Genomic DNA, 224799 nt, shown 5'->3' on the forward strand with positions numbered 1-224799 from the left:
CCTGTTCAGAAAGGCCTTTCCGATGTCCGACGTGTTGCGTGCCCCCGCCGAGACCAAGTACGCCGAGGAGCTCGACTGGCTGGAGTCGATCGACGACGGCCCGAAGCCGTTCTCCTGGCGGCTCTCCCCGAAGATGGTGCGGCTGTTCATCCTGGGCTCCGAGCGCGCCGACGGCCTGGACCGGGAGATCTCGCAGAAGTGGTTCGGCGACCGGAGCTTCGTCGAACGCTCGATCGTCACCCTCGCCTCCGACCGGGGTCTGCTGCTGATAGGGGACCCCGGCACCGGGAAGAGCTGGCTGGCCGAGCTGCTGTCCGCGGCGATCTCCCGCAACTCCACGCTGGTGGTGCAGGGTACGGCCGGCACGACCGAGGACCACATCAAGTACGCGTGGAACGTGTCCATGGTCATCGCCAAGGGACAGTCGCGTGAGTCGATGATCCCGTCGCCCATCATGACCGCGATGGAGACGGGCGCCATCGGCCGCTTCGAGGAACTGACCCGTTCCACCAGCGATGTCCAGGACGCGCTGATCTCGATCCTCTCGGAGAAGTACATCTCCGTCCCCGAGTTGCAGGGCGACGGCACGGACGCCGGCGACAACATCGTCTTCGCCAAGCCCGGCTTCTCGATCATCGCGACCGCCAACAGCCGCGACCGGGGTGTGAACGACCTGTCGTCCGCGCTAAAGCGCCGCTTCAACTTCGTGCGCATCCCGGTCGTGACGAACAAGAAGAGCGAGGCGGAGATCGTCCGGTTCCGCACCGAGGAGCTGCTGCGCCGCCACGCGATCGACCTGGACGTGCCGCCGACGCTCCTCGACGTCCTGCTCCAGAGCTTCGCCGATCTGCGGGCCTCGGCAGCTGCGGCGGGCAGCGACGACGAGAAGCTGGAGTCCTCGCTGTCGACGGCGGAGCAGATCGGTGTACTGGAGGACGCCGTCCTGCACAGCAACTTCTTCGGCGAGCGCACGCTGACCGCCCGGACCCTCGCCTCCTCGCTCGTCGGCTCCCTCGCCCGGCGCGACCCCGAGGACCTGGCGATCTTCAACAAGTACCTGCACGGTGTGGTCGAGCCGCGCAGCAAGCAGGAGGGCGGCTCCTGGCCGGAGTTCCTGGACGGCGGCCGCGACACGATCGCCACGCTGTCATGACCGGGTCCGCCACGAACGGGCCGGAGGAGACAGCTGTGGACGGGCCCGGCCGGGCACCCTCCCCGAACGGGTCCGCCCCGGCATCCGCGAACAGCCCCGGGCAGGCGTCCTTCGCGGCGCTGCGCGAGCAGCTGCACGAGGCGGCGACCGCTTTCGCCGACGGGCCCCGCGCCCTGGAGGGCATCCTCCTCGGCATGGTCGACGACGTCGACCGGGCGGTGCGCGAGCCGCTGGAGATCTTCCCGGTCTGCCATCACTCGCCCGCCTCCGCGCTCGCCATGGCCCGCCGGCTGCGCGAGAAGCAGCCCAAGGTGGTGTATCTGGAGCTGTGCGAGGACATGGCGCCGCTCCTGGGCGAACTGCGCAACTGCCGCCTGCCGGTGGCGGTCCAGGCCTTCGCGAGCGACGTCGACGGGTTCCCCGCCGAGTGGGCGCCGCTGTCGGTCGTCGCCCCGATCACCGAGGCGTCCGCCGAGTACCAGGCCATCGCGTACGCCCTGGACACCCCCGGCGTCGAGCTGGTCCTCGTCGACCGGTCATCGGACCATGTCTTCCAGTGGGACAGCCGCCACGGCGAGCGGACCCCGCAGGATCCGCCCGCTCCGGCGGACGGAGTGCCGGAGCCCGAAGCCGCGCTGCACGGCGAGGCGGTCGGCGTGGAGATCGGCGACCTGCGGCCCCGCTTCGCCGAGCTGGAGGAGCATCTGCTGCGCCACGGCAAGGTGCGGCACTGGTCGGAGTGGTGGCACCAGTACGTCGAGGTGCCGCTCGGCGACAGCGATCACGAGGCCTACCGCCAGGTGATGTTCCTCGTCGGCAGCCTGTTCCGGCGGCTGGCTCCCGGCGACGGGGACCGGGTCCGGGTGGACGAGGACCGCGAGCGGTACATGTGGACCCGGATCCGCGAGCACCTGGCGGCAGGCGGGGCGGACCCGGAGGACTGCCTGTATGTGTGCGGCGCCTTCCACGCGGCCAGCCGGGTGGAGGAGTTCGGGGTGGCGGGCAGCGGACCGTTCACCATCTCCCCCCGGTCCGCCACCACCTGGCAACACGGGCTGATCCCGTCCAGCCACGCGGCGATCGAGGCGCAGTTCGGGCTGGCCTCGGGGTCGGTGTCGATCGCCGCGACGCAGTGGGCGAAGAACCTCAAGCGCACCCGGGTGCAGCCCTACCGGCTCGCGGGACAGGACGGCGCGAAGAAGCCCCGCGCGACGAAGAAGGCCGCCCCCGCCGTCACCGCTCCCCCGCCGGAGGCAGCCGAGGACCGGCTCTCCGGGTTCCTGCGGCGGCCGCCCGTCCTCGACACGCTGGACGAGGCCGAACTGCTGGGCTGGTCGGTGGACATCGTGCGTGCTGCACGGCGCAGTGGCTATCTGGCGTCGACCGCAGACGCCATCGCGGTGTTCGAGACGTCGATCCTGCTCGCCGGGATGCGGGACCGGGCCAAGCCCACCCCGTACGACTTCCAGGACGCGGCGGTCACCTGCATCGAGAAGGATTCGGTGCCGGGGCGGCGCGATGTGCGGCGGCTCGTCGAGATCATGATGGGCGGCGACCGGATCGGCCGGGTCGGCTACGACGCGCTGCCGCCGCTGGCCCGCGATGTGCACGACCGGCTCGCCCCGCTGGAGTTGAAGCTCCAGCAGCGGGGAGTGCAGCGTGCCCTGCTGGACCTGAGCTCCCGCCCGGAGCTGGGGGCGTGCTCGGACGTGCTGTGGATGCTGCGCCGTCTGCTGCCGCACGGCGCGGCCCGGCCGATCATGGGTGAGCGGAAGCTCGGCGAGCGGTCGATCCAGGAGTCGTGGGACCTGGCGCTGGGCACCCATCAGCGGGCACTCATCGAGCTCGGGTACGAGGGCGTGAGCATCGAGCAGGTTCTCGAACAGCGCCTGCGCCGTGATGCGTACGGGCCGCGGGCGACGACGGCGGTCGTCCTCGCGGCCGTCGAGGACGCCACGCTGTATCTCGGCAGCCGTCGCCTCTCCGATGAGCTGGGCGCCCGTGCCCTGGAGGTCCTCGCCGCCGAGCGCACGGCGGACGGGGCCCCGGAGGTGCTGCGCCGGGTGCGGGGGCTGCTGGCGTACTACCGTACCGCCGAGCCGGTGCTGCCGCCGTGGGTGGAGTCGTTCGTCAAGGCCGGCTACGCGCACTACTGCACCTTGCTGCCGACGGCGTTCACGGACGAGGACGCGACCGTGGGGCAGGTGGCGGCGATGCTGGGCTTCCTGTTCAGCATGGAGAGCCTCGCGCTGTCCCTGGGCTGTGACCGGGCCCAGCTGGAGCTCGCCGTGGCCCAGTCCCGCCCGACGGACCCGGAGCGGACGGCGTTGCTGTGGGCGGCGCAGGTGCAGCTCGGCGCACTGTCGCGGGCCGAGCTGCGCGAGCGCTGCGGTGAGCTGCTGGCCAACCCGATGGTGGTGCCCGCCTATCCGCGCTATCTGAGCGGCTTCGTGCACGCGTTGGTGCCGGTGCCGGGGCTGGCGGACGTGGTGGTGGAGGCCGTGTCCAACGCGTTCGGGCGGCTGCCGGACCCGGTTCTGCTGCCGTGGCTGCCGAGCCTGATCACGACCCTGCGCGCCGGAGCCGCGGACCTGGCCCCGCTCTTGGTCCGGGAGGCGGGGCGGATCTTCCCGGCCCGGCTGACGGCGTTGGACACGTGGGTGCCGCCATGGCGGGAGGTTGTGGAGGCCGGTGGGCCGGACGGCGGCCGGACGGGGGCGGCCGGCGGCGGGAGCCGTGGCGCCGCGCTGCTCTTCGCCCACCCGGGGACGCTCGACGCGGTCGCGGAACTCCTGGGCTGCGACGGTACGTGGGCCGCTGCCGACGACTGCCCGGCGGGCCCGGTCGGCGCGGTGCTGACGGCCCGCCACCCTGATACCGCGATCGCGTGGGAGTCGCTGCTCACGGGCGCGTAGGGGTGGTGTGCGGTGCCGGGGCGGTCGTAGCCGCCCCGGCACCGGCTTGTCCTTCCGGCGCCGCGCCCTCGGCCGCTCCGGGCCCGGCCCGTCAGCCTGTCAGAGGCCGGTGCCGCCCGTGGCGTCGATGCTCTGGCCGGTGACCCAGCGGGAGTCCTCCGAGGCGAGGAAAGCGACGACGTCGGCGATGTCGGCCGGCTGCCCCATGCGGCCGAACACGGAGTGGGCGGCCAGAACCGCCGCGGCCTCGGGCGTCTCGCGTCGCCGGGCGTTCATGTCGGTCTCCACGAAACCGGGCACCACGGTGTTCGCCGTGATGTCCCGCTCCGCCACCTCCTTTGCCACAGCAAGCGTCAGTGTCTCCAGCGCCCCCTTGGTCATGGCATAGGTCACGGACTCCGGAAAGGACCGGTGGGCGGCGGCCGACGAAATGTTGATGATCCGGCCCCGGTCCCGCATCAGGGTCAATCCCTGCTGGATGAGGAAGAGCGGCGCTTTCACGTTCACTGCGAACAGGCGGTCGAAAACCTCGGGTGAGGCGTCACTTATGCGACCCGATCCGCTCACACCGGCGTTGTTGACCAGAATGTCGAGCACGGGTTCTTCTCCCAGGTCGGCCATTCCCGCGCGGAACGCCTCGTACAGGGCTTCGACGTCTCCCGGCACCCCCAGCAGGGAACCCAGCGCGAAAGCCCGTCCGCCCGTGTGCGTGATCTCCTCGACCACTTCCCGCGCCACATCTCCCCGCACACCGTAGTGAACGGCGACCAGGGCCCCGTCACGCGCGAGTCGCCGGGCAATCGCCCGGCCGATGCCGCGGCTGGCACCGGTGACCAACGCGACCTTTCCCGTCAGTGAACTCATGAATCGTTCCCTCTGGCTCGGCCTTTCCGCAGATCTCGCGAAACGCATTCACCCTACCCATCGACCGCGACGGAATGCGCGACCGCGAAGTGGCGCCCGCCCCGCCGCCTGCGGTGGCGCCCCGACGGCGACCGGCCCCCGTGGGCGGGACGGGCCGGGACGCGCCGGGCGCACGAACCAGGCCTCCGTCTGCTTGATATTGCGTGAAACGCTTGCCTAATATGCAGCTTCGAGCATCGTTCGCCGCGAACAGGGAGCACAGATGACGCACGTGGCTCAGGAGCTGGCCAGCCAGCCCGACTGCTGGCAGGTGGCCGCCGGCATGGCGGACGGGCTGGCCCACCGGCTTCCGGCGGCGGGCGAGCGCATCGCCGTGGTCGGCTGCGGGACCTCGTACTTCATGGCCCAGGCCTACGCGGCCCTCCGGGAAGGCAGCGGCCAGGGCGAGACCGACGCCTTCGCCGCCTCGGAGTTCCCCGCCGGGCGGCCCTACGACCGGGTCGTGGCACTCAGCCGCTCGGGCACCACGACGGAGGTGCTCGGGCTCCTCGGCCGGATCGGTGACACGACCCGCCGCACGGTGGTCATCGGCGACCCCGACACCCCGATGGCCGCCATGGCCGACGACACGATCGTGCTCGAGTTCGCCGACGAGAAGTCCGTCGTCCAGACGCGCTTCGCGACGTCGGCGCTGACCCTGCTCCGCGCCCATCTGGGGCTGCACAGCGACGCGGTCGTCGAGGACGCCCAGGTCGCGCTCGCCGAGCCGCTGCCCGCAGGTCTGGTGGAGTGCAGCCAGTTCACCTTCCTGGGACAGGGGTGGAGCGTGGGGCTCGCCAACGAGGCGGCGCTGAAGATGCGCGAGGCCGCGCTCGCCTGGACCGAGGCGTACCCGGCGATGGAGTACCGGCACGGCCCGATCAGCATCTCCACCCGTTCCACCGCGACCTGGATGCTCGGCGAGGCCCCGTCCGGGCTGATGGACGAGGTGCACGCGACCGGCGCCCGGTGGGTGGCCGGCGGCCTCGACCCGCTGGCGGAGCTGGTCCGGGTGCAGCGGCTGGCACTGGCCATCGCGAACGCGCGGGGCCTGGACCCGGACCGGCCGCGCCACCTCACCCGCTCGGTCATCCTCAGCACCGCGGCCTGACGGAAACGGCACGGCCCGACGCATCGGGCCGCCTCTTCCCCGCCCGCCGGTTCTCAGCCCCTCAGTTCCTCAGCCCCGTCCCGGAGTCGCCATGCCCCTCACCGCCACCGGCGATCTGATCGCCGAGGCCGCCGCACAGCATCGTGCGGTCGCCGCGTTCAACGTCATCACCCTGGAACACGCGGAAGCCATCGCCGAGGGCGCGGAGGCGGCGGGATCGCCGGTGATCCTCCAGATCAGCGAGAACGCCGTCGCCTACCACCGGGGCCGGCCGCGCCCGATCGCGCGCGCCGCCGCGGAGGTCGCGGACCAGGCCGCCGTCCCCGTCTCCCTGCACCTCGACCATGTGCAGTCGACGGAGCTGCTGCACCGGGCGGCGGACTGCGGTTTCAGTTCGGCGATGTTCGACGCCGCGCGGCTGCCGTACACCGAGAATCTGGCGGCCACTCGCGCCGCCGTCGTCTGGGCGCACGAGCGGGGTCTGTGGCTGGAGGCCGAGCTCGGACAGGTCGGCGGGAAGAACGGGGAGCCGCCGCTGAACGCCCATGCGCCGGGGGCGCGTACGGATCCCGAGGAGGCGCGGTCGTTCGTCGCGGCCACCGGGGTCGACGCGCTGGCCGTGGCGGTCGGCACCTCGCACGCCATGACCTCGCGGGACGCCGTCATCGACCACGATCTGCTGGGCGGGCTGCGGGCGGCGGTGCCGGTTCCGCTGGTGCTGCACGGGTCGTCCGGGGCTTCCGACGAGGAGCTGGCCCGTGCCGTGGCGGGCGGGATCCGGAAGGTGAACATCGGGACCGCGCTGAACATCGCGATGACCGGGGCGATACGGGAGCGGCTGGCCCAGGACGACCGGGGTGTGGATCCGCGCCGGTATCTGGCGGACGGCCGGGACGCGATGGCCCGCACCGTGACCCGACTGATGGCGGTGCTGGCCCCGGGGCGGGCACAGGCCGCGTGACGACGAGGACGCCGGGGCCGGCGGGCGCACCGCCCGCCGGCCCCGGCGTCCTCATGACGCCACGTCATACCCGCTCCTCCGGCCCCATTCCCGCAGCAGGGCCGTGAGGTGCGCCCGTACCCGCCGCCCCGGGGCCGGTGCGATCGGCGCCGCCGTGGGCACGGCCGGCACCCGGCAGCCCGCCGCCTTGGGATAGAGGTCCGGGAAGGGCTTCGAGCGGTCGCTCCCGCCGTCCGCCACCGTCGTACGGAACGCCTCGCCTCCCAGGGTGCGCAGGACCGTGTCCACCACCCGGCGCGGCGAGGCCGACGACGGACCGCCGGCAGGTCTCCCGGAAGAGGTACGGGGGCGGGTACGGGGACGGGTTCAGGCCTGCTGGTGCAGGGTGCGGGGGTCCACCGCGTGGGCGAACGGCAGGCCGTGCGCGTACCGTTCGAGTTCGTCGACGGCGGCGTCGGCGAGCCGGTGGAGTTCGCCGCCCTGGGAGCCTGCGATGTGCGGGGTGAGCAAGACGTTCGGCAGGTCGTAGAGGGGCGAGTCGGCGGGCAGGACTTCCGGTTCCGTGTGGTCGAGTACGGCGTTGAGACGCCCGGTGGCCGCTTCCTTCACCAGCGCCTCGGTGTCCACCAGGGAGCCGCGTGCGGTGTTGATCAGGGTCGCCCCGTCCCGCATCAGCGCGAGGCGTGGTGCGTCGAACAGGTTCCGGGTGTCCGGGAGTTCGGGAGCGTGGATGGTGACGACGTCGCTCTCGGCCGCCAGGATGTCGAGTTCGGCGCGTTCCACTCCGAGGGTCCGGGCGTCCGTCCCGTCGAGGTACGGGTCGTGGACCAGGACGCGCAGGTCGTAGGGGCGCAGTAGTTCGATCACGCGGCGGCCGATGCGGGAGGCGCCCACGATGCCGACGGTGCGGCGGTAGTTGCCGACGCCGGGGAACCGTTCGAGGAGGTTCACCCGGGAGCGCGCCGCACGGTAGACGCGGGCGCTCTCCAGGATGTTCTTGTTGGCGAAGAGGATCGCGGCGACCGTGTACTCGGCGACCGGGAGCGCGTTGGCCGTGGCGGCGGTGCTCACGGTGATGCCACGGTCCCAGACGTCCTGGGTGATGTGGTGTTTGACGGATCCTGCGGCGTGGACGACGGCGCGCAGCCGAGGCATGGCGCTCAGGGCGGCCGGATCCAGCGGGGGGCAGCCCCAGCCGGTGAACAGGACCTCGGCCTGGCGGAGTCCGGTGCGCTGGGCGGGGTCGTCGGCGCCGAAGTCGGTGACCAGGATGCGGGGGTCGAGGTCGGCGACCCGGGCGAGCCGGTCCAGGGCTTCGGGAGCGAGGATCGCGGCCCGTGTTTCGCCGCTCATCGCCAGGACGGTGCGGGGGCGGGTCACCCGGGGCGTGGCGGGGTGGCTCACTTGACGGCTCCTGCGGTGAGGCCCGAGCGCCAGAAGCGCTGGAGGCAGAGGAAGGCGACGATCAGGGGGACGACGGCGACGAGGGAGCCGATGATGACCAGCGGGTAGAGCTCCGGCTGCTGGTAGACGTTCTGGTTCCACATGAACAGGCCCAGGTTGACGGGGTAGAGCCGGTCGTCGTTGAGCATCATGAGCGCGCCGTAGAAGTTGTTCCAGCTCGCGGTGAAGGAGAACAGGAAGATGGTCACGAAGCCGGGCGCGAGCATCGGCAGGGCGACCTTGACGAAGGTCCGCATCTCGCCGGCTCCGTCGACGCGGGCGGCTTCGAGGACCTCGCCCGGCACGTACCCCTCGGAGAAGACGCGGGCCAGGTAGACGCCGAAGGGGTTGACGAGGCTGGGGATCAGGACGGCCCAGTAGGTGTTGACGAGGCCCAGTTCGGAGGCCATCAGGTAGAGCGGGAGCTGGACGACGGTCGAGGGGATGAGGACGCCGACGAGGACGACGCCGAACCACTTCTCCCGGCCGCGGAAGGCGTACTTGTCGAAGGCGTAGCCGCAGGCGACGGAGATGAGGGTGGAGAGCAGGGAGGCGACGACGGTGTAGAGGAGGCTGTTGAGCATCCAGCGGACGAAGACGCCGTCGTTGTATTCCAGGAGGGCGTTCAGGTTGGACAGGAACGCGAAGTCGCCGAGGCTGAACGGGTTGGTGGCGAACAGGTCCCGGTAGCTCTTGGTGGAGGCGATGAGGAGCCAGGTCAGCGGCATCAGGGTGTAGACGGCGACGACGGCAAGCACGGTGTTCACCGCCACCCGGGAGGTGAGGCCGCCGGTACGGTTCCGGCGTGCGGGCGGCCGTGGTGCGGTGCGGCGTCCGGTCCCGTCGCGCCGGGCGCCGGCGGCCGGTGCCTCGCGGTGGGCTGTCTGGGTGCTCATGAGGCCTTCCACCGGTTGCCGAGCTTGGTGACGACGAAGGACAGCAGGCCGGCGACGAGGGCGAGCAGCAGGGAGCTCGCGGCGGCCAGGCCGTAGTCGTGGCCCTTGAAGGCCACGGTGTAGATGAACATGGTCGGCGACCAGTCCTCGCCCATGGTGTTGGCGCGGAGCTGGACGAGTTTGGGGGCGTCGAAGAGCTGGATGGCGCCGACGCAGGTGAACAGCAGGGTCAGCACGACGGTCGGCCGGATCATGGGGATCTTGACCTGGAGGGCGGTGCGCAGGGCCCCGGCTCCGTCGACGGTCGCGGCTTCCAGGACCTCGCGGGGGACGGCCTGGAGGCCCGCGTAGAAGATGATCATGTTGTAGCCGGTCCACTGCCAGGCGGAGATGTTGACGACGGAGAAGATCGCCTCGTCCTCGCCGAAGAAGTTCCAGTTGGCGCCGAACGCGTCGAGGGCGTCGGTGACGGGGCTGAGGCCGGGTGTGTAGAGGTAGAGCCAGATCAGTGAGGCGATCAGGCCGGGCACCGCGTGCGGCAGGAAGTAGGCGATCTGGAAGAACCGCCTGGCCCGGGCCATGGTGGAGTCGACGAGCAGGGCCAGGACGAGTGCGCCGCCGACCATCGCGGGGATGTAGAGGGCGCAGTAGAGAGCGATGTTCCCGAAGGATCGGAGGAACGCCTCGTTGCCGAGGGCTTCGGTGAAGTTGCCGAACCCGGCGAAGACGCGCTCGGTTCCGCCGAACCCCAGGCCGGAGGATTCCTCCCGGTAGAGGCTCATCCAGGCCGCGTAGATCATCGGCAGGACGGTGACGGCGGCGAAGAGTGCGAAGAACGGGACGGTGAACAGGGCGACGGCCCGGCGCTGTCCGCGTCGTGCGCCGGGGCCGCCCGGCTTTCCCGGTCCGGCGGAAACGGCCGGACCGGCGGGCCCCGTGAGCGGCGGCGCTGCCTGGGGTGCCGGGGTCTTGGCCGGCCGGGCGAGTGGGGCTGCCACCTGATGCTCCTTCGGCTGGTTGGGGTGGGCGGGAGGGAAGGCGGCTGCCCGGCACGGTGTGTCCCGGGCAGCCGTGCGGCTACTTGTCGAGCTTGAGGCCGCGGTCGGTGATCGCGGTCTCGCCCTTCGCCTGACCGGAGCTGAGCATCTTCGTGTGGTCGCTGCCCGCGGCCATCTGCGCCGAGACGACCTGCTGCTGCACCGGGCCCCAGGTCCAGCCGGGCACGATGGTGTCGGCGGCCTCGCCGGCCACGGCGTAGACGTCCTGGCCGGCGAAATAGGAGGTGTCGAACTCCTTCGCCGCCGCCGCGCGCATGCCCTCGTTGGCGGGCAGGGCGCTGCTGGGCGCCTTGAGGGAGCTGAGGCGGGCGGTCATGGCCGCGGGGTCGGTGGTGACCCACTTGATGAACTCGGCGGCCGCCTCGGTGTGCTCGCTGCCCTTCGGCACGATGTAGGACGTTCCGCCGTACATGCCGGTGCTCGGCTTGCCGTCCCAGGTGGGCAGGGGGGCTATCCCCCACTTGCCTTTGCTGTCCGGGTAGCTGACGGGGAAGGTCCCCGCGCTCCAGGCGGCGCCGATGACGGTGGCGACCTTGCCGGTGGAGCGTTCCTTGGCCTCACCCTCGCCCCAGAGCGGGGTCTTGGAGGCGAGGCCGTCCGCGAGGAGGTCGTCCCAGTAGGCGGCGACCTTGCGGGACGCCGGGTCGTCGATGTTCACCTTCCAGGCGTCGCCGTTGGTGCCGTACCACTGGGCACCGGCCTGCCAGGCGAGGCCGGAGAGCAGAGCGGGGTCGCCGCCGCCGAAGTTGGTGATGGTGACGTCGGGGTCGGCCCGGTGGATCTTCTCGGCGGCCGTGCGGTATTCGGCCCAGGTCGTCGGCACCTCGACGCCGTGCTTCTTGAACAGGTCCTTGCGGTAGAAGAGCTGGATGGGCGTGACGTCGAACGGCACCGCCCAGGTGGAGCCGCCGAGGTTGACCAGGGACTGGAGCGCCTCGGGGAACTCCTCCTTCACCAGTTCGCCGGAGCTGGGCGTGAGGTCCACCAGGTTGCCCTCGCTGGCGTACTCGGGCAGGGCGGAGTAGTCCATGGTGGCCACGTCGGGGGCGTTGCCGCCCTTGACCGCGTTGGACAGCTTGGTGACGCCCTCGGGGCCCGCGGGGACCAGGGAGAACTTGATCCTGATGCCGGTCTGCGTCTTGTTGAACGCGTCGGCCGTCTCCTTGGCGCCCAGGGCGGACGACCAGAAGGTGAGCGTGACGGGCTTGCCGTCGCCGGGACCCGAGGCGTCCGAACCCGATCCACCGCCGCAAGCGGTGGCAAGAAGGGCTAGTGAGGCGGCGGACGCCGCGAGGGCGAGGCGGGACGTGCGGGCGATACAGGGCATGGGCCGGCTCCTACGAGACCTCGAACTGCGGGAGATGAGGTGAACGGCACACATCATTTTGCGCAAAACCGATCGCCGTCAAGAGCGAATGACCAATTCAATCGAATCGATCACTTGCGGGACCGGGGTCCGCACATGACGCCCGTCGAGCCCCACGAACGCGAAAAGCCGTGCCCACACGGCCTGTTGGCCCGGGCCACGGCTCGTGGCGCGATGCTCTCGGCGTCAGGGAGCGGCGGCGGCCGCCCCGCAGGAGACCCGGACCCGCAGGGTGGGCAGGATGTCCAGATGCCGGCGGGCGCGCGCCCCCGTGCCCGTCGCGCCCGTCGCGCAGGGGTCGTCGACACCGAGGCGGGACAGCAGGAGCCGGGCCGCGGCGGCACCCACGGCGTGCTTGTCCGGGGCCACAGCGGTGAGCGGCAGGTCGGCGAGCGAGGCGACCTCGTCGTCGTACGCGATCACCGCGAGGTCTTCGGGCACCCGCACTCCCCTGGCCTGGAGCCGGGGAATGAGGACGATCGCGTCGGCGTCGCTGTGCACGATCGCGGCGGTCACGTTGCCGCTCGCCACGCCCTGGCACAGGTACTCCAGCGTGCGCTCGAAACGATCGGCCTCCGACCGTGACGGGGCCTCGTCCAGCGGCGAGGTCGACACCGGGGTCAGTCCCAGCGCCTCCACTGCGGCCCGGTAGCCGACCCGGAGCCGGGGAGCGGTCGGACTGTCCTGCACGGCGAGCGCGATCGCCCGGTGGCCGAGCCCGGCCAGGTGAGCCACCGCTTCGGCGGCCCCGTGGGCATGGTCCGAGCGCACCCGGTCCAGGCGCGCCGCCGGGTGGCCGAGAGGGGCCGAGCGTTCCACCAGGACGACGGGGGTCTTCTGCTCGACCGTCCAGAGCCCCTCGCCCTGCTCCGGGCAGCCGCGCTCCCAGCTCGGTGTGAGCAGAAGCCCGTCGGCGCCGGTGGACAGCAGGCGCCGGGCCTGGGCGGCGTCCTCGTCGGGGAGGTAGTGGGAAAGCCCGATCGTCAGCCGGGCACCTGCGGCCTCGACGGCCTCCCGGGCGCCGCGCACCACGTCCGCGTAGTAGTACTCGGTGGTCGGCACCACCATGCCCACCACCAGCCCTTCGGCGGAGGGCGCGGGGGCCGGGGCGGGGCGGGATTGTCCTGAGGGCCACACCACCGCGCCGTGCAGCCGCTCCACCAGGCCCTGGGCCGCCAGCGCCTCGACGTCCCGGCGCAGGGTGACGGCGGACATGCCGAGCTCCTCGGCGAGTTCGGCGACGCGCAGGCTGCCGCGCTCGCGGACGAGTTCGAGCACCCGCTCGTGGCGCTGGTCGACGTGCAGTCGCATGGATCCCCCTGGACTCGGAGACGGCTGAGCCCCCAACCATATCGATCACATCCGCTCGAAACGATCCGAGCGGATTTTTATCCCCGCGCGACGGACACACGTCGGTTCGCCCTCGGGAGTGACATACACACCCAGAGAACCGATCGATACGATCAATTCGGCCAAAGTTATTGAGCGAATCGTCAGGCGGCTGCTAGAAAGTGCCCGCCCGCTCAGAACAGTCGGATCCCGGGGTCGGCTCAGCGCCCGTCCCTTCGGTGCCCACCGCGCGCCGGGTTCCCGCCGGAGACACGTCATCGACCCGGAGCTCTCCCATGACTTCTGCCTGGTCCCGCCGTACCTTCCTGGCCACCTCCGCGGTACTCACCGCCGCGGGCGGCGGAGCGCTGACGCTCGCCGCGCCCGGCGCCGCCTCTGCCGCCCCCGAGGACGATCCGTACGCCGCGCTCCGCACCACATGGAGCGAGCTGATCCTCGGTGAGGGGTTCAGCCCGACCGCCGAGCCCTTCAAGAGCCGGCTGGCCGATCTCGGCGCGAAGGCGTCGCAGTGGCTGGAGACGATGGCCCCGGTGGACGGCTCGCTCTGGCCCGACGCCGTCTTCGCGGATCCGGACCCGGACACGGACCCCGAGTCGTACGTCTTCTCGGGGCGCATGGCCGACAGCTTCATCCGCCTGAACACCATGGCCCAGGCCTACCGCCAGCAGGGCACCGGGCTGACCGGGAACACCGCCCTGCGCGACGCCGTGCTCACCGGGCTGGAGCACCTCAGCACCCAGGTCTACAACGACGGGCAGACCCGGTACGGCAACTGGTACAGCTGGCAGATCGGCGCGCCGCAGGCCCTGCTGGACGTGTGCGTGCTGATGTACGACGCCATCGCCCCTCAGGCGCGGGCACGCTACTGCGCCGCCGTCGACCATTTCGTACCGGACTCCGCCGTCGCCTCGTACACCGGGACCAGCACCGGGGCGAACCGGGTCGACCTGTGCCGGGTGCTGGCCCTGCGCGGAGCCGTCGGCGGGACCGCGGCGAAGATCGCGCTGGCCCGGGACGCCCTCTCCCCCGTCTTCCCGCTGGTGACGAAGGGCGACGGGCTGTACGCCGACGGCTCGTTCATCCAGCACACCACCGTGCCCTACACCGGCAGCTACGGATCGGTGATGCTCGGCGGGCTCGGGCTGCTGTTCGCGCTGCTGAAGGGGACCACGTGGGAGGTCACCGACCCGAAGCGGCAGGTGGTGTTCGACGCGGTGGAGAACGCCTGGGCCCCGTTCCTCTACAACGGTCTGGTCATGGACTCCGTCGCGGGGCGCGCGATCAGCCGGGGCGAGGTCGACGACCACCGGCGCGGGCACCCCATCATGGCCTCGATCGTGCTGCTCGGGCAGGGAGCGTCGGCTGCCGAGAACGCCCGGTGGCGGGCGCTCGTCAAGGGCTGGGCGCAACGCGACTACTACAGCCCGCCGTTGGGCAACCCCTCGCTCGGGCTCACCGCGCTGGCCCGGATCAAGAGCGTCCTGGACGACACCTCCCTGACCCCGGTCGCCGAGCCGGCGGGCCACCGGCTCTTCCCCGACATGGCCCGGGCCACCCACCGCCGTCCGGGCTGGGCGGCGTCGCTGAGCATGGCCGACCGGCGGATCACCTTCTACGAGACCGGCAACGGCGAGAATCTGCGCGGCTGGCACACCGGGAACGGGATGCTCTACTGGTGGGGCGACACCTTCGCCAACGGCCAGTACAGCGACGCGTTCTGGCCCACGGTCGACCCGTACCGGCTGCCCGGCACGACGGTCTCGCGCAAGGTGCTCGCCGACGGGGCGGGCGGTGACTGGGGTGTCGCTCTCCCGGATGTGAACTGGGTCGGCGGCGTCACCGACAGCAGGCGCGCCGCCGTCGGCCAGTACCTCAAGGGGCTGACCAGCACGCTGATGGCGAAGAAGTCGTGGTTCTTCCTCGACGACACCGTGGTGTGTCTGGGGGCGGGCATCCACGGCCGCGACGGCGCGGCCGTGGAGACCACGGTCGACAACCGGAACCTGGGACCGACGGGCAATGCCCCGTTCACCGTCGACGGTTCGGCGAAACCGGTCGCCGCCCCCTGGTCGGCGACGCTGTCCGGCGCGTCCTGGGCGCACCTGGCCGGGCACGGCGGTTACGTCTTCCCCGGCGGGGCGACGGTGAAGGCGGTGCGGGAGAACCGGACGGGCCGCTGGCGCGACATCAACCGGGCGGGCTCCACGGATCCGGTCTCGCGGAAGTACCTCACCCTCTGGTTCGACCACGGTACGGACCCGTCGGACGCCACGTACGCGTACCAGCTCCTGCCCGGCGCTTCCGAACAGCGCACGGCGGCGCGGGCGGCGGACGGCGGCTGGCTGCGTGTGCTCGCCAACACGGACGACCAGCAGGGGGTAGCGGTCCCCTCGCTCGGGCTGACGGCGGTCAACTTCTGGTTCGGCGGCAGCGTCGGGCCGCTGGTGGCGGACGCCCCGTGCTCGGTGATGGTGACCGAGCACGGCGACGGGACGGCGACGGTGTGCGTGAGCGACCCCATGCGGGCGCGCACCAGCCTGACTCTCACCTGGAACCGGGCCGTCGCCTCGGTCGTGTCGAAGCCGGCGACGGTGACGTCGGCGACCACGGGCGGGTCGCTGCGCCTCGTCTTCGGCGATCTGTCAGGGACGCGCGGCGCGACGCAGACGGTCAAGGTGCGGCTGGCCTGAACGAGCGCCGTCACCCCGGGGCGTTGAGCTGTTCCTCGATCCAGCGGACGCCGAAGTCCACGGCCGGGCCGGCATCGAACAGGCGGCTGTCGGCTGCCCCGACGGTGCAGGTCCGGCCGAGGCCCGCATCGAGCATGGCCCGGACGATCACCGCGAACGGGTCCTGTCCATCGGGCACGACCCGGGAGCAGTCGAACGCGCCGTCCGTCGAGTCGATGTCGTGGAAGGTACGCCATTCCCGGACGCCGTCCACGCGGACGGGCTGCTCGTACGTCACGAACCGCTTGCCGGGCGCCCGGGCCAGCGACTCCGCGAGGTGCAGCAGGGTCATCGTCTCGCCGGGCGCCCCGAGCAGCAGCACCCGCCCGCCGAGGGCGACGAGGCGGGCCAGCGGGCTGCCGGGGCCGTGCGGGTCGTCCCAGGGGTGGTCGGCCATCAGCGCGGCGGCGGACGGGCCGAGCGCCGCGAGGCTCGCGTCGGGGTGGCGGCTGCGCACCGCCCCCGGTCTGCGGCGCAGGGCCTCGGGGAGGCGGCCGTTGGTGTGCTCGGCCTCGCTCAGTTCCGGGTCGTACGCGGGATGGTGGGCGCGCACTGCGTCCTGCCAGGCACCGGGCCAGGTGGTGAAGTCGTACGGCGGGGCGTCGTTCCAGCCGCAGGAAACCATCAGCGTACCGGTCGGGCCGACGACGTCGAGGAGGGCGTCGATGACGGTCTGGGGGCCACCCGGGACGTAGCCGATCGCGGAGAGGCGCGTATGGAACATCACGGTGTCGCCCGGTCCGAGGCCGAGCGCGGTCAGGTCGTCCCCCATCCGGTCCCGTGTCACCGGTCCTCCGGAACGCCGCAGCAGTTCTTGTACGTCCATGCCTCGGAGCCCAGGCGTCACCGGGCGGAAACCCGGCTGCCCGGTGAACGCGCGCCGGACATACTGTCGGCCGGCACCACGGAACCGAGGATGATGATCATGAAGAGAGACGACCGGGTCGGACCCCCGCTCCTGGGCGGTGAGCGCGAGACGCTGCGGGCCTTTCTCGACTACCACCGCGACACTCTGGCCATGAAGTGCGCCGGGCTGAGCGACGAGCAATTGCGCGAGCGGTCGATGGAGCCGTCCACGTTGTCGCTGCTGGCTCTGCTCCGGCACATGGCGGAGGTGGAACGCGCCTGGTTCCGGAGGGTGTTCGAGGACGAGGCGGCTCCGATGGTGTGGTCGGAGAAGCCCTTCGACTTCCAGGCGGCGTACGACGCGAGCGCCTCGACCGGGGCCGAGGCGTTCGCCGCGTGGGAGGCCGAGGTGGAGACCTCGCGCCGGATCGAACGGGAGGCGGCTTCGCTGGACCTGGTGGGGCGTCAGCCGCGCTGGGAGAAGGACGTCTCGTTGCGGATGGTCATGGTGCACGTCCTCCTGGAGTACGGCCGCCACAACGGTCACGCGGATCTGCTGCGGGAAGGGGTGGACGGCACGGTGGGCGCCTGAGTACGTGAGGTGGGCACCCGGCCGGCCCGGGGGCCCGAGGCGTCGCAGGCCGCGCCCGGTCCAGCACGCCCGTCGACCGATGTGGGCTCCCTCGTAGACTCGGCCCCATGACTCAGCAGCCGACGCCCCCTGCCCTGGCCTCCGTGTTCGCGCCCGACGGCGCCCTGCGCGCCTCGATCAACCTCGGCAACCCGATCCTGGCCCACCGGGATCCGGCGAGCGGCGAGCCGGCCGGGGTCTCCGTCGACCTCGCCCGGGAGTTCGGGCGGCGGCTCGGGGTGCCCGTGGAGCTGGTGGCCTTCGAGCGGGCCGCGCTGTCGGTCGACGCGGTGCGGGCCGAGCGGGCGGACATCGGGTTCTTCGCGGCCGACCCGGCGCGGGGCGAGGGGCTGCGGTTCACCGCCCCCTATGTCCTCATCGAGGGCAGCTACCTGGTGCCGGAGCGTGCCACCGTCACCGAGAACGACCAGGTGGATCGCGAGGGCACCCGGATCTCGGTCGGCGCCGGTTCCGCCTACGACCTCTTCCTCACCCGCGAGATCCGCCATGCCGAGGTCGTCAGGATGGAGGGCGCTCCGCGCGCGCTCGCGGCGCTGCGGGCGGGCGAGGTCGAGGTGGCCGCAGGGATCCGGCAGTTGCTGGAGGCCGAGGCCGCTCGGGAGGCGGGTGTACGGGTGCTGCCGGGGCGGTTCATGGTGATCCAGCAGGCGATGGGGGTGCCGGCCGGCCGAGGGGCGGCGGCGCAGGAGCTGCTGACGTCGTTCGTGGAGGAGATGAAGGCGGACGGTTTCGTCGCGGACGCTCTCAGGCGTCATGGCGTCGAGGGCGCGTCGGTGGCCCCCGCCCGGGAGATCTCGGTGGAAGCCAGGTAGTCGATCCCTCGCTGCTCCCGGGGCCGGGCGGGGTCAGCGGCGGAGGGTCAGCACGCGGGTGGTGCTGCCGTCGTCCTCCTCGATGTCCCTCACGTACGCGAAGCCCATCCTGTCCAGCAGGGTCAGCGAGGCCTCGTTCGCGGCGGCGACGGTGGCGTGGACCTCGTCGAGTCCGAGGGTGTCGAAGCCGTGGGCGACGACGGCCCGGGCCAGTTCGGTGCCCAGGCCGGAGCCCCACGCCGTGGGCGCGAGGGCGTAGATGATCTCGTGGCCGTCCACGGTGTCGGTCCGTTTGATCTCGGCGTGCCCGACCAGCCGGCCGTCGCGGCGGACGGCCCAGACGGCGAAGAGGTCCTGGGAGTAGACCTTGGTGAAGACCCGCCCGAACAGCGCCCGGTCCTCCGCCTCGGAGGAAGGGCCGTCACCCATCCATCGGGACACCCTGGTGTCCTGGAACAGGGCGACGAAGTCCTCTTCGTCCTCGGGGGCGTACGGCTCCAGCAGGAGCCTCTCGGTGCGCAGAGTGGGGGTCACGCCGCGTGACGCTACCGGGCGGCACGCGCCCGGGCAATCAGCTTTTCCCGTACGTCCGCTGCTACCGGCCCGGGTCGGGCGTGGGCTCCTCCCGGAGCAGTCGCAGGGCCTTCGCCCGCAGCCGCCGGCGGTGCTCGGGGTCGGTGGCCCGGTCGGCGGCGCGGCCCAGTTCCTCGGCGCGTTCACGGGTGCGGCGGGCGCGTTCCACCGGGCTGTCGTACAGGTTCATGGGGGTGTCCTCCGTCGTGGGTCCTCCGTCGGCGACCGGCGTTGCGTGCGCGATCGGAGCCCCAGCGTCACCGGAGTCGGTGCGGTCCGCATCTCGTGCGGCTACGTTCGGTGACGGTGCCAGGTGTCCCCGGTCCGACGGCAGGCATCGGCCCCACCGCCGGTCGGTCGGCGGTGGGGCCGATGGGGGACGGTTCAGCGTCGGCGCGAGCTGCCGATCCGGGTGCCCGCGCCCACGCCCGCGACATGGAGGGCGAGGAGCATGAGGCCGAGCAGCATCACGTTGGTCGACGCGAACACGTCGTTGGTGGAGATGTCGGCCGCGTTGATCAGGAACGCGATGAAGAACAGCACTGCGGCAGCTATACCGAGCATGGGGAGCTCCTTCCGAGCGGTGACCTCCGTGTGCCCGGGATCGCGCGACGTACGCCGGGGTGCGCCTGCCCCAACTCGCGGGGGCAAGCCGTCAGTCGGCGGTGTGGTCCGGATGCCCCTCGGTCCGCCGGGCCGCCTTCATCTCGGCCTCGTAGAGGTGGTCGCGGCCCTCGGCGAGTTCCTGTCTGATCTCCCGTTCGACCGCCCGGAACACGTCGTAGTAGGTGGCGTTGTACTCCTCGACGATCTGGAACGTCCAGTGGCCGGGAATGACGTTGCGGCCGAGGATCTCCCGTTCGACCTGATCGGCCCGGCGCCCGTGTCCCGCCGCGCGGAGCAGCCGTACGGCATCGTCGAGGGCCAGGTCGGCGCTCCCGGTGAGCTGGTGGAAGTCGTACAGGGCACCCCTGGCGCGCTCCGCTGTCTCCAGCGCCTTCGAAAGGGCACCGAGCGCCTCGACGGTCGTGTCGGTGACGCCTTCGGGGCGCCGGTGCCGCGGATCGGGCGGAGGGGTTCCAGGGTTCACGGGACTCTCCTTGTCCACACGGGCGGCCGTTCGCTCCCCCTTCCTACCCGCAATCCGCCGCTCCCGCCGGGTCGGATCGGCGAGGTGGCGGAGCGTCCGCCCGGCTGGAGACGGGGCGGGCCGGAAGGGGGAGGCAGCCCGCCCTTCCGGCCCGGGGCTCCCCCGGGTCAGCCCTCGTCCTCGCTCTCCTCGTCCTCCTCGCCCTCGAAGGCGTCACCGATCTCGTCGACGACCTCGGCCGCGACCATGCCGCCCACGACACCCACGGCCACGCCCGCCGCTACCCCGGCCACCACGGCGCCCGCGCCGGGGCCCGAGCGGTGCCGGTCGCCGTGCTCGTCACCGTACGGGGGCGGCGCTCCGTGGGACTCGTGGCCGGCGATGACCTCCTTCAGCCAGGCGTCGACCCGGGCGTTCCAGTCGGTCTGCGGGGCCGCGTGGTGGGATGCGGTGAAGCGGTGGACCGTGTCGTGGCCCTCGGTGAAGAGCCCGGCGGCTTTGTCCGCCTCGATGACGACCTCCAGGCCGCCCGGTGCGGCGATGAAGGTCACCTCGATCTCGTTCACGGCGTGGGCGTGGCCGGCCGGTGGGAGGATCTCGATCTCCTGGTAGCAGGGCAGCTGCTGACCGGTGCCGCGAATGTGGCCGAGCTCCAGGTCCGCGGACCTGAACGCGTATCCGAGCTGCCCGAAGGCCTCCAGGATCGCTTCCTGCGCGGGCAGCGGTCCCACCGCGAGCGCGTCGAGGTCGCCCTTGTCGCGTGCCCCCGCGATCTCCAGCTCCGTCCGGATGCCGAGCACGGGGCCGAGGTGCTGCCCGTGGAGTTCGGTGATCGGCGTCTCCCACGGCAGGGTGACGGTGAACGGCACCGTGTGGTCGGCCTCCTCCGCCAGCCGGAAGCCTCCGCCGACGGTGAACCGTTCGAGGACGACCGTGCCCTCGTCCTCTTCCTCCTGGCCCTCCCTCTCGACCCGGGCGACGAGGAGAAGGGAGATCCGGTCGACCGTCACGTCCGACCCGCCGCCCCGCAGCCGGACCTCTCCGGAGAGGAGACCACCGGGCAGGGCCGGGCCGGGTTGCAGAACCGTGTCGACCGAGGGGCCACCGACCCCGAGGGCTCCGAGCAACTTCTTGAACACCATGTGCGGCGTCCGCTCCTTCTGTGGATGGGCGATCGAGGGGGCGTGAGCCGCCTCGCCGGGCAGAAGCTCCCGGGAGGTAAAGGATTTCCCAAGCCCGCGACCGCTACGCACAGTTCCGGCCATCAAGATCGCGGCCGACCGCCCCGCGCCCGTACCCTCGCGCACCGCGAGGCGTTCTCCCCGGACGGCACCCCGTGTGACACCCGCCACTCCCCATTGCTTTGCGGTCCCTTTACTATCTATCAGACGGGTTTCGCACCCGTCCCCCGCCGTCGACACCGACGACCCGAACAGAGAAGGAGCTGCGGCACCGCAATGGGTGAGCCTCCCAGTACGAACCGTGTCATCCCCGACCCCGCGCACCAGGGAACGGAGGTGACACGGTGAGCGAAGTGGTCCTTCTTCTCCTTGCCCTCGCGCTGACACTGGCCTGTGCGGTGTTCGTCGCGGCGGAGTTCTCGCTCACGACCATCGAGCGGAGCGAGCTCGAACGCGCCGCGAAGGCCGGTGAGCGCGGCGCCGAGAGCGCCCTCAAGGCAGCCAAGCGGCTCACCTTCCAGCTCTCCGGCGCCCAGCTCGGCATCACCGTGACCTCCCTGGTCATCGGCATGCTCGCCGAGCCGTCCCTCGCCGTGCTGCTGCGCGGCCCGCTGGGCGCCGTCGGCCTGCCGTCCGGTGCCGTGTCCACGGTCGCCACGCTCCTCGGCGTCGCCGTCTCCACCGTGGTCCTCATGGTCGTCGGCGAGCTGGTCCCCAAGAACTGGGCGATCTCCAGCCCCCTCACGGTCGCCAAGGTCGTCGCCACCCCGCAGCGGGCGTTCACGGCCGCTTTCGGCCCGCTGATCCGGCACCTCAACAACACCGCGAACCGCTTCGTGCGGCGACTGGGCCTGGAGCCGGCCGAGGAGCTGGCCTCCGCCCGTACGCCGCAGGAGCTGATCGCGCTCGCACAGCACTCCGCCCGAGAGGGCGCCATCGAGCAGGACTCGGCCGAGCTCTTCGTCCGCACCCTGCACCTGGCCGAGCTGTCCGCCGAGAACGTCATGACGCCGCGCGTCGACGTCCGGGCGCTGGAAGCCCACGCGACCGCGGCCGACGCCGCCAACCTCACGCTGGCCACCGGCCTGTCCCGCTTCCCGGTCTACCGGGACAGCCTGGACGAGGTCATCGGCACGGTCCACATCCGCGACGTCCTCGCCCTGGACGAGTCGGAGCGGCCCCGGACCCCGGTCACCGCGCTCGCCACCGAGCCGCTCCTCGTCCCCGACTCGCTGCCCGTCGACCGGCTGCTCGCTCAGTTGCGCAAGCACCGGACGATGGCCGTGGTGATCGACGAGTACGGCGGGACGGCGGGGGTCGCCACCGTCGAGGACATCGTGGAGGAGGTCGTCGGCGAGGTCCGCGACGAGCACGACCCCCATGAGCGCCCCGATCTCGCACCGGCCGAGCCGCTCGGCGACGGCCGCCAGGCCTGGGCCGCCGAGGGCAGCATCCGGCTGGACCAGCTGGACCGGATCGGGTTCACCGCGCCGGAAGGCCCGTACGAGACGCTCGCGGGCCTGCTCGCCAACCAGCTGGCCCGCATCCCCGTCCGGGCGGACCGGGTGGAGGTCGACGGCTGGCAGTTCGACGTGCTCGACATCGAGCACCACCGGGCCGACCGGGTCCGGATCACCGCGCCCGCTCCGGCGCTGGCCCTCGTGGAGGAGGACGCCCGATGACCACGATTCAGCTCGCCATCGGCGCGCTCACCCTCCTCACCAACGCGTTCTTCGTGGGCGCGGAGTTCGCGCTCATCTCGGTCCGCCGCAGCCAGATCGAGCCGCAGGCCGTCCGGGGCAGCCGCCGTGCCAAGAGCACCCTGTGGGGCCTCGAACACCTGTCGGCCGCCATGGCCACCGCGCAGCTCGGCATCACCATCTCCTCGCTGGTGCTGGGTGCCGTCGCGGAACCTGCCATCGCCCATCTGCTGGAGCCGCCGTTCGACGCGGTCGGCGTGCCCGACGCGCTGGTCCACCCGATCGCGTTCGTGATCGCGCTGACGCTGGCGACGTATCTGCACATGCTCATCGGCGAGATGATCCCGAAGAACATCGCGCTGGCCGCCCCCGTCGCCACCGCGCTGGCGCTGGGGCCGTCCCTGGTGGCCCTGACCCGGGCGCTGCGTCCGGTCATCTTCGGCATCAACGCCTTCGCCAACATGCTGCTGAGGCTGCTCAAGGTGGAGCCCAAGGACGAGGTCGCCTCGGTGTTCACCGACGACGAGCTCGTGCGGCTGGTGAAGGACTCCAGTGACGCCGGGCTGCTGGCCCCGGCCGACGGCGAGCGGCTGCGGGACGCCCTGGAGCTCGGGACCCGGCCGGTCGGCGAGGTGATGGTCCCGCTGAACCGGACCGTCACCGTCGACCTGGGCATCACCCCCCAGGGTCTGGAGCGGGCCGCGGTCGCCTCGGGCTTCTCCCGGCTGCCGGTCACCGGCCCCGACGACGGGCTGCTGGGCTACTTCCACATCAAGGACGCCCTCGGCGTCGCCGAGCGCACCAAGGCGCTCCCCAAGAGCGCCCTCCACCCGGTCATCCGGGTCGAGATCGACACCCCGCTCGACGACACCCTCACCGCGATGCGTGCCGCCGGTACGCATCTCGCTGCGGTCACCGGAGGCAAGGGCACGGTCATCGGCTTCGTGACCATGGAGGACGTCCTGGACGAGCTGGTGGGAGCGGCCGCGGTCTGACCGGCCCGGCGGTGAACACCGGCGTACGAAGCGGAAGAAGGGGCGGACCGTCGTGCGACGGTCCGCCCCTTCACGCTTCCGTGCACAGGGCTCTCCCGGCCCTGCCCGAACGCGTAAGCTCGGCGAATGGCCAAGTACTTCGACGTGCACCCCGCAAATCCCCAGCCCCGCACCATCGGCACGGTGGTCGACAGCATCCGGTCCGGTGCGCTCGTCGCGTACCCCACCGACTCGTGCTACGCCCTGGGCTGCCAGTTGGGCAACCGCGACGCCATCGACCGGATCAAGTCGATCCGGAATCTCGACGACCGGCACCACTTCACGCTGGTGTGCCACGACTTCGCGCAGCTGGCGCAGTTCGTCCGCGTGGACAACGACGTGTTCCGCGCGGTCAAGGCGGCGACACCCGGCAGCTACACCTTCATCCTCCCCGCGACGAAGGAGGTCCCCCGTCAGTTGCTGCACCCGAAGAAGAAGACGGTCGGCGTGCGCATCCCCGACCACGTCGTCACCCAGGCGCTGGTCTCCGAGCTCGGCGAACCGCTGCTCTCCAGCACCCTGCTGCTGCCGGACGAGGAGGAGCCGCTGACGCAGGGCTGGGAGATCAAGGAGCGGCTCGACCACGAGGTGGACGCCGTCATCGACTCGGGCGACTGCGGCACCGAGCCGACCACGGTCATCGACTTCTCCGGCGACGAGCCCGAGATCGTCCGCCGCGGAGCCGGGGACACGTCCCGTTTCGAGTGATCCGGGGCGGTGGCGGGGCAGACTGACGGTCGTGACGGGTGAGCGACTGCGGTTCGACGGCTGGATCGCCGGTGTGGGGACCTCCTCGGGGACCCGGCTGGTGGTCGGGCACTGGCCGCGTTCGCCGTTCGGGGCGTTCAGCGACGTCATGGTCGAGCATCCGGACGGCGAACGGGTCCTGCTGGCCCCGTCCCGGCGGATCGCGGACTTCGTCGCCGCAACCTACCGCTTCGACCGGATCGAGGTGGTGCCCGTGTCCGTCACCGCCGACGCCCCGGCCGGGGACTCCGCCTGGCTCGTCGAGGCGGGGCCGCTGCGCCTGCGGCTGCGGACCGGACGCCGGCCGGCCCTGGGGCTGCTGCTGTCCGCCGTTCCTGCCGCGTTCGCCCGCAGCCCGGTCTGGGCCGCTCTGTGCGACGTACCGGCCCGGTTGCTGATGCCCGGCGTACGCACCCTGGGCCGGGCGGGCCCGGGGCGGCGGGAATGGTACGGGGCTCGGGGGCTGCGGCCGGTCGTGGCAGCGGACGCCCTGCTGGACGGGGTGAGCCTGGGAGCGCTCGCCCCGCTCGATCCACCGGTCGCCTTCGGTTTCGGCTCCGCCCCGCGCAGCCCTTCCCTGGTCCGCGTCACCACAACGGTGGAACTCGCGCCGGCCGGGCGGTGAGGACCCCCGCGCGCCCCGGGGGGCGGTGCGGGGGCCTTTTCCGGGCCGTCGTCGGGCCGTCGTCGCGCCGTCATCGGGCCGTCGTCGGACCGCTCGCGAAGAGGTCCGGCCGGGGATGCGAGGGTTCGGGGCGCGTCGCAGGGTGGACCCATGGCAAATCCCCCGATCGTCATCCACCGTCCGACCCCCTCGGGCGGCCGCCGGGTGACCGTGCACTACGAAGGCCGCGACGAGATACTCGGGCTGGCCCACAGCGACCACGACGTGATCGTGTTCCTGAGCGAGGCCGGCCTCGAAGAAGCGGACCGGCTCCTCGACAACCCGGTCTGGGTGGAGTGGCGGGGCGGGCGGGCCCACAGCTACGAGGCGGCCTGAGAGCCCGCCGCCACCAGCACCGCACCCGCCCTGCCCCTCCGTGTCACCCCACGGCGGCCCGGGCCCCGCGGCTCACCCGCGCAGTCCGTCGAGGAGGGCCGAAACCGTCTCCTCGGGCGTCTGGCCGGACGTGTCCAGCCACAGCCCGATACGCGGCGTCCCGCTGCGCAGATACGCGTCGAACGCCTCGACCGTCCACGCCCCGTACCCGGTCTTTCCCCGCCCCTCTTCCCGCTCGCGCACGGCCCCCGGCGAGGGCGCGAGCACGACGACGTGCAGCGGGCGGGTGCGGACCCTGTCGACGTAGCGCGGCAGGTCCTCGCCGAGCACGATGTCCTGGACTACGGCTGTCCATCCGTCGTCCGCGTAGGCGTCGGCCACCTGCGCGGAGATCCGCTGGCGCAGGTCGAGCTGGCGCCGCGCCTCCTCGGCCTCGTCGGGGGTCATCTCCGCACGGCCAGAGACGATCATGCGGCGGAAGACGTCGCCGCGCACATGGACCGCTCGCGGCAGGCTCTCCGCCAGGAGCTGGGCCACGGTGGACTTGCCCGCGGCCATCACCCCGGTGATCAGGACGACGCAGGGCCCCAGGTCGACGCCCGTCATACCGTGCCCGCCCGGGTGGATTCCACGCTGCCGAACAGTTCGCGGATCTCGTCGGCGTCGGTCTCCTGCAACTCGTCGTCCAGGAGGATCCACCGGGTGATGCCCACGGACTCCAGGAACGGCAGATCATGGCTGGCGATCAGGAGCGCCCCCTCGTAGGACTCCAGGGCGCTCGTCAGCCGGCGCACGCTGGCCAGGTCGAGGTTGTTCGTCGGCTCGTCCAGCAGGAGCAGCTGCGGGGCCGGGGCGGCGAGCATCGTCGCCGCGAGCGCGGCCCGGAAGCGTTCACCGCCCGAGAGCGTGCCGGCCGGCTGCTCGGCACGGGCGCCCTTGAAGAGGAACCGGGCGAGCTGGGAGCGGATCTGATTGTCGGTGGTGCCCGGGGCGGTGCGGGCGACGTTGTCGGCGACGCTCAGCCCGTCGTCGAGGACGTCGAGCCGCTGCGGGAGGAATTTCAGCGGCACCGCTGCGGTGGCCTCTCCGGTGCTCGGCGCCAGCTCCCCGGTGAGCGTGCGCAGGAAGGTGGTCTTGCCTGCGCCGTTGCGGCCGATCAGGGCGATGCGCTCGGGTCCCTGCACATGGAGGCTGCCTTCGCGCAGCCGTCCGTACGGGAGGCTCAGGTCCCGTACGGTCAGGACGGTGCGGCCCGCGGGTACGGCGGTATGGGGCAGGCTCACCTTGATCTCGGCGTCGTGGCGGATGACTTCGGCGGCTTCCTCCCGGCGCTCGCGGGCCTCGTCGAGGCGGTCCTCGTGCAGTCCGCGCAGCCGGTCCCCGGACTCCTGGGCCGAACGCTTGCGCTCCCCCGCGACGATGCGCGGTGCCTTCCGCTGACCGTCCAGCTTCTTGTCGTGGCGCTGGCGGCGGGCCACCTTGATCCGGGTCTCCTCCAGTTCGCGCTGCTGACGGCGTACGTCGGCGTCGGCGGCCCGCAGCATCCGGCCGGCGGCCTCCTGCTGGACGGCGAGGGCCTCCTGGTAGGCGGACCAGCCGCCCCCGTACCAGCTCACCGAGCCCGAGCGGAGTTCGGCGATGCGGTCGACGCGTTCCAGCAGGTCCCGGTCGTGGCTGACGACGATCAGGATGCCGGTGCGCCAGGAGTCGACGGCTTCGTAGAGCCTGCGGCGGGCGAACAGGTCCAGGTTGTTGGTCGGTTCGTCGAGCAGGAGGACGTCCGGGCGTTCCAGGAGCAGCGCGGCCAGGCGCAGCAGGACGGTCTCGCCTCCGGACAACTGCCCGACGGTGCGGTCCAGTTCGACGGCGCCGAGCCCGAGGGAGCCGAGGGTGGCCAGGGCGCGTTCCTCGACGTCCCAGTCGTCGCCGACGGTCTCGAAGTGCTCCTCGCGTACGTCGCCGGACTCGATGGCGCGCAGGGCGGTCCGCCGCTCGGCGATACCGAGGGCGGCGTCGACCCGGAGGCCGGTGTCCAGGGTGATGTTCTGGGGCAGGTAGGCGAGGTTTCCGCCGATGGTGACGGATCCCGACGCGGGACGCAGGAGTCCCGCGAGCAGGCGCAGGAGGGTCGACTTGCCGGCGCCGTTGGCCCCGGCCAGACCGGTGCGGCCCCGGGGGACGGTGAGGGAGAGCCCGTCGAAGAGGTTCGTGCCGTCGGGCCATTGGAAGGTGAGGTTGGAGGCGGCGACGGAGGCGCCGGGCTCGGTGGGATGGCTCATGGGAGTTCTCGCAGTCGGAAGCGGAGGAACAAGCGGGCTTCGTATGCGAACAGCACGCGGCGACCCGGCCGGGGGCCGGAAGGTGGTGGGGAACAGTCCTGCGAAGGTGAGGGACGGCTCAGCACCGAGGTCGCATCCACGAGGAAGTCACGGACGGCAGCAATGCCGACAGGGTCGTGACCGTGTACGGGCCAGGGCCGTACCGCGCGATGATCGCGGACCTCAGATGCGCAACGTCCACCTCTATCGGAGACAACAGGACCGCCCCAGCGTAACGGAAGATCCTGCGGAGCGTCGAGGGGATTTTGTCTACGGGGCGTTCTGCGGGGCCGGGACGGGAGCCGGGGCAGCGCCGGGTGCGGGGGTCTCCTGGTGTTCCGCCGCGTCCTCGGGGCTGCGCCGACGGGGCAGCCGGACTCCGGGTGGGACGACGGGGGTCCGGCGGATCGCGAGGGTGCCGAGGACGACGGCGAGACCGGCGAGGGCGAACCCGTAGGGCGGGGTGGCCCCCATGGGGTGCGTCTCGTACACCAGGGCTGCCGAGAGCACGATCAGTACGGCGGAGAGACGGCCGTACGGTGCGGTCGCGGCGACGACGGCCATGCCCCAGAGCAGGTACCAGGGCTGGACCATGGGCGACAGGGCGACCAGCGCGAGCAGGGAGAGGCCGAGTGCGTGGGCGGGGGTCACGGTGCCCCGCAGCGCACGGCGGCCCAGGACGAGGATCAGGCCGAGCGCGACTGCCAGGCCCAGTGTCTGGACGGCGGACTTGACCGGCTCCGCGTCGATGTCCAGGAGCAGGTGGGCCAGCTCTCCCAGGCCGAGGCCGACGTCGCTGGTGACGGAGAGCGCGGTGTGGATGTTCGCGGCGACGCCCTGGGTGGTGAGCCAGCCGAATCCGGTGCCGCTGATCAGCGTGGCACCTCCGGCGACCGCGCAGGCGATCAGGCCGGGCGCGAGGAGTCCCTTGGCCCAGCGGCGCCACTGGGGGCCCGCCGCGGCGGCGTGCACGAGGACCCCGATGAACAGCAGCGACACGGCCGCCGGCGACTTCACCATCATGGCGAGTCCGACCAGTGCGCTGCCGGCGATCCACTTTCCGCGCAGGGCGAGGACGAAACCGGCGAGCATCAGGCCGATCATCAGCCCGTCGTTGTGCATGCCGCCGACCACGTGGATCAGCAGGAGCGGGTTGAGGGCGCCCAGCCACAGGGCGCGGCTCCCGCTCAGGCCGTGTTCGCGCGCCAGGCGGTGCAGGGACCAGACGATCAGGGCGAGCGAGGCGAGGGCGACGAGCCGCATCGCCAGGACGGCGGGGACGATCGTGCCGCCGGTGGTCCGGGCGACGGCGGCGGAGATCAGCAGGAAGAGCGGCCCGTAGGGGGCGGGGGTGTCGCGCCAGTGGTTGCCGACGCTCGCGGCGGCGTCGCCGCCGATTCCGCCGGGGTCCAGGGCGGAGGGGCCGACGGTGTAGACGTCGAGTCCTTCGACGACCATCGAGCCCTGGGCGATGTAGCTGTATACGTCGGCGCTGTAGAGCGGGGGCGCGAGCAGGAACGGGGCCGTCCACCAGGCGAGGGTGACGAGGGTGTCGCGGACGGTGGAGGCGGTCTTCCCGTACTGCCACCAGGCCACGACGAGCACGGTCAGCCCGACGTAGGCGACGGCGGCGGCGACGGCCTTCGTGGTGGACCCGTGGTCGGTCCACACGCCCCAGGGGTCGTGAACCGGGAGCTTTCCGGCGAACCAACCGCCGCCGACGATCGCCAGGGATCCCACCGCACCCAGCCGCCGGAACCCTGCCGCGCTCAAAGCCCACATGACCGGCCAACCTATCGGACGGCCCGGACCGGCCTTCGGCCCCTCCCCCGGCTTGCCGGGCGCCCGGAGGTGTCCGGGCGCCGTGGCGGTCAGCCGGTGAGCGACTGTGTGAGCGCCGCGAGGCCGTCGGCGTAGATGCCGTGGAAGAGGGCGGCGGCCTCGTCGTCGCCGATCCCGTCCGGGGTGAAGGTGCCGGACCACTCGACGCGTGCCCGGTCCGGTGCGGAGCCCTCGTGCACGGTGACTGGATGCCGCGCCCGCGTAAACCAGTTGGCGCGAGCCGGGGGGCGTGCCAGGCTTCAGCCCGTACCCAAGGGGCGTAGCTCAGCGGCCAGAGCGGCGGTCTCCAAAACCGTATGTCGCAGGTTCGATTCCTGCCGCCCCTGCCATCACCACCCGGCCTCCGTCAGCGCACGTCGCCGCGCCAGTCCCACTGGTGGCTGTCCGGCGACCGCGGCCCGTACTCGGCGCGTCCGCCGGGCCCGTAGGCGCCGATCTCGGTGACCAGCCCGACGCCGTCGCGCAGATCCGCCTCGTCCCAGCCGGTGACGTCGAGCAGCAGCCCGTCGAGGGGGCCGCCCACCAGCTCGCGGTAGTCGTGCCCCGGCCTCGGTCCCGGGCGGGGGTCGTCGTGGTCGGTGCCGTAAACGCGTCGCTGCCTCATCAGCTCGTCCATGCGGGCAGCATCCCACCGAGCACTGACAACGGCTCGGCACGAGCGTCCATCCGGCCACCGCCCGACGACGGGCCGCCCGACGGCAGGCCGTGCGGCGCGGACCACGGCTGACGGGTCGCCGGAAATCGGCGGGCGCCCGCCTGCCGGCTGTGGCACGCTCCCCCGGTGACCATCCCACCGCGTCTGACCCCCCTGCTGGAACAGTTCGACTTCGCCTGCGAGCGGCTCCTCGCCCGCCTGGCCGGTCCCGTCATGGACAGCGGCAACGGCGTCGAGATCGGCGTCGTCCCGCTCGGCGACGACGAGTACCTCTGGGAACCCGTGCCCGACTGCTGGTCCGTACGCCGTCGCGGCGACGGCGCGGGGGCTCGGGCGACCGCTCTGGCCGGGGCCGGTGACTGGGGACGGGACACTGCGGACTTCCCGCATCCGTTTCCCCCGCCGTTCACCACCATCGCCTGGCGTCTGAGCCATCTCTCCGAGATGCTCGCCCTCCGCGCCGACCACACCCACGGCGGCAGGACGCTCACCCGCGAGGACTACCGCACCCCGGGGGACGCCGCCGGGGCGGTGGCCGCCTTCGAGACCGCGTCCGCAGCCTGGCGCGAGGCGCTGCTCAGCGCCGACGACACGGCCCTGGACACCGTCGGGTACAGCGCGTATCCGAACGGCAGCGACGCCGAGGATCTCTTTGCCGACGTCGTCTGGTGGGTCAACCAGGAGGTGCTGCACCACGGTGCCGAGATCGCCCTCCTCCGCGATCTGTACCGCGCCCGTCCGTCCTGAGCGGCGCGCCGCCCCGGCCGTCGGGTGCGCGGATGTCGCCGCCCGTCGCCGCAGTCGCCGCCCGGGGTGGCCCGCCATATGATTCAGGGACTTAACGCACCGCGGAGCGGCACATGAACCGGCGTCGGACTCCCCGCTCAGCCAGCGCCGAGGACCTGCTCAACACCTTGCAGGACCTCACCGCGCGCGCTCGGCGCGAGGTGGAGTTCCACCAGGCCAGGGTGGAACTCGCCCAGGCCCTGCAGCGCGACATGCTTCCGGCGGCCCTGCCCACGCTCCCCGGTCTCCAGTCCGCGGCCCGCTACGCGCCCGCCCGTCACGGTCTGGACATCGGCGGCGACTGGTACGACGGTTTTCCCCTCGCGGACGGGGCGCTCGGCTTCGCCATCGGCGACGTACAGGGTCATGACGTCGAGGCGGCCGCCTTCATGGGCCAGGTCCGGATCGCGATGCGGGCCATCGCCGGCACGGCCTCCGATCCGGGCGAGATCCTGGGCCGGACGAACGATCTGCTGGTCTCCGTGGACTCGGGGCTCTTCGCGACCTGTACGTTCCTGCGGCTGGACCCGACGACCTGGGAGCTGCACAGCGCCCGGGCCGGGCACGTGGCGTCCGTGTGGGCCACCACGGGGGGCCGGTCCGGCGTCACGGAGGACCCGGGCGGCCTGCCGCTGGGCATCGAGCCCGGCGAGGGCTACCCCGTCACCCGGCGCACTCTCGACTGCGACGGGGCGATCGTGCTGCTGACCGACGGGGTCGTCGAGGGGCCGTCGCTGCTGATCGAGGAGGGTCTGGAGCGGGTCCGGCAGCTCGTGGCCGCGCGCGCCGGGGCGAAAGCGGCGCAGCTGGCCGACGAGGTCCTGGGCGCGACCGAGATGACGGGCCACGAGGACGACGCCGCCGTCCTGGTCCTGCGGCATGCCGCCGCCCGCCGCGGAGCCCGGTGACGCCGGACCGAACCGCGCGTGTCAGCCGCCGTCTCCCACCGCGGTCGGTGTCTGATGAGTGATGTGATCCGCAGCGAGGAAGCCAGACGTCGGGCCGTGTACGTGGCGCAGATCCTCGGCGTGGCCAGCGCCTACTACCTGGCGGGGCGGCTCGGGCTGATGCGCCAGGTCGTGATCGACGGCGCGGTCGTCACTCCGCTGTGGCCGCCCACCGGTATCGCCCTGGCCTCGCTGCTGTGCCTGGGCGCCCGCGTCTGGCCGGGCATCGCGCTGGGCACGCTGGTGACGGTCACCGAGATCGGTGACGCGTTCACGGTGAGCCGTCTGGCCATCATGCTCGGCAACACGGTCGCCCCACTGACCGCGTACGCCCTGCTGCGGAGGGTCGGCTTCCGCCGTGAGCTGGTCCGGCTGCGGGACGGGGTCTGCCTGGTATTCCTGGGAGCCTTCGCGGGGATGCTGATCAGCGCCACCATCGGAAGTTTCACGCTGCTGCTCGACGACAAGGTTCCGCCGGGGCGGTTCTGGCTGGTCTGGGCGTCCTGGTGGGCGGGGGACGCGATGGGCGTGCTGGTGGTCACCCCCCTCCTGCTCGTCCTGCGCGGGGCACGGTGGCCCCGCCGGAGCGACCGCTGGCTGGAGGCGTCGGTTCTCGCGGTCGTCGTGATCGTGGTGTCGCTGATCGCCACGCGCAGCTCGCTGTCGATGATCTACATGGTGTTCCCGGTGATCATCTGGTCGGCCCTGCGCTTCCAGCTGCCGGGCAGTGCGCCGTGCGCCCTGGTCGTCTCGGTGCTCGCCATTCTCGCCGGTACGGACGCGCTGGGGCCGTTCGCCGGGCACAGCCTGATGGAGATCATGGCCAATCTGTCGCTGCTGAACGGCTGCGTCGCGCTCACCGCGCTGCTGCTCGGGGCGATCGTCGCGGAGCACAAGAACATCCGGCGGGAGACGGAGTACGCCGTCGAGGAGCTGGAGGCCCTGGTGGAGCAGCTCGCGCCGCTGTCGGGGCCTGCCCCGGGGCGGTACGAGGACAGGCCGCGGCGGCACGGCCCGCTGAACGGCGGCCCGCACCCGGATGCTCCGGGAGGCCCGGATGACCCGTGAAGCGCACGGACGTCCCGTGACCCGCGCCGACGCGCCCGGCGAGGGTGCGGCGGGGGCGGTCAGTACGGCAGGGGGCGGCCGGACGGGGTGCGCAGATCCAGCGGCGGCGGCCCCGATGGGGGCGGGGGACGACGGACGACGACTCGGATGCGGCCCATTGCCACCACCTCCTCCTGGTCAACCGGTATCTGCCCAGTCGGCGCGGCTTCACACTTCCCTCGCCTCCCGGTCCGTCGCCCGGCCTCTCGCCCTCCCCCGGCGCGGATGCGGGCAGGGCCCGGTGCGGTGACCCTTGAGGTGTGGGGGGCGCAGAGTCGACGAGGAGGACGCATGTCCGCACTGGACAAGATCAAGAAGATGCTCAAGGGCCACGAGGACCAGGCCGGCAAGGGCATCGACAAGGCCGGCGACATGGTCGACGACCGCACCCAGGGCAAGTACAAGGGGCACGTCGACACCGCCCAGGACAAGCTGAAGCAGCAGCTGGGCACGGACCGCGACCAGGACGGGCCGCCCCGCGCCTGAGCCGCGCCGCCGGTGACCGGGCGGCCGGCGTACGGTCGCCCCCTTTCCCGCGCACCGGTCTGTGTCACGGATCACCCTCCGTGACGCGGACCGGTGCGCGGAGTGTGCCGGGGCCGCTGCGTACGGTGCCGCCGCAGGCCTGGCGGGGCCGGGCGGCGCGGGTCCGTGGCAGAGGTTTCCGGAGTTGCTTGCCGGATTCTTGTTATCGTCCCGCCCTCACCCCATCTCCCGAGTGTGGGAAGTGACAGCACCGGACCCCGGAAGAGTGAGCGCAGCATGGGCAAGGATCACCCGACGGTCTTGATCGCGGCAGCGCAGGGCGGCGACCAGCAGGCCAAGGACCAGCTCGTCTCGGCGTACCTGCCGCTGCTGTACAACGTCGTCGGACGCGCGCTGGACGGCCATGCGGACGTGGACGACGTGGTGCAGGAGACGGTGCTGCACATGCTCCGGGGACTGCCCGAACTGCGCGACCCGGAGCGCTTCCGTTCCTGGCTCGTGGCGATAGCCATGAACGAGGTACGCACGCACTGGCGCGAGAAGCAGGCGGGCGCGATACCGGCGGACCGGCTGGATGCCGCGTACGACCTGCCGGATCCCCGCGCGGATTTCGTCGAGGTGACGATCCTGGAGCTCGGCCTGACCGGCCAGCGGCGGCAGGTGGCGGAGGCCACACGCTGGCTGGACGAGGACGACCGCGCCCTTTTGTCGCTGTGGTGGCTGGAGACCGCCGGGCATCTGTCCCGGGCCGAGGTCGCCGCCGCTCTCGAACTCACCCCGCAGCACACCGCCGTACGGGTGCAGCGGATGAAGGCCCAGCTGGAGGCGGCACGGGTCGTCGTGGGCGCGCTGGCCGCGGAGCCGCCGTGCGTGCTGCTGGAGGACATCACCGCCGGCTGGGACGGCGTCCCCTCCGCCCTGTGGCGCAAGCGGCTCGCCCGCCACGCCCGCGAGTGCACGGTCTGCTCGGGTCATGGCTCGGGGCTGGTGCCCGCCGAGGGGCTGCTGGTGGGTCTCGCGCTCGTTCCGGTGGCCGCGGCGGCGGGGGCGGGAGCCGCTCCCGAACTGCTCGCCACGGCGGCGCACCTCCAGGCACCCGTTCCGGGTGCGGACAGTGCCGGGGCGGGGCGCGCCGAACGCAGACGGGTGCAGGCCCGGCGGCGCCGCCGCAACTCGGCCGTCGCCGCCGTCGTCGCGGTCGCGGCGCTGGGCACGGGCGGCGCGGCGGTGCACCTCTACACCGACGGCGACGACCGGGACGCGACGACCGTCACGGCCGATGCGCCCGCTCCTCGTACGGAGGCGCCCACGTCGGCCGCCCCGACGTCGTCCCCCTCCCCCTCGGCGTCCACGTCGCCCAGCGCCTCGAAGTCGCCGAGCCCTTCGAAGAAGCCGAAGCCCAAGCCGAAGCCGAAGAAGAGCACGACGCCGCCGCCCGCGCCCAGCTCCGCCGCCCCGGCTCCGAAGCCGGACCCGCCCGCGCCCGCGCCGCCCGCCCCGTCGGGGATGGCCGAGCAGGTCGCCCAGCTGGTCAACACCGAGCGCTCCAAGGAGGGCTGCGGGCCGGTGTCCGTCAACGGGCTGCTCAACACGGCCGCGCAGCGGCACTCCGCCGACATGGCGGCCCAGGACTACTTCTCCCACACCTCGCAGGACGGCAGGGACCCGGGCGACCGGATCACCGCCGCCGGATACCGCTGGTCGACGTACGGTGAGAACATCGCCAAGGGCCAGCGGACCCCGGCCGACGTGATGCGGTCCTGGATGGACAGCCCGGGGCACCGTGCGAACATCCTCAACTGCTCGTTCAAGGAAATCGGCATGGGGAAGGTGGACTCCGGCGGCGGCCCGGTGTGGACGCAGGTGTTCGGGGCCCGCTGAGCCCGCGCGGCGGCCGCGGCTTCGCCCGCGGTTGCCTACGATGCGGTCATGATCGCTGAACTGGAGTGCGTGGTCCTGGACTGCGCGGACCCGAGGGAACTGGCCGTTTTCTACGCGTCGTTGCTGGGAGGCGAGATCGACCGTCCCGACCGGCGGTGGGCGTGCGACGCGGAGTGGTCGACGCTGCACACGCCCGGTGGGCTCGTCCTCGCCTTTCAGCGGGTGGCGGGCTACCGGCCGCCGCGCTGGCCCGGCCAGGAGGTGCCCCAGCAGTTCCATCTGGACTTCGGGGTCACCGACCAGGAACGGGCGCACGAGGAGGTCCTGGCCGCCGGGGCCTCGCTGCTCGACGCCGGGGACGAGAAGCGTGGCTGGCGTGTGTACGCCGACCCCGCCGGGCATCCCTTCTGCCTGGTACGTCACTGACGTATCCGCCTCCGCTCCCGCTCCCCGGGCCCGTCCGGTGCGGCCTGCTGACCGGCCGCACCGGGGAGCGCCGGGGAGCGAGAGGGCGATTGCGGGGTCAGCGGATGGCCAGGGTCACCGCCGTACCGAGGCAGGTCACGGCGCCCACCGCACCGACCGTGACAGCCACACAGCGGGCCCGGAGCCGCGCGTAGCGCCCGGTGTACTCCTCACGCAGTTCTTCTGCGCGGTCGCGGATGCGGGTGAGCGATTCCCGCGAAACGGCGACGCGTTCGGTGATGAACACCCGCTCGACATCCTCACGCTGCGCCGTGGTCAGCCAGGGCAACTGGTCCGTGAAGCGGCGGGCCTGCCGTCGCGCCCGCTCGACCTCGGCGTTCCACAGCAGAAAGCCCTCCAGTTGTGCCAGGCCTCTGGCACTGTCCTTGTCGGGTTTCACCTGTCCTCCTCTCCGTCACGCCGTCAGGCCGTCAGGTCCAAGGGCGACGTCACTGCTCGTGCCGGTCCCCCGGAGCGACGATGGTGGAGGCGTCGGGGCGGTTGGTGGCCTCCTCCAGGGAGCGCACCGCCGGGTGGTGCAGGTCGAATGCCGGGGATTCGGACCGGATCCGCGGCAGCGTGACGAAGTTGTGCCGCGGCGGAGGGCAGGAGGTCGCCCACTCCAGCGAACGCCCGTACCCCCACGGGTCGTCGACCTCGACCTTCTTGCCGTACTTCGCGGTCTTCCAGACGTTGTAGAAGAACGGCAGGATCGACAGGCCGAGCAGGAACGAGGCAATGGTGGAGATGGTGTTCAGCGCCGTGAAGCCGTCGGCGTCGAGGTAGTCCGCGTAACGGCGGGGCATTCCCTCGGCACCGAGCCAGTGCTGCACCAGGAACGTTCCGTGGAATCCGACGAACAGCGTCCAGAACGTCATCTTCCCGAGCCGTTCGTCCAGCATCTTCCCGGTGAATTTCGGCCACCAGAAATGGAATCCGGCGAACATCGCGAACACGACGGTGCCGAACACCACGTAATGGAAGTGAGCGACGACGAAGTACGAGTCGGAGACGTGGAAGTCCAGGGGCGGTGAGGCGAGGATGATTCCGGTCAGACCGCCGAAGAGAAAGGTGACCAGGAATCCGACAGCCCACAGCATCGGGGTTTCCAGGGACAACGACCCTTTCCACATCGTGCCGATCCAGTTGAAGAACTTCACACCTGTCGGCACGGCGATGAGGAACGTCATGAACGAGAAGAACGGCAACAGCACCGCGCCCGTGACGAACATGTGGTGCGCCCACACGGTCGCGGACAGCCCGGCGATGGCGATGGTGGCCGCGATCAGTCCGATGTAGCCGAAGACCGGTTTGCGGCTGAAGACCGGGAAGATCTCGGTGACGATGCCGAAGAACGGGAGGGCGATGATGTAGACCTCGGGATGACCGAAGAACCAGAACAGGTGCTGCCACAGCAGTGCGCCGCCGTTGGCCGCGTCGAAGACGTGGGCGCCGAATTTACGGTCGGCCTCCAGCGCCAACAGGGCTGCGGCCAGGACCGGGAAGGCCAGAAGCACCAATACGCCGGTCAGCAGGACGTTCCAGGTGAAGATCGGCATGCGGAACATCGTCATGCCGGGGGCGCGCATGCAGATGATCGTGGTGATGAAGTTGACCGAGCCGAGGATCGTGCCGAAGCCGGAGAACGCGAGGCCCATGATCCACATGTCGGCGCCGATACCCGGCGAACGGACCGCGTCGTTCAGCGGGGCATAGGCGAACCAGCCGAAGTCGGCCGCGCCCTGCGGGGTGAGGAAGCCCGCCACCACGATGAGCGAGCCGAAGAGATAGAGCCAGTACGCGAACATGTTCAGCCGCGGAAACGCCACGTCGGGCGCGCCGATCTGCAGCGGCATGATCCAGTTCGCGAATCCGGCGAACAGCGGCGTCGCAAACATCAGCAGCATGATCGTGCCGTGCATCGTGAACGCCTGGTTGAACTGCTCGTTCGAAATCAGCTGGATGCCGGGCCGGGCCAGCTCGGCCCGCATCACCAGAGCCAGGATCCCTCCCACGCAGAAGAACGCGAAGGAGGTGACGAGGTAGAGCGTACCGATCGTCTTGTGGTCCGTCGTGGTCATCCACTTGATGACCACGTTGCCGGGCTCTCCGCTCCGTACCGGCATTTCGTCCTCTTCGGCGGTATCGGTCTCCACCGGTTGCGAGATGCCCCTCGTCGTCACTACGACGCTCCTTCGGTCGACGGCCCGTGTGGACTCGGCGACCAGGATGGACCCGCGGCGATCGGCGCGGTGGGACATCCTTCCCCGTCCGGCGCGAGCGGCCGACAAGGACACTCAAATGGCCTACGGAGAACGCTCCGGCCTCGATTGGCGCAACGCGAAGGGCATATCAACGCCCAGGGGCCGATCGGGTATTCCTTCGCGGAGACCGGAATAGCTCCTCAGGAGCCGGAGTTGGTGAAGCGACAGTACCCACTCCTCTTCACCGGGCAAGCTACGGAAGGTCTGATCCATGAAGATCGGCATCATCGGCGCGGGCAACATCGGCGGCAACCTGACACGGCGTCTCACCGCCCTCGGGCACGAGGTCTCGGTCGCCAACTCCCGCGGACCGCAGACGCTCACCACTCTCGCCGAAGAGACCGGGGCGAAGCCGGTGACCGCGTCGGAGGCCGCGAAGGGCGCCCAGGTGGTCGTCGTCACCGTGCCGCTGAAGGCCGTACCGGACCTGCCCGCCGGCTTTCTCGACGGTGCGGCGGAGGGCTTCGCGGTCATCGACACCGGCAACTACTACCCGCAGCAGCGTGACGGCCGCATCGACGCCATCGAGGACGGGCTGCCCGAGAGCCGTTGGACGGAGCAGCAGATCGGCCACCCCGTGATCAAGGCGTTCAATGGCACGTACGCGCAGGACATCCTGGACCGGGGTCGCCCGCAGGGCACTCCGGACCGCCAGGCGCTCCCGGTGGCCGGCGACGACCCGGCGGCCAAGCAGGCGGTGCGCGACCTCATCGACGAGCTGGGCTTCGACACGGTCGACAGCGGCGGCCTGGACGAGTCGTGGCGCCAGCAGCCCGGCACACCGGTGTACGGCAACCGGGGTGACGTCGATGCCATCGTGAAGGCGCTGTCGGAGGCGTCGCCGGAGCGCCCGGCGGAGTTCAGCGCCTGACACCGGTCCTCCCTCACGCCTGACACCATGGTGTCAGGCGTGAGGGAGGACCGGTCGGAACACTCCGGCCGGGCGGAAAACGGGGGTCTCCGCCCGGCCGGATCACCGGCCGCCCTCGGACGGCACCCTCCCGACGGGAATCTACCCGCGAGTAAGGTGTGGTTTCCGGGACGACGGCTCCACGGTCCGTCCGGCGCCCGGGCGTGGCCCTTCGACGACCGTGGACTAGGAGTCGCGTCATGTCCCGCACCATGTCCGTAGCGGACAGCATCATCGTCGACGCCTCCCCGGCACTGGTCTACGCACAGCTCAGCGACCCCACGGCGATGGGGCGTTGGAGCCCCGAGAACCGGGGCGCGACCGTGCGGGGCGATCGGCGTGAGGCGTATGTCGGCATGGTCTTCGAGGGCCGGAACAAGCGCGGAGCGGCACGCTGGACGACCCGGTGCACGGTGACGGCGGCCGACCCCGGCGAGCGGTTCGCCTTCCGGGTGCACGCGATCGGTCTGCGGCGCCCGCTGCTGCCGGGTCCGATCGCCACGTGGGAGTACCGTTTCGAGGAGGTGGACGGAGCGACGCGGGTCACCGAGACCTGGTCCGACGACCGCCGCCGCTGGCCGGACTTTCTCGCCAACGCCTTCGACCGGGTGGCGACAGGCGGGAAGACCTTCGCGCAGTTCCAGGCCGGCAATATCCGTACGACGCTGAAGCGTCTCAAGGCGGCGCTGGAGTCGGACGCACGGGGAACCGGAGACTGACCGGCCGGCGGCCGCGTGACACTGAAGGCCCTGGGGGGCGCATGGGCACCGAGGAGAGCACCGGGTTCGAGCCGGCGACCGGCGACGGGCCGCCGACTACCGAGTTCGCGGCGGCACGGGCCGCTTCCGTGCGGACCGCGTTCGAGGGACTGCTGCAGATCCGTCGCCTCACCGGAACGGGCCGGCCGGACCCCGAGGCCGCGCCGGCTCCGTGGGAACTGAACCGTCCGGTGAGGGCGGTCGCGCTGGTGCTGGAGAGGTCGGGCGCGACGCCTTCGGCCGTCGACCCGTCGGGGCGCCGTGTATCGGCCGGATACCGGGTGAGCGACGGGGAGTCGGCGGGTTCGGTCCGGGTCGAGTGGACCGGGCCGCCCGGCAGCGGTGCCGCACACGACGAGGAGGAGGCGCTGGCCGGCTGTGCCTCGGCCCTGCGCGAGGCGGGCTGGACGGTGCTGCTCTACCGGGGGCCCCGCAGACGGCGCTACCTGGAGGTGGAGCCGCCGAGCGGGTTGTCCGGCGGGCGCGCCCGGTCATGAGGCGGTGTTGTCAGACCCATGAGAGATGCTTGACGGTCCGACAGCTCTGAGGAGGAGATGCTGAGATGGACAGCGACGAACTCGCCGCGGCGCAGGCGTACGTCCGCTTGCTGGAGGCCACCCGGGCTGCGCTCGCGGACCCCGACGACGTGCCGGTCTATCTGCCGCTGCTCACCTCTCCGATGCGGGAGGCCGACCAGGCTCTGCGCAGCGCGGGACTGACGGGCAACGAGGACCGGCTGTTCGCTCTCGTCCGGGCCCTGCAGCCGAGTCTTTCCGGCAGCGACAGGTAGCGCCCGGCGGGGCGGGGCTGTGCCGGGCTCGACGGGCAGCGTCCGTCCTACCCGCCCTGTTCATCCTGTCCGTCCCGTGCGGAGGTGTCCGCGGGCCCCGGAGCGAGAGCGAGTTCTTGTTCGCCGGGGCCGAGCGGTGCGAAGAACCGGGCGACCTCCTGGTCGTCGACCTCGGCGAGGGAGCCCGGCTTCCACTGTGGGGCATTGTCCTTGTCGATGATCCGGGCGCGAACGCCTTCCACGAAATCCGGGTGCTCGAATGCCCGGCTGGAGACGCGGAACTCCTGGTCGAGTACGGCTTCCAGACCGGCGAGCCGGGCGGCGCGGCGGACCGCGGCCAGCGTGACCTTGAGGGCGAGGGGCGACTTGGTCAGCAGTTCGTCCGCCACCGTCCGAGCTGCGGGGACACCGCTCGCGCGCAGCTTCCGGATGATGTCCTCGACGGTGTCCGCCGCGTAGCAGTCATCGATCCAGTCGCGCTGCGCGGCGAGCTCACCGGCGGGCGGGTCCGTGGCAAACCCCTGGACGATGTCCGCGACGGACGCGCCCGGTCCGGCCGGTCCGGTCTGCCTCCCCAGTGCCTCGGTCAGGGCAGGCAGGAGGCGGGCGGGGACATGGTGATCGGCCAGGCCGCAGAGGATGGCGTCGGCGGCCCCGACGGAGCGGCCCGTGAGCGCCAGATGGGTGCCCAGTTCGCCGGGGGCGGCGGCCAGCAGGCCGGTGCCCCCGACGTCCGGCACGAAACCGATCGCGGTCTCGGGCATGGCGACGCGTGATCGTTCGGTGACGACACGGATTCCGGCGTGGGCCGACACCCCGACCCCGCCGCCCATCACGATGCCGTCCATCAGCGCGACGTACGGCTTGGGGAATCGGGCGATACGGGCGTTGAGGCGGTATTCGTCGCGCCAGAACTCCAGGGACGCGCGCCCCGAGGCCCTGGCGTCGTCGTGCAGGGCCCGGATGTCGCCGCCGGCGCACAGGCCCCGTTCGCCCGCCCCTGACAGCAGGACCGATTCGATCGCTTCATCCTGCTCGGCTCGGGCCAGGGCCTCGTCGAGCAGCCGCACCATGGTGTGGCTGAGGGCGTTGAGCGCCTTGGGACGGTTCAGTGTGAGGTGCATGCATGTGCCCCTCGTCTCCAGCAGGACGGGCCGGTCGTCGTTCATGGGTGCGCTCCGCTCGCTGGGCTCGTCGATGCGTAGGACGCCTCCATGGTCGCGGACGGCTCCCGGCTGCCCTTCTTCGGCCCCCGGATCGGCCGCTGTGGCACTCCGCCGGATGCGGCTCGACAATTGAGGCTTACGGAATGCGCCGACGCCCGGCCCCGCCGGACGACCTCCGGAGCAGGAATGACCGACGACGAACGGCGGCAGGACGCCGAAGCCTCTCCGCTCCGCCGGATCGACCGGAAGACCAACGGTGAGATCCGGCCGACGGAACGCCTCGCCATGAACCGGACCGGCAGCTTCGACTGGGACCTGGACACCCGGACCCTGGACATCGACGAGGCCGGACTCACGGTGTTCAACGTGGATCCGGCGACGTTCGACGCCCGCCCGGGTGCCCTGCTGGAGCACCTGGAACCGGCGGAACGGGCCCGGCTCGACGTCACGATCGACGAGGCCATCACCGGCGGAAGCAATTCCTTCAGCGTCCACTTCCGCGTACCGCTGGACGACGGGACCACGCAGTGGACCCATGCCCAGGCCCGCATCCTGCGTTCGAAGGACGGAATGGCCCACCGGATCGTGGGGGTCGTCCGCGACGCGACGGCGGAAGTCACCCATTCGGCCTTCGTGCTCGATCTGGAAAAGCGGCGGCAGCGCCAGACAAATATCGTTGAACGAACAACGAGCGCTATGTCCCGCGCGGTGACCGTGGACGATGTGACGGCCGCCCTCACCGGGCCCGGCGGGCTGGCCCGGCTCGGGGCGGACGGTCTGGCCCTGGGGCTCGTGGAGAATTCCGCGCTGAACATCGTCGCGCTGAGCGGAGAGTCGCTCGAAGTGCTCGACGGGCTCGGCTCCGGTGACCTCGACCGCAACCTTCCCCTCGCGGACACCATCCGCAGCGGACGCCCCCGGTTCATCACCTCGCTCGCCGCGCTGGCCCGCCGCTACCCGGAACTGGAGCCGCATCTCGGCCGGCTCGGATTCCGGGCGGCGGCGTACCTCCCGCTGGTGGCCCAGGCGCGGTCGCTCGGCGGCATGGCCCTCTTCTACCGCGAGCGCACGGTCTTCAACGCGGACGAACGCATTCTGTGCCTGGGGCTCGCCGCGATCGTGGCCCAGTCCCTGCAACGGGCGATGCTCTTCGACGAGGAGCGGGAGTTCGCCACCCAGCTGCAGTCGGCGATGCTCCCGCCCCGGATACAGGATGTCGAGGGCGGGGACATCGCGGTCCGCTACCACGCCGCGTGGAGTGGCCGGCAGGTCGGCGGCGACTGGTACGACGTGATCACTCTGCCCAAGAACCGCTACGGGCTGGTCGTGGGGGACGTCCAGGGTCACGACACCCACGCGGCCGCGATCATGGGCCAGTTGCGCATCGCCCTGCGCGCTTACGCCTCCGAGGGGCACCCTCCGGCCACCGTGCTGGCACGGGCCTCCCGTTTCCTCTCCGAACTGGACACCGAGCGCTTCGCCACCTGTACGTACGCCCAGGTCGACCTGGCGTCCGGGACGGTGAAGGTCGTGCGGGCCGGGCATCTCGGCCCGTTGATCCGCCACGTCGACGGGCGGGTCGGCAGTCCGCAGGTACGCGGCGGGCTGCCGCTGGGCACCTCCACGGACCTCCTGGACGAGGAGTATCCGGAGACCCGGCTCGATCTGGTGCCCGGTGAGACGTTCGTGCTGTACACGGACGGTCTTGTGGAGGAGCCCGGCGCCGACCTCGACGCCGGGATCGACGCGCTCCGCAACGAGGTGAGTGCCGGGCCCGCGGGGGCCGAGGCGCTGGCCGATCACCTGTCGGAACGGCTGTGGGAGCGGTGGGGGTCGGGGGACGATGTGGCGCTTCTGGTGCTGCGCCGCAGCCCGGACGTGGGCTCGTCGCACGCGCCACGGCTCCACCAGTACATCCACCAGGCGGACCCCGAAGGGCTCTCGGACGCGCGCGCGATCGTCCGCCAGGCCCTCGCCGACTGGGACATGGCCGAGTTCGCCGACGATGCGGAGCTCGTCACGGGAGAGTTGCTGGTGAACGTGCTGCTCCACACCGAGGGCGGGGCCGTTCTGACCCTGGAAGTACTCCCCGAACCGGTGCGGCGGATCCGGCTGTCCGTCCAGGACCGGTCCAGCGCCTGGCCCCGTCGGCGTACCCCGGGCGAGACGTCCACCTCCGGCCGGGGACTGCTCCTGCTCGACGCGGTCGCCACGCGGTGGGGGATCGAGCCCCGCGGCGAGGGCAAGGCCGTCTGGTGCGAGATCGGCCCCGCTCCCCCGTCGGCCACCGCGCCGCCACCCACGCTCGTGGCGGAGTGACGGGCGAGGAGAGCCGATCTGCGGAGAGAGTCTGATGTGCGAAGGGGGTTTCTCGCATCACCGCGGTGATGCGAGAAACCCCCTGACCACGGCCCGTACGGCCTCGACCGCGGCTCACACGGAACGTCAGCCCTGGGCGGTACGCCGCTTGCGGACGGCCCACAGGATGCCGCCACCGGCCAGCAGCACCGCGACAGCGGCGCCGCCGATGACCGGCGTCGACGACGACGAACCGGTCTCGGCCAGGTCCGGCGAGCTCGGGCTCGGGGCGGGCACGGCGGGCGCGGACTCCGAGGGTTCGTCGCTCGGCGTGGCGCTCGGCTCGGGCGTCCCGGTGGACGGCGTCTCCGACGGGGCGGGCTCGCTCGGAGCCGGCTCACTGGGGCTCGGCTCGGTCGGCGTCGGGCTGGGCTCGCCCTCGCACACCTCCGCCGTCTTCGTCTGGTCGATCGAGTGCTTGCCGTCGCCGTCGGCGTCCTTGACGACCAGTCGGACGGTGACCGGCTTGTCGTGGTCGGGAAGCGTCAGCTTCTTGTGGAACTCACGGCCGAACGTCTCGGTGGGCAGCAGGTCCTTGCCGTCCACCGATACGGTCACCGTGTTGGGAACGTCGCTCGTGTAGTTGGTGAGGTCGACGGTCACCTCGGAGCAGGTCACGGCCCAGGTGGGGGTGTGAGCGACGGTCGGACCGGCGGAGATGACGCCTCCGGTCAGACCGACGACCGCAGCGGCCACGAGTGCTCCCGCGCCACGCCACGATCTCCTGGGTATGGTCATGGATTCTTCCTCCAGATACATCTCATCGCCCGAATGGCGGTGGGGCGCACAGTACTGCCATCGCCCCGGAGCGGCGCAGTCGCCCTCCGCCCAATCCGTCGCATCAACTCCGGGCATATCCGCGCTACTTCCGGCAAGGCGGACAGACCCCTGTCAGGCTGTCCTCCGGAGGTGGCCGAATGAGAGGGTGGGACATGCATCTATGTGACGCCACCCGCGCACCCGAACCTGGAGCATGACCCGTTCTATGCGATTGCTGCTGATCCGTCACGGCCAGACACCGTCCAACCTCGGCCATTTCCTGGACACCGCGCTGCCCGGCCCCGGGCTGACCGACCTCGGTCTGCGACAGGCGGCGGCCCTGCCCGGAGCGCTCGCCGGGGAGGACATCGCGGCGTTGTACGCCTCCACGCTGACGCGTACGCAGCTCACGGCCGCGCCGCTGGCCGCGGAGCGGGCCATCGAGGTCCGGATCCGTGACGGAATCCGGGAACTGTCGGCGGGTGATCTGGAAATGCGGGCCGACGAGGAAGCGATCCGGCAGTACCTGACGACCGTCTTCGCCTGGCCGGCCGGGGACCTCGCCCGCCGACTGCCCGGGGGCGAGGACGGGACGGAGGCTCTGGCCCGCTTCGACGCGGTGGTGGCCGAAGCGGCGGAGGCCGAGAAGCACAGGACGGTGGCGCTCGTCAGTCACGGTGCCGCCATCCGTGTGTGGGCAGCCGCCCGCGCACGGAACGTGACAGTCGACTTCGCCGCCCGGCACGGCCTGGACAACACGGGTGTGGTGGTGGTCGAGGGATCACCGGACTCGGGTTGGACGGCCCTCTCCTGGGCCGGGACGGTCGTCCCGGCGGTCACCGCGAGCGGTGTGGCGGACGGCGGCCCTGCGGGTCGTACGTTGCCGGGCCCGGGGACGGGACCGGCACCGGATCACCCCACCACCTGATCGTCACAGGGTCTTGTGCATGATGTGAATCCCCACGTAGCCCTCAGTCGGGTGGTTGAAGCCCTCGGGAAGGGTGCCGATCACGTCGAAGCCGATCGATCGATAGAGCTTGACGGCGTGCGTGTTGGTTTCGACCACCGCGTTGAACTGCATGGCTCGATACCCTTCCGCACGGGCCCAGTCGACCGAGTACTGGCACAGTGCGCGCCCCACGCCCCGGCCCGAGCGAGCGGGGTCGACCATGTAGGTGGCGCTGGCGATGTGGGACCCGTTGCCCATGTGGTTGCGATTCATCTTCGCCGTGCCGAGCACCGTCCCGGCCTCGTCGACAGCGACGACCACCCGGCTCGGCGCCGGGACGAACCACCATCCCTCCGCGTCCTCCTTGCCGAGGTCGAGCGGATAGGTGAGCGTCTCGCCCGCGGAGACGATCGTATGGAAGAACGGCCAGATGGCGGGCCAGTCCTCGGAGGTTGCTTCCCTGATCAACATGCGGACAGGATGGCCCATCGGGGTGATCGTCGCGAACCCTTATCCGGTGCCCCGGCCCTGCCACCTCAGCCTGGCCAGCAGCCCTTTCCTTGTCGTTCGGCCCCCCGCGGCGGAAGGTGGCGCCCCTGTACCGGCGGGCGGTGCCGTCGACTCGATGGCGGGCGCCCGGCGCACGGGCCCAGGCCGGGCTCCCGTCCGGGCGGGCGCTGCCGTCCGGGCGGGCGCTGCCGTCCGGGCTCCTCCGTCGTCGCCGGGGCGCGGGGCGGGCCTGTCCTCGCGGGCCGCGTCCAGCTCCAGCGTCAGGTTGACCCGCCGCCAGAGGATTTCGTCGGGGTCGTCGGCGAGCATCAGCTCCGCCATGGCTTCCCTGGCCGCCATGGAACCCGGACGCCCGAAGACCGGCTCCGGCCGGACCCGTACGAGATAGGCGCGCTCGTAGGGATCGTCCACCACTTGCGCCACCTGCACCGGGTCCAGCGCCGACGCCTGGACCGCCGTTCGCGCCCACGGGTCCGTCGTGCGGTCCAGCAGCCGGTCGATGCGCTGCGAACGCCAGTTGCGCGCACGCCAGTCGGCACCCGACTCCAGCATCGCGCGCATCCCCGGGGGTGTCCGTCCGGCCAGCAGCTCGGGCTCCCGCGCCGCGAACGCGGCCAGCTCGTCCGCGAGATAGAGCCAGACGACCGCGCGATACCGGTTCAGATAGAACGTGACCGGCGATACACAGCCCGCCCGTGCCAGCCGGGTGAAGCGTGCCGGTGCGATGTCCAGCAGGGCCGCCCCCTGCGCCGTACCGACAGTGCGGACCCGCTCGACCAGCACATCGGGGAAGTCCGGCTGCTCCCGCAGGCGCGCGATCTCCTCCTCGTGCACCCGTGGTCGCCCGCCGCCCGGTGCACCGACGACGGCGATCAGCCCCAGGTGGACCGCCAGCTCGAACTCCGCACGCCGGATCCCCAGTTCCTGGGAGGCTCGCCCGGCCGCGACCGTCGCCGCCGGGGCGGCGGACGAATCGTGCCTGTCCTCGCCCTGCGTCTCCGCGCTCGCGTTCCGCTGGTCGGTGTTGTGCGCCCGGTGGTCGGTGATGTGCGCCCGGAGCACTTCCTTGACCGTCATGACTGTTCTCCCCTGTCGGCTCGAATACTCTCCGTAATCACGGTAGCCCGAGGGAGTCATAACCCGTCAGCCCTGTGGATAACTCCTCAGTGCCGACGGAAACTGCAGCTCAGAAGGGTTCGACACCTTCGGGTCCGCCCTGCCGGACGGAGACTCCGAGGTGTTCTCCGACCCGGTTGACGAGCAGGGTCATCTCGTAGGCGACCTGCCCGACATCGGCTTCGGCCGCCGTCAGAACGCACAGGCAGCTGCCGTCGCCCGCGGCCGTCACGAAGAGCAGGGCCTCGTCGAACTCGACCATCGTCTGGCGGGCTCGGCCCGCCCGGAAGTGGCGCCCCGATCCGCGCGCCAGACTCTGCAGGCCGGACGAGACGGCCGCCAGGTGCTCCGCGTCCTCCCGTGCGAGGCCGCTGCTGGCCCCGGTGACCAGTCCGTCGTTCGAGAGCACCAACGCGTGCCGTATGTACTGCACCCTGCTGGTGAGGTCGTCAAGGAGCCAGTCAAGTCCCCGGTCAAGCGGCATGTGCTCGTCCTCCCCGTACTTTCGTTCCCCGTTCCCCCGCTACGCGCGTAAGCCTCGCGCACCGCTCCCGTGGGGGCAAGCGGCCCTCACCGCCCGGGGTGCCGCTTCGCGCCATGCGGCGTTCGGCCTCAGGATGAGCCCATGGCACACCACATGACCGATGAAGAATGGCGGGCCTTCCTCTCGGAGGGAACCCGCACGGCGAAGGTTTCGACGGTTCGGGCCGACGGCCGCCCGCACATCGCACCCGTCTGGTTCCTTCTCGACGGCGACTCGGTGGTCTTCAACACCGGCAAGGAGAGCGTGAAGGGGCGCAACCTCGCACGTGACGGGCGCGTCGCCCTGTGCGTCGACGACGACCGGCCGCCGTACGCGTTCGCGGTGGTGCAGGGGCATGCCGAGCTGAGCGAGGCCCCCGAGGAACTCCTGCGGTGGGCGACGCGGATCGCCGGCCGCTACGTGGAGGCCGACGCCGCCGAGGAGTTCGGCCGGCGCAACGGGGTGCCCGGTGAACTGGTCGTGCGGGTGCGGATCGACAAGGTGGTCGCGATGGCCGACATGGCCGACTGACGGAGAGGGACCGGGCGCGGGACCGTCAGCCGACGGCGGCGAGGAGCCGGGCGGTGTGCATGCGGCCGGCGTACTCGACCGTACGGATCAGGACTTCTTTTCCCGAGGCCCGGTCGCGGGCGTCGCACAGCACGACCGGCGTACCTCCGTCGAGGTCGAGCGCCTGCGCGACGTCGTGTTCCGTATGGTCGGGAGCGCCGGGGAAGCGGTTGACGGCGACGACGAACGGAATCCGTCGGCGCTCGAAGTGGTCGACGGCGGCGAAGCAGTCCTCCAGGCGCCGGGTGTCGGCGAGCACGACGGCGGCGAGGGCGCCTTCGCACAGCTCTTCCCAGAGGAACCGGAAGCGGTCCTGGCCCGGCGTGCCGAACAGATGGAGCGACAGGCCGGCATGGACGGTGATACGGCCGAAATCCATCGCCACCGTCGTGCTGGTCTTCCGTTCCACCCCGCCGGTGTCACTCCGGTCCGGCGCACTCCCGGTCTCGCTCTCGCTCAGGGTCTCTTCCGAGTGCAGCGGGCGGATCTCGCTGACCGAGCCGATCAGGGTCGATTTCCCGGCACCGAAACCGCCCGCCACGACGATCTTCAGAGTGAGCGCGATGTCTTCTCCGATCATGGTCCGGCCCACGTTCGCGGAGGTTCGGTGGGCGGCACGGGGATTCTCGTCGCTGTGGACGGGCTCGGAGGGCATACGTCCCTTCTCTCTTCAGGACTCGCGGCGGAGTGCACGGGCCGCTTGGGGCTGCAGGAATCCGGTCGGGCGGACAGCATGGCAACCGTTCGGCTTCGTTCGAGTGGGTTGATCACTCTTGACCGATGAGGCTCCGCATCCGCCGCTCCTTGCCGTATCTCGACCTCATTGCGTCTCTCTCGAAGGTGTCGGATGCGGGCAGGCCGTTCCGGACGGGCCCCGACCGCTTGCGCCACGGCCCCTACACTGGTCTTTTCGGTCGTCCGGAACGGGCAGCGGTGCCGGGTCCGTGCCGGCGGGCCCGGGGACGAGGGGATGCGAGCGTGTCGACAGGTTCCGGCGGCGGTTTCCAGGATCCGCCCGCGGAGGTGCTGGCGGAGGCCGCTGCCGCGTTCGGGCTGCTGGCGACACCCGCACGGCTGCACATCGTGTGGGCACTGGCCCAGGGCGAGAGTGATGTGACGGGGCTCGCCGAACGTGTGGGCGGTACGCTCCCCTCCGTCAGCCAGCATCTGACGAAGCTGAAGCTGGCCGGTCTCGTCCGGTCGCGCCGTGAGGGCCGGAGGCAGGTCTATCTGGTCGACGATCCCGATGTGGTGACAGTCGTCCGGCTGATGGTCGGCCAGTTGGCCGCACGCGCCGGGCACCCCTCCCCCGCCCCCGTCCGCCTGCGTGAACTCGGTGCCTGAGAGCAGTCCAGCCGCGGGCCCCGGACACGTCACCATCGGCACACCGGCCTCCGTCGCACCGTTCCCCGGCACCGTGCCCACCCCCCTTCAGACCCTGCGTTCCCTCGACAGCGGGCCGCGCGGGCTGCTGGAGGCAGAGGCCGAGATCCGGCTCGCCCGGACGGGCGAGAACGTGTTGCCCTCCCGGCGGCCCGTTCCTCGGACCCGCCGTTTCCTGCGCAGCCTCCGGGACCCCTTCACCTCCGTACTCCTCTGCCTGGGTCTGGTGTCGGCCCTCGTTGCCGCCTGGGGCACCGCCTGCGTCATCCTGGCCCTCGTCGCCGTGAGCTGTCTGCTGCGTTCCGCCGAGGAGCACCGCGCCGACCGGTCGACCGCGGCGCTGCGCGAACTCGTGGCGACCACCGCGACCGTGGTGCGCCGCGCCTCGGACGACTCCCCTTCCCGGGAACGGGAAGTGCCCGTCGGCGACCTGGTACCGGGGGACGTGATCCGGCTGCGGCCGGGCGATCTCGTGCCCGCCGATGTGCAGTTGCTGCGCGCCGACGGCCTCACCGTGCATCAGTCGGCCCTGACCGGCGAGTCGGCGCCGGTGGCCAAGCGGGCCATGGACGTCGCCGACCCGGCGCTGTCCGGGGCCGGACCGTTCGCACAACCGCAGTGGTGCTTCCAGGGCAGCAGTGTCACGTCGGGCAGCGGTACGGCGGTGATCGTGGCCACCGGCGGGGAGACCCGGTTCGCCGCCGCCCATGACGGCCGGGTCGGGCAGCGGGACGCGAGCGCCTTCGACCGCTCCGTCCGGGGGATCTCCTGGACCCTCATCCGCTTCATGCTCCTGACACCTCCCCTGGTGCTGATGGCCAACGCGGCGCTGCGCGGCCGGGGTCTGGAGACGCTGCCGTTCGCCGTGGCCGTCGCGGTGGGGCTCACCCCGGAAATGCTGCCGGTCATCGTCACGACGGCGCTCGCGCGGGGCGCGGCCCGGCTGGCACGTACCGGTGGAGTGATCGTCAAACGGCTCCCGGCGCTGCACGACCTGGGAGCGGTCGATGTGCTGTGCCTGGACAAGACCGGCACGCTGACCGAGGACCGGCCGGTCGTCGCGGCGGCGACCGACGGCCGGGACCGGCCCGATCCCGACGTACTGCGGTGGGCAGCGGTCAACGCGCTGTGGACGCTCCAGCTGGCGGAACTGCCCGCCGCCGACGCCCTCGACGAAGCGGTCCTGGACGCCGTCGGCACGGACGGTCCGCCCGCTGCCGGGTCGGTGGAGCCGGACGCGTACGAGGGCGTCGCCGTCCTGCCCTTCGATCCGGTGCGCCGCGTCGCGACCGCCGTGGTCAAGCGGCCCGGCCGGCTCGGTATGCACACCCTGGCCACCAAGGGAGCCGTCGAGGCCGTGCTCGACCGGTGTGCCATGGACGGGGACGAGCGTGACCGGCTGCTCGCCCTGGCCGGCCGGAAGGCCGCGTCCGGGTTGCGCCTGCTGGCCGTGGCCCGGGCCGACCGGGCGTCCCGGGCAGGCGCGTACACCCCCGCGGACGAGCGGGGCCTGACCTTCGTGGGCCTGGTGGCGCTACGGGACGTTCCGGCTCCGAGCGCCGCCGACGCGCTCGCGGTGCTCGCCCGGCGGGGGGTCCGCGTCAAAGTCCTCACCGGCGACCATCCGGGCACCGCGGCCCGGGTGTGCGCGGACCTCGGTCTGCGCCCCGAGGCTCACTCCGGTCCCGACGATGTCGTGACAGCCGAGTTGGTGGACACCCTGTCGGACGCGGAGCTGGTCGAGGTGGCGGACCGGGCCGTCGTGTTCGCGCGCTGCACCCCCGAGCACAAGGCCCGGATCGTCTCGGCCCTGCGCGCCGGCGGTCGCACGACCGGTTTCCTCGGCGACGGCGTCAACGACCTGCCCGCCCTGGACGCCGCCGATGTCGGCATCTGCCCCCGCAACGCCGTGGACGTGGCCCGGGAGGCGGCCGACGTCGTCCTGGCGGAGAAGGACCTCACCGCGATCGACCGTGCGGTGCTGGCGGGTCGGCGCAGCAGCGGGAACATCGCCGCCTATCTGCGGATCACTCTCTCGTCGAACCTCGGCAATGTCATCGCGATGCTGACGGCCGGACTGATGCTGCCCTTCCTCCCGATGCTCCCGGCGCAGGTGCTGGTACAGAATCTCTGCTTCGACGCGGCGCAGCTGGCGTTCGCGTTCGACCGCCCGCCGGCGTCGGTCCTGCGCCGCCCCACCGCTCTGCGGCCTCGTGACTTCCTGCGCTTCATCACGGGTTTCGGTCTGCTCAACGCGGCGGCCGACCTCGCCACGTTCGGGGTGCTCGCGCTCGCCGTCCACCATGCGTCGGGGGACGGCGGGGAGTCGGCGTTCCACGCCGGGTGGTTCACGGAGAACCTGCTCACCCAGGCCCTCGTGATGGTTCTGCTGCGGACCGGCCGCAGCGCCGCCGAACGGCGGGCGGGCGGGCCCCTGCGGGCCGCCGCGGCGGGTCTCGCCGCGGTCGGGGTCGCCCTCCCCCTCACTCCGCTCGGGCCGTTGCTGGGCATGAGCGCCCTGCCGCCCCTCTACTACCCGTTGCTCGGCTCGGTCCTGGGGCTCTACGCGGTCGGACTCACGGCGGCCCGCCGTCGCTACGAGCGCCGCCACCTGGCCGACGTGCCCGACGCCCCGGAAGAGCGCGTCGGGGCGTCGAGGGGCGCCCGTTCCGGCCGTATGCGCTAGTTGTACAGTTGCGCAATGCGGCAAGTGTTGCTGCCGCGGAGAGACCCGTACGAAAAGAAGGGCGGGACCGGAATGCTGCGCAACGGCCTGCAACCCTGGCACCTGCTGATCCTGGCGGTCGTCGTGATCGCCGTCTTCGGCTCGAAGAAGCTCCCGGACACCGCCCGCGCGCTGGGCAAGTCCATGCGCATCCTCAAGAGCGAGGCCCGGGCGATGAAGGACGAGAGCACGCCCTGACGATCCGGGAACCGGGAACGTCGCGCCGAGCGTTTGTAACGGATAGCGGCCAACAAAGAGTGACAAGTGACAGCAGAACGGATCCGGTCACCGGACTCGGATGCGGTGAAGCCGCGGATTTCCGGATCACAGGTGCGGACCGACCGAAGACTGGAGGAAATTCATGGGTGTGACGCTGGCCAAGGGCGGCAATGTCTCCCTGTCGAAGGAGGCCCCCGGCCTCACCGCCGTGACCGTCGGGCTCGGCTGGGACGTACGGACCACGACCGGGGCCGATCACGACCTGGATGCCAGTGCGCTGCTGTGCTCCGCGGCGGGCAAGGTCCTCTCCGACAGCCACTTCGTCTTCTACAACAACCTCAACAGTCCCGACGGTTCCGTCCGCCACACCGGTGACAACCTGACGGGTGAGGGCGAGGGCGACGACGAGTCGGTCGAGGTCGATCTGTCGTCGGTGCCCGCCGAGGTCGCGAAGATCGTGTTCCCCGTCTCGATCCATGACGCCCAGAGCCGCGGCCAGAGCTTCGGCCAGGTGCGGAACGCGTTCATCCGCGTGGTGAACCGCGCGAACGGCGTCGAGCTCGCCCGCTACGACCTGAGCGAGGACGCCTCCACCGAGACGGCGATGGTCTTCGGCGAGCTGTACCGGCACGGCGCCGAGTGGAAGTTCCGGGCCGTCGGCCAGGGTTACGCCTCCGGCCTGGCGGGCATCGCCTCGGACTACGGGGTCAACGTCTGACCGGACGGGCCGGGTTGCGGCGCTCGCACGTCTCCGCCGGTTGCGCGAGCATGTCCTCATGACCGACGACCACACCCACACCCATGTCCTGGACTTCTTCACCCCGCGTGCGGCCGACTGGGACAGCCGGTTCCCCGACGACGGCCCCGCCTACGCGGCGGCGGCCGGCCTGCTGGGGTTGCGCCCCGGTGACACCGTGCTCGACGCGGGCTGCGGGACGGGGCGCGCACTGCCCGCGCTGCGAGCGGTGGTCGGGCCCGGGGGCACGGTGCTGGGCGCCGACCTGACCCCGGCCATGCTGGAGGCGGCGGCACGGGCGGGGCGTGGAGCAAGCGGAACGCTCGTGCGTGCCGATGTCGCGCGGCTTCCCCTGCGCGACGGGGCCCTGGACGCGGTGTTCGGAGCCGGGCTGATCTCGCATCTGGCCCGGCCCGGGGCCGATATGGCGGAACTCGCGCGCGTGGTCCGGCCGGACGGGGTCCTCGCCCTGTTCCACCCGATCGGCCGGGCGGCCCTCGCCGCGCGCCAAGGGCGCGCCATCACCGACGACGACCTGCGGGCCGAGCCCAGGCTGCGTGAACTGCTGGCCGGAGCGGGGTGGCGGCTGGAGTCCTACACGGACGAGGACGACCGCTTCCTCGCGCTCGCTTCCAGGCAGGGCTGAGGTCGGCGGCGCCCGGTCCGGCCGCCCTCGGCGCGGCTCGACGGCGTACCGGCCGGGGCGGTCACGTCGCGTCCCCGGCTCGACGGCGTACCGGCCCGGGCAGTCGCCGTCACTCGGCGGGGGTCTGCGACGGGCGGTGGCCGGGGACCGGGCAGCCGCGGACCCCGGGGGTGGGGAACGTGCCGAGCCGCGCGATCTCGTACCCGTCCGGGTATCCCTTGATCTCGGGATTCTGGCGCGCGTAGTGGGGCTTTCGCCGGGGCGGCAGGAGCCGGACGGCACGGGCCCGCATCCGCAGCGCGCCCCTCGTCAGTCCGCGAGCCACCGGGCCCGGCCGGCGATAGCGGAACGCCTTGAGCAGCGAGTCGTCCAGGAGCGCGAGGCTGGCGCCGCGCACCACCGGGGCGAGGGGCGCCGGATACCAGGAGCCCATCAGGGCCAAGGTGGCGTCGGAGACCCGTCGGGCTCCTTCGTCCCAGCCGAAATGCTTGTCCTCGTAGGCGTCGAGGGTGCGCTCGAAGTCCTCGTAGGTCTCCGGAATGTCCTTGATGCCCATCCGTGCGCCGAGCGTGCGGTAGTAGGCGGCGAAGGCGGCCAGCTCGTGGCAGCAGAGGCGTCGCCAGCCGAAATCGTCCAGCCACCGCTTCGGTGTGACGACGAACGTGCAAAGGACGTAGCGCATGTCGTCGTTGCTGATGGCATAGCTGCGGTGCATCTGGTTGATCCGGCGGACGGCCGTGCGGCCCTCGTCGGTGTCGAAGCCGTGTTCCACCACCGTGTCGAGCAGCAGGGCGGTGTCGTCGTAGCGTTTCTGGGAGCGCTCCGTCAACTCCGCCGTCTCGTCGAGGAGTCGGCCGATGCTGGGCACGGCATAGGTGCGGTAGAGGGCAAGTTCGAGCGCGCGGGTGACGTCCCAGGGGAACTCGTAGGTGACGGTGAGCCGGTAGATCTCCAGGAAGTCCCGCTCTGGGTCCAGTCGCTGAATCTCTTTCAGCCGGTCGTACCGCGTCACCATGCTTTCCCCCTCGTTCGGCCGGATGTCCAACCCTACGCGGAGGCCTCCGGCACGCTCTCGCTCTTCGGCTCTCCGTACCCGGACGGAGTGGGTCCGCTCCGGTGCACCTCTTGTATGTCAGCCCCTCGACGGGGAGGTTACCGAGTAGTTAGGGTGCGCCGACGGACAGGGAACGACGGGATCCAGGAACGACGGCCCCGGAAACGGCGAACCGAGAAGCGCGGGACTCGGCGAGGAGCGGCAGGCGATGAGCGATGGGGAGGGCACCGTGGCAGGTGCGGATGATGCGGCCGCCGACGATGCGCTGCTGGTGCTGACCGCGATGCTGCTGACACCCTCGCGGTTCCCCGGTGTGCTGGGGGACGACTATGTCGCCGCGTGCGACGCGCTCGCGCTCGAACCGTACGAGGAGGGGTACGGGCTCATCCTCGGGCAGGACGGTGCGGGGGCGCGGTGGACGGTGGTCGTCGAGGACACCTCCCAGGTGGCCGTCGCCATCGCCGCGTGGGACTGCGGCATGGAGCACGACCTCTCCCCCCACGAGCGCTCCATGGTGTGCGCCCTGCCGGGCTGGCCGATGGACCTGGCCGTCTCGGCGCCCGGCGTCCCGGATCCGCACGATCCGGATACGGACGGGGAGGGCCCGGCACCACTCGCCCCGCCCGACGCGGAGGCCTGGGGTCCGGCACAGCGCCGGCTCGGCGCCGACGAGATCGCCGCGCAGTGGTCGGCGTGGCGCGAGCAGATCGACGACACGCAGTTCCCCCTGCCCGGCACCGCCGGGAAGCCGGACAGTGACGCCGAGGGCCAGGTGGCGAACGACGCCGGGGCGGATGCGGGGAACAACACCGGAGGGCATCAGGAAAACGACCCCTCCCGTTTTCCCCGGCACCCCGGTGTCCGAAGGGCCCTGTCGGAGGCGACCGCCTACACGAAGACTCCGCCGCCTCCCGGGCGGATCCGATCCTCCTACGCCTCGGCCGACGCACGTACCCTTCGCGTCGACGGTCCGGGCTGGTCGATGGTGGCTCGGACCGACGACATCGCCCTGTTCCTGCTGGACGAGGAGCCGGGCACGGTCATTCCCGTCGGCCGCGGAACCTCGCTGCCCGGCCTGCTCACGGCCCTGGACGGGCTGGCCGCCCAGGGCCTGTGACTTCCCGGCCCCCTGTCACGACGAGACCGACGCCCTGGGTCAGCGACCGATTTCCTTGCGGTTGATCCTGCGGAGCCTGCTCCGCTGGGAGGGGTCCAGCAGCAGATAGCCCGCCACGGGGACGCCGATCACGACCAGCAGTGCCCACCAGAATCCGATCAGGGGCCACAGGATGGCTGCCGCGAGCACGCCCCCGACAGCGACCTTCGCACCATTCGACATGGTCCACGCCTCCTTCGCGGCCGGCGCCGCTCCTGTTGTGTGAACGCCTCCGCGCTCCCTTACGTTCCCCTGCTCCCCTGCTCCCCGCACTATCGCAGCGGCTCACCGACATCGTGCATGTGCGCCAGCGCCTGACGGTAGGACTCGATCAGTCCGGTCTCCGTGTACGGCATGCCGATGCCCGCGCAGTGCGCCCTGACCAGGGGCTGGGCGAGCCGCAGGTGGGGGCGGGGCATGCTCGGGAAGAGGTGGTGCTCTATCTGGTAGTTCAGCCCGCCGAGGAACCAGTCGGTCAGAACGCCGCCGCGTACGTTGCGCGAGGTCAGGACCTGCCGCTGGAGATGCCCCCAGCGCTCGCCGTCGGGGTCGGGCATCTCCATGCCCTTGTGGTTGGGCGCGAAGGCCAGGCCCAGGTGGAGGCCGAACAGCGCGTGCAGCACCAGGGCGAAGACGATCGCCTTGCCCGGGGACAGCGTGCTGAACAACAGCGTCGCCCAGAGCGCGAAGTGCGCGGTGAGCAGCAGCGCCGAGACAGCCCGCTCCCGGAGGGGCTGACGGCGCAGGAACTGGAATCCGTAGATCTTCAGCGCGATGCCTTCGAGCAGCAGCATCGGGAAGAAGAGACGGGCCTGGTTCCTGGTCAGCCAACGCGCGAAGCCCTCCCGCTGCTCCGCCTGCTTCTGGGTCCAGACCAGGGCACCGACGCCGACGTCGGGGTCCTTGTCGATGTGGTTGGGGTTGGCGTGGTGACGCATGTGCTTGTCGTTCCACCACGCCGCGTTCATACCGAGGACCAGATTGGCGTGCACGAGACCGATCAGCCTGCTCGTCCTGCGGTCCGCGGAAATCTGCGCGTGCCCCGCGTCATGGGCGACGAAGGCCGTACGGGTCCACAGGACCGCCAGCGGGAGGGTGAGGAGCAGACTCCACCAGGTGTCGCCCACCAGGACGAAGCCGGTGACCACCGCACCCAGGGCCGCCAGGTTGGTGGCGATGCCGAGAACGTACCGGTCCGTGCGCCGCTCCAGGAGACCCTGGTCCCTCGCGGCACGCAGCAGCGGCGCGAAGTCGCTCCCGGCCGCCGCGGCGCGGCTCTCGGCCGGGAGGTCCGGGCCGCTTTCGTCGGCGGGATCCGCAACAGTGGCTGTCGCCTGGGGCATGGACGTCTCCGGTCTCTGGAACCTCTGGGGCGCTGACCTCATCGAACGTACGGACAGGAGGCGGGCGGGAACCATGAGGCCACCACCCTGATCCCCCTGGGGCAGACCCCCGTGTCCGGCGGTAGGGCTGGCTGCACCATCGAAAACCGACCACCCAAGGATGTGACTCACGCCACATTTTCAAGCGGCGCACCGCCGGGCGAAGTGGAGTACCCTCGGCGACTCCGCCCGCTAGTCAAGTTTGAGGAATCAGCCATTCCTGTGCACAGGCACCCTGCGGCAAAGCCCTCCGAGATCGCCGAACTGTCCCGCTGCTCCGCGGTCTTCGTCCCCGCGGATCCGGCTCGTACCAGCATGATCGCGTTCTGGGGCCCGGACGGCAGCACCCCCTGCGACACTTCCGGGACCGTGTCGGAGCTGACCGTGATCGAAGCCGACCTGCGGCCCCGTACGGTTTCGGCGCTGTTCCTCCCCGTCCTGGACGCCCTTCCGGTATTGACCCGGGCACGCGCCACCGCGCAGGCCTCCCCCGCAACCGCCTTCTGGGGCGCCGGGGCGCTCCTCGCTCTCCAGTTCGTCGCGCGCGGCCTGCTGCTGCCGGGGCTGAGCCCCGCCGGCCATGACGCCTGGCGGATCGGACCGCTGAGCGCCGAGGACCTCGAACGGGTACGGGAGCTGGCGGCGTCGATGCCGCCCGCGGCGCATGCCACTCCGGTCCCGGACGCAACGGCGAACGGCGGCGACGGCAACGGCAACGGCAACGGCAGCGGCGAACCGTTGCTGCCCGAACCGGAGCAGCTGCTGCGTGCCTTCCTCGACGCCGTGGCCGACGCGATGCCCCGGACCCCGGCAGCGGAGCTGGCCGCCGCCGGTCCCGCGTTCACCGCGCACCAGCCCCAGCGCCTGCCCGAGGCGCGGGCCTGGGCGGCCGATGTGGCGGCGGGTCACGACGCGGGCGTACGGCTCTCGTTGCGTATCGAGGTCACGGGCCTCGCTTCGCGGCCGAGCGGCGTGGATGCGGACCACGAGACCCCCCGGGGCCAGGAGTTCTCCGGATCCGGTACGGACGCGGGCGCGGGCGGGCCGTCGTTCCGTGCCGTGCTGCAGATCCACAGCGTCAGCGACCCCTCCCTGGTCGCCGATGCGGCGGAGCTGTGGGCGGGCGGCTCGCGGGCCGCCGCGTTCGGGCCGCGGGCCCGGATGGACGCCCTGCTCACCCTGCGGCGGGCCGCCCGCGCGTGGCCCCCGCTGGCGCCGTTGCTCTCCGCCGCCGTACCGGACTGGGTGGAACCCGCCGACGAGGAGATCGCCGAACTGCTGGGGTCCGCCTCGCGTGCCCTGGCCGCCGCCGGTGTGCAGGTGCACTGGCCCAAGGAGCTCGCCAGGAAGCTGACCGCGCGCGCCGTGATCGGCCCGGACGACCGGGACGCCACGGCCCGGGACACCACGGACTCGGAGGACGACGGGCAGGGGGCCGAGGCACGCGGACGTACAGCCGCGGACACACCCTCGTTCCTCTCGGCCGACGCCCTGCTCTCGTTCGACTGGCGGTTCGCCCTGGGCGACCGGAAGCTGACCCGCGAGGAGCTGGACCGGCTCGCCGAGTCGTCCAGGCCCATCGTGCGGCTGCGTGACCAATGGGTGCTCATCGACCCCGAGGAGGCGCGCCGGGCGCGGGAGACCAAGGACCGCAAGGTCACCCCGATCGACGCGCTGGGCGCGGTGCTGACGGGTACGACGGAGATGGACGGCCGGCGTGTCGAGGTGGCGGCGACCGGCTGGCTCCAGCGGTTGCGGGACCGGCTGGCCGATCCGGAATCCGTGGCGCAGCAGGCGATCGGGCAGCCCGAGGCGCTCACCGCGACCTTGCGCGACTACCAGTTGCGCGGCCTGAACTGGCTGAACACCATGACCTCGCTGGGGCTCGGCGGCTGTCTCGCCGACGACATGGGCCTCGGCAAGACGATCACGCTCATCGCCCTGCATCTGCACCGGCAGACCGATCGCGACGCCGCCGGACCGACGCTGGTGATCTGTCCGACCTCGCTGATGGGCAACTGGCAGCGGGAGATCGAGAAGTTCGCCCCGGGCACCTCCGTCCGCCGCTTCCACGGCGCGTCGCGCTCCCTGGAGGGGCTGGTGGACGGTGAGTTCGTGCTGACGACGTACGGGACGATGCGCCTCGACGCGCCCCGGCTCGCCGCCGTCTCCTGGGGCATGGTCGTCATCGACGAGGCCCAGCACGTCAAGAACCCGCATTCGGCGACGGCCAAGCAGTTGCGGACGATCGGCGCCCGGGCCCGGGTCGCGCTCACCGGGACCCCCGTGGAGAACAACCTCTCCGAGCTGTGGGCGATCCTGGACTGGACGACGCCCGGTCTGCTCGGCCGGCTCGGCGCCTTCCGTACGCGCTACGCCGCCGCGGTCGAGGGCGGCAACGATCCGGGGGCCGCGGAGCGGCTATCCGCGCTGGTGCGGCCGTTCCTGCTGCGCCGCCGGAAGTCCGATCCGGGCATCGCGCCCGAGCTGCCGCCGAAGACCGAGACCGACCGGGCCGTGTCGCTGACGCCGGAACAGACCGGTCTGTACGAGGCGGTGGTCCGCGAGACCCTGGCGGAGATCTCCGCTGCCGACGGCTTCGAGCGGCGGGGGCTCGTGATGAAGCTGCTGACGTCGCTCAAGCAGATCTGCAACCACCCGGCGCAGTTCCTCAAGGAGGAACAGCCGCGGATCGCGGACCGGTCGGGGAAGGTCGAGCTGCTCGACGAACTGCTGGACACCATCCTGGCCGAGCGGGGCTCGGTGCTGGTCTTCACGCAGTACGTGCAGATGGCCCGGCTGCTGGAGGATCACCTGGCGGCGCGCGGCGTGGACACGCAGTTCCTGCACGGCGGTACGCCGGTGGCCCGGCGCGAGGAGATGGTGGCCCGCTTCCAGTCGGGCGAGGCTCCGGTGTTCCTGCTGTCCCTCAAGGCTGCGGGTACCGGGCTCAACCTCACCCGTGCCGGTCATGTCGTGCACTTCGACCGCTGGTGGAATCCGGCGGTCGAGGCGCAGGCGACGGACCGTGCGTACCGGATCGGCCAGACGCAGCCGGTGCAGGTCCACCGGCTGATCGCCGAGGGCACGATCGAGGACCGGATCGCCGGCATGCTCGCCCGCAAGCAGGGCCTCGCGGACGCGGTGCTCGGCTCGGGCGAGGCGGCACTGACCGAACTGACCGACGCGGAACTGGCCGACCTGGTCGAGCTGCGAGGGGGCGCACGATGAGCGACGACTACGGATACGAGGACGATTCCCCGTACGGCACGGAGACCGAGTACGGAGCGGGCGACGCGGACGTCCCGGACGGGGCCGACGGGGCCGACGGGGCCGGTGCGTCGCGGGACGGCGGGCGCGGACAGGAGCGTACGTTCGCGGCGCTGCCCCCCGCACAGGGCCGGGGTTTCGCCACGTCCTGGTGGGGCCGGGCCTGGCTCCAGGCCCTGGAGGACACGGCGCTGGACGGGCAGCAGCTGAAGCAGGGCCGTCAACTGGCCCGCAAGGGCGGGGTCGGGGCGGTCTCCGTACGGCCGGGGCGGATCACGGCGATGGTGCGGGACCGCGACGGCACGGCCCACCGCAGCGACGTCCTGCTCCAGCAGCTCGGTCTGGGCGCCTGGGACCGGTTCCTGGACATGGCCGTGGACCGGGCCGGGCACATCGCGGCGCTGCTGGACCGGGAGATGCCGCCGCATCTGGTGGAGGACGCGGCGGGCGCCGGGGTCGAGCTGCTGCCGGGCATCGGGGACCTGGAGCCGGAGTGCACCTGCGGAGCCTGGGACCACTGCCCGCATACGGGTGCCCTCTGCTACCAGGTGGCGCGGCTGCTGGACGAGGACCCGTTCGTCCTGCTGCTGATGCGGGGGCGCGACGAACGGCGGCTGCTGGACGAACTCCAGGTGCGCAGCGCCGCCCGTGCGATCCGGCTGGGGGACGGCGGGGCGGCAGAGGCCACCGACGACGCGGAACGGGAGGTTGGCGGGGTTCCGGCCGGGGAAGCGTTCGGGGCGGCCGGGATACTTCCGCCGCTCCCCGCTCCCCCGTCGGCCCCCGACACGCCGGGGCTGGGGCCGTCGCTGGACACGGAGACCCCGCCCGCGCCCGGGATCGACCCGGCGGCGCTGGAGGTGCTGGCGGCCGACAGCGCGGTGCGGGCCCACCGGATGCTGCTGGACGCCCTGGCCCCGGGGCACGAGGAGCAGCCGTTCCCCGTGGAGCTGACCCCGCGGCAGGACGCGGTGCGGCTGGCCGCGGACGCCCGGCCGGACGCGCGGGTCGGAGCCCGGCTGGCCTCGGGGTCCGGCCGGACGCCCGCGGGTCTGGACGCGGCGGTCCGCGCCTGGCGTTACGGCGGGGTGCCGGCACTCGCCGTGCTCGACGAGGAGTGGGCACCGGACCCGGAGGATCTGGGGCGGGCCCGGGTGCGGCTCGACGAGGCGTGGGCGGCCGGCGAGCGGCCGGCACTGCGGGCGAGCGGACGGGCCCGCTGGACCGTGGCGGGCGCCGATCTCCAGCTCCGCCTCGACCGGGACGGGCGGTGGTGGCCCTACCGCAAGGAGCGCGGACGGTGGGTCCCTGCCGGGCCGGCGGACGACGATCCGGCAGGGGCACTGGCGGGTGCCGAGGAGGGTGGAGCGGCGGACGGGACGAGCGGGGCGGGCACGGCGATCTGATCTGACACGGCCGGTTCCCCGGGGGGCTGGGTCCCTCCGGGGAACCGGGAACGCTTCGGCGTGGTCCGGAGGCGCGGGAGCCGCACCCGCGTCCGGTGACGGCTGCGCGGAACCGGACATCCGACGCACTCGTCATGTGCTGCGACAGGAGTGATCGACCAACCGGGGCCCCGGCTGGTCCAGCCCAGTCCCAGGAGCGCTGTTGCACCGCAGAAGGATCATCCAGTACGCCGCCGCGACGGTGGGTGCGGCGGTCGTCCTGCCGTCGTCGGTCCGGGCCGTTGCCGCGCCCAAGGGCCCCACCGACTACGCGACGGCCCTGTGGGTTCCGGCCGCCGCCGCCAACTACACCGTCCCCTCCCGCCCTTCCGAGCGCCGGATCGACCGTGTCGTCATCCACGTCGCCCAGCAGTTGTTCACGCCGACCACGGGCATCTTCAGCACGCCTTCCAAGCAGGTGTCGGCCCACTACGTGGTGCGCTCCGGCGACGGCCATGTCGCCCAGTGCGTGAGGGAGAAGGACGTCGCCTGGCACGCGGGCAACTGGAGCTGGAACACCCGGAGCATCGGTATCGAGCACGAAGGGTGGGTGGACCGCCCGGAGTTCTTCACGGACGTCATGTACCTGCGGTCCGCCGGGCTCACCGCCGACATCTGCGACCGCCACGGCATCCCCAAGGACCGGGAGCACATCGTCGGCCACCACGAGGTGCCGGGCAGCGACCACACCGACCCGGGCGTCCACTGGGACTGGGAGCGCTATCTCCGGCTGGTCCGCGACGCCGGCTGAGCCCCCTCCCCCTTTCTCCCTCCACCCCTCCACCGCCACTCGTGTTGATGACTCTCCGCAGCGAGGTTGTCGCGGAGGCCGACGGCGACGACGATGGGAGAGCACGACGGCCCTGAACGGAGGGTGAGTTGACGGATCCCTGGGTGGCTCTGGCGGCGGACACCGATCCCGGTGAACGGAGCGGCGCGCTGCGCCGCGCCCACGATGTGTTCACCTCGGCGGGGCGGCTGGAGCGGCCGGTGCGCGCGGTGGTCGGCGCGTCCTGGCGGCGCTCGGCCCGGGCGCAGGTCAGCCCGGACGAGGCCCCCGTCGTGGAGCTGGGACCGGATGAGCTGAGTTCCTACCGGGCGGCGCATCCCCTGGCCCGGGCGATGCCGGTGATCCGTGAACTCATGGGGGCGTACGCCACGGACGGGGAGCATCTGCTGGCCGTCTGCGACGCCCACGGCCGCCTCCTGTGGGTCGAGGGCCACACGGCGGCGCGGCGGGCTGCCGGCCTGATGAACTTCGTGGAGGGCGCCCGCTGGGCCGAGTCCGTGGCGGGGACGAACGCGCCGGGAACAGCCATCGCGGTGGACCGTCCGGTCCAGGTCTTCGCGGCCGAGCACTTCCTGCGGCCGGTCCAGCGGTGGACCTGTGCGGCGGCACCGTTGCACGATCCCCGTACGGGCCGGGTGCTGGGAGCCGTGGACATCACGGGCGGGGACCGGCTCGCCCATCCGCACAGTCTGGCCTTCGTCCAGGCGGTGGCCAGGGCCGCCGAGTCGCATCTCGCGCTGCTGGCACCCTCGCCCGCCTCCGACGTCGACGCGGTGCGGCTGAGCGCGCTGGGCCGGGACGAGGCGCTGTTGGTGGCGCGCGGGCGACGGCTGCGCCTCAGCCGTCGGCACAGCGAGATCCTGGTCGCCCTGGCCCGTCGGCCGGAGGGCCTGAGCGGAGACGAACTGCTGGTCGAGCTGTACGAGGACGAGTCGGTGACCCCGGTGACGCTGCGGGCGGAGCTCTCCCGCCTCCGGCGGCTGCTGGGGCCCGATCTGCTGGAGTCACGCCCGTACCGGCTGGCCGTTCCGGTGGACGCCGACTTCGACACGGTCACGCGCCGGCTGGGTTCGGGCGCGGTGGCGGCGGCGCTGGACGCGTACGCGGGCCCGCTGCTGCCGGGTTCCGGGGCCCCTGCGGTCGTACGGCTGCGGCGGCGGATCGAGGAGCAGTTGCGGGCCGCGCTGATCGCCCGGGGTGATCCGGGGCTGCTCGCCGACTGGGCGTACAGCCCGTGGGGCGAGGAGGACCTGCCGGTGTGGCGCGCGCTGGCCGGGGCGGTCCCGGCGGGCCAGCGGCCGGCGTTGCAGGCACGGGTGCGGGGCCTCGACGCCGAGCAGCGCGGCTGAGAGCTGCCGCACGCCCCCGTTGCAACGCCCTTGCAACGTCCGCGTTCCTAGCCTCGCGCCGAGGGCCGTCCAACGGCGGGCGGCACCGGATCCGGGAGGCCACACAGATGACCCGTTACGCTGCGCCGGGCACTGAGGGCGCGATCGTCACGTACGCGTCCCGCTACGACCACTGGATCGGCGGGGAGTACGTGCCGCCGGCCCGGGGGCAGTACTTCGAGAACCCGAGCCCCGTCAACGGCCGCCCGTTCACCGAGATCGCACGCGGCACGTCCGAGGACGTCGAACGGGCCCTGGACGCGGCCCATGCGGCGGCTCCGGGCTGGGGCGCCACGTCCGCCGGGGACCGGGCGTCGGTGCTGAACAGGATCGCCGACCGGATGGAGGCCCATCTGGAAGAGCTGGCGGTCGCCGAGAGCTGGGAGAACGGCAAGCCCGTACGGGAGACCCTGGCGGCCGACATCCCGCTCGCCGTCGACCACTTCCGCTACTTCGCGGGAGCGCTGCGCGCCCAGGAGGGTTCGCTCAGCGAGATCGACGACGACACCGTCGCGTACCACTTCCACGAACCGCTGGGCGTGGTCGGGCAGATCATCCCGTGGAACTTCCCCATCCTGATGGCCACGTGGAAGCTCGCGCCGGCGCTCGCCGCGGGCAATGCGGTGGTCCTCAAGCCGGCCGAGCAGACGCCCGCCTCGATCCACTACTGGCTGAGCCTGGTGGCGGATCTGCTGCCGCCGGGCGTCGTCAACATCGTCAACGGTTTCGGAGCGGAGGCCGGCAAGCCGCTCGCGTCCAGCCCGCGCGTCGCGAAGATCGCCTTCACCGGTGAGACCACGACGGGGCGGCTGATCATGCAGTACGCCTCCGAGAACATCAAGCCGGTGACGTTGGAGCTCGGCGGCAAGTCGCCGAACATCTTCTTCGACGACGTCTCGCGGGCCGACGACGACTTCCTCGACAAGGCACTCGAAGGGTTCACGATGTTCGCCCTCAACCAGGGCGAGGTGTGTACGTGCCCGTCGCGCGCTCTCATCCAGCGCGGCCACTACGGCGCGTTCCTGGAGGCGGCCGTCGCCCGTACGGAACAGATCGTGCCGGGCCACCCGCTGGACACCGACACGATGATCGGCGCCCAGGCCTCCAACGACCAGCTGCAGAAGATCCTTTCGTACCTGGACATCGGCCAGCAGGAGGGCGCGAAGATCCTGACGGGCGGTCAGCGCGTCGAGCACGGCGGTGAGCTGGAGGGCGGCTACTACGTCCAGCCGACGGTCTTCGAGGGCGACAACCGGATGCGGGTCTTCCAGGAGGAGATCTTCGGTCCGGTCGTGGCCGTGACGTCCTTCACCGACTTCGACGACGCCATCAGCACGGCGAACGACACCCTGTACGGGCTGGGCGCCGGAGTCTGGACCCGCGACGTCAACACGGCCTACCGGGCGGGGCGCGGGATCAAGGCGGGCAGGGTCTGGACGAACTGTTACCACGCGTACCCGGCCCACGCCGCGTTCGGAGGATACAAGCAGTCGGGCATCGGCAGGGAGAACCACAAGATGATGCTGGAGCACTACCAGCAGACGAAGAATCTCCTGGTTTCGTACAGCCCGAAGAAGCTCGGGTTCTTCTAGAGCCTCAAGGTGCGTGCGGCCCGTGGGGGCCTCTACCCGGCAACGGGCCGCCGCCCCACTGCATGTGCAGACGAACCACTGCATGCGCAGACGGACCGCGATGACCGCAAATGACTTGTCTCAGCCCACCGATGACGCTTTCGTATCAACACAAGCGCCACGGTGATCCGCGGTGGCGCACCGACATCAGGGGTGGGACAAGCGTTGAAGAAGTCGTTAGGAAGAGGCAGCAGACTGACGGCGGTGCTGCTGGCCGGCGCGCTGGCCGGGTCGACGATCGCGGTCACTGGTACCGCGTCCGCGGCCTCGGGGGGAGCCGCGGACGCGGTGGTGCCGGCGGGGCCGGGCTGGGAGCTACCGACCGCGTCGTTCACCCAGATGACGGTGGACGATGCCAGTCGGCGCGTGTGGATCGCCGGCGACCGCGTCCATCCGGACGGGTCGAGGCGGGGCGAGCTGACCGGCGTGCTCTACGGGGGCGCGGGGCCCGCCGTCGCGAGCGCCGACACGGCCGCCCCTCTCTCGGGCGTCGCGGTGGACCCGACCGGATCGAAGGTCTATGCCGGGCAGCCGGACCACATCGCGAACTACTCGCACGAGAACGGGTCCTTGTCCCCACTCGACCCGATTCCGGCACCGGCCGACGACTGCGGGCGGGAGCTGGTGCACACCGGCGGACGGCTGTTCTTCACCAGCCGGGCCCCCGCGTCACCCGAGGGCTGCGACGACCCGGTGGGCATCGGAAGTGTCGGCGTCGCCGCGACCGCTGACGGCGCCGGCGCCGGGGAGGTCATGTACTCGTACACCAGGGTCCATCTCGAGGGCGGGCCCGGGGGGCTGCTCGTGACCGCCCCGGAGCGTTGGTCCCCGACCGACGACCCCGACCTGGGGATCTACCGGGTGACGGACGGGGCGGACGGGAACGTGCTGGAGTTCTTGGGCGAACGCCGGTTCGCCGAGGGCGGCACGGGCCCGGGAATGGACTTCCGGGACGCCGACTTCTCCGCGGACGGCTCCGTCCTCGCGGTCGCCGACGGGGTCCGGGGAACGGTGCTGCTCGGCGGCCAGGACGCCCGCTTCCTCGACAACGTCTACGCGCCGCTGCCGGAGGGCGTGGCTCCCACGGCCGTCGCCTTCAGTCCCGACGGCAAGTGGTTCGCCCAGGGCGGCGCGGGGTCGGGCGATGCAGCAGACCTGACCGTGGCGTCCGCCGACCCGGCCGTCGAGCGACAGGCGCTCCAGATCGCCTTTGACGACGAGGACGCGGGCCGGCGGGTCGTCCCTCGCGGCATGGAGTTCTCCGGGGACGGAGAACAGCTCTTCGTCGTGACCTCCAACCAGGAGGGCACGAAGTTCTGGCTGCACACGATTAAGACGCGGGAGGCCCTGGCCATCCCGTCGAGTTTCCTGGACGTGGCTACGCCGGGGACGAGGTCCACTACCGCGCGGAGCACTGGCTCCATGTGAGCACGGCCGAGGCGTCGGGCACGGTGACGCGCGCAAGGCGGTAGCCGGCGCGCGGTGCGGCGATTTCAGGCGTGAGGCTGGGGCCACCCGTATCCCGACGGGTGGCCCTGGTGCTTGCGTGAGCAGGCCGGTGCGGCCCGGACGACGAACTCGGCTGCGCCTAATTCCTTACTCCCCAGGGTCGGGCCAAGTCGCCACGAGCGCCCGCCGATCCGGGAAGAGGGGACCGGAGACCGTCTCCTGGGTGGGTTCGCCGTTGAGCCAGCAGACTTGCTCGGGGGCTCCGTCGCCCGTGTCGAACAGGCAGCACACTCCGCCGCTGTCGGCGGTGAGGTCGGTGAACACCTTTCGGATGTTGGCCGATCGTGCGAACAAACGGCTCATCCTCGACGTCGCTGCCCAGCACTCCACTGACGTGTAGCCGGGGTGCATGAGGGACTCGAACCGGATCGTCGCGTAGATGTACCCGATCTGAATGCGTCCGTCCGCCTCAAGTCCAGGAACACCTGTCTGCGCGTACTCGCGCAGTGCGTCATCGGCGTCGAACATGAGGGACAGGTCGAGCTCGAATGTGCTGCTCGTGGAGCAGTCGACGGAATCGCTCTTGGAGTGCGACGTGAAGAAGAGCGGAAACCGCCTCGCGGCCGCGCCCGTGGCGCCGGTATCGTCCCGTCTCCCGGCCTGCCGTACCGGTGGGCCTCGTGTGGAGAACGATGCAGATGACCAGCCCGCAGGCAACGACGACCCTGTGGCGGCCCACCGGCCCCAAGGAGCTCGAGCTGGTCCGGGAGTCGAACTGGCGTGCCTGGCCGCCGCGTCTGCCGGAGCAGCCGATCTTCTACCCCGTTCTCAACGAGGACTACGCGGTCAGGATCGCGCGGGACTGGAACGTGAAGCATGACGGTGCCGGGTTCGTCACCCGGTTCGAGGTGGAGTCCGAGTTCCTGAGCCGGTACCCCGTCCAGCAGGCCGGCGGGCGGACCATCCTTGAGCTCTGGGTTCCGGCCGGGGAACTGGACGACTTCAACGCCCACATCGTCGGTGAGATCCGGGTGGTCCACGAGTTCCGCTGAGCCGGGGAGGTCCGCGGGCCGGACACGACGGCACATGAACGAAACGCTGTCCCCGCCGACGAACCGGCGGGGACAGCGCTCAGGGCCGATTGGCGCAACCCTGGTCCGTGCGGGATCAGATGATGCTCACTCCGTAGACGCTGAGCGCCTCGGTGACGGGCTGGTAGAACGTGGTGCCGCCGGAGGAGCAGTTGCCGCTGCCGCCGGAGGTGAGGCCGAGCGCGGTGCTTCCGGAGAAGAGCGCGCCGCCGCTGTCGCCGGGTTCGGCGCAGACGTTGGTCTGGATCAGACCGGAGACGATGCCGTCGGCGCCGTAGTTGACGGTGGCGTTGAGACCGGTGACGGAGCCGCCGTGCAGGCCGGTGGTGCTGCCGCTGCGCTGGACGGACTGGCCGACCGTGGCGTCGGCCGCACCGTCGATCTCCTGGTAGCTGCCGTTGTAGAGGGAGACTCGGCCGTCGGCCGCGCCCGGGTCGGAGTGCCGGATGATGCCGTAGTCGTCGCCGGGGAAGCTCGATCCCGTGGTGGTGCCGATGGACCACGAGTTGCCGATGTTGGTGCAGTGCCCGGCGGTCAGGGCGAACTTGGTGCCCGAGCTGTCCTGCACGTTGAAGCCCAGGGAACAACGGGCTCCGCCTGTGGTGATGGCCTCGCCACCGGCGATGAGCTTGGAGAACGTGCCGGGGGTTCGCTTGACGACGAGAGCATCGGCGTTCACACCGGCCTCGCTCTTCAGCTTGGCGATCTCGGCCTTGCTGACCGTGCTGTCGGCGGTGACGACGACCTTGCCCGACGCGGCGTCGACGTACCAGGCCGTGCCGCCGACGTCGGCGGTGCGCACGGAGGCGGCGGTCTGGTTGAGCTCGGTGGCGCTGAACGTCTTCGGGGCCGGCTGGGCGGATGCGGCGGTAGCGGGAACCGCGAGCGCCGCCGCGGCGGCGAGGCCGGTGGCCCCGGCGATGAGTCGTGCTCGTCTCGTGAGGCTGTGGGGGCGAGAGAGTCGCACTGTGTTCCTCCAGATCGTGGGGGGAAACTCGGGGCGTTTGGGTGGACGCCCATGACTCGTCATCGGGAACACGATCAATCCGACGTGTCCCTGACAACGTTATTCATGCTGGAGAGGCCGATGGACCCGCACAAGACCCCCGGACCCGGGCTGGCCGACAAGTAGCTCTTGCGACGAGCTTCAGACCTCAACAAATCGGTGGATTACTGACCTGAGCAGGGAAGGGGATGGCGGAAAATGGACTGTCGAGGGCGCCGCCCTCCCGCGCGTGTCCGGTCACATGCCGAGGTGTGAGCCGATCTCGGTGCGTGACGAGACCCCCAGCTTCCGCAGGGCACGTGCCACGTGGTGCTCGACCGTCCGGTGTGAGAGGACCAGTTCGCTCGCGATCTCACGGTTCGACAGACCGAGCGAGGCGAGGTGAGCCACCGCTCGCTCCCGGGGCGAGAGGTGGTCGCCGTATCCCAGGGCGCCCGGCCTGCGGACGGTGGTCTGCCCGTGCTCCCGCAGTTCGCGCTGACACCGCAGCACATCCCATACGGCGTCGATGCCCTGGTAGGCCGCGATCGCCTCGTGCAGCACCGTGCGCCCGCCCGGCACGCCCGAGGCCAGCAGATGGAGACCCCGGGCCTCCTTCACGTACGCGGCTTCGTACGGCCGGTCCAGCCGCGTCCACTCATCCGCCGCGGATGCGTACAGCGCATCGGACGGCGCCTGTACGGACTGCGGGGCATCCGTCGCGGTGAGCAGGGCCCGGCACGTCAGCAGCGCGGCCCGGGCCGCCGGCGCGTCCCGGTCGGCGATGCCCGCGGCCAGCTCCGCGCCCAGGCGATGTGCCTCGCCCGGGCGGCCGTCCCGGATGAGGGCCTCGACCGCCGGCGGTACGAGGGCGGTCGCCCACACCCATGCGCCCGTACGGCGGACGTGCCGCAGCGCCTCCTCCACCGCCTGGACGGCCCGCGATGGGCGACCGGCCGCCAGATGGACCCGCGCCACGGCCGCCGCGGCAGCGGTCAGCACGACGCCGGTGTCCAGCGCGGTCGTACGAACGGCCCGTTCCAGGAGCCGCCGCGCCACATCCGTCTGGCCCTTGGTGTGCAGGCGCAGCAGTCCGCAGACGAGCAGGGCCTCCGCGTGGAAGTCGGGCACGTCCTGGTACTGCGTCTCGGCCCGCTCGGCGCGCCCCAGAAGCCCCTCCCACCGCCCCCTGGTGAAGGCCGCGACCACGTCCGTCGTCTCGACGAACGCTTCCAGATAGGGAGCGTGGTTCGTCCGCACCGCCTGCCACGCCCGGGCCTGGAAGGCACGGGCCCGCCGCGGGTGGCCCAGGGAGTTCGCGGCGCCCGCCAGATTGGCGTACACCCTCGCCGCCGCCTCACCGGTGAGGGTGTCGGGCAGATCCGCCACCGCCTCCCACGCCGACGGGTCGCCCATCAGAGCCAGGGCGGTGGCACGGTTGGCCAGCACGGCGGAGCGCAGGTCCTCCTCCTCGACCCCGGGCAGCAGCCGCTCCGCCTCGGCCAGCAGACGGCCGTGCTCGCCGACCGGCCAGCCCTTGAGGGAGGGGATGGCCGTGATCGCCAGAGCCCGTGCGGCCTGGCCGGTGGAGACGACGAGGAGGTCGGGGACCGCTCGCGCTATCTCTTCCAGCGCCTCCAGCCCGGAACCCGACTGGTTGCGCAGCAACAGGCCCAGCAGCAAGCGGATCTCGCCGCTCGGCCCCGGCCCCAGTGAGTGCCGGCCGAGGACCTGCCGCAGCGCTGCGGGCACCTGCGGGCCGGGCCGGGCGTTCGGCGCGACGCGGGCCAGTTTCAGTGCGATCCGGTCGCGGGCCTCGGGCGAGGGGCCGTCGCGCAGGGCGTCGAGGTAGTGAGCGGCGGCCGTGCCCGCGTCCCCGTGCCCCGCCGCCCGGTCGGCGGCCGCCTCCAGGCAGCGTGCCGCCTGCACGGGGCGGCCGGCGCGCCGGTAGTGCCCGGCCATCCCCGCCAGCGGGTAGGGGCTCGTGTGCCGGGCCAGGGAGCGAGCCGCACGCAGGTGCAGAACAGGCCGCTCCGGTTCGGCGACCGCCTCGTACGCGGCGCGATGCGCCAGGCCGTAGGGGAAGGCGTACCCACCATCGCGGAAGGGCCCGTGGAGGACCCCTTCCCTCAGCGCCGCCGCCAGTGCTCGACGCGTCTCCGGCTCGCCCAACCCCGCGACGGACCGCAGCAGTTCCACGGGCGCGGGTTCGCCGAGGACCGCCGCCGCGGCGACCACCTGCCGCGCCGCCGGAGGAAGGCCGCGCAGCCTCTCCACCACGACCCGGCGCACGGACGCGGGCAGGGGCGGCTCCCCCACCACGCCGTCGGGGCACTCCGTGGAGCCGGGCCATCCGCGCATCACCTCTTCGACCACGTACGGCAGACCGCCCGTCCACCGGTGCAGACGGTCGGCGAACTCCTCCGTCACCGCCTGCACGCCGAGCAGCCCGGCGGCCAGTTCGCCGGTCTCCGCCGCCGACAGCGGTGCGAGGTGGTGCTCGGCCACCGTCACGTGGGCCGGTGTCCGCAACGGGAAGGGAAGGCCGTCGCTCCCCTCGGTGTCGGTATGGGGAGCGGCAGGGCTGCGGGCGGTGAGTACGAGGCCCAGTCCGGGCGGCGGGTCGGCGACGACCGTACGGAGAAATGCGCAGGTTGATGCGTCGGCCCACTGGAGGTCCTCGACGACCAGGACGGCCTTCCCCAGCGCTGCCGTGTACGCGTTCAGGGCGCGCAGGACGCGGTGGTGTTCGGCGCGCGGGTCTCTCAGAGGAGGCGGCGCGGGCGGGAGGCGATGAGCGAGGTCGGGCAGCAGCGCGTGCAGGGCCCCGGTCACCGGCGGCAGGTCCGCCGGGAGCGGCCCGGAACGGAAGCGGTTCAGCGCCTCGACGAGCGGCGCGAAGGGAAAAGGTGTGTCCGCCTCCTGGCAGCGGGCGACCAGGGTGACGGCATCCGGTGTCGTGGTCCGTCTCAGGAGTTCCTGTACGAATCGGCTCTTGCCTGCCCCTGCCTCGCCGGTGATCACGGCGACGGCGGGTCGCCGGTCGAGCTCCGGGCACATGCCGTCCAGGAGGGCGGAGCGTCCGGTCAGGAGACCGGGGGCGGAGGACGACGGCTCGGTGTTCACGGTTTCCTTCCGCGCTCCTGAGCGGTATCGGTATGACGGATGTGCGGGTGGGTGATGCGACCGGGCCGTCGGGACGGCCTCATGATGGCTCGTTCCGACGGCGCTGGAAAGAGGAGTGGGCGTCTGCGGCGCGTGTGCGGGCAGCCGCAGACGCCCCCGTCCCGGGCCTGTGAGGTTCGCGGAGAGAGGCTCACCGGCCCGGGAGGCGTCGGCCCGCTCAGAACTGGAGGGACCAGGAGTTGATGTGGCCGGTGTCGTTGACCCAGTTGTCGGTGACGCGGAGCTTCCAGACGCCGTTGGCGGCGCTGCTGGAGGCATTGACGGTGAACGTGCCCTGGACGTTGTCGGCGCTGTCGTTGGAGTTGAAGTTCTTCAGGACGGCCGCGCCTCCGCCCGGGGGCAGCAGTTCGACCTTGAGGTCACCGCGGAAGGTGTGGCGGATGTCGAGGGTGACCGACAGGTCGGCGGGGGCGTTGCCGTCGATGCCGGTCACGGTGATGGGGGACTCGACGGTGGCGTTGTCGCGGATCTGGACCTGCCCGGTGCTCTCGAACTTCTTGCCGGGCGGGTCGGTGGGGTCCTCGCCGCCGCCGGTGCCGGTGAAGAGCAGGCGGTTCGGGGAGCCGGGGCGGGCGTCGCTGATCTTGTTCGGGGTGGCGTCGGCGACCAGCTTGTCGCGGACCTGGGCGGGGGTGAGCGACGGGTTGGCGGCCAGGAGCAGGGCGGCGGCGCCGGCGGTGTGCGGGGATGCCATGGAGGTGCCGCTCATGGACTGGTTGGCGCTGTCGCCCGCGTTGGAGGTGGAGATGATCTTGTCACCGGGGGCGAAGATGTCGAGGCAGGTGCCGTAGTTGGAGGCCTGGCCGTTGCTCCAGCCGGTGGCGCGGGCGTCCGAGCTGTTCGTGGCGCCGACCGTGATCGCCGCCGGGGTGGACGAGGGTGAGTACTGGCAGGAGTCGGCGTTGTTGTTGCCCGCGGCGACGACCCAGGTGATGCCGGACGCGATGGAGTTGTTGATCGCGTCGTTGATGGACTGGGTCTTGCCGCCGCCGACGCTCATGTTGACCACGGCGGGCTTCTTGGCGTTCTTGGTGACCCAGTCGATCCCCCGGAGGACCGGGTCCCAACTGGTGCCGGAGCTGCCCTGGCAGTTCAGCACGCGAACGCTGACGATCTTCGCGCCCTTGGCGACCCCGTAGGAGCTGCCCGCGGCGGTCCCGGCGACATGTGTGCCATGCCCATGACAGTCTGAGGCGTTGGAGTCGTTGTCGATGAAGTCGTAGCCGCTGGTTGCCCGGCCGCCGAAGTCACCGTGGCTCATCCGGACTCCGGAGTCGACGACGTACACCGTGACGTCGGAGGCGTCGCCGGGGTAGGTGAAGTTCCTGTCCAGCGGGAGGCTGCGCTGGTCGATGCGGTCCAGGCCGTAACTGGGCGGATTGGGCTGGGTGCCGGTGGCGTACGCCGCGCCGTCGGCTTCCACCCTGGCCACCGAGGGGTCGGCGGCCAGGCGCTTCGCCTTCTCCTCGCTCATCTTCACCGAGAAGCCGCGCAGGGCGGTGGTGTAGGTGCTCCTGACCTGGCCCGCGTGGCGCTGGGACAGGGACCGCGCGACGGAGGGTATCTCCGTACGGGCCACGGAGTCCTTCAGCGTGACGATGTAGGACCCCTCGACCGCGTCGGGGCGGTCCGCGCCGACGATGCGGCCTTCGCCACCGCCCGGCGGTACGGGTGCGGCGGTGGCCCCGGCGGTCGAGGCGGCGCCGACGAGCAGGGCGGCACCGGCGCCGACGGCGAGCAGTCTCCGCAAGGTGCGAACGGGACGATCCACAGCTTCTCCTCTTGATGCGTCACAGGCCCTGTCGGGCCTGGGTGGGGGTGGACCGCCCGGCGTGCGGGCACCACGGAAGGGAGCCGTGGTGACGGGGAGAGATCGGGCCGGGCGGCCGCGGGGACGGCCTGTGATGGGCTTTGCCGCCCAGAGTTTGCGGCGCTCGCACGGCGCCTATCAATACGTAGCCCTACCTAAAGGAACGGCTCGCTGCCGTACGTCAGTGGCGCAGGGGCGTCACTGGTTGCCGAGAAGATGGCGGCGAAGCTCGTCGTCGCAGTCCTCGAGGGTGCTGGCCGAGCCTCGTGAGAAGGCCAGGATTCCCTCTTCCTCGCGCTGCTGCCCGGGCTTGGCCAGTTGCTTCTTGACCTCGGCGATGAGTTCGTCGCACTCGGCGCTGACAGTCCTGGCGGGCCGCGGGTCCGGTGCTGAGGAGTTCTGCAGTGCGGCAGTGGCGGCGAGACCGGCCGCGCACAGCACCGCCCACGCGACGGCCCAGGCGCGGCGCCTCATCCGTATCGGCTTGGACATCCAGGCATCCTAAGAGCGCCGGGCAGGCCTCGGGCCCGGATCGCGGATCGCACGGCTGACCCCCTGAAGCGGATCCCGCGTCCTGCGAGAGAATCCGGCAGTGGGGCCGGAGCAGAAGCAGGGCGTCGGCCACGGGATCCGCCCGGTCAGAACCTCAGGAGGACAAGCGTGACCGAGACCAGCGACACCGGATCCGCGGACGGCGCGGCAGGCGGTGCGGCGCCAGAAGCGCCGCGGAGTCGGCTGCAGCGTCTGATGCGTTACATCCCCCTGCTGGCCCCCGTCCTGCTGTGGGCCGTGCCGTGCTGGGTTCTCCTGCACACCGGTCAGCGCTGGCCGTTGCCCGTCGCCCTGGCCGGCACCGCGCTGTTCGTCCTCGGCCTGGTCGGCATGCCGTTCGCGATGGCGCGGGGCCACGGCCGGCGCCAGCAGGACCGGGCGGCGATCGTCGGTGACACGCTGCTCGGCGGCATATGGGTTCTGTTCACCTGGTCCGTTCTGCTCGGTGTCCTGTTGCGGCTCGCCCTGACGGTGGCCGGTGTCGGCGACGGACAGGACCGGGCGCGCATCGTCACCTGGGCCGTCCTCGGTGTTGCCGCCGTGCTGCTCGCCTGGGGGTACGCCGAAGCCCGGCGCGTACCGCGTGTCCGCCGGCTCGACGTGGAACTCCCGCGCCTGGGAGCCGGGTTGGACGGCACGCGGGTCGCCCTCATCACCGACACCCACTACGGCCCGCTCGACCGTGCCCGCTGGTCCGCACGCGTCTGCGAGACGGTGAACACCCTGGAGGCCGATCTCGTCTGCCACACCGGCGACATCGCGGACGGCACGGCCGAACGCCGTCGGGCCCAGGCCGCTCCCCTGGGTACGGTGCGGGCGACCCGGGCCCGGGTCTACGTCACCGGCAACCACGAGTACTACAGCGAGGCCCAGGGCTGGGTCGACCTGATGGACGAGCTGGGGTGGGAGCCCCTGCGCAACCGGCATCTGCTGCTCGAACGCGGCGGTGACAGCCTCGTGGTCGCCGGGGTCGACGACGTCACCGCCGAGTCCTCCGGTCTGGCGGGCCACCGTGCCCATCTCGCGGGAGCCCTCGACGGCGCCGATCCCGATCTCCCCGTCCTGCTCCTCGCCCACCAGCCCAAGTTCATCGACCGCGCCGCGGCCCACGGCATCGACCTCCAGCTCTCCGGCCACACCCACGGCGGCCAGATCTGGCCGTTCCACTACCTGGTCCGCATCGACCAGCCGGCCGTCGCGGGCCTCAGCCGCCACGGCGCGCGCACCCTCCTCTACACCAGCCGCGGCACCGGCTTCTGGGGCCCGCCCTTCCGCGTCTTCGCCCCCAGCGAGATCACCCTGCTGGTCCTCCGGTCCCCGCAGGGGTCCGCCGCGTCCTGACGGCGGAGGGCGGCCCGGGCCGGACCGGATCTCCGGCGTGTCAGCCACGCGGCGCGGAGGCGAGGATGCCCAGCAGCTTCATCGGCGACGGGGCCGTCGTCCAGGCGGTGAGGCGCTTCATCGTCGTGCGGCCCGTGCGGTTGGTGACGCAGTTACGGCGGGCGCGGGGACAACGACGGGGAGCAGGTGAACAGAGCCCGCGCGGGAACGGTGCGAACGGGCCCGCAGGACCGTCTTCTCGACGTCCTCCAACCGGAGGGAACCGGCCCATGGCGGGAACCTCTGAATGGTGGTTCACTTCTTCCATGGCCTACCGCAAGACCCCAGCCGAAGTTCGTCGGCTCGAAGCCGCCCGGGAGCATCTCGTCGTCTGCGCCACCGAGGTCGTGGCGGACGTCGGCTGGGCGCAGGCGTCCGTGTCCGCGGTCGCCGACGCGGCCGGCATCGCCGCCGGCTCCGTCTACCAGCACTTCTCGTCCAAGTCCGCGCTGGCCGTGGAGGTCTTCCGGCGCGCCGCGCAGCGCGAGGTGGACGTGCTGGGCGAGGTGCTGGAGGGCGACGGCGACCCGGCCGACCGGTTGCGCCGGGGCGTGGAGGTGTTCGCCCGCCGCGCCCTGGAGAACCCCGGTCTGGCGTACGCGCTGCTCGCGGCGCCCGCCGAGCCGGCGGTAGGCGCGGAACGCCTGGCCTTCCGCCGCCGCTACCGGGCGCTGTTCGCCTCGGTGATCGACGAGGGGGTCACCACGGGCCGGTTTCCCGGCCAGGACGCGGAGATCACCGCCGCGGCGCTCACCGGCGCCATCGGCGAGGTCCTCGTCCATCCGCTGAGCACCTCGGCCGCACAGGACGCGGACCTGCTGATCGCCGGCCTGACCGCCGTGGCCCTGCGCTGCGCCGGCGCGGCCCCCTGACCCGGTCCCTGCCCCGCCCGTCCCGCATCCGGTGGGCCCCGCCCCGCCGTCCCGCTTCTCGGAGGAGATCCGATGTCCGCGCCCACCGCACCACGCAGCAACCCGACCGCCGTGACGCACGAGGTGACCAACCAGGCCCCGCCGCTCACCGGGCACGACGCCGCCGACGACGCGGTGCTGCTCGACGGGGTACGCCGCGAGGGCGCGGAGTGGCACATCGACGAGCTGCACCGTTTCGGCCGCTACGTCGGCAGCGAGGAGGCGCAGCACTGGGCCGACCAGGCCAATCGGCATGAGCCGGAGCTGCGCACCCACGACCGTTCCGGCCACCGGATCGACGAGGTCGAGTTCCACCCTGCCTATCACTCGCTGATGGGCGCCTCGGTGCGGGCGGGTCTGGCGGGCGCCGCCTGGGCCGACGAGCGGCCCGGGGCCCATGTCGCCCGGGCGGGCGGTTTCATGGTGGCCACGATGCTGGAGCAGGGGCACCTGTGCCCGATCTCGATGACGTACGCCGTCGTCCCGGCGCTGCGCCGCTCCCCCGATCTCGCGAAGACGTACGAGCCGCTGCTCACCAGCCGGGTGTACGAGCCCGGGCTGAGCGCCCCCACCGCCAAGCGCGGTCTGCTCGCCGGGATGGGGATGACGGAGAAGCAGGGCGGCACCGATGTGCGCGCCAACACCACGGCCGCCGTGGAGCAGGCCGACGGCACCTGGCGGCTGCGCGGGCACAAGTGGTTCACGAGTGCGCCGATGAACGACCTCTTCCTGGTGCTCGCCCAGTCGCCCGGCGGTCTGTCGTGCTTCCTGGTGCCGCGCGTGCTGCCGGACGGGAGCCGCAACACCTTCCGCATCCAGCGGCTCAAGGACAAGCTCGGCAACCGGTCCAACGCCTCCAGCGAGCCGGAGTTCGACGACACCGTGGCCTGGCTCGTCGGGGACGAGGGCAAGGGCGTGCGCACGATCATCGACATGGTGACGATGACCCGGCTCGACTGTGTGCTCGGATCCGCCGCCGGGATCCGTGCCGCGCTCGCGCAGGCGGCCCATCACGCACGCCACCGTTCGGTGTTCGGCGTCGAGCTGATCGACCAGCCCCTGATGCGCAACGTCCTGGCGGATCTGTCCCTGGAGTCCGAGGCCGCCACGACCCTGGCCCTGCGCCTGGCGGGGGCGGCCGACCGCGCCCACCGGGGCGACGCCGGGGAGCGCGCCTTCCTCCGGCTGGCCACCGCCATCGGCAAGTACTGGGTGTGCAAGCGGCAGCCCGTCGCGGTGGCCGAGGCCCTGGAGTGCCTCGGCGGCAACGGTTACGACGAGGCGTCCGGGATGCCCCGGCTGTACCGCGAGGCCCCGCTCAACGGCATCTGGGAGGGCTCCGGCAATGTCAACGCCCTCGACATGCTGCGGGCGTTGACCCGGGAGCCCGAATCGCTGGAGGCCCTGAGCGCCGAGATCGGGGCGGCCTCCGGGGCGGACGCGCGCCTCGACTCGGCCTGGCGGGAGCTGCGGGCCGAGCTGGCCCGCCCCGAGGACGCACAGCTCCGGGCCCGCCGGGTCGTCGAACGGGCGGCTCTCGTTCTGCAGGGCTCGCTGCTGGTGCGCCACGCCCCGGCGGCGGTGGCCGACGCGTTCTGCGCGTCCCGCCTCGCCGGGGACCAGGGGCTCGCGTTCGGCACCCTTCCGGCGGGCACGGACTTCACGGGCCTGCTGGGGCGGCTGCCCGCCTGACCGAACGGGTTACGTGTCCTGCGGCCGGTGCGCCGCCTGACAGGAACCGGTCGTGTGCCGTGCGCCCGGCACGCCGTCTGACCGATCCGCTCACGTGTCCTGCGGCCGGTGCCGGCCCTGCGCCCGCACCGGCCGCTCGCGTTCGCGGAGGTAGGCGTCCAGCTCGGCGGCCCCGGCCAGCATCGCGCGCCCTCGGGCGGCCAGCCGGTCGTGCCAGTCGCGCAGGGCTGCGGCCAGCGGCTCCGGACCGCCGGCCGCCCGCACCTGGGCGATCAGCGGTGCGATCTGCTCCAGGCGGTGGCCGCCCCGCCGGAGCTGGTGCGCCATGGCGGCGTCCCGTACGTCGGCCCTGTCGTACACCCGGTATCCCGTCCTCGGGTCGCGGCGCGGGGTCACGATCCCGGCGCGCTCCCACTTCCGCAGCGTGGCGGGCCGGATGCCCAGCCTTCCCGCCAGCGGTCCGACGAACATCGCCCCGGGGCCCGCCCCGTCGTCGGATACGGGCACGGTCCCGGGCCCCAGGCCGTGAAGGGCCCGCTCCACGGCGTCCAGCGTCCTGCGGTCCTCCAGGAGCTGGACATGGCTCTCGTCGACGAGGCGGAGCGCCTCGGCCGGATCGTCGCGGTTCACCGCCCGCATGAGCGCCGTCGCGGTCGCGTGCCCGTGGCCGGGGACCAGGGCCAGGAACGTCCCCAGGGCGGCCGCGTGCAGCGGTGTGTAGGTGCGGTAGCCGTGGGCGGTGCGTCCGGCGGCCGGGAGGATCCCCGCCGCTTCGTAGTTCCTCACCGCCTGGGTCGACAGACCGTGCCGACGGGCCAGGTCGACGGGTCGCAGACGACCTGCCGTTTGAGGGTTCTGCCTCATTCGGCCGAGGATATCGCGTCAGAGTTTCCACCGAAGGTTCAGCGATACGGTGGAAGCCATGGCCAACGACATCAAGGACATCGCCCATGCCGTCGAGGCGGCCTCCGTCATGAGGCTGTTCGCCTCCCCGCCCCGGATGCTGACCCTGGGCGAACCCACCCACGGAGTGGACGCCCCGCTCCGCCTGCGCAACACCCTCTTCCGGCAGCTCGTCGAGCAGGAGGGGTACCGGACCGTCGCCGTCGAGAGCGACTGTGTGGCGGGGCTCCTCGTGGACGACTACGTGACGACGGGCGCGGGCGCCCTGGACGACGTACTGGCGCGGGGGTTCAGCCACGGTCTCGGGGCGTCCGCCGCCAACCGTGAACTGGTCTGCTGGATGCGCGCGTTCAACGACGGCCGGCCCGCTTCCGACCAGGTCCGGTTCGCCGGCTTCGACGGGCCGCTGGAGATGGCCTGGGCCGCGAGCCCCCGGGAGACCCTCACCGCTCTCCACCGCACCCTCACCGTCCACGTCGACCCGGGGCTGATTCCCTGCACCGCCGATACGCTCGACCGCCTGCTCGGCCCCGACGACCGGTGGACCGACCCCGCGGCGATGTGGGATCCGTCCGCATCCTGCGGGCGGTCGGCCGAGGCAGGGGAACTGCGGCTGCTCGCCGATGACCTGGGGGCGCTGCTCCACGCCTGGGCGCCCCACCTGATCGCGGCGACCTCGCGGGACGCGTTCGACCGGGCGCGGCTCCGGGCGCGGGCCGCGTCGGGGCTGCTGCGGTACCACCACGCGATGGCCGACGCCTCACCGAGCCGGCTGGCGCGGCTGACGGGTCTGCGGGACCGGATGATGGCCGACAACCTCCTCGCGCTCGCGGAGCGGGGGCCGGTTCTGGTCCACGCGCACAACAGTCATCTCCAGCGCGACATCAGCTCCATGCGGATGGGCGGGCAGCGGCTGGAGTGGTGGAGCGCGGGCGCCATCGCGCACACCTGCCTGGGTGAGGAGTACGGCTTTCTGGCCACCGCCTTCGGCACGATGCGGCACCAGGGCGTCGACGTCCCGCCGCCGGACACCCTCGAAGGCGCCCTGTACGCGCTCCCGGCGGAGACCTGCCTGGTGAACGCCTCCGAGGCGGCCGCCGCCCTCACCGCCACAGACCCCGTACGGCGCACGTCACCGTACTTCGGCTATGCCCCGCTCGACCCGGCGCACCTGGCCCGCGTCGACGGGATCGTGTTCATGAAGGACGTCCCCGAGGACTGAGGACCGCACATCACGGACCCGGCGGGACCGAACCCGGCAGGGTCGGGCCCGGTCCGACCAGGCAGGGTCGGGCCCGCGCATCCGGTCGGGTGAAAGGCCCTCGGGGCAGGAATAGCCGGGGCGGATCGTTGTTGATCACACCATGACTTCTGAGACGGCAGGAACGGGCAGCCCCTTCGGACGCGTGGGCATCTGGAGCAGCGCCCTGCACGCGTCACGCGTGGACGACGCGGGCGGGAAGGCGATCGCCGAGGCGCTCGCCGAACTCGATGAACTGGGATACGGAACCGTCTGGATCGGGGGCAGTCCGACGCCCGGCGACGCCGCCGCCGTCGTGGCCGCCACCCGTTCGATCACCGTGGCCACCGGCATCCTGAGCATCTGGAGCCACACGGCGGAGGAAGTTGCGGCCGCGGTCTCGGCGATCGATCCTGACGCGCGCCGCCGCTTCGTCCTCGGACTGGGTGTCAGCCACGGCCCGATGGTGGCCCAGTACGCGAAGCCGTACAGCGCGATGGTGGAGTACCTCGACGCGCTCGACGCCGCCGAACCGTCCGTGGGCTCCGGCCATCGGGTCCTGGCGGCTCTCGGACCGAAGATGCTGAAGCTCGCGGCCGACCGGTCGCTGGGCGCACACCCCTACCTCGTCACGACCGAGCACACGGCGGAGGCCCGTGCTGCCCTCGGCCCGGGCGCGCTGCTCGCCCCGGAACTGACCGCGGTGCTGGACACGGACCTCGACCGGGCCCGCACCACTGCGCGGACCATGCTGGGGATGTATCTCCAACTGCCCAACTACACCGCCAATCTGCTGCGCCTCGGGTTCACGGAAGGCGACTTCGACGGCGGCGGCAGTGTCCGGCTCCTCGACGCCCTCTTCGCGCTGGGCGACGCGGAGCAGGTGACGCGCCGGACACGGGAGTACCTCGACGCGGGCGCGGACCATGTCGCGTTGCAGGTCCTCACCGCCGACGAGGGCGGCGCCGGCCTGCCGCGCGCCGAATGGCGGCAGTTGGCCGACGCCTTCGGCAAGGAACTCTGACGGGCTGTGGGCGCGCCCCGCAGCGCGCCCACATCCGTCGGCGCACTCCCCCGGCGCCTCCTCACTCCCCGGCGCCTCCTCGCTCTCCCTCGGCGCTCGTTGCGTCAACACCGCGCCCTGGCCGTCCCGTCCGGGTCATGTGCGGTGTGCGGGGAGGATCCCGGGGCGACTCCGGGCAGGCTCCGTGCGACCGATCGTGGAGGGGGACCCGTGGGAGTGGCACGCAGGTACGGACAGGCGATCAGCGAGGGGCCGACCCCGGCCGATGCGGCGGGAGCACCCGCACTGCCTTTTCCGAGTGGCTGGTCCGCCGTGGCCTTCTCGCACGAGCTGCGGCCGCGCACCGTGCTCACCCGGCCGCTCGCGGGGCGCGACGTCGTCCTGTACCGGACCAGCGCGGGAGCGCTCCGCGCCGTCCACCCGTACTGCCCGCATCTGGGCGCCCATCTCGGTCTGGCGAAGATCGAGGGGGAGAATCTCACGTGCCCCTTCCACTTCTTCTCGTTCGGCCCGGACGGCGCCTGTGTCCGCACCGGGTACGGCACACCTCCACCGCGGACCCAGCTCACCCGACTGCCCGTCCAGGAGGTCAACGGCGGCGTCTTCGTCTGGCGGCACCACGACGGTCGGGCTCCGGACTGGTCGGTACCGCAGTGGCACGAGATCGGGCACAGGCCCGCCCGTACGGCCGCCTGGGAGCTGGCCGGCAACGTCCAGGAAGTCATCGAGAACTCGGTCGACCTCGGGCATTTCGCCACCCTGCACGGCTGGGCGAGGGCCGAGATCGAGGGTCCTGTGACCTACGACGACGCGACGTTCCATGTCGCCATGCGGGCCCACGAGTCGGCGCCCCTCATCGGTGACTTCACCGTCGACGTCAAGGTGGACGGCTACGGACTCGGCTGTCTGCACGCCGACGTCCACACATCCCGCTTCGGGCTGCGGATGTGCACGATGGTGATGCCAACGGCCATCGGACCCAACAGGATGCAGTTCCGGCAGCTCAACCGGATCGCGTTCGACGAGCCGGGGTCCTTGCCGGCCGGGCTCGCCCGGATCGTCAGCCGAACCGCGGCCCGCCTCCTGGACCGCCCCGTCTTCCGGTCCAGTTGCGAGTTCACCGCCGCCGACTTTCCGATCTGGCACCACAAGCAGTATCAGCAGCCGCCCAGGCTGGCCTCCGGTGACGGACCGATCGGCCCGTTCCGGCGCTGGGCAAGGCGGTTCTATCCGGAGGCACCCGGCAACGGCGTGGTGGCCCGGCCACACCGCAGCGAGGGCGAGGACAGCACCGTTCCGTCCTGAGCCGCACCCGCGTGAACCGGGTGGGGTGGGCCGGGGCTCTCGGCATTGCGCACGCCGGATTCCACACTTCGGGCACCATACGGGCGCCGAACGCGCGAAAGCGGGCGGCCCGGACAGCCGACGCGGCGGCTGTCCGGGCCTGACCTGCGCCGTTGCACCCACGAAACGGGCACGAACGGGCCGAGGGGATTTAGTGAAGCGGCTGGTCGTGACCCCTGAACTGCTTGTACAAACGACACATGAGCCCGAACGGACTATCGGGCTCCGCCCGAAACGGGCGCAGCAGCGACCAGGGAAGTGCGCCGTGGACACCGAGGAACGCCGTCGGGGAATTCTGGACACGGCCCGGCGGGAGGGGTCCGTCGGGGTGAACGCCCTCGCGGACCTCTTCAAGGTCGCCAGGGAGACGGTCCGCCGCGATCTGCACGTCCTGGAGGAGCACGGACTCGTCCGCCGGACCCACGGCGGCGCCTACCCGGTGGAGTCGGCCGGCTTCGAGACCACGCTCGCCGTCCGCACCACCCGTAACGTTCCGCAGAAGTCGCGTATCGCGGCCGCCGCGGCCGATCTGCTCGGTGACGCCGAGACGGTCTTCGTCGACGAGGGGTTCACCCCGCAGCTCGTCGCCGAGGCGCTTCCCCAGGACCGGCCGCTGACCGTGGTCACCGCGTCCCTGGCCGTCGCCACGTCCCTAGCCGGGGTCGAGAAGACCTCGGTGCTGCTGCTGGGCGGGCGGGTGCGCGGCTCGACGATGGCGACCGTCGACCACTGGGCCTCCCGGATGCTCTCCGAGTTCGTGATCGACCTGGCGTACGTCGGAGCCAACGGCATCTCGCGCGAGTACGGCCTCACCACCCCGGACCCCGCCGTCGCCGAGGTCAAGGCGCAGGCGCTGCGCAGCTCCCGCCGCCGGATCTTCGCCGGGATCCACAGCAAGTTCGGTGCGGTGAGCTTCTGCCGGTTCGCCGGGGTCGGTGACTTCGAGGCCATCGTCACCGACGCCGGACTCCCCTCGGCCGAGGCCCAGCGCTACTCCCTGCTCGGCCCCCAGGTCATCCGCGTCTGACCGTCCCCACCGCCCGCCCGGACCACCGCTGCACTCCCCCACCCGCCGGGGCGTGGTTCGCCGTGCCCTCGTCCACCCGATCACCGAGCCGCTACGACTGATCAGGAGCCCCCATGCCTCATCCAGGACGCCCTCGACCACGTATGCGGGGCCGGACGTGCGCCGTGACCGCCGCACTGGCCCTGCTCGCCACCGGCTGCGCCGGAGCGGGCGGGACCTCCTTCGGGGGCGGCGACGCGCTGAACGTACTGATGGTGAACAACCCGCAGATGGTCGAACTGCAGAAGCTCACCGCGAAGCACTTCACGAAGGAGACCGGTATCAAGGTCCACTTCACGGTGCTGCCCGAGAACGACGTGCGCGACAAGATCAGCCAGGACTTCTCCAACCAGGCCGGTCAGTACGACGTCGCCACCATCAGCAACTTCGAGCTGCCGTTCTTCGCGAAGAACGGCTGGCTGCACCCCCTCGACGACTACGCGAAGGCAGACACCGCCTTCGACCAGGAGGACATCCTGGCGCCGCTGCGGGAGTCGCTGACCGCCGAGGACGGCAAGATCTACGCTCAGCCCTTCTACGGCGAATCGTCCTTCCTGATGTACCGCAAGGACGTCTTCGAGAAGCAGGGCCTCACCATGCCCGGGAAGCCGACCTGGGAGCAGGTGGCGAAGCTCGCGGAGCAGACGGACGGCGCGGAGCGCGGGATGAAGGGGATCTGTCTGCGCGGGCTGCCCGGCTGGGGCGAGGTCATCGCCCCGCTGACGACGGTCGTGAACACGATGGGCGGCACCTGGTTCACGGAGGATTGGGAACCGCGCCTGACCGCACCGGAGTTCAAGAAGGCGACGAAGTTCTACGTCGATCTCGTGCGCGAGCACGGGGAGCTGGGCGCGCCGCAGTCCGGGTACGCGGAGTGCCTCAACAACATGACGCAGGGCAAGACCGCCATGTGGTATGACGCCACGGCGGGCGCCGGATCCCTGGAGGCGAAGGGCTCCCCGGTGAAGGGGAAGATCGGCTACGTCCCCGCCCCCGTCGAGCGGACCAAGAGCTCCGGGTGGCTCTACACCTGGGCCTGGGGCCTGCAGAAGGCGTCCAAGAAGTCCGACGACGCCTGGAGGTTCGTGTCCTGGGCCTCCAGCAAGGAGTACGAGGAGCTCGTCGGCGCCACCAGCGGCTGGTCCAACGTCCCGGCGGGCAAACGGGCTTCCACCTATGCCAACCCCGACTACCGCGCGGAGGCGGGGGCGTTCGCCGATGTGACCGAGCTGGCGATCTCCGAGGCGGACCCGAAGAACCCGGGCACCCAGCCCCGCCCGACGGCGGGCATCCAGTTCGTCGGCGTACCGGAGTTCACCGATCTGGGCACCCGGGTGGCGCAGGAGATCAGCGCCGCCATCGCGGGCCGCCAGTCGGTGGACGCCGCGCTCACCGCCTCCCAGAAGCTGGCCGAGAAGGTCGCGGAGGAGTACCGATGACCGTCACCGCGACCAGAGAGGCCACTGCCTCTCCGCAGGCTCCGGCCAAGAAGCCCGACGGCGGCCGGCGACGCGCCTGGGCGACCCGCGCACCGCTGCTGCCCGCGCTGATCTTCCTGATCGCCGTCACCCAACTGCCCTTCGTGGCCACCCTGGTGATCTCGCTCTTCGACTGGAACTCCCTCAAGCCGGAGAAGCGCCACTTCACCGGTCTGTCCAACTACGCGTCCGTCTTCACCGACGAGGCGTTGCGCGAATCGGTCGTGACGACCGTCGTCCTGACCGCGACGGTCGTGATCGTCAGCGTCGTGCTGGGGCTCGTCTTCGCGCTGCTCCTGGACCGCACCTTCTTCGGCCGGGGGTTCGTGCGCACGCTGCTGATCACCCCGTTCCTGCTGGTGCCGGTCTCGGCCGCGCTGTTGTGGAAGCACGCGCTCTACAACCCCGAGTACGGGCTGTTCAACGGGGCGCTGACCTGGTTCGGCGAGCTGTTCGGCATCGAGTCGATCGCGCAGCCGGAGTGGACGTCCGAGATGCCGCTGATCGCCATCGAGGCGTCGCTCGTCTGGCAGTGGACGCCGTTCATGATGCTGATCCTGCTGGCCGGCCTGCAGAGCCGGCCCGCCGAGATCATCGAGGCCGCGCGGCTGGACGGGGCCGGGCCCTGGCAGATATTCCGCCATCTGACCCTGCCGCATCTGCGCCGCTACCTCGAACTCGGCATCCTGCTCGGGTCGGTGTACATCGTGCAGAACTTCGACGCGGTGTTCACGATCACCTCCGGCGGCCTCGGCACCGCCAACCTCCCGTACACCGTCTACGAGACCTTCTACCGGGCCCATGAGTACGGGCTGGCGTCGGCGGCGGGCGTGGTCGTGGTGATCGGCACGATCATCATCGCCACCTTCGCGCTCCGGGTGGTCTCCTCCCTCTTCCGTGAGGAGGCGAGCCGCGCATGAGCGCCTCGACCGCGACTTCCCCGTCCGTCACCTCGTCCGCTTCCCCGTCCGTCACGTCGTCCGCCGGCGGGCCCGAGCGCAAGGCGCGTCGGCGCTCCGCGGCCCTGGGTGTGGTCGCCTGGGTGGTGGGCATCGGCTTCTGTCTGCCCGCCCTGTGGATGGTGCTGACGTCCTTCCACGCGGAGGCGGACGCGGCGACCAACCCGCCGTCGCTCGCCGCCGCCCTGACGCTCGACGGCTACCGCACGTTCTTCGGCGGCGGGGGCGGCCCGACGCCGTGGCCCCCGCTGGTCAACTCGCTGGCGGCCTCGTTCTTCTCGACCGTGCTGGTGCTGCTGCTCGCGCTGCCCGCCGCGTACGCGCTGTCGATCCGGCGGGTGCGCAAGTGGACGGACGTGATGTTCTTCTTCCTGTCCACCAAGATGCTGCCCGTCGTCGCCGGGCTGCTGCCGGTGTACCTGTTCGCGAAGAACACGGGGCTGCTGGACAACATCTGGCTGCTGGTCCTGCTCTACACCTCGATGAACCTGCCGATCGCGGTGTGGATGATGCAGTCCTTCCTCGCGGACGTGCCCGTCTCCATCATCGAGGCGGCGCAGGTCGACGGGGCCCGGCTGCCGACGGTGCTGCGCCGGGTCGTCGCCCCGGTCGCCGGTCCCGGGATCGCCGCGACCGCCCTGATCTGCTTCATCTTCAGCTGGAACGAGCTGTTGTTCGCACGGGTGCTGACCGGCGTGGTCGCCGGGACCGCCCCCGTCCATCTGACCACCTTCGTCACCAGCCAGGGTCTCTTCCTCGCCCAGCTGTGCGCGGCGTCCGTGGTCGTGTCCCTGCCGGTGCTCGTCGCCGGCTACGCCGCCCAGGACAAACTCGTCCAGGGCCTCTCGCTGGGAGCAGTCAAATGAGGGCAGCCATCGTCGAAGCCGTCGGCAAGGTCTCCGTGACCACCGTGCCGGACCCCGCTCCGGGCCCGCGTGACGTGGTCGTCGAGGTGGCGTCGTGCGGGCTGTGCGGGACCGATCTCCACATCCTCCAGGGCGAGTTCGCGCCGACGCTGCCGATCGTTCCGGGGCATGAGTTCGCCGGGGAGGTCGTGGGCCTGGGTGCGGACGTCACGGAGCTGTCCGTCGGCGACAAGGTGGCTGTGGACCCCTCGTTGCACTGTCACGAGTGCCGCTACTGCCGTTCGGGCCGGGGCAACCTCTGCGACAACTGGGCGGCGATCGGCGTCACCGTGCCGGGGGGCGCGGCCGAGTACGCGGTGGCGCCCGTCGCCAACTGCGTACGCCTGCCGGAGCACATCGACGTCCGGGACGCGGCGCTGATCGAGCCGCTGTCCTGCGCGGTGCGCGGTTACGACGTCCTGAACGGCAATCTCGGGGCCCAGGTGCTGATCTACGGGTCCGGGACCATGGGGCTGATGATGCTGGAGCTGGCCAAGCGCACCGGCGCGGCTTCGGTGGACGTGCTGGACGTCAATCCCCAGCGCCTCGCCACCGCGAAGACGCTCGGCTGCACCGGCTCGGCGGCCCGCGCCGAGGAGCTGGACCGCCCCGGCGGCTGGGATGTCGTCATCGACGCCACCGGCAACGCGAGGGCGATCCAGGACGGGCTGGGGAGGGTCGCCAAGGGCGGTACGTTCCTCCAGTTCGGGGTCTCGGACTACGCGACGACGGCGGTGATCGAGCCGTACCGGATCTACAACCAGGAGATCACCATCACCGGGTCGATGGCGGTCCTGCACAGTTACGAGCGGGCCGCCGCGCTCTTCGCGAGCGGGGTGCTGGACGCGTCGGTGTTCATCAGCGACCGGCTGCCGCTGGAGCAGTACCCCCAGGCGATCGAGCGCTTCCAGGCGGGGATCGGCCGCAAGATCGTGGTGGAGCCGTGACGGACACCTCGCTCGCCGGGCGGGACCCCGGCTCGGTCCTCGTGCTCGGTGAGGCGCTGGTGGATCTGGTGCCGGAGGGGGACGACGCCGCGGTCCGGGTGGCCCAGCCGGGCGGTGCTCCGGCGAACGTCGCGGTGGGGCTGGCCCGTCTCGGCGGGCAGCCGTACTTCGTGGGCGGGCTCGGCGACGACGCCTTCGGCAGCCGCATCGAGGCGTGGCTGACCGGGGCGGGCGTCGATCTCTCGCTCAGCGCCCGCCCGCCGCTGCCGACAGCGCTCGCGGTGGCCGACCCGGGTGAGCACGGGAACACGTACCGCTTCCATCTCGGGGACACGGCGACCTTCGCGCTACCCGACCGCACGGCGGAGGTGAGACGTTTCGGCGCGGTGTACGTGGGCGGGCTCGCCGCGGTCGTCGAGCCGGCGGCGGCCGTCGTGGCCGCCACCGCGCGGGCGGCCGCCCGGAGCGGTGTGCTCGCGGTGGACCCCAACGTGCGCGAGGACCGGACCCTGGACCCCGTACGCAGCGTGGAGCGGCTGCGCGAGCTGTGCGCGCTCGCGCGGGTCGTGAAGGCGAGCGACGAGGATCTGGTGCGGCTGTGGCCGGACGCGGAGCCGGAGGCGAGCTGCCGGAGGCTCGCCGGGCAGGGGCGCCTGGTGGTCCTGACCCGGGGTGCACGGGGCGCGACCGCGTACGTCCAGGACGCCCCTGCCGTCTCCGTCCCCGCCCGTCCGGTGCGGGTGGTGAACACCATCGGCGCGGGTGACGCGTTCATGGCCGGGATGCTGACCTGGCTCGGGGCGGAGACCGGGTGGCGGACCGAGCTGTCCGGCCCGGAGACGCGGGCGATGCTGGAGTACGCGGCGGCGACTGCCGCCTCGGTCTGCGCCGGGGCGGGAACGGAACCCACGGCCCCGCTTGGGGTGTGAAGCGGGCGTCCACCGGGCATCACGAGGTGGACCCGAGTTCCGCACGGCCCTCCCCCGGCCCACGGAAACCGCCGCGGCCCCACCGGGCTCAGGAGTCCGGTGGGGCCGCAGCGTCGTCTCAGCTCTGCGGCCGCCTGCCGTGGTTCGCGGCGTTCTTGCGGCGGGCCTTCTTCTTACGACGTCGCTTCGAGGACATCGAACCCTCCTTATCTGCTCGGTGCTCCATTGCGGACGGTCCAGCGGGCGGGGTCACCCGGTGATCACCGGCCCGCCTACCCACCCACACCGTGGCAAACACCCGGTGCGCGTGCAACCGGCGGTGCGGTGCCGGGCGGGGGTGGACTGATGTGCGGGGACCGCCGGTCAGGGCCGGTAGCGCAGGGGGTGGTCGTCGGGCACCTCGACGACGGCGATCCGCACCCCGTCGGGGTCCTCGATCCACATCTCGACCAGCCCCCAGGGCTCGCGTTTCGGGGGTCGCAGGACGGTGACGTCCTTGGCCCGCAGTTCCTCGTGGGCGGCCTCGGCGTCGTCGACCTGGAGCCAGATCCGGACGGCCGACGACGGGGGCTCCTCGCCCCGGCCGGAGACCTCCAGGAATCCGCCGCCGAGAAAATAGACCGTGCCGCGCTCTGGGCCCGTACCGAATTCGCGGTAGACGGCGAGGCCCAGAGCCTCGCCGTAGAAGGCGCGGGAACGGTCGGGGTCGGTGGGGTGCAGCAGGATCCTGCTGCCCAGTACATGCACCATGGGCCGAGCGTACGCCGCCGCCCCGCGGGGCGGCGGTTCCTGCGGGATCCGTCAGTTGCTCAGTTCGTCGATGAAGTCCTCGGTGCACCGGTCCTCGGCGGCCCGCCCGTTGGCCCGGTCCATACAGCTCTCGAAGTCCTTGAACTCCTGGGAGTCGAACACGGAGACGGCCACCACGAGGACGATCGCCGATCCGATGAGCCCGAGGGCACCGAGCACGGCGCCGACTATGGCCATCACGCGACGCGGTGCGCGGCCCTGGCGGGTGCGGAGCGCGGCGATGATACCGAAGACGACGGCGAGCAGCCCGAGGAGCAGTCCGCCGACGACGGTCCAGAAGAACAGGCAGGCGAGGAGGCCGAGCACCAGGGCGGCGACGGCGAAACCGTTCGTCCGGGCGGGCGGCTGACCGCCGCAGGGGTCGTGATCGGCCGCGGGCGGCGCCGAGTACGGCGAATCCGGGTACGAGGGAAGGGACATCGGGATGGTGCTCCTGTTCTCCTGTGCTTCCCGTCCACCTGCCCCGTGACCCGGCCGCTATGCCGCCGTTTCGGTCACGCTCCGGCAACTACCCGGCCTGACCGGGCGCTGTTCGGCGGAGCTCGGCGGACAGGTGGTGCTGGAGCGGCCGGCCGACCGCGGCGAGATCGTGGACGAAGGCGAGCGTGTCCGGGTCGGTGAGGGTGTAGCGGCGTCGGGTGGCGTCGACCTGCTTGGCGGTGGGGGCGAGGGCGACCTGTTCGGTGGCGAGGTCGACGGCGCCGTCGCGGGCGTGGCCGGACAGGATCTCCGCGATGCCGGTGGGCTGGGTGATCAGGGCTTCCATCCGGCCGTCCGGCTGCAGCCGCCACCAGCCGGTCTCCCGGGCGGAGGGCCGCAGGGGTTTCCCGTCCGCGCCGAGCAGCCAGGCCCGGGCCTCGTAGGCGAGGAAGGGCCGCCCGTCGTGGCTGAACGTGACCTCCTGCGCGTACGTGAAGTCCGCCTCCAGGGTGGGGTACCCGCCACTGCCCGTGCCGCGCCAGGTACCGAGGAATCCGGTCACCGGGGCGAGCAGCGGATGGGGCGCGGGAGAAGCCTCGCTGGTCAGCGCGTCGGGGAAGGGGAGGGGGATGTCGCGGACGGGGTGGTTCATGCGGGGGTGCGCTCCTGAATCCGTCGGGGCCGGTGCCGGTCGCAGCCTAGGCGCTGGCCCGTACGGGTGCGGCGAGCACGCCGATGGCCCCGCACACGGGGTGCGGGGCCATCGGGCGGGCGGGTGTCAGTTGTGGGCCAGCAGGGCGTTCCCGTCGAGGCGGATGATGCGGGGCAGCCGTTTGATGGTGGCTTCGCGGTGGGCGATGACGATGAGGGTGCGGTCGGTGCGCAGGGTGTCGATGGCGGTCTCCAGGGTGCGCGCCGTCTCCGGGTCGATGTCGGCGGTGGCCGCCACGCCGGCTCCGATGAGGAACCCCCGGCGGGCGACCAGGTCCGACAGCTTGGGAGGAGTTCTCATGTGGGATCGGCCGCCATGCTCTCTATCAGGCTCTTGGGCCGCAGATCGGTCCAGTTCTGCTCGACGTAGTCCAGGCAGGCCTGGCGGGTGTCCTCCGGGTGGGCCACGGTCCACCCGCCGGGCACCTCGGCGAACGCGGGCCACAAGGAGTGCTGTCCCTCGTCGTTGACGAGCACCAGGTAGGTGCCGTCCTCGTCCTCGAACGGATTGCTCATCGCGTCCTCCAGAGAGTTAGGCAAGGCTATCTTTACTTGATCGATAGCGACCCTACCCACCCATCTCGCGGTTGACTCACCGAATCCCACAACTCACGTGCGCCCCAGAGGACTTGTTGGCTGAAATTCGGCGCCGCAGGGATGTTCCCGGAGGCCTCCGGACGGCTCGGAGCCCGGGGGCTCCTCCGTCACGCGGTCCCGGTGCCGCGCCGTTTGAACAGCACCCAGGCGAGGTACACCCCGCCCAGCACAGCGGTGGTGACGCCCACCGGCAGCAGATTGTTGCGCTGGGACTCCTCCACCACCTGGACCCATCCGACCTGCCGGTCGGCCCACACCAGGGTGGGGAAGAACTGGCTGGAAGCAAGGTGTGCGGCCGAGAGCAGTCCGGCGCCCGCCGAGACCAGACTGACCCCGGGGCTGCGGCTGACCATGACGGCGATCTGCGGGGCGGCCAGGGCGATGAACGGGATGGGCCCGGCGCTCGCCACGGCCACCCCGCAGAGGCCGATCCCCAGCACCGTCAGGGCGAGCCGTGAGCGGTTCACCCGGACGCCCAGGCCGGTGGCGAGATCGTCGCCGAGCTCCATCATCCGCAGCCGTCTGCCGAACAGCAGCACCAGCGGCACGAGGAGCAGCAGCGCGACGGCCATGATCTGCACGGAGGACCAGCCACGCCCGTTGAGCGTCCCCACCAGCCAGATGTGCGCGTTCTGGGCGTCGTTGAGGGAGGAGCGGGTCAGCGGGTAGGAGTTGACCGATCCGAGCATCGCGGTCACGCCGAGCCCGATGAGGACCAGCCGGATGCCGTGCAGCCCTCCCCGGCTCGCCAGGGCGGAGACGAGCAGCGCTGTCACCAGGCCGCCGACGATCGCTCCGGCGGCCACCGAGGCCGCCGCGCCGCCGAACGTCACGATGACCAGGATCGCGCCGGTCGCCGCCCCGCTGTTGAAGCCGATGACATCGGGGCTGGCGAGCGCGTTGCGCGACACGCTCTGGAAGATCGCGCCGCTCATGCCCAGCGCGCAGCCGGCCAGAATCGCCAACAGGGCCTGCGGCAAACGCTCCTGGTTGACGAAGTGGACCGCGAGCCGGTCCCCCGTCCCGTAGAACAGGGCGCGCGCCACGTCCGGTACGGGCACGGGGTAGGAGCCGACGCACAGGCTGGCCAGGAGCAGGAGCGCCGCCAGCAGCAGGGCACCGCCGCTCACCAGGGCCGTACGGCGGTGCATCCGGAAGCTGACCCGTCCGGACCACCAGCGCACCGGCCGGGCTGCGGCCGGGGCACGTCCGCTCCCCTCCGCGGCCGGACGGACTTCGGTCGTCGTGGTCACAGCGAAGCCTCCTTGCGCCGGCACACCATGGCGATGAACACCGGAGCGCCGATCACCGCGGTCACCGCGCCGACCTCCAACTCGTCGCCGGGCAGGGCGACTCGGCCGATGATGTCCGAGACCAGCAGCAGCACGGGGGCCAGGAGCATCGAGTACGGCAGGACCCAGCGCAGGTCGGGTCCGGTCAGCCAGCGAGCGACGAGGGGAACGACCAGGCCCACGAAACCGATCGGCCCGGCGGCCGCGGTGGACGCCCCGCAGAGCAGGGTCACGGCGACCACCGCGGCGATCCTGGTGCGGGCGATCCGCGCCCCGAGTGCGCGGCCGAGCTCCTCGCCGAGGGCGAGGGAGTTCAGCGGGCGGGCGAGCAGCAGGGCGACGGCCACGAACGGCAGGAGCTGCACGACGAGTTCGGGTTCGCGTCCGGCGAGCGAGCCGACCATCCAGAACCGCAGGTAGTCGTAGGCCGCGGAGTCGAAGACGGTGAGTCCGGCGATGACGCCGCCGAGGCTCGCACTCACCGCGGCCCCGGCGAGCGCGAGGCGCACGGGCGTGGGTCCGGCTCTGCCGGAGGCGCCGAGGACGTACACGATCACCGTGGTGAGCGCGGCGCCGACGAAGGAGAACCACACCAGCGACCCGAAACCGGCCAGGCCCACGACGCCGATGCCGAACACGACGGCGGCCGAGGCGCCCGCGTTGACGCCGAGGAGCCCCGGGTCGGCCAGCGGGTTGCGGGTGACGGCCTGCATGACCGCTCCCGCCGCCCCGAGCGCGGCACCGGTCATCAGGCCGACGAGGGTGCGCGGCAGGCGCAGTTGGCGGATGACGTCGGTGGCGTAGGAGCCGTCGTCGTTCCAGAGGGCGGTCCACACCTGGCCGAGCGTGGTGTCCTTGGTGCCGATCCAGGTGCTCAGTACGACGAGGAGCAGGAGCAGCCCGGTGAGGACGAGGAGTCCGCCGCCGCGCAGGACCGACCGGACGGGGGTCGGTTCGGGCTGCGGCTTGCGTGCGGCGGACCGGCGGCCGACGGCGGCGGGCGGGGCGGCGGTCATGTCGGTGTCCCGCCCGTCCGGAGCGGCCGAGGGGGGCTCTCGTGTAAGGCCCGGGGCACGTGAGGCCTCCAGGTCCGAGAGCCGAACATAACCACGCGCATCGTGCAGCCTTCCGTCGCGTCCGCTGTCGTCGCGGCGGCGCAACGGACCGTCAACCGGGCTGCCGTACACACCGGTTGGCGATCGAGCGATCCTGAGGAGCCCCCGCTAAGCAAGGCTGGCCTTACCCAAGTTCGCGGCGGCCGAGGACAGCGGCCCCGGCCCGGCGCCGGGCGTGACGCGGGGCCGGAGAACGGGGGCGGGTCAGAGACCGAACTCGCTGAGGCGTGCCTCGTAGCGGATGGTGAGGTCCTCGGTGTCTCCGCCCGTCGCCGGGTTGTCCCAGAGGGCCTCCAGCTCGGAGCGGACGGACTCGGGCAGGGCTTCGTACCGCTCGGACCAGGTGTCGGAGTTGGGTATCCAGTAGCCGACGACCTTGAAGCGATCGGCCGGGAGCCCCAGCTCGCGCCGGAGGTAGCGGCGCACGGCACGCAGGGCGTTGGTCTCTCCGGCCACCCAGACGTACCCGCCCGCGAGGTCCGTGCCGGGCGGAACGGCGGCGGCCACCAGGTCGGCCAGCCGGCTCGGGCCGTGGCCGTTTCCGCCGTAGGTCCAGGTCACCTTGGAGTCGGCCGCTTCGTGCAGCGACAGCACGGCCGCGGGGTCGGGCGCCTCCAGGACGACCCGGGTCCGGACATGCTCCGGGGTGGTCTCCAGCAGCCGGGCGGCGGCGGGCAGACCGGTCTGGTCGGCGACCAGCACCTGCCAGGAGAGGTCCTCCGGAGGGCTGTAGAGCCCGGTGGGGTCGTTGACGCCGACCACGTCGCCGGGACGCGCCTCGGCAGCCCAGCCGGACGCCACACCGCCCTCGTGGAGCACGAAGTCGATGTCGACCTCGCCCGCCTCCGGACGCACGGCACGGATCGTGTACGTGCGCATCGGCGCGACGGGCTGCCCCTCGGGGGTCTCCCAGCCGCCCTGCTCGGTGGTCCGGGGCAGCGAGACGTCGGTGCGGTCCGGGCCGTGCGGGAGGAAGATCCGCACGTACTCGTCGCCGACCCCGGTGGTCCGGAAGCCCGCGAGACCCTCTCCGTGGAGGGTGACGCGGGTCATGCTCGGGGTGAGCGGCTGCACTCGGGCGACGACGGCTCGGTGGATCGTCATGGACACTGCCCCTTCGTACGCGTGGTCGGCCTGAGCGCCTCGCCCACGGGGACGAGAGAACCGAATTGACTTAGGCCAGCCTAACCTTCCACTCGCGGCGGTTCGAGACCGCACCGCCCTGACGGCAGCATCCGCTTCACGGTCGGGGCCCCGGTGGCGCGCGGCTCACGCCCGGGGAATGCGCTGACGCGGCGCGGGCGCGCTGTGCCAAAGTCCACCGCATGCCAGTTCGATATCCGCGCCCCCTGCGCCCCGGCGACCGCATCGGTGTCACCTCCCCTTCGAGCGGAGTGCCCGAGGAGCTGCGTGAGCGGCTCGCCGTGGCGGTGCGCGATGTGGAGGCACGGGGGTACGGGGTCGCGACGGGTCGGTGCATGGACGGCTCCGGGCACGTCAGCGCGCCCGCGGCCGAGCGGGCGGCCGAACTGACGGCGATGCTGACGGATCCCGGCATCCGGGCCGTGGTGCCGCCGTGGGGCGGGGAGACGGCCATCGACCTGCTGCCGCTGATCGACTGGCGGGCGGTGCGGACGGCGGAGCCCACCTGGGTGGTGGGCTACTCGGACATGTCGACGGTGATGACGCCGCTGACCCTGCTCACCGGGGTGGCGACCGTGCACGGCAACAACCTCATGGACACCCCGTACCGGGTGCCGGAGGGACTGGCCTCCTGGTTCGACATCGTCGCCGCCCCGCCGGGCCACCGTTTCACCCAGACCCCGCCGGAACAGCACCGGGCCTCCGGCTGGGACGACTGGGCGGAGCACCCCGGCTCCCGTACGTTCACGCTCGACATCCCGGGCCGGTGGACCCGGCTGGACGGCAGCGGCGACGTGGACGTCGAGGGCCGGCTGATCGGAGGCTGCGTCGAGATGCTGTGCAACCTCACCGGAACGCCCTACCTCGACACCTCGGCGTTCGCCCGGGCCCACGCCCCGGAGGGGCTTCTCGTGGACGTGGAGGCGGCCGGCGACGACGCGCTCGCCATCTGCCGCTATCTGCACGGCATGCGCCTGGCCGGCTTCTTCGACGCGGCGAACGCCGTGCTCGTCGGCCGGACGGCGGCCCCGGACACCCCCTCGCTCACCCAGCATCAGGCGGTGCTGGACGCGCTCGGCCCGCTGAACGTGCCGATCGTCGCCGACGTCGAGTGCGGCCATGTGCCCCCGTACCTGCCGCTGGTCAACGGGGCGCGGTGCCGGGTCGTGCACACCGCCACGCGCAGCGAGGTGACGCAGACGCTGGACTGACGGCAGGCGGGGAAGAGCACCGCGCGGCCGGTCCGCACCGGCCGCGGGGCCGGCTCAGTCCTCGGCCAGCACGGCGTCGATCTCGCCGATGAAGTCGTCCAGGTCCCCCGGGTTGCGGGAGGTGATCAGCGGCCAGCCCTCGGCGTCGTCGCGGACCACCGGCTTGTCGACCCAGGTGCCGCCCGCGTTGGCGATGTCGGTGCGCAGGGAGGCGTACGAGGTCAGCGTCTTGCCCCGGACGTAGCCGCCCTCGATCAGCGCCCACGGCCCGTGGCAGATCGCGGCCACCGGCCGGCCGGAAGCGGCGAACGAGCTGACGATCCGGGTGGTGGCGTCCTCCAGGCGCAGCGAGTCGGCGTTCAGGGTGCCGCCCGGGACCAGGAGGAGGTCGTACGCGGCGGGGTCGACGTCGTCGAGGGTGGTGTCGGGCCGCACGGTCTCGCCGGGATCGCGGTCGCCCACAAGGGTGCGGATCTCTTCGGTGGAGACCGCCGCCACGGTGACCTGCGCTCCGTGGTCACGCAGGTGCTTCACGGGGACGACGAGTTCGTCCTGCTCGACGCCGTAGTTGGTGACGACGGCCAGGATCCGGCGGTCGTCGAGAGCGGTGGTGGACATGGACTGCTCCGTTCCTGTGATGGCTGACGGGGTTTGACGAGTGGGCGGGTCATTCGGCAGTGATGCGAACGCATTCGGCCACCGTGTCGCGCAGGCTCCCGGTCCGCGCCAGGGTCTCGCGCTGGATCCGTGCCCCGTTCCCGCGCCGGACCACGGTGGCGAGGGCGCTCTCCACCGCCTTCAGGTCGCCGCTCTCCTCCAAGGCGTCCCGCACATGGTCCAGCAGGGCCCCGAGGACAGCGGGGGCGGGCTCGGGCCGCCAGGTCCGGGGGTGGATCAGCAGGCCCTCCAGGCCGGAGCGGCCCGCCTGCCAGGAGGCCGCGCGCAGCAGGGACGTACCGGACGCCGACGGCGGTTCACCGGCGCGCCATTCCCGGGCGGCCGTGTCCACCAGTCCTCGTACGAGGGTGGCCAGCAGCACGGTGTCGGCCGGGTCCAGACAGACGTCCGCGATCCTGACCTCCACCGTGGGGTAGCGGTGCGAGAGGCGCGCGTCGAAGTACACCATCCCTTCGTCCCGGAGCACTCCGGTCGCGACGAGGGACCGCACGCCCGCGTGGTACGCCTCGGCGGAGCCGTGGACGTCCACCGGACCGGCCGACGGCCACCGGCCCCACACCTGACTGCGGTAGCTGCTGTACTGGCTGTCCTGCCCCTGCCAGAACGGCGAGTTGGCGCTCAGGGCGAGCAGGACGGGCAGCCAGCAGCGCACCCGGTCGAGCACGGCGACGCCCTCCTCGTCCGAGGCCACCGAGACATGGACGTGGCAGCCGCAGGTCAGCTGCTCCTGGGCGGTGAGGCCGAAGCGCTCGGCCATCCACCGGTACCGCTCCCCCGTGCCGATCTTCGGGCTGACCGGGAGCGGAGAGGTCGCCAGGGCCGCGACCGCCGCCCCGGCGTCGGCGGCGTGCCGGACCGCCCGGGCACGCCACCGGCGGACCGAGTCGGCCAGCTCTCCCATGTCCGCGCAGGGGTGCGTGGAGAACTCCAGTTGCTGGCGGTGCAGCTCCGCCTCGAAGGGTGACTCCCCGGCCGTGTCCTTCTCGGCGATCGCCAGTACCGACGATGACAGCGCGCGGGCCTCCCCGCTGTCCGCGTCGACCAGCAGCAGCTCTTCCTCGACACCCACCGTGCGGACCACGGGGCCTCCCCTTCGGCACTCGGCAGGTCAGGCGGACAGGACGGAGTCGTCCTCGGGCCGGGCGCCGGGCAGCCGGTGGCGGGCGGCGACCAGCGCGCTGTCCACGTCGCTCGTGCCGGTCGACACGCACAGCGTGTACGCCACGTCGTCCATGCGCTGCCGGGCCTCCTGGCCGCCGTTCTCCGCGTGCAGCACACGCAGGGTCTCGTACTGCTCGATCAGATTGCGCAGCACCGTGGGGTGGGCCATCAGCATGCGGGGATCCTTCCGCCGGGTCAGTCGGGTGTTGTCGCGGCCGAGTGGGGCGACATGGTGCCCGGGAGGGGCATCGCCCCGGGTACCCACGCCCGGGCAGATCACACTCCGCGGACGGCGCTTCCACCGCCGACTCCCGCGGCACGTGCCGGGCAGGTGGCCCGGAGCTCCTAGTATGGCGGGACCGCACGGGCCCCGCACCTTCTCATCCGCCTCCCCGGACCGTGGCGTGCGAGGCCGCGCCCCTGTGTTCCCCGCCTCATCGGGTGGGGTGACTGCTTCGCCCGGCAGCGGGTACCCACCTGGGCGCATCACTCCTCCCCGGGCGTTCCGGGGCCGTACGGAAGGAAGCTCTCATGACCGACCGCAGGCCGGAAGGCACCGCCTACACCGGGGCTTCCGGCAGCCCGCCCCCCGTGCCGGCGGACATGCCGGACCAGCAGAACCAGGAGGGCGAGGACGCCCTCGACATACCGGTGCCGGACCGGGTGGCCCGCCAGAACGAGGGGCCCGAGCTGGACGAGGCGGGCGCCGGCCGGAACGCGCCGCGCAATGCGGGAGCGCACCCCGATGAGCACCCCGCCCCGGACGAGGCGACGGGCTGACCCACCGCCTTCGCCCCGCACGGCATGCCGGTGCCCCAGCCCTTCCGGAAGGGCTGGGGCACCGGCATGTCGTGGGTTCAGTGGTGCCCGCGCGCGCTGCTCGACCCACCGGCGTCGCGGCAGCGCTGTATGTGGCGGGGGCCTGCTCCGGGGCCCACTTCTGCGGACATCGCCACTCCTCTGTCGGCCGTGGAGGCCGAGGGCGACGGCCCATCCCGCTGACCCACCGGCCCACGACGCCCTGGAGCCCCGGAGCGCGTCGCGCTCCGGGGCTCCAGGGTCGGTCGAACCCGGATCAGGCGGTGGTGATGTTCTCCGCCTGCGGGCCCTTCTGGCCCTGGGTGATGTCGAAGGTCACCGCCTGGCCTTCCTGGAGCTCACGGAAGCCGGTGGCGTTGATGTTGGAGTAGTGCGCGAAGACGTCGGGGCCGCCGCCGTCCTGCGCGATGAAGCCGAAGCCCTTTTCCGAGTTGAACCACTTGACGGTTCCGCTGGCCATGCCTGTACCTCTCAGCAGTAAACGGATCCGCACCGCGCGGACCCGGAGGTGATCGCCCTGGTTCTCAGGCACTGCACAGCAAAACGCCCGCGCCAGGCGCGGGCAGGTACTGCGAACCACGACATCTGTCGGCGACGCTACACGGCGGGATCACTCCTCACCAGAGAGCAACGCCATTTTGGCGTGGATCATCCTCAAGGTCACCGGCTCGTACGGCAGTGGCCACCCCCCGTTCAGGGGACGTCGGCTACTGGATGAACCGGGGCAGCCAACGTGCCTGGTAGTCCGGGTGGCCCGCGTACTCGGCGGCGAGCTGCCGTACGGCGAAGCCCAGGCCCACCGCCCGGCCGGAGCGGAAGTCCTCGGCCGGGCGGTCGGTGTCCAGGTCGGCCACCTCGACGTACTCGCCGACCATGACCCGGTTCGTCTCGATGCGCTCCAGGGTCCGAGCGGGGTTCTGGAGGGCGATGTGCTGGTCGAAGCCCCGGCCCCGCACCGTGAACGCCACCCCGCCCGTGCGGTCGTGGACCTCGCCCGGCACGTCGGCCGGGCACCGCCATCGGTCCCCGCCGGCGGCCAGTGCGACGTGTTCCTCGTCGGCGAGCCGCGCCCGGACGAAGGCCACCATGTCTGCGTTGCCGCCCATGTGGATGCCGCTCCCTTGCGCTGATGGATCTCTGCACTCGATACGGGGAGCATTCTGGTGGACCGGACGCGGCGCGATCCACCTCCACATCCGGTTCACCCCACCGTGTCCCCCGCGTTCCCGGCGTTCCCGGCATTCTTCGCGGCCTGGTCGGCGAGGAGCTTGTACAGGGGTTCGGTCTCCCGGCGGCGGTACTCCTGCACCGCCCAGCCGTTGCCGTCCGGGTCGGTGAAGTACATAAACGTCGCCCCGTCGTCGGGGGCGTACCGCTGCGGTTCGGAGACCTCGACGCCCCGGCCGACGAGCTCGGCGTGCGCGGCGTCGATGTCGGTCACGCAGAGCTGGAGGCCGTGGTAGCTGCCGGGTTGCGGGGTTCCCGTGGGGTTGGGCAGGCCGTCGGTGAGCGCGATCGAACAGCCGGAGCCGGGCGGCGTCAGCTGGACCACGCGGGCGCCCGGCATCACCTCGTCGTCGATGTCGACGTGGAAGCCGAGCTTGTCCCGGTAGAAGTCCCGGGCCCGGTCGACGTCGGTGACGGGGAGCACGATCACTTCGAGGGTCCAGTCCATGGGTCACAGGCCTTTCGTGGGTCGGTCGGAGTCCGAGCCGGTCGGTGGATCGTCCGGGCCGGGAGGTGGTGCGTCCCGGCCGGGCCGGGGCTCGCCAGGGCCGGGTGGCGGTGCGTCGGAGCCGGGCGCTTGCCCGTCCGCCTCGGCGTCGCCCGCCCCCTCCGCCGCGAGTGGCGTCGCGCCGCCCTGGAGGCGGGCCAGGTCGGCGGGCCGGACCTGGATGACGAACAGGGCGACCAGCGCGGCGAGCACGGCGAAACAGGCCGCGACGACGAAGGCGCTGGAGACGCCGGAGGTGAGCACCTCGTCGCCCCAGGGCGGGGGCAGCACCTCGGTCCTCCGGAATTCCAGCTTCTGTGCGGGTGTGGCCTCCTCGAGAAACTTCGGCACCTGGTCGGACGCCTCGTTACGGCTGGCCGTGCCGAACGTCGTGACCAGGATCGACAGCCCCAGCGAGCCGCCCACCTGCTGGGTGGCGTTGAGGATGCCGGAGGCGGCGCCCGCCTCCTTCGGGGCGACGCCGGAGACGGCCATCAGGGTCAGCGAGACGAACTGCATGCCCATACCGAAGCCGAACACGAGCATCGGGCCGAGGATCGAGCCGAGGTAGGAGCTGTGGACGTCGGTCAGCGTCAACCAGCCGAGGCCGACGGCCGCCAGGAGCGCGCCCGTCACCATGAAGGGTTTGGGTCCCCAGCGGGGCAGCAGCTGGGAGGTCAGGCCGGCGCTGACCGCGATGGCGGCACTGACCGGCAGGAAGGCGAGTCCGGCCCGCAGCGGGCTGAAGTCGAGCACGTTCTGCACGAACAGCGTCAGGAAGAAGAACATCCCGAACAGCGCCGCGGCGAGGCTGAGCATCATCGCGTACGACCCGGCGCGATTGCGGTCGCGGAACATCCACAGAGGGGTGATGGGCTGTTTCGAGCCGCGCTCGATCATGATGAAGACCGTGAGGAGCACTACGGCTGCCGCGAACGAGCCGAGGGTGAGTCCGTCGGTCCAGCCGTCCTCGGAAGCGCGGATGAAGCCGTAGACGAGCAGCACCATGCCGACCGTCGAGGTGAGCGCGCCGATGACGTCGAAGTGGCCCGGATGGCGTTCGGACTCCGGGATGAAACGCGGGGTCGCGAAGGCGATCAGCAGGCCGATCGGGACGTTGACGAACAGGACCCAGCGCCAGTCCAGCCACTCCACCAGCATGCCGCCGGCGAGCAGCCCGATCGCGCTGCCGCCCGCCGAGACACCGGCGAACACCCCGAACGCGCGGTTGCGTTCGGGGCCTTCGCGGAAGGTGGTGGTGATCAGGGACAGGGCGGTCGGCGAGGCGATCGCCCCGCCGACGCCCTGGAGGGAGCGGGCGGCCAGCAACTGCCAGCCCTCCTGAGAGAGTCCGCCGAGCAGCGAGGCGAAGACGAAGAGGAGGACGCCGAAGATGAAGACTCTGCGGCGGCCGAGGATGTCGCCGAGGCGCCCGCCGAGCAGGAGCAGCCCGCCGAAGGTCAGCGTGTACGCGTTGACGACCCAGGACAGGTTCTCGGTGGAGAATCCCAGGTCCTTCTGCATGTGCGGCAGCGCGATGTTGACGATGGTGACGTCGAGCACCACCATCAGCTGGCACGAGGCGATGACCAGCAGCGCCAGCCCGCTCCGGTGCCGGTCGTGTGCGGTGGCCGTGGGCGTGGGTGTCGCGCGGGAGCCCGTCATGGTGGAGTTCGTCTCTCGTGCCGAGGGCAGTGCCCCGCGTGAGCGCGGGCGTTCACCCGATCGACGTTAGGCCGGAACCGGGGACCCTGCCATTCGAGCGGGCGGCCTGCCGCACCCGCCGCCGCGACCTCACTGGAGCGCGCGGACCGCGGTGCGGAAGACGGCGGGCGCCCGGTGGGCCGCGGCGACGATCAGCCGGCCCGAGGACGGGTGGCCCGCCACGCTCAGCAGGGCCGCGGTGAGCAGCCGGTAGCGTCGGGTGACCCGCGCCCAGCGGCGGGGGTAGTCCTCGGGCCGCCCGGCGCTCAGGCAGTCGACCGCGGCCGTCGCGGTGGCGACCGCGAGGGCGATGCCCTCCCCGGTGAGGGCGTCCACGTACCCGGCGGCGTCGCCGACCAGCAGGACACGCCCGGCCCGTCGGCCCAGCGCCCGCTGGCGCAGCGGACCGGCCCCGCGTACGGGAGTGGCGCCCCGGCCGTCCGCGAGGCGGGCCGCGAGGGCGGGGAAGGCGGCCAGGTGCTGGTCGTACGGGCGGCGGTCGCGGCTCAGGACGGCGACGCCCACCAGGCGCTCGCCGACCGGGGTCACGTACGCCTCGCCGTGCCGGGACCAGTGCACCTCGACGTGGTCCGTCCAGGGGGCCAGCGGGTAGTGGCGGCGCAGGCCGTAGCGTCCGGGGCCGGGGACCGGGTGGTTCAGGCCCAGGGCGCGGCGCAGCGGCGAGTGGAGCCCGTCGGCGGCGATGAGCCAGCGTGCGGTGAGCCCGGCGGCGGTGACGGTGTGCTCGTCCTGCCGCACCTCCCCCACCTTGCGGGTGACGACGCGTACGCCGAGGGCTGCGGCCCGCGCGTGCAGAGCCGCGTGGAGTTCGGTGCGGCGGACGCCCGCGCCCGGGCCGCCCCGGAAGGCCGCTTCCACGCTGCGCAGGCCGTCGGTGTAGCGGATGCCGCGCAGCTCGTGGCCGCTCACCCGGACGCCGAGGTCGCGCAGGGCCGCGACGCCGCCGGGCATGATGCCCTCGCCGCACGCCTTGTCGACGGGGGCGGTGCGCGGCTCGACCACCACCGCTTCCAGGCCCGCGGAGGCGGCACGGATCGCGGCGGCGAGGCCGGCCGGTCCGCCGCCCGCGACGAGGACGTCGATCACGCCCGTGCGTCCAGGGCCGGGAGGCGGGCCAGCGCCCCGTCCTCGCAGCGGACGCGTACGACCATGAGCGCGGCGTTGAGGGCGGTGTACACGAGGGCGGTCACCCACGCCCCGTGGACCAGGGGCAGCGCGAGGCCTTCGGCGGCTACGGCGACGTAGTTGGGGTGGCTCAGCCACCGGTAGGGGCCGCCGGTGACCCGGGGCAGGCCGGGTACGACGATGACCCTCGTGTTCCAGCGGGGGCCGAGCGTCCGGATGCACCACCAGCGCAGCGCTTGCGCGGCCACGACGGCGGCGACCATGACCCAGCCGAGGACGGGCGGGAAGGGGCGATCGGCGAGGTGCACCTCCGCCAGGCAGCCGGCCAGGAGCGCGGTGTGCAGCGCGACCATCGCCGGATAGTGTTCCCGGCCCGATTCGACGCCGCCCCGGGCGAGGCTCCAGCGGGTGTTGCGGCGGGCCACCACGAGTTCGGCGAGGCGCTCGGCGGCGACGGCGAGCACGAGGACGGTGTACCAGGGCATGGGCCGTTCCTTCCTACCAGCGCAGCAGCACCAGTTCGCAGCAGAATCCCGGGCCCATGGCGAGCAGCAGCCCGGGGGTGCCCGGCTCCGGCCGGCGCTGTTCGATGGTGTCCCGGAGGACGTGCAGGACCGAGGACGAGGACAGGTTGCCGATGTCGGCCAGCGAGCGCCAGGTGACGTCGAGCGCCCCGTCGCGCAGGTCGAGGACCTCGGTCACCGCCTCCAGGACCTTGGGGCCGCCGGGGTGGCAGACCCAGTGGGCGATGTCCTTCGGCTTGAGTCCGTGTTCGCCGAGGAACTCCCGTACGTCGTCGGCGAGATAGTGGCGTACAACGTCGGGCACGCCCGGATCGAGGACGACGCGGAATCCGGTGGAGCCGATGTCCCAGCCCATGACGTGCTCGGTGTCGGGGTACATCCGGCTGCGGGTGGCCACGATCTCGGGTCCGGCGACGGCCCGGCGGCCGCCGAGGGCGACGACGGCGGCCGCTCCGTCCCCGAACAGCGCGGTCGCGACGAGATTGGCGGGCGAGCTGTCGTGGCGCTGGAAGGTGAGGGAGCAGAGCTCGACGGACAGGAGCACGGCCACGTCGTCGGGGCGGCCGAGGAGGTAGTCGTGCAGCCTGGCCGTTCCGGCGGCTCCGGCGACGCAGCCGAGGCCGAAGACGGGCAGCCGTTTGACGTCGGACCGCATCCCGAGGCGGGTGACGAGCCGGGCGTCGACGGAGGGGGCGGCCATGCCGGTGACGGAGGTGAACATCAGCAGGTCGACATCGGTGGGGCGCAGGCCCGCCGTCCGCAGCGCGCCGCGTACGGCCTGGGCGCCGAGGTCGACGGCGGACCGGATGAATACGTCGTTGGACGGACCGAAGCCGTCGAGGTCGCCGTAGCCGTCCAGCGGCAGCACGGTGTGCCGGCTGCGGACCCGGGCGTTCTCGTGGAGCCGGTCGAGGACACGGCGGTCGGCACCGGGCGGCAGGCAGGTGCGGGCCACCATGTCGGTGACCTCGCGCTGGGTGTGACGGTACGACGGCAGAGTCCCGTGCACCGCGGCGATGCGGGTCATCCTGCCTCCTGCTTCGGTGGCGTCATGGGCCCATCCTGCCCACAAGGTGGTGCGAAACGGCGTAAAAGACCCGCCAGGTCGCGGCACTGACGGGGCGACAGGCCCCTACGATCGCCCGATGGACGCCACGGAGAGGGTGAGCCCGGCGGGTTCCGGTCCGGTCGCCGCAGGTCCGGCGGGTTCCGGTCCGGCCGGTGCCGGTCCGGTCGCCGCAGGTCCGGCCGGTGCCGGGCGGCGAGGCGGATGGACCTTGGGGCTCGCGCTCGCCTGCCACCCCGGCCCCGCGCTCGCGGTGACCGCGCTCGCCTGCGCCCTCGCTCTCGGCTCGGGCCTCGGCGGCGCCCGCTCCGCGCTGGTCACGGCGGCCGTACTGACCGGGCAGCTTTCGGTGGGCTGGTGCAACGACGCGCACGACGCGCGCCGTGACGCCCGGGCCGGCCGCCGGGGAAAGCCCGCGTCCGACGGCACGGTCGGGGCGGGCGCGGTGTGGGCGGCGGCGACGGTCGCGCTCGCCGTGTGCGTACCGCTCTCGCTGGCCTGCGGCGTTCTCGCCGGTACGGTGCACCTCGCCGCGGTCGCGGCCGCCTGGCTCTACAACCTGCGGCTCAAGGCGACCGCCCTGTCCTGGCTGCCGTACGTGGCCGGGTTCGGCGCCCTTCCCGCCGCCGTCACCCTCTCCCTGCCGAGCGGACCGGGGCCCCGGTGGTGGACGGTGGCGGCCGGGGCCCTGCTCGGGTTCGCGGCACATCTGGCCGACACGCTCCCGGACATCGCGGTGGACCGGGCGGCCGGGATCCGGGGCCTCCCGCACCGGCTCGGCGACACGGGGACCCGATTGCTGCTGCCTCTGCCGCTCCTCGGCGCGACCGCGGTGCTGGCAGTCGGACCGCCCGGACCGGTGGACGCCTGGGGTGCGGCGGCGCTCGTCCTGGCCGGTGCGGCGGCGCTCATGGGCCCGGCGCTCGGCCGCCGTTGGCGCAAGGCGGCGCTGGTCGGAGCGGTGGCCGTGGCAGCGGCGGATCTGGCATTGCTGCTGGTCCGGGGCGTGGCGGCGGCCTGAACGGGGCTGCCTAAGGGGGCGCCTGACGCCTCGTCATGTTACGCACGCGAATGACATGGCCACGCAAAGACCGTTGACAAATCCGAAACAGCGCAGAAATCTGTGAACTTCTGGCCGCAAAAGATTGACTTGTGGACTCAAATATTGTGGAAGCAGAGGACATCATGAGATAAAAGCGACTCACCGGACGGACGGTCGCCGGACTGCTGACAGCCGGACTGATCTCCGCCGGACTCCTGCCCGTCACCGCGAGCGCGGCTGGGGCAACCGACCTCGCACGGGGCAAGTCCGTCACCGCCAGCGGATCCCACGGCGGATACCCGGCTTCGAACGCGAATGACGGCAAGATCGACAGCTACTGGGAATCCAACGGCCACCCCGCCGACCTGACGGTGAAGCTCGGCGCGGACGCGGACGTCGAGTCCGTGGTCGTCAAGCTCAACCCGGATCCGGTCTGGGCCACCCGGACGCAGGACATCCAGGTGCTCGGCCGGACGCAGGACGGCACCGCGTTCTCCTCGCTGCGGGACCGCGCCGGCCATGTGTTCAACCCCGGCTCCAACCAGAACACCGTGACCATCCCGGTGGACGCCCGGGTCGCCGACGTCCGGCTGAAGTTCTTCTCCAACACCGAGGCACCGGGCGCCCAGATCGCTGAGATCCAGGTCCTCGGGACGGCGGCACCCAACCCGGACCTCACCGTGAGCGCGCTGTCCTGGAGCCCGTCGTCCCCGTCCGAGACGGACGACATCACCGTCGAGGGGACCGTCCGCAACGCCGGCTCGGCCGCCTCCCCCGCCACCACCGTCAATGTGAGCCTGGGCGGCGTGGTCGTGGGCAGCGCGCCGGTCGGCCCCCTCGCGGCCGGGGCCTCGGCCCCGGTCTCGGTCGAGGTCGGCAAGCGGCCACAGGGGTCGTACACCGTCTCGGCGCTGGTGGATCCGACCGACACGGTCGTCGAGTCGGACGACACCAACAACAGCCTGACCACCGCCTCCCCGCTGGTGGTCGGCCAGAGCCCCGGCCCCGACCTGGAGGTCCGCTCCATCTCCTCCACCCCGGCCAGTCCGGCCGTCGGCGCGACGGTCACCTTCACCGTTGCGGTGCACAACCGCGGCACCAGTGCGGTGAGCGCGGGCACGGTCACCCGGCTGACCGTCGGTTCCACCACGCTGGGCGGCACCACCCCGGCCATCGCCCCGGGCGCGACCGCGAACGTCACCCTCGGCGGCAGCTGGACGGCCGCGAGCGGCGGCGCGACCCTGACCGCCACCGCCGACGCCACGAACCTCGTCGCGGAGACCAGCGAGACCAACAACACCTTCGCCCGGTCCATCGTCTCGGACGCGGCGCGGCCGTCCCGTACACCGAACTGGAGGCGGAGAAGGACGACTACGAGGGCACGTTGCTCCAGTCCGACGCCGAACGCACCTTCGGGCACACCAACTTCGCCACCGAGTCCTCGGGATGCGAGTCGGTGCGGCTCAACTCAACGGGCGAGTAAGTCGAGTTCACCTCGACCGCCCCGGCGAACTCGATCGTCGTCCGCAACTCCATCCCGGACGCGCCGGGTGGCGGCGGCCGCGAGGCGACCATCAGCCTGTACGCCGACGGCGAGTTCGTCCGCAAGCTCGACCTCTCCTCGAAGCACAGCTGGCTGTACGGGAATACCGACAGTCCCGAGGGGCTCACCAACACACCGGGCGGCGACGCGCGGCGGCTGTTCGACGAGTCCCACGCCCTGCTCACCGAGACCTACCCGGTGGGAACGAAGTTCCGTCTCCAGCGGGACGCGAGCGACAACGCCGCCTTCTACATCATCGACCTGATCGACCTGGAGCAGGTGGCCGCGCCGACCTCGCAGCCGTCCGGCTGTGTCTCCATCACGACGTACGGTGCGGTGGCGAACGACGGGCTCGACGACACGGCCGCCATCCAGCGCGCGGTGACGGCGAACCAGAACGGCGAGATCGACTGCGTCTGGATCCCGGCGGGCCAGTGGCGCCAGGAGCAGAAGATCCTCACCGACGACCCGCTCGACCGGGGTCAGTCCAACCAGGTCGGCATCCGTGATGTGACGATCCGGGGCGCGGGCATGTGGCACTCCCAGCTCTACACGCTGACCCCGCCGCACGAGGCGGGCGGTATCAACCACCCGCACGAGGGCAACTTCGGTTTCGACATCGACGAGAACACGCAAATCTCCGACATCGCCATCTTCGGCTCCGGCACCATCCGGGGCGGTGACGGCAACCACGAGGGCGGTGTCGCGCTGAACGGCCGCTTCGGCAAGGACACGAAGATCAGCAACGTCTGGATCGAGCACGCCAACGTGGGCGTCTGGGCCGGTCGCGACTTCACCAACATCCCCGAGCTGTGGAACCCGGGCGACGGCGTCGAGTTCACCGGGATGCGGATCCGCAACACGTACGCGGACGGCATCAACTTCGCCAACGGCACCCGGAATTCGACGGTCTACAACTCGTCGTTCCGCAACACCGGCGACGACGCGCTCGCCGTCTGGTCCAGCAAGTACGTCAAGGACCAGTCCGTCGACATCGGCCACGACAACAGCTTCCGCAACAACACCATCCAGCTCCCGTGGCGCGCCAACGGCATCGCGATCTACGGCGGTTACGACAACAAGATCGAGAACAACCTCATCTCCGACACCATGAACTACCCGGCCATCATGCTGGCGACCGACCACGACCCGCTGCCCTTCTCCGGGCAGACGCTGATCGCCAACAACGGCCTGTACCGCACCGGCGGAGCCTTCTGGAACGAGGACCAGGAGTTCGGTGCGATCACCCTCTTCCCGCAGAACCTGCCGATCCCCGGGGTCACGATCCGCGACACCGACATCGTCGACTCCACCTATGACGGGATCCAGTTCAAGACGGGCGGCGGCCTGATGCCGGACGTCAAGATCCAGAACGTGCGGATCGACAAGTCCAACAACGGTTCCGGCATCCTCGCGATGGGCGGCGCGCGCGGCAACGCGACGCTCACCGACGTGACGATCACCGACTCGCGCGACGGCCATGTGCTGATCGAGCCGGGTTCGCAGTTCACGGTCTCGGGCACACCAAACGGAGCCCGCGCGAAGCGCTGAAGCTCCTGAACGCTTCCCGGGCCGGCGGATCCCCCGTCGGCCCGGGAATTTCCTGGAGCGGGTAGGACAGAGCCTTCTCGCCGGTAACGGTGCCGGAGGCGTGGTTCAGCTGGGGGTTGTGGTTCCGGCGCCCAGCTGCTGCTCGATCTCCGCGGCCGGGAACCGCGTCTGCTTGCTCTCGGTGCACAGACGGTGGAAGAAGGAGTCCACGACGACGGTAGGGCGTGCGTGCCGGTCGATGATGGCCGTGATCGCGGGTGGGACGTCGCCGGGTCGCCGGCCCTCGATCCAGTCGTGCAGGAAGGCTTTCCGTTCCGTGTCACCGCGCACGCCGTCGAGCACGTGGTGTCGGAGCAGGTGGCTCGCGGTGTAGCAGCGGTCGTACGCGAGGTGGTCCGAGAGGAAGCCGGACTCACCCGACGAAAGGTCGAAGCGGGAACTCAGGGCGAGTCCGAAGTCGGCGAAGTAGAGCCGGCGGCCGTCGGTCAGGATGTTGGTGAAGTGAGCATCGAAGTGGACGAGTCCGCGAGAACTCATGAAATCAGTCCCGTCCATCAAAGCTTTCTCCACCCAGCCGAAGGGCGAGCCGTCCCCGCCTTCCTGCACGGCGGGTTCGCGGTGGTCGGCCAGCCATCCGGCGAGTGTGTGCGGCACGTGCTCCAGGAAGACCACCAGGCTGCACGATGACCGGCCGATGGCCTCCAACCGGTCACGAACGGCGGGTGATCCCTCCCAGTGAGCGACGGCCCCCTCCAGGCCCCCGAACTCGTCCGTGAATCCTTCGGGAGGCGAGTCGGGCAGAACCCGCCAGTGGTACATCAGGGGGAATCCCGCATACTCGTCGCCGAGAACCCAGTTCGTGGTCATGGTGTGCACGGCGAGCTCCCGCCAGGCGCCGAACCCGGCCGAGCCCACGCCGTACTGGTAGAACATCGGCAGATCGAAGACATTCGCCGTCGACCGCACGTTCTCCGGGCGCAGTTCGATGTCCGTCAAAGGGATCCGCTTGACGAAGACGCGCGTTCCGTCGACGTCCAGCTCCGCCGATCTGCCGCCGATGCCCGACCCGAACGGGGCAGCGGCTGCCACGACCGCCTTCAGCCGGTGGTCGCTCACCAAGGAGAGCTGCGTGCTCACGGTCCCGTAGCCGGCCAGCCGCGCGGCGCGCCACGAATCCCGGTCCAGCATCGACGGCTCCTCGGTGCCCGGACCAGGGCGTCGGCAATCCCGCGTACGGCACCGACCTTACGCGTCACCGCCGAACCGGGATCGTCGTGCGCCCGCCCTCGCACCGGTACACCCCGACCGCCGGGATCCGCGTCGGACACGGCCGATTCGGTGGTGTCACGGCTCTGGGAAGTGCAAGGCCCCGGGGCTACCCTCCGCGCATGATTCCCACGGTTGTCTGGGGTACCGGCAACGTCGGCCGCGCGGCGATCCGCGCCGTCGAGGCCCATCCGGCACTGACACTCGCCGCCGTCCTCGTGCACGATCCCGCCAAGGTCGGCCGTGACGCGGGCGAGCTCGGCGGTCTCGGGCGCACGCTCGGGGTCGCGGCCACCGACGACATCGCCGCCGCCCTGGCCGCCCGCCCCCGCGCGGTGGTCTACGCGGCGTCCGGCGACATCCGCCCCGATGACGCGCTGGCCGACATCGGGCGGGCGATCCGGTCCGGTGCGGTGGTCGTCACGCCCTCCCTCTATCCGCTCTACGACCAGCGCAACGCTCCGCCCGAACTGCGGGACCCGATCCTGGCCGCCGTCGCCGAGGGCGGCGGCTCCCTCTTCGTCTCCGGTGTCGACCCCGGCTGGGGCAACGACGTCCTGCCGTTGCTGATCAGCGGCCTCGGGACCGAGGTGGACGTCATCCGCTGCCAGGAGATCTTCGACTACTCCACGTACGAGCAGGAGGATTCGGTCCGCCATCTGATCGGGATGGGGCACCCGATGGACTACCAGCCACTGATGCTGGCGGAGGGCGTTCCGACGATGGTGTGGGGCGGTCAGATACGTCTGATGGCGCGGGCGCTGGGCGTCGAGCTGGACGAGATCCGCGAGACGCTGGACCGCCGGGCGCTGGAGACGACGGTGACAACGCGCACGATGGGCGAGTTCGCGGCCGGCAGTCAGGGCGCCGTGCGCTTCGAGGTGCAGGGCGTCGTCGACGGCGTGGCCCGCATCGTCATCGAGCACATCACCCGGATCCACCCCTCGTGCGCCCCGGACTGGCCCACCCCGCCCGACGGGGTGGGCGCGCACCGGGTGGTGATCGAGGGGCGGCCCCGTATCGAGGTGACGGTCGAGGCCTCGGACGAGGGCGAGAACCGGTCGGCGGGCGGCAACGCCACGGCGGTCGGGCGGCTCGTCTCGGCGATCGACTGGCTGGTGGACGCGGAACCGGGCCTGTACGACGCACTCGACGTACCGCTGCGGCCTGCGGTCGGCAGGCTGGGAAGGAGACCGGCATGATCATCGATGTTCCGGAGGGCCAGGAGCCCATCGGTTACGTGTGGGGGGAGATGGTCCCCGGGATCGGCGTCGCCGCCGCCACGTTCTCGATGTCCGTGTACGAGCACACGACGTTGGGGCTCCGCGAGTTCGAGGCGGCCCGGCTGCGGGTGGCGCAGATCAACGGGTGCCTGTTCTGCCTGGACTGGCGGACCGAAAGGGACGGGACGAAGGTCGAGGAGGAGTTCGCCGAGGCGGTGACCCGGTGGCGTACGACCGAGGCCTTCGACGAGCGGACCCGGCTCGCGGCGGAGTACGCCGAGCGGTACACGCTCGACCATCACGGTCTGGACGACGCGTTCTGGCAGCGGATGACCGCGCACTACAGCCAGGCGGAGATCGTGGAGCTGACGATGAGCATCGGCTCGTGGCTGGCGTTCGGGCGGCTCAACCATGTGCTGGGGATCGACGCGGTGTGCGTTCTGCCCGGTCACTGACGGAGTCCGGGGCCGCCGGGTTGGCACTCCCGGCCCCGGGCTCTTTGTGGGCTCCCCGACGTGCGCGGGTCGCCTACAGGTCGGTCGCGATGATCCGTTCGATGTTGCGCTCGGCGAGCGCGGTGATGGTGACGAACGGGTTCACGCTGGTGTTGCCGGGGATCAGCGCCCCGTCGATGACGTACAGGCCGGAGTAGCCGTGCAGCCGGCCGTAGTTGTCGGTGGCCTTGTCCAGGACGGCGCCGCCGAGCGGGTGGTAGGTGAGGTGGTCGCCCCAGATCTTGTAGACCCCGAAGAGGTCCGTGCGGTAGATCGTGCCCTCCTTCTGGTTGATCTTGTCGAAGATGGTCTTCGCGGCGTCGATGGACGGCTGCTTCCACGCCGTCTGCCAGTCCAGTTCCGCCCTCCCGGCCGCAGCGTTCCAGGTGAACCGGGCGCGGTGGGGGTTCTTGGTGATGGAGAGGTAGAACGACGCCCACGTCTCGATGCCGGTGGGCAGCGGCGCGATCTCGGCGAACGCTCCCCCGGCGTCCCAGTTGTCGATGCCGCCGGTGGGGATGGACGACTGGACCTTCCCGGTCGGGTCCCAGAGGTGGTTGGCCCGGCCGCACATGACGTTGCCGTTGTCGCCCCAGCCCCGGCCGATCTCGTCGTTGAGGAGGGGCAGCGCGCCGGTGGCCTTGAGGCCGACGAGCAGTTTGCTGGTGCCGACACTGCCCGCGGCGAAGAACACCTTGTCGGCGGTGACGGTCTTGGTGACGGTGGTCCGGCCGCCGGTGTCGAGCTGGTCGATGAGCACGGTGTAGCCGCCGCCCGGGGCCGGGGTGACCGTGGTGACCTTGTGCAGCGGGGAGATGGTGACCCGGCCGGTCGCTCTGATCCGGTCGATGTAGGTCTTCTGGAGCGATTTCTTGCCGTGGTTGTTGCCGTAGAGGATCTCCCCGTCCAGGGCTGACTTCGGGACGGCCCCGGCCGCCTCCTGCTTCATGTAGTCCCAGTCGTAGACGGCCGGCACGAAGAGGAACGGGAAGCCGGAGCGCTGGGCATGTTTTCGGCCGACCCTCGCGTACTGGTAGCAGCCGACGCTGTCGAACCAGGCGGGGTCGATGGTGGTGACGCCCAGTCCGCTGTTGGCGCGCGGGTAGTAGGTGCTGTACATCTCCGCGGCGTTAACCGTCGGGAGGATCGCGCCGAAGTTCTCCCGGCGCGGGGTGACGGCCATACCGCCGTTGACCAGGGAACCGCCGCCGACGCCCCGGCCCTGGTAGACCGTGATGCCGCCGAACTCCTCGGCGTCGAGGATGCCGGTGTAGCGGTTGACGCTCTTGTCGATGGGGAAGCCGAGGAAGTTGCTCAGCGGCTGCTTGGTCCGGGTGCGCAGCCAGAAGGAGCGGTCGTCCGGCCTGGTGGTGTTGGCGAAGATCTTGCCGTCCGCGCCGGGGGTGTCCCAAGCCATGCCCATCTCGACCATGTGGACGTCCGTGCCGGCTTCGGCGAGGCGGAGGGCGGCCACGGAGCCGCCGTATCCGGTGCCGACGACCAGGACCGGTACATGAGCCCCGGATCCGATCGGCGCCGCCGCCGCACGGACGTCCGCCCATGCCCGTGGAGCGTGGCCGGCGATCGCCGCGGCACCCAGAAGAGAACCTGTTCCAGTGATGAATCTTCGTCGCGAAACACCCTTGGTCTCGCTGTTCTGCATGGTAGTGTCGTTCATGTGACACACCTCACTCTCGGCAGAGTGCAACAGGTTCTACTGCTGTTCGCGTGGTAAGTCACGAGAAACTTGGGGGTAACTTCCCGGGGACACCCCGGTACGACGAAGGAGCCCCGGACCGTGCGGTCCGGGGCTCCTCGTGGTGTTCGGTCGCGCTGGGATCAGTAGGCGCCGAAGACGTTGTCGATCGAGCCGTAGCGGTCCGCGGCGTAGTTGCACGCGGCCGTGATGTTGGCGACCGGGTCGTAGCTGTCCGTCGAGGTACCGGGCACGTGGTAGGCCTGGAACGTCGGGTCGATGACCTGGAGCAGACCCTTGGACGGGGTGCCCTTGACCGCGTTGGAGTCCCAGTTGTTGATGGCGTTCGGATTGCCGGAGGACTCGCGCATGATGTTGCGGTGGATGCCCTCGTAGGTGCCGGGGATGCCCTGCTCGGCCATGACCGCCAGCGATTCCCTGATCCAGCCGTCGAGGTCGTTCGTGTAGGTGACGACCTCCTTCGCGGCGGCCGGAGCGGCCTTGGCCACGGGGGCCGCGTCGATACGTTCCGAACGGTCCGCGCGGTCCGCCGAAGCGCCGCGCGCTGCGGACGGGGAAGCCTTGGACGCCTTGTCGTCCGACGAGGCGTCGGACTTGGCCCCGATGACCAGCTTGATACCCGGGTGAATGAGATCGGGATTCGATCCGATGATCTTCCGGTTGCCTTCGTACAGCTGCTCCCAGCCGCCGCTGACGGAATGCTCGCGGGCGATCTTGGAAAGGGTTTCGCCGGCCACCACGGAATGCTTGGCGGGGGCGGCCTTCGCGGCGGAATTCGCCTGGGCGACCACCGCGGCGGGCGCCACGGCCTGCGGGGCTGCGGCGGGTGCGGGAGCGGCGAAGGCGCTGGTGGCACCGATCACCGGGAGGGCGAGGACGGCTCCACCGGTGGTCACGGCGGCGAGGCCGCGGCCGAGCGAGGTGGACTTGGGGCGGCGGTGCTTACCCTGTGCGGGCATGGGGGATTTCCTCTCCGGCGCCTGCGAGGTGAGCTGTCGGGTTCAGACGGGAGATGTCTGGCCGCACGGTCGTGCGACTTCACCCCAAGCCGTTCCGGTTACGGATCGGCGACTTACCTGGGTCCCCCGCTCCTGCCGTACGTGAGTGGGTTTCGGATTCCCGGACGGCGGCAGGATTCGGCGTTCCATCCGGATTGACGGTGACCGTAGGCGAGAAACATCGGACGGAACAAGCCCCGCATTCCTGATTCCCTTTTCCACGCATGATCGAATTGCGGAATTTCCCGATCGGGCCGCGCCGTCATGGCGTCAACTTTCTTCGCACAGAAGGGAACCGATACGTCCGCTTCGACGTCCGGACCCTCGGACGTGACGCTCACCACTCCCTCGCGGCGATGGCGAAAACGAGACTCAGCAAATACCCCCAGTACCCCCGATAAGCCTTTTATGGATCAGGAGACCCATAGAGGTCAAATCGACCATTTCGGAATAACAAAACGGGCTAATCGGGCACTCCAGGCGGGGGCGGTCGAAGGGCCCGCGCGGCGATCGCTTACGGTGTGGGGTGGAGACTAGTAAGCCAACCCTTACCTCCGACGTACGCTGTACCTGCCCGCGTTCGCCCGCCCCGAAGGATCACCACGCCATGACACGCCCCGTCCGCGTCGCCATTGTCGGAGCCGGCCCCGCCGGTATCTACGCTGCGGACGCGCTGCTCAAATCCGAGGTCTGCCAGGACCCGGGGGTCTCCATCGACCTCTTCGAGCGCATGCCCGCACCCTTCGGCCTCATCCGCTACGGCGTGGCCCCCGACCACCCGCGGATCAAGGGCATCGTGAAGGCCCTGCACCAGGTGCTGGACAAGCCCCAGATCCGGCTCTTCGGCAACGTCAGCTACCCGAACGACATCGACCTGGACGACCTGCGCTCCTTCTACGACGCGGTGATCTTCTCCACCGGCGCCGAGGCCGACCGCGCGCTGGACATCCCCGGCATCGAGCTGGACGGCTCCTACGGCGCGGCCGAGTTCGTCTCCTGGTACGACGGACACCCCGAGGTCCCGCGCACCTGGCCGCTCACCGCGGAGAAGGTCGCCGTGCTCGGCGTCGGGAACGTGGCCCTGGACGTGGCCCGGGTCCTGGCCAAGACGGCCGACGAGCTGCTGCCCACCGAGATCCCGGACAACGTCTACCAGGGCCTCAAGCAGAACAAGGCGCTGGAGGTGCATGTGTTCGGGCGGCGTGGCCCGGCACAGGCCAAGTTCAGCCCGATGGAGCTGCGGGAGCTGGACCACTCCCCCAACATCGAGGTCATCGTCAACCCCGAGGACATCGAGTACGACGAGGGCTCCATCGCGACCCGCCGCGAGAACAAGCAGGCCAACATGGTCGCCCAGACCCTGGAGAACTGGGCGATCCGCGACGTCGGCGACCGCCCGCACAAGCTGTTCCTGCACTTCTTCGAGTCCCCGGTCGAGATCCTCGGCGAGGACGGCAAGGTCACCGCGCTGCGCACCGAGCGCACCGAGCTGGACGGCACCGGCAACGTCCGGGGCACCGGGCAGTTCACCGACTGGGACATGCAGAGCGTCTACCGTGCCGTGGGCTACTACTCCGAGGAGCTGCCCAAGCTCCCCTTCGACGTCACCTCCGGCACCGTCCCGCACGAGGCGGGCCGCGTCATCGCCGGGGACGAGCACATGGCCTCGGTCTACGTCACGGGCTGGATCAAGCGCGGCCCGATCGGTCTGATCGGACACACGAAGGGCGACGCCAACGAGACGGTCGCCTGCGTCCTGGAGGACCGTGCCGCCGGCCGTCTGCCCGAGCCCGCGACGCCCGCTCCGGAGGCCGTCGAGGCGTTCCTCCAGGACCGGGGCGTCCGGTACACGACCTGGGAGGGCTGGCACAAGCTGGACGCCCACGAGCAGGCGCTGGGTGCGGCCCAGGGCCGTGAGCGGATCAAGGTCGTGGAGCGCGAGGGCATGCTGGACGCCTCCGGCGCCTGACCGGCAGGACGCATTTCCCGGCACCTTCTAGGAGGCCGGATCCGGGGCACCCGTCGCACGCCCCGGGTCCGGCCTCCTGAACGTGCGCCACAGATCGGGCCCGGACTCCCGCTCCGTCCGGGGCCGCCGGGCCTCCGCAGTCGCGGTCCAGCGGGCGGCGAGCAGGAGCGCGATGTCGTCGGGGCGGTCGGTGGCCGCCCGGGCCTCGCCGATGACCTGGTCGGCCGTCTCGGCCAGGGGGACCGCGCCGATGTGTTCGACGGTGGCGCGCAGCCGCTCGATCCCCTCGTCGATGTCCGTCCCCGGGCGCTCGATCAGCCCGTCCGTGAACAGGGCCAGCATCGCCCCCGGTTCGAGCCGCATCTCCGTGACCGGGTAGGCGGCGTCCCCGTCGACCCCGAGCACGATGCCGCCGGGCAGGTCCAGCACTTCCGTCCGGCCGTCGGGCCGCCGCAGCACGGGCTGCGGATGCCCCGCCCGTACGGCACGCGCCACGCCGGTCACCGGGTCCAGGGCGATGTAGCAGCAGCTCGCGAACTGTCCCGGGTCGAGGTCAATCAGCAGCCGGTTGGTGCCGCTCATCACCTCCCGCGGATCATGATTGCTCAGCGCGAACGCCCGTACCGCACTGCGTAGTTGGCCCATTGTCGCAGCGGCGGAGACACCGTGGCCCTGTACGTCCCCGATGATCAGGGCGAGTTCGCGGCCGGTCTCGATGACGTCGTACCAGTCGCCGCCCACGTCCATGCCCTGGGTGCCGGAGAGATAGCGCCCCAGCGTGTCCACCCCGTCCACCTCGGGCAGCCGGTGCGGCAGCAGGGCGTCCTGGAGCCCGCGGGCGAGGGCCGACTCGCTGTCGTAGCGCTGGGCGCGTTGCAGGGCCTGCGCGATCAGTCCGGCCAGGGCCGTCAGGACCGTACGCTCCTCCGGGCTGAAGCCGCGGGGCCGGTCGAAGCCGAGGATGCAGGAGCCGACGGGCCGTCCCGACGCGATGAGCGGCAAAAACGCCCGCGCCCCGACGTCCGCGTCGATCGGGATGCCCGGATAGGCCTCGGCCAGGCGCTGCATGGACTCGAAGAAGATCGGGCGGCCCGTGGTGAGGGTCTCCACCCCGGGAATGCTGACGTCGAGCCCGACCCCGTCGAAGCGGTCGAGGAAGCCCTTGGGGAATCCCGTCTCCCAGGCCAGGTGGAGATGGCGCTCGTTCAGCAGATAGATCGCCAGCTGACGGCCGCCGAACGCAGGCAGCAGCTCGTCCGTGACCACCGAGGAGACCTGACGGGCCGTAACCGCCTCGGTCAGCGCGATGGCGAGGGCCACCGGGCGGTACAGCGCGGAGGAACGGTCGGCGGTCGAGCCGATGCCAAGGCCCGGCGTGGTGACGGAGCCGGGTGCGTAGGCCGGCTGGTCGGTCGCCTGGAGGACCACGCTCACCCCGTCGTGCCCCGGGTACAGGGACACCGATAGCCAGAGCGATGGCGGACGCCGGGCGAGGAAGTGAACGGGCTCGTCGGCGATCAGGGCGGCCCGGTAGTGGTCCTCGTATGCCTCGTGCCCGAACCACGGCAGGGCCTGCCACACCGGATGGCCCACGAGTTCGGTACGGGAGTGGCCGAGGAGTTCCTCGGCGAGGCCGTTGGCGTAGGTGATCCGGCCCAGCCGGTCCAGGGAGAGGATCCCCCGGGGCAGCCGGTCGGCGGCCTCCGGCACGACGGGGCCCGCACCGAGGTCGACCAGGAAGCCGGTCAGGTGGCCGGCGGACACATCGCCGTCCGGGTGGGTCCAGCGGCCGGACAGCTCCAGCAGATGGGACCGGCCGTCGGGGCCGCGCAGCCGCATCCGGCGCACCACCGGTTCGGCGGACTCCACCGTCTGCCGGGCCAGCGCCCACAGCCCGTACACGTCCTCGGGGACCAGCCGTTCGGCGAGCGCGTCGACCGTGCCCGGGAAGGCGTCGGGCTCGGAGCCGAGGATCGCGCAGAGTTCGTCGTCGGCGGAGACCCTCCCGGAGTGCAGGTCCCAGTCGAAGCGGCCGACCCGTACCGGGGGCGTGTGGGCGGCGGGCAGCTGCACGGGGACCGGCTCGGCGTCCCACACGCAGTCGACGCCCCTTCGCTCCAGATCGGTGAGCGCGGCGCCGAGCCGGCGGCCCAGCCGGTGGAGCCGTTCACCGTCGGCGGGGGCGACGGGTTCCCCCGGCGTGGAGGCCCGCAGGACCGCCAGCACGCCCATGCTGCCCCGGGGCCCGGTGATCGGCACCCACAGCGAACCGAACGGGAACGGCAGCCCGGCCATCAGCTGCGGGAAGCGGCGCATGGCCTCCTCCGCGTCGGAGAGCAGCACGGGCCGCCCCGAGCGGTAGGCCTCGGACACCGGGAAGGGGCGGTTCACATGCATCCGCCACCAGGGCCGGAACAGCGGGCCCGGCAGTCCGGCGAGCACCGCGAGCCGGAGAAGCCCGGGCGTCCCGCTGCGCAGATAGACACCGCCCGCGTAGCCGTCGCTCGACTCGACGGCGCTGACGAGGGCCTGGGCGAGTACGAGGGACAGCTCGTCGGGCGCACGGCCAGCGTCGGCCGCCCCGGCGACGGTCCCATGTCCGGCGGGCGGGGAAGACCGGGGCGTATCGTGCCGGGTCACAGAGCCAGCATGCTCCCGATCCGGGGTGCCTCGCACCTCCGGCGACCGGCCACTCCCCTGTGGCGGCCGGTCGTCGGAGGCGGGATCAGTACAGCTTGGCGACGGCGGTACGGGTCGTCTTCTTGAAGCCCTCCAGCGGAGCGCCGTCCAGCTCGCCCAGCTGGCCCCACTCGACGACGGTGACGGCCCGGCCGTCGCGGCCCACGGAGAACAGCCCGATGTCGGTGGAGCCGACCTCCGGGTACGACGTGTCGATGCTGTAGACGTGCGCCCCCTCCTCGATGGTGATCCGGCCCTGGTAGAGCGCCTCGCCCTCCAGGCCGGGGTCCTGCTCCTTCAGCCGGTCGAGGCAGGTCTCCAGGGCGCCCCGCAGTTCGGCGGCGAGCGCCTTGGCCTTGGCGCTGGTGGGGGCGACCGTGATGGTCTGGCGGGCGTTGGTGTCCAGTTCGGTACGGAAGTCCCGGTGGCGGGTGCCGGCCGCCGGGGCGATCCCGGTGGTGCAGACGGACCCCTCGGCCGGCACGCCCTTGCGGATGGGCCCGGCCGTCCAGGGGGTGTGGGAGGCGGGCAGCTGGCTCGCGCTCAGGAACTTCGGCTGAGCGGGAGCGGCGGCCGGGGCCGCGGCGGCGGGCACCTGGGCCAGAGCGGTGACGGCCAGGCCCGTGGCCATGACGGTGACGAGGGCGGTGCGGAGGTTGCGCATGGTGAGGTTTCCCCGTTTCGGATGGTGCGGTCAGGTGGTGCGTACCGTGCGGCCGTTCGCTCGTACGTACGGCGTGGCGCCGAGGCGTACGGAGCCCCGTGAGGGCCGGACGGCGGCGGAGTGGAACGGGCACCAGCCTGGGCCGCAGCCCCGGATCCGGACAAGCGCGACACGGCTTGCGGCCGGGCTGGAACCGTCCCACCCCCGTTGACGTGGGTGTTCTCGGAGGGCTGGAACGCCCTGGAACGGCGGCAGGGGAGGACGAGCGTGTCGGGTGACGCCGAGGGGGCCGCACGGGCGGTGCTGGCGGAGCGGCTGAGCGCGCTGCGGGAGGGATCGGGCCGGACGTACGCGTCGCTGGCCCGCCGCATCGGGGTGAGCGGCTCGACGCTGCACCGGTACTGCACGGGGCAGACGGTGCCCGCGGAGTTCGCCCCGGTGGAGCGGCTGGCCCGGCTGTGCGGCGCACCGGCCGAGGAACGGGAGGCGCTGCACCGCCTGTGGCTCCTGGCCGACGGCGAACGCCTCGACCGGCAGGGGGTGGTGGAGGCGTCGGGGGCGGTGGAGCAGGGCGCGGAGGCGAAGGTGGCCGGGGCGCCGTCGGAGGGCGTGGCGGGGTCGCCGCCGGAAGGGGCCCGGTCCGGGCCGCCCGACGAGGAGCCGCCGCACGCGGTGCCGCTCCCCGGCACAGCACCCGAAGCCGTGCCCCTCCCCGCCCTCACCCCGACCCCCGGCTCCGGCTCCGTCTCCGTCTCCGTCTCCGTCTCCGGGCAGTCCAGCGCGATCGGCCGCCGCGCGCCCCGGATTCCGGCACTCCGGTCACCTCGCGCACGCCGGTACGGGCAGGGATTCGGCGTCCTCGCCGCGGCGGTCCTCGTCCTCGCCCTGGTCGTGGCCTTCGTGCGGCCGTGGTCGTCGGGCCCCGACGGGCGCTCGTCGGTGGCCCAGGTCCCGGGTGCGCCCCCGGTGGACACCCCGGGGTCCCCCTCGTCCGGTTCCCCGAAGCCCGAGAAGCCGCAGGGCACCGCGAGCGGGTCCGCGAGGAGAACGCCTTCGGGCAGCCCCTCGCCGACCACGTCACCCGAGGTCGGGCCGCGCGACGAGAGCCTCCCCCGGTCCTCCGGGCCCTCGTCCGGCCCGGCGGCCGGGCGGGTTCCGTTCACCTGGACCGGTGACGATCACGTCTGGAAGAACGGCTGTGACCACTCCTATCTCCTCGACCGGGCGCCCACCGCCGTCCCGCCGCCCCCGGTGCAGGCCGACGCGGCGTCCTGGGCCGGGGCGCTCGGCGCGGTGCACGCGGGCGAGACCGGGGTCCGGATCACCTTGCAGGGCCGGGACGACCGGGCCGTCGTGCTGGAGTCCCTGCGGATCCGGGTGGTCGAGCGCGGCTCACCGGCCCCGGGCCGGGTCTACCGGATGAGTTCCGGCTGCGGCGGGTCCCTCACCCCGAGGATGTTCGACGTGGATCTCGACGCCTCCCGCCCCGTGGCCCGCTCGGTCGCGGGCAACGACTCGGGCGAACCCATCGAGGCGGTCGCCTTCCCGTACCGCGTATCGGTCACCGACCCCGAGGTCTTCCTGATCACCGGCCGTACGGTCGGCTGCGACTGCTCCTGGGTCGCGGAGCTGGCCTGGAACAGCGGCGGCCGGTCCGGCACGGTGCGCATCGACGACGGCGGGCGGCCGTTCCGTACGAGCGGGGTGCGCGGGCACTCCGTACTCGACTACGACACGGCCACCGGCCGCTGGGCGCCCGTGGTGGAGGACGACGAGGCCGGGTCCTGAGCCGGTGACCGGGGCGCGGAGGCGGGCGGGGCCGGGGGCGCTCATGCTGGTGGGACGGGCGGCGTGCCCGGCGGACCGGTGTCGGCCGCAGACGATCCTGGTGGAGGTGCCGATGGATCCCGTCACGGCCCTGCGGCGGATCGCCTTCCTGCTGGAACGCTCGCAGGCCGCCACGTACCGGGTGAAGGCCTTCCGTACGGCGGCCGCGGCGGTGGACGCGATGGCTCCAGGGGAGGCGGCCGAGCGGGTGGCCGCGAAATCCCTGCAGCGGGTGACCGGCATCGGACCGCGTACGGCCGAGGTGATCCGGGAGGCCATCGCCGGAGAGACGCCCGGGTATCTGGACCGGCTGGAGAGGGAAGCCGAGGCCGAGCCGCCCGTCGAGGGCGGGCAGGACCTCTTCGCACGGCTGTCGGGCGACTGCCATGTGCACTCGGACTGGTCGGACGGGGGCAGCCCGATCGAGGAGATGGGCCGGACCGCCGCGGAGCTGGGGCACGCGTGGGCCGTCCTCACCGACCACTCGCCCCGGCTGACGGTGGCGAGGGGCCTGTCGCCGGAGCGGCTGCGGGAGCAGCTGGAGGTGGTGAAACGGCTCAACGAGGAGTGGGCCCCGTTCCGGCTGCTCACCGGGATCGAGTGCGACATCCTGCCGGACGGCTCGCTCGACCAGGAGGACGAGCTGCTGGAACGGCTCGACGTGGTCGTGGTCTCCGTCCACTCCAAGCTGCGGATGGACCCGGCCCCGATGACCCGGCGGCTGGAGGCGGCGGTGCGCCATCCGCGGGCCGATGTGCTCGGCCACTGCACGGGGCGTCTGTTGGACGGGCGTGGCCGCCCCGAGTCGCGGTTCGACGCGGAGCGGGTCTTCGGGGCCTGCGCCGAGGCCGGGACGGCGGTGGAGATCAACTGCCGCCCGGAGCGGCGGGACCCGCCCCTGCGGCTGCTGCGGGCGGCCGTCGCGGCGGGGACGCTGTTCGCGATCGACACGGACGCGCACGCCCCGGGCCAGCTCGACTGGCAGCGGTCGGGGTGCGCCCGTGCGGAGGAGTGCGGGGTGCCGGCGAACCGGGTGGTGACGACCTGGAGCGCGGAACAGCTCCTGGAGTGGGCCGGCTGATCCTCACGCGCCCGCCGGACCCTCGGCACCGCACGCGCCCGCCCGCCGCCGGAGGTGTGTACGTCCTCCGGGGGCGGGCGGACGGGCAGGCGTCGGCGGTGCTACTTCTGGGGGTAGATGTCGCCCGCCTCCATGGCGCTCTGCTGCTCGCTCCGGTCCCGGATCGTCCGGGACTTCTTCTCCAGCCGCTCGCGCTCCTGCGGATCGCTCGCGCGCTCTGCCTGCTCGTGGAGCTGCTGGGCCTTCTCACGCATCTGCCGAGCCAGGTCGGCGGGTTCGTCCGAACCGCTCATCACCACTCCTTGGGCGCCGGGTACGGGACATCTGCCCCCAGCGAACCAGCGACCCGCCGTCTCCGCATCCCGCGTGCCACGTGCCCGGGGGCGGATCGCCGGAATCGGCGGTGCCGCCGCGTCCCGGACGGTCAGGCGGGCTGACGGCCGAGGCGTTGCAGGAGCGCGCGCAGCCGGGGGTGGCGCGCGTGCGCCTCGCCCGAGCGGCGGTCCAGCTCCTCACCGAGCCGTTTGGTGCGCTCCTCGATGTCGAGTTCGGCCAGCACCCGGTCGATCTCGGCCAGCAGAGCCCCGTGCAGCTGCCACTGGCGCGGGTGCTCCTGGACGTCCTCCAGCAGCAGGTCAGCCACCCGGTCGCGGGTGGCGCGGCTGCGGACGAGTGCGGCGGTGAGCCGTTCCTCGGCCGCCTCCGCGTCGGCGGCGAGCTGGGTGGTGACCAGGACGGCGAAGCTCTCGATGGCTTCGGCGAGGCGGCCGAAGAGCTCCTGGAGCAGTTCCGACACATCGGCGGGGAAGAGTGATTCCTCGGTACGGGCCTTCGCCAGGTCGGTGAGGGTGCGGGACAGGACGCGCAGGACGACGGCGCAGATCTCAAGCGTGTCGAGCCCGGTCCGCAGGACGACCCGGTGGAGCAGCCCTTGTCTCACCCTGGGGTTGAGGGTGAGACTTTCCTCCGCCTGGCGCAGGGAGGCGTCGACCTCCACGATGTCGTGGTCGAGTCTGCGGGCCTCGTGCAGCCGGGCGGCGGCCCGGGAGACGGGGTTGTTCCCCACGACCTCCTCGCCCATGCTGCGCAGCATCGTGCCCATCCGGGCGGCCAGCGACTCGATGGAGGAGCCGGCCGACCCGACCCAGACGGGCGGGGCGAGCAGCAGGTTGAACAGGAGCCCGACCACAGCGCCGATCAGGGTCTCCCACACCCGGTCCCAGGCGGTGTCGGCGACCTGGGAGACGCCGAGGACGAGCATCGCGCTGATCGCCACCTCGGGCACGAACTCGTTGACCCGGACCAGCCGTCCGATCAGCAGCGAGGTGAAGATGGTGAGGCCGAGGCTCCACCAGCTCAGCCCCACCAGGGAGCTGAAGCCGATGGCGATGAGTACGCCGACGATGACGGAGTTCACCCTGCGGATACCGGTCGTGAGGGTCGCGTAGAGGGTCACCTGGACGACCAGGAGCGCGGTGAGCGGCGCGGTCAGCGGGGCCGGTTCGGGCAGGAGCCAGACGGCCACGGAGTAGGCGATGACGGCGGCGGCCGTCGAGCGCAGCGTCTGCACCCCGGCGGGTTCGGTGGTGCGCTGCACGAGTTTGACGACGGGGGCGGAGACTCGGGGCATTCCTTGACGGTGCCCCGATTCGCCCCGCCGCAGCGCTCCTCCCGGCCGGGCTCCGCCGTACGGCCCCGCATCCCGGCGCGGAAACCCGCACGGCGTGCGCGGGGCCGCGGTCGGAGGGACCCTGGAGGCATGGCTCTACTACTGAATCCCCCAGGAGAGACACCGCCGGCCGAGGGTTCCATCAGCGAGGCCCACGAGGAACGCGCGGACGGAGGGCTGTGGGAGCACCCGGGCGTGTGGACCGCGCTGATCGTGCTGGGAGCGCTCGTGGTCGCCGGATTCTTCCTCGCCCGGATCTTCGGCTACGGATGACCGGCAAGGCGTCCGCATCGGCGCGCCGGACCGCCGACGCGCTGCTGGAGGAGTGTGGGCGGACGTACGCGGCGGAGGCGGGGATCCGGCTGCGCGACACCCCGCAGCCGCTCTACCAGCTGCTGGTGCTGAGCCATCTGCTGAGCGCCCGGATCCGTGCCTCGGTCGCCGTGGCCGCCGCGCGGGCCTTGTTCGCACATGGGATGCGCACGCCGCGCCGGATGGCGGACGCGACCTGGCAGCAGCGCGTGGACGCGTTGGGCGAGGGCGGCTATCGCCGCTACGACGAGCGGACCTCCACCCAGCTCGGGGAGGGCGCCCACCTCGTCCTCGACGTCTGGAAAGGCGACCTGCGGCGGCTGCGCGCGGAGGCGGACGGCGACACGGAGGCGTTGCGGCGCGGGCTCCGGCGTGTCCCGGGCATCGGCCCGGCGGGAGCCGACATCTTCGTACGCGAGGTGCAAGGCGTGTGGCCGGAGACCGGGTTGTGGGTCGGCGCCAAGGGGATCCAGGGGGCCGAGCGGCTCGGTCTGCCGACCTCGGCCGGCCAGCTGTCCGAGGCGGTGCGCGACCGGGACCGGGCCGCGTTCGCCGCGGCGCTGGTCAGGGCGGCTCTCGACCGGGAGACCGCCGAGACGGTCCGGGAGGCGGCCCTCGCCGGGAAGTGACCGCCGCGCGGAGGAGTGACCACCGCGCGGCCTCCCGAAAGCCCAAGCCATGGCGAAGGCGCCCGGGCCGTACGGTGACGGCCGCGGGCGCCCCGCTCACTCTCAGCGGTCGGAAGCAGCCCGCGACGCGCGTGCCAGGGCCTCCTCACGGCGGGCCTCGGCCTGTTCCCTCCTGCCTTCGGCCTTCAGCCGCTCGTTCTCGAGGGCGATGCCGTCCGATTCCTTGATCATGCCTTTGAGCCTCCGCGCCTTGGCGCGGGCTATCTCGGTGCTCTTTCCCACAGCTGCCTCCATGCCGCGAGGGAGATACGCGCTTCCTCCCTCCACTATGCATACGCGCGCCGCGGAACGCAGGGGCCTACAGCAGCGGATCCTCGTCCTCCGGTCCGCCGCCCTCGACCCGCAGCGCGAGGTCCTGGAGGACGTCGGCCGACGACACGTCGGTCTGCCCGGAGTCATGGACCTGGGCGAGCATCGTGAACGCGAGGGTGAAGGCGCTCACGAGCTGTTCGACCGCGCCGCCGACCTCGCGCCCGACGACGGCGACCACCTCCTCGACGGAGAAGTCGTCGGGGATGGCGATGTGGGGCATCGTCTCGTTCAGCAGGGCGGTGACGGCGCCCGCTCCCGCGTCCAGATCTTCTCGTTCGAGGTCCGCCTCCAGCAGACGCTGCATTTCGCGCGCCTCTGTGAGGATGCCGATCACGCGCTTCACGACTTCCCGTTGCTCCATGGGCGCCAGCCTAGGCTGTGCAACCCGGTCGCAACGTCCGGTCGAGTTGACTTGCGTCCGGTTGTCGCAGCGTTGCCGCGGCCGGAAAGGGGCAGGTCCATGGAGTGTGACCCACGATCACCCGCCGTCGAGCTGACACCCGCCGCAGCCGTTCTGCTGCGGCGGCTGCGGGCTGAGCACGGTCCGTTGATGTTCCATCAGTCGGGCGGCTGCTGCGACGGCAGCGCGCCGATGTGCTATCCGGCGGGTGAGTTCCGCACCGGGGGCTCCGATGTGCTGCTGGCGGAACTCGCCGTCGAAGGAATGTCCGAAAGGGTGCCCTTCTGGATGTCGCGGAGCCAGTACGCGGTGTGGGCACACACCCGGCTGATCGTGGACGTGGTGGAGGGCCGCGGCAGCGGATTCTCCCTGGAGGCTCCGGAAGGGGTGCGCTTCCTCATCCGTTCCCGTCTGGTGGAGGGGAACGGATGAGGAAGGGTGCTGCCCGTCAGGCTGTGTCGCGCACCGCGACGATGCCGTTGAAGACGCCCGCGTACGCGGTGCCGTCGGGGCCGATCGTGATGGGCGCCCAGTTGTTGTCGTAGGCGGGCCCGGCGCCGGTGAGGGTGCGCCAGCGGCTTTCGCCGGTACGGAAGTCGACGGCGGTCAGGTACCAGGCGTCGACGCCCAGGGCGTTGGGCTCCTTCTCGTAGAAGTAGAGGAGCCCGTTGGCGGTGGACAGCTTGGGGACGGTGGAGGGCGAGCGGACGGCGCTCTCCCACACCGTGTCGCAGCCGCTGCCGTCGGGCCGTACGTCGATCCGGGTGGCGCCGCCGACTACGCTGCGGCCCAGCAGCAGGGAGGTGGGGTTCTCGTAGCCGTGGTTGTTCTCGACGACGAGGCTGTTGCCCCAGCTGATCAGCGAGTTGTCGGTGGTGGACCGGCCGTGGCCGAAGACCGGCACCGAGCAGACGAGGCGGCGGTCGGCGGGGATGTCGACGTCCCGGTGGAAGACCAGGGCGTTCATCCGGTCGTCCGCGTTGTCGGTGATCGCGACGTACTGTTCGTCGGTGCCGAACAGGTCGGGGGTGGTGCCGGAGCCCTGGTTGACCGAGCCGGGTTTGGTGCCGGTGCCCCGGTCGTACGTCTGCCGCCACTGGATGCGCGGCGTTCCGTCCGCCTCGGCCGTGAAGCTGTAGAGGGCGTGGTCGGAGACGATGGAGACCGCGTCCCGGTCCACGGAGAACGAGTTCTGGATCTCCTCGCCGTCGAGCCGGACGGACCGGATCGCCGAGGTGGCCGGGTCGACCGTGCCGACCCGGCCGAGCCGGGTGACCCACCAGATGCGGCCCTGCCAGTCGGGCATCACGGAGGTCACCGGGTCGCAGTCGCCGCTGGGGAAGAGGTTGGTCCACGACACGCAGTCGTGCGGGACGTGTCCGGTGAGGTCCCAGTCGTCCTCGACGACGAACTCCCAGCGGCCGTCGGTGTCCTGCCGGTGGGCGATGCGCAGGACGTGCTGGCGTGAGTCGGCGAGGACGACCCGGTCCTGGTCGTCGAGGTAGAAGTAGGCGCCGCCCGAGGTGTCCTTGAAGATCTTGCCGAAGTCGAGCCGGGTGATCGCCTCGACCGTGGAGGACCGCTGCGGCAGCTTGTACTCGGCAAGGGTGTCGAGCGTGAGCGGGTCGAGCAGTTTGAGCAGGAAGCCGGTGAACGTTCCGCAGACCGTGATCAGCCGGCCGCCCGCGTCGAAGGTCGCGGTGGCGCACTCGCCGCCGACCGGGGCGATCTTCTCGCTGATAACCTCCGGGCTCCGGCCGAGCGGTCCGGCGTACGGGTGGGTGCCGCTGCCCGCCGCGTCCGCGTGCATGCCGCTGCGGCCGTTGAGGGGCGAGGTAGGGGTGTTGCGGAGGCGCCTGCCCGGGGACCGGCGACGCGGTGGCGGGAGCGCCTTCGTACCCCTTGACCAGGCGGTGGCCGGGGGCTTTGGGGATGTCGTCGGCCAGGGCGGGGGCCGTGGGCCCGGCCAGGGTGGGGGTGGCGACGGCGAGCGTCAGGGCCAGGGCGCGGGCGAGCGCACTGCGGTACGGCGGGGGCATCGGGCTCCTCGGTTACGGACGGGGGTCGCGCCGCCGCCCGACGTTAGGAGGAGCTCCGTGAAGTGTCCATGGAAACGAGGAGGGTTTCGCGGGCCCGACACGCTGCCGCAACATGCCCGGCCGGGGTGGGTTCCTCAGCGCTGCGGGCGCTTCGGGCGGGAGCGGTTCTCCTGGATGGCCCGGCGGATCTCCGCTGCCGTGGAGCGTGCGTGCTCCGTGGTGGCCATGTGGTCGGCGACCGAGGGCACGAAGCGGTGCAGCGGCTGCCGGCAGTGGGCGCACGGGGCGTCGGTCGTGAGGTGGTAGCCGTCCTCGCACAGCGGATCGGTGCAGGAGCCGGGCCGCAGGAGCTGTTCGGCGATGTCCTGGGCGCTCCAGCGGCGGCGGCCGTCCTCGTCCAGCTCGCCCAGCGCGTGGGCCCACCGGAGGTTCCAGCGCCGTTCGACGCGCTCGCGGAGCTGGGCGGCGCTGCGGACGGCGATCTCCTGGTGGATGAGGTCGTGGACGGTGCTGGGCACCCGCCCGCCGAGGGCCTGGAGGAGCTGGTGCGGCAGGGCCTGGAGGACATAGCCGCGGGGGTTGCTCCGGGCGTTCTCCCGCCAGCGGTCGCAGGAACAGGAGCCGTCGGGGCGCCGGGGCGCCTGGCAGCGGCCGCACAGGCCGCGGCACTCGGCGCACAGCCCGCCGTCGAGCCCGTCCAGATGGGGCGCGGGGGCCCGGCCGCACTCGTGGCAGCAGGCGGCGCACGGCCCGCAGAGCCGCTCGTTGCCCGCCTTGGTCGTCCAGGTCCGCATCTGGCACCGGCAGCACAGAGCGGTGTTGCAGTACTCGTGGTGGGCGGCGCCCGAGTGCCGGCCGGAGGGCGGAAAAGACATCTGCCCATTGTGCGGGATGTCCGGGGTGGATGCGGACGGTCAGGGGTGCAGGCTGCTGACCAGGTCGGCGGTGGCCCCGACGCCGTCGTGGATCGTCGGGGCCATGCTCGTACCCGCGAGGAAGAAGCCCAGCAGGAGGCAGACCAGAGCGTGCGACACCTTCAGTCCGCCGTTGCGCAGAAAGATCACCGCGAGGATCACCAGGAGCAGCACCAGTGAGATCGAAATGGCCATGACCAACCTCCTCCGCCGCGCCTGATTTGCGGCTTTCGGCCGCCAGTGTGGCGTAACGGAGGGGCCGTTCGGCGCACTGGCGTGTCCGCCGAACGGGTACTTCCGGGAGGTGGCGCGTTACGGGGTCGGCATGGTGTTCCGCCGGGCGCGCAGGAACCGTTCGAGCCCTGCCAGGTCGTCGGTGTTGAGGTGGTCGACCCCGGCGGCGAGCAGTTCGGACCAGACGGCCTCGCGTTCGGGGCCCGCCACGTCCGGGGTGGCCCAGAAGCGGATGCGGCGGCCTTCGCGGTGGGCGGTGGTGACGAGGGAGCGGAGCCGGTCGCGCTCGGCCCGGGGGAAGGGGCCGGCTCCGAGCCAGCCGAAGCTCTGGGTCCAGTTGGCGCTGACGAGCGGGGCGAAGGAGGCGGGGGCCGGGGTGCCGAGGTCGTCGAGGCGGCCGTCGTAGAAGGCGAGGCGGGTGCGCTGGGCCTCCATGGGGGCCCGGGCTGCGCGGTCGCCGGAGATGACGGCGGTGACGGCCCTGGGGACCACGCGGCCGTGCTGGTAGCGGGTGAACAGGCGGTGGTGGCGGCGCAGTTGCCGGTCCAGTTCCCGGTAGGCGGCGACGCCGTCGGCCTTGATGTCGATGAGGAGTTGGAGCGGGGCCCGGTGGTGCGGGTGGACGCTGCCGTGTCCGGCGCGGACGAGGGCGGCGAGCGGGTCGAGGTAGAGCGAGGCGAGGGTGCGGTTGGGGTCGAGGGTGGCGGGCTCGTGGGCGACGAGGAGTTCGCCGTCGACGAGGAAGATGTCCGCCTCGACGCTGGTGAACCCGTGGGCGAGCGCGTCGTGCAGCGGGCGCGGGTGGAGGTAGTCGTTGTGCGCGTGGGCGTGGCGTATCGGGCGCGGGCCGCGGGGGCGGGCGGGTGCGGCGGCCGCCGTCGCGGTGGGGACGGCGACGCCCGCGGCGGCGGTGGCGAGGGCGACGGTGAGCACGCGACGGCGGGTGACGTGGGCCATGGGGACTCCCTGAGCGGCGGACGGGGTCGCGACGAGTATGGGGGCGCGACCAGCCCTTCCGTCAGGTACCTGACAGGTGTTCGGCGATGTTTCACGCCATGGCCATCTCGGGGGCGGGTGGTCGGCCGGACATCTTCTGGCTAGAGCTGTCGCAGATGGTCGCGCAGCCGCCGCGCGGCTTCGGCCATCAGCGCGTCGACGCCCGGCTGCGCGCCTGCCGGGACCGACGACTCGGTCAGTACGGCGATGGCGAAGGCCTGTCCGTCGGCGTGCTCCACTACGCCGATCTCGTGTCGCAGGTTCAGCAGGGTGCCCGTCTTGGAGGACCACCGGCTCGCGTCGGAGCTGAAGTCCGGGGTCAGCCGATGGCGCAGCACGTTGTGGGCCAGGAGGTCGCGGAGCCGTTCGACCACCTCCGGATGGATCTTCGACGGGGTCCACAGAGCCTGGAGGAGGTCGACGAAGGAGCGGGCGCTGCCGGTGTTGGCACGGGTCGTGTCGAGCTGGGGAACCCGGTGGCCCCGGCCGCTGGTGCCCGCGTCGATGGCCAGCGCGTGGGCGAGGTGCACCTGGTCGGCGTCGAAGCGCTCCACGGGGGTGTCGAACAGCTCCTCCGTGCGGTGCCGGACCGTGATCCCGCGCAGGCCGGCTTCCCGGAGGAGGCCGGCGACCCGGGCGGGCGGAGTGAGGTCGAACAGCGCGTCGGCGGCGGTGCCGTCGCTCAGACAGGTGCTGAGGTAGAGCAGGTCGTCGATCGCGATCCGGGCGGGGTGCCGGAAGCGGCTGAGTCCGGTCGGGCCGGGCGTGGTGACGCGGCCGGGCGCCACATCCAGCAGGGTCGCGCCGTCCAGCTCACCGCGCCGGATGCGTTCGAGCGTGGCGAGCGCGAGCGGGACCTTCACCAGGGAGGCCGACGGCAGGTCCGTGTCCGGATCGATGCCCAGCTCCTCCCCCGTGCCCAGGTCCCGCACCAGCAGGCACGCGCGCAGGCCGCCCTCGGACAGCCGGGTACGCACGTCCCGCACCAGGGCCTCGGTGTTCATGCCGCCTTCCCTTCCCCGGCGCCGGCCGGCTCGTCCGCGCCCAGGCAGCGGGTGATGGCCTCGCCCAGCCGCGCTTCCATGGGCAGGGGGTTGCCGTCCGCCACGACCGTGAGGGCGTAGCCCCGGCGCGGTGTCATCTCACCGATGGGGTGCCAGGCGAGCGCGAGTTCCGCCGCCTGGGCCCGGGAGCACAGCAGCAGGTCGTCGGAGCAGAGGACCTCGGCCGCGGCGGCCGTCAGGTCCGGTGCGGCGAGGACCTGTGCGGGCCGCAGGCCCACCGCGTCCCGCAGCCGTGTCAGGGGGTCGCGGATGTGCGGTACGTCGTCCTCCGGCTGGATCCAGACGCGGCGGGCCGGCCCCGGCGCACCCCGCCCGAGCCGAAGTGTCTCCACGTAGATCCGCCGTACCCCGCCGTCCCGCGCCCCGGCCAGCCCCAGTGGTACGGACCAGGGCGCCCCTTCCGCGGGTACGGCGAGCAGGGCGGCCCGCACCTGCTGGGCCTGGAGGAGTTCCCTGCGCCGCGCGGGTCCGGCGGTCCGGAGGTCGAGCCGGACGCCGTGGTCCCGCGCCTCGGCGACCAGGTGTGCCAGGGCGGAGGCGGAGCAGATGGCGGGGACGGCAAGCCGCCAGGGCTTGTGCTTGACGGCTTCGGCCTCCTCCAGCAGCACGTCGGCGGCCTGGACGAGCTGCCTCGCGGCGGCCAGCATGTCGCGCCCGAAGGGGGTGAGCACCGCCCGCCGGGAGGTGCGCTCGAACAGCTGCTCGCCGAAGCGCTGCTCCAGCGCCGCGACCCGGCGGCTCGCCACCGACTGGGACATTCCGGCGACGGCCGCCCCGTCGGTGAAGCCGCCGTACTCGCTGACGCTCACGAACGCCCGACATGCTCCGACCAGATCCACACCCCGAGCCTATGCGGTTTCGGCATGGAAACGCCCATGAGGGTATTGGACCGCATGACGGGAGGGGGACGAAGGTGGCTGCGGCAGGCAAGATCACGTACCGGGACGGAGCCGTGCGCCTCCGTCCCCGATGCGCTCCGGACCGGAGCGCCAGGAGGTTTCGCCCATGCATCACCCCCGCGTCAGGACCGCCGTCGCCGGACTGGTCGCCGCGCTGTGCCTCGTACCGCTGGCGGCCTGCGGGCAGAGCGACTCCGCCGAGCCGCCCTCCTCCGCCAAGCCCGCCGCGAGCGCGCCGGCCTCCGGTGCCGCCGCGAAGCCGTACACCGGCGACTTCAAGAAGCTGGAGCGCGAGTTCGACGCGCGGCTGGGTGTGTACGCGATCGACACCGGCACCGGACGCGAGGTGACCCACAACGACCGGGACCGGTTCGCCTACAACTCCACCTTCAAGGCGCTCCAGGCCGCGGTCGTGCTCAGCACCTACTCCCTGGACGGGATGGACAAGCGGGTGACCTACGCCCGCGAGGACCTGGTCGCCAACTCCCCGGTGACCGAGAAGCACGTCGACACCGGCATGACGCTGAAGGAGCTGTGCGACGCCTCCGTGCGGTACAGCGACAACACCGCGGCCAACCTCCTCTTCGACCACGTCGGCGGCCCGGGGGGCCTGGACGCCTCGCTGGAGAAGCTGGGCGACGACGTCACGCGGATGGACCGGGAGGAGCCGGAGCTGAGCCGCTGGGTTCCCGGCGAGAAGAGGGACACCTCCACTCCCCGGGCGCTGGCCGAGGATCTGCGCGCGTTCGTCCTGGGCAGGGCCCTGGGCGCACCCGAGCGGGCACAGCTGACGACATGGCTGCGGACCAACACCACCGGGGACGCGGTGATCAGGGCGGGGGTGCCGGAGAACTGGGTCGTCGGGGACAAGACCGGGACCGGCAGCTACTACGGGGCCCGCAACGACATCGCCGTGGTGTGGCCCCCGGACTCCGCCCCCATCGTGATCGCCGTCCTGTCGCACCGCGGTACGAAGGACGCGGAGCCGGACGACCGGCTGATCGCCGAAGCGGCCTCCGTGGTCGTCGACTCGCTGGCCTCCTAGTCGTTCACCCCGGCGATCGCGGCCGGTGTCTTCTCGGTGTCGCGCTCGTCCCAGCGGACCGTACGGTCGCACCAGCGCTCCAACAGGACCCGGTCGTGGCCGACGGCCAGCAGGGCCGCCCCGGACTCGGCGCGGTAGCGCTCGACGACGGCTACCAGGGCTGCCGTGGTGGACGCGTCGAGCATCGCGGTCATCTCGTCGCAGATCAGCAGCCGGGGCCGCAGCACCAGGGCGCGGGCGAGGCAGGCGCGCTGGAGCTGGCCGTCGCTCACGGCGTGCGGCCGGCGCTCCAGCAGCTCGTCGGAGAGGCCGACCAGCGGGGCCAGCTCCGCCACCCGCTCGGGGACGTCCCGGCGGCGGCCGGTGGACCGCAGCGGCTGGGCGATCAGTTCGCGCAGGCTGAGGCGGGGGTCGGCGGAGAGCCGGGGCTGCTGGAAGACCACGCCGACGGCGGTGCGCTGCTCGCGCGGGGCGCGGTGCCGCCAGCCGCGTATCACCGTGCCGTCGAGGGTCATGGTTCCGGCGTCCGGGCGGTGCAGGAGGGCGGCGACCTTGGCCAGGGTGGACTTGCCGCAGCCGCTGGGGCCCAGCAGTCCGACGGCCTCGCCCGCTCCGACGTGCAGGGACACATCGTGGACGACGGGGGCGCGGCGGTCGTAGCCGGCGGTGATCCGGGTCAGCTCAAGCATCGGCGGACTCCTTCGTCGGGGAGGGTGTCCGGGCGGTCGGCGCGTGGTGGCAGGCCAGTCCCGCCGTGAAGGCCGGGCGTTCGCCGGTGCAGCGGGCGTCCGCGTACGCGCAGCGGTCGGCGAAGGCGCAGCCGTCGGGCAGCGCGCCCAGCTCCGGCGGCATCCCGGGGATCGGGGTGAACTCCCGCTCGGGCAGGGCGTCCAGCAGACCCTTGGCGTAGGGGTGGCGGGGGCCGGGGGCGCCGAAGAAGGCCTCGGCCTCCGCGATCTCGACGATCCGGCCCGCGTACATCACGGCGACCCGGTCGGCGATGCGTTCGGCGGCGGCCAGGTCGTGGGTGATGATCAGCAGGGCCCGGCCCTCGTCGGTGTGGCGGCGCAGTTCGTCGACGGTCCGCTCGACGAGGTCCCGGTCGAGTCCGGTGGTCGGTTCGTCGGCGAGCAGCAGCGGGGCGTCGCCGATCAGGGCGAGGGCGGTCGCGGCGCGCTGGGCGAGTCCGCCGGAGAGCTCGTGCGGGTAGCGGTCGAGGTGGCCCTCGGGGAACGAGGCGCGGGCGGCGGCCGCCACGGCGGACTTCGGCAGCTCGCTCCGCCGCACCCCGGTCAGCTCGCGCAGGCTCTCCTCCAGCTGGGCCCGGACGGTGCGCACGGGCGTGAGGTGGGCGGCGGGACTCTGCGGTACGAGGCCGATGCGCCGTCCCCGTACGGTGCGGGCGAGAGTGCGCTCCCCGGCGGTGAGCAGGTCCGTGTCGCCGCCGAGCACCGCGCTTCCGGTGGTGGCCGCGTTGGCGGGCAGCAGGCCGAGCAGGGCGGAGGCCAGGACGGACTTGCCGCAGCCGCTCTCGCCGACCAGGGCGAGGCACTCCCCCGGTGCGACGGAGAAGCGGGCGCCGGTGACGGCGGCGATGTCCCGGCCGCCGCGCATCCGGAAGCGGACGGACAGGTCCCGGACGTCCAGGACGGGATCCGGGGCCTTGGTCGTCGCTCGGTCGGCGATCACAGCATCAGCTCCGATTTCCGGCGCGGGTTGATCCGGTCGCGCCAGGCTCCGGCGAGTCCCGCGAGCGCGAGGGTCGGGATGATCAGGAAGAGGCCGGGGAAGAGGGTGGGCCACCAGTCCCCCGCGAGCAGCGAACCGCGCGCGGACTGGACGAGGTTGCCGAGGCTCGCCTGGTGGGCCGGGAGGCCGAGGCCGAGGAAGGACAGCGCCGACTCGTGCCACATGGCGTGCGGCACCATCAGCACCGCCGCGAGGCCCGCCTGCGGCAGCACGCCGGGCAGCAGGTGGCGGACGATGACCCGGGTGCGGGACGCCCCGCCGGAGACGGCCGCGTCGATGAAGGGGCGCGAGCGCAGCGAGAGCACCTCGGAGCGGACGATCCGGGCGGTGGAGATCCAGTGCGTCAGGGCGACCGAGACGATCACCGGCCAGACGCCGGGCCGGAACATCGCGACGATGAAGATGCCGAGCAGCAGGTGCGGGATGGAGGACAGGGCGTCGACGACCCGCATGACGATCCGGTCCGTCCAGCCGCCGAACGCCCCGGCGAGCGCGCCGATCGCGGTGCCGATGACGGTGGCGGTGAGGGCGGCGACCAGGCCGACGAGCAGGGAGACACGCAGCCCGTAGACGCAGCGCAGCAGGAGGTCGCGGCCGACGTCGTCGGTGCCGAACGGGTGGGCGAGCGACGGCGGGTCGAGTTTGTTGGCCAGGTCGACGGCCTGCTGGTCGAGCTGGGCCAGCGGCGGGACGACGAGGACGGCGAGCGCCACGGCGGTGACGATCACCGCCGAGGTGACGACCCGGACGCGCCGGGTGGTGCGCCCCGGCCGGGCGAGTGCGGTCTCAGCCATCGAAGGCCACCCGGGGGTCGGCGAGTCCGTAGAGGAGGTCGGAGAGCAGGTTGCCGAGCAGGACGGCGGCGGTGGCGAGCACCGTGAGCGCGGCGAGCAGGGAGAAGTCCACCGAGGTGGCAGCCTCGACGGTGGCGGCGGCGATGCCGGGCCAGCTGAAGACCGTCTCGACGAGCAGGGCGCCGGTGATGAGTTCGGGGACGCGGGAGCCGATGAGCGTGAGCATCGGCAGCATCCCGGAGCGCAGGGCGTGGCCGAGGAGGACGGTGCGTTCGCTCAGTCCCCGGGCGCGGGCGCCGCGGACCGGGTCCTCGGCCAGGGCGTCGGCGACCCCTTGGCGTACGTACAGGAAGAACCACGGCAGCTGGGAGATGCCGAGGACCGCCGCGGGCAGCACGAGGTGGGAGGCGACCTGGCCGAAGGTGACGACGTCGCTGGCGGCGTCGGTGAGCCCGCCCGCCGGCAGGACGTCGAGCTTCAGGGCGAAGAACCAGATGGCGAGGAGCCCGAGCCAGAAGGCGGGGGCGGCTTCCAGGGTGTACGCGACGGAGCTGACGCACCGGTCGAGCCAGCCGCCGGGCCTGCGGGCGGCGAGGACGCCGAGTCCGGTGCCGAGGAGGATCGCGACGAGGAAGGCGGTGGCGGCGAGCAGGACGGACCAGCCCATGCGTTCCGCGATGACGTCGGCGACGGGCTGGCGCATCACGCTGGAGTCGCCGAGGTCGCCCCGGAGGGCGGAGGTGAGCCAGTCCCACCACCGGGCGACGAGCGGCTGGTCGACGCCGAGGTTGGCCCGCAGCTGGTCGAGGTTCTCCTGCGACGCGGTGAGCCCGGCGGTGCCCGCGTACGCCTTGACCGGGTCGAAGGGGGAGGCGGCGGCGGCGGCGAAGACGCCGAAGGTGACGACGCCGAGGACGGGGACGGCGAACAGGGTCCGCCGTCCCGCCATCCGCGCCATCGGCCCCCAGGGAAGGCGCCGGCTCACTTCTTCGCGTCCCCGGCGCTCTTGGTGGACCACTTCTCGACGTTCCACCAGGGGCCGGAGGCCAGCCCGTGGTCGTGCGGCTCGACCTGGGTGGTGAGGGCGCCGAAGCGGTCGTCGACGACGTAGAGGTGGTCGATGTGGGTGAGGAAGGTGTAGCCCGGGTTCTTCACCAGCTCGCGCTGGACGGTGTCGTACGCCTTCTTCCGCTCGGCCTTGTCCCCGCTCCTGCGCCCCGCCTCGATCGCGGCGTCGACGGCCTTGTTGTCGTACCAGGCCATGTTGTTGAAGCCGTCGCCCGCGAGGGAGGACTTCAGCAGGGTGTACTGGTCGAAGTCGGGGTCGGCCGGGGAGCCGCCGCCCGCGAGCACGGCGTCGTGCTTCATGCGGGGCTCGATGACCTCCCAGGTACCGGCCTCGGTGCGGATGTCGATGCCCGCCTTCTTGGCGTCGGAGGCGTAGGCGAGGGCGTGCTCCTGGCGGAGCTTGTCACCGCTGAGGTACCAGAGGGGGAAGGTGGCGCGCACGCCGTCCTTGACGCGGACGCCGTCCTTGCCGGGCTTCCATCCGGCCTCGTCCAGGATCTTCTTCGCGGCGGCGAGGTCGTGCTTGCGCTCCGTGCCCTTCGTGAACCACTCGCTGTCGGTGGGGACCGGGCCGTAGGCGGGCTTGCCGCTGCCGTTGAGGATCGCGTCGACCATGGTCTGCCGGTCGACGGCCACATCGAGGGCCCGGCGTACGTCGGTGTCGCCCGCGACCTTGTTGTTGGTGGGGAGCGTCACCGTGCGGTAGTCGTAGCTGTTCGCGGCGTAGGTCTTCTTGGCCTTGTCATTCGCGAAGCCCTTGGCGAGGTTGGGCGGCAGGATCGCGCCGTCGAGGTCGCCGGAGCGCAGCCGGGTGGCGCGCACCTCGTCGTCCTTGATGATCGCCATGGTGAACTTCTTCACCTCGGGTGCGCCGCCCCAGTAGTCGGGGTTGGCGGTGAAGCTGAGCTTCTCGCCCTTGGACCACTTGGTGAGGACGTAGGGCCCGGTGCCGATCGGCTTGGTGGTGAAGGCCCCGGTGTTGACGTCCTGCTTGCCCGCGATGTGCTCGGGGGCGATGGGCAGGACGGTGCGCTGGGCGAACGGCGCGTAGGGGTACTTGAGCGTGAAGACGACCGTGTCCTCGCCCTTCGCCGTGACGTCCTTGACGGCGTCCAACTCGGTGCGGGAGGGGTTGTTGGTCTTCTCGTCGAGGATGGTGCGGTAGGTGAAGACGACGTCCTTGGCGCTGAACGCCTTGCCGTCGCTGAACTTCACGCCCTGGCGCAGCTTGTACGTGTAGGTCAGGCCGTCGGCACTGACCTCGGGGAGCGCGGCGGCGAGGGCGGGGCGGAGCCTCATGTCCCCGTCCAGGGCGAGCAGCCCGTCGAAGATCTTGGAGTTGCCGTCCTTGCCGTAGCCGAGCAGCGGGCTCAGGCTGTCGGGCTCGTAGGCGATGCCGACGACGGCCGAGGTGGAGCCCGAACCGGATCCGCTCTTGGCGCTGTCCGGGTTCGAGCAGGCCGCCGCGGTCAGGGACAGGGCGGTCGCCAGTGTGGCGGCGACCGCTACCCGTATCGATCGGGCCGTCATATCTCTGCACATCCCTGTTGAAGATCGGCTGCTATTGCGAACAGCAGGCAATTAAACCGCATGCTCCTGCCGCATCGCTCCGGCCGGGACCCACCCGGTCCACCGAGGGGTCCGGCGGGGGCACCGGGTCCGGCCGACGGGCCGGCGGACGTCCGGCTGCTCCTGGACGGGATGATTCGGGAACGAAACGTAAGAATTGTCTCCTCGCATCCTTCGTGCACTCCCAGGCCATTCGGACTCAGACGCTCCGGAAAGGTTGATTAGCTTTCCGATATCGCTTTCACGAAGAAAAGACCACAGGAAGGCATATGTCCTCCCGGGAGTTTCCCGTGAGCAAATACGCCGAAGGAACACCTGAAGCGGTGACACTCACGGCCTCCCGCCTTTGAGACATTCTTCCCGAAGCACCTTGGCCGATTAGCGCGGCTCCGGGCCCCGCACCCCGTCCTAATCTTCCGAGCCGGTGCGCGACCGCCACCGATTCGGCCTTCAACTCCCGGAGCACACATGTCACTTCCCGAGATGGCCACGGCCTTCGACCTCGACTCGCTGGACCTCGGAGAGATCACTGTCACCGCGATGCGCGACACCGCGGGCATAGGCGAGTCCACCTATTCCCTGTCGTCCTCCTCCTCGACGTCCTGCCAGGGATGCAGCGGATGCAGCGTGCAGCCGCCGACGTCGATCGACGCCGCGTGACGCGGAACCTGTGAGGGCTTCCGCGGCTCCGTCCGCCCGTTCCACGGCACGGTGGCGCGGAAGCCCGTCCACTTCTGCTCGCGTGAATGCCTGCTGACTGCTGCTTGTTGTCTGTTGCCTGCTGTCTGCTGCCTGTCGGGCAGTTCCTGTGCCCGTGTCCGTGCCGTTGCCCCTGTCGACTGGACCCCTGTGAATCTCCCGCTCCCCCGGGTCGCTCCCGGCGCTCTGATCCGTTCGACACTGCTGCACCGGCCCGCCGAAGCCGCCCCGGGCGCCGCCTTCCGCGCGGCGCTGGCCGAGCTGGTGGTGCTGGAGCGCGAGCTGGCGGCGCTGGCACCGGATCTCGGAGACGCGCTGTACGCGAGCCGGGCGGGCCACACGGAGGAGTTCCACCGCGCCGTGGTGCTGCCGCTCCGCCGTGCCGTGCACAACGGGCGCGAGCCCCGGCCCGTGCTGCTGCGCGCTCTGGACGGTCTTCCCGGCCGGCTGCCCGAACTGCGCGCCTGGCTCGCCGTGCGCGACCGCCGGGAGGAGGCGCTCACGGCACTGCGGCGGGCCACCGGCCCCGCTCTCGCCGCCGCACGGTCCGAGCTCGCCGGGCTCTGCCGGGACCCCTCGTTCCTACGCGCCGCCTCGTTCACCAGCGCCGACCTGCTGCGGGCGGTGACCCGGGCCGGGGAGGACCGGCGGGACCGCCGGGCACGGAAGGAGGAGGCGGGGGTGGTGCGGCACGCGACCCGGGCGTTCGCCCGCACCACACCGCTCTCCGCGTTCACGGGCGTCGGGTGGGGGTTGCTGCCGGCGCCCTCGCCCCCGGACCGGGGCACGGCTTCCTGGCACGGTGCGGATCTGCCCCTGGACGCGTCCCGCACCGTCGTCCGCGCCAACCGGACACTCGTGGACACGCTGTTCGCCGCACTGGCCTCGGACCCGCGCCGACGCGCGACCCTGCCGCACCGCATGTGCAGCAGCGTGCGCGTCACCGAGGGCCGTGCCGCCCTCGCCCGCTCCCGTACGGCCTTCACGGCCGCGCGCTTCCTCGCGGTGGAGGACGACGAGGTCGCTCTCGGCGCGTCGGCACCGCTCCAGCGGCTCGCCGCGCTCTGCGACCCGCCGGCCCGGCCGGACGTCCTGGCCGCACTGCTCGCGAGAACGGCGGCGGGAGCGGAGGCGGACGACGCGAGCCCGGAACGGGCGGACGCCGCGGCCGCCTTCGTCCGGCAGGTCCGTGACGCCGGGCTGGTCGTCCCCGTGCCGCCCTTCCACCCGCAGGACCCCGCGCCGCTCCCCCGGCTGGCCGACTGGCTCCGGAGCACCGGATCACCGCGGGACCGCGCGCTCGCCCGGCGCGTCGAGGCAGTCGCCGCGGACACCGACGCGTTCGCCACGGCCGGCCCCGACCACCGGTCCGCCGTACTCGCCTCCCTCAGGGAGCGCTGGGCGGCGCTCCTCGGCGAGGCGGGCCGTCCCGTCGGCCCCGCGCCCGCCCGTCTCACCGTGCTCAGCGAGGACGTCGTCCTGCGGCGGCCGGTCCGACTGGACGGCTTCCTCGACACCGCGGACCACCAGGCGCTCGGTGAACTGGCCTCCCTGGCCGAGGTGTTCGACCTCGGCCCGGAGGTGCGCCGGCAGGTGCGGGACGCCTTCGTCGCGCGGTACGGGCCCGGCGGGGTCTGCGCGCACGTGTGGGACTTCGGCGCGGCCGCGGGCGAGGCGTGGCAGCGGGCCGCCCGGGCCGCCGCCGAGGCTGCCCGGCCCGGCGCGGACGGCGACGGGCAGACGGCCGCGGGGGGCGTCCGGCGGCTCGCGGAACTCCGGGCCGGGCTGGTGAACGCCGTGCACCAGGCGCACTCCGCCGGTGGCGGCGGGCCCGACGACGAGGTCGTGCTGCCGGTCGGCGCGGTGGCCGCGCTCGGCTCGCGGATGCCGCCGTGGGCGGCCCGGCGCCCTTCGTCGTACACCGCCTTCCTCCAGCGCGGACCGGACGGGGAGCTGTGTGTGAACCACCTGTACGGGGGCTGGGGACGGTTCGGCAGCAGGTTCCTGGACACTCTGGCCCCCGCCGCCTCCCGGGAGACGGGGGCCGCCGTGTCCGCCACGCTCGGCCCCGGTGCCCGGGTCGCCCAGGTGCGGCCGGTCAACGGCTTCAACGCCAACCTGCACCCCCTGTTCGTACCGGACGAGATCGGGGAGGACCGCTCCCTCGCCTCCGTCGGTGTGGAGGACGTGGAACTGGTCCACGACCCGGTCGGCGACGACGTACGGGTCCGGGTCAGGGGTACCCGCGCGTGGGTCGACGTGCTCTACGCGGGGGTGCTCGCGCCGCTGCTCCTGGAACCCAGACTCGCGCCGCTGGTGATGGACCACCCGCACGGCATCACGGACTTCGGACCGCTGGTGCCCCGGCACGTCTCCGACGTACCGGGTGGACGGCTCGTGCGGACGCCCCGGCTGCGCCACCGCCACCTCGTGCTGCGCCGCCGCCGGTGGGAACTGGCGGGCGGCACGGTGGCGGCGCTGACGGCGGAGCTCGCGGCCGAGGGTGAGGTGCCGGTGCGGACGGTGGCGCGCTGGCGGGCGCTGCTCGGCGTGCCCGATCAGCTGTTCCTGCGCGCCGCGCCCCCGCGACGGAGCGCACGGGTGGACGAGGACCTGCTACGCGCCCTGGACCGGCCCAAGCCGCAGTACCTCGATCTCGGCGACGCGCTCCATCTGCGCTGCCTGGCCAGATGGCTGGCCCGACACCCCGGCGGCGCGGTCCTGGAGGAGGCGCTGCCCGCGCCGGTCCGGGGGCCGGGCAGCGCGGCGGTGGAACTGGCGGTGGAGACCTACCGGGCCGGACGGCCCACGGCCGGCACGGACCGCACGGACGGCACGGACGGCACGGACGGCACGGACGGCACGGACGGCACGGACGGCGAAGACCTCACCGCACGCGGCGAACTCGTGAGACGAAGGGACGAGCGATGACCGTCGAACAGGCGCCACCCGACGCGGCCGCCACCCGGCCGGGACCACAGGCGGCACCGGACACACCGGACGCAGCGGACGCACCGGACGCGGTGCAGACGCTGGGACGGTGGACGTTACGTCCGGGGGTGGCGGTGACCGAACTGCCCGACGGTGTCCACCTGCGGGGCTGGATCACCGGCGTCACCCTGGAGGGCGGGCCCGGGCTGCGGGTGCTGTGGTCCCGCCTGGCCGAGACGCTCACCGCCGCCGGCGCGCTCGCCGCGGACCGGAGCGCGCGGCTGGCCCGGTCGGCTCCGGCGGGCTCTCCGGTCCGGGCCGCCCTGCTCACGGTGATCGCCCGGCTCCACGAACACCACCTCCTGGTCGAGCGGGCCGGCCTCGCCGAACAGCCGGACGGGACTACGGAGAAAACCTCCGGGCCCTGGCTCGGGGCGGTCGCCGACCGGCCCGCCACGGCCGCCGCCGCGCTCGGCCGCAGCCGGGCCCGGGTCATCGCCGCGGACCCGGAGGGTCCCCTCGCCCGCTCCGCCGCGCGGGCCCTGGAACGAGCCGGTCTCCGTGCCGAGGTCGTGGCGGGGGCGGCCTCGGCGGACGGCCGGGTCCTGCTGACCGCGACCGGGGGCGGCGCCCCGTCACCCGCCGTGCCGGATGGGCCGGAGCGGGGTCGCGGCGAACCCGCCGTGGCCGTCGGCCCGCCGCAGGACCGTGGAGAGCCGGCGGTGGCCGTCGGCCTGCGGTCGGGCATCGGGTTCGTCACCCCGGTGGGCAGCGTCGCGCAGGCACTCGCCGACGCCGACGCGCTGGCCGGGCAGCTGCGCGCGCGGGGGGCGCCCGGCCCGCCGGAACAGGCCGGGCTGCCCGCACTCCTGGCGTCCTCGGCTGCCCATCGACTGGTGTGCGCGGTGGCCGGGCTGCGCGACCCGTCGGCCGAGGCGGACGACGCCCGGCTCGTTCCCGGGGTGCCGACGGTGCTCGTCGCGGAGCGGGAGCCGTTGCGCGGTGAGTACCGGAACTGGGCGGGGCCCGTGCTCGTGGACGCCGACCGGGCCCGCCCGGCTCCGGCGTTACGGACACTGGCCGAGGCACTGGCCCGCATCCCGGTGCTCACCGACCGGCTCGTCGGGGTGCTGGACGCCCCCGACCCCGGGACGCTCCCCCAGCTGCCCGTGGCGCTGGTGCGCTGCGAGGTGGCGGACGGGGTGCTGCTCTCCGGGGCCGCCCGGGCCGACCTGGCGCGGCTGGAGGCGGTCTGCCGTGCGGCCGAACTCCGGCTGGGCGAGGGCGGGGAGGGAGGCCCGGTGGTGGGGGCGGGCCCGGAACACGCACGCGGGCGCGCGCTGCGGCGTACGGCGGTCGGCGGGGATGCCGTGCCGGTGTCCTGGGGCCCCGGCCCCGGACGGTGTCCGCAGGCTCTGCACTGGTGGTCGGTGCTGGTGCGGCGGCTCGGGGTCGACGCGGACGTGGCGGTGGCACGGCTCGGCGCGAGCGTGTTCCGCGCCCGCGTCCGGGAACGTACGGCTGGGCACCTGCTCGGGACGGCCGTCGAGGCGTCGGCGGACGACGCCGTCGCTTACGCGGCGCTGTCCGCCGCGGTCGGGGTGCGGGCGGCCGTCGAGCTCCCGGGGGTCCGCCACCTGGTGACGCCCGGCGGGGCGTCGGCCGTACTCGCCCGGGGAGCGGACACCGCCCCGTGGGAGGACGCCGGGTGGACGACGGCGTGGCTGGCGGCATCGGCCGCGCGGGAGCCGGAGCTCCAGCAGGCCCTGACCGCCCGGGCGGCTCCGACCGGACACGCTCCCCGGCCCTGGGAGCCGTCGGCCGACGCCCCGGCCGGCGTACACGCACTGTGGTCGGCACTCCAGCAGTGCGGGTTCTCGGTGCTGTCCGCGCCGCCCGGGCCCGCTGAACACCGCGGAGACACCGGAGGGCTCCGGTGACCGGGGCCGACCCGCTGCGGCGGGCCCTGGTGGAGGAGACGTCCGTCCCGGTTCTCGACCCGGCGGGGGCCCTGCGCCTCGCCGAGGGGGCAGCCGTCGTGGTGCTGGACTCCTGGTCCCTCGGGACGGCGGAGGAGCTGTCCCGGCACGCGCTGCGCCACCCGGTGTCGCTCGTCCCCGTCCGGGGCGACGGGGCGTTGACGGTCGTCGGACCCGTGCTGCGGCCCGGTGCGCGGCGCTGTCTGGCGTGCGGCGAGTACCGGCGGCTGGCGACGATCGGCGGCCGGGTGCCGTGGCACAGCGCCGGGTTGCGGCTGGAGGGCCGGCCGTCCCCGGCGTTCGCCGACGCCGCCGCCGTGCTGGCCGCCTCGCTCCTGGACGGTGACGGGGCGGTCGTCCACGTCGTCCACACCGCCCGGGGCACCTGGTCGACCCATCGCCTCGCGCCCATGGGCGGTTGCGCGGTCTGCGGGCCTCTCCCGCCCGACGGCCCCGGGGTACCCGAGGCGGTCTTCGGGCCGGACGCGCGCCGCGCTCCCCGGCCGTCCTGCGATCCGGTGTCGCTGCGCGAGCCCAACGCGCGTACGGGTGTGGCGGATCTGCGCGGGGCCCTGTTCGACGATCGCTTCGGGCCGGTCCACCAGATCCTGCGCACCGAGGAGTCCGTCCACAGTCTGACCAGCGCCTATGTGACGTACGGCCGGCATACGCGCGACGGCGGCTACGGGCGGGGCCCCGACTTCGGGAGCAGTGAGCGCGTCGCCCTGTTCGAGGCCGCCGAACGGCTGGCGTCGATGAGCCCCACCGGCCACCGGACCGTCCTGCGCGCCCCGTACGCGGAACTCGGCCCGGAACGGGCGGTGGACCCGGTGCGGCTCGGGCTGCCCGACCCCGCCCACCACGGTCACCCGGCATCGGCGACCGTGCCGTACACACCGGATCTCGAACTGGACTGGGTGCACGGCTGGTCCCTGACCCGCGACCGGACGACGGCGGTGCCCGAGCACGTGGCCTACTGGGACCCGAGCCCCGGCCGCCCCCGGGTGGTGTACGAGTGCTCCAACGGCTGCGGGCTGGGCAACAGCCCGGCGGAGGCCGCGCTGTACGGGCTGTTCGAGGTGGCCGAGCGGGACGCGTTCCTGATGGCGTGGTACGCGCGCACCCCGCTGCGCCGGCTCTCCGTGCCGGACGACGACCCGGAGGTGGCGCATCTGGTGGACCGGGCGGCGCTCGCCGGATACCGGGTGACCCTGTTCGACGCGACGAACGACTTCCAGGTGCCCGCCGTCGTCGCCGTCGCCCGGCACCGGGGCCGGCCCGCCGCCGCTCCCCGGGCGTTCGTCGCCGCCGGGAGCCACCACCACCCTTCGGCGGCGGTCCGCTCGGCCGTCGCCGAGGTCGTGACCAACGTGGTCAACGCCGTTCACCGGCACCGGGCCGAACCGGAGCTGTTCGACCGGCGGCGGCTGCTGCCGATGCTGGAGCGGCCCGAGCGGGTCAGGACGCTCACGGACCATGTGGCCGTCAACACCCTCCCGGAGGCGCTTCCCCGGCTGGACTTCCTCGACCCCGACGGGCCGGAGGCCGACTGGCGGGAGCTCTGGCCCGGGGCTTCGGCCCGGCCGCCCTCGACCGACGTCACCGCGCTGCTGGAGGAGACCGTCGCCCGGCTGGCCGCTCTCGGCCTGGAGGTCGTCGTCGTCCCGCTGAGCGAGTCCTCGGTACGCGACCGGCTGGGGCTGCACACGGCGAAGGTGGTGGTTCCGGGCTCCCTGCCGATGACGTTCGGGCATGTCAACCGGCGCACGCTCGGACTCGAACGGCTCCTGGAGGTGCCGTTCCGGCTGGGGCGCGCGGCGCGGGTCCCCCGGCACGACGAACTCGCGCTGCACCCGCACCCGTTCCCATGAGGCGCCCCCCTGGCCGACTGCCCTCCGCACGACCGCCGACCACCGGCCACCGGCCACCGGCCACCGGCCACCGGCCACCGGCCACCGGCCACGACACCGCTACCCGAGCTCCGACACGGACAGGAAGCCAGCACGTGATGAACGGACCCCGAGCCTCCTGGCTCAGTCTCCACTGTTTCCTGCGGTCCGCCCCCGAGGACGTCGACGCCTTCCTCACCGAGGACGTGGCCCCGCTCCTGGACGGGCTCGTCGGTGCGGGCGGGGCGACCGGCTGGTTCTTCATCCGCTACGACGAGGGCGGGCACCATCTGCGGCTGCGGGTGCGCGGGGTGACGGAGGCCCGGGCGGCCTCCCTTCCGCCGGTTCTCGGCCGTCTGGCCGCCCGGGTGCCGGTCGCCGAAGCCGTGCGGAGCCGGGCCGCCGCCGGGCGGGCGGAGCACGCCGAGGTTCGCCTGGTGCCGTACGTCCCGGAGACCGGACGCTACGGAGGGCCCGCCGCCCTTCCGACGGCGGAGGAGGTGTTCGTCCTGTCCAGCCGGATGGCCGTGCGGGCCGTCCGGGACACCCCGCGCGGCAGTGCCCGGCTGGCCCTGGGCATCGACCTGGCCCAGGGCACCGCCCTCGCCTGCGGAATGGACCGGCCGGCGGCGGCACGGTGGCTGCGGGGGCACGCCGCCGGCTGGCGGTGGGCCGAGAACGTACCCCTGCTGGGCCCTCAGCACGTCCACGCGAAGGTGAACGGTGTCTACGCGCTGCAACGCGAGGCGTTCGTGAGCCGGGCGCGGGCGGTGCGCCGGGCGCTGGCGGACGGCACGGCCCCGGGCCCGCAGGCCGACTGGTACGAGGGGGTCCGCGACGTCGACCGGGCGCTGCGGGCTGCCTCCCCTCCGGTGGACCGCCCGCGGATCTGGGCCTCCCAGCTGCACATGGCCTTCAACCGGTTGGGGCTGGCGCCCGACGAGGAGCGGGCGGTGTGCCGGCTGGCCGCGCGCGCCCTGCTCGACCCGGGCGGGTCGGCGTCGTACTTCCCGGAGGACCACACCTCCCCCGACCGGCAGTACCTGGAGCGGAGCAAGTTCCACATCGGGCGGGAACAGGATTCGGCGCCGCGCCCCCTCCCGGCCCGTGAGGAGGTACCCCGCTCCAGGCCGTCCGTCCCCGAACTCCCGCTTCCCGCAGGCCCGTTCCCCGACACCCCGCTGCACGCGGTGATGACCGGCCGGATCTCCCGGCGGGGTGCCCTCACCGGTCCGCTGGACGCCCGGACCCTGGGCACGCTGCTGTGGGGCTCGCACGCCCCGGGGCACGAGTCGGTCCAGCGGTTCGCGGGCGGCGGCGAACAGATCGTGCACCACCGGCCGTATCCGAGCGCGGGCGCCCTCTACACCGCCGGTCTGCGGCTGATCGCGCTGGACGTGGACGGTCTGGCGCCGGGCACCTACCGGTGTCTGCCGGAGCGGCGTTCGCTGCGGTACGTCGGGCCGGCGCCCGCCCCGGACGAGGTCAGGGCGCTGTCCTCGTACCTCTCGCGCGCCGACGACGACCCCGAGGGGATCGTGCCGGACGCGCTCCCCGTGCTCCTCGGTCTCCATGTGGACCTGGGGCGGCTCAGGGAGCGCTACGGGCTGCGGGCGCTGCGGCTGGGGCTGCTGGAGGCGGGCCATCTCGCGCAGTCGCTGCTGATGACCGCGACCGCGCTCGGCCTCGCCGCCACACCGCTCGGCGGTTTCCGGGACGACCTGGCCCACGAGGTCTTCGCGCTGGACGACCTCGACCGGCCGCTCCAGTACATTCTGCCGGTCGGCCGGTGGAACAGTCCCGGGGGCCGGCCGAACACCCCCTAGGGGGCCGGGAGTTCCGCCAGCTCCGCGACCTCCTCACGGTGGCTGCCCGCCGAGCCGTAGGCCAGGGAGTCCGCCTTGGCCCGCTTGAGGTACAGGTGCGCGGGGTGCTCCCAGGTCATGCCGATCCCGCCGTGCAGCTGGACGCACTCCTCGGCGGCGTGCACGGCGACGCCCGAGCAGTACGCCTGCGCCACCGCGACGGCGAGCGGGGCGTCGGGGCTGCCGGTGGCCAGCGCGTCGGCGGCGTTGCGGGCGGCGGCGCGGGCCGAGACGACCTCCAGCCAGAGGTGTGCCATCCGGTGCTTGAGCGCCTGGAACGATCCGACCGGCCGGTTGAACTGGTGGCGTTCGCGGGTGTGGCGGACGGTCTCGGTCAGACACCACTCGGCGATCCCGAGCTGCTCGGAGGCGAGCAGTCCGGCTCCGGCGAGCAGTCCGCGCCGTACGGCGGTGGCGCTCGCGTCCGCGTCGGCGAGCAGCGTCCCGGCCGCCCCGGTCAGGGTGACGGCGGCGAGCGGGCGGGTCAGGTCGAGCGGGACGAGCGCCTCGACGGTCACGCCGGGGCCCGAGGTCTCGACCGCGTACAGCCCTTCGGCGGTCGGCACCAGCAGGACGTCGGCGGCCGGCGCGTCGGCGATGCCCCGGACCGTGCCGTCGAGCGCGGCGAGGACCGGCCCCGCCCCGGCGGGCGGGGTCGCGAAGGGCACGGCGAGCACGGCCGTACGCGCTCCGGAGGCCAGTTCGCCGAGGAGCGCGGCGGCCGGTCCGTCCTCGGCGCCGAGCGCGAGGAGGGTCTCGGTGGCCACGACGGAGCTGGTCAGGTAGGGGGCGGGGGCGACGCTGCGGCCCAGCTCCTCCAGGACGACGGCGGCCTCGCGGTGGGACGCGCCCTGGCCTCCGAGCTTCTCGGGGACGAGGAGTCCGGCCGCTCCGATGTCGCCGGCCAGCGAGGACCACAGCCGCGGGTCGTACGGCGTGTCGGACTCGGTGGCGGCGATCACCGTCGGCGCGTCGGCCCGGTCGGCGAGGAGGGCGCGCACGGCGGAGCGGAGATCCTCCTCGTCCTGCGAGTAGAGCAGGTCGGGAGTGGCGGGAGGTCGGGTGACGGTGGTCCGGGTGGGGGCGGTCATCGGCTCAGGTCCTTCCAGGCGACGTCCTTGTCGTTGCGGGGCTCGGCGGGCAGGCCGAGGACGCGTTCGGCCACGATGTTCAGCAGGACCTCGCTGGTGCCGCCCTCGATGGAGTTGCCCTTGGAGCGCAGATAGCGGTATCCGGCGTCCCGTCCGGTGAAGTCGACCAGCTCCGGGCGGACCATGGTCCAGTCGCTGTACAACAGGCCCTCGTCGGCCAGGAGTTCGACCTCCAGGCCGCTGATCTCCTGATTGAGGCGGGCGAAGGCGAGCTTCATGCCCGAGCCCTCGGGTCCGGGCTGTCCGGCGACGAGTTGCTGGCGCAGCCGTTCGCCGGTGAGTCGGGCGACCTCGGCCTCCACCCAGAGGCTCAGCAGGCGCTGGTGGGTGTCGGGGGTACGCAGCTCGGGTCGTTCGCGCCAGGTCTTCGCGACCGGGCCGATCATGCCGCCCTCGCGGGGGATGCGGGAGCCGCCGATGGAGACGCGCTCGTTCATCAGGGTGGTCTGGGCGACCTTCCACCCGTCGCCGACGGGCCCGAGCCGGTGGCTGTCGGGAATGCGTACGCCGGTGAGGAAGACCTCGTTGAACTCGGCCTCGCCGGTGATCTGGCGCAGCGGCCGGACCTCGACGCCGGGGTCGGTCATGTCGCAGATGAAGTAGCTGATGCCCCGGTGCTTGGGCAGGTCGGGGTCGGTGCGGGCGATGAGGATCGCCCAGCGGGCCAGGTGGGCGCTGGACGTCCAGACCTTCTGGCCGTCGACGATCCAGTCGCCTCTCTCGTCCCTCACGGCCCGGGTGGCCAGGGCGGCGAGGTCGGATCCGGCGCCCGGTTCGCTGAACAGCTGGCACCAGACCTCCTCCCCCACCCACAGGGGGCGCAGGAAGCGGCGCTTCTGCTCGTCGGTGCCGAAGCCGAGGATGGTGGGGGCGGCCATGCCGAGGCCGATGCCGATGCGCCGCGGGTCGTTGTCCGGCGCGTCGGCTGCGGCGAGCTCGGCGTCGGCGACCTGCTGGAGGGAGCGGGGCGCGTCGAGCCCGCCGAGGCCCACCGGGTAGTGGACCCAGGCGAGTCCGGCGTCGAAGCGGGCCTTGAGGAAGTCCGTGCGGCCGGTGGTGGCGGGCGGGTGCGCGGCGAGCAGCTCGCGGGTCCGGCGGCGGACCTCGGCGGCGTCGGCCGCGGGGCTCATCGGGCGCCTCCGGGCAGGACGACGATGCGGCCGGTGCTGGTGCCTTCGGCGACGCGCTGGACGGCGCGGGCGGCATCGGCCATCGCGACACGCTCACTGATCAGTGGCTTCACGATCCCCTGTTCGGCGAGCTTGGTCAGCTCCTCGTGACAGGCGCGGACCGCGGCCGGGTCCTTGGTGTTGTAGAGACCCCAGTGCAGCCCGACAACTGAGTAGTTCTTCACCAGGGCGTGGTTGAGGGCCGGGGTGGGGATGACGCCGCTGGCGAAGCCGATGAGGAGGATGCGTCCTTCGAAGGCGATGCACTTGGTGGACTTGGTGTACGCGTCGCCGCCGACCGGGTCGTAGACGACGTCCGCGCCGCGCCCGCCGGTGGCTTCCTTGACGGCGGCGACGATGTCCTCGCTCCGCCGGTCGATGACCAGGTCGCAGCCGAGCTCCCGGGCGACTGCCGCCTTGTCGGGGCCGCCGACGACGCCGATGACCTTCGCGCCCGCGGCCTTGCCGAGCTGGACGGCGGCGCTGCCGACGCCGCCGGCCGCCGCGTGGACGAGGAGGGTCTCGCCGGGCTGGAGGTGGGCGCGGCGGTGCAGGCCGAACCAGCCCGTCTGGTAGCCGACGTGCAGAGCGGCCGCCTCGGCGTCGTCCAGGGCGTCGGGGGCCGGGAGCAGGGCCGCCTCGTCCGCGACGATCCAGTCGGCGAAGCCGCCGTGCGGCAGGACCGGGTTGGCGAGGACCCGCCGTCCGTCCTCGGTGGTGCCGCACACCTCCAGTCCCGGGGTGAAGGGCAGCGGCGGCCGCACCTGGTACTGGCCCCGGCAGAGCAGGGCGTCGGGGAAGTTGACGTTCGCCGCGCGGACCTCGACGAGCACCTGCCCGTCGCCGGGCGTGGGCCGGTCCGCCTCCTCCAGCCGCATCACCTCGCCCGGCTCGCCGTTCCGGTGCACTCGCCATGCCTGCATGAGGGGCCTCCACAACACTGTCGGCGTCAACCGCCGGAGCGGTCGGCATTACCACTGCTGCGCCGCATACTAAGCGGTCGCTTGCCGATCTGGGAACACCCCGGGCGCGGCCTCGGGAGGCTCCGGACCTCAGCCGCGCCTGGGCTTCGCCCGTACATGCATCCGCTCGCCCTGCGGACCGAAGAGGCTGAGGAACTCCACCCTCTCGCCCTCGGCGGGGCCGAACCAGTGCGGCAGCCGGGTGTCGAACTCGGCGGCCTCTCCGGGCTCCAGCACCAGATCGTGTTCGGCCAGCAGCAGCCGCAGCTTCCCGGAGAGCACGAACAGCCACTCGTACCCCTCGTGCGTGCGCTGCTCCGGCGGGCCGCCGCTGCCCGGCTCCTGGATCAGCTTGTACGCCTGGAGACCGCCCGGCCGGGCGGTCAGCGGCAGCATGGTCCGGCCGTGCTGCACGATCGGCTTGGCCCGCACCCGGGGGTCGCCGACCGGCGTGGCGCCCACGAGGTCGTCGAGCGGCACCTCGTGGGCGCGGGCGATCGGCAGCATCAGTTCGAGGCTGGGGCGGCGGCCGCCGGACTCCAGCCGGGAGAGCGTGGAGACGGAGATACCGGTGGCGGCCGAGAGAGCGGCGAGGGTGACCCCACGGTCCTTGCGCAGCCGGCGCAGTCGGGGGCCGACGCCGGAGAGGACGGACTCCAGTTCCGGATCGTCCCGGTCGCGTTCCTTCATCCGGCCATTGCAGAATCGGCAAGCCGTTTTGTCAACCGGACAAAGCGCACCCGGGCGAAGCGCGCGGCGACGCACGGCGACGCGCCTTGTTGCGCGAAGACCCCGAAGGTGCGCGAAGACCTAGAAACTACTGCGCGAAGACTTCGAAGGTGACGGCGGGCCGGCCACCGAACCGCTCGGCGGCGGCCTCGGCCATGCCGGTCAGGAAGGTCCGGCAGTACCGCTCCGGGTCCTCCTGGGTCAGCGCCTCGATGTACGTGCGGTGCTCCAGCAGGGACCGGACCGAGCGTTCGAGACCGGCCGTCGCGTCGACCGCGTGGGTGGGCCGGTCACTGCCCGCCACGGCGATCCAGCGCACCCCGTTCCACGGCTGGAGTCCCCGCTCGCCCAGCTCCGGGAAGATCCAGCGGTTGCCGGCGTCGGCGACGGCGTCGAGAGTGGCACGCCCGACCGCGCGGTGGTCGGGAGTGTTCCAGGCGACCCCGCCCCAGGTGTCCCGATGGTTGAGGGTGACGACCAGTTCGGGGCGGTGGCGGCGGATGGCCGCGGCGATGTCGCGGCGCAGCCCGGTGCCGTACTCGATGACGCCGTCGCGGTGGTCCAGGAACTCCACGGTCGTCACGCCGACGACGGCGGCGCTCGCCCGCTGCTCCCGCTCGCGCACCGGCGCGCACTCCTCGGGCGGCAGGGTATCGATCCCGGCCTCGCCGCGGCTGGCGAGGAGGTAGACGACCTCGCGCCCGCCATCGGTCCACTCGGCCACGGCGGCGGCCGCCCCGTACTCCAGGTCGTCCGGGTGGGCGACCACGGCCAGGGCGCGCTGCCAGTCGACGGGCATGGGCTCGAGTCGCTGCGGCGTCATACGGGCAGGCTACCTCCGGCTCCGGCGGCGGGCGTGCGACGCTGGAGTCCGGCCGAACGAAAGGAAGCCCTCGTGCCCAGCCCCGCCTCCCTCTCCCCCGCCCAGGCCGCAGCCCGCCTGGAGGAGTTCACCGTCATCGATGTGCGGGCTCCGGGCGAGTACGCTGCCGGGCATGTCCCCGGCGCCCTGAACATCCCGCTCGACAAGCTGCCGGACGCGCTGCCCGCGCTCAAGTCCGCGTCCGCGCGCGGTTCACTGCTGGTGGTGTGCGCGTCCGGGGTCCGGTCCACCCGGGCGTGCGAGATCCTCTCGGGCGCGGACATCGAGGCCGTGACGCTGACCGGCGGCACGTCCGCCTGGGAGGGTGACGGGCGCGGCCTGGACCGCCCCGAGGGAGCGCGCACCACCTGGGCCATGGAGCGCCAGGTGCGGCTCGCGGCGGGCTCGCTGGTGGTGGCGGGGCTGGTGGCGGGCATCCGTTTCCCGGCGGCGCGCTGGCTCTCCGCGGGCGTCGGCACGGGCCTGGTCTATTCGGCGCTCAGCAACACCTGCGGAATGGCGGCGGTCCTCTCGAAGCTGCCGCACAACCGGGCCCCCCGGGCCGCCGGCGACCTGGACGCCACGCTGGAGGAGCTCCAGCGCTGAACCGACGAGCCCGGGCGGGCCGGGGCCCGGTCGGTCGGCCCGCCCGCCCCGGGACCGGCCGCGACGAGGCCTGAGCCGGCCCCGGCGGCCCGGCCGGCTCAGGCCTCGTCGCGCACCAGGGCCAGCAGCCGGTCCAGGACCCGGGGGCCGCCCGCGCGGACCCCGTCGTGCTCGTACTCGTCCGTCACCCAGGTCCGCAGCCCCCGGATCGCCGCCGCCGTGCGCAGCGAGTCCGCGGTGTCGACGTACATGTCGTCGTGGTAGACGGCCGCCGCGACCGGAACCTCGTTGGCGGCCAGCCGCTCGGGGTCGTACAGCACCGGCCAGTCGGTGCGCCGGGCCAGCAGCTCGGCGGTCTCGCGCAGGGGCCGCAGCGCCGGGTCGACGTCGAAGTGCCAGGGGTGGATCGTCTCGCCGGTGAAGAGGACGGGGCCGTCGCCCTTGAGCGCGGTCGCCGCGTCGAACTGCGGGAACTCTCCTCGTACGCGCTCGGCGGCCCAGTCCGTGGCGCGCTCGCCCTGCCCGTAGATGGCTTCGTGCAGCAGGGCGTAGAGCGGGTGCCCGGCGAAGGAGGCCGCGGTGCGCATCGCTTCCTGGAAGGTGTCGGAGAGTTCGGTGGCGCCCGGGGTGCGGACGAACGCGTTCTCCAGCAGGTAGTGGAGCTGGTGGCTGCCGCTGCCGGTGCCGAGCAGGATGCCGAGCGACTGGAAGCCCTCGGGGGTCAGCCGGTGTCCGGCGCTCTCGGGCCGGTGCTCGGCGAGGTGGGCGGCGATGGCGCGGGCGCGCTCGACGTCCTGCGGGTAGCGGGCGTAGTGGGCGGCGACCTTCCGCTCGATGCGGGGGTACGCGGCCCGGTAGACGTCGTCCGCGTGCGCGTCCAGCGAGGGCAGCCCGCCGGTGATCAGGACCTCCTTGAGCCCTTCCGGGGCGGCGGAGAGGTAGCGGACGGCGCAGAAGCCGCCGAAGGACTGGCCGAGGACCGTCCAGGGCGCTCCGCCGGTGAGCCGCTGCCGGATCAGCTCGCAGTCGCGGACGATGGAGTCGGAGCGGAAGTGGGCGAGGTAGTCGGCCTGCTCGCGCGGGCCGCCGCGCAGCGGCAGGGTCTGCCGGTTCGCCGGGGTGGAGAGACCGGTCCCCCGCTGGTCGAGGAGCAGCACCCGGAACTCGCGCAGGGCCCGGCCGAGCCAGGCCTCCGTACCGACGAACCGGCGTGCGCCGAAGCCGGGACCGCCCTCCAGGTAGACCAGCCAGGGCAGTTCCTCGCCGGCCCGGGATGCGGCGACCGCTTCCCGGCCGTACACCTCGATCTGCTCGCCGCCGGGGTCGCTGTGGTCGAGGGGCACGGTGAAGCGGCGGTCGGTGAGGACGACGCCGGGCTGCCGGTAACTGGTCACGGGAACTCCTGAATCGGGGTGCTGGCTGATCCGGGCGAAAGCGCCAGTCCAGCACATGACCGCCCCGGTCCGGCGAAGGGGGCATGCACGCAGGGCCGGACGCCGACCCGCACCCCCGCCCCTGCCCCCGCCCCCGCCCCCGTCCCCGTCCCCGTCCCCGTCGTCACCTTGCCCGCGTTTGCCCATAGCCCGCGCGTGCAACTATTGTGGACGCCAGTAAATGTCGCACGCCGTTCATATCGGCGCGCATCGCGCCACGGAAGGCCCCCCCATGCCCACCACCCCCACCGTTCCCACCGTCACGCTCAACAACGGCGTGACCATCCCCCAGCTCGGCTTCGGCGTCTTCCAGGTGCCCGACGACGAGACCACCGTGGCCGTCTCCGCGGCGCTGGAGGCCGGATACCGGTCCATCGACACCGCGGCGATCTACGGCAACGAGGTCGGCGTGGGCCGGGCACTGGCCGCGTCCGGGATCCCCCGCGAGGAGCTCTTCGTCACGACGAAGCTGTGGAACGCCGACCAGGGCTACGAGGCCACGCTCGCGGCGTTCGACGCGAGCGTGGCCAAGCTCGGCCTCGATCACGTGGACCTCTACCTGATCCACTGGCCGACGCCCGCCCACGACCTGTACCCCGAGAGCTGGCGCGCCCTGGAGAAGCTGGCCGCCGACGGCAGGATCCGCGCGGCCGGGGTCTCCAACTTCCAGCCCGCCCACCTGAGCCGACTGCTGGAGACGGGCACGCTCGTCCCCGCCGTCAACCAGATCGAGCTGCACCCGGGTCTTCAGCAGAGCGAGCTGCGTGCCTTCCATGCCGGGCACGGCATCGCCACCGAGGCCTGGAGCCCGCTGGCCCAGGGAGCCCTCCTCAAGGAGGAGACCCTGGTCTCCATCGCGGAGCGGCACGGCAAGTCCCCGGCCCAGGTGGTCCTGCGCTGGCACCTCCAGCTCGGCAACATCGTGATCCCGAAGTCGGTCACGCCCGAGCGGATCCGGCAGAACATCGACGTCTTCGACTTCGAGCTGTCGGCCACGGACCTGGACGCCGTCGCCGCCCTGGACCGGGGCATGCGCACCGGACCGGACCCCGACATCCTCAACTGACGAGGTTCGGCGGGCCGTTGCGGTGACCGGCAGCGGGTCAGCGTCCGCGGCGGTAACTGCTGCCGTCGCGGGGCCGGACCAGCAGCCCCGCGACGACGAGATAGCGGCGCAGCGCGGAGCAGTCCTCGTGGACGGTGAGGAGCGCCTCGTTCACCTCGCGCTCGGTGTACGAGCGCTCCCGCTCGAACAGCGTGTCGGCGAGGTGCACGAGCAGCTGCTCCCGGCGGGCCTCCTTGCGCGGGATCGCGACCAGGCGGCCGTGCGAGAAGAGCGCCTCCACCGGGTGCGTCCGAGGAGTTGGGGGCAGCGGCGCAAGAGTCTGTTGTTCCGTGGGCATGGCCGGAAGCGTCGCAGGCTTCCCCAGGGCGGGCAACGCGTTTTCCCGGCGTTGCCCGCCCTTCCGTTGCCCGCCCTCGCGTTGAAGTTGCCCGCCCCCGCATTGACAGGGGCGGGCGGCTCGGGTTCTCATGCTGTCCGTGCAGCGTGACGCTGGCCAAAGAGATCTGGGCCGGCCGGCGATCAAGCCAGCACCTTCTTCCAGGGATGACGCCATGAGTCCATTCATCGCCCCCTGCCTCTGAGCATCTCCGCCCTCGGGCACCTCTGCCCCGGCCGCATGCCCGCCTCTGCGCGCCCAACGGCCGGTGCTCCGCGACGCGTCGGGCCTTTCACCCGCCCGCATTTCCTCCGGGAGACCCAGAACCTCCATGCCCCAGACCTTCCAGCAGTCCGTCATCACCGAATTCCGTGCCAACGCGGGGAAGGTCGGCGGCCCCTTCGAGGGCACCGACCTCCTCCTGCTCACCACCACCGGCGCCCGCTCCGGAAAGCCGCACACCACCCCGCTCGGCCATGTCCGCGACGGCCGCCGGCTCCTCGTCGTCGCCTCCAACCTCGGCGCACCGGTCCACCCCGACTGGTATCGCAACCTCCTCGCCCACCCCACCGTGCGGGTCGAGCTGGGGGGCGAGGAGTTCGAGTCACTCGCCGTACCCGCGGAAGGGGCCCGGCGCGACGAACTCTTCGCCCGGGTCGTCGCCGAGGCGCCCGGGTACGCGGAGTACCAGGACGCCACCGACCGGGTGCTGCCGGTCGTGGTGCTGGAACTCCCCGACCCCGACGCGGTGGCTCCCCCGGTCACCTCGCTCGCCGACAAGCTGGTCGAGGTGCACACCTGGCTGCGGGACCAGCTGCGCCACGCGCACGACGAGACCGAGGCGTACTTCGCCGAGCGCGCGGGGCACGGGGGCGCCGGTGAACCGCCCGCCCCCGGTCTCGGGTTGCAGATCCGGCAGCGCTGTCTGGCGTTCTGCCAGGCGCTGGAGTTCCACCACACGGCCGAGGACGGGCATATGTTCCCCGCGATGGAGGGCTACCACCCCCATCTGCGGGACGTCTTCGACCGGCTGCGGGAGGAGCACCGCTCCATCGGAGCCGTGCAGTCGGCGCTCGCGGACCTGCTGGCCGATGCGGCCATCGCGGAACCGGACCGCTTCCGTGCCGAACTGGCCCGGATGACGGAGGAACTGACCGCCCACCTCGACTACGAGGAGGAGCACATCCTGCCCCTGCTCGCCGAGGTGCCCTGGCCCCCGGCCGCGGCCTGAGGACGAACCGTCCGAGGGGGTTGAGCGACTGCTCAACCCCCTCTGATAGCGTCCTGAAACGCGGCGGGACTTGAGTACTCGCTCAAACACGCATAAGGACCGGGGGGCATACATGGGGCTGTACATAGAGGCGTTGATCCGTACCGATCCCGAGCGCTTGTGGGACCGGACCCAGGATCCCGCCCAGCACCAGCGGTGGGATCTGCGCTTCACCGAGATCAGCCCCCTGCCCGGCCCGCCGGGCTCCGCCCAGCGGTTCCGGTACGCGACCCGGGTGCTGCCCTTCCTGACCGTGGCCGGGACCGGGACGAGCGCGGGCGAGCGGGAGCGGGCGGACGGCGAGCGGGTCTCCGCCCTGCGGTTCGCCTCGCCGGAGCGGCTGTCCCTGCTGGCCGAGGGCAGCGGCTACTGGCGTTATGTCCCCACCGCCGACGGCATCCGCTTCCTGACGGGGTACGACTACCGGACCCGCTGGGGCCGCTTCGGCACGGTCGCGGACCGGCTGGCGTTCCGGCCGCTGATGGGCTGGGCGACGGCCTGGTCCTTCGACCGGCTGCGGCTGTGGTGCGAGCGCGGCGTCAGCCCGGCCCGGTCGCTGACGTACGCCCTGGCGGAGGTGCTGGTACGTCTCCTCGTCGTGGCGGCGGCCCTCCCCTTCGGTCCGGTGGCCGTTCTGCCCGCCGCCCTCGCCGCGCTGCTGGTCCCTCCGTCGCCGCTCACGCCCGCCGCCCGGCGCTGCCTGCGCAGACCACCCGGCCGACCGGCCGCCGCCCCGTCCGCCCTCGCCCGTCTGGAGCGCCCGTGACCTCGATATTCGCCCGTGCGATGGGAGACGACTTCACGCGGCTCCACCCCCAGTTGCAGCGCCGCTTCTCGGTCGGACTGGAGAGCGGTGAGGCGTGCGTGGGGCGCGGGTCCATGGAGCGGATCTGGCACGGCCGGGCGTTCGTGAAGCCGTTCCTCGCCCTGGGCGCCAGGCGCAACATCCTGGTGCCGAGGACCGGCCGCGATGTGCCGTTCACCATCGAGAACGTGCCGTACACCGACGCCTTCGGCCGGGAGACCGTGACCTTCGTCCGGACCTTCGCCCTGCCGGGCGGGCCGCGCCGCTTCGACGCCACGATGGTGCACAGCCCCGAGCGGTCCTGCGTACTGGACTACCTCGGTACGCACCAGCACCTGGCCACCGACCTGCGGCTGACCGCGGAGCCCGACGGCTCGCTGCTGATCCGCTCCGGCGAGCACCGTTTCCGCGAGGGGCCCCTCGACCTGCGGGTCCCGGACCTGATCGGCGGCGAGGCCGAGGTCCGCGAGTCCTTCGACGACGCCACGGGCCGCTTCCGTGTCCGGGTCGCGGTGACCAACCGCCGCTTCGGCCCGCTGTTCGGGTACGAGGGAGCGTTCCGCGCCCGCTATGTCGACGCCCTGCGCCACGGCGTACGCGCCGGTCTGCGCCCGGTCCGCGAAGAGGTGCGGGCATGACGGCGGGCGCGACCGGGGCGGACACCCGGACGAAGCTCCTGGAGGGCGCGCTGCGCACGCTCGCCGAGCACGGCATCGCGAAGACGTCGGCCCGTTCGGTGGCGGCCTCGGCCGGTGTCAACCAGGCGCTGGTCTTCTACCACTTCGGTTCGGTCGACGAACTGCTGGCGGCGGCCTGCCGGTACGGCGCCGAACAGCGTGTGGCCCGCCACCGTGACCGGCTCGCCGACGTCACCACCCTCGCCGAACTCCTGCGCTGCGGGCGCGAGCTGCACGAGGAGGAGCGGGCCGGCGGCCATGTCGCCTTCCTGGCCCAGGTGCTGGCGGGCGCCCAGACCCAGCCCCGGCTGGCGCCCGCGACCGCGGCCGGCCTCGACCTGTGGACCGCCGAGATCGAGCAGGTTCTCGTCCGGATTCTGGCGGACTCGCCGCTGGGCGAGTTCACCGATCCGGCGGGCCTGGCGCGCGCCGTGACGGGGGCGTTCGTGGGCCTGGAGATGTACGAGGGCGTCGATCCGGGGGGCGCGGAGCGGGCCTTCGAGGCTCTGGAGCAGCTCGCCGCCCTGGCCGGGGTGCTGGACGAACTGGGCCCGGTGGCCCGGCGCGCGGTACGTCACCGGCTGCGACGCACGGAGAAGGTGCAGGGCGGGGCGTAACGGGACATGGACGGGGCGGTCCGGAACGACCTGGGCCGCCCGAGCAACCCTCCGCATCCACCTGCCGTCTTGATCGACGACAGGACGGTTCGCCGCACATGACGGGCGGCGCCCCACCCCCACATGATCCGGGCCTGCACGACCGGCCGACTATACCCTCCATGTATACAGAGCAGGTATAGTCGTCCGGCTCCGGGCCCGGCACCGCGCGGAAGGCACCCATGCAGACCAAGGCACTGGCGCCCGAGTACCAGGGCGCTCTCACCAAGATGTCGGTGAACGCCTCCCTCACCGACGTACTGGCCGAGGGCGTACGCCACTTGAGGCAGGCCGAGCTCTCCGGATCGCAGGAGGAGGTGGCGCGCGCCGGCCTGGCCGTGGCCGAGGCGCACCGCAGGCTCGGGCAGGTGGCGGAGGCCGACCGGGCCTGGAAGGCCAGCTACCGGGCGGCGCGGTCGGCCGGGAACACCGGGGCGATGGCCTGGGCGCTGTGGAGCGGCGGCACGCTGGCGCGGCAGCGCGGTGCGCTGCGCCTCGCGTTCCGGCTGCTCGGCCTGGCCGCGGAGCTGGGGAAGCGGGGCGGCGACGTGGTCGCCCGCGGTTACTCGCTGGCCGGTCTCGCCGAGACCGGGCGGATCCAGGGCGACTACGCGACCGTCGCGACGCTGCACGAACAACTGCTGGCCGAGGCCCGCGCCCGGGGCGAGGCCCGGCACACCGTCTGGGCGCTGGAGGGCATCGCGCAGATCCACCGCAACACCGGTTCGCTGGACACGGCGCTGGAGATGTTCGAGGAGGCCGCGGCCCTGGCGGGCGACGCGGACGACCGGCGGGGCCGGGCGTGGGCGCTGCGCGGGATCGCCGACATCGTTTCCCTCCGGGACGGCGCGACCGGGCGGGCGCTCGGTCTGCTCGCCGAGGCCGAGGTCACCTGCATGGAGATGAAGCTCTCCAGCGCCCTGGCGTACAACCACAAGATGCGGGCCAACGTGCTGTTCCGCGCCGGGCGGTACGAGGAGGCGCGCGAGGTGTACGAGCAGGCGCTCGGCGAGTTCCGCGCGATGGACGAGCCCCGGGGCGAGGCACTGGCCTCGCTCGGCCTGGTGAAGGCGCGGGCCAGGCTCGGCCGGGACCGCGACGCCACCGCCGCCGACCTGGACGATCTGCGCGGCAGGCTCGACCGGATCGGGCTGCTGAACGCCCGGGAGATGGTCGAGAAAGCGTACGCGGAACTCGGCGTGGAACCCGCGTCGGCCGGTGCCGGGGGCGACCGCCGATGACGCTCTCCACGACCCGCCGGGCGAGCGCGCCGCAGATACTGGACCGGTGCCGCGAGTTGGTGCGCCCGGCCCTGGTTGCCTCGGTGGGCCGGCTGCACCCCTGGCACGCGGAGACAGCGGCCTTCTCGCTCGGCTGGCGCGGCGCCGACGGCGAACCGGTGCCCGGATCGCAGGGCAAGGGGGTCCGCCAGGCGCTCGCGGTGCTCGGCGCCCGGGCGGCGGGCGGCAGCGGCGAGGACGGGGTGCTCGGGGCGGTCGCCGTCGAGCTGATCCACACCTTCTCGCTGATCCACGACGACATCATGGACGGCGACGAGACCCGCCGCCGCCGGCCGACGCTGTGGAAGGCGTACGGCACCGGCCCTGCGGTCCTCGCGGGGGACGCCCTGTTCGCGCTGGCCGTCTCCACCCTCGCGGAGGCTCCTGGTCCCGGCGGTCCCGCGGCGGTGCGGCAACTGGCGGGCGCGCTGGGTGATCTGGTGCACGGTCAGGCTCAGGACCTGCTCTTCGAGTCCCGGCCGTGGTCCGGCCCCGGTGCCGTTCTGCCGCACGAGTACCGGGCGATGGCCACCCACAAGACGGGCTCCCTGCTCGGTTGCGCGGCCGCCCTGGGCGCGGTGCTGGCGGGCGCTCCGGCGTCCACCGTCGAGGCGCTGGATCTGGCGGGGCGCCATGTGGGGGTGGCCTTCCAGGCGGTGGACGACCTGCTGGGGATCTGGGGCGACCCGCAGGTGACGGGGAAGCCCGTGGGCAGCGATCTTCGGCGGCTCAAGAAGACGTTCCCGGTCCTCGCGGCGCTGTCCGCCGACCATCCGGCGGCCGGGCGTCTCGACGCGCTGCTCACCTGCGCCGGGCCGCTCGACGACGCGGCGGCGGGCCGGGCGGCGGAGCTGATCGACGAGGCCGGCGGGCGGCGGGCGACGGTCACCGAGGCGGAGGAGCACCTGACGGCGGCCCGCGCCTGTCTGGACCGGGTGCCGCTGGCCGACGAGGCCAAGGGGGATCTGCTCACGCTGATCCCGTATCTCGTGGACCGCACCGGCTGACACTCGGCGGCTCATGGACCGCATGGGCCGACCCGTCGTCAGGAGCGCCCCGGACACCGTCCGGGGCGCTCCTGTTCCCGACGACGGCACCGATAGTTGGCGCTGCCATCCATTGCGGCGATCGGCGGTGTGTGCACCACCGGAAAAGGCTGACCGTATAACCGGCGCGCACCGTACCGAACACCTGAGCCGCTCCCCGCGCCTGACCCCCGAAAGCCCTTTCGCCACGGGCCCGTGAAGGACACCCGGGCCTGCGCCGGTCTGCCGCGCGGCCACTCGGACGGCCCAACCGGACATGCAATCCCCATGTGGTCGTATGAGCGAGTCACACGCACCATATCGCCACATATCTGCCAAAGTGCACCTCGGCTTTACTCACCGTATTGAGCGAAGAGAGCCGTGCGTGCTGCACATGCGTCGAACTCCAGAAAGACAATTGACGGTCCTTCATGTGGTTCAGCCCGTCGACGGCGGAGTGGCCCGGGTCGTCACCGATCTCGTCAGGGCCCAGGCCGGTGCCGGACTGCGTCCCGTGGTGGCCTGTCCGCCCGGGAGCCCGCTGGCCATCGGGGCGGCGGCAGCCGGCGCCGAGGTCCACGGCTGGTCCGCGACCCGTGCCCCCGGGCCCCGGCTGGCCGGTGAGGTCGCGGCGGCGCGCCGGATCGTCCGCGCGAGCCGTCCGCACGTGGTGCACGCCCACAGCGCCAAGGCGGGCCTCGCGGGCCGGATCGCGGTACGCGGCCGGGTCCCCACGGTGTTCCAGCCGCACGCCTGGTCGTTCGAGGCCGTCGGCGGACGCACCGCGGAACTCGCGCTCGGCTGGGAGCGGTTCGGGGCGCGCTGGGCCGATCACATCCTGTGCGTCAGCGAGTCGGAGCGCCGCACCGGGCAGGAGGCGGGCATCGCCGCCCGCTGGTCGGTCATCCACAACGGCATCGACCTCGACCGGTTCCGCCCCGGCGACCACACGGTCCGGGCGGAGGCCCGCGCCGCCCTCCCCTTGCTGGAGGGCACGGACCCGGACGCCCCGCTGGTCGTCTGCGTCGGCCGCCTGACCCGGCAGAAGGGTCAGGACGTCCTGCTGCGGGCCTGGCGCCGGATGGCGGCGCCGGGGGCGCGGCTGGCCCTGGTGGGCGACGGGCCCGACCGGGACGGTCTTGAGGCGTCGGCCCCGCCGGGTGTGCTGTTCACCGGCGCCTGCGAGGACGTACGGCCGTGGATCCACGCGGCGGACGTCCTCGTACTGCCCTCCCGCTGGGAGGGCATGGCGCTGGCCCCGCTGGAGGCGATGGCCTGCGGACGCGCCGTCGTGCTGACCGACGTGAACGGCGCGCGGGAGAGCCTGCCGCCCGGTGACGAGGACCACTGCCTCGTACCACCGGAGGATCCGGCGGCCCTGGCCGCGGCGCTGACCGCCCTGCTCACCGACCCGGATCTGCGCGAGGCGGTGTCCCGCCGGGCCCTGCGCCACACCCGGGCGGCCTTCGACGTCCGACGGACCGCGGGCGCGGTTGCCGGTCTCTACCAGGAACTTGTCGGCATGTCCGGCCCCACGACGAGGAAGCGCACCGAGCGATGACGATGGAGAGTGCACCGGTTCCCGGATCCGGCCAGGCAACAGCCGTGCAGGCTCACACGGTTCATCCGCCGCGAAGAAGCGGCGGCGGTGCGCAGGCGCGGCCGGGTGAGCGGCGGGCCGTCCGGTACGGCCGTCCCGCGCCGCTGCTGTGCGTGGACGCCCTGGCTCCGGCGGTGACGTTCGCCCTGGTGGTCCCGGTCGCATGGCCCTGGCTGCTGATGGCCGTCCAGGCGGTGGCTCAGGTCGCGCTGTTCGCCTGGCGCGACCTGTACCGGATGCGGTTGTCCCCCTCGGTCCTCTCCGACCTTCCCGCGCTGCTCGGTCTCACCCTCCTCCAGTGGTACGTGACGATGGAGGCGCTGGACGTCTGGGCCCCGCAGCAGGGGTTCGGCTGGGCGGTGCTGGCGTACGGGGCCGGTACGCAGACCGCGCTGACCTGCGCCGGGCGTGCGGCGGTCTACCGGGCGCGGCGGCGGGCCGCCGGCCGCCGCCCGCAGTCCACGCTGGTCGTGGGCCAGGGACCGTCCGCCCGTCAGGTGGCGGCCGCGCTGTACGACCACCCCGCCTACGGGCTGCGGCCGGTCGGTCTGGTCGCCGCCCCGGCAACCGGGGACGAGCAGCAGGTGACGGGGGCGGACGCCGCACCCCTGCCGGTCCTGGCCTCGCCCCAGGAGGTGGGGCGGGCCGTGGTGCAGAACAGTGTGCGGCACGCGGTGTTCACGGCCCCGCCCGAGGCCACCCCGGACGGCGCCGCTCTCTTCACCCTCCTCACCGGGCATGGCTGCCGGGTGTGGCTGATCACCGGGCCCGGCACCCTCGCGGGAACCCCGGCGGCCGGCCGGCCCGACCATCTGTGGGGTTTCACGGCGCAGCCGTTGCGCGACGGCACGGACCGCCCCCTCGGCCACGGGGTGAAGCGGGCGATGGACGCCGTCCTGGCGGCGGTCGGGCTGGTGCTGGCGGCCCCGGTGATGGCGGCCTGCGCGCTGGCCGTGCGGCTCTCCGACGGACCGGGCGTGATCTTCCGCCAGGAGCGCGTCGGCCGGCACGGTCGTCCCTTCGTCCTGCTGAAGTTCCGTACACTGCGGCCCGCCGACGTCCAGGAGTCGGCCACCCGCTGGAACGTCGCGTCCGACGGCCGGCTCAGCCGGGTCGGCCGCATGCTGCGCCGGACGTCCCTGGACGAGCTGCCGCAGCTGTGGAACGTCCTGCGCGGCGATATGAGCATGGTCGGCCCCCGCCCCGAACGCCCCTTCTTCGTCGCGCAGTTCAGCCGCTCCCACCCCGGCTACCAGGCCCGTCACCGAATGCCGGTGGGCATCACCGGGCTGGCCCAGGTGAACGGCTTGCGCGGCGACACCTCGATCGAGGAGCGGGCCCGTTTCGACAACCACTACATCGAGACCTGGTCGCTGTGGCAGGACGCGTGCGTGCTGGCGCGGACGGCGGGCTCCCTGTTCCGGCTCGGAGGCAGCTGACCATGACCGCTGTCCTGACCCGGCCCGTACCGTCACCGGCGGCCGGGCCGCCCGCCGCCGCCCGCTCCCCGTGGGCCGCCTGGCGCGGCCGTTGGCCGCTGCTGCCGCTGGTCGCGACCGTCCTGCTGCCCGCCCTCCCCTACGGAACGTCGGGCGGGGGCGGCCCCGCCGACGTGGCCTCGGGGATCGCGGTGCTGGTGTGCGTGGGGCGGCTGCTGTATCTGCGGCAGCGGCCGCTGAGCGCCGGCGCCGCGCTGGTCCTGGGGCTGCCCGCGGTGGGCTTCGCGGTGGCCACGGTCGCCGCGGCGGACCCGGCGGCCGCCCTGCCGGGGCTCGTGCGCTACCTCCAGGTCTTCGTCCTGGTACCGGCTGCGGTGTTCCTGCTGCTCAGGGACGCGTACGGGTTCCGGATCGTCGCCGGTTCGCTGGTCCTCCTCGCGGTCGTCCAGGGCGTCACGGGCGTTCATCAGTACGTCACCGGGACCGGCGCCTCGTACATGGGCGAGGACATCCGGGCGGTCGGCACCTTCGGGCCCAGCGACATCATGGGCATGGCGACCGTCGTCGCCTACGGGCTGCTCGCCGCGGCGGCCTGCGCCCTGCGCACCCCCAGGAGCGCCCCGGCCTGGCTGCGACCGACCGCCGCCGTCCTCGCCGTCGCGCTGATCGTCCCGCTGACGCTGTCGTTCAGCCGGGGCGTGTGGATCGCCACGGCCGCCGCGGTGCTCGTCGCCCTGGCGCTGAGCGGGCGGCGGCAGGCACTGGCCTCGCTGGCCGTGCTGGGTGCGGCGGGCGTGGTCCTGGTCGGCGGGTTCGGCATCGGCTCAGAGATGATCGCGGACCGGGCCGCCAGCGTGACCCGCGTGACCAGCACCCCTGACCGGTCGGTCAGCGACCGCTACGCGATGTGGAGTGCGGCGGGCGCGATGTGGCGCGAGCAGCCGGCCGCCGGGGTCGGCCTCAAGGGCTTCCCCGACCACCGGGACGGGCACGCCTCGATCGGGCTCTCGTCGGGGAGCGACACCGCCGGGGCGGGACAGGAGTTCCGCCGGCAGGCCCTCCTCTCCCCGCACAACATGTATCTCCTCGTCCTCGGCGAGCAGGGCCTCATCGGGCTGACCGCGCTCGTCGGCAGCTGGGCGGCGATCCTGGTCGGCGCGATCCGCCGGCTGTGGCTCGCCCGCTCGCGCGCGAACGCCGCGCTGGACTGCGGTCTGGTGGCGGTCGCCCTGATGACCTGGCAGAGCGTCAACTTCCTGTACGCGGACATCGGCGGGCCCACCACGGTGCTCAGCGGTGTCGTTCTGGGGCTGGCCGCCTGGTGGGCGCTGGCCGAGCCGGACCGGGTGAGCGCCGCATGACCGATACCGGTACGGGCACGGAGGCCGGGGCGCGGCCGGCGGACGCGACGGCGGGCCCTTCGCTGCTGCCGGCCCCGGGGTCAGGACCGGAAGGGCCCCGGTCCCCCGGCGGCTCACCGGAGACGGGGAGCGGCGAGGCGCCCCGGCTCGGGGCCTTCCTCGCCCGGGCGGCGGCGGGCACGGCGGTGCTGACCGTGCTGGCGGCCGTCCTGGGTCTGGTGCGGGATCAGGCCATCGCCCGGTACTTCGGGGCGAGCGACGCGAGCGACGCGTTCCTGATCGCCTGGACCGTGCCCGAGATGGCGGCGACGCTGCTCATCGAGGACGGGATGGCGCTCCTCCTCGTCCCCGCGTTCAGCCTCGCTCTCACCCGTCGCGCCTCCGGCGACACGGAGGGAGGCGCCGACCCCGTACGGGAGCTGGTGGCGGCCACACTCCCCCGGCTCTTCCTGCTGCTCTCCGGTGGCGCGGCGCTGCTCATCGCGGGCGCGCCGTGGGTGGTGGGCGTGCTGGCCCCGGGGCTCGCCGATCCCCGTCTCGCGGTGGACTGCACCCGGCTGACCGCGGTCACCGTCCTCACCTTCGGGATCACCGGCTACTTCAGCGCCGCGCTGCGCGCGCACGGCAGCTTCCTGCCGCCGGCCGGAGTCTATGTCGCGTACAACCTCGGCATCATCGGGATGACGCTGGCCCTGCACGCGGCGTGGGGGGTGCGGGCGGCCGCGGCGGGCGTCGCGGTGGGCAGCGCGCTGATGATCCTCACCCAGCTCCCCGTGCTCCTGCGGCTGGTGCCGCTCGCCCGGCCGCGCCTGCCGCGGCTCGGGCGGCGGGCGGCGCGGAGTGCTCCGCTGCTGGGGTTCGCGGTGCTGGCCCCGGTGGTCGTGTTCGTGGTGAGCCGTCAGTCCCAGGTGCTGGTGGAGCGGTTCCTGGCGTCCACCCTGCCCGCCGGGGCGATCTCGCATCTGAACTACGCGCAGAAGGTCGCGCAGATGCCGATGGTGCTGTCGCTGATGATCTGCACGGTGACCTTCCCCGTCGTCGCTCAGGCCATGGCCGCCGGGGAGCACGAGAAGGCCCGGCGGCGGGTCGAGAGGGACCTCGGTCTCGCCGGGATGGTGGTGCTGCTCGGCACGGCGGTCGTCCTCGGTTACGCACCCCAGATCGTCGAAGTGCTCTTCCAGCGCGGCGCGTTCGACGCTGCCGACACCGCGTCGACCGCCCAGGTCATGCGGGTCTACGCGCTGGGGCTGCTGGGGCACTGTCTCGTCGGCGCGCTGAGCCGGCCGTTCTTCTCGTCCGGGCGGCCCACCTGGTTCCCGGCGTTCGCGATGGGGACCGGGCTGCTGGTCACGATGGGGGCCGGGTACGCGCTGACGTACCGCTTCGGCGTGGACGGCATCGCGACCGCCAACGCGATCGGGATCAGTTCCACGGCCCTGCTGCTCCTGATGGGCCTCGGCACCCGGGTGGTACCGATCAGGGCCCGGGACGTGGCGCTGTCGCTGAGCCGGCTCGCCGGGGCGTCGCTGGCGGCTGGTGCGGCGGGCTGGGCGTGTGCCCCGCTCGTCCCCGATCCGGTGCTGAGCCTGGCTGCCGGGTGTCTCCTCGTCCCCGCCGTGTTCTTCCTGACCGGCCTCGCCCTGCGCTCGCCCGAGGTCCTTTCCCTGCTGGCACTCATCCGACGGAGGTTCCTTGATGGCCGCTGAATCCTCGGCACATCGCGCCGACGCTCGCTCGTCCCGGCTCCGCCCGCACACCCGCCGTCAGCCGTGGATCCTCACGTACCACTCGGTGACGGACCCCAGCGACGATCCGTACGGCATCACGGTCTCGCCCGAGCGGCTCGACGAGCAGCTGTCCTGGCTGCGCAGCCGGCGGCTGACGGGGGTGGGCGTGTCGGAGCTGCTGCGCGCCGGGGCATCGGGGCGGCGCGGGCTGGTGGGGCTGACCTTCGACGACGGGTACGCGGACTTCCTCGACGAGGCGCTGCCGGTGCTGCGCAAGCACGGCTGCCGGGCGACGGTCTTCGTCCTGCCCGGCCGCCCGGGCGGGGTCAACGAATGGGACCCCCTGGGTCCGCGCAAGCCGCTGCTCACCCACGACGACATCCGTCGGGTCGCCACCGCGGGCATGGAGGTCGGCTCGCACGGGCTGTACCACCAGGACCTGACGGGGCTGTCCGACGAGGAGTTGCGGCGCGAGACCGCGGACAGCAGGGCGCTGATCGGTGATCTCACCGGCTCGCTCCCGGAGGGCTTCTGCTACCCGTACGGCTTTCTCGACCGCCGGGTCGCCCGGGCCGCGCGCCGGGCGGGTTACGGCTACGCGTGTGCGCTGACGCCCGGTCCGCTGCTCAGCCGGTTCGCCCTGCCCCGTACCCACATCAGCCAGGCGGACCGGGGGGTGCGGCTGTGGGCGAAGGATCTGCGGCACGGGCTGCGGCAGGTGGCGGTGCCCGGTGCGGGTTCCCGGACCGCCGTGCCGGTGCGGGCGGGCGGTCCGCGGTGAGGGCGCTGCACGTCATCACCGGGCTCGGGGTCGGCGGCGCCGAGCGGCAGTTGCGGCTGCTGCTGCGTCATCTGCCGGTGGAGTGCGATGTGGTGACGCTCACCAACCCGGGGGCGGTGGCCGAGGAGCTGCGGTCCGACGGGATCCGGGTGACACACCTCGGGATGCGCGGCAACCGGGACCTGTCGGCCGTCGGACGGCTCGCCCGGCTGATCCGGGACGGCCGCTACGACCTGGTCCACACGCACCTCTACCGGGCCTGTGTGTACGGCAGGATCGCGGCGCGCCTCGCGGGGACGCGGGCCACCGTGGCGACCGAACACTCCCTGGGGCGGGCCGAGATCGAGGGCCGCCCGCTCACCCGCTCCATCCGCGCCCTCTACCTCTCCACCGAACGGCTGGGCGCGGCGACCGTCGCCGTCTCCTCCACCGTGGCCTGGCGACTGCGGGACTGGGGCGTGCCCGCCGACCGGATCAGGCTGGTGCCGAACGGCATCGACGCGGACCGGTTCCGCTTCGACGGGGAGCGGCGGGCATCCGTGCGGTCCGCCCTGGGCGTCCCCGAGGACGCGTTCGTGGTCGGCGGGGTCGGCCGGCTGGTGCCGGGCAAGCGGTTCGACGTGCTGATCCGCGCGGTCGCCGCCCTGCCGGAGGCCCGGTTGCTGCTGGCCGGGGACGGGCCCGAGGCCCGGACGCTGCGGGCCTTGGCACTGCGCCTCGGGGCGGTGGACCGGATCCGGTTCCTCGGGGAGTGCGACGAGGACGGGGAAGGACCGGTCCCGGGTGTTCCGGCGCTGCTGAGCGCCCTGGACGTCTTCGTCTCCACCTCCCGCGAGGAGTCCTTCGGGCTGGCCGCCGTGGAGGCGCTCGCCGCCGGACTCCCCGTGCTCCACGACGCCTGCCCCGCCATCGACGACCTGCCCGCCGCCCACGCCCCGGGGGCGACCCGGATCGCCGGGAGCCCCGAGGAGCTGACGGACCGGCTGCGGCAGCGGATACAGGCCGGCCCGGACCGCCGCTCGCCGCCCCGAGCCGTCGGCCACTACGACATCCGGCGCAGCAGCGAGCGCCTGATGGACGTGTACGCGTACGCCCTCGACACCGCCCCACCGAACCGGAGAGCTCATTCATGACCGACTCACCCGAGCAGCAGCGACACCTCGTCGCCCGTCGGCTGCGCACCGCCCTCGCCCGGCTGCCGCACTGGTGGCCGCTGCCCGTCAGCGTGCTGATCGGGACCGCCTCCGGGCTCTCGTACGGCGCGCTCGCCACCCCGCAGTACGAGGCCACCAGCTATGCGATGGCGGTCGCGGAAGGGGACACGGACCCCGCGGCGGCGCTGGGGTACGCCCAGTCGTACGGGCGGCTGACGACGAGCGACGCGACCCTCTCGTACGCGCAGGGCGCGGCGGGCGAGCCGGTGCGCGAACTGCGGTCCCACGTCACGTCGGAGACGTCCCCGGATTCGCCGATGATCGCCGTGACCGGGACCTCCTCGGACCGCCACAAGGCGGCGGACATCGCCAACGCGGTCATCGAGGCCGTCATCGTGAGCAGCGGCCACGTCTCCAAGGACACCGGGGTCAAGCTGATCAAGTTCACCCATGCCATGACGCCGGACCAGCCGGTCTCGCCGTCGGTGCCGCTGGGCGCCGCGGTGGGTGCGGCGGCGGGCGGGCTGCTGGGCGGTCTGGTCCTGTTGGTGCGTCCGCGCCGGGAGGGCTGGAGCGTCTCGGCCCAGGTGCCCGGTCCGGCGGCCGGGGGCACCGGTGCCGTTCAGGACGAGCGGGAGCTCGTCCGATGACGGCGCACCGGCCGGGCGGCCTGGCCGTGACGTTGTGCCGGGACTTCCGGGAGTTCGGCGCACTCGCCGGTGAGTGGGACGCGCTGCACCGCCGCTGCGCCACCCCCACCCCGTTCCAGAGCCACGCCTGGCTGCACTCGTGGTGGATCTCCTACGGTCAGGAGGGCCGGCTGCGGGTGCTGCTGGTCCGCCGGGCGGGGCGGCTGATCGGGGCGGCGCCGCTGATGCTGGTGCACCGTCCGATGCCGCTGCTCGTCCCGATGGGCGGGGCCGTCTCCGACTTCTTCGACATCCTCCTGGACCAGGAGGAGGCCGGGTACGCGGTGGGGGCGCTGGGGCGCGGTCTGGACCGGGCGGCCCGGCACACCGTGGTGGACCTGCGGGAGGTCCGTCCTGACGCGTCGGCGCAGTTGCTGTTCGGGCGGTGGCCGGGGGCCCGGAGCAGGCTCACGGACTCGACCTGCATGGAGCTGCCGGCCGAGCCGCTGGACGACCGCGTGGCGCGGCTGACGGGCTCGCGGGGCCAGCGGCTGCGGTCGAAGCTGCGCAAGGTCGACGCCCTGGGCATCGAGGTGCACCGGATTCCGCAGGACGGGGTCCCCGCCGCGATCAACACGCTGCTGCGGCTGCACGAGCGGCAGTGGGAGGGCCGGACGGTCAACCCCGAGCATCTGCGGGCACGGTTCTCGGACCATCTGATCCGGTCGGTGGGGCGGATGGTGGGGGACGGTACGGCGGCCATGACCGAGTTCCGGCTGAACGGCGAGGTGGTGGCGTCCAACCTGTCGTTGCAGTCCGGGCAGTTGACGGGCGGCTATCTGTACGGTGCGGATCCGGCGCTGCGCGAGAGGAAGGTCGATGTGTCGACGATGCTGCTCCGCGAGGTCGCCCAGCAGGCCTCGGACGGCGGGCGCACGGTGCTGAGCCTGCTGCGCGGCGCGGAGAGCTACAAGAACCACTGGGGACCGGTGCCGGTGGTCAACCAGCGGCTGTTGCTGGCCCGGCCGGGTCTGGAGCCGCTGCTGCGGCTGCGCGAGTCGCAGGTGGCGGTGCGCGAGCGGGCGGTGGAGACCGTGAAGGCCCGGTTCCCGGCGGCGCGGGACTGGCACGAGCGGTTGTCGGGGCTGCCGATGATCGGACGCTGACTCGCCGGGCGTACGCCGGACGGCGGCGTCGGAGATATCACCTATGAACAGATCCGTTACCGTCCGGCGTCTTTCGCGTTGTCAGGGGGTGCGGTCCTCGTGTCCGCAGCACAACCCCCTTCTTTACTAGGAGTTCTCCATGTCTCGTATGACGAAGGTCGCCGCTGTCATGGCCGGTACCGGCGCCCTGATCGCCGGCGGCGCCGGCATGGCGTCCGCGGACGCCGGTGCGCAGGGCCTCGCCGCCGGCTCCCCCGGGGTCGGTTCGGGCAACGTCGCCCAGGTTCCCGTGCACGTCCCGGTGAACGTCTGCGGCAACACGATCAACGTGATCGGCCTGCTGAACCCGGCCTTCGGCAACACCTGCGCCAACGTCGACGGCGGCCACCACAACGGCGGCGACTACGGCTACGGCCGCTGATCTGCCGTAGTTCCGGAACGGCCGGCTCCCTCCGTGCGGAGGGGGCCGGCCGTTCCTGCGTCCGGCCTCAGGCGTAGCGGTAGACCTTGCTGTGGTCGAGGAGTTTCCTCGGGGTCACCCGCCAGGGGGGCATCGCCTCGTCGAGGCCGAAGACGTAGTCGCGGTCCGGGCCGGGTGAGGCGGGCTTGCGGCCCGGCCGGTAGGCCGACTTGGGATGCGCCTTACGCCAGCGGTCCCAGATCAGGTCGATGAAGGAGTGGTGGAGCCAGAACACCGGGTCCTCGGGGGAGGCCGCGCCCGCCATCGGACCGCCGACCCACTGGTGGACCCGGTTGTGCAGGCCGACCGTGCGCACGCCCCGGATGCCCCATCCCTCGACGCGGTTGCGGAAGCCCTCGGTGCAGACGCTGTTCCAGGGCGCGGTGTCGTAGACGGGGTCCTTGAGGGCCCGCGCCAGGTCGTTCGCGGTGGGCAGGGAGACCGGGTCGCTGCCCGGCCTGCCGAAGTTGCGGGTGAGGTAGTGCTCGTCGGTGACGCCCCTGCCGACGCTCCAGTTGCCCGCCGCGTAGGCGAACGGGCCGGTCGTGACCCGGCGGTCGCCGGGCCTGCCGTTTCCGCCGAGGAAGTCCTCGGCCCAGAGCGAGGACGTCGTCCGGTTGTCACGGGTCCAGTCCCAGTAGGGGACGCTGACGCCCGCGTCGACGCGCTGGAGCGCCTTCTCGAACTCCAGCAGGTACTGGCGGTGCCAGGGGAAGAACGAGGACGTCATGTGCGCCGGGCGCGGGCGGCGTTCGGTGTCCATGACGTAGTACTCCCGGTGCATGACGACGAAGTCGTCGTAGCGGCCCGAGCGCTTCAGTTTCAGGATCGCGTCGACGAGCCGGCGCTTCTCGGTGCGCGTGAGGTCGCGCTGGTTCTTGCGGGTGTACACCGGTGCTGCTCCTCCTGGTTCACATGTGGTGCGCGGCGGGCGGTGCGAGCCGGGCGGTGCCGAGTTCGTCGACGGCGGCACGGGCCGTCTCCAGCAGCGTCGGATACGACTCGTAGTGCCGGACGTCGCTCAGATACGTGCCGTCCGCCCTCCTCATGACGTGCAGCGGCCTGCCGTCGATACGGATCTCGGTGACCGGTTCGGCGGCGACCGCGCCCCGGTCGTCGGCCGGGGCGCCCGCGGGGACGACGACGGTCGTCGTCCCCCGGATCTCCCGGCCCCGGTACATCTCGGCGAACTCCTCCGTCGTGGCCCGGGAGCCGGATCCGGAGCCGGGCCCGGGCGCCGGTGCGGGACCGTCCGCGGCGGCCGGGTCGCGGTCGAGCAGCGGGAGCAGGGCGCCGGCGGTACCCGTGACCACGGCGGCGGTGAAGGCTCCGCGCAGGACGGTCCGGCGGGAGGGAATGCGGGTGCCGCCCGGTTTCGCGGGGGTGGGGCTCATGAGATGACTACCTGCCTCTCGTTAACTCGTCCGAGGTGCTTCTGATGGCGATGTTGACAACGAGGCGGTGGCGAAACAGTTCTCGTGCGTGGGGCGTACGGCGCACACAAGTGGGGCGCGTTCCGGCAAACGCGTGAGGGTGCGGGGCGATCGGCGGCGGCGGGCCGCGTCGCGGGGGCTCCGGTGACCGGCGGACCGGAACATGGCCTGGCGAACCGTGGAGGTGGTGGGCATGACCGTTCCGTATCAGCCGTCCGGGGACCGTGTGGAGCGCGCGGCGGACGTCGACCTGGCCGACCCGGCGTTCTGGCGGCTGCCGCGCCCCGAGCGGCTGCGGGCCTTCGCGCTGCTGCGGGAGCTGGACGCGCCGGTGCTGTTCACGCCCCGGCCCGGTACCGCGCGTACCGCCGGAAAGCCGTTCTACGCCCTGGTGCGCCACGCCGATGTGCGGACGGCGAGCCGTACGCCCGGGGTGTTCGCGAGCGCTCCCGGGGTCACCACTCCGGAGCCGGCCGGCTGGGCGAAGGCGCTGTTCGGGAACTCGATGGTCAACATGGACGGGTCCGAGCACGCGGCGCTGCGCCGGATCATCTCGCGGCGGTTCACCCCGCGGCTGCTGGCGGGCGTCGAGGAGAACGTCGGGCGGCTCGCCGGGCGGCTGGTGGACGAGCTGATCGCCGAGCGGCCCCGGGACTTCGTGCCGTCGGCGGCCTCGCGGCTGCCGCTGGAGGTGATCTGCGACCTGATGGGCGTCCCGAAGGCCTACCGGGCGCGGATCTCCGAGCAGATCGACCAGGCGTCGGAGCATGTCGGCGTCGAGCGACGGGGCCGGGCCCGGATCCGGATCCCCGGGCGGGGGCTGGCGTCCCTGGCCCGCATGCAGTGGGGCATGGGGCGGCTCGCCGCGGAGCGCCGCCGTCGTCCCGGGGACGACCTCGTCTCGGCGCTCGTGTGCGCGGACATCGACGGTGAGGCGCTGTCGGGGCGGCAGTTGGGAGCCTTCTTCTCGCTGCTGCTGGTGGCCGGGGTGGAGACCACCCGCAACGCCATCGCGCACGGGCTGTTCCTGCTCGACCGGAATCCGGATCAGCGGGAACTGCTGCGGTCCGACTTCGACCGGTACATCGGCGGGGCCGTCGACGAGATCGTGCGGCATTCGACTCCGATCATCCAGTTCCGCAGAACGGTCACCGAAGAATGCGCACTGGGCGGTCGCACATTCCTCCCGGGCGAGAAAGTCGCACTCATCTACGCCTCCGCCAATCGCGACGAGGCGGTTTTCACCCATCCGGATCGCTTCGACATCACCCGCTCGCCCAATCCCCATCTGGGATACGGCGGCGGGGGCCCGCACCACTGCCTGGGCGCGCATCTGGCTCGCCTCGAAATGACGGCCCTGTTCCGGGAGCTGATCGACCGACGCCCCGTCATGCGGGATCTGGGAGACCCGGGACTCGTCGATTCGAATTTCGACAACCGCGTCGGATCGCTGCCGTTCACGTTCGGCCCCACATTCACCTGAACGGCACGCCCGCAACGCCGAATACGATAAATGGACTCCCTCCGCATGCCGCCGGGGCATGATGATGAAACTCTCTCCCCACCGGGCCGGACGGGCCGGAATTCATCACAGCCAGGAGGAGCAATGCCGGCCAAGCGCCGACTCTTCGTTTCGTGTATCGCGGCGCTTGCTCTCAGCCTCCTGGCGGGTGGCGGCATCGCTGGCCAGTCGCCTCCGGGCACCGATTCCGTCGACGGCGCGGCCCCCGGCGGGCCGAGGGCGGGGAGCGCTACGGCGCACGGGGCGTATCTGGACTACGGGCCCGAAGGGGTCAGCCGGATGGCCGAGTTCTCGCGCTGGCTGGACGGGGCGGAGCTGCGGGTGGGGCACACGTATCTGCCGGGCGATCTGTGGGTGAACATCGAGGGCTCCCCCGATTTCCTCGACTCCTGGGCGGAGTGGAGACGGGCGGACCCGGACCGGATGTTCGTCCTGAACGTACCGATGCTGGAGCGCAACGAGGAGCGGGTCCCGGACGGCGAGGTCCGCACCCTGCTCCGGGCGGGTGCGGCGGGCGACTACGACCAGCACTTCACCCGGCTGGCGGAACGCCTGGTGGAGCTCGGCGTTCCGGACACCGTGATCGTGCTCGGCTGGGAGATGAACGGCACCACGTACACGCACCGGTGCGGCCCGGATCCCACGTCCTGGAAGGCGTACTGGGAGCGGATCGTCTCGGCGATGCGCGCGGTGCCCGGTCAGGAGTTCCGCTTCGACTTCACCCCGAGCCGGGGGCGGGACGCGGTGCCGTGGACCGAGTGCTACCCGGGCGACGACGTCGTCGACATCATCGGGATGGACTCCTACGACCAGCCTCCCGGTGAGACCTTCGACGACCAGATCACCGACCCGTACGGGCTCCAGAAACACGTCGACTTCGCCGCGGAGCGCGGCAAGCCGATCTCGTTCCCGGAGTGGGGGCTCTTCCGCAACGGCGACAACCCCGAGTACATGCGGCGGATGCTGGAGTGGATCGACCGGCACGAGCCGCTCTACCAGACGGTCACGGACTACTGCCCGCACGGTGTCTGGCAGTGCGGGAGCAATCCGCGGTCCTCGGAGGTGTTCCGGACGATGATGACCGAGATGGCCGCGCCCGCCGAGCCCTCCCCCAGCCCGACGCCGACACCCACCCCCACTCCGGCGGACCCGAGTCCGTCGCCGACCGTCCCGCCGTCCGGCCTGCCCTCCCCGCCCGTGTCCCCCTCGCCCACGTCGCCGGGGGCCGGTACTCCGCCCGGTCGCCGGTGGTGCGTCACCCTGCCGTCCGCCGAGTGGCTGGGGCCGTGGCTGCCGGAGCGCGAGATCTGCTTCCGCTACTGACCCCGGGCATGGAAACGGCTCCGGCCCGCCGGTCGGGGGCCGGAGCCGTCCACCCACACGGGTCCAGCGCGGGGGCAGGGGGACGAGCAACCGCTTGTCACCCCACCAACGCGGGCACGTCCCGCTCCGTCACGCCGCCGAACGAGGGACGGCTCGCGCGTGTCCCGGTCACGCCGCACCGGGCGCGGTCCGGGGCGACGCGCGACCATGGAAACCTACAGAGGGTGGTGAGGTGCAATGGCATCCGCCGATGAGGGCTTCCCGGCGGAGCCCGGCCCGCTGCCCTCCGGGGACGGGCGGGGACCGGTTCGCATGGCCGACGACGCGGCCGCGGTGGTCGCCGGGGACGGCACGGTCATCGGCTGGACCCGCGGGGCCGAGGCGCTGCTCGGGTATCCGACGGCCGAGGTGGTCGGCCGGTCCGCCGCCCACCTGCTGTCCGGCCCGCCGGACCCCCGCCGGACGGCCGCGGTGGCCGCGCGCTGCCGGACCGGGTCGGCGTGGAGCGGACTGGTCTCCCTGCGGGGCCGCGACGGCCGGTCCCTGGACATCGATGTGCGGGTCACCGCCTCGTTCCGGATCGCCGGGCAGGAGGTATTCCTGGTGTCCGGGCGGGAGCTCACCCCGCACTGGACGATGAGCGGGTCCGTGCTGGACGACTTCATGTCCCGGTCCCCCGTCGGGATGGCCGTGCTCGACCCCGGTCTGCGCTACCTCTGGCTCAACGACACCCTGGAGCGGTTCGGCGGCGTACCGCGCGAGCAGCGTCTGGGGCGCCGGCCGGGCGACGTGCTGCCGACGGCCCTGGCGGCGCCCATCGAGCGGCTGATGCGGCAGGTCCTGTCGACGGGCGAGGCCGTCACGGACTACGAGTACCTGGGGTGGAGCTGGGCCGATCCGCACCGCCGACGGGCGTACGCGAGCTCGTTCTTCCCGCTGGCCGACGCCCAGGACCGGCGGATCGGCGTCGGCTACATGGTCCGCGACGTCACCGACCGGTGGAACGCGCGTCGGCTGCTCGCGCTGGTCAACGAGGCCGGGGCGAGCATCGGCTCCACCCTGGACGTACAGCGTACGGCGCAGGAGCTCGCCGACTTCGCGGTGCCCCGGTTCGCGGACTTCGTCTTCGTCGACCTGCTGGAGAACCCGTTCGGCGGTGACCGGCCCGGGTCGGCCACACCCGCCGAGGGCGAGCGGCCCGCCATGCGCCGGGCTGGCATGAGCTCGGTGCGCGAGGGCTGCCCGGAGGCGGTCGTCCGGGTCGGGGACGCGGTGGACTTCGTGCCACCTCCGCACGACGCGCACTTCCTGTTGGCGGGCGCCCCCGTGCTGCTGCCGGTGCTCGACCCCGACAGTCACGGGTGGACGGTGGAGCACCCGGCGCGGGCCGCCCGGATCCGGGAGTTCGGGCTGCACTCGTTGATCTCCGTACCGATGCGGGCCCGCGACACCGTGCTGGGGCTGACCACCTTCATGCGGTCGCAGAATCCGGTGCCGTTCGACGAGGACGACGTGGCGCCCGCCCGGGAGCTCGTGGCACGGGCCGCCGTGTGCGTGGACAACGCCCGCCGCTACACCCGGGAGCACACCGCGGCTCTCGTGCTCCAGCGGAGCCTGCTGCCGCAGACGCTGCGCGGCGGAACAGCACTGGACGTGGCGTGGTCGTACCTCCCCGCGGACGCGAAGGACGGGGTCGGCGGGGACTGGTTCGACGTGATCCCGCTGTCCGGAGCCCGGGTAGGCCTGGTCATCGGCGACGTCGTCGGGCACGGCATCGGGGCCGCCGCGACCATGGGCCGGCTGCGTACCGCCGTACAGACCCTTGCCGACATGGATCTGCCGCCGGACGAACTGCTGGCCCGCCTGGACGATCTCGTCCTGCGGCTCAGCGAGGAGGAGCGCGCGGGGGGTCCGGCGGAGCGGGGCGGCTCGACGGTGGTCGGGGCGACCTGTCTGTACGCCGTCTACGACCCGACGAGCGGCTGCTGCACCATGGCGCGGGCGGGCCACCCCCCGCCGGTGATCGTCACGCCGGACGGGGCGGTCACCTTCCCGGACCTTCCCTCCGGGCCGCCGCTCGGGCTCGGCGGGCTGCCCTTCGAGTCGCTGGAGGTGGTCCTGCCCGAAGGAAGCCTCCTCGGCCTCTACACGGACGGCCTCATCGAGGGGACCGACAGGGACGTCGAAAGCGGCATGGAGCGGCTGGGCCGGGAGGTGTCCCGGGGCGGACTGCCGCTGGAGGACCTGTGCCCGGCGGTGGTGAAGGAACTGCTGCCCGTCCCGCAGCCGGACGACATCGCGCTGCTCCTCGCCCGGACGCATGTCCTGAGCCCGGAGCACCTGGTGTCGTGGGACGTCCCCGTCGACCCCGCGGCGGTCGGGGAGACCCGGGCGAAGGTCTCGCGCCAGCTGGAGGCGTGGGGGCTGGAGGAGCTGTCGATGACGACGGAGCTGATCGTCAGCGAGCTGGTGACCAACGCGATCCGGTACGCCTCCGGGCCGGTACGGCTGCGGCTGCTGTTCCAGGCGGCGCTGACCTGCGAGGTGTCCGACGCCAGCAACACCTCGCCGCGGCTGCGGCACGCCAGGACGACGGACGAGGGAGGGCGGGGCCTGTTCCTCGTCGCGCAGCTCGCCCATCGGTGGGGCACGCGCTATACGCCTCAGGGGAAGATCATCTGGGCGGAGCAGCCGATTCCCTGAGCCCCGCGTCCGGCGACTGCTCGCGGGCGAAGAGGCGGGTCAGTGGACCGTCGGCCCGGATCAGCTCGTCCCAGGTGCCCTCCTCGACGATGCGCCCGCCGTCCAGGACGGCGATCCGGTCGGCCCTGCGGACGGTGGCCGGGCGGTGGGCGATCACCAGGGTCGCCCGGGTGGCGGAGTCGGCCGCGAGTGCCCGGGCCAGTTCCGCGTCGCCCCGGTGGTCCAGGTGGGCGGTCGTCTCGTCCAGGACGAGGACGCGCGGGCCGCTCAGCAGACCCCGGGCCAGGGCCACCCGGGCGCGCTGACCGCCGGAGAGGGTCGCGCCGCGCTCGCCGACGGCGGTGTCAAGACCGTCGGGCAGGGCGTCGGCAACGGTGTCGACGCCGCAGATCCGGGCCACCGCGTCCAGCTCGTCCGCCGTCGCGTCGGGGGCGCCGAGGCGGAGGTTCTCGGCGAGCGTGCCGTGGAAGAGCGGGGCCTCCTGCCCCACGACGGACACGGCGGCGCGCAGGTCGTCCTCGGCGAGGTCCCGCAGGTCGACGGGGTGGGCCGGGGCGGAGGGCACGAGTTCCACGGTGCCTTCGGCCGGGTCCCAGTAGCGGGCCAGGAGGTGGGCGCAGGTCGACTTGCCGGCCCCGGACGCTCCGACGAGGGCCACGGTCTCCCCCGGCCGGACGGTGAGGTCGACGCCGTCCAGCACGGCCGCTCCGCCGTAGCCGAACCGTACGCCGCGCAGCCGCAGGCCGAGCGGGCCGGGCGGTACGGGGCGGGGGTCGGTGGCGGCGGGCGCTCCCGCAGGGGCGTGCACGGCGGCCCGGACCCGGGCCGCGGCGGCGCGCAGACCACCCGCCCTGCCGAGCGCGGCCGCCGATTCGGCGACCGGGGCCAGGGCGCCCAGGGCGAGGGCCATGGCGGCCGGGGCCCATGCCCCGTCGAGGCGTCCGGCGGACGCGGCGTCGGCGGCGGCCGCCACGACCCCGATGACGGCGGCGACGACCAGCAGGTCGCGGGCCGCGCCCGCACCGGTCTCCCACGACTGTTCGGCGCGCTGGGCGCGGGCGAGGCGCCGCCCGGCGGACCGGAGCCGGGCCCGCCTGCGGTTCAGCGACCCCGTCATCAGGAGCTCGCGCAGTCCGTCGACGCTCTCCACGGTCTCCGACGACAGCTCGGCGAGCGCGCTCCGGGTGCGGTGCCCGCGTTCGGCCCGTCCGCGCGCCTCGATCAGCGGCGACCAGACCAGGAGGAGGGCGGCGGGTACGACGGCGAGCAGCAGCCAGGGCCCGAGGGCTGCCAGCAGGGCCGCCGACACCGTGAAGACCACGCCGGAGGCGAGGAGTTGGGCGATGGCGTGGGCGTAGAAGAACTCCAGTGCCTCGACGTCCCCGAGCGCGGTGGCCGCGAGGTCGCCGCTGCGCCGGCCCGCGATCCGGGCGGGGGCGCTGCGGGCCAGTCCGTCGAAGACCCGCACGCGCAGTCCGGCCAGGACCCGGTAGGCGAGGTCGTGCGAGAGGTCCATCTCGCGCCAGGTGGCCAGCGCCCGGAGGAGGACGAGCCCGATCAGGACGGCGACGGTCCCGGGGGCGGGCGGGCGGTGCTCGATGACGGCGGTGCCCACGGTGTGCGCGGCGAGGGTGACCAGGGCCACCAGGGCGGCCTGGTCGACGAGGGCGGCCAGGCAGGTGCGGAGCACGGTGGCGCGGTGCGCGCCGAGGACCGGGAGGAGGGAACGCAGGGCGCCGGTCGGGGCCGAGTCAGGGGACCTGTAAGTGGGCGGGGCAAGGGACGGTGCCTGGGCCGGGTCCGGAGCCTGGGTCGGGGTCATGCGGCGCGCTCTTCCTCTGCGGTGTGTCCGGCCGCGACGAGCGAGGCGTAGACGCCGCCGCCCGCGAGCAGGGTGGTGTGATCGCCCGTCGCGGCCACACGGCCCGCGTCGAGGACGACGATGTGGTCGGCGTGGCGGACCGCGTCGAGCCGGTGGGCGACGACGACGCAGGTGCGGCCGCGGCCGGCCGTCGCCAGTGCCCGGACGATCCGGGCCTGACCGCGTTCGTCGACGGCGCTGGTGGCCTCGTCGAGGATCAGGACCGGGGCGTCGGCGAGCAACGCGCGTGCCAGGGCGAGCCGTTGGCGCTGTCCGCCGGAGAGCGTGGCGCCTCGTTCACCGACGAGCGTGGCGTACCCGTCCGGCAGCCGGGCGATCTCCTCGTCGATCCCGGCGGTGCGGGCGGCGGCGCGCAGTTGTCCGTCCGTGGCGGACGGGCGGGCTATGCGGAGGTTCTCGGCGATCGTGGCGTGGAAGAGGTAGGTCTCCTGCGAGACGACGGCGATGCCCCGGCGCAGCGAGGCGAGGGTGTACGCGGCGGTGTCCGTGCCGGACACGGTGACGCGGCCACCGTCCGGGTCCCGCTGCCGCAGCAGGAGGCTCAGCACGGTCGACTTGCCCGCGCCGGACGGGCCGACGACGGCGGTCGTGCGCCCGGCGGGGGCCGTGAAGGACACGCCGTCGAGGGCGGGCCGGGCACCCCCGGGGTGGGTGAAGTGCACGTCCTGGAAGCGGATTTCGGGCGCGCTCTCCCAGGCTGCGGTCACGGTGCCCCGGTCCGGGACGGCGGCCTCGGCGGTCCGCAGGGCGGCGATGCCGTCGGCCGCCGACACCCCGAGGTAGCCCGCGTGCCATTCGCGGGAGAGGTCGCGGACGGGGCGGAAGCATTCGGAGGCGAGCAGCAGCAGGAGGTAGGTGCCGGTGGCGGCGGTGCGGCCGGTGGCGGCCGAGGAGCACGCCACGAGGACGGCGGCGACCGTGCCGCCCTGGACGGCCAGGTCGGTGAGGCCGGTGTCGACGAGCGAGACCCGCAGTTTGGCGACGGTGCTCCGGTGCAGGGCGGTCGACCGCCGCTCCAGCCGTTCCCGTACGCGGCCCACGGCACCGGCGTTGCGCAGCGTCGGCATCCCCTGGAGGGCTTCCAGGTAGTCGGCGGCGAGGGCTTCGTAGGTGTCCCAGTGTTCCTTGCCGCGTCGCGCCAGCAGCCGGTCCCACGCGCGCGGCCCGAAGAGGGCGAGCAGCAGGGCGGGCGCGAGGGCGAGGGCCGCGTACGGCTCGACGAGAGCGACGGCGACGAGCAGCAGCGGCGGTACGGCGGCGGTGATGAGGAGTTGGGGCAGATAGCGCGAGAGGTACGCGTCGACGCCCTCGACCCCGTCCACCAGCGTGGCCCGTACGGCTCCGGCCCGCGCACCGGTGATCGCGGTGGGGCCGAGCGCGCCGAGCCGCTCCATCAGGGTGTCGCGCAGCCTCACCCGTACGGTGGCGCCGGCCGTGACGGCGGTCAGGCGCTGGGCGCGGCCGAGGGCGGCGCGGACCAGGACGACGGCGATCACGGCCGCGAGCAGGGGGGCGAGGGCGCCCGTCTCCCCCTGCGCGATCCGGGAGAGCACGAGGGCGAGGAGGACGGCCTGGGCGAGATGGGTTGCGGTGACCGCCGCGAGGAGTGCGGTGGCGAGGCCGAGCGGGCGCCGCGCGGTGCGCGCGGCGCGCAGGAGTTCGGGGTGGAGCATCATGGGCGTTCTTCCTCGCCGGACGAGGCCGCCGGGGCGGCGGATGCCGTGGGTGGGGTGGCTGGAGTGGCTTCGGTCGTGAGGGAGTCCGCTGCCGATGGGGGTGCGCCGAGGGCCAGCCCGTGCACGATCCAGTCGTGTCCGGGGGTGTCGCCGAACGCCGCGCCCAGGTCCGCCTGTTGCCAGGAGCCGACGGGGCGTGAGCGCAGGCCCAGTGCGGTGGCGTGCGCCTGGGCCGCGCCGGCCGCGTATCCGGCGACGAGGTGGCTGCTGCGGACGGTGGCGTGCGAGGCGTCGTCGGGGCAGCCGTGGGCCAGGAGCACCGCGCCCGAGGTCGCGATCCACTTCTGGCCCGCGGCCCAGTGGGCGAGGGTGGGGCGCGCGTCGCCCGCGGCACGGACGTCGAGGCCCGGCCCGCCGGGTGCCGCTGCGTACAGGGCTGGGGCCGCATTGCCCACGGCCACGGTCCACGCGGGCCCGTCCGGCCGCACGTTCCCGGCGGTGGCCAGGATGCGGGACAGGAGCTCCTTGCCGGGCGGGCGGTGCAGATCCTCGGGAGGGGCGCTGCGGCGCGACTCCAGGGCCTCGTCGGTCACCTGACCGGGGCGCGACGCCGGGTGCCAGGTGCCGCCGGGCCGCCCGGGTGCTTCGCCGATGTGGTGCAACAGGTGCCGTGCCGCGGCCAGTTCACGGGGTGGTGTGGTGTCGGCTCCTGGTCGTGGCATCGGGGCCGAGCCGCGGGGCAGCGCGGCCCAGGCTCTCAGCGGCGGCTCGATGCCGGACGGGCCGCCCGGGGGCGTCAACAGGAGTGCCGCGAGGGCCAGTTCCGGCTCGGTGCCCGGCCAGGCGTCCTGCCAGTCCGGGGCGTCGGGCAGTCCGGCGGCGGCGGACAGGAGGGAACCGTCCGCGTCGAGGGAGACCAGCACATCGGTGGTCGTGGCCCCGGCCAGCGCGAGGGCGGCGGCGGCATGACCCGTGTCGAGCAGCAGCAGCGGCCAGGCCCGGTGACCGTAGTGCGCGACGGTCCGGGACGCGACGACGGCGAGCACGACGAGGGCGCCCGGGGGCACGCCGTCGGGGGCCGGGCCCCGCAGGTGGGCCCGGTGGGTGCGCGGGTCGTAGGCATAGCGCCCGGGCGGCAGCGAACAGCCCCGCCCGAGCAGGAGGTGGGCACGCACCGGGTGCAGGGCGCCCGCCGAGGGAACGGGTCGCAGCCGGCCCGGTGTGCCGACGGGCGCGGCCAGGGAGAGCCGCAGCACACGGTCCAGGTCGATCGCGTCCCCGAGTTCGCCGGCGTTCGCGGTCACGGGCGCGTTCCAGGGAAACGGTCGCTCCGGCGCGTACGGGGCGAGCCCCGGAACGCGTGGCGACCGGGCGTCCGCGAGTGCCGCGCGCAGGAGGTCCGGAGCGGCGGGCGGGACGGCAACCGCCCCACGAGCGGGCCCGGCGGGACGGTCCGGCGTGTCGGGCATGCTGGCGCGCTCCATCACATGTGCGGGGGTGGGGCCAGGGTGAAGTCCTGTGGCCCGGCGGGCCGTTGGGTGCGCCAGCCCCGGGCGAGCGCGGCTTCCGCGAAGCGCGGGCAGCCGAAGTAGCCGAAGGCTGCCGGGGCGTTGGGGATCAGCCCGGAGACGAGCACCCGGGCGACGCGCAGAGTGGTCTCGGCGACGTCCTCCGTCGTGAGGTCCGCGGTGATGACGCGGTGGCCCCCGGCGGCGAGGGCCGCGTCCAGCGCGGTGCGGCTGCCCGGTGCGATCGCGGTGACCGGGACGACGCCCAGGGCGGGTTCGGTGAAGCGGCGGGCGAGCGGGGCCATCCGGTCGTCCAGCCAGACCTGGACATGGGCGCCGAGGTCGCGGACGGCGGCGAACTCGGGCCCGCAGTCGTCGAGATAGCGCCGGTCGGCCCGGTGGTCGAGGTAGAGTCCGCGGGCGAGCATCCCGGCCTCGATCGCCCGGTACACCCACCCGTCGGCATCGACCGTGCCTTGGGTGAACACCCAGGTGTGCACGGCCTCCAGGACGGCCTTGCGGGCCGCTTCCGCCGGGTCGTAACGGCAGGCGAACCCCGCCGCGTACATACCGCGTCCGGGGTCGCGCACGAGGGCCGCGACACAGGGGGCGAACTCGGAGGGCATCTCCACGATGTGCACGTCAAGCCCGCAGCCGGCCAGGTCCTCGGTGAGCCCGGGGACGCTCGCCGGGTCGATGCCGCGGGTGGGTCCGTCCAGGTGCCACCACAGCTCCAGCGCGTCGCGCTCGACGACTTCGAGGAGCCCGCGCTCGACGGCGTCGTCGAGGCCCTGCCCGGTGGCGATGCCCGCGTAGTTGAGGTGGTGGGTGCGCGGCAGTGAACGCAGCTCTCCCTGCCGCCAGTTGAGGTGGGTCAGGGCAACGGGGGCCCAGCAGGGTTCCCCGTTCTCGACGGCCCGGGTCCACAGCGCCGGTGTTTCGGGGGTGAGTTCGGCGTACGGGAAGCCCGGGCGGCCGTACTGCCACGGTGCGTAGGCCGGCAGCGCGCCGGGGCCGTAGAGGCGGGCGCCCTCGGCGGTCAGCTCGGCCGCGGTGGCCCGCCGGGGCTCCTGGGGGTGGCCGGACGGCGGGAGGCGGTTGCCGCAGTAGCGCTCCACGGCCTCGGCCACCGCGGCGATCCAGGCGCCCCCGGGGTCGCCGAACGTGGTGCCGAGCGAGACCCGGTCGGCGGGCCAGGCGCCGAGGCGGCGGGCGTCGGCGACGTCGGCGGTCATCGCGGTGTAGCGGGGCGGTGCACCGGCGGGGTGTTCGACGGGGGCGACGGCGCGGACGATCCCGCTGACGGGGTCGACGAGGGCTTCGAGGGGCAGGGCGCTGGTCAACGGCATATCTCCGGTACGGGCTCGACGTAGCGGCGTCGGGCGACGACGGGCAGGTGGAGGGCGCTGCCCCGGGGGTTCACGGCGCGGCGGGACGGGGCGAGCCGGGTGGCCGTGACCGGGTCGTCGCCGGTGTGCGGGTTGCGGGCGTGGGCGGGGAAGTGGTGTCCGGCGATCTCGGCCCGCAGCCTGGTCCCGGCGGGCAGCCTGCGCCCGAGGGTGCCGAGCGGCACGGTGATGTCGGCGGCTTCGCCGGGAGGTCCGGTGCGCCGGACGATGCCGAAGGCGACCGGGTCGGCCCGGCCGGACGGGTCGAGCGCGGTCAGGCGTACGGCCCAGTCGGCCGACGGCGTGTCGGCGGTGGCGTTGATCCTGGCGACGGCGGCCCCCGCCAGATCGAGAGGGCGGGGCAGAGGCGGCGAGAGGAGCAGACAGCGGTCGGCGTGGCCGTCCCCGACCGGTACGGCGAGGTCGTCGGAGCGCACGGGACGCTCCGGGTCCGCGCTGAACTCGGCTCCGTGGAGCAGCCGTAGACCGGTGGGGGAACCGAAGGGCCAGCGATGCTCGGCCTCGGGAGGGGAATCCGCCCGGTGGGTGCTGTGCCAACGGCCGCTGTCGCCGAGGGCGATGGCCCCGTGGCGGGTCGGCTCCAGGTGCCCGGCGAGCGCGGCGCGGGCCCACCGTACGTACAGGGCACCGAGGTTGACACGTGCGCGGGCGGGTGCGGACCGGTCGGCGGTGAGGCGGTGTCCCCAGGGGCCGAGCAGCAGACGAGCCGGTCCGCCCCAGTCGCGCCAGAGGGCCACGGTGTCGTCGGCGAAGGGGTCGCGGGTGCCGCCGACCGCGAGCAGCGGCAGGCGGGCGGCGGAGCCGAGCGCGATGAGGCGGCCGCGTTGCCGGTCGGCCCAGAGCCGCGGCCAGGACGGCAGTTCACGCCCGAGACCCGTGGCCAGCCGCTCCGCCAGGCGGGCGACCGGAAGGTGTTCGAGCAGCCGGGGGTCGTCGGCCAGCGCGCGCTCCAGGGCGTCCGGGTCGGAGTCGCTCCGGTCGCCGTGGGCCGCCCACCAGCCGGCCCGGGCCCACAACCGCTCCGGCCCCCCGGGCTCGCGCGCGGTCTCGGTGAGCCCGAGCGCGGGAACGGCGGCGATGACGGCGTCGGGGACTCCGTCGCGGTGTTCGGGACCGGGAGCAGCGCCGGGGGCGTCGAGTGCGCTGACGAGGGCGCAGTACGCGGCGTAGGAGGCGCCGACGGCGACGACCTCTCCGTTGCTCCACGCCTGTGCGCGCACCCAGGCGACCGTGGCCCCGCCGTCCTCCTTCTCGTGGTCCCGGTACGGGTGCCACTCCCCCGGTGAGCCGTGGCGGCCGCGTACGTCCTGGGCGAGGGCGGCGAATCCGTGCGCCGCCCAGCCGCGCAGCTCGGCGCGGTGGGCGTCGCGCCCGTACGGGGTGCGGATCAGGACGGCGGGGCGGGGGCGGTCCCCGTCCGGGAGGCATACCTCGGTGGCGAGCGGGGCGCCGTCCGGCGCGAGGACGGACACGGTACGGGTGCTCACGGGCGGGCCCTGGCGGTGTCGGACCGTGAACGCGTCCCCGCCGGTGCCGACGCGGGCAGCGGCGCGACGTCCGGAACGGGGAGCACGGGGTGTTCGGTGAAGGTGAGATCGCGCAGATCGATCCGGCGCAGCCGACGGCGGGCCGGGAGACCGGCCGACTGCCGACCCACTCCGCCCACTCCTTCGCCTTCGGCTTCGGCTTCGGCTTCGGCTTCGGCTTCGGCTTCGGCTTCGGCTTCGGCTTCGGCTTCGGCTTCGGCTTCGGCCCAGGCGATCAGGTCGGCGGTGAGCAGCGCCGCGATCAGCGCGGCGGACGCTGCGGTGGGGTGCGGCCCGGTGTCGGGGGTGCGGTGTCCGGCCCAGTACGCGGCGAGTTCGCGATGGGCGGGGGTGGCCGCGAGTCTGCGGAGTCGGACATGCCGGGAGGTGACGTCTCCGGCGGCCGCGGCAAGCGGCTCGGTCCAGACGTGGGAGCCCTCACGGTGGCAGCGCAGCCAGGCGATACGTCGATCCGGCAACCGGTCCGCCGCGTCCCAGAGCCCTTCGGCCACGGGCGAGTCCAGGCACCACACCACGGCGAGACGGCCTTCGGTGCGGTGGTCCGGGGTGGCCCGGACGAGCTCCGCCACCTTGTCCGGGGTGATCGGCTGGACCTCGGCCCCTTCCGCCCCGGCACAGCGCGCCACAGGCCCGGCGAGCAGGGGGTCGCCGAGGACATGGACGGTGCGGCCGGCGAGCGGAGCCCGGGGCGGGGCTGACACAGCGTGCCCACCGGTCTCGAACGCCTCGACGAGCCGGGCGAGTTCGGCGGACTGTGGGTGTTCGTCCGGTGCCTCTTCGCCCACGAGCCGGCGCGCCAGGGCTTCCCCGGTGACGCCGCCGGTGTCGATGCGCAGGAACTCCCCTCCGGAGGTCCGGAGCACGGGGGCGGCGCCGGGAACGGTGACGATCCCGGCACCGGGAGCGAGTCGACTGCGGGTCACGGAATCCTCCGGGTCGGAAGGGAAGGAAGGCGGGGAAGGCGGGGAAGGCGGGGACGGCATGCTCGGGCCGAACGGGGGCGGGCCCGCCCGGGTTGTCACCGGGCGGGCCCGCCCCCGCGCCACGCGGGAGACCTGCCCTCAGCGGCAGGAGTCGCTTACTTCTCGGCCGCGGTGTCGGCCTCGACGGCGTCGTCGAAGGGGTTCTCGACGAGGGCGTTCGAGTGGGTGGCGGAGAGGTGAGCGAGCTGACCCTGGTCGGCGATCGGGGTGAACACCTTGTTCTGCTCCATGAGTTGAAGCCTCCATTCACATCGGTTGGGTGTGGTTCGCGGCGTTGGCGCGTGCCGCAGCACAGACATTAATGAATACGATTTTCATTACGCAATAGCTGGAGCGGGTCGAGAGGGTGATCTGGGTAACAGACGGGCCAGCCGCCCACGTCGTCGGCCCCCACCCGGCCGTCCACGCCGAGGACTTCGGCCAGCAGATGCCGGGTGACCACCTCGGCCGGGGGCCCGTCGGCGGCGATGCGGCCTTCCCGGAGCGCGACGATCCGATCGGCGAACCGGGCGGCGTGGTTGAGGTCGTGCAGCACCATCACCACCGTCAGCCGACGCTCCGCGCGCAGCCGTACGACCGCCTGGAGCACCTCCAGCTGGTGCCGCAGATCGAGATAGGTGGTCGGCTCGTCGAGGAACAGCACGGGCGCGTCCTGAGCCAGCGCCATGGCCAGGCGGACACGCTGGCGTTCGCCGCCGGACAGCGCGTCCACGGGCCGGTCGGCCCAGGCGGTGACACCGACGTCCGCGAGCGCCCGGGACGTCACCTCGTCGTCGCCCTCCCGCAGCATCCCGAGCGGCCCCCGGGCGGCATAGCGCCCCTGGCGTACGAGTTGACGCACGGTCAGTCCCGGGACGGAGGGCGCCGACTGGTGGAGCAGTGCCACGCGCCGGGCGGCCGTGCGGCGGGGCAGCCGCGCCACGTCGTCGCCGTCGAGCAGGACGCGCCCGGCGCTCGGGGTGAGCAGTCCGGCGGCGAGCTTGAGGAAGGTGCTCTTGCCGCAGCCGTTCAACCCGATGAGGGCGACCAGTTCACCGGCCCGGATGCTCAGGTCCACCCCGCGGAGCACCGGGCGTCCGGGGTAGCCGAAGGCCAGCCCCTCCGCCCGGACGACGTCCGGGACTTTCGGCACACCGCTGTTCATCGCGCTCTCCGTCGCACTCGTCTCCACTGTTCTCCTCCTCATCTCTCGTCCGCCCGTCGCCGTGCCACGACCAGCAGCAGCCCCGCTCCCACACAGGTGGTCAGGGCGCCGACCGGGAGGGTCAGCCGGTCCGCGTCGAGCACGGTGGCCAGCAGCCGGGACAGCAGTTGGGCCGCGGCGTCCGCCCCGCACACCACCGCCGCTCCGAGCAGTGCGGCGCCCGGAAGCGTGACGCGCAGATCGGCGCCGAAGACGGCCAGGGCCAGATGGGGAACCAGCAGCCCGACGAATCCGAGGGCGCCCACCGTCGACACGGCGCCGGCCGTCAGCGCCACCGCGCAGACGAGCGCCGCGCCCCTCCCCCGGCCGGTGGACAGGCCCGCGGCGGCGGCCTGTTCGTCGCCGCAGCGCAGCAGGGTCAGCGGCCCGGCGAGCAGCCAGGCCGCCGCGCCCCAGCAGGCGGCCCACGGCCAGAGCAGATTCCAGTGCTGCCAGACCCGGCCCTCGGTGGAGCCGATCAACCACTGGACGACGCTGCCGAGTTCACCGGGGGCCACCAGGAGGACGACCGCGGTGAGTCCGGCGAGCACCGCCGAGACGAGGACCCCGTAGACGGCGGTCTGCTCCGGGTCGCCCCGGTCCCGCCCGGCCAGCGCCCACAGCAGTCCCGCTCCGGCGAAGCCGCCGATGCACGCCGCGACGACCACGGCCGTGGGGGACTCCCAGCCCGCGAGGCCGAGGCCGGTCGCGGTCACCGCACCGAGTACCGCACCGGGTGTCACGCCGGTGACCTCGGGTCCGGCCAGCGGGTTGCGCAGGGCCGACTGGAGCACGAGTCCGGCCACTCCGAGGCAGGCCCCGGCGACCAGGGCCACCAGCACGCGGGGCAACCGGAGTCGGAGCACGATGTGCTCGGCGGTGGGGTCGTCGCCGGCCCCGAGCAGCACGGCCCGTACGCCTTCGGGGGTGACGCCCCGGCCGGCGAAGAGTCCGGCGCAGGCGACGACGGCGACGAGCAGCACCAGGCCGCCCATCCGGACGCCCGGCGCGCGCAGGGTCCGGCGGGCGCGGCGGGCCGGTCCGGGCGCGGTGTCGACGAAGGTCATCGTTCCGCCTTCCGCAGTACGGGAGCGGGGACGTCCGGCGACATCACCGGTGCGGGCAGGGACACGGGTCCCCGGTCCCGGGCGGGGCGTCTCCCCCGTTTCAGCAGGAGGACCCCGACCGGTACGCCGACCAGGGCGGTCCAGGCGCCGACGGGCGTCTCGACCGGGGCGAGCGCGAGCCGGGCCGGCTGGTCGGCGCAGAGCACGACGATCGCGCCGCACACGGCGGACCGGACGAGCCACCCGGCCGCGCCACCGTCCGGGCGGAGGCGGCGGGCGAGGTGCGGGGCGAGGAACCCGACCCAGGCCACCGGTCCGCAGACCGCGACGACGGGGGCGATGAGGACGACGGCGATGCCCAGGGCGGCCACCCGCGCCCTCTCCACCCGTACGCCCAGCGCGCGGGCGTCGTCGTCGCCGAGCCGCAGCACCCCGAGGACCGGCACGCACAGCACCAGCGCCGGGACGGCCACGGCGAGCCAGGGCAGCAGACCGGTGACGTCGTCCCAGGTGCGGGCGGACAGACTGCCCAGCAGATAGCGGTAGATGAGCTGGAGGTCGAGCTGGTCGGCCATGACCATGAGCACCAGCAGGGCGGCCTGGAGCGCGGCGGCGACGGCGGCCCCGGTCAGCAGGACCGCCGAGGGGCTCCGCCCGAACCCGGCGGCGACCAGGGTGAGCAGGCCGCCGAGCGCCGCCCCGGCCAGCGCGAGGAACGGCTGGAGCCCGAGGGGCACGGTCAGGGCCAGGACCAGCGGTGCGGCGACACCCAGGGCCGCCCCCGAGGAGACCCCCAGCATCTCGGGCACGGCCAGCGGGTTGCGCAGGGCCTCCTGGAGGACGAGGCCCGCGGCGCCCAGGCAGGCCCCCGCGATCAGGGCCAGCACCATGCGGGGCAGGCGCAGTTCGGTGACGACGAGCCCCGCGAGCCCGTCCGACCCCAGCGTGGCCGGGAGCCGGGCGGGCGGGACGTACGGCGTGCCGAGACTGAGCGCGCAGACCACGCTCGCCACGGCCGCCGCGCCCAGGCAGAGCAGCGCCACGGGCGGACGCCTCACCGCAGTGCGGCCGTCGCCTCGTCGAGGACGAGGCCCAGGGAGCGGGTGCCGCGCCCCTTGGCCCACACCTCGGAGTCGACCTCGATGACCTTGCCGTTCTTGACGGCCGGTATCCGGGACCAGAGCGGGTTCTTCGCCAGCTTGTCGGAGAGCTTCCCGTCGGGCGCGCCGAAGGACAGGGTCTCCACGAACAGGACGTCGACGTCCCGGGCGAGGATCTCCTCAAGGCTATAACTGCCGTCGATGCCCCGGCTCTTCCAGGGGTAGTGGGAGATCTTCGGGAACAGTCCGGCCGCCACGTCGGTCTCCGGGGTGGCGACGCCGAAGTTCTCGTCGCTGCCGTAGATGATCAGCGCGGTCCTGTCGCTCTTCTGCTTCTCCGCCTCCGCCAGGCGGGTGCGGAAGGTCTTCTCGGCCTTCTCTCCCTGCGCGGTGCGGCCGGTGAGCGCGGCGAGGTCCCGCAGATAGCCGACGCTGTCCTGCCAGGATCCGGGCTGGACGGGCCAGAAGGCCGTGGCGCCCTTCAGTGCGGGGGCGAGCTTGCCGTGCGTGTCCTCCAGGCCGATGACCAGGTCGGGCTTGTGGGACAGGATCGCCTCGACCTCGGGGCTGAGGAAGCCGCCGGGCACGACCGGAATCTTCGCCGCCTTCTCCTTGCCGAGGAACTTCGGGTGCGCGAGCACCTGGGAGTTGGTGGCGGTGGGCGTCATGCCCAGCTCGACGAGGATGTCGTCGCAGAGGGCGACCAGGCAGACGATCTTCTCCGGCGGCTTCGGCAGGGAGACCGTGACCCCCTTGGCGTCGGTAATCCGGGTGGCGGCCTCGATGGGCCGCACCTCCGTACTCGTACGGGCTCCGGCACCCGCCGCCGCGGCCGGTTCCCCGGGGTCGGGGTCGGCGTTCTCCGTACCGCAGCCGGCCAGCAGGCCTCCCAGTACGGCGATCGCGGCCCAGCGGCGGACTCTCAGCGCGGTTCGTGGCATCGACGGGTCCCTCAACGTTCCTGTGCGGTCCCGGGGATGCGGCAGAGCTGGCGGCGGAGCCCCGGGAGCGATCCCCACCACAAGCCGAAACCTTACACATGATTATCATTCCCAATAAAGTGAGCGGGGTTTCGGCCGGGATCCACCGGCCTCCGGAACACCCCAGCTCCCCCGCCGCCCTCACCGGCCCTGCCTGTCCCAGGAGTTCGCCATGCCCCACGCCTCGCCCCCCGCTCCCCACGCGCCGCCGCGCCTGCTGGTCTCCGACCATGTCGCGGGGCGGGTCAGCCTGCTCGACCTCCCGGACGGCACGGAGCGGGCGGAGGTGAACCACCGGCACCTCGCCGAGCACGCGGGCTTCCTCGCCCTGCCGGACGGCCTCATCGCCTGCGTGGACGACCGGGCGGGCGAGTTGCTGGTCCTCGACCCCTACGGCCCGGGCTCCGGGCGGCCGCTGGTCCGGCGTCGGATACCGGTCGCGGTTCCCGCCGAGCATCTGGCGGCGGCCCCGGGCGGACGGCGCATCGCGGTGACCACCGGCCACGGCCGCAACGAGGAGGCGTGGACCGGACTGCTGACAGCCGTCGACCTCGACGCCCCGGACGGCGCCGTCGCCGTACGCGTCCGGGAACGGACCGGCGAGCCGGGGGTCACGGTCCTCGGCGGAGCGTCCCCGCTCGTGGTGGTGCGCCACCGGGAGCCGGGCGAACTACTGGTCCACCGGCACCGGGAGCTGATGCGGTCGGCCCCCTCCTGCCCGCCGGCGGTTCCGGTGCGGCGGATCGCCCTGCCGGACGACGACGGGCACGGCGACGCTCACGACCCGCTCACCGGGCGGCTGTTCGCCGCTGCGGGCTCGGGCGTGCACCGCGTTCGGCAGGAGGGGGACGACCTGACGCCCGAGCCCCTCTTGCCCTGGTCCGCCGACGGGCGCTCCGGCGGGCGCGGCTACTACCTGCGGCTGGATCCCGTACGGCGGATGCTCTGGTCGTGCGTGCGCGGCGGGCCGGGCGACCCCGGACAGTGGCCGGACTGGTCCAACGACGCCTGGTGGCACCACCTGGACAGCGGCGCGACGGGGCGGCTCGGCCTGGGGCCCGGGCTGGTCTTCCGGCTCGCGGTGACCGCCCGGCACATCGCGTTCACCCGGGTCCACCCGGACGGCGACGAGCTGATCCTGCTCACCGCTCCCCCGGCCGCCGGTTCCCGCCCGGAGGTCGGCGCCCGGCTGCCCCTGCCCGCCATGTCCGGTGCGCCCCGGCGCGGCGGGACCCCCTGGGACGGCGTGCAGCGGCGGGCGGTCGCCGCCTCTCCCGGCGGGAACCTGGTCGCGGTCAGCCGGGGAGGCCATGGAGAGGTTCATGTCTTCGACGCGGACAAGGCGGCACTGGTCTCGACCCTGGCCGTTCCGACACCCCTGGACGACGGGGGCCATCTCGCCCTCGTGACGCCCGGGGACGGAGCGCACGCCGACCCGGTCGGCCGCTGAGACCGGCGGGCCGACTGGCGGCCCGGCGGAACCTGCCGCGCCCCGCCGGGACCGGCATGACGGGCGGTGGCCCGGCGAACCTCGCCGCGCCACCGCCCGCCGCGTCCTGCCGGATCAGCCCGGCGTCACCAGGAGGACTTGGTCACTCCGGGCAGGAATCCCGCGTGGGCCTGCTCCCGCATCCGGACCCGGGAGAGGCCGAACTTGCGCACATATCCCCTCGGCCTGCCGTCGACGCTGTCCCGGTTGCGGACCCGGGTGGCACTGGCGTCGCGCGGCTGGCGGCGCAGTTCCTCCACGGCGGCGAGACGCTCGCGCTCCGGGGTGCCGGGCCGGCGGATGATCTCCTTCAGCTCGGCCCTGCGGGCCGCGTACCGCTCGACGGTCGCCCGGCGGCTGTCGTTCCGCGCGACCTTGCTCTTCTTCGCCATCAGACCTTCTCCCCCCGCGCGCGGATGCGCGCCACCGCGGCTTCGATGCCGATGCTGTCGACGGTCCTGATCGCCCGGACGCTCAGCGTGAGACGCACGTAGCGCCCCTCACCGGGGAGCCAGTACCGCTTGCGCTGGACATTCGGGTCGAACCGGCGGGACGTCCGGTGGTGCGAGTGCGAGATCTTGTTGCCGAATCCCGGCTTCGAGCCGGCCAGTTGGCAGTGGGCGGACATGAAAGTTACCTGCCTCTCCTTCGACGCATCCATTATTGAAAATGGAAACCATTGCCATATAGTAGCGCCCATGGCTCGCAACGAAGTACGCCCGGTCATCAAGCTCCGCTCCACCGCGGGGACCGGCTACACCTACGTCACCCGTAAGAACCGGCGGAACGACCCCGACCGGATGAGGCTGCGCAAGTACGACCCGGTGGCCCGCCGCCACGTCGACTTCCGCGAGGACCGCTGACGCCCGCCCGGCACCCCGCGCTCCGCAACCCCTGAAGCCCCACCCGAGGACACCGCCATGAAGCCCGGAATCCACCCCTCCTACGGCCCCGTCGTCTTCCGCGACAAGGCCGCCGACTTCGCGTTCCTGACCCGCTCGACCATGACCAGCGATCGCACCGTCACCTGGGAGGACGGCAACACCTACCCGGTGGTCGACGTGGAGATCTCCTCCGCGAGCCACCCCTTCTACACCGGCACCGCCCGCGTCCTGGACACCGCCGGACGCGTCGAGCGATTCGAGCGCCGCTACGGACGCGGTGATGCCCGGTGAGCGGGCGCCGCACGAAACTGCCGGTCGTCATCGTCTGCGGCCTGCACTCCGAGGCGCGCGGCGAGGTGGTGGCAGGGCTGCTGCGGGACGTGCCGCACAGCGTCGCGCTGCACCACGACCTGTCGACGGCCACCGGCGGAACGGTCCGGCGCTTCCTGCGGGACGCCGGCGGCGAGCTGGCCTCCGGCGAGGCGCCGCTGGTGAACGAGTGCACCTGCTGCGCCCTGCGTGAGGACCTCGTCCCGGAGCTCGAACGGCTCGCGGGGGACGGGGTGACCCGGCTCGCCGTCCTGGAGCTCTGGGACTCCGTCGAGCCGAAGTCGATGGCCGAGGTGATCGCCGCGCACACCGACGCCGCCGAGGTCACCAACGTGTTCACGGCGATCGACCCCACGCTCGTCCTGCCCTGCCTCTCCAACGGCGACGATCTGGCCGAGGCCGGTCTCGCGGCGGCGCCGGCCGACCGGCGGACCATCGGCGACACCTGGGCCCGGCAGGTGGAGTACGCCCCCGTCCTGGCCGTGGCACCGAATCCGGCGGCAGACGACGAGGACCGTGCACTGATCCGGCAGCTGAACCCGACCGCCCGTCAGGCAGCGGCAGGCTCGGGAGAGTTGGCCCGGCTGGCGTTCGCCGGATTCGACGTGGAGGCGGCCGCGGCCGGCCAGCACCCGGCCTGTGCGCTGCTCCCGCAGGAGGCGGAGGAGGCCGGGGTGGGCACGCTCGTCTGGCGGCGGCACCGGCCCTTCCACCCCGAGCGCCTGCTCGACGCGCTGGAGGACCTCAGTTGTGCCGCGGCCCGCAGCCGGGGCCGCTTCTGGCTCGCGGACCGGCCCGACACCCTGCTCTCCTGGGACGCGGCGGGCGGCGCGCTCTGTGTGGAGGACACCGGCCCCTGGCTCGCCTCGCTCCCGGACGCCGCCTGGTCCATGGTGCCGCCCTACCGGCAGGCGGCCGCCGCGCTGGACTGGCACCCCGAGCACGGCGACTGCTGCCAGCACCTGGTCTTCGTCTCCCCCGGCCTCGACCGCGAGGGGCTGACCGGGCTGCTGGACTCCTGCCTCCTCACGGACGAGGAGTACGGGTCGGGCCGGGAGGCGTGGAAGAGCCTGCCCGCCGCGTTCGACGCGCTCCTCGACCCGGTGCACTGAGGCGGGCCCGCCGACACCCCCGTACCCCGTAGTCCCGCGGTCCGTATCCGCCGACCGCATACCCAGCCCACCGACCGCAAGGACATCTCATGGCCCGTCAGAAGGACCCCCGCAAGCCGCTCAAGAACCGGCCGAACCCCCTGGATGCCGCCGGGATCACGTACATCGACTACAAGGACACCGATCTGCTGCGGCGCTTCATCTCCGACCGCGGCAAGATCCGCAGTCGCCGCGTCACCCGGATCAGCGCCCAGCAGCAGCGCCAGATGGCCGCGGCCATCAAGAACGCCCGCGAGATGGCCCTGCTGCCCTACTCCGGAGCCGCGGCGGGCAAGTAACGCGTGACGGCCCCCGCCCCCGGGAATCCGCCCTCGGCGGGGGCCGCGTCCGCGCCTCGGGATGCACCACGGCCGCCCCCCCGGGGACCATGGACGCATGGGCAGAGACATCCCGGCGAAGGGCGCCCCCGGTCCGAGGTCTTCGGATCCGGGAACAGCGGGCCGACGGGGCGGCCCGCCGAACCAGGGCCTCGCTCTCGCGGCCATGCTGTTCGCCGTGTCGATGACGTTCATCGACCAGACCATCGTCGCGATCGCCGCCCCGGACATCATCGACGAACTCGGGCTCACCTCCTCGCAGATGCAGTGGGTCGTCAACGCCTATCTGCTCACGCTCGCCGCCTTCTTCGCGCTCGGCGGGCGGTTGTCCGACATCTTCGGGCACCGCCGCGTGATGCTGATCGGCACACCCGTCTTCGTCATCGCCTCCGCACTGTGCGGTGCGGTGCCCTCCGGGGACATCGCGCAGGCCTGGCTGATCGGCTTCCGGGCCGTCCAGGGCATCGGCGCGGCCCTGATGTTCCCGGCCGCGCTCGCCGTCGTCATCGCCGTGTTCCCGGTGGAGCGGCGCGGGCGGGCGCTGGCGCTCTTCTTCGGTGTCTCCGGGGCGCTCACGGCGATCGGGCCGCTGCTCGGCGGCTGGCTCACGGCGTGGACCTGGCGGGCGATCTTCTGGGTCAACGTCCCCGTGGCCGTCATCGCGATCGTCCTCGCCCTGCTGGCCCGTATTCCGGACCGGGCCCGTCGCGAGCCGCTGGACCTGCCCGGGGCGGCGCTGGTCGCCGTCGGCATGGGGCTGACCGTGCTGGGACTGCAGCAGTCGTCCACCTGGGGCTGGGACTCCGTCGCCACCTGGGCCTGTATCGCGGTCGGGCTGGTGGTGCTGGCGGTCTTCTGCCGGTTCGAGCTGCGCACTCGCTTCCCGCTGATCAAACTGCGGGTCTTCCGCGATCTGGCGTTCAGCGTCGACAACGCCGTGCTGTTCTTCGCCATGATGGCGTTCGTCCCGGTGTTCTTCTTCGCCTCCGTGTACGCGCAGGTCTCGCTGAGCGCGTCACCGAACCAGGCCGCGCTGTATCTCCTGTACTTCTTCATCGGCTTCGGGCTGGCCTCCCAGTGGGGCGGCCGGATCCTCGACAAGCGCGGCGCCCGTCCCGCGATGAAGCTCGGCACGGCGCTCGGCGCGGTCGGGTTCGCCCTGTGGGCGGGGAAGCTGACGACGCTCTCCATGCACGACCAGTGGCTGTACGCGGCCATGGCGGGCGCGGGGATCGGGCTGCTGCTGGCGCCGGCCTCGACGGACGCGGTGAACCGGGCCATCGACGCCAGCTACGGCGAGGTCACCGGCATCACCCAGACGGTGCGGAACTTCGCGGCCAGTATCGGCCTGGCCGTCTACGGCACGATGCTGACCCACACGACGGTGACCAAGGTGGAGGAGACCCTGCGGGACAAGGGCGTGCCGAGCGGTGAGTCGCACGGCATCGCCGAGTCCATCGCGCAGTCGGTGACCGGGCAGGGGGACTCCCGGGGGCCGTCCGGTTCGGGACCGGTGGCCGAGGCCGTACGGGATTCGATGTCGGCGATCCGGATGGACTTCGCCGAGGCGAACCAGTGGGTGTTCTACGGCATGGCCATCGCCCTGGGGATCGCGTTCCTGATCTCGCTGCGCCATCCGGGTACCCGGGTGACGCAGGAGGAGCCTTCCGGGCAGTGAGCGGGTCACGGGGGTCGTGACCAACCGACCGGGGCGCGTCGCTGCCTGCCGCGGCGGAAACGGCTGGGGCGACCGCAGGCCCGGTCGTCGTGGACGGGGGCGTGTGCGGGGCACGCCGGACGGGGCTGAGGGCCGGACGCGGCGGACGGGACGGTGAGGTGCTCCGTCAGCCCGGCGTCGGCACGCCCCGGTGGATCAGAAGGCGAAGACGGCGTTGTCGTTCATGCTGCCCGCCATCTCGCAGGTGTTGCCGTACGTGGTGCTGAACCGGACCGGCTTGCCCTGCCAGACGCCGTGGGCGGTCACCACGACCGGGTCCCACTGGCGGGTGCAGGTGCGGTTCGACGGGCCGGCGGCGAGTTCGGCGAACTTGCCCTGTACCGCCGCCAGTTCCTTGCAGGCCGCGGCCGGGTCGGGGTGGGTCCCCTCGGCGGTGGGGGCACAGGCGAGAGTCACGGCCCGCTCGACGGTGGCGGTCATCGGGTCCTCGCCGCGGGCGACGGTGAGGACGAGTGCCGAGGGTGCGTAGAGGCTCTCCGCCTTCGCCGGTGCGGCCTGCGCGGTGGCGGTCGCGAAACCACCGAGCAGAAGGGTGCTCGCGGTGATGGTTGCGAAGATGGCGTGAGGGTTGCGTCGCATTGGTGAAAACTCCTTGCTCGGGTGCCTGATTGCGGTCAGGAGTCTTGCGCATGCGGAAAGTAGGCGCACATCGACGGCCAGCTTCCGGCCGCAGACGGGCGTTCGAACCGACCGAATGGTCATTCGGGCAGCTCAGGGACCTCGCGCGAATCGTCCAGCATATGGACGGATCCCAGCGGTTCAATCCGAAACGACCTTCTGACCTGCGAATACTCCAGAGCGCATCGATGCGCCAATCCGCCGCTTCGGCCGGAAACTACCGCCATCCGAGGCCGCGAACGCCCCCGGCACACCCGGCCACCCCTCCGGACGCGTCATCGGCGAGCCGTTCGAGATCACGCGGAGGACACGATTCCGAATCCCCCTTGACCAGGGCAATTTAGGTTAGGCTAACCTCACGCTCGTGATCGCTCCTGCCCTCGACCGAGAAGACCCGCCGCCGCCGCGCTCCGCGCCCGCCGCCGGTGCCACCGCAGCGCCCGCCGACGCGGGCCTCGACGCCCGCGACTTGACGGTCGCGTACGACCGCACCGATGTCGTGCACGGCGCCGACCTCCGGCTGCCGCGCGGTCGTGTCACCGCGCTCATCGGGCCGAACGGCAGTGGGAAGTCCACCCTGTTGCGGGCCGTGGCCCGGCTGCACAAGGCCCGGACCGGCAGTGTGACCGTGGCGGGACAGACCGGGGATGCCGCGCCCGTCGACGCTCTCGCCCTGTCGCGCTCCGACTTCGCCCGCCGCGTCACCCTGCTCGCGCAGAGCCGCCACGCACCGGCCGGACTCAGCGTGCGCGACGTGGTCGGTTTCGGCCGGCACCCCTACCGGGGCCGGATCCGGGGAGCGGACCCGGACGGCGCCCGGATGGTCGAGCACGCGCTGACCGTCACGAACCTCACCGAGTTCGCCGACCGCGGGGTGGAGAGCCTCTCCGGCGGGCAGTTGCAGCGCGTCTGGTTCGCCTGCTGCCTGGCCCAGGACACCGACGTACTCCTGCTCGACGAGCCCACCACCTATCTCGACCTGCGCTACCAGGTGGAGATCCTCGACCTGGTCCGCGATCTCGCCGACACCCACGGCGTCACCGTCGGGGTCGTGCTCCACGATCTGGACCAGGCCGCCGCCGTGGCCGACCAGGTCGTCCTCCTCTCGTCCGGGCGGATCGTCGCCGCGGGCACGCCCGCCGAGGTGTACGCCCCCGAGCGGCTCACCGACGCGTACGGCATCCGTATCGACGTCGAACTCGACTCCCCCACCGGCATCCCGCGCACCCGCGCGGTCGGCCGCCACCACCTTCGTACCGAAAGGCCCTGAACACCCTCATGAAGAACCAGCACCTGACGTGGCCCGTCCTCGCTGCCGCGGCCGCGCTCGCCCTGACGGCGTGCGGCACCACCGAGGCTCCGAAGAAGGAGTCCGCCGGGGACAAGGCCGTCACGGTCACCGACTCCCGCGGCAAGAAGATCACGCTCGACGGACCGGCCAAGCGGGTCGTCGGCACCGAGTGGAACGTCGTCGAGACCCTGGTGACCCTCGGCGTGCAGCCGGTCGGTGTCGCCGACGTCAAGGGCTACACCGCGTACGACACGGCCGCCCCGCTCACCAAGGGCGTCAAGGACATAGGCACCCGGGGCGAGCCCAGCGTCGCCACCGTGGCCGGTCTGAAGCCCGACCTCATCGTCGCCACCACCGACCTGTCCGACTCGGCCATCGCGCAGCTGTCGAAGGCCGCCCCGGTCGCCGTGGTCCGCTCGGCCGACGCGAGCCGGCAGATCGACCAGATGGTCGACACCGTCAACCTCATCGCCCAGGCCACCGGCACCGAGGACAAGGCCAAGTCCGAGATCGACTCCTTCCGCAAGGCGGTCGCGGACGGCAAGAAGAAGCTGGCGGACGCCGGTCTCGACGGCGAGAAGGTCGCCTTCGCCGACGGCTGGCAGGAGGGCAACCAGGTCTCGGTGCGCCCGTACGTCAAGGGCTCGCTGCTCTCCGACGTGAACACCGAGCTCGGTCTCGTCGACCCGTGGAAGCTGGAGGGCGACAAGGCCTACGGCCTGGCCGCGACCGACGTCGAGGGCCTCACGAAGATCGGCGACGCGCAGTTCGCGTACATCGCCAACGACGCCGACGGCGGCGACCCGTTCGCCGGCGGCCTCAAGGACAACGCGGTGTGGAAGTCCCTCCCGTTCGTGAAGAACGACGAGGTCCACCGGCTGCCCGACGGCATCTGGATGTTCGGCGGCACCGCGTCGATGCGCGAGTACATCGACGCCCTCGTCGGCGCGCTGACCGCCTGACGATGAGCACCCGCACCACAACCGCCCCGCCCGCCCCCGTGAAGACGGTGGCGGGCGCGGCCGGTCCTGCCGGGGCGGCGTCCCCGGCGGCGGCCGGCCCACCGGCCCGTCGCGGCCGGATGTTCCTCCTCGCGCTCGCAGGGTTCGTCGCGCTGGCAGCGCTCGCGCTCACGCACGTGAGCCAGGGCACCGCCGCCGTCGATCTGCACACGCTCTGGCAGCTCGCGACCGGCTCGTCGTCCGACCGGACCGCGCACGAGCAGACGGCCGCCGTGGTCCTGGACTCCCGGCTGCCCCGGCTCGCCGCGGGGCTCCTTGTCGGCTGTGCGCTCGGCGCGGCCGGCGCGGCCCTCCAGTCGGTGTCGCGGAACATGCTGGCGTCCCCCGACACGCTCGCCGTGAACGCGGGCGCGTATCTCGCGGTGGTCACCGTCGCCGCGTTCGGCATCTCCCTGCCCGCACTGCCCGCCGGGGCCACGGCGTTCCTCGGCGGACTCCTCGCGGCCGCCGTCGTGCTCGGCCTGTCCCGGGCGGGGGCCGGGCCCATCCGGCTGGTGCTGGCGGGATCCGCGCTCACCCTCGCACTCTCCGGGCTGAGCGGGATGCTGCTGCTCCTGCGCTCCCAGCAGACGACCGGGCTGTTCGCCTGGGGCAACGGCTCGCTCGCCCAGATCGGCATGCAGTCCATCGACCGGCTCACCCCCCTCGCGCTCGTGGCGTTCGCCGGGCTGATGCTCCTGGGCCGGCGCCTCGACATCCTCGCCCTCGGCGACGACGGCGCGGCGGTCGTCGGCGTGAGCCCCCGGCTGACGCGCTCCATCGCCGTGATCCTCGCGGTGCTGCTGGCGGCGGTGTCGGTGGCGGTCGCGGGGCCGGTCGGCTTCGTCGGCCTGTGCGCGCCCGCGGCGGTCCGGCTGCTCAGCACCTGGATCCCGGGGCTGGTCCGGCACCGGGCGTTCATCCCGGCGTCGGCGCTCGCGGGCGTGCTCGTGGTGCTCGGTGCGGATGTGCTGCTGCGCGCGGTGTTCGGCGCCCAGGCGGGGGCCGAGGTGCCCACCGGCATCGTCACGACCTGCTTCGGGGCGCTCGTCCTGATCGTCCTCGCCTACCGCTCCCGGGACATGGGCACGGACAGCGGCTCGACGGCGTTCGCCCGGCTCCGCAGCCGGCGCGCGTTCGTCGTCACCCTGGTGACGACGGCGGTCGGGCTGCTCGGCGCGGTGGTGGTGGCGACGCTCTTCGGCGACGCGACACTGCTGCTGGGCGATGTGGGCAACTGGCTCGCGGGCCGGTCGGGGCAGTTCGTCAGTTACGTCCTGGACACGCGGGTTCCCCGGGTCGCCGCGGCTCTGCTGGCCGGTGCGGCGCTGGCGGTCGCGGGGGCCGTCGTCCAGGCGGTGTCGCGCAACCCGCTCGCGGAGCCGGGTGTCCTCGGCGTCGTCAGCGGGGCCGGGGTGGGTGCGGTCACCGTCCTCACCCTCGTGCCGCTGGCGAGCTTCTGGCTGATCGGCGGCTCCGCGCTGGCCGGTGCGGCGGCGGCCGCCGCGCTGGTGTTCGGGCTCGCCGCACGCCGCGGTCTGGAGCAGAACCGGCTGGTGCTCATCGGTATGGGTGTGCACGCGGGCGCGGGCGCGTTCGTGAGTCTGCTGATCGTGCTCACCGACCCGTACAACGAGACGAAGGCGCTGGCCTGGCTGGGTGGTTCGACGTACGGGCGGACGTTCCCCGAACTGATCCCGGTGGTGGTGGCGCTGGTCGTCGCGCTGCCCGTCCTCGCGGTGATGCGCCGCGAACTGGACCTGATCGGGCTGGACAACGAGACGCCCGCCCTGCTGGGCGTGCGGCTCGGGCCCACCCGGCTGGGCCTGCTGAGCCTCGCCGTCGTCCTGACGGCGGGGGCCGTGGCGGCGGTCGGCGTGATCGGCTTCGTCGGCCTCGTCGCCCCGCACGCGGCACGTGCCCTGGTGGGCCGCCGGCACACGCGGGTCCTGCCGGTCAGCGCGCTGCTCGGCGCGCTGCTGGTGGTCGTGTCCGACACGGTCGGCCGGACGGTCATCGCCCCGGCGCAGATACCGGTCGGCCTGCTCACGGCAGTGATCGGCGCCCCGTACTTCATCTGGCTGCTCTGGCGGTCCAGGCGAGAGGGCTGAGGGCCGCGTGGGGAGCCCCAGGACGTCCGGACTTGCGGACGCGGGGCTCCTCGCGCGTCCCCCCTCCGATACGGTGACGTCGATGGAGACAGCGGCGTACCCCACCCCCGACGTCCTCGTGGCGCGCCTGGCGCGGACGGCGGGGATCGCGCTTCCACCTGAGCGTCCTTTGAGCGAGGAGTTCCTGCGGGACCTCGCCGGGCGGGTCGGCCTGGACGGCAACGACCTGCTGGTCATCGCCGGGCTCCCGCTGCCCCCGGAGGCGCTGGACCTGGAAGGCACCGCGGGTTCGTGGGTCTCGATGCTGGTGCAGCGCGCGCTGCCCCTCGCCCCCGCCGACCGGCAGCGCCTGCGTGTACGAGCCCGGGCGATGGCGGAGCGACCGCGTCCAGCGCGAACACCGGAGCGGCCCCCTCGGCCGCCCGGCCCACCGGGGTTCGGCTCGCTTCTGGTGCACCTGCTCGCTCTGCGCAACCTCAACGAGTCGGCCGTCGCCAAGACGATGTGCCTGATGTCCGGGGTCTGCAAGGCCGCTTCGACGATCCGTATGGTGCGCGACGGGGCCAAGGCGCTCGACGCAGAGCTGCTCGACGGCTTCGCCGCGGTGCTCGGCGTACCGGTCGCCGTCCTGGCCTCGTTGACCGGCGTGCGCCCTTCGGCGCGCGGCGACGGCCCCTCGCCGGAGGTGGCCGACATCGCGGCGCTGATCCGGGAGGTGCGGCACCTGACCAGGGATCAGGTGCGGGAGCTCGCCGAGGGGGCTGAGGCGCTCGATCGCGGCTGAGGAACCCGCCCCGGGAGCGCGCGTGCGCCGTACCGGTGGCGGACGGGCCTCCGGTACGGCGCACGTTCCTCGTCCTGGCCGGCTCAGGCCGTGAAGCGGTACTGCCCCGAGCCGATCGCGAAGACCGCGCAGCCGTCGTCCAACCGCAGGAAGCGGGCGCCGGGGTGGGTGACGTCCTCGGCGCGGGCGGCCGGGATCCAGACCTCGGCGGTGGTGTTCACGGGCAGGGTCACGGTCAGGTGGAAGCGGCCCTTCTCCGTCTTCCAGTCGGTGGTGACGGGGCCGTGGAGCGAGGCGAAGCGGCCCCGGGCGCGGGTGATGCCGCCGCCGGGGCGGGGCCGCACGGTGACCTTCCGGAAGCCGGGGGCGGCGGGGGCGAGGCCCGCGATGTGGGCGTACATCCACTCCCCGACCGAGCCGTACGCGTAGTGGTTGAAGGAGTTCATCCCGGCGTCCTGGAAGCTTCCGTCCGGCTTGATGGAGTCCCAGCGCTCCCACATGGTCGTGGCCCCGCGGTCGATCTGGTAGCCCCAGCTCGGGAAGGTCCGCTGGAGCAGCAGGCGGTACGCCACGTCCGTGTGCCCGGTCTCGGTGAGGACGGGGAGCAGGCGCGGGGTGCCCAGGAAGCCCGTGGACAGATGCCAGTCCTTCGCCTCGATGAGGGCGACGAGGCGGTCGGCCGCGGTGGTGCGTTCCTCGGCGGTCAGGAGGTCCATGGAGAGTGCCAGGACGTAGGCGGTCTGGGTGTCGCCCTTCACCCGGCCGCCGTCGGTGACGTAAGCGGTACGGAAGGCGTCGCGGATCTCCGCGAACAGTGCGGTGTACGGGCCCGGGTCCTTGCCCAGGACCCGGGCGGTACGGGCCACGAGGTCGGCGCTGTGGGCGTAGTACGCGGTGGCGATGACGTCCTTGGGGGTGTCGTCGGCGATGTTGAGCCAGTCGCCGTAGCCGGTGGCGGGCCGCAGCCGTCCGGTGCTGTGCGCGTCCAGGTGGTCGAGCCACTTCAGCATCGAGGGCCAGGCCCGTTCCAGCACCTGGGTGTCGCCGTACGCCTGGTGGAGGGCCCAGGGAACGGTGACCCCGGCGTCGCCCCAGCCGGCCGAGCCCGCGCCCAGGCCGTCGACGTGCGGCGCGACGTCCGTGAAGGCTCCGTCGGCGGTCTGGTCGTCCTGGAGGTCGCTCAGCCACTTGGAGAGGAAGCGGGCCGACTCCATCGCGTACGCGGCGGTGGGCGCGAAGACGTTGATGTCGCCGGTCCAGCCGAGGCGTTCGTCGCGAGCGGGTGTGTCGGTGGGGATGGAGAGGAAGTTGCCGCGCAGACCCCAGGTGATGTTGCTGTGGAGTTGGTTAAGCATCGGGAGGTTCGTCTCGAACTCCATGGTCAGGGGCGCGTCGGTGTGGATCACCCGCCCGACGACCGCGTCGAGCGGTGGCTTGCCGGGGTAGCCGGTCACCTCGACGTAGCGGAAGCCGTGGAAGGTGAAGCGCGGCTCGTACGTCTCGCGGCCGCCGCCCTTGAGGGTGTAGTGGTCGGTCGCGGCGGCGGTACGGCGGTTGGTGGTGTAGACGGTGCCGTCGGGGTTCAGCACCTCCGCGTGGCGCAGCCGTACGGTGGTGCCGGCGCGGCCGGTGACGCGCAGGCGGGCGGTGCCGACCATGTTCTGGCCGAGGTCGAAGACGAAGACGCCTGGGCGGGGTTCGGTGATCTTCTTCGCCTTGAGCTCCTGGATGACGCGGCAGGGCCCGTCGGGCTCGGCGACCAGTTCGCCGGTGACCTCGTCCTCGGCGGGCACGGCCTTCGCCCAGGCGGAGTCGTCGAAGCCGGTGCGGAGCCAGCCGGTGGTTTCGAGGCGGGCGTCGTGGTTCTCGCCGGTGAGGAGGTCCGCCAGGGTGATGGGGCCGGTGGCGGCCCGCCAGTCCGTGCCGGAGAGCACCCGCTCTGTGGTGCCGTCCCGGTAGGTCACCTCCAACTGGCCGAGGAATGCGGGGTGTTCGCCGTACTGGTGCGGGCCGAACATCCCGACGTTGCCTGCGTACCACCCCGTCGCCAGCTCCACGCCGAGGGTGTTGGCCCCGGAAGAGAGCAGCTCGGTGACGTCGTGCGTCTGGTACTGGATCCGCTTGGCGTAGTCCGTCCAGCCGGGTGCGAGGCGGTCCGTCCCGACCTTCTTGCCGTTGAGGTGGGCTTCGTACAGGCCGAGGGCCGTGGAGTAGAGCCTGGCCCGTGCGACGGGCTTGCGGCGCAGCCGGAACTCGTGGCGCAGTTGAGCGACGGGGGCGTAGGCGGGGGCGACCTTGCCCCAGGGGCCCGTTCCCCACGGGGCGAGGACCTTCGCGGCGGGCCATGCGCTGTCGTCGTAGTCCAACGCCCGCCATTCCTCTGCCGGTTCGGCGTCAACGGACTTCCAGCCGTCGCCGGTCGTGACGGTCCGCACGCCGTCGGCGGTCGTCAGCTCCAGGGCCCCGAGCAGCCCGGCGGGGCCGGTGACCTCATTGGTCGCGGCGACCGCGAGGACGTGGCGGCCGGGCGTCAGCCGTTCGGTGACGTCGGTGACCGAGGGGCGGCTCCAGGCCCTGGCGACCTCGTCCGGTTCGGCCCGCGCCACCTCCGTACCGTCGAGGTGGGCGACGTACCCGTCGTCGGCCGTCAGCACGAGGCGGGCCCGCGTCACCCCGTCCGGTACGTCGAACGCGCCCCGGAACCAGCGGGTCGCGGCGGGCGCGCTGGACGCCGGATCGCCCTCCGGGAACCAGATCCAGGAGGCCCCGTCCAGGGCGGGTGCGCCGACGAGGGCGGCCGGGGCGCCGACCCAGCGCGCGGACCAGTCCGAGGCCTCGGTGAGGCCGGTCTCCCACCAGGCGGGCTCGGACCAGCCCGAGACCTGACCTTCGTCGTCCCAGACCCGCACGGTCCAGTAGTAACGGGTACGGGAGCGCAACTCCGGCCCCCCGTACAGGACTTGTGTGGAGTCGGTGGACTCGACCTTGCCGCTGTCCCATACGTCGGGCCGTTCCAGGGCGCGTTCGCTCAGCGCGACACGGACCTGGTACGCGCTCTGCGTGCGGCCCGGTGCGGCGGCGGTGAGCGGCCAGCCGAGGCGGGGGCGGGCGGCGCCGAGGCCGAGGGGGTTCTTCACGTACTCGGCGGTCGAGCCGCCCACCCGGAGGCCCTTGCCTGCCCCTTGCACACCGCGTTCCGCGGCCTGTGCGGGGGGAATGGCTCCGGCGATGAGGGTGGTTCCCAGGGCGGTGGCGGTCGTGCTGAGCAGTCGTCGTCGGCTGATCACACTCGGCTCCGATTCGGCGAGGGGAAGGGACGGGGGATGGGGCAGGTGGGGCGGTCGGTCGGTCAGGCGGGCAGGGGGCGGGCGTCTTCGGTGCGGCGCGCCGCCGCCTCCCAGACCGTCGGGTCACCCGACGGCTCGTAGAGGGTCAAGGGCTGGGTGCGGGAGATGAGTTCGCGGGTGGAGGCCAGATCGCCGGGCAGGCCGTGGGCCCGCGCCTGGACGAGGACGTTGCCGAGCGCGGCCGCTTCGGCGGGGCCCGCGACCACGGGCACCCCGCAGGCGTCGGCGGTGAGTTGGCAGAGCAGGGCGTTGCGCGCCCCGCCGCCGACGAGGTGCACGACGTCGGCCTCGCGGTCGGCGAGGCGCTGCGCCTCGCGGATCGCCTGCCGGTGGGCGAGGGCCAGCGAGTCGAGGACGCAGCGGGTGATCTCCCCCGGGCTGTGGGGCACCGGACCGCCGGCCGCCCGGCAGGCGGCCGCGATGCGCCCGGGCATGTCCCCGGGGGCCAGGAACTCGGGTGCGGCGGCGTCCACCACGTACCGCAGGGCGGGGATGCGAGCGGCTTCGGCCAGCAGGGGGGTGACATCGGCCAGCTCCCAGGTGCGCATGCACTCCTGGAGCAGCCACAGGCCCATGATGTTCCGCAGGAAGCGGACGGTGCCGTCGATGCCCAGTTCGTTGGTGAAGTTCGCGGCGCCGCTCGCCCTGGTGGTGACGGGCGCGTCGAGTTCGAGGCCGGCCAGGGACCAGGTTCCCGTGCAGAGGTAGGCGAACCGCTCCCCTCTCCCGGCCGGGACGGCGGCGACGGCGGAGGCGGTGTCGTGCGAGCCCACGGCTGTCACCGGTACGGGGCCGGGCAGCCCGGTCCGCTCCTGGACGGCGGGGAGCAGCGTGCCCGCCGGGTCGCCCGGGCGGCGCAGCGGGGCGAAGAGGGCCAGGTCGATGCCGAGGCGGTCGGCCAGGGTGCGGTTCCAGTCGCCGGTGCGCGGGTCGATGAGCTGGGTGGTGGAGGCGTTGGTCAGTTCGGTGCCCTGCTCTCCCGTGAGCCAGTACGCGATCAGATCCGGGATCAACAGCAGGTGGCGGGCCGAGGCGAGTTGTGGTGTTCCCCGCGCCGCCACGAGTTGGTAGAGCGTGTTGAACGAGGCGTACTGGATTCCGGTCGCCCGGTAGAGGGCGTCGGGCGGGACCGTGGCCCATACCCGCTCCGGGACGCCTTCGGTGCGCCGGTCCCGGTAGTGGACGGGGTTGCCGAGGAGGGATCCGTCGGCGGCGAGGAGTCCGTAGTCGACCGCCCAGCTGTCTATGCCGACGGAGTCGACCGGGCCCGCCGCGCGCAGCCCGTCGAGCACGCCCCCGTACAGGCCGAGGATGTCCCAGCGCAGGCCTTCGGGCAGGTGCACCGGCCGGTTGGGGAAGCGGTGGGCCTGGGTGAGGTGCAGGGTGTCCGGGCCGACGCGGCCGGTCATGACCCGCCCGCTGGACGCGCCGAGGTCGACGGCCGCGAAGGTCTTCGTGCCGGCGCCGCTCATCGCAGGAAGGCCCCGGCGACCCCGGCGTCGACGGGGATGTGCAGGCCGGTCGTGTGGGTCAACTCGCCCCCGGTGAGCGCGAAGACCGCGTTGGCGACATGTTCGGGCAGCACCTCCCGCTTGAGGAGGGTGCGTTGGGCGTAGAACTCGCCGAGCTTCTCCTCCTCGATCCCGTACGTGGCGGCACGCCGGGCACCCCAGCCACCGGCGAAGATGCCGGAGCCGCGCACCACACCGTCCGGGTTGACTCCGTTGACGCGGATGCTGTCGCCGCCCAACTCAGCTGCCAACAGGCGTACTTGGTGGGCCTGGTCGGCCTTGGCGGCCGAGTACGCCACATTGTCGGGACCGGCGAAGACCGCGTTCTTCGAGGCGATGTAGACGAGGTCGCCGCCGAGGCCCTGGGCCCGCATGACGCGCGCGGCCTCGCGGGCGACGAGGAAGGAGCCCCTGGCCATGACGGCGTGCTGGAGGTCCCAGTCCCGGACCGTGGTCTCTGCCAGCGGCTTGGAGATGGAGATGCCGGCGTTGTTGACCACGAGGTCGACGCCGCCGAAGGCGAGTGCCGCCGCCGCGAAGGCGCCGGCCACCTGGTCCTCGCTGGTGACGTCGACGGTGACGGCCACCGCCCGGTCGGGGCCGCCCAGTTCCTCGGCGACGGCGGCCCCGCTCGCCGCGTCGAGGTCGGCGACGACCACGCAGGCGCCCTCCGCGACGAGGCGGCGGGCGATGGCCCGGCCGATGCCGCTGCCCGCGCCGGTCACCAGGGCGACCCGGGTGGCCAGCGGCTTGGGCCGGGGCATCCGCCGGAGCTTGGCCTCCTCCAGGGCCCAGTACTCGATGCGGAACTTCTCCGACTCCTCGATCGGGGCGTAGGAGGAGACGGCTTCCGCGCCGCGCATCACGTTGATCGCGTTGAGGTAGAACTCCCCCGCCACGCGAGCGGTCTGCTTGTCCTTGCCGAAGCTGAACATCCCCACCCCGGGGATCAGCACGATCGCCGGGTCCGCGCCCCGCATCGGGGGCGAGCCGGGCTCCGCGTGCCGGGTGTAGTAGGCGGCGTACTCCTCCCGGTAGGCGGTGTGCAGCTCGTTCAACCGACTTACCGCCGCGTCGAGTTCGGCGGTCGGCGGCAGGTCGAGGACCAGGGGCCTGACCTTCGTCCGCAGGAAGTGGTCCGGGCAGGAGGTGCCGAGGGCCGCGAGCCTGGGGTGTTCGGCGCGGGCGAGGAAGTCCAGCACCGCGTCGGAGTCGTCGAAGTGGCCGACCTGGGTGTGATCCCGGGAGGCGAGGGCGCGTACGTACGGGGCGAGGGCGGCGGCCCGCGCACGGCGACCGTCCTCGGGCAGCGCCTCGTACCCCTCGATCACCGGCCCGAAGGGTTCCGGCCTGCCGTGGTCGGCGAGGAAGGTCTCGGCGGTGCGGATGATGTGGAGCGCGTTGGCCTCGCACTCCTCGGACGTCGCACCCCAGGCGGTGATGCCGTGGCCGCCGAGGACGCAGCCGATGGCTTCGGGGTTGGCCGCCTTCACCGCGGCGATGTCCAGGCCGAGTCGGAATCCGGGGCGCCGCCAGGGGACCCACGCGACGGTGTCGCCGAAGCAGTCGGCGGTCAGCTTCTCGCCGTCGGCCGCGCAGGCGAGGGCGATCCCGGAGTCCGGGTGCAGATGGTCGACGTGCGGGGCGTCGACGAGTCCGTGCATGGCGGTGTCGATGGAGGGGGCCGCGCCACCCTTGCCGTGCAGGCAGTAGTCGAAGGCGGCGACCATCTCGTCCTCGCGCTCCTCGCCCGCGTAGACGCCGCGCAGGGCGCGCAGGCGGTCGAGGCGGAGGACGGCGAGCCCTTCGGCGGTCAGGGTGCCGAGGTCGCCGCCGGAGCCCTTGACCCACATCAGCTCGACGTCGTCGCCGGTGACCGGGTCGGGCGCGGCGCCCTTGGCGGAGGCGTTGCCGCCCGCGTAGTTGGTGTTGCGGGGGTCGGAGCCGAGCCGGTGGGAGCGGGCCAGGAGCGCTGCGGCTTCGGGGTGGAGTGGCATGGGGTTCCTCGGTGTCCTTCGCTGAGGGAGGGGCGGGGAGGGGTTCGGGGGCGACGGGCTTTCCGGGTGGGCCTCATGGGGCGGGGCGTGCGGCGCGCATCCGGAACGGCCTACGCCCCCCACCCCGCCTGCTGCCCGCCGATCCGCTCCTCTGCGGTCTTCACCGCCCAGCCGGAGCGCCGGTAGGCGGCCATCGGGTCGCCGTCGAGGCCCTGTTCCTCGCGGACCTCGGCGAGCAGGGGGCGTACGTCGGTGTTGTAGGCGTCCATCAGCACGGCGTTGGCCTCCAGGACGTCGCCCGTGCGCTGGGCGCCGGCCAGGGCCGCGCGGTCCACGAGGAGCGCCTTCGCGGTGGCCTCCTGGACGTTCATCACCGAGCGGATGATCGCGGGGATCTTCTCCTCGATGTTGTGGCACTGGTCGAGCATGAAGGCGACGTCCGCCGTGAGCCCGCCGCCGCGGACGACCTCGTACATGATGCGGAAGAGCTGGAAGGGGTCGGCGGCCCCGACCATGAGGTCGTCGTCGGCGTAGAAGCGGGAGTTGAAGTCGAACCCGCCGAGCCGGCCCTCGCGCAGCAGGGTCGCGACGATGAACTCGATGTTGGTGCCGGGCGCGTGGTGCCCGGTGTCCACGACGACCCGCGCCTTCGGGCCCAGCTTGAGGCAGTGGGCGTAGGCCGTCCCCCAGTCCGGGACGTCGGTCGTGTAGAAGGCGGGTTCGAACAGTTTGTACTCCACGAGCATGCGCTGGTCGTCGCCGAGCCGTTCGTACACGGCGGCCAGTGCCTCGGCGAGCCGGTCCTGCCGCTCGTGGATGTCGTCCTGGCCGGGGTAGTTCGTGCCGTCCGCGAACCACAGCTTGAGGTCCCGGGACCCCGTCGCGTCCATGATGTCGACGCAGGCCATCAGGTGCTCCAGGGCCTTGCGGCGCACGGCGGCCTCCGGGTGGCAGACGCTGCCGAGCCGGTAGGCGTCGTCCTGGAAGGTGTTGGCGTTGATCGCCCCGACGGCCAGCCCCCGGTCGCGGACGTGCTCGGCGAGGGCCGCGTAGTCGTCGACCGTGTCCCAGGGAATATGGAGGGCGACGGTGGGTGCGGCTCCGGTGAACTCGTGCACCTTCGCCGCGTCGTCCAGCTTCTCCTGGGGGGTGCGAGGCACGCCGGGCCGGGCGAAGACCTTGAAGCGGGTCCCCGAATTCCCGTACGCCCAGGAGGGCGTCTCGATGGCCTGGGACGTGAGGGCGGCCTTCACCGTGGCGTGCTCGGTCACTTCGTCGCTCCTGTGACGTCGGTGTGAACGCGAATGAATCTGAAACGATTCATGCGAGGTTGAAGGTAGGAGCGCCCCCAGGGGCTGTCAACCCTTCCGGCAGACCTGACACTGCAGAACCTGATGACTTCAAGGGGCAGTTGAGAATTTGCGTTCAGCCCCATTGACGCGCCCCGAGGGACCTGCCTAACGTCCCGGCAACTCATTTGAAACCTTTCACGATGCCGTGAGGACGCCCTCCGCATCGTCGAGGAGCCACCGATGACCCACCGGTCCGCCAAGGATCCGGCCCCCGTGCTGGCCCTGAGGGGCATCTCGAAGTCGTTCGGCGCCGTGCGCGCCCTGCGGGACGTGTCCCTCGACCTGTTCCCCGGCGAGGTCCACGCGCTCGCCGGGGAGAACGGCGCGGGCAAGTCGACCCTGATCAAGACCCTCGCCGGAGTGCACCGGCCCGACAGCGGCCGGGTTCTGCTGGACGGCGAGCCGGTCGCCTTCCACGGTCCCGCCGACGCCCGCGACGCCGGTATCGCCGTCATCTACCAGGAGCCGACGCTCTTCCCCGACCTGTCCATCGCTGAGAACATCTTCATGGGCCGTCAGCCCCGCCGGGCGCTCGGCCGCATCGACCACCGGGCCACCCGGACCGCCACGGCCGCTCTGATGCACCGGCTCGGGGTCGAGCTCGACCCCGACCGCCCGGCGCGCGGCCTGTCGATCGCGGACCAGCAGATCGTGGAGATCGCCAAGGCCCTCTCCTTCGAGGCCCGCGTCCTGATCATGGACGAGCCGACCGCCGCCCTGACGGGCAGCGAGGTGGCGCGCCTCTTCCGCGTGGTCCGGGCGCTGCGCGAGCAGGGGGCGGCCGTGCTGTTCATCTCGCACCGGCTGGAGGAGATCTTCCGTATCTGCGAACGCGTCACGACCCTGCGGGACGGGGCGCTGATCGCCGGTGAACCGTTGGCCGGCATGACGGAGGAGGACCTGGTCCGACGGATGGTCGGCCGGGAACTGGACGAGCTGTATCCGAAGCAGCACGTGGAGGCGGGCGAGGTCGCCCTCAGCGTCCGGCGGCTCACCCGCGAGGGCGTGTTCACCGACGTCTCCTTCGAGGTGCGGTGCGGCGAGATCGTCGGCATGGCGGGGCTGGTCGGCGCCGGGCGTACGGAGGTGGCGCGGGCCGTCTTCGGCGTCGACCGGTGGGACGCGGGCGAGGTCGAGGTGGCCGGGCGGGCACTCGTCAACGGTGCCCCGTCCACCGCCATGGCCGCCGGGCTCGCCCTGGTCCCCGAGGACCGGCGGGCGCAGGGCCTGGTGATGGGCATGTCCATCGAGCGGAACATCGGGCTGACCGGGCTGCGCGCCACCCGGCGGGCGGGGCTGATGGACCGGGGGGCGGAGCGCAGCCGCTCGCTCGACTGGGCGGTCCGGCTCCAGGTGAAGTACGCCCGCATCGCCGATGCCGTCTCCACCCTGTCCGGCGGCAACCAGCAGAAGGTGGTGCTGGCCAAGTGGCTGGCGACCGGGCCTTCCGTGCTGATCGTCGACGAGCCGACGCGCGGGATCGACGTCGGCACCAAGGCGGAGGTGCACCGGCTGCTCAGCGCGCTGGCGGCCGACGGGGTGGCGGTGCTGATGATCTCCTCCGATCTGCCGGAGATCCTCGGCATGGCCGACCGGGTGCTGGTGATGCACGAGGGGCGGCTGACCGCCGAGATCCCCCGTTCCGACGCCACCGAGGAGACCGTGATGGCCGCAGCCACGGGGAGGGCCGCCGCATGACGGTGACGACGACCGAACCGGCGCCCGTCGCGCCGGTCCCCGCCTCCAGCGGCACCCGGCTGGTGGACCGCGTCTTCAAGATGCGTGAACTCGCCATCTTCGTGCTCCTGTTGGCGATGCTCGCGCTGACCCAGCTGGGCAACAGCGCGTTCCTCTCCGAGCAGGGCGTCAAGGACCTGCTGCTCAACGCCACGATCCTGGTACTGGTCGCCACCGGCCAGGCGCTGGTGGTCATCACCCGCAACGTTGACCTGTCGGTCGGCTCGACGCTGGGCATCAGCGCCTTCGCCGCCGGGACGTACCTCCAGGGCGGCGGGCACCCGGTGGTCGCCGTGGTGCTGGCCGTGCTGCTCGGCGTCGGCTTCGGCCTGCTGAACGGGCTGCTCGTGAGCCTCGGCCAGGTGCCCGCCCTGGTGGTGACGCTCGGGACGCTCTACATCATCCGGGGCATCGACTCGATCTGGGTCGGCTCGCGCCAGATCACGGCGGCCGATCTCCCGGACGGATTCGTGGACTTCGGCTCCGGCGGGGTCTCGGCGGTGCCGTGGCTCGCACTGATCGCCCTGGCGGTGCTGGTGTCGACGGCGTATTACCTCAAGCACTTCGGCAGCGGGCGCGAGCTGTACGCGCTGGGCTCCAACCCGGAGGCTGCGCGGCTGGCCGGGATTCCCGTACGCCGGCGGATCCTGCTGGCCTACACCTTCTGCGGGGCGCTGGCCGGGCTCGCGGGGGCGCTGTATCTGGCGCGCTTCGGGAATGTCGACTCCGGCACGGGCACGGGTTACGAACTCACCGTCGTCAGCGCGGTCGTGGTCGGCGGGGTGGTCTTCACCGGGGGCTCCGGCACGGTGTACGGCGCGGCGCTCGGTGCGCTGCTGCTGACCTCGGTGAACAGCGTGCTGCCCGCGCTCGGCGTCAGCTCCGTGTGGGTGCTCGCGATCAACGGAATCCTGCTCATCCTCGCCATCGCGGTGGACCGGATCGTGGCCCTGCGCGTGGCGTCCGCCCTGAAGAAGAGGAACGCCCGCCATGGCTGACTCCGCACTCGCGCGCGCCGTCCGCTGGGACACGGTCGTCGGCGCCCTCCTGATCGTGGTGCTGCTGCTGTCCTTCGGCTTCGTCGACGGTTTCGGCAACGCCCTCAACCTGTCGTTCCTGATCGGCAACACCCTGCCCATCGCGCTCATCGCCCTGCCGATGACCCTCCTGGTGGTCTCCGGGGAGATCGATCTGTCGGTGGCGTCCACGGCCGGACTCTCGGGGGCGGTGATGGGGGCGCTGTGGAACCAGGGCCTGCCGATCGAGGCGGTCATCCCGATCTGTCTGCTGCTCGGTGTGGTCTGCGGGCTGGTCAACGGGCTGTTGGTCACCCGCCTCGGGCTGCCGTCCCTCGCGGTCACCATCGGGACGCTGGCCGCCTACCGGGGCATCGCGCAGATCGTGCTGGGCTCGGACGCGGTCACCGATTTCCCTTCCCCCTACCTGGACTTCGCCGCCGGGCGGATCGGCGACACGTTCGTCCCGTACGCCCTCCTGCCGTTCCTGGCCCTGCTCGCGGTCGCCGTACTCGCTCTGCACGCAACGCCGTTCGGGCGCTCGCTGTTCGCGACGGGCGCCAACGATGAGGCGGCCAGGTTCGCGGGCGTACGGGTGAAGCGGCAGAAGCTGATCCTGTTCACGGTGACCGGGCTGATGGCCTCGCTCACCGGAGTGTTCTGGGCACTGCACTACGCCAGCGCCCGATTCGACAACGCCACCGGTCTCGAACTGTCCGTGGTGGCCGCCGTGTTGCTCGGCGGCATCGACTTCGACGGCGGCAAGGGCACGCTCGGCGGCGCGATCGCGGGCGTGTTCCTGCTCGGCGCGCTGCAGAACGTGATGAGCCTCGGGGACGTCTCCGCACAGTCCCAGATCGTCGTCACCGGCGTGCTGCTCGTGCTCTCCGTGCTCGGCCCGCGCGTCGCCCGCCAAATCTCCGCCGCGAGGGCGGGGCGGCGGACCGCCTCGGCCCCGACTCCCTGACCCCGTGCCCGTACCTTCTTCCGCAAAGGACCCTGCCATGCGTACGTCATCGATCCGCCGAACCTGTGCGGCGCTGGCCGCCGTCACCTCCCTCGCGCTCGCCGTCACCGCCTGCGGGGGCACCACCAAGAGCGATGTGAAGAAGGAGAGCGGTTCGGCCGCCTCGGCCGGCGAGGCGGACCCGAACGCTCCCACCAAGAAGGGGCTGACCGTGGGCTTCCTGCCCAAGCAGGTCAACAACCCCTACTTCACCACCGCCGACAAGGGCGGGCAGAAGGCCGTCGAGGCGCTGGGGTCCACCTTCAAGGAGGTCGGCCCGACCAGCGCCACCGACACCTCCGGCCAGGTCTCCTACGTCAACACCCTCACTCAGCAGCAGGTCGACGCCATCGCCGTGTCCGCGCAGGCCCCGGGGGCCCTGTGCACCGCGCTCAAGCAGGCCATGAAGAACGGCGTCAAGGTCGTCACGTACGACTCCGACACCAAGCCCGACTGCCGCAACGTGTTCGTGTCCCAGGCGGGGGCCGAGGACCTGGGCCGCACACAGGTCCAGCTGCTCGCCGAACAGATCGGCTACAGGGGCGAGATCGCGATCCTGTCCGCCGCCCAGACGGCGACGAACCAGAACCTGTGGATCGACTACATGAAGGACGAGCTGAAGGACCCCAAGTACAAGGACGTCAAGCTGGTGAAGGTGGCGTACGGGAACGACGACGCCCAGCAGTCCTTCCAGCAGACGCAGGGGCTGCTCCAGGAGTATCCGAAGCTCGCCGGGATCGTGTCGCCGACCACCGTCGGCATCAAGGCGGCGGCGCAGTACCTGTCCGGTTCGAAGTACCGGGGCAAGGTGAAGCTGTCCGGCCTCGGCACCCCCAACGATCTGCGGTCGTACGTGAAGAACGGCACGGTCGAGGCGTTCGAGCTGTGGGACCCGGCGAAGCTCGGCGAGCTGGCCGGCCACGCCTCGGTCGCCCTGGCGTCCGGGCAGATCACCGGCAAGGAGGGGCAGACCTTCGAGGCGGGCGAGCTGGGAACATACACGATCGGGAAGGACGGGGTGGTCGACCTGGGCAAGCCGACGGTGTTCGACAAGGACAACATCGACGACTTCGACTTCTGATGGGCGCGGATAGGCTGAGGGTCCGTTCCGCGTCCCTCGCCCCTGTGGAGGTCTCCGTCTGATGGCCCGGTCGGTGGGGATCAAGGACGTGGCCCGGGCCGCCGGAGTATCGGTGGGCACGGTCTCCAACGTCATCAACCGCCCGGACACGGTCGGTCCCGATGCCCGTGCCCGCGTCCTGTCGGCGATCGACCGGCTCGGTTACGTCCGCAGCGAGTCGGCGCGGCAGTTGCGGGCAGGGCGCAGCCGGATCATGGGGCTGCTGGTCCTCGACATGGGCAACCCGTTCTTCGTGGACGTGGCGCGCGGGGCGGAGCGGGCCGCGCGGGAGGCGGGGCTCGGTGTCATGGTCTGCAACAGTGCGCAGAGTCCCGGCGAGGAGGCGGAGTACCTGTCGCTCTTCGCGGAACAGCGGGTCCGGGGGGTGCTGCTCACCCCGGCCGACGCGACCGGGCGCAACATCGCGGCGTTCCGGCGGCACGACATCCCGTTCGTCCTCGTCGACCGGGTCGCGGAGGGGACCACGGAGTGCTCGGTGTCGGTCGACGACGTGGCGGGCGGGGCGCTGGCGGTGCGGCATCTGCTGGACGCCGGGCACCGCTCCATCGCCTACGTGAGCGGGCCGCCCGGTTTCAACCAGGTCCGGGACCGCCGTACGGGGGCGCTGGCGGCGCTCGCCGATGCGGGGCTCGGCCCGGAGGCCCTGCGGGAGCTGCCCACGGAGCGGCTGGACGTGGCGGCGGGGCGGGACGCGGGGGCCCGGCTGCTGGGGCTGTCCGACCGGCCGACCGCCGTGTTCTGCGCCAACGACCTGCTCGCGCTGGGGGTGTTGCAGTCGCTGTTCGCCGCCGGGGTCTCCGTACCCGATGATCTGGCCCTGGTGGGGTACGACGACATCGAGTTCGCGGCGGCGGCGGCGGTGCCGCTCACGTCGGTGCGGCAGCCGGCGGCGACGATGGGGGCGCTGGCGGCCGGTCTGCTCCTGGAGGAGACCGGGGCGGGGGCGTCCGAGGGGGCGCACGAGCACCGGCGTGTGGTGCTGCAGCCGGAGCTGGTGGTGCGGCGGTCCAGTCTCGCCGCTCGCTGAGGAGACGGCCGACGGTCAGACGTGGGCGAGGAGTCCGTCGAGCGGGCGGGGCAGGCGGGTGAGGTCGAGGGCCTCGGTGAGCGCCCGGGCGTAGTGCTCCTTGCGTCCGCCGATCGTTCCCATGAAGCGCCGCAGCTGGGCCTCGACCGGCCGCTCCCGCTGGGCGGGCTGCTTCTGGAAGAGCCGGAAGGTCCGCAGGTCGCCCTGGTCGTCGATGACCTGCTGGACGCCGTCGGTGCCGAGCGCCCGGATCAGCTCGTCCTCCAGGTCGGCGTGGCAGGTGAAGAAGCCCAGCGTCTCCAGGTCGTCAGGGGCGAGGCCCGCGCCGAAGCCGGTGCGTTCCAGGCCCTGGAGGAAGAAGCGCTGCTCCGCCGCGTCGCAGAGCCCGGCGGGCCGGACATCGAGCCCGTCGGGTCCCAGGAGGCGCAGGAACCGGGTGATGCTGGTGGCGCCCCCGAGCGGTACGACCACGACGCCCTCGGCGGTGAGGGTGCGGCCCTGGCGTTCGGCGAGCGCCTCGACCGCCGCACGGTCGCTGACGCCCTCGACGAGCACCACCGTGCGCAGCCCCAGACCGGCCGCCAGGTCACGGGCGGCCCCGGCCTCGGCGGGTGCCGGAGTGTCGCTGTCGTCCGCGGCCCAGGAGATGACCGCCTGCCTCAAGCGCGTCGCTGTGTCCACCCGGCCAGTCTCGCACCATGATCGACGGGTACGACAAGGGTTTTCGCGTACGTCGACGAGGCCCTGGTGCGCACAGGCGGCGTTACGTCACCGGGGTGCGGGCTGCCTGCGGGCCAGGTGGAGGCCGACGCCCAGGGCGAGGGCGAGCACGCAGCCGGAGAAGGTCAGTCCGGCGTTCCGCAGTCCGATGCCGAGGGTGAGGGCGCCGACGCCGACGACGGGCAGGGAGATGCCCAGGTAGGCGATGACGAAGAACGCGGACACGGTCGCCGCCCGGTGCTCGGGCGGGGCCGCCGCGCTGATCGCCGCCACCGCGCCGCGGAACGCCAGCCCCTGGCCCAGGCCGCCGCACAGGGCCCCGGCGACCAGCAGAGGCAGCGAGGTGAACAGCAGCGAGGAGCCGACCAGGACGAGTCCGGCGACGAGGACGAAGCAGCCGCCCGGCAGGGCCCGGCGCTCGCCGACCCGCCCCATGAGCGCCTGCCCGGCCGTCGAGGCGAGGAAGACGGAGAAGACGACGAGCCCGGTGAGGGCCAGGTTGTGCACGTCGAGCGTCTCGGCGACGAACGCGGGGGCGACCGCCGTGAAGAGGCCGAGCAGGGAGAATCCGGCGAAGGCGGCCAGCGCAGAGGTGGTGAACACGCCGCGCATGGTGGGCGGGACGGCCAGGCCCTGGGGCCGCAGCCGCAGTCCCCGCACGCGGGCGGCGGCGACCGTCTCGGGGAGGAACCAGGCCAGCACGGCGGCCACGGCGATCAGGGCCAGGTGCGCGAGGAAGGGGAGCCGCAGGGGCCAGGGGGCGTACTCGGCGAGCAGCCCCGACAGGAGCGGCCCGCACCCCAGGCCGCCCATGTTCGCGGCGGTCGCGGCCAGCCCCGCCCGCGCCGCGCGCCCCGGCGGGGCCAGCTCCATCACCGTGACCGTCGCCGCGCCGCTGAGCAGTCCGGCGGCGAACCCGGAGAGGAGTCGGCCGGCGAACAGGGCGGGGAGCCCGCCCTCGAAGAGGAAGCAGAGCGCGCTGGCCGCCGAGAAGCCCAGGGCGGCCAGGAGCACCGGCCGTCGCCCCGCCTCGTCGGAGACGTTCCCGGCGAGCAGCAGGGTGGCGATCACTCCGAGGGCGTAGACGGCGAAGACGACCGTCACCATCAGCTCGGAGAAGCCGAGCTGTTCCCGGTAGAGACCGTAGAGCGGGGTGGGCAGCGTGGTGCCCGCCATGCCGATGGCGAAGACGGCCGCGGCGGCCGGGTAGCCGAGGCGTTTCCCGCTCCGCGGCGCGGGGCTCATGAACCGGCGGGCGGGGCCGCGGGGGTGATGTGGCTCAGCACGCACCGCCAGTGCCCGTCGTGCCGTACGAAGACGTCCGTGGTCCATTCGTCGGCGTCGAAGCGCTGACCGCCGTAGTGGGCGGTGTTGGTGATCCGGGCGGTGACGAGGGCGGTCTCCCCGTGGACCCGGACCCTCGGCGGGGTGACGGCCTCCATCGCGGAGTGGGTCAGGTCGCCGGACCGGACGTGGTCGAGGAACGCCTCCCGTTCCGTGATGCCGGACTCGGAGACGATGACCCACTCGTCGGCCATGAAGTCGGCGATCCGTGCCGCGTCGTTCGCGACGATCGCGGCGGCCCAGTCGTCGACGATCGCGGTGAGCCGGGCGTGGTCGGTATCGGGCCCTCCCCGGTCCGGGGCCGGCTCGGCGGTCTCGTCCTCTCCGCTCTCTCCCATGCCGCGAGGGTAACCGCGGGCCGGGCGGGCCGCGCGTCCTGCGGGCGGGAGCGGGACCCGTACACGCCCGAGGGGCGGGCCGTACGCGTCCGGTGGACACCGTACGGTCCCGCCCCCGGTCATGGGCCGGTCAGCGGTGGTGCGGGGTCAGCGCGCTCCGCCCTGGCGGCGTTCGAATCCGGCGAACGCGGCTTCCTGGCGCCACTCGGTGGCCGCCTTCGCGTTGTCCGCGAGATGGCGGGCGCAGGCCGGTGCCGGCGGGGCGACGCCCGGCTGCGATCCGGCGCAGGCGCGGACCGGTCGGTAACCGGTGCGCGCGGAGCCGGAGGCCCACAGGCTGTCGCCGTCGAGGAAGGCGTGCTCCAGCGAGGCGCGCGCCAGGTCCTTCAGCTCGGTGTAGCTCAGGCCGTAGGTGGCGCGGGCGTACTGGTACTCGTGGCTGATGTCGATGCGCGAGACGCCGGGGTCGTCGGTGGCGAGGACCACCGGGACGCCGTAGCGGCGGTAGGCGTTGAACGGGTGGTCGTCGCCCGCCACGCCCAGGATCTGCTTGTTGCTGCTGAACGGCACCTCGACGGCGACACCGCGCCGGGCCATCGTCCGGGCCAGCTGCTGCCAGTCGTCCTCGTGGACGAGGTCGACGCCGTGGCCGATGCGTTCGGCTCCGGCGACGTGGACGGCCTCGCGGATGTGGAACGTCAGGTCCTCGGGCTTGACCAGGCCGGGGGTCAGCTCACCGGCGTGCAGGGTGAGGCGGGCGTCCGGGTACTGAGTGCGCAGGTACTGGAGCATCCGCATCTGGAGGCGGTAGTTGCGCAGGGCGCTCTCCCCGTCCTCCGGCTGGACGAGGTTGACGGCGACGAATCGCGAGTCGCGCTCCGCGAGCCGCATACCGACGGCCATCTGCGTGAACACGCGCTCGTTCGAACTGCCGCGGGAGACCTGGGAGATCCACCGGACGGGCAGACGGCAGCCGGGGTCGGGGCGGCCGGTGTCGCAGTGCGCCGTCTCCCGGAACTGGGCGTCGGCGGCGTCCGCCTCCCGTACGGCCTCGTCGACGACCCCGTCGAGCTTTCCGCCGGCGACCAGCTTCCGGTGCAAGGCGGCGAGGTCGGCGTCGTAGCCCACGGATTCGGCGAGCTTCTTCGCGGCGTCCGATGCGGGGGTGACCAGGGTCTCCAGGTAGAACTGGTTCTGCTCCACGACGGTGTTGGCGACGTTGGCGAGCATCTTGCCGCGGTCGCGTGTCGCCTCGCCGAATTTGCCGAAGGTGTCGAAGAAGTGGTCGTGGCCGGACTGGTCGGCGGGGAAGTCCTGCATGGACCAGGCGCGGACGATCCGCTGCCGGAACTCGGCGTCCGTGCGGGCGTCGGCGGCCGGCCGGGTGCCCGGTCCGCAGGGCGGGCGCACGGCGGTGTCGGTGGCGTCGATGCACAGGCCGTTCTCGCCCGCGAGCTGGATCAGGTACTCGGTGGTGACCGCGCCCGAGAGGTGGTTGTGGAGGTCGCCGCCCTTGGGCAGTCCCGCGAAGAAGCCCTTGAGGCGGGCGGGGTCGTCGCGCAGCGCGTCCAGACGGGCGGCGGTCCTGCGCTCGGCCGGGGTGGTGACGCGGAACGCGGCCGGGGCGGCGGGGTCCTGGGCCGGTGCGGCGGTGGCCGGGAGCGCGGGCAGGATCGTGAGTAAGGCGAGTGCGGCGATCCCGGCCGGGACCAGGGAGTGGGGACGGTAGGCCGTCCGAATCGTTGAGATCACCGCCGCATGATCGCGTCGGGCACGACCCCCGCCCGCGCGAAACACATGGGCCTGCATGGGTTCCACCCGATCGTGTGCTGTAGCGCCCTGACGACAGAAGGGCCGAAAGAAGTCTTGCGCGATCCCTTGACCGGTGTGAGACGAAGGTCCACAGTGACTCACTAATGCGCATTACTAATACGCATTAGTGATCCGGAGGAACACCGTGGAAGAACCCAGGAAGCGGGCCAGGCCGGGCCGCGCGCCCGCACCGGCGGGCCGTACGTCCCGGCCGCGGCAGGCCGAGGTCGCCCGGCTCGCCGGGGTCTCGCAGGCCACTGTCTCGCTGGTGCTCGGGGCCCGGAAGCAGGGCGTGACGATCTCCGAGGAGACGCGCCGCAAGGTGCTCGACGCGGTGCGGGCGCTCGGTTACGTCCCCGATCCGGCGGCCAGCCGGCTG

At 72.6% G+C, this 224799-nt stretch carries 206 protein-coding genes, 1 tRNA gene, 3 pseudogenes and 1 riboswitch (1 of these 211 cut by a window edge); of the genes and pseudogenes, 105 read left to right on the forward strand and 105 right to left on the reverse strand.

Annotation, left to right across the window (positions count from 1 at the left end):
* Positions 1 to 22 precede the first annotated feature (22 nt).
* Positions 23 to 1153 (forward strand): ATP-binding protein, encoded by a 1131-nt coding sequence (locus IE140_RS25725; protein WP_006129468.1) that lies wholly within the window; start codon positions 23 to 25, stop codon positions 1151 to 1153.
* Entirely contained in the window at positions 1150 to 4068 is a 2919-nt protein-coding gene (locus tag IE140_RS25730; protein ID WP_229826904.1) for a DUF5682 family protein, read from the forward strand. The genes IE140_RS25725 and IE140_RS25730 overlap by 4 nt, the downstream gene beginning before the upstream one ends.
* Positions 4069 to 4167: 99 nt before the next feature.
* On the opposite strand, the gene IE140_RS25735 is transcribed toward IE140_RS25730, so the two are convergent.
* Positions 4168 to 4932, reverse strand: a complete 765-nt coding sequence (locus IE140_RS25735; RefSeq protein ID WP_109181255.1) for an SDR family oxidoreductase — start codon at positions 4930 to 4932, stop codon at positions 4168 to 4170.
* 262 nt (positions 4933 to 5194) lie between these two features.
* On the opposite strand from IE140_RS25735, the gene IE140_RS25740 reads away from it, so the two are divergent.
* Together IE140_RS25740 and IE140_RS25745 are read left to right on the forward strand one after the other, a co-directional pair.
* Positions 5195 to 6082: an SIS domain-containing protein gene (locus tag IE140_RS25740; RefSeq protein WP_150195178.1), complete on the forward strand. Its 888-nt coding sequence runs from the start codon at positions 5195 to 5197 to the stop codon at positions 6080 to 6082.
* Positions 6083 to 6173: 91 nt separating this feature from the next.
* The gene (locus IE140_RS25745) at positions 6174 to 7043 is read left to right on the forward strand and encodes a class II fructose-bisphosphate aldolase (protein WP_150195176.1); all 870 of its coding nucleotides are present in this window, start codon (positions 6174 to 6176) and stop codon (positions 7041 to 7043) included.
* A 51-nt stretch (positions 7044 to 7094) separates the two neighbouring features.
* On the opposite strand, the pseudogene IE140_RS25750 reads toward IE140_RS25745, so the two are convergent.
* The 6 genes and pseudogenes from IE140_RS25750 to IE140_RS25775 all read right to left on the reverse strand — a co-directional run.
* Positions 7095 to 7352, reverse strand: a pseudogene (locus IE140_RS25750) (HAD-IA family hydrolase); the annotation flags it as partial.
* A gap of 57 nt (positions 7353 to 7409) precedes the next feature.
* Positions 7410 to 8447, reverse strand: a complete 1038-nt coding sequence (locus IE140_RS25755) for a hydroxyacid dehydrogenase (protein WP_150195174.1) — start codon at positions 8445 to 8447, stop codon at positions 7410 to 7412.
* Positions 8444 to 9382, reverse strand: a complete 939-nt coding sequence (locus tag IE140_RS25760; RefSeq protein WP_150195172.1) for a carbohydrate ABC transporter permease — start codon at positions 9380 to 9382, stop codon at positions 8444 to 8446. The genes IE140_RS25755 and IE140_RS25760 overlap by 4 nt, the downstream gene beginning before the upstream one ends.
* Complete coding sequence (locus IE140_RS25765; protein WP_189460742.1) at positions 9379 to 10380, reverse strand: carbohydrate ABC transporter permease; 1002 nt, start codon at positions 10378 to 10380, stop codon at positions 9379 to 9381. Before IE140_RS25765 ends, IE140_RS25760 begins: the two co-directional genes overlap by 4 nt.
* Positions 10381 to 10459: 79 nt before the next feature.
* On the reverse strand, positions 10460 to 11767 hold the full coding sequence (locus IE140_RS25770) for an ABC transporter substrate-binding protein (protein ID WP_150193472.1): 1308 nt from the start codon (positions 11765 to 11767) through the stop codon (positions 10460 to 10462).
* A gap of 225 nt (positions 11768 to 11992) precedes the next feature.
* Positions 11993 to 13117: a substrate-binding domain-containing protein gene (locus IE140_RS25775; RefSeq protein WP_189460744.1), complete on the reverse strand. Its 1125-nt coding sequence runs from the start codon at positions 13115 to 13117 to the stop codon at positions 11993 to 11995.
* Positions 13118 to 13431: 314 nt separating this feature from the next.
* Here IE140_RS25775 and IE140_RS25780 point away from each other — a divergent pair, with 314 nt between their 5' ends.
* On the forward strand, positions 13432 to 15846 hold the full coding sequence (locus IE140_RS25780) for a polysaccharide lyase 8 family protein (RefSeq protein WP_150193685.1): 2415 nt from the start codon (positions 13432 to 13434) through the stop codon (positions 15844 to 15846).
* 10 nt (positions 15847 to 15856) lie between these two features.
* Here the strand turns inward: IE140_RS25780 and aac(3) are convergent, their stop codons facing one another.
* On the reverse strand, positions 15857 to 16711 hold the full coding sequence (aac(3), locus tag IE140_RS25785) for an aminoglycoside 3-N-acetyltransferase (protein WP_150193686.1): 855 nt from the start codon (positions 16709 to 16711) through the stop codon (positions 15857 to 15859).
* Positions 16712 to 16810: 99 nt separating this feature from the next.
* On the opposite strand from aac(3), the gene IE140_RS25790 reads away from it, so the two are divergent.
* Together IE140_RS25790 and IE140_RS25795 are read left to right on the forward strand one after the other, a co-directional pair.
* A complete protein-coding gene (locus IE140_RS25790; protein WP_150193687.1) occupies positions 16811 to 17323 on the forward strand; it encodes a DinB family protein in 513 nt (170 codons plus the stop codon).
* Between the two features lie 107 nt (positions 17324 to 17430).
* Entirely contained in the window at positions 17431 to 18195 is a 765-nt protein-coding gene (locus IE140_RS25795; protein ID WP_150193688.1) for a transporter substrate-binding domain-containing protein, read from the forward strand.
* Positions 18196 to 18228: 33 nt separating this feature from the next.
* Here the strand turns inward: IE140_RS25795 and IE140_RS25800 are convergent, their stop codons facing one another.
* From IE140_RS25800 to IE140_RS25820, 5 genes are all read right to left on the reverse strand, one after another.
* On the reverse strand, positions 18229 to 18729 hold the full coding sequence (locus IE140_RS25800; protein ID WP_150193689.1) for a GNAT family N-acetyltransferase: 501 nt from the start codon (positions 18727 to 18729) through the stop codon (positions 18229 to 18231).
* Positions 18730 to 18790: 61 nt separating this feature from the next.
* Entirely contained in the window at positions 18791 to 18958 is a 168-nt protein-coding gene (locus IE140_RS25805; protein ID WP_006129450.1) for a DUF6381 family protein, read from the reverse strand.
* 194 nt (positions 18959 to 19152) lie between these two features.
* Positions 19153 to 19332, reverse strand: a complete 180-nt coding sequence (locus tag IE140_RS25810) for a hypothetical protein (protein WP_093443364.1) — start codon at positions 19330 to 19332, stop codon at positions 19153 to 19155.
* A 91-nt stretch (positions 19333 to 19423) separates the two neighbouring features.
* Positions 19424 to 19858, reverse strand: coding sequence for a hypothetical protein (locus IE140_RS25815; protein ID WP_032765261.1), 435 nt, complete (start codon positions 19856 to 19858; stop codon positions 19424 to 19426).
* Positions 19859 to 20025: 167 nt separating this feature from the next.
* A complete protein-coding gene (locus IE140_RS25820) occupies positions 20026 to 21000 on the reverse strand; it encodes a sporulation protein (RefSeq protein WP_150193690.1) in 975 nt (324 codons plus the stop codon).
* Positions 21001 to 21383: 383 nt separating this feature from the next.
* Between IE140_RS25820 and IE140_RS25825 the strand changes: the two genes are divergently transcribed.
* From IE140_RS25825 to IE140_RS25845, 5 genes are all read left to right on the forward strand, one after another.
* Positions 21384 to 22721 (forward strand): hemolysin family protein, encoded by a 1338-nt coding sequence (locus IE140_RS25825; RefSeq protein WP_150193691.1) that lies wholly within the window; start codon positions 21384 to 21386, stop codon positions 22719 to 22721.
* On the forward strand, positions 22718 to 23734 hold the full coding sequence (locus IE140_RS25830) for a hemolysin family protein (RefSeq protein WP_093809975.1): 1017 nt from the start codon (positions 22718 to 22720) through the stop codon (positions 23732 to 23734). Before IE140_RS25825 ends, IE140_RS25830 begins: the two co-directional genes overlap by 4 nt.
* Before the next feature lie 126 nt (positions 23735 to 23860).
* Positions 23861 to 24481, forward strand: a complete 621-nt coding sequence (locus tag IE140_RS25835; protein ID WP_030717770.1) for an L-threonylcarbamoyladenylate synthase — start codon at positions 23861 to 23863, stop codon at positions 24479 to 24481.
* A 31-nt stretch (positions 24482 to 24512) separates the two neighbouring features.
* On the forward strand, positions 24513 to 25145 hold the full coding sequence (locus tag IE140_RS25840) for a hypothetical protein (protein WP_032765270.1): 633 nt from the start codon (positions 24513 to 24515) through the stop codon (positions 25143 to 25145).
* A 150-nt stretch (positions 25146 to 25295) separates the two neighbouring features.
* Positions 25296 to 25520, forward strand: a complete 225-nt coding sequence (locus IE140_RS25845) for a hypothetical protein (RefSeq protein ID WP_010062441.1) — start codon at positions 25296 to 25298, stop codon at positions 25518 to 25520.
* A gap of 72 nt (positions 25521 to 25592) precedes the next feature.
* Here IE140_RS25845 and IE140_RS25850 read toward each other — a convergent pair whose 3' ends face one another.
* From IE140_RS25850 to IE140_RS25865, 4 genes are all read right to left on the reverse strand, one after another.
* Positions 25593 to 26126 carry an AAA family ATPase gene (locus tag IE140_RS25850; RefSeq protein ID WP_150193692.1) on the reverse strand — a complete coding sequence of 178 codons (534 nt, stop codon included), beginning with the start codon at positions 26124 to 26126 and terminating at the stop codon, positions 25593 to 25595.
* Complete coding sequence (locus tag IE140_RS25855; protein WP_150193693.1) at positions 26123 to 27799, reverse strand: ABC-F family ATP-binding cassette domain-containing protein; 1677 nt, start codon at positions 27797 to 27799, stop codon at positions 26123 to 26125. The genes IE140_RS25850 and IE140_RS25855 overlap by 4 nt, the downstream gene beginning before the upstream one ends.
* A gap of 309 nt (positions 27800 to 28108) precedes the next feature.
* Positions 28109 to 29620: a polyprenol phosphomannose-dependent alpha 1,6 mannosyltransferase MptB gene (gene mptB / locus IE140_RS25860; protein ID WP_150193694.1), complete on the reverse strand. Its 1512-nt coding sequence runs from the start codon at positions 29618 to 29620 to the stop codon at positions 28109 to 28111.
* 89 nt (positions 29621 to 29709) lie between these two features.
* Positions 29710 to 29859 (reverse strand): SRPBCC family protein, encoded by a 150-nt coding sequence (locus tag IE140_RS25865; RefSeq protein WP_176741817.1) that lies wholly within the window; start codon positions 29857 to 29859, stop codon positions 29710 to 29712.
* Between the two features lie 74 nt (positions 29860 to 29933).
* Here IE140_RS25865 and IE140_RS25870 point away from each other — a divergent pair.
* Positions 29934 to 30009 (forward strand) — tRNA-Trp (locus tag IE140_RS25870).
* A gap of 17 nt (positions 30010 to 30026) precedes the next feature.
* On the opposite strand, the gene IE140_RS25875 is transcribed toward IE140_RS25870, so the two are convergent.
* A complete protein-coding gene (locus IE140_RS25875; RefSeq protein ID WP_006129434.1) occupies positions 30027 to 30296 on the reverse strand; it encodes a hypothetical protein in 270 nt (89 codons plus the stop codon).
* Positions 30297 to 30461: 165 nt separating this feature from the next.
* On the opposite strand from IE140_RS25875, the gene IE140_RS25880 reads away from it, so the two are divergent.
* The 6 genes from IE140_RS25880 to IE140_RS25905 all read left to right on the forward strand — a co-directional run bounded on the left by IE140_RS25880 (position 30462) and on the right by IE140_RS25905 (position 35968).
* Complete coding sequence (locus IE140_RS25880; protein WP_150193695.1) at positions 30462 to 31082, forward strand: DinB family protein; 621 nt, start codon at positions 30462 to 30464, stop codon at positions 31080 to 31082.
* Between the two features lie 113 nt (positions 31083 to 31195).
* Complete coding sequence (locus IE140_RS25885; protein WP_093443380.1) at positions 31196 to 32029, forward strand: PP2C family protein-serine/threonine phosphatase; 834 nt, start codon at positions 31196 to 31198, stop codon at positions 32027 to 32029.
* Between the two features lie 63 nt (positions 32030 to 32092).
* Positions 32093 to 33136 carry an MASE1 domain-containing protein gene (locus IE140_RS25890; protein WP_167533454.1) on the forward strand — a complete coding sequence of 348 codons (1044 nt, stop codon included), beginning with the start codon at positions 32093 to 32095 and terminating at the stop codon, positions 33134 to 33136.
* 330 nt (positions 33137 to 33466) lie between these two features.
* Positions 33467 to 33661: an antitoxin gene (locus IE140_RS25895; RefSeq protein ID WP_032782638.1), complete on the forward strand. Its 195-nt coding sequence runs from the start codon at positions 33467 to 33469 to the stop codon at positions 33659 to 33661.
* Positions 33662 to 33937: 276 nt separating this feature from the next.
* The gene (locus IE140_RS25900) at positions 33938 to 35542 is read left to right on the forward strand and encodes a sigma-70 family RNA polymerase sigma factor (RefSeq protein WP_150193696.1); all 1605 of its coding nucleotides are present in this window, start codon (positions 33938 to 33940) and stop codon (positions 35540 to 35542) included.
* A gap of 48 nt (positions 35543 to 35590) precedes the next feature.
* Positions 35591 to 35968, forward strand: a complete 378-nt coding sequence (locus IE140_RS25905; RefSeq protein ID WP_093443386.1) for a VOC family protein — start codon at positions 35591 to 35593, stop codon at positions 35966 to 35968.
* Positions 35969 to 36065: 97 nt separating this feature from the next.
* On the opposite strand, the gene IE140_RS25910 is transcribed toward IE140_RS25905, so the two are convergent.
* A complete protein-coding gene (locus IE140_RS25910; RefSeq protein ID WP_006129427.1) occupies positions 36066 to 36407 on the reverse strand; it encodes a hypothetical protein in 342 nt (113 codons plus the stop codon).
* A gap of 49 nt (positions 36408 to 36456) precedes the next feature.
* Positions 36457 to 38133: an aa3-type cytochrome oxidase subunit I gene (gene ctaD, locus IE140_RS25915; protein WP_106969596.1), complete on the reverse strand. Its 1677-nt coding sequence runs from the start codon at positions 38131 to 38133 to the stop codon at positions 36457 to 36459.
* Between the two features lie 349 nt (positions 38134 to 38482).
* On the opposite strand from ctaD, the gene IE140_RS25920 reads away from it, so the two are divergent.
* From IE140_RS25920 to IE140_RS25935, 4 genes are all read left to right on the forward strand, one after another.
* The gene (locus IE140_RS25920; RefSeq protein ID WP_150193697.1) at positions 38483 to 39142 is read left to right on the forward strand and encodes an NADPH-dependent F420 reductase; all 660 of its coding nucleotides are present in this window, start codon (positions 38483 to 38485) and stop codon (positions 39140 to 39142) included.
* A gap of 239 nt (positions 39143 to 39381) precedes the next feature.
* Positions 39382 to 39900: an SRPBCC family protein gene (locus IE140_RS25925; protein ID WP_150193698.1), complete on the forward strand. Its 519-nt coding sequence runs from the start codon at positions 39382 to 39384 to the stop codon at positions 39898 to 39900.
* Positions 39901 to 39941: 41 nt separating this feature from the next.
* Entirely contained in the window at positions 39942 to 40436 is a 495-nt protein-coding gene (locus IE140_RS25930; RefSeq protein ID WP_150193699.1) for a hypothetical protein, read from the forward strand.
* A 65-nt stretch (positions 40437 to 40501) separates the two neighbouring features.
* Positions 40502 to 40729, forward strand: a complete 228-nt coding sequence (locus IE140_RS25935; protein WP_093443394.1) for a hypothetical protein — start codon at positions 40502 to 40504, stop codon at positions 40727 to 40729.
* Positions 40730 to 40776: 47 nt separating this feature from the next.
* Here IE140_RS25935 and IE140_RS25940 read toward each other — a convergent pair whose 3' ends face one another.
* Positions 40777 to 41898, reverse strand: a complete 1122-nt coding sequence (locus IE140_RS25940; RefSeq protein ID WP_150193700.1) for an enoyl-CoA hydratase/isomerase family protein — start codon at positions 41896 to 41898, stop codon at positions 40777 to 40779.
* A gap of 183 nt (positions 41899 to 42081) precedes the next feature.
* Here IE140_RS25940 and IE140_RS25945 point away from each other — a divergent pair, with 183 nt between their 5' ends.
* Entirely contained in the window at positions 42082 to 44214 is a 2133-nt protein-coding gene (locus IE140_RS25945) for a SpoIIE family protein phosphatase (protein WP_093443398.1), read from the forward strand.
* Positions 44215 to 44340: 126 nt separating this feature from the next.
* Here the strand turns inward: IE140_RS25945 and IE140_RS25950 are convergent, their stop codons facing one another.
* A complete protein-coding gene (locus IE140_RS25950; RefSeq protein WP_167533453.1) occupies positions 44341 to 44991 on the reverse strand; it encodes an LAETG motif-containing sortase-dependent surface protein in 651 nt (216 codons plus the stop codon).
* A 247-nt stretch (positions 44992 to 45238) separates the two neighbouring features.
* Between IE140_RS25950 and IE140_RS25955 the strand changes: the two genes are divergently transcribed.
* Positions 45239 to 45940: a histidine phosphatase family protein gene (locus IE140_RS25955; protein WP_150193701.1), complete on the forward strand. Its 702-nt coding sequence runs from the start codon at positions 45239 to 45241 to the stop codon at positions 45938 to 45940.
* A gap of 3 nt (positions 45941 to 45943) precedes the next feature.
* Here the strand turns inward: IE140_RS25955 and IE140_RS25960 are convergent, their stop codons facing one another.
* From IE140_RS25960 to IE140_RS25970, 3 genes are all read right to left on the reverse strand, one after another.
* Positions 45944 to 46432, reverse strand: a complete 489-nt coding sequence (locus IE140_RS25960; protein ID WP_093443542.1) for a GNAT family N-acetyltransferase — start codon at positions 46430 to 46432, stop codon at positions 45944 to 45946.
* 39 nt (positions 46433 to 46471) lie between these two features.
* Positions 46472 to 47548 carry a DUF6397 family protein gene (locus tag IE140_RS25965; protein WP_150193702.1) on the reverse strand — a complete coding sequence of 359 codons (1077 nt, stop codon included), beginning with the start codon at positions 47546 to 47548 and terminating at the stop codon, positions 46472 to 46474.
* 109 nt (positions 47549 to 47657) lie between these two features.
* Positions 47658 to 48071: a roadblock/LC7 domain-containing protein gene (locus tag IE140_RS25970; RefSeq protein WP_093443406.1), complete on the reverse strand. Its 414-nt coding sequence runs from the start codon at positions 48069 to 48071 to the stop codon at positions 47658 to 47660.
* 141 nt (positions 48072 to 48212) lie between these two features.
* Here IE140_RS25970 and IE140_RS25975 point away from each other — a divergent pair, with 141 nt between their 5' ends.
* Entirely contained in the window at positions 48213 to 48641 is a 429-nt protein-coding gene (locus IE140_RS25975) for a PPOX class F420-dependent oxidoreductase (protein WP_150193703.1), read from the forward strand.
* A 25-nt stretch (positions 48642 to 48666) separates the two neighbouring features.
* On the opposite strand, the gene IE140_RS25980 is transcribed toward IE140_RS25975, so the two are convergent.
* Positions 48667 to 49335, reverse strand: a complete 669-nt coding sequence (locus tag IE140_RS25980) for a GTP-binding protein (protein ID WP_189460746.1) — start codon at positions 49333 to 49335, stop codon at positions 48667 to 48669.
* Positions 49336 to 49658: 323 nt separating this feature from the next.
* On the opposite strand from IE140_RS25980, the gene IE140_RS25985 reads away from it, so the two are divergent.
* The 5 genes from IE140_RS25985 (at position 49659) to IE140_RS26005 (ending at position 54389) form a co-directional block, all read left to right on the forward strand.
* The gene (locus IE140_RS25985; RefSeq protein WP_006129412.1) at positions 49659 to 50024 is read left to right on the forward strand and encodes an ArsR/SmtB family transcription factor; all 366 of its coding nucleotides are present in this window, start codon (positions 49659 to 49661) and stop codon (positions 50022 to 50024) included.
* Positions 50008 to 52749, forward strand: a complete 2742-nt coding sequence (gene mgtA / locus IE140_RS25990) for a magnesium-translocating P-type ATPase (protein WP_373296195.1) — start codon at positions 50008 to 50010, stop codon at positions 52747 to 52749. The genes IE140_RS25985 and mgtA overlap by 17 nt, the downstream gene beginning before the upstream one ends.
* 72 nt (positions 52750 to 52821) lie before the next feature.
* Complete coding sequence (gene tatA / locus IE140_RS25995) at positions 52822 to 52986, forward strand: Sec-independent protein translocase subunit TatA (RefSeq protein ID WP_010073017.1); 165 nt, start codon at positions 52822 to 52824, stop codon at positions 52984 to 52986.
* 163 nt (positions 52987 to 53149) lie between these two features.
* Positions 53150 to 53725, forward strand: coding sequence for a TerD family protein (locus IE140_RS26000; RefSeq protein ID WP_006129409.1), 576 nt, complete (start codon positions 53150 to 53152; stop codon positions 53723 to 53725).
* 58 nt (positions 53726 to 53783) lie between these two features.
* Positions 53784 to 54389, forward strand: coding sequence for a class I SAM-dependent methyltransferase (locus IE140_RS26005; RefSeq protein ID WP_150193705.1), 606 nt, complete (start codon positions 53784 to 53786; stop codon positions 54387 to 54389).
* Between the two features lie 109 nt (positions 54390 to 54498).
* Here the strand turns inward: IE140_RS26005 and IE140_RS26010 are convergent, their stop codons facing one another.
* Positions 54499 to 55404: an oxygenase MpaB family protein gene (locus IE140_RS26010; RefSeq protein WP_150193706.1), complete on the reverse strand. Its 906-nt coding sequence runs from the start codon at positions 55402 to 55404 to the stop codon at positions 54499 to 54501.
* 247 nt (positions 55405 to 55651) lie between these two features.
* On the opposite strand from IE140_RS26010, the gene IE140_RS26015 reads away from it, so the two are divergent.
* Positions 55652 to 56560: a hypothetical protein gene (locus IE140_RS26015; protein ID WP_150193707.1), complete on the forward strand. Its 909-nt coding sequence runs from the start codon at positions 55652 to 55654 to the stop codon at positions 56558 to 56560.
* A gap of 39 nt (positions 56561 to 56599) precedes the next feature.
* Here the strand turns inward: IE140_RS26015 and IE140_RS26020 are convergent, their stop codons facing one another.
* Both IE140_RS26020 and IE140_RS26025 read right to left on the reverse strand, forming a co-directional pair.
* A complete protein-coding gene (locus IE140_RS26020; protein WP_032765304.1) occupies positions 56600 to 56782 on the reverse strand; it encodes a tail-anchor membrane protein in 183 nt (60 codons plus the stop codon).
* An 89-nt stretch (positions 56783 to 56871) separates the two neighbouring features.
* Positions 56872 to 57942, reverse strand: coding sequence for a fatty acid desaturase family protein (locus IE140_RS26025; RefSeq protein ID WP_150193708.1), 1071 nt, complete (start codon positions 57940 to 57942; stop codon positions 56872 to 56874).
* Positions 57943 to 58203: 261 nt separating this feature from the next.
* On the opposite strand from IE140_RS26025, the gene IE140_RS26030 reads away from it, so the two are divergent.
* The 6 genes from IE140_RS26030 (at position 58204) to IE140_RS26055 (ending at position 67933) form a co-directional block, all read left to right on the forward strand.
* On the forward strand, positions 58204 to 61212 hold the full coding sequence (locus IE140_RS26030; RefSeq protein WP_150193709.1) for an SCO1167/SCO6262 family helicase: 3009 nt from the start codon (positions 58204 to 58206) through the stop codon (positions 61210 to 61212).
* Positions 61209 to 62657, forward strand: a complete 1449-nt coding sequence (locus tag IE140_RS26035) for an SWF or SNF family helicase (protein WP_150193710.1) — start codon at positions 61209 to 61211, stop codon at positions 62655 to 62657. The genes IE140_RS26030 and IE140_RS26035 overlap by 4 nt, the downstream gene beginning before the upstream one ends.
* 202 nt (positions 62658 to 62859) lie before the next feature.
* A complete protein-coding gene (locus tag IE140_RS26040) occupies positions 62860 to 63447 on the forward strand; it encodes an N-acetylmuramoyl-L-alanine amidase (protein WP_150193711.1) in 588 nt (195 codons plus the stop codon).
* Between the two features lie 128 nt (positions 63448 to 63575).
* Positions 63576 to 64835 (forward strand): GAF domain-containing protein, encoded by a 1260-nt coding sequence (locus tag IE140_RS26045; RefSeq protein WP_093443423.1) that lies wholly within the window; start codon positions 63576 to 63578, stop codon positions 64833 to 64835.
* A gap of 107 nt (positions 64836 to 64942) precedes the next feature.
* Positions 64943 to 66466 carry an acetaldehyde dehydrogenase ExaC gene (exaC, locus tag IE140_RS26050; protein WP_093810033.1) on the forward strand — a complete coding sequence of 508 codons (1524 nt, stop codon included), beginning with the start codon at positions 64943 to 64945 and terminating at the stop codon, positions 66464 to 66466.
* A gap of 243 nt (positions 66467 to 66709) precedes the next feature.
* Positions 66710 to 67933 carry a WD40 repeat domain-containing protein gene (locus IE140_RS26055; RefSeq protein ID WP_229826906.1) on the forward strand — a complete coding sequence of 408 codons (1224 nt, stop codon included), beginning with the start codon at positions 66710 to 66712 and terminating at the stop codon, positions 67931 to 67933.
* 168 nt (positions 67934 to 68101) lie between these two features.
* Here the strand turns inward: IE140_RS26055 and IE140_RS26060 are convergent, their stop codons facing one another.
* Entirely contained in the window at positions 68102 to 68482 is a 381-nt protein-coding gene (locus IE140_RS26060) for a hypothetical protein (protein WP_229826907.1), read from the reverse strand.
* 164 nt (positions 68483 to 68646) lie between these two features.
* Here IE140_RS26060 and IE140_RS26065 point away from each other — a divergent pair, with 164 nt between their 5' ends.
* The gene (locus IE140_RS26065; protein WP_189460748.1) at positions 68647 to 69006 is read left to right on the forward strand and encodes a hypothetical protein; all 360 of its coding nucleotides are present in this window, start codon (positions 68647 to 68649) and stop codon (positions 69004 to 69006) included.
* A 115-nt stretch (positions 69007 to 69121) separates the two neighbouring features.
* Here IE140_RS26065 and IE140_RS26070 read toward each other — a convergent pair whose 3' ends face one another.
* From IE140_RS26070 to IE140_RS26085, 4 genes are all read right to left on the reverse strand, one after another.
* Positions 69122 to 70012 carry a S1 family peptidase gene (locus IE140_RS26070; protein WP_150197323.1) on the reverse strand — a complete coding sequence of 297 codons (891 nt, stop codon included), beginning with the start codon at positions 70010 to 70012 and terminating at the stop codon, positions 69122 to 69124.
* A 276-nt stretch (positions 70013 to 70288) separates the two neighbouring features.
* Entirely contained in the window at positions 70289 to 73156 is a 2868-nt protein-coding gene (locus IE140_RS26075) for an AAA family ATPase (protein WP_150197321.1), read from the reverse strand.
* 217 nt (positions 73157 to 73373) lie between these two features.
* The gene (locus tag IE140_RS26080; RefSeq protein ID WP_150197319.1) at positions 73374 to 74987 is read right to left on the reverse strand and encodes a S8 family peptidase; all 1614 of its coding nucleotides are present in this window, start codon (positions 74985 to 74987) and stop codon (positions 73374 to 73376) included.
* Between the two features lie 237 nt (positions 74988 to 75224).
* Positions 75225 to 75518: a hypothetical protein gene (locus tag IE140_RS26085; RefSeq protein WP_093443433.1), complete on the reverse strand. Its 294-nt coding sequence runs from the start codon at positions 75516 to 75518 to the stop codon at positions 75225 to 75227.
* 168 nt (positions 75519 to 75686) lie between these two features.
* Here IE140_RS26085 and IE140_RS26090 point away from each other — a divergent pair, with 168 nt between their 5' ends.
* From IE140_RS26090 to IE140_RS26100, 3 genes are all read left to right on the forward strand, one after another.
* On the forward strand, positions 75687 to 76919 hold the full coding sequence (locus IE140_RS26090; protein WP_093443435.1) for a metallophosphoesterase: 1233 nt from the start codon (positions 75687 to 75689) through the stop codon (positions 76917 to 76919).
* Positions 76920 to 77224: 305 nt separating this feature from the next.
* Positions 77225 to 77830, forward strand: a complete 606-nt coding sequence (locus tag IE140_RS26095) for a TetR/AcrR family transcriptional regulator (protein ID WP_150197327.1) — start codon at positions 77225 to 77227, stop codon at positions 77828 to 77830.
* A 72-nt stretch (positions 77831 to 77902) separates the two neighbouring features.
* Positions 77903 to 79561 carry an acyl-CoA dehydrogenase family protein gene (locus IE140_RS26100; protein ID WP_150198070.1) on the forward strand — a complete coding sequence of 553 codons (1659 nt, stop codon included), beginning with the start codon at positions 77903 to 77905 and terminating at the stop codon, positions 79559 to 79561.
* Between the two features lie 90 nt (positions 79562 to 79651).
* Here the strand turns inward: IE140_RS26100 and IE140_RS26105 are convergent, their stop codons facing one another.
* Positions 79652 to 80425: a TioE family transcriptional regulator gene (locus IE140_RS26105; protein WP_150198072.1), complete on the reverse strand. Its 774-nt coding sequence runs from the start codon at positions 80423 to 80425 to the stop codon at positions 79652 to 79654.
* A gap of 58 nt (positions 80426 to 80483) precedes the next feature.
* On the opposite strand from IE140_RS26105, the gene IE140_RS26110 reads away from it, so the two are divergent.
* From IE140_RS26110 to IE140_RS26150, 9 genes are all read left to right on the forward strand, one after another.
* Positions 80484 to 81686: an erythromycin esterase family protein gene (locus IE140_RS26110; protein WP_150198074.1), complete on the forward strand. Its 1203-nt coding sequence runs from the start codon at positions 80484 to 80486 to the stop codon at positions 81684 to 81686.
* Positions 81687 to 81828: 142 nt separating this feature from the next.
* Positions 81829 to 82728: an LLM class F420-dependent oxidoreductase gene (locus IE140_RS26115; protein WP_150198076.1), complete on the forward strand. Its 900-nt coding sequence runs from the start codon at positions 81829 to 81831 to the stop codon at positions 82726 to 82728.
* 210 nt (positions 82729 to 82938) lie between these two features.
* Positions 82939 to 84033, forward strand: a complete 1095-nt coding sequence (locus tag IE140_RS26120; RefSeq protein ID WP_150198078.1) for a Rieske 2Fe-2S domain-containing protein — start codon at positions 82939 to 82941, stop codon at positions 84031 to 84033.
* 304 nt (positions 84034 to 84337) lie between these two features.
* On the forward strand, positions 84338 to 85099 hold the full coding sequence (locus tag IE140_RS26125) for a DeoR/GlpR family DNA-binding transcription regulator (protein ID WP_032765341.1): 762 nt from the start codon (positions 84338 to 84340) through the stop codon (positions 85097 to 85099).
* A gap of 113 nt (positions 85100 to 85212) precedes the next feature.
* The gene (locus IE140_RS26130) at positions 85213 to 86577 is read left to right on the forward strand and encodes an ABC transporter substrate-binding protein (RefSeq protein WP_150198088.1); all 1365 of its coding nucleotides are present in this window, start codon (positions 85213 to 85215) and stop codon (positions 86575 to 86577) included.
* Positions 86574 to 87536: a carbohydrate ABC transporter permease gene (locus tag IE140_RS26135; RefSeq protein ID WP_093443451.1), complete on the forward strand. Its 963-nt coding sequence runs from the start codon at positions 86574 to 86576 to the stop codon at positions 87534 to 87536. Before IE140_RS26130 ends, IE140_RS26135 begins: the two co-directional genes overlap by 4 nt.
* The gene (locus tag IE140_RS26140) at positions 87533 to 88441 is read left to right on the forward strand and encodes a carbohydrate ABC transporter permease (RefSeq protein WP_032782743.1); all 909 of its coding nucleotides are present in this window, start codon (positions 87533 to 87535) and stop codon (positions 88439 to 88441) included. The genes IE140_RS26135 and IE140_RS26140 overlap by 4 nt, the downstream gene beginning before the upstream one ends.
* Complete coding sequence (locus tag IE140_RS26145; protein WP_150198089.1) at positions 88438 to 89427, forward strand: zinc-dependent alcohol dehydrogenase family protein; 990 nt, start codon at positions 88438 to 88440, stop codon at positions 89425 to 89427. The genes IE140_RS26140 and IE140_RS26145 overlap by 4 nt, the downstream gene beginning before the upstream one ends.
* Complete coding sequence (locus IE140_RS26150; RefSeq protein ID WP_150198091.1) at positions 89424 to 90356, forward strand: PfkB family carbohydrate kinase; 933 nt, start codon at positions 89424 to 89426, stop codon at positions 90354 to 90356. The genes IE140_RS26145 and IE140_RS26150 overlap by 4 nt, the downstream gene beginning before the upstream one ends.
* Before the next feature lie 118 nt (positions 90357 to 90474).
* Here the strand turns inward: IE140_RS26150 and IE140_RS36795 are convergent, their stop codons facing one another.
* The 9 genes from IE140_RS36795 to IE140_RS26190 all read right to left on the reverse strand — a co-directional run bounded on the left by IE140_RS36795 (position 90475) and on the right by IE140_RS26190 (position 96405).
* Complete coding sequence (locus IE140_RS36795) at positions 90475 to 90582, reverse strand: 50S ribosomal protein bL37 (RefSeq protein WP_483027951.1); 108 nt, start codon at positions 90580 to 90582, stop codon at positions 90475 to 90477.
* A gap of 137 nt (positions 90583 to 90719) precedes the next feature.
* A complete protein-coding gene (locus IE140_RS26155; protein ID WP_109181194.1) occupies positions 90720 to 91106 on the reverse strand; it encodes a VOC family protein in 387 nt (128 codons plus the stop codon).
* A gap of 51 nt (positions 91107 to 91157) precedes the next feature.
* Positions 91158 to 91586 carry a DUF4190 domain-containing protein gene (locus tag IE140_RS26160; RefSeq protein WP_150198093.1) on the reverse strand — a complete coding sequence of 143 codons (429 nt, stop codon included), beginning with the start codon at positions 91584 to 91586 and terminating at the stop codon, positions 91158 to 91160.
* Between the two features lie 88 nt (positions 91587 to 91674).
* Positions 91675 to 92238 (reverse strand): heme-binding beta-barrel domain-containing protein, encoded by a 564-nt coding sequence (locus IE140_RS26165; protein ID WP_150198096.1) that lies wholly within the window; start codon positions 92236 to 92238, stop codon positions 91675 to 91677.
* A gap of 126 nt (positions 92239 to 92364) precedes the next feature.
* The gene (locus tag IE140_RS26170; RefSeq protein WP_150195627.1) at positions 92365 to 92598 is read right to left on the reverse strand and encodes a P-loop NTPase family protein; all 234 of its coding nucleotides are present in this window, start codon (positions 92596 to 92598) and stop codon (positions 92365 to 92367) included.
* Positions 92595 to 92813 (reverse strand): MbtH family protein, encoded by a 219-nt coding sequence (locus tag IE140_RS26175; RefSeq protein WP_150195625.1) that lies wholly within the window; start codon positions 92811 to 92813, stop codon positions 92595 to 92597. Before IE140_RS26175 ends, IE140_RS26170 begins: the two co-directional genes overlap by 4 nt.
* Positions 92814 to 93001: 188 nt before the next feature.
* Positions 93002 to 94147, reverse strand: coding sequence for a FecCD family ABC transporter permease (locus tag IE140_RS26180; RefSeq protein WP_150195623.1), 1146 nt, complete (start codon positions 94145 to 94147; stop codon positions 93002 to 93004).
* Positions 94144 to 95202, reverse strand: coding sequence for a FecCD family ABC transporter permease (locus tag IE140_RS26185; RefSeq protein WP_150195620.1), 1059 nt, complete (start codon positions 95200 to 95202; stop codon positions 94144 to 94146). The genes IE140_RS26180 and IE140_RS26185 overlap by 4 nt, the downstream gene beginning before the upstream one ends.
* A gap of 303 nt (positions 95203 to 95505) precedes the next feature.
* Positions 95506 to 96405 (reverse strand): siderophore-interacting protein, encoded by a 900-nt coding sequence (locus IE140_RS26190; RefSeq protein WP_150195618.1) that lies wholly within the window; start codon positions 96403 to 96405, stop codon positions 95506 to 95508.
* Between the two features lie 221 nt (positions 96406 to 96626).
* Here IE140_RS26190 and IE140_RS26195 point away from each other — a divergent pair, with 221 nt between their 5' ends.
* Complete coding sequence (locus IE140_RS26195) at positions 96627 to 97655, forward strand: S66 family peptidase (protein ID WP_150195616.1); 1029 nt, start codon at positions 96627 to 96629, stop codon at positions 97653 to 97655.
* A gap of 54 nt (positions 97656 to 97709) precedes the next feature.
* Here IE140_RS26195 and IE140_RS26200 read toward each other — a convergent pair whose 3' ends face one another.
* The 3 genes from IE140_RS26200 to IE140_RS26210 are packed head-to-tail and all read right to left on the reverse strand — an operon-like array spanning position 97710 to position 99669.
* Positions 97710 to 98273, reverse strand: coding sequence for a type 1 glutamine amidotransferase domain-containing protein (locus IE140_RS26200; RefSeq protein WP_032765365.1), 564 nt, complete (start codon positions 98271 to 98273; stop codon positions 97710 to 97712).
* A 49-nt stretch (positions 98274 to 98322) separates the two neighbouring features.
* Entirely contained in the window at positions 98323 to 99414 is a 1092-nt protein-coding gene (locus IE140_RS26205; RefSeq protein ID WP_093443481.1) for a glutamate--cysteine ligase 2, read from the reverse strand.
* A gap of 27 nt (positions 99415 to 99441) precedes the next feature.
* Positions 99442 to 99669 carry a DUF5133 domain-containing protein gene (locus tag IE140_RS26210; protein WP_032765367.1) on the reverse strand — a complete coding sequence of 76 codons (228 nt, stop codon included), beginning with the start codon at positions 99667 to 99669 and terminating at the stop codon, positions 99442 to 99444.
* A 356-nt stretch (positions 99670 to 100025) separates the two neighbouring features.
* Between IE140_RS26210 and IE140_RS26215 the strand changes: the two genes are divergently transcribed.
* Complete coding sequence (locus tag IE140_RS26215; RefSeq protein WP_032765368.1) at positions 100026 to 100274, forward strand: hypothetical protein; 249 nt, start codon at positions 100026 to 100028, stop codon at positions 100272 to 100274.
* 295 nt (positions 100275 to 100569) lie between these two features.
* Here the strand turns inward: IE140_RS26215 and IE140_RS26220 are convergent, their stop codons facing one another.
* From IE140_RS26220 to IE140_RS26250, 7 genes are all read right to left on the reverse strand, one after another.
* Entirely contained in the window at positions 100570 to 100773 is a 204-nt protein-coding gene (locus IE140_RS26220; protein WP_032765369.1) for a cold-shock protein, read from the reverse strand.
* 247 nt (positions 100774 to 101020) lie between these two features.
* Positions 101021 to 101419: a DUF6221 family protein gene (locus tag IE140_RS26225; RefSeq protein WP_032765370.1), complete on the reverse strand. Its 399-nt coding sequence runs from the start codon at positions 101417 to 101419 to the stop codon at positions 101021 to 101023.
* A 95-nt stretch (positions 101420 to 101514) separates the two neighbouring features.
* The gene (locus IE140_RS26230) at positions 101515 to 101988 is read right to left on the reverse strand and encodes a VOC family protein (protein ID WP_150195614.1); all 474 of its coding nucleotides are present in this window, start codon (positions 101986 to 101988) and stop codon (positions 101515 to 101517) included.
* A gap of 3 nt (positions 101989 to 101991) precedes the next feature.
* Positions 101992 to 103692 carry an MFS transporter gene (locus IE140_RS26235; protein WP_150195612.1) on the reverse strand — a complete coding sequence of 567 codons (1701 nt, stop codon included), beginning with the start codon at positions 103690 to 103692 and terminating at the stop codon, positions 101992 to 101994.
* Between the two features lie 129 nt (positions 103693 to 103821).
* The gene (locus IE140_RS26240) at positions 103822 to 104838 is read right to left on the reverse strand and encodes an NAD(P)/FAD-dependent oxidoreductase (protein WP_150195609.1); all 1017 of its coding nucleotides are present in this window, start codon (positions 104836 to 104838) and stop codon (positions 103822 to 103824) included.
* Positions 104835 to 105362 carry an isoprenylcysteine carboxyl methyltransferase family protein gene (locus tag IE140_RS26245; RefSeq protein WP_150195607.1) on the reverse strand — a complete coding sequence of 176 codons (528 nt, stop codon included), beginning with the start codon at positions 105360 to 105362 and terminating at the stop codon, positions 104835 to 104837. The genes IE140_RS26240 and IE140_RS26245 overlap by 4 nt, the downstream gene beginning before the upstream one ends.
* Positions 105363 to 105375: 13 nt before the next feature.
* On the reverse strand, positions 105376 to 106428 hold the full coding sequence (locus IE140_RS26250; protein ID WP_150195605.1) for a type III polyketide synthase: 1053 nt from the start codon (positions 106426 to 106428) through the stop codon (positions 105376 to 105378).
* Positions 106429 to 106546: 118 nt separating this feature from the next.
* On the opposite strand from IE140_RS26250, the gene IE140_RS26255 reads away from it, so the two are divergent.
* Positions 106547 to 107488, forward strand: a complete 942-nt coding sequence (locus tag IE140_RS26255) for a UbiA family prenyltransferase (RefSeq protein ID WP_150195603.1) — start codon at positions 106547 to 106549, stop codon at positions 107486 to 107488.
* A gap of 206 nt (positions 107489 to 107694) precedes the next feature.
* Positions 107695 to 110603: pseudogene (locus tag IE140_RS26260) on the forward strand (CARDB domain-containing protein).
* A gap of 105 nt (positions 110604 to 110708) precedes the next feature.
* Here IE140_RS26260 and IE140_RS26265 read toward each other — a convergent pair.
* Entirely contained in the window at positions 110709 to 111791 is a 1083-nt protein-coding gene (locus IE140_RS26265) for a protein kinase family protein (RefSeq protein ID WP_150195599.1), read from the reverse strand.
* A gap of 200 nt (positions 111792 to 111991) precedes the next feature.
* Here IE140_RS26265 and IE140_RS26270 point away from each other — a divergent pair, with 200 nt between their 5' ends.
* Positions 111992 to 113071, forward strand: a complete 1080-nt coding sequence (locus IE140_RS26270) for an NAD(P)H-dependent amine dehydrogenase family protein (protein ID WP_150195597.1) — start codon at positions 111992 to 111994, stop codon at positions 113069 to 113071.
* Positions 113068 to 113547 (forward strand): carboxymuconolactone decarboxylase family protein, encoded by a 480-nt coding sequence (locus tag IE140_RS26275; RefSeq protein WP_150195593.1) that lies wholly within the window; start codon positions 113068 to 113070, stop codon positions 113545 to 113547. Before IE140_RS26270 ends, IE140_RS26275 begins: the two co-directional genes overlap by 4 nt.
* A gap of 73 nt (positions 113548 to 113620) precedes the next feature.
* Here IE140_RS26275 and IE140_RS26280 read toward each other — a convergent pair whose 3' ends face one another.
* The gene (locus tag IE140_RS26280; RefSeq protein WP_176741821.1) at positions 113621 to 115264 is read right to left on the reverse strand and encodes a GMC oxidoreductase; all 1644 of its coding nucleotides are present in this window, start codon (positions 115262 to 115264) and stop codon (positions 113621 to 113623) included.
* Between the two features lie 161 nt (positions 115265 to 115425).
* Positions 115426 to 116262, reverse strand: a complete 837-nt coding sequence (locus tag IE140_RS26285; RefSeq protein WP_150195591.1) for a transglycosylase SLT domain-containing protein — start codon at positions 116260 to 116262, stop codon at positions 115426 to 115428.
* 3 nt (positions 116263 to 116265) lie between these two features.
* Positions 116266 to 116424: riboswitch (cyclic di-AMP (ydaO/yuaA leader) on the reverse strand.
* Between the two features lie 484 nt (positions 116425 to 116908).
* On the opposite strand from IE140_RS26285, the gene IE140_RS26290 reads away from it, so the two are divergent.
* On the forward strand, positions 116909 to 118270 hold the full coding sequence (locus IE140_RS26290; protein WP_032765381.1) for an FAD-dependent oxidoreductase: 1362 nt from the start codon (positions 116909 to 116911) through the stop codon (positions 118268 to 118270).
* A 27-nt stretch (positions 118271 to 118297) separates the two neighbouring features.
* Here IE140_RS26290 and IE140_RS26295 read toward each other — a convergent pair whose 3' ends face one another.
* Both IE140_RS26295 and IE140_RS26300 read right to left on the reverse strand, forming a co-directional pair.
* The gene (locus IE140_RS26295) at positions 118298 to 120910 is read right to left on the reverse strand and encodes a SpoIIE family protein phosphatase (protein ID WP_189460750.1); all 2613 of its coding nucleotides are present in this window, start codon (positions 120908 to 120910) and stop codon (positions 118298 to 118300) included.
* Positions 120911 to 120995: 85 nt separating this feature from the next.
* Entirely contained in the window at positions 120996 to 121613 is a 618-nt protein-coding gene (locus IE140_RS26300) for a hypothetical protein (RefSeq protein WP_150195587.1), read from the reverse strand.
* A gap of 267 nt (positions 121614 to 121880) precedes the next feature.
* Between IE140_RS26300 and IE140_RS26305 the strand changes: the two genes are divergently transcribed.
* Entirely contained in the window at positions 121881 to 123401 is a 1521-nt protein-coding gene (locus IE140_RS26305) for a helix-turn-helix domain-containing protein (protein ID WP_189460752.1), read from the forward strand.
* Positions 123402 to 123513: 112 nt separating this feature from the next.
* On the forward strand, positions 123514 to 124521 hold the full coding sequence (locus IE140_RS26310) for a PHP domain-containing protein (protein ID WP_093443550.1): 1008 nt from the start codon (positions 123514 to 123516) through the stop codon (positions 124519 to 124521).
* A 101-nt stretch (positions 124522 to 124622) separates the two neighbouring features.
* On the opposite strand, the gene IE140_RS26315 is transcribed toward IE140_RS26310, so the two are convergent.
* Positions 124623 to 124814, reverse strand: coding sequence for a DUF6381 family protein (locus IE140_RS26315; RefSeq protein ID WP_010072978.1), 192 nt, complete (start codon positions 124812 to 124814; stop codon positions 124623 to 124625).
* Positions 124815 to 124945: 131 nt separating this feature from the next.
* Entirely contained in the window at positions 124946 to 126151 is a 1206-nt protein-coding gene (locus IE140_RS26320) for an FUSC family protein (RefSeq protein WP_109181169.1), read from the reverse strand.
* A 129-nt stretch (positions 126152 to 126280) separates the two neighbouring features.
* Here IE140_RS26320 and IE140_RS26325 point away from each other — a divergent pair, with 129 nt between their 5' ends.
* Complete coding sequence (locus IE140_RS26325) at positions 126281 to 126463, forward strand: DUF6480 family protein (protein ID WP_150198037.1); 183 nt, start codon at positions 126281 to 126283, stop codon at positions 126461 to 126463.
* The gene (locus tag IE140_RS26330; protein WP_150198039.1) at positions 126460 to 127131 is read left to right on the forward strand and encodes an endonuclease; all 672 of its coding nucleotides are present in this window, start codon (positions 126460 to 126462) and stop codon (positions 127129 to 127131) included. The genes IE140_RS26325 and IE140_RS26330 overlap by 4 nt, the downstream gene beginning before the upstream one ends.
* 102 nt (positions 127132 to 127233) lie before the next feature.
* Here the strand turns inward: IE140_RS26330 and IE140_RS26335 are convergent, their stop codons facing one another.
* Together IE140_RS26335 and IE140_RS26340 are read right to left on the reverse strand one after the other, a co-directional pair.
* Positions 127234 to 127413 carry a hypothetical protein gene (locus tag IE140_RS26335; RefSeq protein WP_032765385.1) on the reverse strand — a complete coding sequence of 60 codons (180 nt, stop codon included), beginning with the start codon at positions 127411 to 127413 and terminating at the stop codon, positions 127234 to 127236.
* A 76-nt stretch (positions 127414 to 127489) separates the two neighbouring features.
* Complete coding sequence (locus tag IE140_RS26340) at positions 127490 to 127864, reverse strand: hypothetical protein (RefSeq protein WP_032765386.1); 375 nt, start codon at positions 127862 to 127864, stop codon at positions 127490 to 127492.
* 99 nt (positions 127865 to 127963) lie between these two features.
* Between IE140_RS26340 and IE140_RS26345 the strand changes: the two genes are divergently transcribed.
* On the forward strand, positions 127964 to 128335 hold the full coding sequence (locus IE140_RS26345) for a DUF779 domain-containing protein (protein ID WP_109181168.1): 372 nt from the start codon (positions 127964 to 127966) through the stop codon (positions 128333 to 128335).
* Between the two features lie 16 nt (positions 128336 to 128351).
* Here IE140_RS26345 and IE140_RS26350 read toward each other — a convergent pair.
* The 6 genes and pseudogenes from IE140_RS26350 to IE140_RS26375 all read right to left on the reverse strand — a co-directional run bounded on the left by IE140_RS26350 (position 128352) and on the right by IE140_RS26375 (position 133959).
* Positions 128352 to 129942 (reverse strand): annotated as a pseudogene (locus IE140_RS26350) (hypothetical protein).
* Positions 129943 to 130076: 134 nt separating this feature from the next.
* Positions 130077 to 130817, reverse strand: a complete 741-nt coding sequence (locus tag IE140_RS26355; protein ID WP_109181167.1) for a hypothetical protein — start codon at positions 130815 to 130817, stop codon at positions 130077 to 130079.
* 39 nt (positions 130818 to 130856) lie between these two features.
* Positions 130857 to 131051: a hypothetical protein gene (locus IE140_RS26360; RefSeq protein ID WP_006129323.1), complete on the reverse strand. Its 195-nt coding sequence runs from the start codon at positions 131049 to 131051 to the stop codon at positions 130857 to 130859.
* A 117-nt stretch (positions 131052 to 131168) separates the two neighbouring features.
* Positions 131169 to 132047: a phosphatidylinositol-specific phospholipase C/glycerophosphodiester phosphodiesterase family protein gene (locus tag IE140_RS26365; protein WP_189460754.1), complete on the reverse strand. Its 879-nt coding sequence runs from the start codon at positions 132045 to 132047 to the stop codon at positions 131169 to 131171.
* A 140-nt stretch (positions 132048 to 132187) separates the two neighbouring features.
* Positions 132188 to 133090 (reverse strand): serine hydrolase, encoded by a 903-nt coding sequence (locus IE140_RS26370; protein ID WP_150197490.1) that lies wholly within the window; start codon positions 133088 to 133090, stop codon positions 132188 to 132190.
* On the reverse strand, positions 133087 to 133959 hold the full coding sequence (locus IE140_RS26375; protein ID WP_373296196.1) for a LysR family transcriptional regulator: 873 nt from the start codon (positions 133957 to 133959) through the stop codon (positions 133087 to 133089). Before IE140_RS26375 ends, IE140_RS26370 begins: the two co-directional genes overlap by 4 nt.
* 196 nt (positions 133960 to 134155) lie before the next feature.
* Here IE140_RS26375 and bla point away from each other — a divergent pair, with 196 nt between their 5' ends.
* Positions 134156 to 135094 carry a class A beta-lactamase gene (bla, locus tag IE140_RS26380; protein WP_150197488.1) on the forward strand — a complete coding sequence of 313 codons (939 nt, stop codon included), beginning with the start codon at positions 134156 to 134158 and terminating at the stop codon, positions 135092 to 135094.
* Here the strand turns inward: bla and IE140_RS26385 are convergent.
* The 5 genes from IE140_RS26385 to IE140_RS26405 are packed head-to-tail and all read right to left on the reverse strand — an operon-like array spanning position 135091 to position 140235.
* Positions 135091 to 135783, reverse strand: a complete 693-nt coding sequence (locus IE140_RS26385) for an ABC transporter ATP-binding protein (protein ID WP_150197487.1) — start codon at positions 135781 to 135783, stop codon at positions 135091 to 135093. The genes bla and IE140_RS26385 overlap by 4 nt on opposite strands.
* Entirely contained in the window at positions 135776 to 136783 is a 1008-nt protein-coding gene (locus IE140_RS26390) for an ABC transporter ATP-binding protein (protein ID WP_150197486.1), read from the reverse strand. Before IE140_RS26390 ends, IE140_RS26385 begins: the two co-directional genes overlap by 8 nt.
* A complete protein-coding gene (locus tag IE140_RS26395; RefSeq protein WP_093443528.1) occupies positions 136780 to 137637 on the reverse strand; it encodes an ABC transporter permease in 858 nt (285 codons plus the stop codon). The genes IE140_RS26390 and IE140_RS26395 overlap by 4 nt, the downstream gene beginning before the upstream one ends.
* A complete protein-coding gene (locus tag IE140_RS26400) occupies positions 137630 to 138595 on the reverse strand; it encodes an ABC transporter permease (protein WP_189460756.1) in 966 nt (321 codons plus the stop codon). The genes IE140_RS26395 and IE140_RS26400 overlap by 8 nt, the downstream gene beginning before the upstream one ends.
* Positions 138596 to 138618: 23 nt before the next feature.
* Positions 138619 to 140235: an ABC transporter substrate-binding protein gene (locus IE140_RS26405; protein WP_150197484.1), complete on the reverse strand. Its 1617-nt coding sequence runs from the start codon at positions 140233 to 140235 to the stop codon at positions 138619 to 138621.
* Positions 140236 to 140742: 507 nt separating this feature from the next.
* Between IE140_RS26405 and IE140_RS26410 the strand changes: the two genes are divergently transcribed.
* From IE140_RS26410 to IE140_RS26430, 5 genes are all read left to right on the forward strand, one after another.
* Complete coding sequence (locus tag IE140_RS26410) at positions 140743 to 140934, forward strand: thiazolylpeptide-type bacteriocin (protein WP_032774698.1); 192 nt, start codon at positions 140743 to 140745, stop codon at positions 140932 to 140934.
* 189 nt (positions 140935 to 141123) lie between these two features.
* Entirely contained in the window at positions 141124 to 143904 is a 2781-nt protein-coding gene (locus tag IE140_RS26415; RefSeq protein WP_229826908.1) for a lantibiotic dehydratase, read from the forward strand.
* Entirely contained in the window at positions 143901 to 145844 is a 1944-nt protein-coding gene (locus tag IE140_RS26420) for a hypothetical protein (protein WP_189460758.1), read from the forward strand. Before IE140_RS26415 ends, IE140_RS26420 begins: the two co-directional genes overlap by 4 nt.
* Positions 145841 to 147754, forward strand: coding sequence for a TOMM precursor leader peptide-binding protein (locus IE140_RS26425; RefSeq protein ID WP_150197859.1), 1914 nt, complete (start codon positions 145841 to 145843; stop codon positions 147752 to 147754). The genes IE140_RS26420 and IE140_RS26425 overlap by 4 nt, the downstream gene beginning before the upstream one ends.
* A 137-nt stretch (positions 147755 to 147891) precedes the next feature.
* Entirely contained in the window at positions 147892 to 149598 is a 1707-nt protein-coding gene (locus tag IE140_RS26430; RefSeq protein ID WP_150197857.1) for a thiopeptide-type bacteriocin biosynthesis protein, read from the forward strand.
* Here the strand turns inward: IE140_RS26430 and IE140_RS26435 are convergent.
* The 5 genes from IE140_RS26435 to IE140_RS26455 form a co-directional block, all read right to left on the reverse strand.
* Complete coding sequence (locus IE140_RS26435) at positions 149595 to 150728, reverse strand: acyl-CoA dehydrogenase family protein (protein WP_109181156.1); 1134 nt, start codon at positions 150726 to 150728, stop codon at positions 149595 to 149597. The genes IE140_RS26430 and IE140_RS26435 overlap by 4 nt on opposite strands.
* The gene (locus IE140_RS26440; RefSeq protein WP_093442396.1) at positions 150725 to 151918 is read right to left on the reverse strand and encodes an acyl-CoA dehydrogenase family protein; all 1194 of its coding nucleotides are present in this window, start codon (positions 151916 to 151918) and stop codon (positions 150725 to 150727) included. The genes IE140_RS26435 and IE140_RS26440 overlap by 4 nt, the downstream gene beginning before the upstream one ends.
* Complete coding sequence (locus tag IE140_RS26445; RefSeq protein ID WP_150197855.1) at positions 151915 to 152880, reverse strand: NADPH:quinone oxidoreductase family protein; 966 nt, start codon at positions 152878 to 152880, stop codon at positions 151915 to 151917. The genes IE140_RS26440 and IE140_RS26445 overlap by 4 nt, the downstream gene beginning before the upstream one ends.
* Positions 152881 to 153009: 129 nt before the next feature.
* The gene (locus IE140_RS26450) at positions 153010 to 153609 is read right to left on the reverse strand and encodes a helix-turn-helix domain-containing protein (RefSeq protein ID WP_150197853.1); all 600 of its coding nucleotides are present in this window, start codon (positions 153607 to 153609) and stop codon (positions 153010 to 153012) included.
* 127 nt (positions 153610 to 153736) lie between these two features.
* Positions 153737 to 154471: a PIG-L deacetylase family protein gene (locus IE140_RS26455; protein WP_093442391.1), complete on the reverse strand. Its 735-nt coding sequence runs from the start codon at positions 154469 to 154471 to the stop codon at positions 153737 to 153739.
* A 72-nt stretch (positions 154472 to 154543) separates the two neighbouring features.
* Between IE140_RS26455 and IE140_RS26460 the strand changes: the two genes are divergently transcribed.
* A complete protein-coding gene (locus IE140_RS26460) occupies positions 154544 to 155116 on the forward strand; it encodes a rhodanese-like domain-containing protein (RefSeq protein WP_093442388.1) in 573 nt (190 codons plus the stop codon).
* A 98-nt stretch (positions 155117 to 155214) separates the two neighbouring features.
* On the opposite strand, the gene IE140_RS26465 is transcribed toward IE140_RS26460, so the two are convergent.
* The gene (locus tag IE140_RS26465; protein ID WP_150198786.1) at positions 155215 to 156510 is read right to left on the reverse strand and encodes an alpha/beta fold hydrolase; all 1296 of its coding nucleotides are present in this window, start codon (positions 156508 to 156510) and stop codon (positions 155215 to 155217) included.
* A 271-nt stretch (positions 156511 to 156781) separates the two neighbouring features.
* Between IE140_RS26465 and IE140_RS26470 the strand changes: the two genes are divergently transcribed.
* Complete coding sequence (locus tag IE140_RS26470; protein ID WP_189460760.1) at positions 156782 to 157615, forward strand: aldo/keto reductase; 834 nt, start codon at positions 156782 to 156784, stop codon at positions 157613 to 157615.
* 37 nt (positions 157616 to 157652) lie between these two features.
* On the opposite strand, the gene IE140_RS26475 is transcribed toward IE140_RS26470, so the two are convergent.
* Positions 157653 to 157952: a DUF2087 domain-containing protein gene (locus IE140_RS26475; RefSeq protein WP_150196713.1), complete on the reverse strand. Its 300-nt coding sequence runs from the start codon at positions 157950 to 157952 to the stop codon at positions 157653 to 157655.
* A 370-nt stretch (positions 157953 to 158322) separates the two neighbouring features.
* Between IE140_RS26475 and IE140_RS26480 the strand changes: the two genes are divergently transcribed.
* The 15 genes from IE140_RS26480 to IE140_RS26550 all read left to right on the forward strand — a co-directional run bounded on the left by IE140_RS26480 (position 158323) and on the right by IE140_RS26550 (position 173982).
* Positions 158323 to 159222: a nitroreductase/quinone reductase family protein gene (locus IE140_RS26480; protein WP_150196712.1), complete on the forward strand. Its 900-nt coding sequence runs from the start codon at positions 158323 to 158325 to the stop codon at positions 159220 to 159222.
* 112 nt (positions 159223 to 159334) lie between these two features.
* Positions 159335 to 160027 (forward strand): hypothetical protein, encoded by a 693-nt coding sequence (locus tag IE140_RS26485; RefSeq protein WP_150196711.1) that lies wholly within the window; start codon positions 159335 to 159337, stop codon positions 160025 to 160027.
* Entirely contained in the window at positions 160024 to 160704 is a 681-nt protein-coding gene (locus IE140_RS26490) for a DUF4166 domain-containing protein (RefSeq protein WP_150196710.1), read from the forward strand. Before IE140_RS26485 ends, IE140_RS26490 begins: the two co-directional genes overlap by 4 nt.
* Positions 160701 to 161360 (forward strand): TetR/AcrR family transcriptional regulator, encoded by a 660-nt coding sequence (locus tag IE140_RS26495; RefSeq protein ID WP_150196709.1) that lies wholly within the window; start codon positions 160701 to 160703, stop codon positions 161358 to 161360. Before IE140_RS26490 ends, IE140_RS26495 begins: the two co-directional genes overlap by 4 nt.
* A 221-nt stretch (positions 161361 to 161581) precedes the next feature.
* Entirely contained in the window at positions 161582 to 162640 is a 1059-nt protein-coding gene (locus IE140_RS26500) for a tetratricopeptide repeat protein (protein ID WP_093442374.1), read from the forward strand.
* Entirely contained in the window at positions 162637 to 163686 is a 1050-nt protein-coding gene (locus tag IE140_RS26505; RefSeq protein ID WP_093442371.1) for a polyprenyl synthetase family protein, read from the forward strand. The genes IE140_RS26500 and IE140_RS26505 overlap by 4 nt, the downstream gene beginning before the upstream one ends.
* A 403-nt stretch (positions 163687 to 164089) precedes the next feature.
* On the forward strand, positions 164090 to 165265 hold the full coding sequence (locus IE140_RS26510; RefSeq protein ID WP_093442368.1) for a glycosyltransferase: 1176 nt from the start codon (positions 164090 to 164092) through the stop codon (positions 165263 to 165265).
* Positions 165262 to 166743 (forward strand): sugar transferase, encoded by a 1482-nt coding sequence (locus IE140_RS26515; protein WP_150196708.1) that lies wholly within the window; start codon positions 165262 to 165264, stop codon positions 166741 to 166743. Before IE140_RS26510 ends, IE140_RS26515 begins: the two co-directional genes overlap by 4 nt.
* Positions 166744 to 166745: 2 nt before the next feature.
* A complete protein-coding gene (locus tag IE140_RS26520; protein WP_093442362.1) occupies positions 166746 to 168104 on the forward strand; it encodes an O-antigen ligase family protein in 1359 nt (452 codons plus the stop codon).
* The gene (murJ, locus tag IE140_RS26525) at positions 168101 to 169810 is read left to right on the forward strand and encodes a murein biosynthesis integral membrane protein MurJ (RefSeq protein WP_150196707.1); all 1710 of its coding nucleotides are present in this window, start codon (positions 168101 to 168103) and stop codon (positions 169808 to 169810) included. The genes IE140_RS26520 and murJ overlap by 4 nt, the downstream gene beginning before the upstream one ends.
* Complete coding sequence (locus tag IE140_RS26530) at positions 169800 to 170612, forward strand: polysaccharide deacetylase family protein (protein WP_150196706.1); 813 nt, start codon at positions 169800 to 169802, stop codon at positions 170610 to 170612. Before murJ ends, IE140_RS26530 begins: the two co-directional genes overlap by 11 nt.
* The gene (locus tag IE140_RS26535) at positions 170609 to 171745 is read left to right on the forward strand and encodes a glycosyltransferase (RefSeq protein ID WP_150196705.1); all 1137 of its coding nucleotides are present in this window, start codon (positions 170609 to 170611) and stop codon (positions 171743 to 171745) included. Before IE140_RS26530 ends, IE140_RS26535 begins: the two co-directional genes overlap by 4 nt.
* Positions 171742 to 172416 carry a YveK family protein gene (locus IE140_RS26540; protein ID WP_150196704.1) on the forward strand — a complete coding sequence of 225 codons (675 nt, stop codon included), beginning with the start codon at positions 171742 to 171744 and terminating at the stop codon, positions 172414 to 172416. The genes IE140_RS26535 and IE140_RS26540 overlap by 4 nt, the downstream gene beginning before the upstream one ends.
* Complete coding sequence (locus tag IE140_RS26545) at positions 172413 to 173561, forward strand: GNAT family N-acetyltransferase (protein ID WP_093442348.1); 1149 nt, start codon at positions 172413 to 172415, stop codon at positions 173559 to 173561. Before IE140_RS26540 ends, IE140_RS26545 begins: the two co-directional genes overlap by 4 nt.
* A 139-nt stretch (positions 173562 to 173700) precedes the next feature.
* Positions 173701 to 173982, forward strand: a complete 282-nt coding sequence (locus tag IE140_RS26550; protein WP_032765433.1) for a chaplin — start codon at positions 173701 to 173703, stop codon at positions 173980 to 173982.
* Between the two features lie 67 nt (positions 173983 to 174049).
* On the opposite strand, the gene IE140_RS26555 is transcribed toward IE140_RS26550, so the two are convergent.
* Positions 174050 to 174913 carry a tyrosinase family protein gene (locus IE140_RS26555; RefSeq protein ID WP_109181137.1) on the reverse strand — a complete coding sequence of 288 codons (864 nt, stop codon included), beginning with the start codon at positions 174911 to 174913 and terminating at the stop codon, positions 174050 to 174052.
* Positions 174914 to 174932: 19 nt separating this feature from the next.
* Entirely contained in the window at positions 174933 to 175415 is a 483-nt protein-coding gene (locus IE140_RS26560; RefSeq protein WP_150196703.1) for a tyrosinase family oxidase copper chaperone, read from the reverse strand.
* A gap of 232 nt (positions 175416 to 175647) precedes the next feature.
* Between IE140_RS26560 and IE140_RS26565 the strand changes: the two genes are divergently transcribed.
* The 3 genes from IE140_RS26565 to IE140_RS26575 all read left to right on the forward strand — a co-directional run bounded on the left by IE140_RS26565 (position 175648) and on the right by IE140_RS26575 (position 181002).
* Positions 175648 to 176937, forward strand: a complete 1290-nt coding sequence (locus tag IE140_RS26565; protein WP_150196702.1) for a cytochrome P450 — start codon at positions 175648 to 175650, stop codon at positions 176935 to 176937.
* A 123-nt stretch (positions 176938 to 177060) separates the two neighbouring features.
* Positions 177061 to 178299: a glycoside hydrolase family 26 protein gene (locus IE140_RS26570; RefSeq protein WP_189460763.1), complete on the forward strand. Its 1239-nt coding sequence runs from the start codon at positions 177061 to 177063 to the stop codon at positions 178297 to 178299.
* A 237-nt stretch (positions 178300 to 178536) separates the two neighbouring features.
* Positions 178537 to 181002 carry a SpoIIE family protein phosphatase gene (locus IE140_RS26575; protein WP_150197572.1) on the forward strand — a complete coding sequence of 822 codons (2466 nt, stop codon included), beginning with the start codon at positions 178537 to 178539 and terminating at the stop codon, positions 181000 to 181002.
* Here IE140_RS26575 and IE140_RS26580 read toward each other — a convergent pair.
* From IE140_RS26580 to IE140_RS26625, 11 genes are all read right to left on the reverse strand, one after another.
* Positions 180974 to 182824, reverse strand: coding sequence for an ABC transporter ATP-binding protein (locus IE140_RS26580; RefSeq protein ID WP_150197571.1), 1851 nt, complete (start codon positions 182822 to 182824; stop codon positions 180974 to 180976). The genes IE140_RS26575 and IE140_RS26580 overlap by 29 nt on opposite strands.
* On the reverse strand, positions 182821 to 184560 hold the full coding sequence (locus tag IE140_RS26585; protein WP_150197570.1) for an ABC transporter ATP-binding protein/permease: 1740 nt from the start codon (positions 184558 to 184560) through the stop codon (positions 182821 to 182823). The genes IE140_RS26580 and IE140_RS26585 overlap by 4 nt, the downstream gene beginning before the upstream one ends.
* Positions 184557 to 186029 (reverse strand): nitroreductase family protein, encoded by a 1473-nt coding sequence (locus IE140_RS26590; protein ID WP_425281912.1) that lies wholly within the window; start codon positions 186027 to 186029, stop codon positions 184557 to 184559. The genes IE140_RS26585 and IE140_RS26590 overlap by 4 nt, the downstream gene beginning before the upstream one ends.
* Positions 186030 to 186043: 14 nt before the next feature.
* Complete coding sequence (locus IE140_RS26595; protein WP_150197573.1) at positions 186044 to 187411, reverse strand: YcaO-like family protein; 1368 nt, start codon at positions 187409 to 187411, stop codon at positions 186044 to 186046.
* On the reverse strand, positions 187408 to 188964 hold the full coding sequence (locus tag IE140_RS26600) for a CocE/NonD family hydrolase (RefSeq protein ID WP_150197568.1): 1557 nt from the start codon (positions 188962 to 188964) through the stop codon (positions 187408 to 187410). Before IE140_RS26600 ends, IE140_RS26595 begins: the two co-directional genes overlap by 4 nt.
* Entirely contained in the window at positions 188961 to 189947 is a 987-nt protein-coding gene (locus IE140_RS26605) for a hypothetical protein (RefSeq protein WP_167533572.1), read from the reverse strand. Before IE140_RS26605 ends, IE140_RS26600 begins: the two co-directional genes overlap by 4 nt.
* A 155-nt stretch (positions 189948 to 190102) precedes the next feature.
* Complete coding sequence (amiA, locus tag IE140_RS36440; protein WP_244330664.1) at positions 190103 to 190237, reverse strand: streptamidine family RiPP; 135 nt, start codon at positions 190235 to 190237, stop codon at positions 190103 to 190105.
* 68 nt (positions 190238 to 190305) lie between these two features.
* Complete coding sequence (locus tag IE140_RS26610; protein WP_150196930.1) at positions 190306 to 191151, reverse strand: ABC transporter ATP-binding protein; 846 nt, start codon at positions 191149 to 191151, stop codon at positions 190306 to 190308.
* A 38-nt stretch (positions 191152 to 191189) separates the two neighbouring features.
* Positions 191190 to 192257, reverse strand: a complete 1068-nt coding sequence (locus tag IE140_RS26615; RefSeq protein ID WP_150196919.1) for a FecCD family ABC transporter permease — start codon at positions 192255 to 192257, stop codon at positions 191190 to 191192.
* A complete protein-coding gene (locus IE140_RS26620; protein WP_150196920.1) occupies positions 192254 to 193315 on the reverse strand; it encodes a FecCD family ABC transporter permease in 1062 nt (353 codons plus the stop codon). The genes IE140_RS26615 and IE140_RS26620 overlap by 4 nt, the downstream gene beginning before the upstream one ends.
* Positions 193312 to 194298 (reverse strand): ABC transporter substrate-binding protein, encoded by a 987-nt coding sequence (locus IE140_RS26625; protein ID WP_093435946.1) that lies wholly within the window; start codon positions 194296 to 194298, stop codon positions 193312 to 193314. The genes IE140_RS26620 and IE140_RS26625 overlap by 4 nt, the downstream gene beginning before the upstream one ends.
* Positions 194299 to 194509: 211 nt before the next feature.
* Here IE140_RS26625 and IE140_RS26630 point away from each other — a divergent pair, with 211 nt between their 5' ends.
* On the forward strand, positions 194510 to 195787 hold the full coding sequence (locus tag IE140_RS26630; protein WP_150196921.1) for a hypothetical protein: 1278 nt from the start codon (positions 194510 to 194512) through the stop codon (positions 195785 to 195787).
* Between the two features lie 125 nt (positions 195788 to 195912).
* Here the strand turns inward: IE140_RS26630 and rpsN are convergent, their stop codons facing one another.
* Positions 195913 to 196218: a 30S ribosomal protein S14 gene (rpsN, locus tag IE140_RS26635; protein WP_150196922.1), complete on the reverse strand. Its 306-nt coding sequence runs from the start codon at positions 196216 to 196218 to the stop codon at positions 195913 to 195915.
* Positions 196218 to 196454: a 50S ribosomal protein L28 gene (gene rpmB, locus IE140_RS26640; protein WP_150196923.1), complete on the reverse strand. Its 237-nt coding sequence runs from the start codon at positions 196452 to 196454 to the stop codon at positions 196218 to 196220. The genes rpsN and rpmB overlap by 1 nt, the downstream gene beginning before the upstream one ends.
* A gap of 70 nt (positions 196455 to 196524) precedes the next feature.
* Between rpmB and rpmG the strand changes: the two genes are divergently transcribed.
* The 5 genes from rpmG to IE140_RS26665 all read left to right on the forward strand — a co-directional run bounded on the left by rpmG (position 196525) and on the right by IE140_RS26665 (position 200207).
* Positions 196525 to 196689, forward strand: a complete 165-nt coding sequence (gene rpmG / locus IE140_RS26645) for a 50S ribosomal protein L33 (RefSeq protein ID WP_150196924.1) — start codon at positions 196525 to 196527, stop codon at positions 196687 to 196689.
* Between the two features lie 57 nt (positions 196690 to 196746).
* Complete coding sequence (locus IE140_RS26650) at positions 196747 to 197001, forward strand: type B 50S ribosomal protein L31 (RefSeq protein ID WP_032765459.1); 255 nt, start codon at positions 196747 to 196749, stop codon at positions 196999 to 197001.
* Entirely contained in the window at positions 196998 to 198152 is a 1155-nt protein-coding gene (locus IE140_RS26655; protein WP_150196925.1) for a CobW family GTP-binding protein, read from the forward strand. The genes IE140_RS26650 and IE140_RS26655 overlap by 4 nt, the downstream gene beginning before the upstream one ends.
* Before the next feature lie 89 nt (positions 198153 to 198241).
* Positions 198242 to 198490: a 30S ribosomal protein S18 gene (gene rpsR / locus IE140_RS26660; protein WP_006129267.1), complete on the forward strand. Its 249-nt coding sequence runs from the start codon at positions 198242 to 198244 to the stop codon at positions 198488 to 198490.
* A gap of 97 nt (positions 198491 to 198587) precedes the next feature.
* A complete protein-coding gene (locus IE140_RS26665; protein ID WP_150196926.1) occupies positions 198588 to 200207 on the forward strand; it encodes an MFS transporter in 1620 nt (539 codons plus the stop codon).
* 195 nt (positions 200208 to 200402) lie between these two features.
* Here IE140_RS26665 and IE140_RS26670 read toward each other — a convergent pair whose 3' ends face one another.
* Positions 200403 to 200846 (reverse strand): subtilase-type protease inhibitor, encoded by a 444-nt coding sequence (locus tag IE140_RS26670; RefSeq protein ID WP_109181122.1) that lies wholly within the window; start codon positions 200844 to 200846, stop codon positions 200403 to 200405.
* A gap of 403 nt (positions 200847 to 201249) precedes the next feature.
* Here IE140_RS26670 and IE140_RS26675 point away from each other — a divergent pair, with 403 nt between their 5' ends.
* The 4 genes from IE140_RS26675 to IE140_RS26690 all read left to right on the forward strand — a co-directional run bounded on the left by IE140_RS26675 (position 201250) and on the right by IE140_RS26690 (position 206072).
* Positions 201250 to 202155, forward strand: coding sequence for an ABC transporter ATP-binding protein (locus tag IE140_RS26675; RefSeq protein WP_189460765.1), 906 nt, complete (start codon positions 201250 to 201252; stop codon positions 202153 to 202155).
* A gap of 8 nt (positions 202156 to 202163) precedes the next feature.
* Positions 202164 to 203138 (forward strand): ABC transporter substrate-binding protein, encoded by a 975-nt coding sequence (locus IE140_RS26680; protein WP_032765466.1) that lies wholly within the window; start codon positions 202164 to 202166, stop codon positions 203136 to 203138.
* 2 nt (positions 203139 to 203140) lie between these two features.
* A complete protein-coding gene (locus tag IE140_RS26685; protein ID WP_150196927.1) occupies positions 203141 to 205288 on the forward strand; it encodes an iron ABC transporter permease in 2148 nt (715 codons plus the stop codon).
* A gap of 82 nt (positions 205289 to 205370) precedes the next feature.
* Positions 205371 to 206072 carry a hypothetical protein gene (locus IE140_RS26690; protein ID WP_150196928.1) on the forward strand — a complete coding sequence of 234 codons (702 nt, stop codon included), beginning with the start codon at positions 205371 to 205373 and terminating at the stop codon, positions 206070 to 206072.
* 83 nt (positions 206073 to 206155) lie between these two features.
* Here the strand turns inward: IE140_RS26690 and IE140_RS26695 are convergent, their stop codons facing one another.
* The 4 genes from IE140_RS26695 to rhaI all read right to left on the reverse strand — a co-directional run bounded on the left by IE140_RS26695 (position 206156) and on the right by rhaI (position 214198).
* On the reverse strand, positions 206156 to 209359 hold the full coding sequence (locus tag IE140_RS26695; RefSeq protein WP_150196929.1) for an alpha-L-rhamnosidase: 3204 nt from the start codon (positions 209357 to 209359) through the stop codon (positions 206156 to 206158).
* A 62-nt stretch (positions 209360 to 209421) separates the two neighbouring features.
* Entirely contained in the window at positions 209422 to 210891 is a 1470-nt protein-coding gene (locus IE140_RS26700; protein WP_150196781.1) for a rhamnulokinase, read from the reverse strand.
* Complete coding sequence (locus tag IE140_RS26705; RefSeq protein WP_150196780.1) at positions 210888 to 212927, reverse strand: bifunctional aldolase/short-chain dehydrogenase; 2040 nt, start codon at positions 212925 to 212927, stop codon at positions 210888 to 210890. Before IE140_RS26705 ends, IE140_RS26700 begins: the two co-directional genes overlap by 4 nt.
* A gap of 110 nt (positions 212928 to 213037) precedes the next feature.
* On the reverse strand, positions 213038 to 214198 hold the full coding sequence (gene rhaI, locus IE140_RS26710) for an L-rhamnose isomerase (protein WP_150194302.1): 1161 nt from the start codon (positions 214196 to 214198) through the stop codon (positions 213038 to 213040).
* 261 nt (positions 214199 to 214459) lie between these two features.
* Here rhaI and IE140_RS26715 point away from each other — a divergent pair, with 261 nt between their 5' ends.
* From IE140_RS26715 to IE140_RS26735, 5 genes are all read left to right on the forward strand, one after another.
* Positions 214460 to 215977 carry a sugar ABC transporter ATP-binding protein gene (locus IE140_RS26715; protein WP_150194300.1) on the forward strand — a complete coding sequence of 506 codons (1518 nt, stop codon included), beginning with the start codon at positions 214460 to 214462 and terminating at the stop codon, positions 215975 to 215977.
* On the forward strand, positions 215974 to 217014 hold the full coding sequence (locus IE140_RS26720) for an ABC transporter permease (RefSeq protein ID WP_093435975.1): 1041 nt from the start codon (positions 215974 to 215976) through the stop codon (positions 217012 to 217014). Before IE140_RS26715 ends, IE140_RS26720 begins: the two co-directional genes overlap by 4 nt.
* The gene (locus IE140_RS26725) at positions 217007 to 217999 is read left to right on the forward strand and encodes an ABC transporter permease (protein WP_150194298.1); all 993 of its coding nucleotides are present in this window, start codon (positions 217007 to 217009) and stop codon (positions 217997 to 217999) included. Before IE140_RS26720 ends, IE140_RS26725 begins: the two co-directional genes overlap by 8 nt.
* Positions 218000 to 218036: 37 nt before the next feature.
* A complete protein-coding gene (gene rhaS, locus IE140_RS26730; RefSeq protein WP_150194296.1) occupies positions 218037 to 219119 on the forward strand; it encodes a rhamnose ABC transporter substrate-binding protein in 1083 nt (360 codons plus the stop codon).
* 61 nt (positions 219120 to 219180) lie between these two features.
* Complete coding sequence (locus IE140_RS26735; protein WP_032774648.1) at positions 219181 to 220206, forward strand: LacI family DNA-binding transcriptional regulator; 1026 nt, start codon at positions 219181 to 219183, stop codon at positions 220204 to 220206.
* 15 nt (positions 220207 to 220221) lie between these two features.
* On the opposite strand, the gene IE140_RS26740 is transcribed toward IE140_RS26735, so the two are convergent.
* The 4 genes from IE140_RS26740 to IE140_RS26755 form a co-directional block, all read right to left on the reverse strand.
* Positions 220222 to 220887 (reverse strand): ATP-dependent endonuclease, encoded by a 666-nt coding sequence (locus tag IE140_RS26740; protein WP_150194293.1) that lies wholly within the window; start codon positions 220885 to 220887, stop codon positions 220222 to 220224.
* Positions 220888 to 220974: 87 nt separating this feature from the next.
* Positions 220975 to 222171, reverse strand: a complete 1197-nt coding sequence (locus IE140_RS26745; protein WP_150194291.1) for an MFS transporter — start codon at positions 222169 to 222171, stop codon at positions 220975 to 220977.
* On the reverse strand, positions 222168 to 222608 hold the full coding sequence (locus IE140_RS26750; RefSeq protein ID WP_150194289.1) for a nuclear transport factor 2 family protein: 441 nt from the start codon (positions 222606 to 222608) through the stop codon (positions 222168 to 222170). The genes IE140_RS26745 and IE140_RS26750 overlap by 4 nt, the downstream gene beginning before the upstream one ends.
* Positions 222609 to 222755: 147 nt before the next feature.
* Positions 222756 to 224360: an adenosine deaminase family protein gene (locus tag IE140_RS26755; RefSeq protein ID WP_150194287.1), complete on the reverse strand. Its 1605-nt coding sequence runs from the start codon at positions 224358 to 224360 to the stop codon at positions 222756 to 222758.
* Positions 224361 to 224565: 205 nt separating this feature from the next.
* On the opposite strand from IE140_RS26755, the gene IE140_RS26760 reads away from it, so the two are divergent.
* Positions 224566 to 224799: the start of a LacI family DNA-binding transcriptional regulator gene (locus tag IE140_RS26760; RefSeq protein ID WP_150194285.1), read on the forward strand. It continues 867 nt past the right edge of the window; 234 of the gene's 1101 nt are visible here — the first part of the coding sequence; it begins with the start codon at positions 224566 to 224568; its stop codon lies beyond the right edge, outside the window.

The sequence above is a fragment of the Streptomyces parvus genome (assembly GCF_014648875.1).
Taxonomy (GTDB): domain Bacteria; phylum Actinomycetota; class Actinomycetes; order Streptomycetales; family Streptomycetaceae; genus Streptomyces; species Streptomyces parvus.

What these genes read in the sequence shown, in the direction of transcription:
- IE140_RS25725 (WP_006129468.1), top strand. Translation starts at nt 23, where the DNA reads ATGTCCGACGTGTTGCGTGCCCCCGCCGAGACCAAGTACGCCGAGGAG.
- IE140_RS25730 (WP_229826904.1), top strand. Translation starts at nt 1,150, where the DNA reads ATGACCGGGTCCGCCACGAACGGGCCGGAGGAGACAGCTGTGGACGGG.
- IE140_RS25735 (WP_109181255.1), bottom strand. Translation starts at nt 4,932, where the DNA reads ATGAGTTCACTGACGGGAAAGGTCGCGTTGGTCACCGGTGCCAGCCGC.
- IE140_RS25740 (WP_150195178.1), top strand. Translation starts at nt 5,195, where the DNA reads ATGACGCACGTGGCTCAGGAGCTGGCCAGCCAGCCCGACTGCTGGCAG.
- IE140_RS25745 (WP_150195176.1), top strand. Translation starts at nt 6,174, where the DNA reads ATGCCCCTCACCGCCACCGGCGATCTGATCGCCGAGGCCGCCGCACAG.
- IE140_RS25760 (WP_150195172.1), bottom strand. Translation starts at nt 9,382, where the DNA reads ATGAGCACCCAGACAGCCCACCGCGAGGCACCGGCCGCCGGCGCCCGG.
- IE140_RS25770 (WP_150193472.1), bottom strand. Translation starts at nt 11,767, where the DNA reads ATGCCCTGTATCGCCCGCACGTCCCGCCTCGCCCTCGCGGCGTCCGCC.
- IE140_RS25775 (WP_189460744.1), bottom strand. Translation starts at nt 13,117, where the DNA reads ATGCGACTGCACGTCGACCAGCGCCACGAGCGGGTGCTCGAACTCGTC.
- IE140_RS25780 (WP_150193685.1), top strand. Translation starts at nt 13,432, where the DNA reads ATGACTTCTGCCTGGTCCCGCCGTACCTTCCTGGCCACCTCCGCGGTA.
- IE140_RS25790 (WP_150193687.1), top strand. Translation starts at nt 16,811, where the DNA reads ATGAAGAGAGACGACCGGGTCGGACCCCCGCTCCTGGGCGGTGAGCGC.
- IE140_RS25795 (WP_150193688.1), top strand. Translation starts at nt 17,431, where the DNA reads ATGACTCAGCAGCCGACGCCCCCTGCCCTGGCCTCCGTGTTCGCGCCC.
- IE140_RS25805 (WP_006129450.1), bottom strand. Translation starts at nt 18,958, where the DNA reads ATGAACCTGTACGACAGCCCGGTGGAACGCGCCCGCCGCACCCGTGAA.
- IE140_RS25810 (WP_093443364.1), bottom strand. Translation starts at nt 19,332, where the DNA reads ATGCTCGGTATAGCTGCCGCAGTGCTGTTCTTCATCGCGTTCCTGATC.
- IE140_RS25820 (WP_150193690.1), bottom strand. Translation starts at nt 21,000, where the DNA reads ATGGTGTTCAAGAAGTTGCTCGGAGCCCTCGGGGTCGGTGGCCCCTCG.
- IE140_RS25830 (WP_093809975.1), top strand. Translation starts at nt 22,718, where the DNA reads ATGACCACGATTCAGCTCGCCATCGGCGCGCTCACCCTCCTCACCAAC.
- IE140_RS25835 (WP_030717770.1), top strand. Translation starts at nt 23,861, where the DNA reads ATGGCCAAGTACTTCGACGTGCACCCCGCAAATCCCCAGCCCCGCACC.
- IE140_RS25845 (WP_010062441.1), top strand. Translation starts at nt 25,296, where the DNA reads ATGGCAAATCCCCCGATCGTCATCCACCGTCCGACCCCCTCGGGCGGC.
- IE140_RS25850 (WP_150193692.1), bottom strand. Translation starts at nt 26,126, where the DNA reads ATGACGGGCGTCGACCTGGGGCCCTGCGTCGTCCTGATCACCGGGGTG.
- IE140_RS25855 (WP_150193693.1), bottom strand. Translation starts at nt 27,799, where the DNA reads ATGAGCCATCCCACCGAGCCCGGCGCCTCCGTCGCCGCCTCCAACCTC.
- mptB (WP_150193694.1), bottom strand. Translation starts at nt 29,620, where the DNA reads ATGTGGGCTTTGAGCGCGGCAGGGTTCCGGCGGCTGGGTGCGGTGGGA.
- IE140_RS25875 (WP_006129434.1), bottom strand. Translation starts at nt 30,296, where the DNA reads ATGGACGAGCTGATGAGGCAGCGACGCGTTTACGGCACCGACCACGAC.
- IE140_RS25885 (WP_093443380.1), top strand. Translation starts at nt 31,196, where the DNA reads ATGAACCGGCGTCGGACTCCCCGCTCAGCCAGCGCCGAGGACCTGCTC.
- IE140_RS25895 (WP_032782638.1), top strand. Translation starts at nt 33,467, where the DNA reads ATGTCCGCACTGGACAAGATCAAGAAGATGCTCAAGGGCCACGAGGAC.
- IE140_RS25900 (WP_150193696.1), top strand. Translation starts at nt 33,938, where the DNA reads ATGGGCAAGGATCACCCGACGGTCTTGATCGCGGCAGCGCAGGGCGGC.
- IE140_RS25905 (WP_093443386.1), top strand. Translation starts at nt 35,591, where the DNA reads ATGATCGCTGAACTGGAGTGCGTGGTCCTGGACTGCGCGGACCCGAGG.
- ctaD (WP_106969596.1), bottom strand. Translation starts at nt 38,133, where the DNA reads ATGCCGGTACGGAGCGGAGAGCCCGGCAACGTGGTCATCAAGTGGATG.
- IE140_RS25920 (WP_150193697.1), top strand. Translation starts at nt 38,483, where the DNA reads ATGAAGATCGGCATCATCGGCGCGGGCAACATCGGCGGCAACCTGACA.
- IE140_RS25925 (WP_150193698.1), top strand. Translation starts at nt 39,382, where the DNA reads ATGTCCCGCACCATGTCCGTAGCGGACAGCATCATCGTCGACGCCTCC.
- IE140_RS25930 (WP_150193699.1), top strand. Translation starts at nt 39,942, where the DNA reads ATGGGCACCGAGGAGAGCACCGGGTTCGAGCCGGCGACCGGCGACGGG.
- IE140_RS25935 (WP_093443394.1), top strand. Translation starts at nt 40,502, where the DNA reads ATGGACAGCGACGAACTCGCCGCGGCGCAGGCGTACGTCCGCTTGCTG.
- IE140_RS25940 (WP_150193700.1), bottom strand. Translation starts at nt 41,898, where the DNA reads ATGAACGACGACCGGCCCGTCCTGCTGGAGACGAGGGGCACATGCATG.
- IE140_RS25945 (WP_093443398.1), top strand. Translation starts at nt 42,082, where the DNA reads ATGACCGACGACGAACGGCGGCAGGACGCCGAAGCCTCTCCGCTCCGC.
- IE140_RS25950 (WP_167533453.1), bottom strand. Translation starts at nt 44,991, where the DNA reads ATGACCATACCCAGGAGATCGTGGCGTGGCGCGGGAGCACTCGTGGCC.
- IE140_RS25955 (WP_150193701.1), top strand. Translation starts at nt 45,239, where the DNA reads ATGCGATTGCTGCTGATCCGTCACGGCCAGACACCGTCCAACCTCGGC.
- IE140_RS25960 (WP_093443542.1), bottom strand. Translation starts at nt 46,432, where the DNA reads ATGTTGATCAGGGAAGCAACCTCCGAGGACTGGCCCGCCATCTGGCCG.
- IE140_RS25965 (WP_150193702.1), bottom strand. Translation starts at nt 47,548, where the DNA reads ATGACGGTCAAGGAAGTGCTCCGGGCGCACATCACCGACCACCGGGCG.
- IE140_RS25970 (WP_093443406.1), bottom strand. Translation starts at nt 48,071, where the DNA reads ATGCCGCTTGACCGGGGACTTGACTGGCTCCTTGACGACCTCACCAGC.
- IE140_RS25975 (WP_150193703.1), top strand. Translation starts at nt 48,213, where the DNA reads ATGGCACACCACATGACCGATGAAGAATGGCGGGCCTTCCTCTCGGAG.
- IE140_RS25980 (WP_189460746.1), bottom strand. Translation starts at nt 49,335, where the DNA reads ATGCCCTCCGAGCCCGTCCACAGCGACGAGAATCCCCGTGCCGCCCAC.
- tatA (WP_010073017.1), top strand. Translation starts at nt 52,822, where the DNA reads ATGCTGCGCAACGGCCTGCAACCCTGGCACCTGCTGATCCTGGCGGTC.
- IE140_RS26000 (WP_006129409.1), top strand. Translation starts at nt 53,150, where the DNA reads ATGGGTGTGACGCTGGCCAAGGGCGGCAATGTCTCCCTGTCGAAGGAG.
- IE140_RS26005 (WP_150193705.1), top strand. Translation starts at nt 53,784, where the DNA reads ATGACCGACGACCACACCCACACCCATGTCCTGGACTTCTTCACCCCG.
- IE140_RS26010 (WP_150193706.1), bottom strand. Translation starts at nt 55,404, where the DNA reads ATGGTGACGCGGTACGACCGGCTGAAAGAGATTCAGCGACTGGACCCA.
- IE140_RS26015 (WP_150193707.1), top strand. Translation starts at nt 55,652, where the DNA reads ATGAGCGATGGGGAGGGCACCGTGGCAGGTGCGGATGATGCGGCCGCC.
- IE140_RS26020 (WP_032765304.1), bottom strand. Translation starts at nt 56,782, where the DNA reads ATGTCGAATGGTGCGAAGGTCGCTGTCGGGGGCGTGCTCGCGGCAGCC.
- IE140_RS26025 (WP_150193708.1), bottom strand. Translation starts at nt 57,942, where the DNA reads ATGCCCCAGGCGACAGCCACTGTTGCGGATCCCGCCGACGAAAGCGGC.
- IE140_RS26035 (WP_150193710.1), top strand. Translation starts at nt 61,209, where the DNA reads ATGAGCGACGACTACGGATACGAGGACGATTCCCCGTACGGCACGGAG.
- exaC (WP_093810033.1), top strand. Translation starts at nt 64,943, where the DNA reads ATGACCCGTTACGCTGCGCCGGGCACTGAGGGCGCGATCGTCACGTAC.
- IE140_RS26060 (WP_229826907.1), bottom strand. Translation starts at nt 68,482, where the DNA reads ATGTTCGACGCCGATGACGCACTGCGCGAGTACGCGCAGACAGGTGTT.
- IE140_RS26065 (WP_189460748.1), top strand. Translation starts at nt 68,647, where the DNA reads ATGCAGATGACCAGCCCGCAGGCAACGACGACCCTGTGGCGGCCCACC.
- IE140_RS26085 (WP_093443433.1), bottom strand. Translation starts at nt 75,518, where the DNA reads ATGTCCAAGCCGATACGGATGAGGCGCCGCGCCTGGGCCGTCGCGTGG.
- IE140_RS26095 (WP_150197327.1), top strand. Translation starts at nt 77,225, where the DNA reads ATGGCCTACCGCAAGACCCCAGCCGAAGTTCGTCGGCTCGAAGCCGCC.
- IE140_RS26100 (WP_150198070.1), top strand. Translation starts at nt 77,903, where the DNA reads ATGTCCGCGCCCACCGCACCACGCAGCAACCCGACCGCCGTGACGCAC.
- IE140_RS26105 (WP_150198072.1), bottom strand. Translation starts at nt 80,425, where the DNA reads ATGAGGCAGAACCCTCAAACGGCAGGTCGTCTGCGACCCGTCGACCTG.
- IE140_RS26110 (WP_150198074.1), top strand. Translation starts at nt 80,484, where the DNA reads ATGGCCAACGACATCAAGGACATCGCCCATGCCGTCGAGGCGGCCTCC.
- IE140_RS26115 (WP_150198076.1), top strand. Translation starts at nt 81,829, where the DNA reads ATGACTTCTGAGACGGCAGGAACGGGCAGCCCCTTCGGACGCGTGGGC.
- IE140_RS26130 (WP_150198088.1), top strand. Translation starts at nt 85,213, where the DNA reads ATGCCTCATCCAGGACGCCCTCGACCACGTATGCGGGGCCGGACGTGC.
- IE140_RS26135 (WP_093443451.1), top strand. Translation starts at nt 86,574, where the DNA reads ATGACCGTCACCGCGACCAGAGAGGCCACTGCCTCTCCGCAGGCTCCG.
- IE140_RS26140 (WP_032782743.1), top strand. Translation starts at nt 87,533, where the DNA reads ATGAGCGCCTCGACCGCGACTTCCCCGTCCGTCACCTCGTCCGCTTCC.
- IE140_RS26145 (WP_150198089.1), top strand. Translation starts at nt 88,438, where the DNA reads ATGAGGGCAGCCATCGTCGAAGCCGTCGGCAAGGTCTCCGTGACCACC.
- IE140_RS36795 (WP_483027951.1), bottom strand. Translation starts at nt 90,582, where the DNA reads ATGGAGCACCGAGCAGATAAGGAGGGTTCGATGTCCTCGAAGCGACGT.
- IE140_RS26155 (WP_109181194.1), bottom strand. Translation starts at nt 91,106, where the DNA reads ATGGTGCATGTACTGGGCAGCAGGATCCTGCTGCACCCCACCGACCCC.
- IE140_RS26160 (WP_150198093.1), bottom strand. Translation starts at nt 91,586, where the DNA reads ATGTCCCTTCCCTCGTACCCGGATTCGCCGTACTCGGCGCCGCCCGCG.
- IE140_RS26165 (WP_150198096.1), bottom strand. Translation starts at nt 92,238, where the DNA reads ATGAACCACCCCGTCCGCGACATCCCCCTCCCCTTCCCCGACGCGCTG.
- IE140_RS26170 (WP_150195627.1), bottom strand. Translation starts at nt 92,598, where the DNA reads ATGAGAACTCCTCCCAAGCTGTCGGACCTGGTCGCCCGCCGGGGGTTC.
- IE140_RS26175 (WP_150195625.1), bottom strand. Translation starts at nt 92,813, where the DNA reads ATGAGCAATCCGTTCGAGGACGAGGACGGCACCTACCTGGTGCTCGTC.
- IE140_RS26185 (WP_150195620.1), bottom strand. Translation starts at nt 95,202, where the DNA reads ATGACCGCCGCCCCGCCCGCCGCCGTCGGCCGCCGGTCCGCCGCACGC.
- IE140_RS26190 (WP_150195618.1), bottom strand. Translation starts at nt 96,405, where the DNA reads ATGACGATCCACCGAGCCGTCGTCGCCCGAGTGCAGCCGCTCACCCCG.
- IE140_RS26195 (WP_150195616.1), top strand. Translation starts at nt 96,627, where the DNA reads ATGCCAGTTCGATATCCGCGCCCCCTGCGCCCCGGCGACCGCATCGGT.
- IE140_RS26200 (WP_032765365.1), bottom strand. Translation starts at nt 98,273, where the DNA reads ATGTCCACCACCGCTCTCGACGACCGCCGGATCCTGGCCGTCGTCACC.
- IE140_RS26210 (WP_032765367.1), bottom strand. Translation starts at nt 99,669, where the DNA reads ATGCTGATGGCCCACCCCACGGTGCTGCGCAATCTGATCGAGCAGTAC.
- IE140_RS26215 (WP_032765368.1), top strand. Translation starts at nt 100,026, where the DNA reads ATGACCGACCGCAGGCCGGAAGGCACCGCCTACACCGGGGCTTCCGGC.
- IE140_RS26220 (WP_032765369.1), bottom strand. Translation starts at nt 100,773, where the DNA reads ATGGCCAGCGGAACCGTCAAGTGGTTCAACTCGGAAAAGGGCTTCGGC.
- IE140_RS26225 (WP_032765370.1), bottom strand. Translation starts at nt 101,419, where the DNA reads ATGGGCGGCAACGCAGACATGGTGGCCTTCGTCCGGGCGCGGCTCGCC.
- IE140_RS26230 (WP_150195614.1), bottom strand. Translation starts at nt 101,988, where the DNA reads ATGGACTGGACCCTCGAAGTGATCGTGCTCCCCGTCACCGACGTCGAC.
- IE140_RS26235 (WP_150195612.1), bottom strand. Translation starts at nt 103,692, where the DNA reads ATGACGGGCTCCCGCGCGACACCCACGCCCACGGCCACCGCACACGAC.
- IE140_RS26245 (WP_150195607.1), bottom strand. Translation starts at nt 105,362, where the DNA reads ATGCCCTGGTACACCGTCCTCGTGCTCGCCGTCGCCGCCGAGCGCCTC.
- IE140_RS26250 (WP_150195605.1), bottom strand. Translation starts at nt 106,428, where the DNA reads ATGACCCGCATCGCCGCGGTGCACGGGACTCTGCCGTCGTACCGTCAC.
- IE140_RS26255 (WP_150195603.1), top strand. Translation starts at nt 106,547, where the DNA reads ATGGACGCCACGGAGAGGGTGAGCCCGGCGGGTTCCGGTCCGGTCGCC.
- IE140_RS26265 (WP_150195599.1), bottom strand. Translation starts at nt 111,791, where the DNA reads ATGCTGGACCGGGATTCGTGGCGCGCCGCGCGGCTGGCCGGCTACGGG.
- IE140_RS26270 (WP_150195597.1), top strand. Translation starts at nt 111,992, where the DNA reads ATGATTCCCACGGTTGTCTGGGGTACCGGCAACGTCGGCCGCGCGGCG.
- IE140_RS26275 (WP_150195593.1), top strand. Translation starts at nt 113,068, where the DNA reads ATGATCATCGATGTTCCGGAGGGCCAGGAGCCCATCGGTTACGTGTGG.
- IE140_RS26280 (WP_176741821.1), bottom strand. Translation starts at nt 115,264, where the DNA reads ATGAACGACACTACCATGCAGAACAGCGAGACCAAGGGTGTTTCGCGA.
- IE140_RS26285 (WP_150195591.1), bottom strand. Translation starts at nt 116,262, where the DNA reads ATGCCCGCACAGGGTAAGCACCGCCGCCCCAAGTCCACCTCGCTCGGC.
- IE140_RS26290 (WP_032765381.1), top strand. Translation starts at nt 116,909, where the DNA reads ATGACACGCCCCGTCCGCGTCGCCATTGTCGGAGCCGGCCCCGCCGGT.
- IE140_RS26300 (WP_150195587.1), bottom strand. Translation starts at nt 121,613, where the DNA reads ATGCGCAACCTCCGCACCGCCCTCGTCACCGTCATGGCCACGGGCCTG.
- IE140_RS26310 (WP_093443550.1), top strand. Translation starts at nt 123,514, where the DNA reads ATGGATCCCGTCACGGCCCTGCGGCGGATCGCCTTCCTGCTGGAACGC.
- IE140_RS26315 (WP_010072978.1), bottom strand. Translation starts at nt 124,814, where the DNA reads ATGAGCGGTTCGGACGAACCCGCCGACCTGGCTCGGCAGATGCGTGAG.
- IE140_RS26320 (WP_109181169.1), bottom strand. Translation starts at nt 126,151, where the DNA reads ATGCCCCGAGTCTCCGCCCCCGTCGTCAAACTCGTGCAGCGCACCACC.
- IE140_RS26325 (WP_150198037.1), top strand. Translation starts at nt 126,281, where the DNA reads ATGGCTCTACTACTGAATCCCCCAGGAGAGACACCGCCGGCCGAGGGT.
- IE140_RS26330 (WP_150198039.1), top strand. Translation starts at nt 126,460, where the DNA reads ATGACCGGCAAGGCGTCCGCATCGGCGCGCCGGACCGCCGACGCGCTG.
- IE140_RS26340 (WP_032765386.1), bottom strand. Translation starts at nt 127,864, where the DNA reads ATGGAGCAACGGGAAGTCGTGAAGCGCGTGATCGGCATCCTCACAGAG.
- IE140_RS26345 (WP_109181168.1), top strand. Translation starts at nt 127,964, where the DNA reads ATGGAGTGTGACCCACGATCACCCGCCGTCGAGCTGACACCCGCCGCA.
- IE140_RS26355 (WP_109181167.1), bottom strand. Translation starts at nt 130,817, where the DNA reads ATGTCTTTTCCGCCCTCCGGCCGGCACTCGGGCGCCGCCCACCACGAG.
- IE140_RS26360 (WP_006129323.1), bottom strand. Translation starts at nt 131,051, where the DNA reads ATGGCCATTTCGATCTCACTGGTGCTGCTCCTGGTGATCCTCGCGGTG.
- IE140_RS26365 (WP_189460754.1), bottom strand. Translation starts at nt 132,047, where the DNA reads ATGGCCCACGTCACCCGCCGTCGCGTGCTCACCGTCGCCCTCGCCACC.
- IE140_RS26370 (WP_150197490.1), bottom strand. Translation starts at nt 133,090, where the DNA reads ATGAACACCGAGGCCCTGGTGCGGGACGTGCGTACCCGGCTGTCCGAG.
- bla (WP_150197488.1), top strand. Translation starts at nt 134,156, where the DNA reads ATGCATCACCCCCGCGTCAGGACCGCCGTCGCCGGACTGGTCGCCGCG.
- IE140_RS26385 (WP_150197487.1), bottom strand. Translation starts at nt 135,783, where the DNA reads ATGCTTGAGCTGACCCGGATCACCGCCGGCTACGACCGCCGCGCCCCC.
- IE140_RS26395 (WP_093443528.1), bottom strand. Translation starts at nt 137,637, where the DNA reads ATGGCTGAGACCGCACTCGCCCGGCCGGGGCGCACCACCCGGCGCGTC.
- IE140_RS26400 (WP_189460756.1), bottom strand. Translation starts at nt 138,595, where the DNA reads ATGGCGCGGATGGCGGGACGGCGGACCCTGTTCGCCGTCCCCGTCCTC.
- IE140_RS26405 (WP_150197484.1), bottom strand. Translation starts at nt 140,235, where the DNA reads ATGACGGCCCGATCGATACGGGTAGCGGTCGCCGCCACACTGGCGACC.
- IE140_RS26410 (WP_032774698.1), top strand. Translation starts at nt 140,743, where the DNA reads ATGTCACTTCCCGAGATGGCCACGGCCTTCGACCTCGACTCGCTGGAC.
- IE140_RS26420 (WP_189460758.1), top strand. Translation starts at nt 143,901, where the DNA reads ATGACCGTCGAACAGGCGCCACCCGACGCGGCCGCCACCCGGCCGGGA.
- IE140_RS26430 (WP_150197857.1), top strand. Translation starts at nt 147,892, where the DNA reads ATGAACGGACCCCGAGCCTCCTGGCTCAGTCTCCACTGTTTCCTGCGG.
- IE140_RS26435 (WP_109181156.1), bottom strand. Translation starts at nt 150,728, where the DNA reads ATGACCGCCCCCACCCGGACCACCGTCACCCGACCTCCCGCCACTCCC.
- IE140_RS26440 (WP_093442396.1), bottom strand. Translation starts at nt 151,918, where the DNA reads ATGAGCCCCGCGGCCGACGCCGCCGAGGTCCGCCGCCGGACCCGCGAG.
- IE140_RS26445 (WP_150197855.1), bottom strand. Translation starts at nt 152,880, where the DNA reads ATGCAGGCATGGCGAGTGCACCGGAACGGCGAGCCGGGCGAGGTGATG.
- IE140_RS26450 (WP_150197853.1), bottom strand. Translation starts at nt 153,609, where the DNA reads ATGAAGGAACGCGACCGGGACGATCCGGAACTGGAGTCCGTCCTCTCC.
- IE140_RS26455 (WP_093442391.1), bottom strand. Translation starts at nt 154,471, where the DNA reads ATGACGCCGCAGCGACTCGAGCCCATGCCCGTCGACTGGCAGCGCGCC.
- IE140_RS26470 (WP_189460760.1), top strand. Translation starts at nt 156,782, where the DNA reads ATGCCCACCACCCCCACCGTTCCCACCGTCACGCTCAACAACGGCGTG.
- IE140_RS26475 (WP_150196713.1), bottom strand. Translation starts at nt 157,952, where the DNA reads ATGCCCACGGAACAACAGACTCTTGCGCCGCTGCCCCCAACTCCTCGG.
- IE140_RS26480 (WP_150196712.1), top strand. Translation starts at nt 158,323, where the DNA reads ATGCCCCAGACCTTCCAGCAGTCCGTCATCACCGAATTCCGTGCCAAC.
- IE140_RS26485 (WP_150196711.1), top strand. Translation starts at nt 159,335, where the DNA reads ATGGGGCTGTACATAGAGGCGTTGATCCGTACCGATCCCGAGCGCTTG.
- IE140_RS26495 (WP_150196709.1), top strand. Translation starts at nt 160,701, where the DNA reads ATGACGGCGGGCGCGACCGGGGCGGACACCCGGACGAAGCTCCTGGAG.
- IE140_RS26500 (WP_093442374.1), top strand. Translation starts at nt 161,582, where the DNA reads ATGCAGACCAAGGCACTGGCGCCCGAGTACCAGGGCGCTCTCACCAAG.
- IE140_RS26505 (WP_093442371.1), top strand. Translation starts at nt 162,637, where the DNA reads ATGACGCTCTCCACGACCCGCCGGGCGAGCGCGCCGCAGATACTGGAC.
- IE140_RS26515 (WP_150196708.1), top strand. Translation starts at nt 165,262, where the DNA reads ATGACGATGGAGAGTGCACCGGTTCCCGGATCCGGCCAGGCAACAGCC.
- IE140_RS26520 (WP_093442362.1), top strand. Translation starts at nt 166,746, where the DNA reads ATGACCGCTGTCCTGACCCGGCCCGTACCGTCACCGGCGGCCGGGCCG.
- murJ (WP_150196707.1), top strand. Translation starts at nt 168,101, where the DNA reads ATGACCGATACCGGTACGGGCACGGAGGCCGGGGCGCGGCCGGCGGAC.
- IE140_RS26530 (WP_150196706.1), top strand. Translation starts at nt 169,800, where the DNA reads ATGGCCGCTGAATCCTCGGCACATCGCGCCGACGCTCGCTCGTCCCGG.
- IE140_RS26540 (WP_150196704.1), top strand. Translation starts at nt 171,742, where the DNA reads ATGACCGACTCACCCGAGCAGCAGCGACACCTCGTCGCCCGTCGGCTG.
- IE140_RS26545 (WP_093442348.1), top strand. Translation starts at nt 172,413, where the DNA reads ATGACGGCGCACCGGCCGGGCGGCCTGGCCGTGACGTTGTGCCGGGAC.
- IE140_RS26550 (WP_032765433.1), top strand. Translation starts at nt 173,701, where the DNA reads ATGTCTCGTATGACGAAGGTCGCCGCTGTCATGGCCGGTACCGGCGCC.
- IE140_RS26560 (WP_150196703.1), bottom strand. Translation starts at nt 175,415, where the DNA reads ATGAGCCCCACCCCCGCGAAACCGGGCGGCACCCGCATTCCCTCCCGC.
- IE140_RS26565 (WP_150196702.1), top strand. Translation starts at nt 175,648, where the DNA reads ATGACCGTTCCGTATCAGCCGTCCGGGGACCGTGTGGAGCGCGCGGCG.
- IE140_RS26570 (WP_189460763.1), top strand. Translation starts at nt 177,061, where the DNA reads ATGCCGGCCAAGCGCCGACTCTTCGTTTCGTGTATCGCGGCGCTTGCT.
- IE140_RS26575 (WP_150197572.1), top strand. Translation starts at nt 178,537, where the DNA reads ATGGCATCCGCCGATGAGGGCTTCCCGGCGGAGCCCGGCCCGCTGCCC.
- IE140_RS26580 (WP_150197571.1), bottom strand. Translation starts at nt 182,824, where the DNA reads ATGACCCCGACCCAGGCTCCGGACCCGGCCCAGGCACCGTCCCTTGCC.
- IE140_RS26585 (WP_150197570.1), bottom strand. Translation starts at nt 184,560, where the DNA reads ATGATGCTCCACCCCGAACTCCTGCGCGCCGCGCGCACCGCGCGGCGC.
- IE140_RS26590 (WP_425281912.1), bottom strand. Translation starts at nt 186,029, where the DNA reads ATGCCCGACACGCCGGACCGTCCCGCCGGGCCCGCTCGTGGGGCGGTT.
- amiA (WP_244330664.1), bottom strand. Translation starts at nt 190,237, where the DNA reads ATGGAGCAGAACAAGGTGTTCACCCCGATCGCCGACCAGGGTCAGCTC.
- IE140_RS26610 (WP_150196930.1), bottom strand. Translation starts at nt 191,151, where the DNA reads ATGAACAGCGGTGTGCCGAAAGTCCCGGACGTCGTCCGGGCGGAGGGG.
- IE140_RS26615 (WP_150196919.1), bottom strand. Translation starts at nt 192,257, where the DNA reads ATGACCTTCGTCGACACCGCGCCCGGACCGGCCCGCCGCGCCCGCCGG.
- IE140_RS26625 (WP_093435946.1), bottom strand. Translation starts at nt 194,298, where the DNA reads ATGCCACGAACCGCGCTGAGAGTCCGCCGCTGGGCCGCGATCGCCGTA.
- IE140_RS26630 (WP_150196921.1), top strand. Translation starts at nt 194,510, where the DNA reads ATGCCCCACGCCTCGCCCCCCGCTCCCCACGCGCCGCCGCGCCTGCTG.
- rpsN (WP_150196922.1), bottom strand. Translation starts at nt 196,218, where the DNA reads ATGGCGAAGAAGAGCAAGGTCGCGCGGAACGACAGCCGCCGGGCGACC.
- rpmB (WP_150196923.1), bottom strand. Translation starts at nt 196,454, where the DNA reads ATGTCCGCCCACTGCCAACTGGCCGGCTCGAAGCCGGGATTCGGCAAC.
- rpmG (WP_150196924.1), top strand. Translation starts at nt 196,525, where the DNA reads ATGGCTCGCAACGAAGTACGCCCGGTCATCAAGCTCCGCTCCACCGCG.
- IE140_RS26650 (WP_032765459.1), top strand. Translation starts at nt 196,747, where the DNA reads ATGAAGCCCGGAATCCACCCCTCCTACGGCCCCGTCGTCTTCCGCGAC.
- rpsR (WP_006129267.1), top strand. Translation starts at nt 198,242, where the DNA reads ATGGCCCGTCAGAAGGACCCCCGCAAGCCGCTCAAGAACCGGCCGAAC.
- IE140_RS26665 (WP_150196926.1), top strand. Translation starts at nt 198,588, where the DNA reads ATGGGCAGAGACATCCCGGCGAAGGGCGCCCCCGGTCCGAGGTCTTCG.
- IE140_RS26670 (WP_109181122.1), bottom strand. Translation starts at nt 200,846, where the DNA reads ATGCGACGCAACCCTCACGCCATCTTCGCAACCATCACCGCGAGCACC.
- IE140_RS26680 (WP_032765466.1), top strand. Translation starts at nt 202,164, where the DNA reads ATGAAGAACCAGCACCTGACGTGGCCCGTCCTCGCTGCCGCGGCCGCG.
- IE140_RS26685 (WP_150196927.1), top strand. Translation starts at nt 203,141, where the DNA reads ATGAGCACCCGCACCACAACCGCCCCGCCCGCCCCCGTGAAGACGGTG.
- IE140_RS26690 (WP_150196928.1), top strand. Translation starts at nt 205,371, where the DNA reads ATGGAGACAGCGGCGTACCCCACCCCCGACGTCCTCGTGGCGCGCCTG.
- IE140_RS26700 (WP_150196781.1), bottom strand. Translation starts at nt 210,891, where the DNA reads ATGAGCGGCGCCGGCACGAAGACCTTCGCGGCCGTCGACCTCGGCGCG.
- IE140_RS26705 (WP_150196780.1), bottom strand. Translation starts at nt 212,927, where the DNA reads ATGCCACTCCACCCCGAAGCCGCAGCGCTCCTGGCCCGCTCCCACCGG.
- IE140_RS26715 (WP_150194300.1), top strand. Translation starts at nt 214,460, where the DNA reads ATGACCCACCGGTCCGCCAAGGATCCGGCCCCCGTGCTGGCCCTGAGG.
- IE140_RS26720 (WP_093435975.1), top strand. Translation starts at nt 215,974, where the DNA reads ATGACGGTGACGACGACCGAACCGGCGCCCGTCGCGCCGGTCCCCGCC.
- IE140_RS26725 (WP_150194298.1), top strand. Translation starts at nt 217,007, where the DNA reads ATGGCTGACTCCGCACTCGCGCGCGCCGTCCGCTGGGACACGGTCGTC.
- rhaS (WP_150194296.1), top strand. Translation starts at nt 218,037, where the DNA reads ATGCGTACGTCATCGATCCGCCGAACCTGTGCGGCGCTGGCCGCCGTC.
- IE140_RS26735 (WP_032774648.1), top strand. Translation starts at nt 219,181, where the DNA reads ATGGCCCGGTCGGTGGGGATCAAGGACGTGGCCCGGGCCGCCGGAGTA.
- IE140_RS26745 (WP_150194291.1), bottom strand. Translation starts at nt 222,171, where the DNA reads ATGAGCCCCGCGCCGCGGAGCGGGAAACGCCTCGGCTACCCGGCCGCC.
- IE140_RS26750 (WP_150194289.1), bottom strand. Translation starts at nt 222,608, where the DNA reads ATGGGAGAGAGCGGAGAGGACGAGACCGCCGAGCCGGCCCCGGACCGG.